Source organism: Flavobacterium galactosi, from assembly GCF_048158585.1.
In the GTDB taxonomy this organism is placed as follows: Bacteria; Bacteroidota; Bacteroidia; order Flavobacteriales; family Flavobacteriaceae; genus Flavobacterium; species Flavobacterium galactosi.
In genome coordinates this window covers 1-230,686 of the sequence record NZ_JBLNKV010000002.1, presented here as the reverse complement: position 1 = coordinate 230,686, position 230,686 = coordinate 1, and the positions used below count along the sequence as shown (strand labels likewise).

195 protein-coding genes, 1 tRNA gene and 5 pseudogenes (1 of these 201 cut by a window edge) are annotated in these 230,686 nt (G+C 34.0%); 51 read left to right on the top strand and 150 right to left on the bottom strand.

The window, feature by feature from the left end; translation table 11 throughout:
- The 10 genes from ACM55M_RS05205 to ACM55M_RS05160 all read right to left on the bottom strand — a co-directional run.
- A protein-coding gene (locus ACM55M_RS05205; RefSeq protein WP_416856522.1) for a galactose oxidase crosses the window boundary here: on the bottom strand, nucleotides 1–194 show its 5' portion. 979 nt of this gene lie to the left of the window's left edge; 194 of the gene's 1,173 nt are visible here — the first part of the coding sequence; it begins with the start codon at nucleotides 192–194; its stop codon lies beyond the left edge, outside the window.
- Nucleotides 195–223: 29 nt separating this feature from the next.
- The gene (locus ACM55M_RS05200; RefSeq protein WP_416856521.1) at nucleotides 224–1,144 is read right to left on the bottom strand and encodes a dihydrodipicolinate synthase family protein; all 921 of its coding nucleotides are present in this window, start codon (nucleotides 1,142–1,144) and stop codon (nucleotides 224–226) included.
- A gap of 106 nt (nucleotides 1,145–1,250) precedes the next feature.
- The gene (locus ACM55M_RS05195) at nucleotides 1,251–2,702 is read right to left on the bottom strand and encodes a RagB/SusD family nutrient uptake outer membrane protein (RefSeq protein WP_416856520.1); all 1,452 of its coding nucleotides are present in this window, start codon (nucleotides 2,700–2,702) and stop codon (nucleotides 1,251–1,253) included.
- Between the two features lie 18 nt (nucleotides 2,703–2,720).
- Complete coding sequence (locus tag ACM55M_RS05190; RefSeq protein WP_416856519.1) at nucleotides 2,721–6,107, bottom strand: SusC/RagA family TonB-linked outer membrane protein; 3,387 nt, start codon at nucleotides 6,105–6,107, stop codon at nucleotides 2,721–2,723.
- Between the two features lie 609 nt (nucleotides 6,108–6,716).
- Nucleotides 6,717–7,949 carry an ROK family transcriptional regulator gene (locus tag ACM55M_RS05185; RefSeq protein WP_416856518.1) on the bottom strand — a complete coding sequence of 411 codons (1,233 nt, stop codon included), beginning with the start codon at nucleotides 7,947–7,949 and terminating at the stop codon, nucleotides 6,717–6,719.
- Between the two features lie 285 nt (nucleotides 7,950–8,234).
- On the bottom strand, nucleotides 8,235–8,651 hold the full coding sequence (locus tag ACM55M_RS05180) for a (R)-mandelonitrile lyase (protein WP_416856517.1): 417 nt from the start codon (nucleotides 8,649–8,651) through the stop codon (nucleotides 8,235–8,237).
- Between the two features lie 7 nt (nucleotides 8,652–8,658).
- Complete coding sequence (locus tag ACM55M_RS05175; RefSeq protein ID WP_416856516.1) at nucleotides 8,659–9,717, bottom strand: NAD(P)-dependent alcohol dehydrogenase; 1,059 nt, start codon at nucleotides 9,715–9,717, stop codon at nucleotides 8,659–8,661.
- 371 nt (nucleotides 9,718–10,088) lie between these two features.
- Nucleotides 10,089–11,171: an efflux RND transporter periplasmic adaptor subunit gene (locus tag ACM55M_RS05170; protein WP_416856515.1), complete on the bottom strand. Its 1,083-nt coding sequence runs from the start codon at nucleotides 11,169–11,171 to the stop codon at nucleotides 10,089–10,091.
- Between the two features lies 1 nt (nucleotide 11,172).
- Nucleotides 11,173–14,445 (bottom strand): efflux RND transporter permease subunit, encoded by a 3,273-nt coding sequence (locus tag ACM55M_RS05165; protein ID WP_416856514.1) that lies wholly within the window; start codon nucleotides 14,443–14,445, stop codon nucleotides 11,173–11,175.
- Between the two features lie 10 nt (nucleotides 14,446–14,455).
- Nucleotides 14,456–15,841 carry a TolC family protein gene (locus ACM55M_RS05160; protein ID WP_416856513.1) on the bottom strand — a complete coding sequence of 462 codons (1,386 nt, stop codon included), beginning with the start codon at nucleotides 15,839–15,841 and terminating at the stop codon, nucleotides 14,456–14,458.
- A 164-nt stretch (nucleotides 15,842–16,005) separates the two neighbouring features.
- Between ACM55M_RS05160 and ACM55M_RS05155 the strand changes: the two genes are divergently transcribed.
- From ACM55M_RS05155 to ACM55M_RS05130, 6 genes are all read left to right on the top strand, one after another.
- Nucleotides 16,006–17,043 (top strand): sensor histidine kinase, encoded by a 1,038-nt coding sequence (locus ACM55M_RS05155; RefSeq protein WP_416856512.1) that lies wholly within the window; start codon nucleotides 16,006–16,008, stop codon nucleotides 17,041–17,043.
- Nucleotides 17,043–17,750: a LytR/AlgR family response regulator transcription factor gene (locus ACM55M_RS05150; RefSeq protein ID WP_416856511.1), complete on the top strand. Its 708-nt coding sequence runs from the start codon at nucleotides 17,043–17,045 to the stop codon at nucleotides 17,748–17,750. Before ACM55M_RS05155 ends, ACM55M_RS05150 begins: the two co-directional genes overlap by 1 nt.
- Nucleotides 17,751–17,929: 179 nt before the next feature.
- Nucleotides 17,930–18,325 carry a hypothetical protein gene (locus tag ACM55M_RS05145; RefSeq protein ID WP_416856510.1) on the top strand — a complete coding sequence of 132 codons (396 nt, stop codon included), beginning with the start codon at nucleotides 17,930–17,932 and terminating at the stop codon, nucleotides 18,323–18,325.
- 172 nt (nucleotides 18,326–18,497) lie between these two features.
- Complete coding sequence (locus tag ACM55M_RS05140; RefSeq protein ID WP_416856509.1) at nucleotides 18,498–19,580, top strand: efflux RND transporter periplasmic adaptor subunit; 1,083 nt, start codon at nucleotides 18,498–18,500, stop codon at nucleotides 19,578–19,580.
- 22 nt (nucleotides 19,581–19,602) lie between these two features.
- Nucleotides 19,603–22,773: an efflux RND transporter permease subunit gene (locus ACM55M_RS05135; RefSeq protein WP_416856508.1), complete on the top strand. Its 3,171-nt coding sequence runs from the start codon at nucleotides 19,603–19,605 to the stop codon at nucleotides 22,771–22,773.
- Nucleotides 22,766–24,196, top strand: coding sequence for a TolC family protein (locus ACM55M_RS05130; RefSeq protein WP_416856507.1), 1,431 nt, complete (start codon nucleotides 22,766–22,768; stop codon nucleotides 24,194–24,196). Before ACM55M_RS05135 ends, ACM55M_RS05130 begins: the two co-directional genes overlap by 8 nt.
- A 107-nt stretch (nucleotides 24,197–24,303) precedes the next feature.
- On the opposite strand, the gene ACM55M_RS05125 is transcribed toward ACM55M_RS05130, so the two are convergent.
- The 8 genes from ACM55M_RS05125 to ACM55M_RS05090 all read right to left on the bottom strand — a co-directional run bounded on the left by ACM55M_RS05125 (nucleotide 24,304) and on the right by ACM55M_RS05090 (nucleotide 35,477).
- On the bottom strand, nucleotides 24,304–25,410 hold the full coding sequence (locus ACM55M_RS05125) for an NADH:flavin oxidoreductase (protein ID WP_416856506.1): 1,107 nt from the start codon (nucleotides 25,408–25,410) through the stop codon (nucleotides 24,304–24,306).
- A gap of 111 nt (nucleotides 25,411–25,521) precedes the next feature.
- A complete protein-coding gene (locus ACM55M_RS05120) occupies nucleotides 25,522–26,937 on the bottom strand; it encodes a TolC family protein (protein ID WP_416856505.1) in 1,416 nt (471 codons plus the stop codon).
- Nucleotides 26,938–27,066: 129 nt separating this feature from the next.
- Nucleotides 27,067–30,234 (bottom strand): efflux RND transporter permease subunit, encoded by a 3,168-nt coding sequence (locus ACM55M_RS05115; RefSeq protein ID WP_416856504.1) that lies wholly within the window; start codon nucleotides 30,232–30,234, stop codon nucleotides 27,067–27,069.
- 11 nt (nucleotides 30,235–30,245) lie between these two features.
- Entirely contained in the window at nucleotides 30,246–31,418 is a 1,173-nt protein-coding gene (locus tag ACM55M_RS05110; protein WP_416856503.1) for an efflux RND transporter periplasmic adaptor subunit, read from the bottom strand.
- Nucleotides 31,419–31,667: 249 nt separating this feature from the next.
- Nucleotides 31,668–32,261 carry a TetR/AcrR family transcriptional regulator gene (locus tag ACM55M_RS05105; RefSeq protein WP_416856502.1) on the bottom strand — a complete coding sequence of 198 codons (594 nt, stop codon included), beginning with the start codon at nucleotides 32,259–32,261 and terminating at the stop codon, nucleotides 31,668–31,670.
- A gap of 574 nt (nucleotides 32,262–32,835) precedes the next feature.
- Complete coding sequence (locus ACM55M_RS05100) at nucleotides 32,836–33,912, bottom strand: alpha/beta hydrolase (protein WP_416856500.1); 1,077 nt, start codon at nucleotides 33,910–33,912, stop codon at nucleotides 32,836–32,838.
- Nucleotides 33,913–33,934: 22 nt separating this feature from the next.
- Nucleotides 33,935–34,516, bottom strand: coding sequence for a sugar O-acetyltransferase (locus tag ACM55M_RS05095; protein ID WP_416856499.1), 582 nt, complete (start codon nucleotides 34,514–34,516; stop codon nucleotides 33,935–33,937).
- An 85-nt stretch (nucleotides 34,517–34,601) separates the two neighbouring features.
- Nucleotides 34,602–35,477, bottom strand: coding sequence for a helix-turn-helix domain-containing protein (locus tag ACM55M_RS05090; RefSeq protein WP_416856498.1), 876 nt, complete (start codon nucleotides 35,475–35,477; stop codon nucleotides 34,602–34,604).
- 809 nt (nucleotides 35,478–36,286) lie between these two features.
- Here ACM55M_RS05090 and ACM55M_RS05085 point away from each other — a divergent pair.
- A complete protein-coding gene (locus ACM55M_RS05085; protein WP_416856497.1) occupies nucleotides 36,287–37,315 on the top strand; it encodes a rod shape-determining protein in 1,029 nt (342 codons plus the stop codon).
- A 116-nt stretch (nucleotides 37,316–37,431) separates the two neighbouring features.
- Here the strand turns inward: ACM55M_RS05085 and ACM55M_RS05080 are convergent.
- Nucleotides 37,432–37,505, bottom strand: a tRNA-Arg gene (locus ACM55M_RS05080).
- A 103-nt stretch (nucleotides 37,506–37,608) separates the two neighbouring features.
- Here ACM55M_RS05080 and ACM55M_RS05075 point away from each other — a divergent pair.
- Nucleotides 37,609–38,121 carry an adenine phosphoribosyltransferase gene (locus tag ACM55M_RS05075; protein ID WP_416856495.1) on the top strand — a complete coding sequence of 171 codons (513 nt, stop codon included), beginning with the start codon at nucleotides 37,609–37,611 and terminating at the stop codon, nucleotides 38,119–38,121.
- On the opposite strand, the gene ACM55M_RS05070 is transcribed toward ACM55M_RS05075, so the two are convergent.
- The 4 genes from ACM55M_RS05070 to ACM55M_RS05055 form a co-directional block, all read right to left on the bottom strand.
- Complete coding sequence (locus ACM55M_RS05070; RefSeq protein WP_416856494.1) at nucleotides 38,118–38,258, bottom strand: SsrA-binding protein; 141 nt, start codon at nucleotides 38,256–38,258, stop codon at nucleotides 38,118–38,120. The genes ACM55M_RS05075 and ACM55M_RS05070 overlap by 4 nt on opposite strands.
- 75 nt (nucleotides 38,259–38,333) lie before the next feature.
- Nucleotides 38,334–40,118, bottom strand: a complete 1,785-nt coding sequence (locus ACM55M_RS05065) for a M56 family metallopeptidase (RefSeq protein WP_416856493.1) — start codon at nucleotides 40,116–40,118, stop codon at nucleotides 38,334–38,336.
- Nucleotides 40,119–40,186: 68 nt separating this feature from the next.
- Nucleotides 40,187–40,555 (bottom strand): BlaI/MecI/CopY family transcriptional regulator, encoded by a 369-nt coding sequence (locus ACM55M_RS05060; protein ID WP_416856492.1) that lies wholly within the window; start codon nucleotides 40,553–40,555, stop codon nucleotides 40,187–40,189.
- Between the two features lie 298 nt (nucleotides 40,556–40,853).
- Complete coding sequence (locus ACM55M_RS05055; protein WP_416856491.1) at nucleotides 40,854–42,071, bottom strand: MFS transporter; 1,218 nt, start codon at nucleotides 42,069–42,071, stop codon at nucleotides 40,854–40,856.
- 96 nt (nucleotides 42,072–42,167) lie between these two features.
- On the opposite strand from ACM55M_RS05055, the gene ACM55M_RS05050 reads away from it, so the two are divergent.
- From ACM55M_RS05050 to ACM55M_RS05030, 5 genes are all read left to right on the top strand, one after another.
- Complete coding sequence (locus ACM55M_RS05050) at nucleotides 42,168–42,770, top strand: DUF1684 domain-containing protein (protein WP_416856490.1); 603 nt, start codon at nucleotides 42,168–42,170, stop codon at nucleotides 42,768–42,770.
- Nucleotides 42,770–43,423, top strand: coding sequence for a TatD family hydrolase (locus tag ACM55M_RS05045; RefSeq protein ID WP_416856489.1), 654 nt, complete (start codon nucleotides 42,770–42,772; stop codon nucleotides 43,421–43,423). The genes ACM55M_RS05050 and ACM55M_RS05045 overlap by 1 nt, the downstream gene beginning before the upstream one ends.
- 81 nt (nucleotides 43,424–43,504) lie before the next feature.
- Nucleotides 43,505–44,221 carry a tRNA threonylcarbamoyladenosine dehydratase gene (locus ACM55M_RS05040; protein WP_416856487.1) on the top strand — a complete coding sequence of 239 codons (717 nt, stop codon included), beginning with the start codon at nucleotides 43,505–43,507 and terminating at the stop codon, nucleotides 44,219–44,221.
- 51 nt (nucleotides 44,222–44,272) lie between these two features.
- Nucleotides 44,273–44,947, top strand: a complete 675-nt coding sequence (locus tag ACM55M_RS05035) for an HAD family hydrolase (RefSeq protein ID WP_416856486.1) — start codon at nucleotides 44,273–44,275, stop codon at nucleotides 44,945–44,947.
- A gap of 51 nt (nucleotides 44,948–44,998) precedes the next feature.
- Nucleotides 44,999–45,844: a DUF2911 domain-containing protein gene (locus tag ACM55M_RS05030; RefSeq protein WP_416856485.1), complete on the top strand. Its 846-nt coding sequence runs from the start codon at nucleotides 44,999–45,001 to the stop codon at nucleotides 45,842–45,844.
- 68 nt (nucleotides 45,845–45,912) lie between these two features.
- Here ACM55M_RS05030 and ACM55M_RS05025 read toward each other — a convergent pair whose 3' ends face one another.
- The 13 genes from ACM55M_RS05025 to ACM55M_RS04965 all read right to left on the bottom strand — a co-directional run bounded on the left by ACM55M_RS05025 (nucleotide 45,913) and on the right by ACM55M_RS04965 (nucleotide 59,670).
- The gene (locus tag ACM55M_RS05025; RefSeq protein ID WP_416856484.1) at nucleotides 45,913–47,640 is read right to left on the bottom strand and encodes a sodium:solute symporter family protein; all 1,728 of its coding nucleotides are present in this window, start codon (nucleotides 47,638–47,640) and stop codon (nucleotides 45,913–45,915) included.
- A 123-nt stretch (nucleotides 47,641–47,763) separates the two neighbouring features.
- Nucleotides 47,764–50,295 carry a PIG-L family deacetylase gene (locus ACM55M_RS05020; RefSeq protein ID WP_416856482.1) on the bottom strand — a complete coding sequence of 844 codons (2,532 nt, stop codon included), beginning with the start codon at nucleotides 50,293–50,295 and terminating at the stop codon, nucleotides 47,764–47,766.
- Nucleotides 50,296–50,455: 160 nt separating this feature from the next.
- Nucleotides 50,456–51,010, bottom strand: coding sequence for a hypothetical protein (locus ACM55M_RS05015; protein WP_416856481.1), 555 nt, complete (start codon nucleotides 51,008–51,010; stop codon nucleotides 50,456–50,458).
- Between the two features lie 177 nt (nucleotides 51,011–51,187).
- Complete coding sequence (locus ACM55M_RS05010) at nucleotides 51,188–51,505, bottom strand: hypothetical protein (RefSeq protein WP_416856480.1); 318 nt, start codon at nucleotides 51,503–51,505, stop codon at nucleotides 51,188–51,190.
- Between the two features lie 231 nt (nucleotides 51,506–51,736).
- Nucleotides 51,737–52,222, bottom strand: coding sequence for a hypothetical protein (locus ACM55M_RS05005; protein WP_416856478.1), 486 nt, complete (start codon nucleotides 52,220–52,222; stop codon nucleotides 51,737–51,739).
- Between the two features lie 168 nt (nucleotides 52,223–52,390).
- Entirely contained in the window at nucleotides 52,391–52,708 is a 318-nt protein-coding gene (locus ACM55M_RS05000; protein WP_416856476.1) for a hypothetical protein, read from the bottom strand.
- 166 nt (nucleotides 52,709–52,874) lie between these two features.
- A complete protein-coding gene (locus ACM55M_RS04995; RefSeq protein ID WP_416856474.1) occupies nucleotides 52,875–54,545 on the bottom strand; it encodes a BamA/TamA family outer membrane protein in 1,671 nt (556 codons plus the stop codon).
- 195 nt (nucleotides 54,546–54,740) lie between these two features.
- The gene (locus tag ACM55M_RS04990) at nucleotides 54,741–55,940 is read right to left on the bottom strand and encodes an AI-2E family transporter (protein WP_416856473.1); all 1,200 of its coding nucleotides are present in this window, start codon (nucleotides 55,938–55,940) and stop codon (nucleotides 54,741–54,743) included.
- A gap of 182 nt (nucleotides 55,941–56,122) precedes the next feature.
- Complete coding sequence (locus ACM55M_RS04985; protein WP_416856471.1) at nucleotides 56,123–56,653, bottom strand: mechanosensitive ion channel domain-containing protein; 531 nt, start codon at nucleotides 56,651–56,653, stop codon at nucleotides 56,123–56,125.
- A 13-nt stretch (nucleotides 56,654–56,666) separates the two neighbouring features.
- Nucleotides 56,667–57,251, bottom strand: coding sequence for a Maf-like protein (locus ACM55M_RS04980; protein WP_416856469.1), 585 nt, complete (start codon nucleotides 57,249–57,251; stop codon nucleotides 56,667–56,669).
- A complete protein-coding gene (locus tag ACM55M_RS04975; protein WP_416856809.1) occupies nucleotides 57,244–58,125 on the bottom strand; it encodes a geranylgeranylglycerol-phosphate geranylgeranyltransferase in 882 nt (293 codons plus the stop codon). Before ACM55M_RS04975 ends, ACM55M_RS04980 begins: the two co-directional genes overlap by 8 nt.
- Nucleotides 58,126–58,385: 260 nt before the next feature.
- Nucleotides 58,386–58,913 (bottom strand): KdsC family phosphatase, encoded by a 528-nt coding sequence (locus ACM55M_RS04970; RefSeq protein WP_416856468.1) that lies wholly within the window; start codon nucleotides 58,911–58,913, stop codon nucleotides 58,386–58,388.
- Entirely contained in the window at nucleotides 58,897–59,670 is a 774-nt protein-coding gene (locus ACM55M_RS04965; protein WP_416856466.1) for a Rossmann-like and DUF2520 domain-containing protein, read from the bottom strand. The genes ACM55M_RS04970 and ACM55M_RS04965 overlap by 17 nt, the downstream gene beginning before the upstream one ends.
- Before the next feature lie 199 nt (nucleotides 59,671–59,869).
- Here ACM55M_RS04965 and ACM55M_RS04960 point away from each other — a divergent pair, with 199 nt between their 5' ends.
- Nucleotides 59,870–63,013, top strand: coding sequence for a cytochrome c biogenesis protein CcsA (locus ACM55M_RS04960; protein WP_416856465.1), 3,144 nt, complete (start codon nucleotides 59,870–59,872; stop codon nucleotides 63,011–63,013).
- A gap of 71 nt (nucleotides 63,014–63,084) precedes the next feature.
- Here ACM55M_RS04960 and ACM55M_RS04955 read toward each other — a convergent pair whose 3' ends face one another.
- Entirely contained in the window at nucleotides 63,085–63,873 is a 789-nt protein-coding gene (locus ACM55M_RS04955) for an anti-sigma factor (protein ID WP_416856463.1), read from the bottom strand.
- Nucleotides 63,873–64,403, bottom strand: a complete 531-nt coding sequence (locus ACM55M_RS04950) for an RNA polymerase sigma factor (RefSeq protein ID WP_416856461.1) — start codon at nucleotides 64,401–64,403, stop codon at nucleotides 63,873–63,875. The genes ACM55M_RS04955 and ACM55M_RS04950 overlap by 1 nt, the downstream gene beginning before the upstream one ends.
- 240 nt (nucleotides 64,404–64,643) lie before the next feature.
- On the opposite strand from ACM55M_RS04950, the gene ACM55M_RS04945 reads away from it, so the two are divergent.
- The 5 genes from ACM55M_RS04945 to ACM55M_RS04925 all read left to right on the top strand — a co-directional run bounded on the left by ACM55M_RS04945 (nucleotide 64,644) and on the right by ACM55M_RS04925 (nucleotide 70,297).
- Nucleotides 64,644–65,294 carry a DUF4331 family protein gene (locus ACM55M_RS04945; protein ID WP_416856460.1) on the top strand — a complete coding sequence of 217 codons (651 nt, stop codon included), beginning with the start codon at nucleotides 64,644–64,646 and terminating at the stop codon, nucleotides 65,292–65,294.
- Between the two features lie 26 nt (nucleotides 65,295–65,320).
- On the top strand, nucleotides 65,321–65,872 hold the full coding sequence (locus ACM55M_RS04940) for a DUF4331 family protein (protein ID WP_416856459.1): 552 nt from the start codon (nucleotides 65,321–65,323) through the stop codon (nucleotides 65,870–65,872).
- Nucleotides 65,873–65,960: 88 nt separating this feature from the next.
- Complete coding sequence (locus ACM55M_RS04935; protein ID WP_416856457.1) at nucleotides 65,961–67,256, top strand: tetratricopeptide repeat protein; 1,296 nt, start codon at nucleotides 65,961–65,963, stop codon at nucleotides 67,254–67,256.
- 8 nt (nucleotides 67,257–67,264) lie between these two features.
- Nucleotides 67,265–69,478, top strand: a complete 2,214-nt coding sequence (locus ACM55M_RS04930; RefSeq protein ID WP_416856456.1) for a TonB-dependent receptor — start codon at nucleotides 67,265–67,267, stop codon at nucleotides 69,476–69,478.
- 231 nt (nucleotides 69,479–69,709) lie between these two features.
- Complete coding sequence (locus ACM55M_RS04925) at nucleotides 69,710–70,297, top strand: glutathione peroxidase (RefSeq protein WP_416856455.1); 588 nt, start codon at nucleotides 69,710–69,712, stop codon at nucleotides 70,295–70,297.
- A gap of 75 nt (nucleotides 70,298–70,372) precedes the next feature.
- On the opposite strand, the gene ACM55M_RS04920 is transcribed toward ACM55M_RS04925, so the two are convergent.
- Nucleotides 70,373–71,323, bottom strand: a complete 951-nt coding sequence (locus ACM55M_RS04920) for a tRNA dihydrouridine synthase (protein ID WP_416856454.1) — start codon at nucleotides 71,321–71,323, stop codon at nucleotides 70,373–70,375.
- Nucleotides 71,324–71,415: 92 nt separating this feature from the next.
- Nucleotides 71,416–71,913 carry a GNAT family N-acetyltransferase gene (locus tag ACM55M_RS04915; protein ID WP_416856452.1) on the bottom strand — a complete coding sequence of 166 codons (498 nt, stop codon included), beginning with the start codon at nucleotides 71,911–71,913 and terminating at the stop codon, nucleotides 71,416–71,418.
- 94 nt (nucleotides 71,914–72,007) lie between these two features.
- On the opposite strand from ACM55M_RS04915, the gene menD reads away from it, so the two are divergent.
- The 10 genes from menD to ACM55M_RS04865 all read left to right on the top strand — a co-directional run bounded on the left by menD (nucleotide 72,008) and on the right by ACM55M_RS04865 (nucleotide 83,034).
- On the top strand, nucleotides 72,008–73,669 hold the full coding sequence (gene menD / locus ACM55M_RS04910) for a 2-succinyl-5-enolpyruvyl-6-hydroxy-3-cyclohexene-1-carboxylic-acid synthase (protein WP_416856450.1): 1,662 nt from the start codon (nucleotides 72,008–72,010) through the stop codon (nucleotides 73,667–73,669).
- Between the two features lie 89 nt (nucleotides 73,670–73,758).
- Complete coding sequence (locus tag ACM55M_RS04905) at nucleotides 73,759–74,100, top strand: DUF2853 family protein (RefSeq protein ID WP_416856448.1); 342 nt, start codon at nucleotides 73,759–73,761, stop codon at nucleotides 74,098–74,100.
- A 110-nt stretch (nucleotides 74,101–74,210) separates the two neighbouring features.
- Entirely contained in the window at nucleotides 74,211–75,065 is an 855-nt protein-coding gene (locus ACM55M_RS04900; protein ID WP_416856446.1) for a CvfB family protein, read from the top strand.
- 725 nt (nucleotides 75,066–75,790) lie between these two features.
- On the top strand, nucleotides 75,791–76,621 hold the full coding sequence (locus ACM55M_RS04895; protein ID WP_416847649.1) for a 1,4-dihydroxy-2-naphthoyl-CoA synthase: 831 nt from the start codon (nucleotides 75,791–75,793) through the stop codon (nucleotides 76,619–76,621).
- Between the two features lie 86 nt (nucleotides 76,622–76,707).
- Nucleotides 76,708–77,223 (top strand): PH domain-containing protein, encoded by a 516-nt coding sequence (locus ACM55M_RS04890; protein ID WP_416856445.1) that lies wholly within the window; start codon nucleotides 76,708–76,710, stop codon nucleotides 77,221–77,223.
- Nucleotides 77,223–78,737: a PH domain-containing protein gene (locus tag ACM55M_RS04885; protein ID WP_416856443.1), complete on the top strand. Its 1,515-nt coding sequence runs from the start codon at nucleotides 77,223–77,225 to the stop codon at nucleotides 78,735–78,737. The genes ACM55M_RS04890 and ACM55M_RS04885 overlap by 1 nt, the downstream gene beginning before the upstream one ends.
- A gap of 70 nt (nucleotides 78,738–78,807) precedes the next feature.
- The gene (menA, locus tag ACM55M_RS04880; protein ID WP_416856441.1) at nucleotides 78,808–79,758 is read left to right on the top strand and encodes a 1,4-dihydroxy-2-naphthoate octaprenyltransferase; all 951 of its coding nucleotides are present in this window, start codon (nucleotides 78,808–78,810) and stop codon (nucleotides 79,756–79,758) included.
- Between the two features lie 33 nt (nucleotides 79,759–79,791).
- On the top strand, nucleotides 79,792–80,469 hold the full coding sequence (locus tag ACM55M_RS04875) for a metal-dependent hydrolase (protein ID WP_416856439.1): 678 nt from the start codon (nucleotides 79,792–79,794) through the stop codon (nucleotides 80,467–80,469).
- Between the two features lie 167 nt (nucleotides 80,470–80,636).
- Nucleotides 80,637–81,845 (top strand): tetratricopeptide repeat protein, encoded by a 1,209-nt coding sequence (locus tag ACM55M_RS04870; RefSeq protein ID WP_416856438.1) that lies wholly within the window; start codon nucleotides 80,637–80,639, stop codon nucleotides 81,843–81,845.
- 142 nt (nucleotides 81,846–81,987) lie between these two features.
- Nucleotides 81,988–83,034, top strand: a complete 1,047-nt coding sequence (locus ACM55M_RS04865; RefSeq protein ID WP_416856436.1) for an o-succinylbenzoate synthase — start codon at nucleotides 81,988–81,990, stop codon at nucleotides 83,032–83,034.
- Nucleotide 83,035: 1 nt separating this feature from the next.
- On the opposite strand, the gene ACM55M_RS04860 is transcribed toward ACM55M_RS04865, so the two are convergent.
- From ACM55M_RS04860 to ACM55M_RS04545, 64 genes and pseudogenes are all read right to left on the bottom strand, one after another.
- Nucleotides 83,036–84,124 (bottom strand): AI-2E family transporter, encoded by a 1,089-nt coding sequence (locus ACM55M_RS04860; protein WP_416856435.1) that lies wholly within the window; start codon nucleotides 84,122–84,124, stop codon nucleotides 83,036–83,038.
- Between the two features lie 124 nt (nucleotides 84,125–84,248).
- Nucleotides 84,249–84,695, bottom strand: coding sequence for a DUF1572 family protein (locus ACM55M_RS04855; protein ID WP_416856434.1), 447 nt, complete (start codon nucleotides 84,693–84,695; stop codon nucleotides 84,249–84,251).
- A complete protein-coding gene (locus tag ACM55M_RS04850; RefSeq protein ID WP_416856433.1) occupies nucleotides 84,685–85,164 on the bottom strand; it encodes a nuclear transport factor 2 family protein in 480 nt (159 codons plus the stop codon). Before ACM55M_RS04850 ends, ACM55M_RS04855 begins: the two co-directional genes overlap by 11 nt.
- A 243-nt stretch (nucleotides 85,165–85,407) precedes the next feature.
- Nucleotides 85,408–87,417, bottom strand: a complete 2,010-nt coding sequence (locus ACM55M_RS04845; RefSeq protein ID WP_416856431.1) for an OmpA family protein — start codon at nucleotides 87,415–87,417, stop codon at nucleotides 85,408–85,410.
- A 28-nt stretch (nucleotides 87,418–87,445) separates the two neighbouring features.
- Nucleotides 87,446–89,137, bottom strand: coding sequence for an Ig-like domain-containing protein (locus ACM55M_RS04840; protein ID WP_416856429.1), 1,692 nt, complete (start codon nucleotides 89,135–89,137; stop codon nucleotides 87,446–87,448).
- 477 nt (nucleotides 89,138–89,614) lie between these two features.
- Nucleotides 89,615–90,535, bottom strand: a complete 921-nt coding sequence (locus tag ACM55M_RS04835) for a diguanylate cyclase (RefSeq protein ID WP_416856428.1) — start codon at nucleotides 90,533–90,535, stop codon at nucleotides 89,615–89,617.
- 148 nt (nucleotides 90,536–90,683) lie between these two features.
- Complete coding sequence (locus ACM55M_RS04830; RefSeq protein ID WP_416856426.1) at nucleotides 90,684–91,022, bottom strand: hypothetical protein; 339 nt, start codon at nucleotides 91,020–91,022, stop codon at nucleotides 90,684–90,686.
- A 1-nt stretch (nucleotide 91,023) separates the two neighbouring features.
- The gene (locus ACM55M_RS04825; protein WP_416856425.1) at nucleotides 91,024–91,371 is read right to left on the bottom strand and encodes a hypothetical protein; all 348 of its coding nucleotides are present in this window, start codon (nucleotides 91,369–91,371) and stop codon (nucleotides 91,024–91,026) included.
- 53 nt (nucleotides 91,372–91,424) lie between these two features.
- On the bottom strand, nucleotides 91,425–91,757 hold the full coding sequence (locus ACM55M_RS04820) for a YtxH domain-containing protein (protein ID WP_416856424.1): 333 nt from the start codon (nucleotides 91,755–91,757) through the stop codon (nucleotides 91,425–91,427).
- Between the two features lie 35 nt (nucleotides 91,758–91,792).
- The gene (locus ACM55M_RS04815; protein ID WP_416849888.1) at nucleotides 91,793–91,945 is read right to left on the bottom strand and encodes a lmo0937 family membrane protein; all 153 of its coding nucleotides are present in this window, start codon (nucleotides 91,943–91,945) and stop codon (nucleotides 91,793–91,795) included.
- Nucleotides 91,946–92,095: 150 nt separating this feature from the next.
- Nucleotides 92,096–92,734, bottom strand: coding sequence for a porin family protein (locus ACM55M_RS04810; protein ID WP_416856422.1), 639 nt, complete (start codon nucleotides 92,732–92,734; stop codon nucleotides 92,096–92,098).
- Nucleotides 92,735–92,947: 213 nt separating this feature from the next.
- On the bottom strand, nucleotides 92,948–93,412 hold the full coding sequence (locus tag ACM55M_RS04805) for a sll1863 family stress response protein (protein ID WP_416856421.1): 465 nt from the start codon (nucleotides 93,410–93,412) through the stop codon (nucleotides 92,948–92,950).
- Between the two features lie 158 nt (nucleotides 93,413–93,570).
- Nucleotides 93,571–93,753 (bottom strand): CsbD family protein, encoded by a 183-nt coding sequence (locus ACM55M_RS04800; protein ID WP_416849891.1) that lies wholly within the window; start codon nucleotides 93,751–93,753, stop codon nucleotides 93,571–93,573.
- Between the two features lie 215 nt (nucleotides 93,754–93,968).
- The gene (locus ACM55M_RS04795) at nucleotides 93,969–94,361 is read right to left on the bottom strand and encodes a low affinity iron permease family protein (RefSeq protein WP_416856419.1); all 393 of its coding nucleotides are present in this window, start codon (nucleotides 94,359–94,361) and stop codon (nucleotides 93,969–93,971) included.
- A gap of 77 nt (nucleotides 94,362–94,438) precedes the next feature.
- Nucleotides 94,439–94,660 carry a hypothetical protein gene (locus ACM55M_RS04790; protein WP_416856418.1) on the bottom strand — a complete coding sequence of 74 codons (222 nt, stop codon included), beginning with the start codon at nucleotides 94,658–94,660 and terminating at the stop codon, nucleotides 94,439–94,441.
- 177 nt (nucleotides 94,661–94,837) lie between these two features.
- Nucleotides 94,838–95,608: a DUF4382 domain-containing protein gene (locus ACM55M_RS04785; RefSeq protein WP_416856417.1), complete on the bottom strand. Its 771-nt coding sequence runs from the start codon at nucleotides 95,606–95,608 to the stop codon at nucleotides 94,838–94,840.
- A 190-nt stretch (nucleotides 95,609–95,798) separates the two neighbouring features.
- Nucleotides 95,799–96,689, bottom strand: a complete 891-nt coding sequence (locus tag ACM55M_RS04780; RefSeq protein WP_416856415.1) for an MlaD family protein — start codon at nucleotides 96,687–96,689, stop codon at nucleotides 95,799–95,801.
- Between the two features lie 30 nt (nucleotides 96,690–96,719).
- On the bottom strand, nucleotides 96,720–97,496 hold the full coding sequence (locus ACM55M_RS04775; RefSeq protein ID WP_416856413.1) for an ABC transporter ATP-binding protein: 777 nt from the start codon (nucleotides 97,494–97,496) through the stop codon (nucleotides 96,720–96,722).
- A gap of 2 nt (nucleotides 97,497–97,498) precedes the next feature.
- Nucleotides 97,499–98,257, bottom strand: coding sequence for an MlaE family ABC transporter permease (locus ACM55M_RS04770; RefSeq protein WP_416849898.1), 759 nt, complete (start codon nucleotides 98,255–98,257; stop codon nucleotides 97,499–97,501).
- Nucleotides 98,258–98,519: 262 nt separating this feature from the next.
- A complete protein-coding gene (locus tag ACM55M_RS04765; protein WP_416856411.1) occupies nucleotides 98,520–99,002 on the bottom strand; it encodes a PA2169 family four-helix-bundle protein in 483 nt (160 codons plus the stop codon).
- A 135-nt stretch (nucleotides 99,003–99,137) separates the two neighbouring features.
- Nucleotides 99,138–99,350 (bottom strand): hypothetical protein, encoded by a 213-nt coding sequence (locus ACM55M_RS04760; RefSeq protein ID WP_416856410.1) that lies wholly within the window; start codon nucleotides 99,348–99,350, stop codon nucleotides 99,138–99,140.
- A gap of 52 nt (nucleotides 99,351–99,402) precedes the next feature.
- A complete protein-coding gene (locus ACM55M_RS04755) occupies nucleotides 99,403–99,786 on the bottom strand; it encodes a hypothetical protein (protein ID WP_416856409.1) in 384 nt (127 codons plus the stop codon).
- 146 nt (nucleotides 99,787–99,932) lie between these two features.
- On the bottom strand, nucleotides 99,933–102,335 hold the full coding sequence (locus tag ACM55M_RS04750) for a glycosyltransferase (protein ID WP_416856408.1): 2,403 nt from the start codon (nucleotides 102,333–102,335) through the stop codon (nucleotides 99,933–99,935).
- Complete coding sequence (locus ACM55M_RS04745; protein ID WP_416856407.1) at nucleotides 102,328–102,519, bottom strand: hypothetical protein; 192 nt, start codon at nucleotides 102,517–102,519, stop codon at nucleotides 102,328–102,330. The genes ACM55M_RS04750 and ACM55M_RS04745 overlap by 8 nt, the downstream gene beginning before the upstream one ends.
- Before the next feature lie 271 nt (nucleotides 102,520–102,790).
- Nucleotides 102,791–104,164, bottom strand: a complete 1,374-nt coding sequence (locus tag ACM55M_RS04740; protein WP_416856405.1) for an OmpA family protein — start codon at nucleotides 104,162–104,164, stop codon at nucleotides 102,791–102,793.
- A 246-nt stretch (nucleotides 104,165–104,410) separates the two neighbouring features.
- Nucleotides 104,411–104,578 (bottom strand): hypothetical protein, encoded by a 168-nt coding sequence (locus ACM55M_RS04735; RefSeq protein WP_416856404.1) that lies wholly within the window; start codon nucleotides 104,576–104,578, stop codon nucleotides 104,411–104,413.
- Between the two features lie 29 nt (nucleotides 104,579–104,607).
- Nucleotides 104,608–105,081, bottom strand: coding sequence for a Dps family protein (locus ACM55M_RS04730; protein WP_416856403.1), 474 nt, complete (start codon nucleotides 105,079–105,081; stop codon nucleotides 104,608–104,610).
- A 338-nt stretch (nucleotides 105,082–105,419) separates the two neighbouring features.
- Nucleotides 105,420–106,481 carry a class I fructose-bisphosphate aldolase gene (locus ACM55M_RS04725; protein ID WP_416856402.1) on the bottom strand — a complete coding sequence of 354 codons (1,062 nt, stop codon included), beginning with the start codon at nucleotides 106,479–106,481 and terminating at the stop codon, nucleotides 105,420–105,422.
- 60 nt (nucleotides 106,482–106,541) lie between these two features.
- On the bottom strand, nucleotides 106,542–107,630 hold the full coding sequence (locus tag ACM55M_RS04720; protein WP_416856401.1) for an alkene reductase: 1,089 nt from the start codon (nucleotides 107,628–107,630) through the stop codon (nucleotides 106,542–106,544).
- Nucleotides 107,631–108,262: 632 nt separating this feature from the next.
- Entirely contained in the window at nucleotides 108,263–108,598 is a 336-nt protein-coding gene (locus ACM55M_RS04715; RefSeq protein ID WP_416856399.1) for a DUF892 family protein, read from the bottom strand.
- 282 nt (nucleotides 108,599–108,880) lie between these two features.
- Nucleotides 108,881–109,168 (bottom strand): hypothetical protein, encoded by a 288-nt coding sequence (locus ACM55M_RS04710; protein WP_416856397.1) that lies wholly within the window; start codon nucleotides 109,166–109,168, stop codon nucleotides 108,881–108,883.
- 25 nt (nucleotides 109,169–109,193) lie between these two features.
- Nucleotides 109,194–110,186, bottom strand: coding sequence for a 2-hydroxyacid dehydrogenase (locus ACM55M_RS04705; protein WP_416856396.1), 993 nt, complete (start codon nucleotides 110,184–110,186; stop codon nucleotides 109,194–109,196).
- A 42-nt stretch (nucleotides 110,187–110,228) separates the two neighbouring features.
- On the bottom strand, nucleotides 110,229–110,396 hold the full coding sequence (locus ACM55M_RS04700) for a hypothetical protein (RefSeq protein WP_416856394.1): 168 nt from the start codon (nucleotides 110,394–110,396) through the stop codon (nucleotides 110,229–110,231).
- Between the two features lie 363 nt (nucleotides 110,397–110,759).
- The gene (locus ACM55M_RS04695; protein WP_416843371.1) at nucleotides 110,760–110,954 is read right to left on the bottom strand and encodes a hypothetical protein; all 195 of its coding nucleotides are present in this window, start codon (nucleotides 110,952–110,954) and stop codon (nucleotides 110,760–110,762) included.
- Nucleotides 110,955–111,065: 111 nt separating this feature from the next.
- A complete protein-coding gene (locus ACM55M_RS04690; protein ID WP_416856393.1) occupies nucleotides 111,066–111,251 on the bottom strand; it encodes a Thivi_2564 family membrane protein in 186 nt (61 codons plus the stop codon).
- 341 nt (nucleotides 111,252–111,592) lie between these two features.
- Nucleotides 111,593–112,045: a ferritin-like domain-containing protein gene (locus tag ACM55M_RS04685; RefSeq protein ID WP_416856392.1), complete on the bottom strand. Its 453-nt coding sequence runs from the start codon at nucleotides 112,043–112,045 to the stop codon at nucleotides 111,593–111,595.
- A gap of 332 nt (nucleotides 112,046–112,377) precedes the next feature.
- Nucleotides 112,378–113,211, bottom strand: coding sequence for an ice-binding protein (locus ACM55M_RS04680; RefSeq protein ID WP_416856391.1), 834 nt, complete (start codon nucleotides 113,209–113,211; stop codon nucleotides 112,378–112,380).
- A gap of 226 nt (nucleotides 113,212–113,437) precedes the next feature.
- Nucleotides 113,438–117,607: a CheR family methyltransferase gene (locus ACM55M_RS04675; protein WP_416856390.1), complete on the bottom strand. Its 4,170-nt coding sequence runs from the start codon at nucleotides 117,605–117,607 to the stop codon at nucleotides 113,438–113,440.
- Nucleotides 117,608–117,813: 206 nt separating this feature from the next.
- On the bottom strand, nucleotides 117,814–120,243 hold the full coding sequence (locus ACM55M_RS04670; RefSeq protein WP_416856389.1) for a response regulator: 2,430 nt from the start codon (nucleotides 120,241–120,243) through the stop codon (nucleotides 117,814–117,816).
- A gap of 93 nt (nucleotides 120,244–120,336) precedes the next feature.
- Complete coding sequence (locus ACM55M_RS04665) at nucleotides 120,337–124,197, bottom strand: response regulator (RefSeq protein WP_416856388.1); 3,861 nt, start codon at nucleotides 124,195–124,197, stop codon at nucleotides 120,337–120,339.
- 5 nt (nucleotides 124,198–124,202) lie between these two features.
- The gene (locus ACM55M_RS04660; RefSeq protein WP_416856387.1) at nucleotides 124,203–124,775 is read right to left on the bottom strand and encodes a chemotaxis protein CheB; all 573 of its coding nucleotides are present in this window, start codon (nucleotides 124,773–124,775) and stop codon (nucleotides 124,203–124,205) included.
- Nucleotides 124,776–124,777: 2 nt separating this feature from the next.
- Complete coding sequence (locus ACM55M_RS04655) at nucleotides 124,778–125,602, bottom strand: CheR family methyltransferase (RefSeq protein WP_416856386.1); 825 nt, start codon at nucleotides 125,600–125,602, stop codon at nucleotides 124,778–124,780.
- 92 nt (nucleotides 125,603–125,694) lie between these two features.
- Nucleotides 125,695–126,132 (bottom strand): response regulator, encoded by a 438-nt coding sequence (locus ACM55M_RS04650; RefSeq protein WP_416856385.1) that lies wholly within the window; start codon nucleotides 126,130–126,132, stop codon nucleotides 125,695–125,697.
- Complete coding sequence (locus tag ACM55M_RS04645; RefSeq protein WP_416856384.1) at nucleotides 126,132–129,404, bottom strand: PAS domain S-box protein; 3,273 nt, start codon at nucleotides 129,402–129,404, stop codon at nucleotides 126,132–126,134. Before ACM55M_RS04645 ends, ACM55M_RS04650 begins: the two co-directional genes overlap by 1 nt.
- 16 nt (nucleotides 129,405–129,420) lie before the next feature.
- The gene (locus ACM55M_RS04640) at nucleotides 129,421–129,975 is read right to left on the bottom strand and encodes a helix-turn-helix domain-containing protein (RefSeq protein WP_416849935.1); all 555 of its coding nucleotides are present in this window, start codon (nucleotides 129,973–129,975) and stop codon (nucleotides 129,421–129,423) included.
- Nucleotides 129,976–130,387: 412 nt separating this feature from the next.
- Nucleotides 130,388–130,909: a hypothetical protein gene (locus ACM55M_RS04635; protein WP_416856383.1), complete on the bottom strand. Its 522-nt coding sequence runs from the start codon at nucleotides 130,907–130,909 to the stop codon at nucleotides 130,388–130,390.
- Nucleotides 130,910–130,932: 23 nt separating this feature from the next.
- Entirely contained in the window at nucleotides 130,933–131,406 is a 474-nt protein-coding gene (locus ACM55M_RS04630) for a hypothetical protein (RefSeq protein ID WP_416856382.1), read from the bottom strand.
- A gap of 3 nt (nucleotides 131,407–131,409) precedes the next feature.
- Nucleotides 131,410–132,087: a peptidoglycan DD-metalloendopeptidase family protein gene (locus tag ACM55M_RS04625; RefSeq protein WP_416856381.1), complete on the bottom strand. Its 678-nt coding sequence runs from the start codon at nucleotides 132,085–132,087 to the stop codon at nucleotides 131,410–131,412.
- A gap of 100 nt (nucleotides 132,088–132,187) precedes the next feature.
- Entirely contained in the window at nucleotides 132,188–132,451 is a 264-nt protein-coding gene (locus tag ACM55M_RS04620; RefSeq protein WP_416856380.1) for a hypothetical protein, read from the bottom strand.
- Nucleotides 132,452–132,582: 131 nt separating this feature from the next.
- Entirely contained in the window at nucleotides 132,583–134,991 is a 2,409-nt protein-coding gene (locus ACM55M_RS04615; RefSeq protein ID WP_416856379.1) for an alpha-ketoacid dehydrogenase subunit alpha/beta, read from the bottom strand.
- A gap of 185 nt (nucleotides 134,992–135,176) precedes the next feature.
- On the bottom strand, nucleotides 135,177–137,924 hold the full coding sequence (locus ACM55M_RS04610; protein ID WP_416856808.1) for a gluzincin family metallopeptidase: 2,748 nt from the start codon (nucleotides 137,922–137,924) through the stop codon (nucleotides 135,177–135,179).
- Nucleotides 137,925–138,113: 189 nt separating this feature from the next.
- The gene (locus tag ACM55M_RS04605) at nucleotides 138,114–138,842 is read right to left on the bottom strand and encodes an LOG family protein (RefSeq protein ID WP_416856378.1); all 729 of its coding nucleotides are present in this window, start codon (nucleotides 138,840–138,842) and stop codon (nucleotides 138,114–138,116) included.
- 118 nt (nucleotides 138,843–138,960) lie between these two features.
- Nucleotides 138,961–141,792, bottom strand: coding sequence for an excinuclease ABC subunit UvrA (gene uvrA, locus ACM55M_RS04600; protein ID WP_416856377.1), 2,832 nt, complete (start codon nucleotides 141,790–141,792; stop codon nucleotides 138,961–138,963).
- Nucleotides 141,793–141,961: 169 nt separating this feature from the next.
- Nucleotides 141,962–142,612, bottom strand: a complete 651-nt coding sequence (locus ACM55M_RS04595; protein ID WP_416856376.1) for a hypothetical protein — start codon at nucleotides 142,610–142,612, stop codon at nucleotides 141,962–141,964.
- A 37-nt stretch (nucleotides 142,613–142,649) separates the two neighbouring features.
- Nucleotides 142,650–143,558, bottom strand: a complete 909-nt coding sequence (locus ACM55M_RS04590) for a hypothetical protein (protein WP_416856375.1) — start codon at nucleotides 143,556–143,558, stop codon at nucleotides 142,650–142,652.
- A 59-nt stretch (nucleotides 143,559–143,617) separates the two neighbouring features.
- Nucleotides 143,618–143,962, bottom strand: a pseudogene (locus ACM55M_RS04585) (YkvA family protein); the annotation flags it as partial.
- 21 nt (nucleotides 143,963–143,983) lie between these two features.
- On the bottom strand, nucleotides 143,984–144,277 hold the full coding sequence (locus ACM55M_RS04580; protein ID WP_416856374.1) for a TM2 domain-containing protein: 294 nt from the start codon (nucleotides 144,275–144,277) through the stop codon (nucleotides 143,984–143,986).
- 250 nt (nucleotides 144,278–144,527) lie between these two features.
- Nucleotides 144,528–147,509 (bottom strand): sensor histidine kinase, encoded by a 2,982-nt coding sequence (locus ACM55M_RS04575; RefSeq protein ID WP_416856373.1) that lies wholly within the window; start codon nucleotides 147,507–147,509, stop codon nucleotides 144,528–144,530.
- A complete protein-coding gene (locus ACM55M_RS04570) occupies nucleotides 147,493–148,242 on the bottom strand; it encodes a LytR/AlgR family response regulator transcription factor (RefSeq protein WP_416856372.1) in 750 nt (249 codons plus the stop codon). The genes ACM55M_RS04575 and ACM55M_RS04570 overlap by 17 nt, the downstream gene beginning before the upstream one ends.
- Before the next feature lie 160 nt (nucleotides 148,243–148,402).
- Nucleotides 148,403–150,187: a chloride channel protein gene (locus ACM55M_RS04565; protein ID WP_416856371.1), complete on the bottom strand. Its 1,785-nt coding sequence runs from the start codon at nucleotides 150,185–150,187 to the stop codon at nucleotides 148,403–148,405.
- 36 nt (nucleotides 150,188–150,223) lie between these two features.
- Nucleotides 150,224–150,898 carry a DNA alkylation repair protein gene (locus ACM55M_RS04560; protein ID WP_416856370.1) on the bottom strand — a complete coding sequence of 225 codons (675 nt, stop codon included), beginning with the start codon at nucleotides 150,896–150,898 and terminating at the stop codon, nucleotides 150,224–150,226.
- Between the two features lie 40 nt (nucleotides 150,899–150,938).
- A complete protein-coding gene (gene ggt, locus ACM55M_RS04555) occupies nucleotides 150,939–152,624 on the bottom strand; it encodes a gamma-glutamyltransferase (protein ID WP_416856369.1) in 1,686 nt (561 codons plus the stop codon).
- A 15-nt stretch (nucleotides 152,625–152,639) separates the two neighbouring features.
- Nucleotides 152,640–154,325, bottom strand: a complete 1,686-nt coding sequence (gene ggt / locus ACM55M_RS04550; protein ID WP_416856368.1) for a gamma-glutamyltransferase — start codon at nucleotides 154,323–154,325, stop codon at nucleotides 152,640–152,642.
- A complete protein-coding gene (locus tag ACM55M_RS04545; protein ID WP_416856367.1) occupies nucleotides 154,322–154,906 on the bottom strand; it encodes an acyl carrier protein phosphodiesterase in 585 nt (194 codons plus the stop codon). Before ACM55M_RS04545 ends, ggt (ACM55M_RS04550) begins: the two co-directional genes overlap by 4 nt.
- Nucleotides 154,907–155,025: 119 nt before the next feature.
- Here ACM55M_RS04545 and glmM point away from each other — a divergent pair, with 119 nt between their 5' ends.
- Entirely contained in the window at nucleotides 155,026–156,414 is a 1,389-nt protein-coding gene (gene glmM, locus ACM55M_RS04540) for a phosphoglucosamine mutase (protein ID WP_416856366.1), read from the top strand.
- Nucleotides 156,415–156,496: 82 nt separating this feature from the next.
- On the opposite strand, the gene ACM55M_RS04535 is transcribed toward glmM, so the two are convergent.
- The 3 genes from ACM55M_RS04535 to ACM55M_RS04525 form a co-directional block, all read right to left on the bottom strand.
- Nucleotides 156,497–159,034 carry a TonB-dependent receptor gene (locus ACM55M_RS04535; RefSeq protein ID WP_416856365.1) on the bottom strand — a complete coding sequence of 846 codons (2,538 nt, stop codon included), beginning with the start codon at nucleotides 159,032–159,034 and terminating at the stop codon, nucleotides 156,497–156,499.
- On the bottom strand, nucleotides 159,021–159,935 hold the full coding sequence (locus ACM55M_RS04530; RefSeq protein ID WP_416856364.1) for a FecR family protein: 915 nt from the start codon (nucleotides 159,933–159,935) through the stop codon (nucleotides 159,021–159,023). The genes ACM55M_RS04535 and ACM55M_RS04530 overlap by 14 nt, the downstream gene beginning before the upstream one ends.
- Nucleotides 159,936–159,996: 61 nt before the next feature.
- Nucleotides 159,997–160,512: an RNA polymerase sigma factor gene (locus ACM55M_RS04525; RefSeq protein ID WP_416856363.1), complete on the bottom strand. Its 516-nt coding sequence runs from the start codon at nucleotides 160,510–160,512 to the stop codon at nucleotides 159,997–159,999.
- 258 nt (nucleotides 160,513–160,770) lie between these two features.
- Here ACM55M_RS04525 and ACM55M_RS04520 point away from each other — a divergent pair, with 258 nt between their 5' ends.
- From ACM55M_RS04520 to ACM55M_RS04510, 3 genes are all read left to right on the top strand, one after another.
- Entirely contained in the window at nucleotides 160,771–161,814 is a 1,044-nt protein-coding gene (locus tag ACM55M_RS04520; protein WP_416856362.1) for a hypothetical protein, read from the top strand.
- A gap of 90 nt (nucleotides 161,815–161,904) precedes the next feature.
- The gene (locus ACM55M_RS04515; protein ID WP_416856360.1) at nucleotides 161,905–162,675 is read left to right on the top strand and encodes a zinc metalloprotease; all 771 of its coding nucleotides are present in this window, start codon (nucleotides 161,905–161,907) and stop codon (nucleotides 162,673–162,675) included.
- A 59-nt stretch (nucleotides 162,676–162,734) separates the two neighbouring features.
- Complete coding sequence (locus ACM55M_RS04510) at nucleotides 162,735–163,316, top strand: porin family protein (RefSeq protein WP_416856807.1); 582 nt, start codon at nucleotides 162,735–162,737, stop codon at nucleotides 163,314–163,316.
- 145 nt (nucleotides 163,317–163,461) lie between these two features.
- Here ACM55M_RS04510 and ACM55M_RS04505 read toward each other — a convergent pair whose 3' ends face one another.
- The gene (locus ACM55M_RS04505; protein WP_416856359.1) at nucleotides 163,462–164,049 is read right to left on the bottom strand and encodes a hypothetical protein; all 588 of its coding nucleotides are present in this window, start codon (nucleotides 164,047–164,049) and stop codon (nucleotides 163,462–163,464) included.
- Nucleotides 164,050–164,259: 210 nt separating this feature from the next.
- On the opposite strand from ACM55M_RS04505, the gene ACM55M_RS04500 reads away from it, so the two are divergent.
- Complete coding sequence (locus ACM55M_RS04500) at nucleotides 164,260–165,747, top strand: aminotransferase class V-fold PLP-dependent enzyme (RefSeq protein ID WP_416856358.1); 1,488 nt, start codon at nucleotides 164,260–164,262, stop codon at nucleotides 165,745–165,747.
- Nucleotides 165,748–165,839: 92 nt separating this feature from the next.
- Here ACM55M_RS04500 and ACM55M_RS04495 read toward each other — a convergent pair whose 3' ends face one another.
- Nucleotides 165,840–166,709 carry a lysophospholipid acyltransferase family protein gene (locus ACM55M_RS04495; protein WP_416856357.1) on the bottom strand — a complete coding sequence of 290 codons (870 nt, stop codon included), beginning with the start codon at nucleotides 166,707–166,709 and terminating at the stop codon, nucleotides 165,840–165,842.
- 114 nt (nucleotides 166,710–166,823) lie between these two features.
- Here ACM55M_RS04495 and ACM55M_RS04490 point away from each other — a divergent pair, with 114 nt between their 5' ends.
- On the top strand, nucleotides 166,824–167,462 hold the full coding sequence (locus ACM55M_RS04490; RefSeq protein WP_416856356.1) for a rhomboid family intramembrane serine protease: 639 nt from the start codon (nucleotides 166,824–166,826) through the stop codon (nucleotides 167,460–167,462).
- Between the two features lie 53 nt (nucleotides 167,463–167,515).
- Nucleotides 167,516–168,208, top strand: a complete 693-nt coding sequence (locus ACM55M_RS04485) for an SIMPL domain-containing protein (RefSeq protein ID WP_416856355.1) — start codon at nucleotides 167,516–167,518, stop codon at nucleotides 168,206–168,208.
- 887 nt (nucleotides 168,209–169,095) lie between these two features.
- Here ACM55M_RS04485 and merA read toward each other — a convergent pair.
- The 4 genes from merA to ACM55M_RS04460 all read right to left on the bottom strand — a co-directional run bounded on the left by merA (nucleotide 169,096) and on the right by ACM55M_RS04460 (nucleotide 172,139).
- Entirely contained in the window at nucleotides 169,096–170,754 is a 1,659-nt protein-coding gene (gene merA / locus ACM55M_RS04475) for a mercury(II) reductase (protein ID WP_416856353.1), read from the bottom strand.
- 82 nt (nucleotides 170,755–170,836) lie between these two features.
- Complete coding sequence (gene merTP, locus ACM55M_RS04470) at nucleotides 170,837–171,469, bottom strand: mercuric transport protein MerTP (RefSeq protein WP_416856352.1); 633 nt, start codon at nucleotides 171,467–171,469, stop codon at nucleotides 170,837–170,839.
- Nucleotides 171,466–171,846, bottom strand: coding sequence for an ArsR/SmtB family transcription factor (locus tag ACM55M_RS04465; protein ID WP_416856351.1), 381 nt, complete (start codon nucleotides 171,844–171,846; stop codon nucleotides 171,466–171,468). The genes merTP and ACM55M_RS04465 overlap by 4 nt, the downstream gene beginning before the upstream one ends.
- Before the next feature lie 149 nt (nucleotides 171,847–171,995).
- Entirely contained in the window at nucleotides 171,996–172,139 is a 144-nt protein-coding gene (locus ACM55M_RS04460) for a hypothetical protein (RefSeq protein ID WP_416856349.1), read from the bottom strand.
- Nucleotides 172,140–172,334: 195 nt separating this feature from the next.
- Between ACM55M_RS04460 and ACM55M_RS04455 the strand changes: the two genes are divergently transcribed.
- Entirely contained in the window at nucleotides 172,335–172,853 is a 519-nt protein-coding gene (locus ACM55M_RS04455) for a c-type cytochrome (protein ID WP_416856348.1), read from the top strand.
- 229 nt (nucleotides 172,854–173,082) lie between these two features.
- On the opposite strand, the gene ACM55M_RS04450 is transcribed toward ACM55M_RS04455, so the two are convergent.
- The 18 genes and pseudogenes from ACM55M_RS04450 to ACM55M_RS04365 all read right to left on the bottom strand — a co-directional run bounded on the left by ACM55M_RS04450 (nucleotide 173,083) and on the right by ACM55M_RS04365 (nucleotide 188,773).
- On the bottom strand, nucleotides 173,083–173,505 hold the full coding sequence (locus ACM55M_RS04450; protein WP_416856347.1) for a universal stress protein: 423 nt from the start codon (nucleotides 173,503–173,505) through the stop codon (nucleotides 173,083–173,085).
- Nucleotides 173,506–173,526: 21 nt separating this feature from the next.
- Nucleotides 173,527–173,616 (bottom strand): annotated as a pseudogene (locus ACM55M_RS04445) (heavy metal-binding domain-containing protein); the annotation flags it as partial.
- Between the two features lie 48 nt (nucleotides 173,617–173,664).
- Nucleotides 173,665–174,087, bottom strand: coding sequence for a membrane or secreted protein (locus tag ACM55M_RS04440; protein ID WP_416856345.1), 423 nt, complete (start codon nucleotides 174,085–174,087; stop codon nucleotides 173,665–173,667).
- Nucleotides 174,088–174,163: 76 nt separating this feature from the next.
- Nucleotides 174,164–174,499 (bottom strand): four-helix bundle copper-binding protein, encoded by a 336-nt coding sequence (locus ACM55M_RS04435; protein WP_416856343.1) that lies wholly within the window; start codon nucleotides 174,497–174,499, stop codon nucleotides 174,164–174,166.
- A 206-nt stretch (nucleotides 174,500–174,705) separates the two neighbouring features.
- Nucleotides 174,706–177,369 carry a multicopper oxidase domain-containing protein gene (locus ACM55M_RS04430; RefSeq protein ID WP_416856342.1) on the bottom strand — a complete coding sequence of 888 codons (2,664 nt, stop codon included), beginning with the start codon at nucleotides 177,367–177,369 and terminating at the stop codon, nucleotides 174,706–174,708.
- Nucleotides 177,370–177,407: 38 nt separating this feature from the next.
- Nucleotides 177,408–177,557 carry a DUF305 domain-containing protein gene (locus tag ACM55M_RS04425; protein WP_416856340.1) on the bottom strand — a complete coding sequence of 50 codons (150 nt, stop codon included), beginning with the start codon at nucleotides 177,555–177,557 and terminating at the stop codon, nucleotides 177,408–177,410.
- 5 nt (nucleotides 177,558–177,562) lie between these two features.
- The gene (locus tag ACM55M_RS04420; protein ID WP_416856339.1) at nucleotides 177,563–177,892 is read right to left on the bottom strand and encodes a hypothetical protein; all 330 of its coding nucleotides are present in this window, start codon (nucleotides 177,890–177,892) and stop codon (nucleotides 177,563–177,565) included.
- A gap of 83 nt (nucleotides 177,893–177,975) precedes the next feature.
- Complete coding sequence (locus tag ACM55M_RS04415) at nucleotides 177,976–178,239, bottom strand: AAA family ATPase (protein ID WP_416856337.1); 264 nt, start codon at nucleotides 178,237–178,239, stop codon at nucleotides 177,976–177,978.
- Between the two features lie 340 nt (nucleotides 178,240–178,579).
- A complete protein-coding gene (locus tag ACM55M_RS04410; RefSeq protein ID WP_416856336.1) occupies nucleotides 178,580–179,794 on the bottom strand; it encodes a heavy metal-binding domain-containing protein in 1,215 nt (404 codons plus the stop codon).
- A 2-nt stretch (nucleotides 179,795–179,796) separates the two neighbouring features.
- The gene (locus ACM55M_RS04405) at nucleotides 179,797–181,044 is read right to left on the bottom strand and encodes a heavy metal-binding domain-containing protein (protein ID WP_416856335.1); all 1,248 of its coding nucleotides are present in this window, start codon (nucleotides 181,042–181,044) and stop codon (nucleotides 179,797–179,799) included.
- A 2-nt stretch (nucleotides 181,045–181,046) separates the two neighbouring features.
- On the bottom strand, nucleotides 181,047–182,303 hold the full coding sequence (locus ACM55M_RS04400) for a TolC family protein (RefSeq protein ID WP_416856334.1): 1,257 nt from the start codon (nucleotides 182,301–182,303) through the stop codon (nucleotides 181,047–181,049).
- Nucleotides 182,290–184,227, bottom strand: a complete 1,938-nt coding sequence (locus ACM55M_RS04395; protein WP_416856333.1) for an efflux RND transporter permease subunit — start codon at nucleotides 184,225–184,227, stop codon at nucleotides 182,290–182,292. Before ACM55M_RS04395 ends, ACM55M_RS04400 begins: the two co-directional genes overlap by 14 nt.
- The gene (locus tag ACM55M_RS04390; protein ID WP_416856331.1) at nucleotides 184,224–185,519 is read right to left on the bottom strand and encodes an efflux RND transporter permease subunit; all 1,296 of its coding nucleotides are present in this window, start codon (nucleotides 185,517–185,519) and stop codon (nucleotides 184,224–184,226) included. Before ACM55M_RS04390 ends, ACM55M_RS04395 begins: the two co-directional genes overlap by 4 nt.
- A gap of 5 nt (nucleotides 185,520–185,524) precedes the next feature.
- Nucleotides 185,525–185,995: a heme-binding domain-containing protein gene (locus ACM55M_RS04385; protein ID WP_416856330.1), complete on the bottom strand. Its 471-nt coding sequence runs from the start codon at nucleotides 185,993–185,995 to the stop codon at nucleotides 185,525–185,527.
- A 1-nt stretch (nucleotide 185,996) separates the two neighbouring features.
- On the bottom strand, nucleotides 185,997–186,731 hold the full coding sequence (locus tag ACM55M_RS04380; RefSeq protein WP_416856329.1) for a DUF3347 domain-containing protein: 735 nt from the start codon (nucleotides 186,729–186,731) through the stop codon (nucleotides 185,997–185,999).
- 156 nt (nucleotides 186,732–186,887) lie between these two features.
- Complete coding sequence (locus ACM55M_RS04375) at nucleotides 186,888–187,712, bottom strand: heavy metal-binding domain-containing protein (protein ID WP_416856328.1); 825 nt, start codon at nucleotides 187,710–187,712, stop codon at nucleotides 186,888–186,890.
- A gap of 20 nt (nucleotides 187,713–187,732) precedes the next feature.
- The gene (locus tag ACM55M_RS04370; protein WP_416856327.1) at nucleotides 187,733–188,251 is read right to left on the bottom strand and encodes a DUF3347 domain-containing protein; all 519 of its coding nucleotides are present in this window, start codon (nucleotides 188,249–188,251) and stop codon (nucleotides 187,733–187,735) included.
- A gap of 153 nt (nucleotides 188,252–188,404) precedes the next feature.
- Nucleotides 188,405–188,773, bottom strand: a complete 369-nt coding sequence (locus ACM55M_RS04365) for a hypothetical protein (RefSeq protein ID WP_416856326.1) — start codon at nucleotides 188,771–188,773, stop codon at nucleotides 188,405–188,407.
- Between the two features lie 1,137 nt (nucleotides 188,774–189,910).
- On the opposite strand from ACM55M_RS04365, the gene ACM55M_RS04360 reads away from it, so the two are divergent.
- From ACM55M_RS04360 to ACM55M_RS04350, 3 genes are all read left to right on the top strand, one after another.
- Nucleotides 189,911–190,150, top strand: a complete 240-nt coding sequence (locus tag ACM55M_RS04360; protein ID WP_416856325.1) for a hypothetical protein — start codon at nucleotides 189,911–189,913, stop codon at nucleotides 190,148–190,150.
- A 252-nt stretch (nucleotides 190,151–190,402) separates the two neighbouring features.
- Nucleotides 190,403–190,837, top strand: coding sequence for a hypothetical protein (locus ACM55M_RS04355; protein WP_416856323.1), 435 nt, complete (start codon nucleotides 190,403–190,405; stop codon nucleotides 190,835–190,837).
- Entirely contained in the window at nucleotides 190,782–191,501 is a 720-nt protein-coding gene (locus ACM55M_RS04350; protein ID WP_416856322.1) for a TonB-dependent receptor, read from the top strand. Before ACM55M_RS04355 ends, ACM55M_RS04350 begins: the two co-directional genes overlap by 56 nt.
- Nucleotides 191,502–191,527: 26 nt before the next feature.
- Here ACM55M_RS04350 and ACM55M_RS04345 read toward each other — a convergent pair whose 3' ends face one another.
- From ACM55M_RS04345 to ACM55M_RS04260, 18 genes and pseudogenes are all read right to left on the bottom strand, one after another.
- The gene (locus ACM55M_RS04345) at nucleotides 191,528–191,932 is read right to left on the bottom strand and encodes a hypothetical protein (protein ID WP_416856321.1); all 405 of its coding nucleotides are present in this window, start codon (nucleotides 191,930–191,932) and stop codon (nucleotides 191,528–191,530) included.
- A gap of 508 nt (nucleotides 191,933–192,440) precedes the next feature.
- Nucleotides 192,441–192,842, bottom strand: a complete 402-nt coding sequence (locus ACM55M_RS04340; RefSeq protein WP_416856320.1) for a response regulator — start codon at nucleotides 192,840–192,842, stop codon at nucleotides 192,441–192,443.
- Nucleotides 192,839–195,442 (bottom strand): PAS domain S-box protein, encoded by a 2,604-nt coding sequence (locus ACM55M_RS04335; RefSeq protein WP_416856319.1) that lies wholly within the window; start codon nucleotides 195,440–195,442, stop codon nucleotides 192,839–192,841. Before ACM55M_RS04335 ends, ACM55M_RS04340 begins: the two co-directional genes overlap by 4 nt.
- Before the next feature lie 114 nt (nucleotides 195,443–195,556).
- Nucleotides 195,557–195,967: a response regulator gene (locus tag ACM55M_RS04330; RefSeq protein WP_416856318.1), complete on the bottom strand. Its 411-nt coding sequence runs from the start codon at nucleotides 195,965–195,967 to the stop codon at nucleotides 195,557–195,559.
- Nucleotides 195,964–198,690, bottom strand: coding sequence for a PAS domain S-box protein (locus ACM55M_RS04325; RefSeq protein WP_416856317.1), 2,727 nt, complete (start codon nucleotides 198,688–198,690; stop codon nucleotides 195,964–195,966). Before ACM55M_RS04325 ends, ACM55M_RS04330 begins: the two co-directional genes overlap by 4 nt.
- 63 nt (nucleotides 198,691–198,753) lie before the next feature.
- A complete protein-coding gene (locus ACM55M_RS04320) occupies nucleotides 198,754–199,515 on the bottom strand; it encodes a LytR/AlgR family response regulator transcription factor (RefSeq protein WP_416856316.1) in 762 nt (253 codons plus the stop codon).
- A gap of 670 nt (nucleotides 199,516–200,185) precedes the next feature.
- Nucleotides 200,186–205,123, bottom strand: a complete 4,938-nt coding sequence (locus tag ACM55M_RS04315) for a hypothetical protein (protein ID WP_416856315.1) — start codon at nucleotides 205,121–205,123, stop codon at nucleotides 200,186–200,188.
- 144 nt (nucleotides 205,124–205,267) lie between these two features.
- Complete coding sequence (locus ACM55M_RS04310; protein ID WP_416856313.1) at nucleotides 205,268–206,086, bottom strand: fimbrial biogenesis chaperone; 819 nt, start codon at nucleotides 206,084–206,086, stop codon at nucleotides 205,268–205,270.
- Between the two features lie 94 nt (nucleotides 206,087–206,180).
- A complete protein-coding gene (locus ACM55M_RS04305; protein ID WP_416856312.1) occupies nucleotides 206,181–206,654 on the bottom strand; it encodes a DUF4402 domain-containing protein in 474 nt (157 codons plus the stop codon).
- Between the two features lie 113 nt (nucleotides 206,655–206,767).
- Complete coding sequence (locus tag ACM55M_RS04300) at nucleotides 206,768–207,289, bottom strand: DUF4402 domain-containing protein (RefSeq protein ID WP_416856311.1); 522 nt, start codon at nucleotides 207,287–207,289, stop codon at nucleotides 206,768–206,770.
- A gap of 849 nt (nucleotides 207,290–208,138) precedes the next feature.
- A complete protein-coding gene (locus ACM55M_RS04295) occupies nucleotides 208,139–208,369 on the bottom strand; it encodes a hypothetical protein (RefSeq protein WP_416856310.1) in 231 nt (76 codons plus the stop codon).
- A gap of 603 nt (nucleotides 208,370–208,972) precedes the next feature.
- Nucleotides 208,973–210,393 (bottom strand): annotated as a pseudogene (gene tnpC, locus ACM55M_RS04290) (IS66 family transposase); the annotation flags it as partial.
- Between the two features lie 6 nt (nucleotides 210,394–210,399).
- Nucleotides 210,400–210,486: pseudogene (locus tag ACM55M_RS04285) on the bottom strand (ferritin-like domain-containing protein); the annotation flags it as partial.
- Nucleotides 210,487–210,533: 47 nt separating this feature from the next.
- Complete coding sequence (locus ACM55M_RS04280; protein WP_416856308.1) at nucleotides 210,534–210,977, bottom strand: ferritin-like domain-containing protein; 444 nt, start codon at nucleotides 210,975–210,977, stop codon at nucleotides 210,534–210,536.
- A 499-nt stretch (nucleotides 210,978–211,476) separates the two neighbouring features.
- The gene (locus ACM55M_RS04275; protein ID WP_416856307.1) at nucleotides 211,477–211,800 is read right to left on the bottom strand and encodes an alpha/beta hydrolase fold domain-containing protein; all 324 of its coding nucleotides are present in this window, start codon (nucleotides 211,798–211,800) and stop codon (nucleotides 211,477–211,479) included.
- Nucleotides 211,772–212,821, bottom strand: coding sequence for a MauE/DoxX family redox-associated membrane protein (locus tag ACM55M_RS04270; RefSeq protein WP_416856305.1), 1,050 nt, complete (start codon nucleotides 212,819–212,821; stop codon nucleotides 211,772–211,774). Before ACM55M_RS04270 ends, ACM55M_RS04275 begins: the two co-directional genes overlap by 29 nt.
- A gap of 384 nt (nucleotides 212,822–213,205) precedes the next feature.
- Nucleotides 213,206–214,126, bottom strand: coding sequence for a helix-turn-helix transcriptional regulator (locus tag ACM55M_RS04265; RefSeq protein ID WP_416856303.1), 921 nt, complete (start codon nucleotides 214,124–214,126; stop codon nucleotides 213,206–213,208).
- A 40-nt stretch (nucleotides 214,127–214,166) separates the two neighbouring features.
- A complete protein-coding gene (locus ACM55M_RS04260; RefSeq protein WP_416856302.1) occupies nucleotides 214,167–214,550 on the bottom strand; it encodes a DUF7793 family protein in 384 nt (127 codons plus the stop codon).
- A gap of 223 nt (nucleotides 214,551–214,773) precedes the next feature.
- Between ACM55M_RS04260 and ACM55M_RS04255 the strand changes: the two genes are divergently transcribed.
- The 11 genes and pseudogenes from ACM55M_RS04255 (at nucleotide 214,774) to ACM55M_RS04205 (ending at nucleotide 228,594) form a co-directional block, all read left to right on the top strand.
- On the top strand, nucleotides 214,774–217,203 hold the full coding sequence (locus ACM55M_RS04255; RefSeq protein WP_416856301.1) for an aminotransferase class I/II-fold pyridoxal phosphate-dependent enzyme: 2,430 nt from the start codon (nucleotides 214,774–214,776) through the stop codon (nucleotides 217,201–217,203).
- A 371-nt stretch (nucleotides 217,204–217,574) separates the two neighbouring features.
- Nucleotides 217,575–218,420 carry an RteC domain-containing protein gene (locus ACM55M_RS04250; protein WP_416856806.1) on the top strand — a complete coding sequence of 282 codons (846 nt, stop codon included), beginning with the start codon at nucleotides 217,575–217,577 and terminating at the stop codon, nucleotides 218,418–218,420.
- 275 nt (nucleotides 218,421–218,695) lie between these two features.
- Nucleotides 218,696–219,004 (top strand): helix-turn-helix domain-containing protein, encoded by a 309-nt coding sequence (locus ACM55M_RS04245; protein WP_416856300.1) that lies wholly within the window; start codon nucleotides 218,696–218,698, stop codon nucleotides 219,002–219,004.
- 83 nt (nucleotides 219,005–219,087) lie between these two features.
- On the top strand, nucleotides 219,088–220,539 hold the full coding sequence (locus ACM55M_RS04240) for a DUF3945 domain-containing protein (protein WP_416856299.1): 1,452 nt from the start codon (nucleotides 219,088–219,090) through the stop codon (nucleotides 220,537–220,539).
- 13 nt (nucleotides 220,540–220,552) lie between these two features.
- Nucleotides 220,553–222,640, top strand: a complete 2,088-nt coding sequence (locus ACM55M_RS04235; RefSeq protein ID WP_416856298.1) for a type IA DNA topoisomerase — start codon at nucleotides 220,553–220,555, stop codon at nucleotides 222,638–222,640.
- Nucleotides 222,640–223,521, top strand: coding sequence for an ORF6N domain-containing protein (locus ACM55M_RS04230; RefSeq protein WP_416856297.1), 882 nt, complete (start codon nucleotides 222,640–222,642; stop codon nucleotides 223,519–223,521). The genes ACM55M_RS04235 and ACM55M_RS04230 overlap by 1 nt, the downstream gene beginning before the upstream one ends.
- A gap of 23 nt (nucleotides 223,522–223,544) precedes the next feature.
- Nucleotides 223,545–223,982 (top strand): DUF1896 domain-containing protein, encoded by a 438-nt coding sequence (locus ACM55M_RS04225; protein ID WP_416856295.1) that lies wholly within the window; start codon nucleotides 223,545–223,547, stop codon nucleotides 223,980–223,982.
- Entirely contained in the window at nucleotides 223,969–224,418 is a 450-nt protein-coding gene (locus ACM55M_RS04220) for a hypothetical protein (RefSeq protein WP_416856293.1), read from the top strand. Before ACM55M_RS04225 ends, ACM55M_RS04220 begins: the two co-directional genes overlap by 14 nt.
- A gap of 21 nt (nucleotides 224,419–224,439) precedes the next feature.
- Nucleotides 224,440–225,579 (top strand): N-6 DNA methylase, encoded by a 1,140-nt coding sequence (locus ACM55M_RS04215; protein ID WP_416856805.1) that lies wholly within the window; start codon nucleotides 224,440–224,442, stop codon nucleotides 225,577–225,579.
- 176 nt (nucleotides 225,580–225,755) lie between these two features.
- A pseudogene (locus ACM55M_RS04210) lies at nucleotides 225,756–227,415 on the top strand (helicase-related protein); the annotation flags it as partial.
- A 657-nt stretch (nucleotides 227,416–228,072) separates the two neighbouring features.
- Nucleotides 228,073–228,594: a DinB family protein gene (locus ACM55M_RS04205; protein WP_416856291.1), complete on the top strand. Its 522-nt coding sequence runs from the start codon at nucleotides 228,073–228,075 to the stop codon at nucleotides 228,592–228,594.
- A 461-nt stretch (nucleotides 228,595–229,055) separates the two neighbouring features.
- Here ACM55M_RS04205 and ACM55M_RS04200 read toward each other — a convergent pair.
- Nucleotides 229,056–230,686, bottom strand: a 1,631-nt coding sequence (locus tag ACM55M_RS04200) for a T9SS type A sorting domain-containing protein (protein ID WP_416856290.1), incomplete at its 5' end; no start/stop codon positions are given.

The window sequence follows — 230,686 nt, the reverse complement described above, 5'->3', positions numbered from 1 at the left end:
CCGGTAACTATCAATACATCGTTATTGATACCATTAATAGCACCCGCAAAACCTAATGATATACTTCCATCAGTATTTTGTAGTTGCGCTGCCATTTTCCATTCCACATGGTTTATAGCTTTTTTTTGAGATAGGGCGTCAGTTGTCGGCATAATGAGTAAGGAAAGAATTAGAGGAAAAATAAGTATATTCATGGTATTTCTTTTAAAATAAATGAACAAAGCTATTTTGATTTGAAATCTTCAAAATTTAGACTTTCTACATCTTTTTTAAATAATTCAAATTGGTCAGCGCTCATGTTTTTGACAGGCAATCTAAATTCACCTAAATCAAAACCTACCATTTTCATATAGGCTTTCCCTACTGAAATTCCGCCGTATTTACCCAATAAACGAATCATGTTGATTGATTTTTGCTGCAAAGCACGCGCTGTAACTAAATCATTGGCATTAAAAGCCGCAATCAAATCGTAATACAATGGAGCAGCATAATTAAAAGTACTTCCTACAGCACCTTTGGCTCCCAATACTAATGCTGATAACATATTCTCGTCACGTCCCCAAAGCATGTCGTATTTACCGTCTTTGTAACTCATACAACTTTGGAAATCCATGAAATCTTCGTGTGTATATTTCACTCCTGCAAAATTAGGAAGCTTTCCGTCTAAGGCTTGTACTAAATCAAACATTGGTAAGTTAACGCCTGTCAATACCGGAATGTGGTAGTAATATAGAGGCATATTAGGAACACTTTCGCCTACTTTTATACAAGCTTGAGCCAACACATCCACATTAGCAGGTTTGAAATAAAACGGAGCAGTCAATGAAACGGCATACAAACCAATTTCATAAGCATGTTTGGCCAAATCAATACAATCTGCAAGACAGGTTCCACCTAAGAATACCATTACTTTAAAATCAGTATCGTGATTGGAACAATCTGCCCAAGCTTTAGCAACCGCTTTTTTCTCTTCTAATGTTATAGAAACACCTTCTCCAGTAGAGCCATTAATAAAAGCACCAGTTATTCCGTTTTTTTTTAGAAAAGTATAGTAAGCCGGAATTAGGCTAACATCTAATTTTCCATTGCTATTAAAGGGGGTAAAAGGAGCTGAGATAAGCCCTTGTAAATGTTCAATTTTCATGAGGTATTTTTTTAAATTGTCTTTTATTTATGTTGTTTAAATAGACCGGGAACTTAAATATTCCCGGCTTATTATTTAAACTATACTTCTTAAATCCAATTTTTTACTATGGATTCTGAGTGATTTTAGGATTAAAGTTAATGGTATTTTGAGATATTGGAAACAATATCTTTTTACCGGCCATAGAAGGCACAAGATTCGTTTTGTTGAAACGAACTAAATCCCACCATGCTTTTCCTTCAAAAGCTAATTCTTTTAGACGTTCATTTAAAATGACATCATTATTAGCTGACTGAGAGCCATTTGTAAATGAAGAAGAAGCATCAGCTCTTTGCATTACCAGATTCATTTCTGAAGATGGATCCTGACCTAAAGCATTTTTAATTTCTGCTTTCATTAACAAGATGTCCGCCCAACGGTAAATAATGATATCGCTCACAAATCTTCTGGTAGCACCATCAACTGTTCCATTGTATTTTACTAAACCTGTTACTACCGGAGTAGTTCCATTGTATAAAGTTAAATAAGTAGCTATTTTTCTGGTATCTGTATTGCTAAAGTTGAAATGGGTAATATCTGGTTGTACTCTTGAAATACCTGCATTCCCTGTACCAACTCCCAAAGTTCCGAAAGTTGCTGTTGCTGTCGCTGCTGTTAGGGGGGCAAAGTCACTTGGTCCAACAAACATGAAAGAATTCCAATTGTCAGATAGCGCAGATGGTACATCCGCCAAAGAATATCTAACCGCAAAAAGCACTTCAGTATTTCCTTTATTGGTGTAACTAAATACGTCTTTGAAATTTGGTAATAAAGATGGTGCAGTAGGAATAGCATTAATCGCAGCCAAAGCCGTATTTAGATCAGTACTTCCACCACCTAATTGTTTCGCTGTCCATAAATTAACATCCGCTTTTAAAGCGTAAGTCGATGACAAGGATAATTGCGTTTTATTGTTTGTTGCATCAGGATAATTCGCAATAGCTGATTCGATATCAGACTTAATGAATGCAAAAGTTTCTTCAATCGTATTACGCGGAACAATATATTCAGATTGATTGGTGTTTTCCGTTGGCGTAGTTACTATTGGTACACCACCCCAAGAACGAGCCATGATGAAGTAAGCCAAAGCACGCATAGAATATGCTTGCGCGATATATCTCTTTTGCTCATTTACAGTTGTTGGACTAAATTGAATAGTCGGAACATATTTCAAAACCAAATTCGCTTGATGAATTACGGTATACAAACCAGCCCAATCCACATCAATATTCTGTGCAGTCAGGTTGTTATTATAATAATTAGCCAAGCTTAGCGGAGATTGAACTCCATTAGTGATTTCTGCACTTCTTGCTCCTCCCAATAAATAGTAATTTTGTTGGGTTTGGGTTCTGAAATTGAAGTACATACCATTTACACCTGCTTTTGCATCGTCTTCAGTTTTCCAAAAACTAGCAGAAGTAATTACGCTTTCAGATGTAAGGTTTAAGTCATCCTGACACGAGTTCAGTAGTGAAAAACCGGTAAAAAGTATAGAATATAAAAGAATTTTCTTTTTCATGATATTTAATATTAAAATTTACAAACCAATGTTTAAACCAAGGATAAAGTTTTTTGGAACAGGATAAGTCCCTGTAGATCCAGCTGAATTTAATCCTAAACTGGAACCACCATCAATCCCTTGAACTTCTGGGCTTAAACCGCTGTATTTAGTGAAATAGTATAAGTTACTTCCTGTTACATACACACGTACTGATGCTAATCTAGCTTTCTCAACTATCGATTTTGGAACGGTATAACTAAAAGTAATTTCTCTTATACACAAGTAATCTCCACTTTCGTAATAGCGACTATTTCCTTGGAACATATTGGTATTATATGCTGCACCACTTGCTTCAGAACGGAATAAGTTATTTTGGTTCGTTTGGTCTGCCCAACGGTAACGTGGTACATTAGTAATGTCACCTTCTTTTTGCCAAGACTGTAAACTTTCGGCTAATAATCCGTAATTTCCTTGAAATTGACCCACAAAACGTGCTCTGGCTTCATTGTAAATTGTAGCTCCTAAAGAGTAATCTGTTCTTACGGTTAATGAGAATCCTTTATAGTCTGCATTAAAATTAAAACCACCCACAAATTTTGGGAACATATTACCCATGTAAGTTCTGTCACGGCTATCAATTGTACCATTGTTGTCTGTATCTTCAAATACTGCATCTCCAGCAAATTTCTTACCAGTTGGATTACCACCGGCTGCAGCTGTTTTAGTTACATAAGTGTCCTTTGTAGTTGCGTTATAAGCATCAGCTTGTGCTTGTGTAGAAAGGATATATAATTGTTTGTGAGCATAAAAATCACCAATTTTTTGACCTTCCTGCAAACCACCTACGTATTTATAAGAACTGCTTGCTGCATCCCAAATTTCAGTTCCACCAATTCTATTGTTTGCATTTCCATTGAAAGGAAGTTTCTCAATTACGTTAGTATTGTGTGAAACATTAGCCCCCACATTAATTTTCAAATCATTTTGATTGTACACATTGGCATTCAATTCTAATTCAAAACCTTTGCTTCTTAATCCACCTAAGTTTGTTAGCACGGTAGAGAAACCACTATTAGAAGGCAACGTCAGATTCGTTAATAAATCAGAAGTCAATTTATTATAAAAATCTCCAATTACTCTAATCTTATCATGATTAAAACCTAAATCAAAACCTCCATTTATAGTTTGTGATTGCTCCCATTTCAAACCTGGATTAGCAATTTGTGAATTTACAATTGCAGATTGACCGTTGTAGCTATTAGCAAATCCGTTTGTTGTACCTGAATATAATCCACCTGATTGAAAATCACCCAAAGTACCTAAATTCCCGTTTACCCCATAACTTCCACGAAGTTTAAAAGAGGAAACAACCTCTGGCATTACTTTCCAAAACTTCTCTTCATGTGCATTCCAACCTACAGATAATCCTGGGAAAAAGCCATATTTATTATCAGGACCTAAACTGGAAGAGCCATCATAACGGAAAGAGGCTGTTGCAAAATACCTGCTTTTGTAATCATAATTCACTCGACCAAAAACACTGTTCAGCACTAATCTGGTATTGTTGCTATATACTGAAACCGGTATTGGCGATGAATCCAGCGTTTGTGCAAGATCAGAAGGACTTCCTTTCCCGGAAGCATTAAATGCTTTTATGGTTCTGTCGAATTTAGAAGCACCCAATTTTGCTTGAAAATCACCTACATTATCCAAAGCTTTAACATAAGTAAAAACCCCTTCGTATTGTACTTGTGCGATTTGATTGCTTAATCGGGTAGCCGTACGCGTATTATCAACTAAACCATTGCTACCACTTAAAAATGCCTGTTGAAAAGTATTATCATTTTCATTTTCGTTATAAAGTGACAATGAAGGTGTAAAAGTTAAATCTTTAGTAAGTTTTAAATCGCCATCAACACTCATCTGCAATTTATTGTTTTCATTGATCCCTTTTACTTTGCCCATTTGGTATAATGGATTTCCGTTGATGTTGTTTTGGCCTGGAGCCAAAGTACCATCTTCCAAGTATAATTTTGTTGTAGGGGAGTTTCCTAAATATCTGTTGAAAACAACGCTATTGGCAACGACTTGATTATTACTTGATTTAGAGTATAATACTCTACCGTTTACAGTAAAGTTATCGGCTACTTTCAATGAAGCATTTAATTTACTGGTAAAACGTTGGTACCCGGTAAAAATAGTGATACCATCGCCTTTTAAATACCCTAAACTTAAATCAAAGACACCGGTATCTCCACCACCACTAATCCCTAAAGTGTGATTTTGTGTGATTGCATTTTGAAATAAAACATCATTCCAGTTTGTGCTTTTATACATAATCGTATTGTTAGCATTAAGAGGATCTGCCATTTCTTGCCAACCTTTAGCTTGTAAACCTTGAATAGTGGGTGCATCCAAATTTGACTTCAATAATGTAGCAAAAGGCGTGTTATTCAATAAATTATTTCCGGTACCGGCAGGAGTAGCTCCTGTTAATTGTCCTAATCTTGCAATACCGGTTGTTGTTGAAAGTCCAGCGATTTCGGCAGCATTATACAAACCTAAACGTTGCAATCTAATAAAGTCACCTCCGTCTAAGAAATCATATTTCTTTCCTACTTGGCTATTTTGTGTAGATACATTATACGTGATTTTAGTTTTACCTGCTTTTCCGGTCGATGTTGTAATAATAATTACTCCATTAGAAGCACGAGCTCCATAGATTGATGTTGCAGCGGCATCTTTTAATACTTGTAATGAGGCAATATCAGCAGAGTTAATATCATCAATTTGAGTACGAATAACTCCGTCAACAATATACATAGGAGTTGCACCTGCCGGATTATCTATAGATGTACCTCCACGTACTAAAATATTAGATGCTTTACCTGGTTGCCCTGATGCGGTACGCACCACTAAACCAGTTACGTTTCCCTGTAATGCTTGTGTTACATTTGAGTAAGGAACATTCTCTAAAACTTTTTTGTCTAATTTAGAAACTGAGGTGCTTAAAGTTCTTCTATTTTGAGAACCATATCCCACAACAATAACTTCATTCATTTGCTGACCTACTTCTTTTAGAACTATAGTAAGTGGCGCATTTCCAATAGTCACTTCTTGTTCCTGAAGTCCGATGTAAGAAACAACCAATGTGGTAACATTGTCGGGTACTTCAAATGTGAAATTTCCATCAAAATCGGTTTGAGTTGAAATAGTAGTGCCTTTGGCAATAATATTTACTCCAGGTAACGTCTCTCCTTTTTCATTAGTTACCTTTCCTGTAATTTTCTTTTGGATTAAGGCTAATTTGGTTGTCTCTTTTGTAACGGTATTGTTTTTTTCAAAAAAAATAGCCGTTCTTAAAGATACTGAAGCTGATGCTTGTACGGTAAAAGCTACTAGAAATAAAGATGTTAATTTCATAGCTTTCCCAAAGTTAGGGGTAAGCCAATAATTTTTAGGCTTGCTTTTTGGTAATAAATACATACTTTTGTAATGGTTAGGTTAATAATAATTCTTCCTTCTTGGTTTATTTATTTGTTTTCCAATCACAGTTCTTTTTATTAAGAACCAGCCAGCATGTTTACAGCATATGCTGGCTTTTTTTATGGATAACAAATGAATATTTTATAAAAAAGGGTATTCCCAATTTTGTTGTCTTTTATGTTAGCAATCTTAAAATCGTCAGTTGTATTTTAAGAATTTAAATTCTTACTTTAGTTTTTATGGGCAATCTTTAGCATTAGAAAAAATCATTTCGATAGAAAAGCACAGTCAAAATAGGTGTAGCAATTAGTAATCTTAAAAGATAAAATCTCTTTTTTTAATAGTAATTTGGACGGAGTTTTTCTTTTGAACTATAATCTTTTTCTTAATCTTTTGTAGGAGAGAAAGTATAAAATTTAGTAAAAGAACAATTTAAAATATATTTTTTTCCGTGCTATTTATTATCACGTTGTAAATATATAAAATAATTTAATAAATACAATGTAATTATTAAATTATTTTAATATCTAAAATTTAGAAGTAATTTTAGTTATTAATTAATGGGGATAACATCTTTTCTTTTATAACACAACATGCCCCAATAACACCGGCGCGACGACCTAAAGTCGATTTTTTAAGTTTCATATCCCGGTTTACTAAACCTAATGAATATTTTTTTAATGCAGACTGAATAGGTAAAAGAGTATAATCGCCTAATTGTGCAAAATCACCACCAATTACTAATAAATCAGGATTAAAGATATTGAGTAAAATAGATAAATAGCGTCCCATTTTTTCACTCTGCTTTGTCACCAAATCAACACATAAAGTATCCTCTAGATTAAAAGCTCCGGCTATAATGGTATGGTGTTGCAAAGCAGGAGAACTCTCATCAAGAACTACTTTTGATTGTTTTCCTTCTTTTAGCGCTGCCTTGAATTGGTTTACTAAGGACCAACCTGAAATTTCAGTCTCCAGACATCCAAGTTTACCACACTGACACATAATCCCGTTATCAAAGATCGTACTGTGGCCGAATTCTCCGGAGTAACCGGATTTCCCATAATACAGTTTACCGTCAGTTATCATTCCTATAGCTACACCCCAACTGTAATTAAGAAATATTATATTCTGTTCATCATCAACCACACCTTCACAATATTCACCAAATGTCATTGCTCTGGTATCATTTTCTAAATGTACCGGCATGTCCAATTGTTCTGAAATAATTTCTGTTAAAGGTCTATTTTCGCTAAAGAAATAATTATAGCTAAATCCTTCCATCGAATTAATACGACCTGAAAAGTTGATGCAAACACCCACAATCATCTTTTTTTCGACAGAACTGTCTTCTATAAATGAATTTATCAGATTACAAAATTCCAAAAGAGAATCTTGTGTATTTTCCAAAACAAAGGAAGTTCCTAATTCAATACTTACAAATTCGTTTTTTATGTTTTGTAAGCCAATGGACATATTGGCAATACTCACTTCGACCCCTAAAAAGTAAGCGCAAGTTGGATTGATACTATACAAAGAAGGTCGTCTTCCGCCACTATTGGTGATTTTCCCAAGATCTACCACATAGCCCTCGGGCAATAATTCGTTAACGGCTTTAGTTACCGTTGGAACACTAGATTGTAGTTCAGAACTTAATTCTGCTATTGTAGCATTACCGGCAGACAATAATCGTTTTACGATTGCTTGTCTTAGCATATGCCACTTTTGTCCTGAAAGGGTTTTGTCTTTACTACTGTCTAATAAATCTTTTAAACTCATTATTGTTACTTTTTAAAAAATTTCAATCGGATTGATTTACAAACTTACTATAATTTTTTTTACACAATGGTTTAAATCTTATTTCAGTATTAAATAGGTAATCTGTTTGCAATAATTAGTATCTCACAAGTTGGATTTAATTTTGATTTCGCTAAAGGTAAAAATGGGATTAGTAAAAACTAAAAACCCTATAAATCATATGATTTACAGGGTTTTGTTTTCAATTGAAAATGAATTATGGAGTTACTGGGACTGTAATCGAACACCTTTCCTTGAAAGTCATTCTTAAAGTTTGTAACTATTGTATTCTTCATCAGTTACTCTTTCCAGCCAATCGACTGCTCCTTTTGGAGTAACAGCGGTAATGGCGATATGAGTTAATGCACTATCAGTTGCAGCACCATACCAATGTTTAACATCGGCTGGTATTTTAATAACATCGCCTCTTTGAATCAATTGAATCGCCTTGCCTTTTTCCTGATAATAGCCAGTTCCATCGGTTACAATGAGAATTTGACCTCCTGGATGCGTGTGCCAATTGTTTCTGGCTCCCGCCTCAAAAGTGACATCACCAATGACACTATTAAACTCATTTTCATTCACTAATAATTTAACCCAGGCATTTCCCGTAAAATAATCAGGATTTGCTTTATCACCTTGTGAGAAAATTGGATTTTGTTCGTTATTATCTGTTGTGTTCATATTTTCTCTAGCTTTTAATCGACGCCATATCAATTACAAAACGGTACCGAACATCACTTTTAAGCATTCTTTCATACGCTTCATTAATATCCTGCATTTTAATAATTTCAATTTCAGATACAATATTGTGTTTCCCACAAAAATCAAGCATTTCCTGAGTTTCGGCAATTCCGCCAATTAAAGATCCTGCAACTGATTTTCTTCCCATTATCATCGGAACAGTATTCAATATAGGTTCCAAACCACCCAAGTAACCCACCAAAACCAAAGTTCCATTAGTATTTAAAGTCCCTACATAAGGATTTACATCATGAACATAAGGAACGGTGTCAATAATTAAATCGAATTTTCCGCTTACAGCAGCCATTTGAGTTTCATCAGTCGAAATAATTACGGCATCTGCACCTAAATCGAAAGCGTCTTTTTCTTTATTAATTGATCTGGAAAAAAGGGTTACTTCTGCGCCCAAACCTTTGGCCAGTTTTATGGCCATATGTCCTAATCCGCCCAAACCTACAACGGCAACTTTACTCCCTTTTCCCACTTTCCAATGGCGAATTGGTGACCAAGTGGTAATTCCGGCACATAATAAAGGCGCTGTAGCAGCCAAATCAAGATTTGCAGGCACTTTTAAAACGAAGTTTTCGTCTACCACAATTTTTTCCGAATAGCCCCCAAGAGTCATGCCGCCCAAATGCTTATCAGCATTATTATAGGTTCCTGTAAATCCTGTTGAACAATATTGTTCCAGGTCTCGTTTGCAATTATCGCAGGTTTGGCAAGAATCTACCATGCAGCCTACTGCAGCAAAATCGCCCACTTTCAGTTTAGTGACTTCGTTTCCTACTTTAGTCACTTTTCCCACAATTTCGTGGCCTGGAACCGCAGGATAAGTCGTAAATCCCCAGTCGTTTCTAGCCGTGTGTAAATCAGAGTGACAAACACCACAATACAAAATTTCGATTTCAATATCTTTAGCCGTAATGTTTCTGCGTTCGATATCCATTTGTTTTAAAGGGGCATCCACCGCGACTGTCCCGTAAGCTTTTACATTTATTGTTTCCATTCGATTAAATTTTAAAATTGTTATGTTAAATATTTTTTCAGCTTAATTCTATAAACAACAGTCTTTTTAACTTGGGCGTGCCCCTCCGTAAAAACTACGGGTCGTGCTCTACGTTCCCGCTTTTTTTTGAGAGGTAAAAAAAACTCTCAAAAAAAGAGCTCCACTGCCATCACTCACGCAAAACAGAACTATCGATATAATTTGCATCAAAGAAAGCTATAAACTGGAGTTCGATTTTTATTATGTTATTTCTAAAACTTTTTAAGTATTTATATTTAAAATACACACCTACAATGTTTTAGAAAACTTGCAGGATCACAAATATTTGTAAATTTATAGCATTAAGCGATTTGTTGTTCAAAGAATAAGAACTAATTGATCTCAGCGCCATCTTTAATCTCCTCATTTGATTTGCTAAGCAAAATATCTTTTTCTTGTAATGAATCACTAAAAACTTCGATTTGGTCATCCACTTCAAGTCCAAGGCTTACTATGATACGTTGCGCTTTTTTGTTGATTACTTTTATCAAATAGATCCCTTCAGCACTGTTCACGACTGCCGATTTAGGGACTACAAAAGTTTCTTTTTTGCTATTAAGGGGTAGGAGCACTTCGGCAACCATTCCAGGAAGTAATTTTCCGTCGGAATTTATTACATCCAATTCGACACGTTCGGAACGCAGCTTGAGGTCAAGCGCTCCAGACATTCTGCTGATTTTGGCCTGAAATGTTTCGCCTCTCAAAGATACTACATTAAAGGTAATTACTTCCCCTACTTTGAGATAACCTGTATACGCTTCCGGCACCGATACCGATAAACGAAGTTTCTTTTGGTCTTGTATCGTGAGCAGCGGCACTTGAGCTCCTTGTCCCACATAGGCCCCGGTATTGACATTACGTGCCGTTACTTTTCCATTAAACGGAGCCCGTATGTGTAAATAATTTTGCATTATCTTGACTTCCCTGTGTCCGGCACGAGCCGCAGCTAATTGGGCGAAATCAGAACTTTTTTTGGAAAAAGCCAATTCTAAATCATTTTTAGAAATCGTTCCCTCTACTTTACTGGTTTCAAGCAATCGCTGATACGTACTGTTACTGGCGGTATAAATGGCTTCCTGAGAATGCAGGCGAGACTCCGCTGCAGCCAACTGGGAACTTATCTCTGGTGCCTCCAGTTCGATAAGGAGTTGTCCTTTTTTTACTTCAGAACCAATATCTACTTTAAGTGTTTTTACATAACTGTTCACTTTAGCAAATAAATCCACTTGACTAAAACCGGATAATTCGGCGGGTAAACGCAAGTCGGTGGTCAGTTTTGCTTTTGCCAAATTAAAGGTTTCCATTTTAGGTTCTATTTCAGCAACAGGCGCTTCTTTTTTATTCGAATTGCAACTACTTAGAAAAAATAGTGCTACAAAAAATAGCGCGGTCGATTGTAGTATATTATTTTTCATTTTATGATTTTAATGATGAGATATAATGGATGCTTTCTTCGTCTTCAGGGTCTAAAGAAATAGATTGTGTACTTGTTTTTTCTTGTGCCCAGGCAAAAATTAAAGGCAATACGAGCAATACGGCAAAGGTCGAAAATAATAATCCACCAATAACCGCTCTTCCCAGCGGAGAAACTTGGTCGCCTCCTTCGCCATGACCAATCGCCATGGGTAACATTCCCGCAATCATAGCCACACTGGTCATAATGATGGGACGCAGACGCAATGCTGCTGCTTCTCGTGCCGATTCTAATGCATTCCCATTTATTTTTCGCAATTGCTCGGCATTGGTAACCAATAAAACAGCATTGGCAATCGAAACACCCACGGACATGATAATTCCCATATACGATTGTAAGTTTAAGGTGGAACCCGTAATCGTTAACATTAATAACGAACCTAAAACTACCGCTGGAACTGTTGTTAAAATGACTAAAGAAACTTTGAACGATTGAAAATTAGCAGCCAACATTAAGAAGATTACAAAGATGGCAACTAACAATCCGACTTGTAAACTGCTTAATGTTTCGCTCAATACTTTACTCAAACCAATAGGTTCGATGAATAAACCACGAGGCAATTCGCCCAATGAATCTATCGTTTTAGCAACATCTGTTGTAGCCGTACCTAAATCGGTTTGGTGGATGTTAGCGGTAACGGTAATGTAGGGCATAGCTCCTAAATTGTCATTTTCACCACTTACAAACCCGGGTGTAATTTTGGCGACATCACTTAAAACAGGACGCAACGAATTTTTTAATACAGGAATTTCTCCCATATCGGTTTTGCTTTTCATTTTATTCAGAGGCACTTGTACCTGTACCGCAACCGATAAACCTGTTTTTTCATCGATCCAAGTGTTTTTCTCCGTATATCTGGAAGAAGAAGTGGAAGCAATTAAAGAACGCGAAATATCATTCATATCCACACCTAATTCGGCAGCACGAGTTCGGTCAATATCGATATTCATCGCAGGATAATGAATTGGTTGCCCAATTTGTACATCTCTGAAATAAGATGTTTTCTGAAGTTTTTCGACGATTTTATTAGCGTAAGCTTCATTTCGTTTTTTGTCTTTTCCGGCAACTCTAACTTCAATAGGAGTAGGGGAACCTTGACTCAAAACTTTATCGGTAAGTTCAATAGGTTCAAAAGTGACTTTTACATCAGGAAGGATTTTTTTAATTCGAGCTCTCAGATCCTCTTTAAAATCATCCATATCGGTTTCATAATCTTTCAAACTCACTTGAAAAACGGCTTCATGCGAACCCGCCATGAATAAATAGATTGGATTAATGGAGAATAAGGAAGGGTGTTGTCCCACATATACGGATGAAATTCCGATATGTTCTTTGCCTACCATTTTGTTTAATTCTTTCAGTACTAAAATCGCTTTTTCTTCGGTACGTTCTAAGCGTGTTCCATCTGGAGCCCGCATTCTAAGCTGAAACTGACTCGAATTTACCTTTGGGAAAACATCTTTTCCAATAAAAGTAAGGAACACCATGGCAAGCACTGTAATCCCGATAAGATACCCCAAAGTAGCGGCTTTTTTGTAGGGAAAAAGACGGTCTAAGGTTTTCATAAATCGGATTCTGAATCTTTCAAAAACACTTATTTTTCCATCCCCATTAAAATCGTCTCTTTCAATCATTACTTTTTTCTGACCGATCAAATCTTTTTCAGATTCAGGAGTTAATCCGCTAGCATTAAACTCGGCTTCATCATCTGTAATGTTCGGTTTATGTTCCGTTTTTGGATGTTCTTTCATCAACCAATTGGCCATAACGGGCACAAAAGTTTGGGAAAGTAAAAATGAAATCACCATTGAAAATCCAATGGCTAATGCCAAAGGTAAAAACAAAGCTCCAGGAATTCCAACCATGGTAAAAGCGGGTGCAAAAACGGCAAGGATACAAAGCAGGATCAATAATTTTGGTAAAGCAATTTCCTGACAGGCGTCCCAAATAGCCAGTGCCTTGGGTTTTCCCATGTCGAGATGTTGGTGAATATTTTCAATGGTTACGGTACTTTCATCCACTAAAATTCCGATAGCCAATGCCAGTCCGCTCAAAGACATTAAGTTGATGGTTTGCCCGAATAATTTTAAAAATAAAACGCCAGAAATAATCGAAATCGGAATGGTCAAGATTACTATTAATGCCGCACGTCTGTCTCCAAGGAATAATAAAACCATTAATCCCGTTAACACCGCTCCGATAATTCCTTCGGTAACCAAACTTTTGACCGAATTGATTACATAAACCGATTGGTCAAATTCGTACGATAATTTTACATCTTCCGGAAGGGTACTTTGAATTTTGGGCAGTTCCGACTTTAATTTCTGAACCACATCCCAAGTCGAAGCATCTCCTGCTTTGGCAATACTAATATAAACCGAACGTTTTCCGTTTACCAAAGCATAACCAGCGGTAATATCGGCACCATCTTTTACGGTCGCGACATCACCAAGAGTCAAGTTTTGAATACTTCCTTTAAACAACGGAATTTTTTCAAAATCTTTAAGTTCTTTAATCGTATTATTGGTTGGCGTAATGTAGTTTTTATCCCCAATTCTCACGTTTCCGGAAGGAGCTGTTTGATTGTTGAGGCGTATCGCTTCTACAATTTGGTCGGGTGTCATGTTATGGGAACGCAATAAATCCGGATCTACGTTAACCTCAATGGTTCTTGGACTTCCGCCAAAGGGAGCCGGCGATAATAAACCTGGAATCGAAGTAAAAGAAGCCCGAACATACACGTTTGCCAAATCCTGTAATTCGTTGTTAGACCTAATTTTACTGCTCAAAACCAACTGCCCGATTGGTAATGACGAAGCATCAAAACGAATGATAAAAGGCGGTTGCGTACCCGGAGGAAATGCCGCCTGAATCCTATTGGAAAGTGCACTCAATTCGGCAGCTGCTTGCGCCATATTGGTGTTTTCATAATAGGTCAATTTCATAATCATCAACCCTTGGATATTCTTGGTTTCCACTGATTTTACGCCGTTGGCAAAAGGAAGGATGTTGACATAATTTTTGGCAAAATAAGCTTCCATTTGGTCCGGAGTGTATCCGCCAAAAGGATGTGCAATGTAAATTACAGGCAAATTCATTTTAGGGAGAATATCTACCTTAATATCTTTGATGGCACTAATTCCGAAGAAAAATAAACCAGCAACCAATACCAATATGGAGATGGGTTTGCGGAGCGCAAAACGTATTAGATTCATATGGGTTTAATTAAAATTCATTTATAAATAAGTCAAAATTGCCTGTGGCGGCTGCTTTAAGCAAAAACGATTGCCATACATTATTGTTGACAATATCACGATCAATTTCGGCACGATTTAAAATAAACAAGGTTTGTGTTAAATCAGTTAAAGTGGTCAATCCGTTTTTGTATAAAGTCGATTTTTGTACATACGCTTGGGCTGCCGCATTTACCTGAACAGGCGCTTCAGCATAATTTTCTAGTGTGATTTTGATTTTGTCCTCAGCAAAATTCAATTGCGATTTCAATTCTCGGTCAGCCTGATTGTACTCTTCTTGCAGGGCTTGTGAAACAAATTTCTGAGCACTCACTTGTTTGCTCATTCGGAACGGAGTAGTCAAATTCCAGGTAATTCCAACTCCAATCAGATAATTGCTGCGATCTGGATGTACACCCTCCCAATAATTTCTATTGAAAGCGGTTTGGTCTATGGCATACGACGAATCAAATCCGGAAGCCCGTGTTTGCAACACACCAAAAGCACTCATCGTTGGATAATAAAAACGTTTGTATAATTTGACTTGCTGATTGCTGTAATCAATCTTCGTTTTGTAAAATTGAAGCAAGGGATGTAAGCTGTCAGAAGCTTTATTAGCTACAACAATTGCTTTCGGAATTTGATTTACAAAAAGCGTATCGGTTAGAAAATCCTGAGGCGCAACGCCCATCAAATCAACTAATTTATTGTTTTGTTCTTTGACAAAATTTTTAGCCAGATTTAAAGAAATTTTGGCTTTCGAAACTTCGGCTGTTGCCAAAGTAGAATCAACTCCGGCAAGTAGTCCGCTTCTAACACGAGCTGCAGCGGTTCTTTTGAAAACGTTTGCTCGATCTAAATTCTTTCGCTGCGAAATCAATACGCGTTGACTCGCCAATAAATTAAGATAAGCAGCTGCGATTTTTATTTCTTGTTGGAATTTTTCCTGTTGCAAATCATTTTCACGGCTTTGAACATCTATTTTGGCCAAATTAACTTTCTCCTGAATTTTTCCGAAAGTAAAAAAATCCCAATTCATGTTGACTAAATACAACGCGCCAAAAGCAGAATTCCAGTTTTGTTCTGGAAGCGGAAGTCCGGAAGAAGCAACTCCAAGTCCTCCAAAACCGTAAAGGGGGCCGTTTTGTCCGTTGACAGTTCCATAATCTTGCTGTGCAGATAAATTAAGATTGGGTAAATAATCGCGTCGGGATTGTTTGAGCGTTTCTCGGGAAGCCTTGCTGTAATTCCTTTTTGCTTTTATTGAACCATAGTTTTCTAAACCTGTTTTTATGGCTTCTTTTAAAGACAAAGTTTGTGAAAAACCACTAGCAGCAAATATCAAGAAAAATAATAAAGTAATTTTTTTGAAATACATAAAATGGGTTGTGAAATAGTATCGTACAATATTATTTCACTTTAACCGATATAAGGCTTCTTAAATGATGTAATGCGATTATAAATGACCAATTGAATTTGTCATTTATTGGAAATAAAGATTAAATAATTGTAGTTAATTTGCATATTGTTTAAGTATTAAAAATGAATAAAAAATTTGACAACATAATGGATAACAAATGGTGGCAAGAAATTGCCGTTGTTGTCTTTTCATTTACGCTTTTTACCTTAAAAAACGATTGGATGCTATTTAGTTCTTTAGCTTCCATTTTGATGGGTATTTTTCTCTATTTCATTTTGTACATGCATGCTCAATTCAACCGGTTTTTTCTGTTGCCAATACTATTTAAGGGACAAAGACCCTTGACTTATTTATTGCTGACGCTACTGACGGTTATCGTGTTTTCGGTAGTTTTATATGAAATAACGACTTTCGAAATGTTTAGTAAATGCCATTTGTATCAAAACTCACATCAAAGAAGTTATGTATACCAATTGGCAAGTGTTTTGGGTACATTGGTGTGTATTTTGAGTCCGATAATTGTTTTTAAATTCTACCGAATTCATAAAAAACAAACCGATGAAACGTTACTGTTCAACCAAATGCAATTGAATGCGCTTAAAGGGCAATTGAATCCTCATTTTTTATTCAATACCTTCAATACACTTTATGGAATTAGTTTAGAATTTCCTGAAAGAACATCCGATTTGATTATGAAAGTTTCGCAATTAATGCGGTATCAACTCGAGAGTAATAACAAACAATGCGTCTCTCTTGAAGAGGAACTGGAATTTATAAACAGTTATGTGCAACTTGAAAAAGAGCGTGTTTCCTATCGTTGCGACATTACCTACGATAGTAAAATTGATAACGAAAATGCGTATAAAGTATCTCCAATGTTACTGATCGCTTTTATCGAAAATGCGTTCAAACACGGAACTTGTGCGATCGAAAAATGTTTTGTCAGGATCATTATAACTGTTGAAAACGGTTTGTTGCATTTGCATGTTGTCAATTCAATTCCGAAGAAAAAAACAGGGGTAGTTTCTACTAAAATTGGTTTAAAAAACACCATAGAACGGTTGAAGCTAATTTACGGGGAGGACTATAAATTAGACATTCAAGATGATAAAAATACCTACATTGTTGATTTGAAATTACAACTTAAAAAGTTTGTATAATGAAAGAACAAAAAAAATGTATTATTGTTGATGATGAGCCTGCAGCACATTATGTTTTAGCGAATTATATTAAACAAAATCCGCAGTTAGAATTGGTTTTTCAGGGGTATAATGGTATTGAGGCCATGGATTATCTTCGAGAAAATAAAGTTGATTTGATGTTTTTGGATATCAATATGCCAGAAATTACAGGGTTAGAATTGCTGAAAATCATTCCAACACATCCTAAAACTATTTTAACAACAGCTTATTCTGAATTTGCTCTTGAAAGTTATGATTTTGGCGTTATTGATTATTTACTAAAACCCATTTATTTCCCTCGTTTTTTAAAGGCCATTGATCGGTTTTTTTCAACTGAAAATACTATAAAGCAGGAAGAAGTTACAGTCAATACGGTAAGCGTAAAAGTGGATGGTTATTTTATTGAAATCGAATTAGACCAACTTTTATTTGCACAAAGTTTTGGAAATTATGTGAAATTGCATACCCTCAAAAGAACCTATTTGGCTTCGATTACCACTGGTGAATTGGAGAAATGTCTTCCAGAAAAAAACTTCATGCGCATTCATAAATCCTATATCATTGCTTTGGACAAAATTGATGCCTCCGAAAAAGATTTTGTCATTATTAAAAAAGAAAAATTACCCATTGGAATTACGTATCGAAGAGAATTAATCGATAGATTGAAGAATAAAATAATTTTATAAAAGTAGTTCAATGTTCTGAAGCGTTTAATAAGTTCAAAATGTATTAACTGTTTTGTGCTCAATTATTTATTTCAGATTAATTACTGAAAACGTTTTCGTTGCTTTTACTTGTTAAATCCAACACAATTTCTTCCCTTCCTTTCAATTTTTTCAATTCTTTTATTACTTTTGGCTCCCAAATGAGAGTAGTTGTATTTTTTGTATATCTGTGTATCCATCTGCTAGGCGGAGGGAGTTATCTTCATGCAGAAACAAATCATAACCACGTTAGCTACTCCTCAACTCCAAATCTTGTTAAAAACCAGCAAGTAAAACTTAAAAATGAAAATCAAGGTAGCATCGTAATTGAGTATACTGACTTAGATTTAGATGAGGAATACTCCAGCGGTGACGATATTAAAAACGGAGTTTCGAATAAATTTTTTGCAGGAAAAGATAGTTTGCTTGATAGCTGGTATTTGCCCGTTTCTCAATTGTCTATTTCAAATTATTACTACAAGCGTTTTAAAATCTTCATGCCCTTTTGCGGTAATTCATCTGCTATTTATATTACTAACAGAGTTTTAAGAATTTGATAGACTATTCATCGGTTACCAAAGGTGTGTTTCTTAATACCTGATGTGGATGTATAGTAACCTAATTCCCTTTTGCATGACTGTTTAGGTCTCGCCCTGACAATCTATGCCTTTTTCCATCCAATAAATTCCGAATTCACTGCGTTAAATCGCGCCAATTTCATTTTATACCATGAAGAAAAATGCCGTTTTTACAGGCTTTATAGCCCTGTTGTGCTTAATAAGCTGTACAACTAAAAAAGAAGAAAAAGAAGAAACAATTAAATTCACGGTAACCAATCCTGCTGTAATCGACACTTCGTTTACCAAAGAATATGTCTCGCAGATAAAATCGGTGCGAAATATCGAAATCCGAACACAAGAAAAAGGATTCCTGCAAAACATTTATGTTGACGAAGGACAATCTGTAAAAGCGGGTCAGTTATTGTTCCGAATTATGCCCAAAATGTATGAGGCCGAATTGCTAAAAGCACAAGCAGAAGCAAAAAGTGCTGAAATAGAACTTTTAAATGCCAAAACACTTGCCGACAAAAATGTAATTTCCAAAAATGAACAAGCCATCGCACAAGCCAAGCTAACACAAGTGAGAGCCGAAGTAGCCATGGCAAAGCTCCATTTATCATTTACCGAAATCAGGGCACCATTTGCGGGAATTATCGATAGACTCCCAAAAAAAATAGGAAGTTTAGTTGAAGAAGGAGAATTATTGACTAGTCTTTCTGATAATAGCAAGATGTTTGCTTATTTCAACGTTTCTGAACCGGAATATTTAGAATATCAATCCAATATAGGAGGTCGTGGCGATAGTCATGTAAGCTTGCTTTTGGCAAACGGAAAACTTTTGAAATATAAAGGAAAAGTTGAACTTATAGAAAGCGAGTTCGATAGCGAAACTGGTAATGTTGCTTTTAGATCCAGCTTCCCAAATCCTGATAAATTATTGAAAAACGGAGAAACCGGTAAAGTTTTAATGACCGTTCCTGTTAAGAATGCTTTGGTAATTCCTCAAAAAATAACTTACGAAATTCAAGATAAAAAATACGTTTTTGTGGTGGATAAAAATAATGTTGTGAGATCAAGAGAAATTACCATTACTGGCGAAATGCCCGATTTATATGTAGTGAAAAGTGGTCTTGCAGCAACGGATAAGATACTACTTGAAGGCGTTCAGAAAGTGAAGGATGATGACAAAATCAAATACGATTTTGAGAAACCAGAAGAAGTGCTGAATCATTTGAAATTAAAAGCAGAATAGACGTAATCTTAAATCATAAAAAATGTTTAATAAATTTATAGAAAGACCCGTACTGTCGATAGTAATATCGCTGATGATTGTCTTGCTAGGTATTTTGGCAATGACCCATTTGCCTGTTACGCAATTGCCTTCTATTTCGCCCCCAAAAGTAAATGTAACAGCAGAATATCCTGGAGCAAATAATGAGTTATTGATTAAATCTGTTGTGATTCCTTTAGAGCGAGCCATTAATGGTGTTCCTGGAATGAAATATATTGCATCGGATGCCGGGAATGACGGAGAGGCATCCATACAAGTAATATTTAATTTAGGAACAGATCCTAATCAAGCCTCTATAAACATTCAGAATAGAGTTGCATCTGTTGTAAATAAACTGCCACCGCTTGTAGTTCGAGAGGGGGTGAAAATTACTAGAGAAGAATCGAATAATTTAATGTACGTTAACTTGTATAGCAAAGATCCAAAGATGGATCAAAAGTTCTTATACAACTTTACAGATATCAATATTCTTTCGGAACTTAAAAGAGTCGATGGTGTTGGTGATGCAGATATTGTAGGAAATAGAGATTATGCGATGCGAGTTTGGTTGAAACCAGACAGAATGCTGGCTTACAAGATTTCTGCTGATGAGGTCATGAAGGCTTTAGAAGAACAAAGTTTGGAAGCATCGCCAGGAAAAACGGGAGAAAGTTCTGGAAAACGCTCACAAGCCTTTGAATATGTGTTGAAATATTCAGGACGTTTTACTACTCAGGAACAATACGGGAACATTATTCTAAAATCAAATCCAAACGGAGAAATACTTCGTCTGAAAGATGTTGCTAATATAGAATTTGGAAGCTCGATGTATGATATTTATTCGAACCTGAATGGAAGTCCATCGGCAGCAATTACCATAAAACAATCTTACGGTAGTAATGCAAGTCAGGTTATTAAAGACGTAAAAGCAAAATTAGCCGAAATCAAGAAAGCATCATTTCCAAAAGGTGTTGACTATGAAATAAGTTATGACGCTTCTAAATTTCTAGATGCTTCTATCGAAAAAGTAATTCATACTTTGGTCGAAGCCTTTATTCTGGTAGGATTGGTAGTTTTTTTATTTTTAGGAGACTGGCGTTCTACAATTATTCCTGCCATTGCAGTACCCGTTTCGCTCATTGGAACATTTGCTTTCATGCAATTTTTTGGAATAACAATCAATTTAGTTACGTTATTCGCCCTTGTTTTGGCTATTGGTGTCGTTGTCGATGATGCTATTGTGGTCATTGAGGCAGTACACGCCAAGATGGAAGAAGATCATATAGGCCCACTCAAGGCTACCAAAAAAGCAATGCACGAAATTAGCGGAGCTATTATAGCCATTACGTTTTTGATGGCAGCGGTATTTATTCCTGTTGCTTTTATGTCCGGACCAGTAGGTATTTTTTACCGTCAATTTTCTATCACAATGGCAACAGGTATTATTTTGTCTGGTATTGTGGCACTGACACTGACACCTGCACTTTGTGCAATGATGCTCAAAAACACACACGGTGTCCCTAGAAAGAAAACGCCTTTGAACAATTTCTTGGATGGTTTTAATAATAAATTCAACCAACTTACAGGAAAATATCAAGGAATTCTTGGAAAAATAGTCAACAAAAGGTCTATCACTTTTATTGCTTTCATCTCTTTTTGTACAGGAATCTTTTTCTTAAACAACAGTCTCCCAACAGGATTTATTCCAAACGAAGACCAAGGAATGTTCTATGCCATTATACAAACACCTCCCGGCTCTTCTTTAGAAAGAACCAATGATGTGGCTTTAAAATTGCAAAAAATTGCAGAAAAAATCGAAGGAGTGCAATCGGTATCGGCTTTGGCTGGATTTGAAATCTTAACAGAAGGAACAGGTTCTAATTCTGGAACTTGTTTGGTCAACCTAAAAAGTTGGGAAGATCGGGAGCATTCAGCAAATGAGATTATGAAAGAACTGGAAGAAAAATCCAAAGATATTACGGGAGCTACACTTGAGTTTTTCCAACCGCCAGCCGTACCCGGTTATGGTGCAGCAGGTGGATTTGAATTGCGTTTGCTGGACAAAGCTGGTTCTGGTGATTATAAAAAAATGGAAACCGTAAATAACGATTTTGTAAAAGAATTGAATAAACGACCAGAATTATCATCGGTATTTAGTTTTTATAGTGCCAGTTTTCCGCAGTATATGATGAAAATCGACAACGATATTGCCCAGCAAAAAGGAGTTTCGATTGATAATGCCATGAATACGCTTTCAACATTGGTAGGTAGTAATTATGAGATTAGTTTTATCAAATACGACCGACAATATAAAGTAATCGTTCAAACATCGCCAGAATACAGAGCCTTGCCAGAAGATATTATGAAATTGTATGTCAAAAACGATCGTGATGAAATGGTGCCGTTTTCGGCTTTTATGAAAATGGATAAAGTATATGGACTGTCTGAAATCACAAGACATAATATGTACAATGCCTCTGAAATCAGTGGGCAATCGGCACCAGGATTTAGTAGTGGAGAATCTATCAAAGCGATTCAAGAAGTTGCCGAAAAAACCTTACCAAGAGGCTATGGAATTGATTGGGCAGGTATTTCTAAAGATGAAGTGGGTCGTGGTAACGAGGCGATCTACATCTTTTTAATCTGTTTGCTCTTTGTTTATTTGGTTTTAGCGGCTCAATATGAAAGTTTTGTATTGCCTTTTGCAGTGATTTTATCACTTCCGGCAGGTATTTTTGGATCGTTTCTATTGCTTTCAATATGCGGTTTAGAAAACAACATTTATGCTCAAGTTGCTTTTGTTATGCTTATTGGTTTGCTGGGTAAAAATGCGGTTTTGATTGTCGAGTTTGCTGTTCAAAAACACGAAACTGGAGCCACCATTTTAGAAGCCGCCATGGAAGGTGCCAAAGTAAGATTTCGTCCTATTTTGATGACTTCATTTGCTTTTATTGCGGGCTTAGTTCCATTGGTATTTGCTTCTGGTCCTGGTAAAATTGGTAATAGAACCATTGGCTCTGCTGCGCTTGGGGGAATGCTTTTAGGAACTGTTATTGGAGTATTGCTTATTCCGGGATTGTATTATATATTCGGAAGCATTGCAGCAAAAATCAAGATAGTAAAAAAACAAAATAACAATCCATTAACCGAAGAAATTGATAATAACCATGTATAAAATCAAGTTACATAAATATATTATCCAGCTAGGCATTTGTCTGGCGGTGGTAAGTTGTACTCCAGCTATCGCACCGTTGACAGCAAGTAAACCTGTTCCCGAATCATTCGATAAAAGTACCGATACGACCAATATTTCAAGAACTCCTTGGCGCACCTATTTTAAGGATCCCAATCTTATAAATTTGATCGATACAGCCTTGAAAAACAATCAGGAATTGATGATTACTTTGCAGGAAATTGAGATTGCAAAGAATGATATCCGTGTAAAAAAAGGATTACTCTTACCATCAGTCGGTATAGGAGCGGGGGCGGGAGTTGAAAAAGTAGGAAAGTATACCAGTCAAGGAGCTGGGGATGCATCAGCGGAGATTACACCGGGTCTTATAGTTCCAGAAGTTTTACAAGATTATAAACTTGCAGCCTATACCCACTGGGAAATTGATATTTGGAAAAAACTGCGCAATTCTAAGAAAGCAGCAGTGAGCCGGTATTTATCGACTGTTGAAGGTAAAAACTTCGTGATTACGAACCTGATTGCTGAGGTTGCCGATTCTTATTATGAATTGCGGGCTTTAGATAGCCAATTGGATATTGTAAGAGAAAATATCGCATTGCAGTCCAACGCTTTAGAAATCGTAAAAATTCAGAAAGAAGCTGCTAGAGCAACTGAGTTGGCCGTTCAAAAGTTTCAGGCAGAGGTAATGGCTTCTAAAAGTATGGAGTTTGATATTCTTCAAAACATAAAAGAAACCGAGAATAAAATCAACTTCTTGCTAGGGCAGTATCCGCAGGAAATAAAGAGAGACAAAAGCAATTTTATGAATTTAATGCCATCGATAATCAATTCAGGTATTCCTTCCCAATTGCTGGCCAATCGTCCAGATATTAAACAGGCCGAATTGGAACTGCAGGCTGCAAAGCTGGATGTAAAAGTGGCTCGTGCAGAATTTTATCCTTCATTAGATATTTCAGCTGCGATTGGATTCAATGGGTTTAAACCATCATATTTATTTACGTTACCCGAGTCGTTGCTTTATTCACTGGCTGGAGATATTGCCGCACCTATGATTAACAGAAATGCGATCAAAGCGGAATACAGTTCTGCCAATGCACGACAAATTCAGGCTTTGTATAATTATGAGCGCACCATTCTAAATGCGTATCTGGAAGTTTCCAGCCAGCTTTCTAAAATCAGTAATCTAGGAAAAAGCTATGATTTGAAATCGCAACAAGTGGCCGCTCTGAACAGGTCAATCGATGTTTCGAATGATTTGTTCAAGTCCGCCAGGGTAGATTACTTCGAAGTTCTGATGACGCAACGGGATGCGCTGGAATCTAAACTCGAACTGATAGATACCAAGAAAGAACAACTGAATGCCACAGTCCATGTTTACAAGGATTTAGGGGGCGGTTGGAAATAAAATAATATGTTAAACCAAAGAGCCAGTCAATTTTTGACTGGCTCTTTTTTATTGCTAAACGGTAATTACTGGATGACTTTCTTACGAAAATCAGTTGGTTTTTAAATTTATTCTAATACTAATTCGCTCAAAGCTTCTTTGCTGAAGCCTTTAAGTTGATCGTTTTTTCCTGTTTTTATTTTGCTAACCCAATTCGGATCTGATAAAAGTGGTCTTCCGACAGCTACGAGGTCAAAATCCCCTCTATCCAGACGTCTTGTTAATTCATCCAAAGACGTAGGTTGTGAACTTTCACCCGCAAAAGCTCCAAAGAAATCTCCAGAAAGTCCAACGGAACCTACTGTAATCGTTGGTTTTCCAGTCAATTTTTTAGCCCATCCTGCAAAATTAAGATCATTGTCTTCAAATTCCGGTTCCCAAAAACGGCGTTGTGAACAATGTAAAATATCAACACCAGCATCAATCAAGGGACTTAACCAAGCTTCCATTTCCTGCGGTGTTTTTGCCAGTTTGAATGTGTAATCTGATGGTTTGAATTGAGAAAGTCTCATAATCACAGCAAAATCTTCGCCTACCTGTTTTCTAATTTCTTTAATCACATCTACAGCAAAACGAGTACGTTCCGCCAGGGTTTTGCCACCGTAATTATCGGTACGCTGATTTGTTGCATCCCAGAAAAATTGGTCGATTAGATAATCATGGGCACCGTGTATTTCTATACAGTCAAAACCTAATCTTTTGGCATCCGCGGCAGCTTTTCCAAAAGCTATAATGGTATTTTCGATATCATTTATAGTCATGGTGGTGCCATTATTAAAACCAGGTCTGTTTAATCCTGATGGCCCTTCAAAAGGGACTGGAGGAACCCAGCCTGAATGATGATTGTCCATAATTCCCATGTGCCATATTTGTGGCCCCATTTGTCCGTCTGCAGCATGAACACTATCAATTACGTGTTTCCATCCTGCCAAGGATTTATCGCCATGAAAGTGCGGTACATTGGCATCATTTGATGAGGAAGGTCTATTAATAACTGTTCCTTCAGATAATATCAGTCCTACTTCGCCTTCAGCCCTTTTTTGATAATAAGCTGCTACTTCATCGGTAGGAACTCCATTTGGAGAGAAAGAGCGCGTCATAGGCGCCATTACAATTCTATTTTTAAGATTTAGCGTCTTCAAGTTGAAAGGCGTAAATAAACTGTTTGTATTCATACTATTTTATAAATTAGATTTAATTATTTTGTTAACTGTTTTAAATGTTTTTTCGTTGCGGCCGTAAAGGTTATTTTGAATAGAAGTTTTACATATTGTTTTAAAACAATCTTATTTCCAGCCGCCGCCTAATGATCGGTACAATTCGACATTTGCGATTAATTGTTCCCGCTTAATATTGGCTAATTCCAACTCACTTTGCAATATATTAGCCTGTGCTGTAATTACTTCAAGATAATCGGCCATTCCGGTTTTGAATAGCATATTTGAATTTTTTATCGCTTGTTGCAATATTTTCACACGTTCCTGCAGAAAAAAATGTTGTCTTTCCAGTTTTTCAATTTTTACTAAAGCATCTGATACTTCGCTAACAGCGACCAGAACCGATTGTCTAAAATTCAGAACCGATTTTTCTCTTTCTAATTTAGCAATATTGTATTGGGTTCTTATCTTTTTACCGTTCAATAATGGTTGTGTTAATCCACCAACTGCGGTTCCAAATAAGGAGGCAGGAATGGTAAACCAATTGCTTGTTTCAAAAGAATTCAAACCGCCGCTTGCCGTAATTTTTAATGCAGGATATAAATTTGCTTTTGTAATTCCGACATTTGCATTGGCTGTTGCCAAAGCCAATTCGGCGCTTTTTACATCGGGTCTTCTGCTCACTAATGAAGACGGAATTCCTACTTTTAAATTATCGTTCAGCTGAACCGAATTTAAAGAAAGTGTTCTTTCTTTCGAACTTGGAAATGAGCCGGTTAATACACTTAAAGCATTTTCCTGAATGGCAATATTTTGTTCCAATAAAGGAATCAATTGTGCCGCAATTAATTTTTGTGCCTCCGATTGTTGTATTGCCAAAGAGGTAACTTGACCAGCATCATACTTTAATTTAATTATAAAGGTTGTACTATCGTTTAGTTTTAGATTTTTTTTGGCAATCTCTAATTGAGAATCTAGCATTAAAAGATTATAATAGCCTTTTGAAAGAGTAGAAACGATAGAGGTTTGCAACGCTTTTTTGACTTCTTCCGACTGAAGATATCCGGCGAAAGCTCCTTTTTTCTGATTGCGGATTTTTCTCCAGATATCTGCTTCCCATGAAAGTCCGATACCAGCCGAGTAATCTTCAATGTGATTTTGATTTAAAGCCTGATTCAGGTTTATTCCGTTGAAACTATTTTCAGAAGGACGATTACTACTTACGTTCACAAAAAGGGATGCTTCAGGAATATTTCCCCATCTTGCCTGAGTCAATCGATACTGTGCGATTTCAATGTTTTTAGTTGCAATCTGCAAATTATTATTTTTTGCAATAGCACTGTCGATCAGTTTTATGATGTCTTTTTCCGAAAAGAATTTTTTCCATTCCAGATCAGCACTACTTGTTGTATCATTTGAAGTGGATGCATTCCTGAAATTTTCAGGAAATGCATCTTTTGGAACTTCAATATCCTTTGAAACTTTACAGGATATGAATGTTGTGATAAAAAGTATCGCAACAGATTTGGTTATATAATTTTTCATTTTTTTATTTTTCTTTAATTTTCTGGACAGGTATCTTCTGAAGTTTCAAGAGCTTTTGATACTTTAAATGATAGTAATGTGATGACAACAAAAATTATCATCAGAATTGTGGTTATATAATTTTCCATTTTATATTTCTTTTTCTTCGTTATGAATTACGGCTATTGGTTTCCCAGAAACCTTTTCTTGTAAATGTTGGAATACGATAAATAAAACCGGGATGATTAACAACCCAAGAATTACTCCTGAAATCATTCCACCGGCGGCACCAATACTAATGGAGTGGTTACCCATCGCAGACGGTCCTGTCGCAGTCATCATCGGGATTAATCCTACGACAAAGGCCAATGAGGTCATGATAATGGGACGTAATCTGAGTTTTGCGGCTTCTATAGATGCTCTAACTAATGCCTGACCTGATTTTCTTCTCTGCAAGGCAAACTCCACAATAAGAATGGCATTTTTTGCGAGCAATCCAATCAGCATCACAAGCGCAACTTGTACGTAAATGTTGTTTTCTATTCCGGTCAAGCCAATGGCTACAAATACACCAAATATTCCTGCTGGGATAGAGAAGATTACTGCCAAAGGCAAAATGTAACTTTCATACTGTGCTGCAAGCAGGAAGTAAATGAATATCAAACACAATAGGAAAATTGTTGCCGATTGTCCCCCAGAAGAAATCTCTTCACGCGTTTGTCCTGAAAATTCATAGCTATACCCTGCAGGTAATTGTTGTGCTGCAACTTCCTCGATTGCTTTGATGGCATCTCCAGAACTAAAACCAGGTTTTGGAATCGCATTAATCGAAATTGAATTGAATAAATTATATCTCGATGCCGTTTCAGAACCATAAATACGAGTCAGTTTTACCAAAGTATTGATGGGTACCATTTCGCCTGTTTTGTTTTTTACAAAAACACGGTCGATTGATGATGGGTCAGCTCTATCAGCAATATCTGCTTGAACAATTACCCTATAGTATTTACCAAAACGATTAAAATCAGATGCTTGTGCGCTACCAAAATAAGCCTGCATGGTTTGCAGAATATCTTTTACATTCACACCCAATTGATCAGCTTTTGCATCATCAATATCCAGTTGTAGTTGCGGATAATCTGCTTTAAAACTCGTAAAGGCTACCGCAATTTCTGGGCGTTTCATCAATTCTCCGATGAAGTTTTGTGAGATTCCACTGAATTTATCCAGTTTACCACCCGTTTTATCCTGAAGTACTAAATCTAAAGCTTCCACGTTACTGAAACCAGGAACGGTTGGGAAACTGAATACGAAGAAACTACCACCAGAAATGGCACCCAATTTTCCACGAACCTGATTCATTATTTCATCGATATTTTTAATGTCTCCACGCTCTTCATTTGGCTTAAGCAAAACAAAAACTACTGCCGAAGATGGACTTGTTGAGTTCGTTAATAAGTTGAAACCTGAAATTGCGGTAACGTCTCTTGAAGCATCTAATTTTCTTAAAAGATTTTCAGCTTCAGTCATTACTTTTTGAGTTCTATCTAAAGATGTTCCTGATGGTGTATTAACCGCAATAGCAATAAAACCTTGATCTTCGGTAGGGATAAATCCAGAGGGAGTCGTTTTTACCATTATAATTGTTGCCAAAGTAATTAAGGCTAAACCACCTAAACTAACCCATTTGTGGCGAATCAAAAATTTCAAACCACCAACATAACGGTCGGTTAAGGAAGTAAAACTACTGTTGAATCCGTTGAAGAACTTCTCTTTAAATCCTTTTTTAACTGCTGGGTTTGTTCCATGTGCAGCGTGAGTGTCTTTTAAGAATAAAGCGGCTAGGGCAGGACTTAAAGTCAAAGCATTAACGGCTGATATTACAATCGCAATCGCCATGGTAAAGGCAAACTGACGATAGAAAACCCCTGTGGATCCTTCCATAAAACCAACAGGCAAAAATACCGCTGCCATAACTAAAGTAATGGAAATAATGGCTCCGGTAATTTCATGCATTGCTTCATGGGTCGCTACTTTTGGCGACAAATGTTTGTGTTCCATTTTGGCATGCACGGCCTCGACAACAACAATTGCATCATCTACGACAATCCCAATTGCTAAGATTAAAGCAAATAAGGTTAACAGATTGATCGAAAATCCGAATAACTGCATGAAGAAAAAGGTACCCAAAATAGCTACAGGAACTGCAATTGCAGGAATTAATGTCGATCTAAAATCCTGCAAGAAGAGAAATACAACAATGAAAACCAAGATAAAAGCCTCTATCAAAGTATGTTTTACCTGATCAATCGATTGGTCTAAGGAAACTTTTGTGCTATAGAAAATATTGTGTTTGATTCCCGCTGGAAAGTTTTTTGCGGATTTTACCATCAGCTTGTTAATCGCAACCTGAATATCATTTGAGTTTGAACCAGCTAACTGGATGATACCGATTACAACCCCTTTTTTTCCATTCAAACGCGTTAAACTGTTGTAAGAATAAGCGCCAAGTTCGACTCTGGCTACATCTTTTAAGCGAAGTATAGAACCATCAGCATTAGCACGGATGGCAATATTTTGATATTCTTCGGGTTTGGTTAACTTCCCTTTGTACTTGATCACGTATTCAAAAACTTCTTTGCTTCTTTCCCCAAATTTACCCGGAGCAGCTTCCAAACTTTTATCCTGAATAGCGGCCATCACTTCATTTGGCGTAACATTATGTGTCGACATTTGCGCTGGATTTAACCAAACACGCATCGAGTAATCTTTTACACCACCAAAAATACTGGCAGAACCCACACCCGGAATACGTTTGATTTCAGGAATAATATTAATTTGAGCATAATTGGCAACAAAAGTCTGGTCGTATTTCGATTCATCCTCGGTATACATACCGATGGCCATAATAAAACTATTTTGTTGCTTCGCGGTAGTTACACCTTGCTGAACAACTTCAGCGGGCAACTGACTTGTTGCTTGCGCCACCCTATTTTGAACGTTAACTGCAGCTTGATCAGCATTTGTACCCAGTTTAAAGAAAACCGTAATAGCCAGCGTACCGTCGTTACTGGCTGTTGAGCTCATGTACGTCATGTTTTCGACACCGTTTATAGATTCTTCCAGTGATGGTGCCACCGAACGCAAAACTGTTTCTGCGTTTGCTCCCGGGTAAACTGCCGTTACCAAAACCGATGGCGGGGCAATATCAGGAAACTGTTGTAAAGGTAGTTTTGTAAGGCCAAGGATACCCAATATCACCAATAATATGGAGATAACAGTTGCCAGTACAGGTCTTTGTATAAATATTTTAAACATTTTTGTAGAAATTATTTTTTGTTAATTAATAGGGCAACTTCTTTTTTTGATTTTTCAGGTTGTATTACTTGTCCTTCCTGAAGCTTGTCTATACCGCTCAATACGATTTGGTCACCAGATCTAACACCGTCTTTGATAAGATAGTTAGTACCGCTTTTACCGATAACCGTGATGGGCATTTTGCTTACCTTGTTTCCTTTGTTTAGTGTAAAGACGAAAACTTTATCCTGCATTTCTATTGTGGCCGATTGAGGAACTAAAATGGCATCGTCATGTTGAATACCTAAACGAATTTTTCCTGTATTTCCAGAACGTAAAGTGCCGTTTTTATTTGGGAAAGTGGCTCTCAAAGTAATGGCTCCGGTATTTTTGTCGAATTGACCGTCGACCATATCAATTTTTCCCAATTCAGGATACGCATTGTTATCGGCTAATATTAAAGAAACGGGAGGTAGTTTTTTGATTTTATCACCAATTGTATTTCCGGTATAGTGTGCTTTAAAGTTGATGAAATCGGTTTCTCCTAGTGAGAAATAAGCATATACTTCATGAACATCCGAAAGTTTTGTCAAGGGTTCAATATCAGATGCAGCAACTAAACTCCCTTGTTTTTTTGGAAGTCTTCCAATATAACCGCTTACAGGAGCTATAATTGTAGTGTAACTCAAATTTATTTTTGCAGATTCTACCATTGCTTTGGCTTGCTCAATAGTTGAAGCAGCAATTCGGTGCGACGCTTTTGCCGTTTTTAGTTGATAATCTGAAACTACTTTGTTTTGTACTAGAGGGGTCAATTTATCAATTTCTAATTGCGCATTAAGCAGCGCAGCTTGAGCACCATGAAGATTGGCAAGCGCATTGTTTAATTGTTCGCGGAAAGGGCGTTCGCTTATTTTGAATAAAGATTGCCCTTTTGAAACGTAAGCACCTTCATCAATAAAAACTTTGTCAAGAGTACCACTTACTTGTGGGCGGATTTCTGCATCAACCGTCCCTTGTATTGAAGCAGGGTACTCGGCATCTGTAATAGCATTTGTGTTTTTAATTGCTAGAACGGGTAGTAATGGGGCAGCGGCAACTGGTGCCTGAGTCTTATCTGCACATCCTATTACAACTAAGGCAAGAATGATACTGGTTATAATTACATTTTTCATTTTAGTATTGATTTTTAATTTGTTGAACATTTGATTTATTTAAATTTGGATTGGGTTTTTGTATTATTTTGATTCATAGTTATCGGTATTAAATTTTCTAACATCGTTAAGTAAAATGGTCTAAAAAGGAATATAATTGTTCCTTCCAATAATAAGTCACATAATTAGGTATTAAATTATTTATCAGTGTTAAATAAAATGACGAAAAAACCGTTTTTTTGTAATTTCAAATTACTGCATTAAATTATTTATCACTGTTAAGTAAAAATTAAATTTTTTTTATTGTATTGATTTTATGATTCCGCCAATGGCATCTTTTAAAATTTGGGTATTGATTGTTTCTAATACTTCACTTTTATTAATGATATTAATAGAAATAAGACCGTGAATCACGGAAAAAAAAGTAAAATACTTTTGTTTTATTACTTCTTCAGATGGTTTACTATCTTTCATTATTTCAGCAATAACAGCAACAAATAGTTTATAAGGAGCTTCAGCAGCAGAACATCGCTCCGAGCAACAGCTCATTTGTACTCCAAACATTAACTGATACATTTCGGTATCGGTAAATGCAAAATCCCAATAAGCCATCCACATCGCTTCAAGTTGTTTTTCGGGCGTTTCGTATTTGTTTCTTGCTTTTTCTAGTTCGATTACTAATTTGACAAAACCTCTACCAGTTAATTCTTGTAAAATAGCTTCTTTATTAGAAAAATATTCATAGATAATTGGAGCAGTATATTCAATCTTATCCGCAATTTTTCGCATACTCAGACCTTGCCAGCCATCTTCTTTTACAATAGCATAGGCAGCATCCAGAATGTTCTTTCTGGTTTCTTCTTTTTGTCTTAAAATTCGATCTTTACTTGCCATTTTAATGGAGTATTAAATTGTTTAACACCGTTAGGCAAATGTATAACGATTTTTAGAAATAAAATAATTCTTTCATAGTTTTTTCTTATTGTTATATAAAAAATTTTCAGTTTTAGGGTTTCTAGAAAAAAAAGAAAAAAAATAGCATCTTAATCTGCCATTTTTAATTTTATAGAAGAATATTCTCTAGATACATTGATGGATTTATAATCGCAAAATGAAAAGTAATAGTAGGGAATAATAATCTTTATATTTTTAAATTACTTCACTTTGACTTCTAAATCATTACACTAGATATAATTCTTGATTTCAGTACACTTTTCGATAGAAAACATAAAAAAACAACATCTGTTGCCTCTTGATTTTAGATTCTTGCTAATGTTTAATAGGGCATTTGTTTGTGAAAAGATTTGAAAAGGATTTATCAGTATTATGTTAGTGCTCACTAAAGCAGTCTACTAATAAATTTTCTTCTGGAAGCCTATTCCTTGTTATTTTTCATTTGATTTTTATTTTAAATCTACCGTTTTTTAATAGAATGGAAAACAATATTAAACTGTCCCTATCTAATAAATTACTGTAAATATTTTTTAAAGAATATATCCAACTTATCAAATGGAATTAAATCGGTTTTGTCATATAAATCCACGTGACCTGTATTTGGAACATAATACAATTCTTTAGGTTCTGCCGCGCGTTTGTAAGCATCCTCACTAAACTCTTTTGAGTGAGCTTTATCTCCTGTGATGAAAAGCAAAGGACGAGGTGAAATTGTTTCTATATCATTAAAAGGATAAAAATTATTGAATTTTGTATTACTGCTTAAAGTTGGGTGAGTTGTAGTTTTAGGCGACCCATCTTTAGGAGTATATTCTCCTCTTGGTGTCCGGTAGAAATCATAAAATTCGCGCTGAATAGGATGCGTGTTTTCGTCCAGTTTATGTACGGTTCCACCCCTATATTTAGTTTCTCCACCCGTAAACTCTATATAACGTTGCTCCACTGCTTCCCCTTGAATCTTCTTTCTCTGCTCAAGAGTTTGAGAATGATTAAGTGCATTGCGACTAGCCGAACCCATATCATACATACTCACAGTTGCAATAGCTTTCATTCTTGGATCGATCTTGGCGGCACTGATAACAAAACTTCCGCTGCCACAAACTCCTATGACTCCAATATTATTTCTGTCAACAAATAGACGTGTTCCCAAAAAATCTACTGCCGCACTAAAATCTTCAGCATAAATTTCAGGTGCTACCACATTTCGCGGTTCCCCTGCACTCTCGCCCCAAAAAGATAAGTCAATTGTTAAAGTAATAAACCCACGGTCAGCCATATTGGAAGCATAAACGTTAGCACTTTGCTCTTTGACAGCTCCCATAGGATGTCCAACGATAATAGCTGCGTGTTTTGCATTACGGTCTAAATTATTAGGTATAAAAAGATGTCCTACAACATCCATTTTGTATTGATTTTTAAAAGTAACATTATACATAGTAACATTATCGTTTAGTCTAAAGATGGTATATCCCTTTGGTGATATTTGTTCCATTTTTGTCGTTTTTTTGGTTTGATCTTTTGTTTTTTTCTGTGCGGAAGCACCTCCAAATAACATAATAGATGCAATTGTTAAAATTCCTAGCCTTTTCATTTGTTTATATTTTAATGATTATTTAAATATTAATTTCTGTAATTGATTTGATGAATTTGGCAGGAATTCCGCCGACAATAGTGTTGTCAGGAACATTTTTAGAAACTACTGCTCCTGCAGCCACAATGGAATTTTTACCAATAATTACTCCTGGAAGTATCGTTGCCCCCACCCCAATCCAAGCTCCCTTTTTTATAACTATGGGTTGAGAAATTGTCGCCCTTCTTTCAGCAGGATTTATTGGATGATTGGTTGTAATCAGATGTACTTTTGGGCCAATAAGCACATTGTCTTCAATGGTAATACCACCTCTGTCCATAAAGGTGCAGGCGTGATTTATAAATACATTTTTACCGATGTTAATGTTTTCTCCAAAATCAGTATAGAAAGGTGGAATAATAAAAAATGTATCATCTACTTCTTTACCTATTAGTTCACTAAAAACAGTATTGACTTCTTGTAAATCATCCGTAACAAGATTGTTTAGTTTTGCAGTAGTACGAATAGCTTTTTGAATAACCTTAAATAATTTTGGATATTCAGGATCATCAAGTTGAATAGTTTCTCCTAATTTGTCTCTTGTGAAAATAGTTGTAGTTTCCATATTTTTTTTGCATTTATTACCAATACAAAATTATATTGAAACTTGGTTCGTGGGGTAACAACAATCAAACCAATAGTTAAGAAATTCAAACCAAATCTAAACGAAATTTTTTAGGATTTGTCCCCGTATTTTTCTTGAAAAAGTTATTAAAGTAAGTTGGGTACTCGAAACCTAGGGCATAAGCTATTTCTGCAATATTCCAATCAGTATGTTGCAAAAGCGCTTTAGCTTCGCTAATAATACGTTCAGAAATATGAGTAGTGGTTGATTTTCCTGTTACTCCTTTCACAGCACGATTAAGATAATTTACGTGAAGAGATAATGCGTTAGAATAATCCTGTGCCGTTTTTAACTCAAGTGGTCGTTCATTGGTTTCAATTGGAAATTGTCTTTCCAATAATTCTAAAAAAACCGATGCAATTCTGGATTGAGCATTATTACTATTTATATAATTTTCAGAAGGTTGCATCTTCAATGCCTCGTGAATTATTAATTTAACATAGTTGCGGATTAAATCATCCTTATACGCATAATCAGTTTGTTGTTCATCTATCATTTTCTGGAAAAGTGTATTTAAAAACTCCCGTTGCGGTTCTGATATTTCCAAAATAGGTGTCCCTCCAATCTTAAATAGGGAAGAATTTTGTAGACTTTCGGAGCGGTCTGATTTTAAAAACTCTTCTGAAAACAAGCAAGTGTAACCTACATAGCTTGTTGAGATTGTCTCCCATGAATAAGGAATATGTGGGTTGCCAAAAAATAAAATAGTTCCTTCGGCATTAAAACTTTTGTCAGCATAATGAATGATACTCTTTCCAGTAGTGAGACAAATTTTATAAAAATCCTTTCTGCTGTAATTGCGTGTTGCATTACCATCACTTTCTATTTGAAAGACATTAAACCCCTTTAGCTTTAATTCATTATTGAACTCTGAAACCGATCGTATATTCTTGCTTTCCATTTAGCAAAATTATAAAAAACAAACCTTCATTCGGAATTATTTTCTGTTTTTACTTTACTGCAATATGGAATTAGTTTCGTTTTGGTGAATTTATTTATGAGGTATGTAAGATTCGAACCCCATAACCTAATCACGGCAGGACATGTTGAACCAAATATAAAAAATTAACTTAAATTATAAAATAATGATTATTAATTGGTTACGTAATATTTATGAAATTATACTGATTTAACTCCAATGACAATCTGAAAAATTACAAAATAGAATCTCTTATTAATAATTAGTCAAATATTTAAAATTCAATATTTTATGTTTATAAACCATCAAAAGATACAAGTATATTTTGACGGTTTTGTGACCCTGTCGGGACAATTTTCGAACCTTTTTATGGATGATTTGAGAAAATTGAGTAGAACGTACTATTGAATTAGGAATGTTAGGTTTGTAATTATTATGATTCGAATATTTCTAAAGCATATACAATGAATAAATTTCGGTGATATCTGACAAGGAAAAGCAAGTTGAAAAGCTTTGTGATGTGCCTCATCTGTCACACATTCTTCAGAATCTGGGCTTTTGCTTGAAGTATCATCCATCTTCTTCTTCGTTCTTCGACCACCTCGGTTGATGCATTTAGATTAAGCGCATTATTCAGTACATCGATCTCGATCTAATTGTTATCTTCCATTAATGCGATCAACCCGGCTTCGATGTAAAGCGAAATTGGGACTTTAATTGCGACATTCGAATTTTCATCTGTATAGAGAATAAAATAGCAACAATAGCGTTCTTAAAAGCAAAACTATATTATGGGCTTATTGGATTTTATGATAGTGGAAATAGCGATGGATTTAGGTACGGCTAATACTTTAATAATTTATAATGGAAAAATAGTAGTGGATAGTCCTTCTATGGTAGCCAGAGATATTAGAAATGGGAAAATTATTGCGGTAGGTAAAGAGGCCAGTTTAATGCAGGGGAAGACACACGAGAATATTAAAACTATCCGACCACTTAAAGACGGGGTTATTGCAGATTTTGATGCCTCAGAGAAAATGATCAGCTGGTTTATAAAAAATATACCTGAAATAAAGAAAAATTTTTTCACTCCCGCACTGCGAATGGTTGTATGTATTCCCAGTGGTATTACCGAGGTAGAAATGAGAGCCGTAAAGGAGTCTTGTGAACGGGTAAACGGGAAAGAAGTTTATTTAATTCATGAGCCTATGGCTGCCGCTATTGGAATGGGTTTAGATGTGATGGAGCCCAAGGGAATTATCGTCGTTGATATTGGAGGAGGGACTACGGAAATCGCGGTTATTGCCCTTGGAGGAATAGTTTGTGACAAATCCATAAAAATTGCTGGGGATGTTTTTACCAATGATATATTGTTTTATATGAGAACGCAGCATAATTTGTATGTTGGAGACGCTTCTGCTGAGAGAATAAAAATTGATGTTGGCGCTGCAATGGAAGAACTTGAGGAGGCTCCTGATGATATAACGGTTCGTGGAAGGGATTTGCTTACCGGAAAACCTAAGGAGATCAGAGTTACCTTTAGGGAAATTGCAAGAGCTTTGGATAAATCCATACAGAGAATTGAAGATGCGATTATGGTAACGCTTTCATTGACACCACCAGAACTGGCTGCTGACATTTATAATACGGGCTTGTATCTCGCAGGGGGAGGGGCAATGCTACGCGGTCTTGATAAAAGGATTTCGCAGAAGACGGATTTGCCGGTTTATATTGCAGAAGATCCTTTAAAAGCCGTGGTTAGAGGTACTGGTATTGTCTTAAAGGATATACCTAAATATAAAAGAGTACTGATAAAATAAGTTCGTTTTTACATCCGTACAATTGAGCTTTTGCACTGATTCAACCAAAGATTGTTAAATATACTTAAAAAAACATAAAAAAATCCCATTTCGTTAGAAATGGGATTTTAGTTTTGTGACCTTGACTGGATTCAAACCAGTAACCTCTTGAGCCGTAATCAAGTGCGCTATTCAGTTGCGCCACAAGGCCATTTTTGCTATTTTTAGAGCTTAGTAAAGCGCCTTATTGCGGGTGCAAATATAGGTATAATTGTGTAATTTGCAAGTCTAAATTTATAAAAAAATAAAAAAATATGCCGCTTAAGAATTACATACGTGATATTCAGGGTTTTCCAAAAGAAGGAATTTTGTTTAAAGACATTACTCCTTTACTAATTAACCCCGAAGCAAGGAATAAATGCCTTAAAATATTGGTTTCAGCACTTAAAGATAAAAAAATAGACAAGGTAATAGGAGTGGAGAGTCGGGGTTTTTTCTTTGGAATGCTTATCGCGCAAGAATTAAATGTTGGTTTTATTCCAGTTCGAAAGCCTAACAAGCTGCCTTACGAAACCATTTCAGCAACCTATGATTTAGAATATGGAACGGATACTTTAGGAATTCATGTTGACGCGATTCAAAAAGGTGACCGAATTCTAATTCACGACGATGTTTTGGCAACCGGAGGAACGGCAAAAGCGGTATGCGAATTGGTAGAAAGATTGGGTGGTGAAATTGTACAATGCAATTTCTTGATGGAATTGGCTTTTCTTAATGGAAGAGCAAAAATTAAAGGGAATGACATTTTTGCAGTAATAACATACTAATCTAAAGCGCGGGCTGTTACATAATAGCGATAGCCAATAATTGCCATTTGCCATTTTTTAGCTTTCGCCAAATCCAATCGCTGCTTGGTGAAACTAGGAAGAATGACTTTGTTAATTTGGGCTAAGATTTTAAACATAGATGATTTTTTTCAAAGATATAAAAAAGACGGACTTGATGGAGACCGTCTTTATTGATTTTCAGAAAGATAAAATTAATTATTACGCTTTTCCATAGCATCTCTGTACTTTTCCATAGCCTCTTCGTATTTAGCCATTTCTTTTTCAAATATTTTTTCGCGTTTAGCCATTACTTCTTCCACTTCTTTTTCATAAACAGTCATGTCTGGCTCGAAAGATTCCATCTTTTTTTCGAATTCTTTCATTTTTTCCTCAAATTCAGCCATTGCTTTTTTATCTTTTACGTTCGATGGATGAGCCGGTGGCGCAGGTAGTTTTGACATATCAGGAGCAGGAGCTACCGGCATTGGTCCGTCTGGAAATTTTGGAGGTGTTGGCGGAGTTGGAATTTCTAAATCACTTAATGTTTCTGTACTAGTTTTAGTTATTATTTTGATAATAGATTTTTTGTTTTTTTTATCCACATCCATTCTTTGAATCATCGACGGATCTAATTTTTCCATTGTTGCTTTACTAACTTTTTTACCGTTAATATATATATATGTATTTGTTGCAATAGAACCGACTGATCCATTTGGAGAAGTATTTGATTTTTTAATTTTCACCTCGTTAAAACTAATTTGAACACTGTCATTGTTTTTTATATTTTCAACATCTTCTCGAGATAAATTAGCTACGTTTTCATGCTCTGATGTAGAAAAAGTTTTTTTAGGTTCTCCAAAACCAATTTCGTCATCGGTTTTAAAAAAGCGAATTGGCTGTATTGCTTTGTCTCCGTTGAATTCAGTAATTCCAAAATGTCCTTTTGTATCTTTAAATTCTACTTTAATTCCAATAATTTCATTATTTGAATTTCGTTTTAAATTTGAATATTTAATGGTAATATTTTGCTCTTTTAAGGTATTAATATCCTTGCTTATTTCTTCGTCAGAAGTGTTTTTGTCCCAAGTCATAAAAGTAGCATTGGTTGTGTCCTTTTGTTTAGATACTTTTTCCTGCGCAATAGTTTTAATTTGGAATAAGAATACAAACGCGACTAATACAGGAAGTACTAAAGCATACTTCCAGGAATTCCATTTTTTTGATTGATTTTTGTTTAACATAACGATTCGTTTTTTGATTAATGATTGATAAAAATGATTGGTGATGGCAACACAATTCTCGTGTGTTGTTATTTTTAAAAGCGTGATTTGATAGGATTTTTTGTCGGATATTTTCTTTGTGGCTTCGTTGTCTGCAATGAATTCAAGGTTTTGTAGCATTGCTTTTTTGTACCACCAAATGAATGGATTGAACCAAAATACAATACAAAACAATCTCGAAATCAAAACATCAATGGTATGATTTTGTTCACTGTGTACTTTTTCATGTTCTAAAATATTTTCTAATTCGGAAGCGGTGTATAAAGCCGAATTGTAAACGATGGTATTGAAATAGGAAAATGGAGCTACATTTTCTTTGATATCTATAAATTTAAAATCGGCTTGTTGTTGAATGGATTTTCCTTTTAGAACAGCATTCAAACTATAAAAATCAAAGGCAAATTTGCCCAATAAAAGCAGTATTCCAATTCCGTAAGCAAGAGCTGTAAGCATTGGTAAATAATCTTCGAATGTTTTTTCTTGTGTATAATTTGTAACGGGAATCGTAGACCAATTAATTGGGGTTGCAGTTGGTTCTACCCAGATTATTTTTGTTATAAAAACAAATGGTAACAGAACAGAAGTAATTAATCCAGCCAATAAAAACCAACGATTGCTTGTGAAAAAGGTTTCTTTTCGCAGCATTAAAAAATAAGCTAAATAAAATAGGACGATTAGTCCACTGGATTTGATGAGATAAATAAACAGTGCTTCCATACGCTATGTATTATATTTTTAGTTTATCACTTTTTTTCTGCTGTTGCAAAACGATTCTTCATAAAGAATTATTTCTTTTCTTCCTGATTTTCAATCATGGTCAAAATCTCCCGTAATTCGGCAGCAGAAATTTTCTCTTCTTTGGCAAAAAAGGAAACCATGTTTTTATACGAACTATTAAAGTAATTATCGATTGCCGTATTCATGAAACGTTTTCTATATTCTTCCAGACTAACAATAGGGTAGTATTGATGGGTGTTCCCAAAGGCATTGTGTGAAACAAACCCTTTTTCTTCCAGATTGCGTACAATAGTGGAAAGGGTGTTGTAATGAGGCTGTTCTTCAGTAATTTCGGCCATGACTTCTTTTACAAAAGCTTTTTTGAGCTTCCATAAAATGTGCATGATTTCTTCTTCTTTATTGGTTAACTTTTGCATGAGTTTTTTATTTGAATCAAACTTACAACTATATTTTTAGTTACGCAACTATAAATATAGTTATTTAACTAATTTTTTAGTTTTTAGATGATGTTGTCTTATTTTTTAACGTTAATTTGGAAAAATGAAAGTGCTTTTTTCAGATGTATTGTTATGGAAAGGAGGCCGCGTGAGGGATAGTAGCAAGCTACCAAAGTAGCGCGTATAGCCCGACCGCCTTGATAAAAGGGGCAGTAAAACCAGCTAATTAGTTTGCCCCTTTTATCAAGGTGGTCACGCCCAAAATATTAAAACAGGATTATTTTTGTTCTATTTGAACGAGTTTTTGCAGCCAAATGCAGCCTAAAACGGAAAGAACTCCTAAGCTGCCCATGAAAAACCAGTTGGTCTGATACCCAAAATGCCCAATAAGTTCCAGTCCAGTTTTGGAACTCGCAATATGTGCTAAACTAAAACTCATAGTAAACAACGCCATGTAGCGTCCTTCATGGCCTTTTGGAGCTCTGCTTAACGCAAAAGAATTAGAGAAAGGAAAGATGAACATTTCCCCAAAAGTGATTATGATGATGCTGATTACTAATATTCCCGCCCAAGTGTTGATCAAAAGCAGGTAAAAACTGATGGACATGAGTACACAACCCCAAAGGATAATTTTGAGTTTTTCAATACTTTTTCTTTGGCTGAAACTCACAATGGGCATTTCCAGAAAGAAAATTAATAATCCGTTTAAGGATAATAAAAGTCCACTTTGAAATTCGGTAAGTCCAAATTTCTCATTGTGATACAAGGGTAAAGTGGTGAAAAGTTGAAAGAATAGCATGGCTGTGGCAAAACATACAAACAGGAATATCCAGAATATTTTGTCTTTAAAAACGGAAATAGGTATTTCGGTTTCACTAGCAATGGTATTTAAATCAGCGGGTTTTTTGCGTTCTTTTACCAATAAGGCAAAAATCAAAATGGAAACGATACAGGAACTTCCATCGATCCAAAAAAGTCCGCTATACCCCAAATTCATAATGATTAAACCTCCCAAAGCCGGCCCGGCAGTAAAACCTAAGTTTACCGCCAGTCGAACTAAAGTCAGCGCTCTGGTGCGATTTTCAGGTTTGGCATACGTGCCAAGGGAAACAAACATCGCGGGACGAAACATATCGGCTACGGTCATGATAACAAACATTCCAATACACAATCCCCAAAAAGTACGGATGTATTGTACTACAAATAACAGAATTCCACTGGTAAATAAACTGAAAATCATGATTTTATAAAATCCAATTTTGTCTGATAATTTGCCGCCAAGCCACGAACCCAGCATGGATCCAAAACCGAAAGCGACCATAATCCATCCTACCTGTGCGTAGGTAAATTGTAAGTCTTCTTTCAAATATTTTGATAGAAAAGGCAAAACCATCGTTCCGGCGCGATTGATAAAAGTAATCAACGTGAGAATCCATACTTCTCTTGTGAATCCTCTAAAATTATTAATGTAACGTTGAAAAGCGGTTTGAAGCATATATAAAGTTCTAATTTTACAAAGGTAGAAAACTTTGTAGCGATGCGTCTTTGTAGCATTGTAACTTTTAAACTATTTTTGCTTAAAATTATAAAAATGAGAACGCTATTCGCTTTAGTTTTTTTAGTGCAGTTTAATTTTGGCTTTGGCCAACAGCAATTCGATGTTTCGGCTGTTGCCAAATTTCAAAAGGATTTAAACGCAGAATATGCAGATATTAAAACGAGTCCTTTGACAAGCGAAGATTTGGCTGTATTCAAAGCGTTGGATTTTTACCCGGCTAATGAGATTTTTTTTGTGATTGCTAAATTTGTCAGAACAAAAAAAGAAAAACCATTTGAGATGAAAACCTCTACGGACAGAAAACCGTTGTATGTAAAATACGGAGAAGTTCTCTTTACGATTGATGGAAAAGAACTAAAATTAAATGTGTACAAAAATATTGAACTTTCGAAAAAAGCAGCCTATAAAGACTATTTATTTTTACCATTTTCTGATTTGACTTCGGGGAATGAAAGTTATATAGGTGGAAAATATATCGATTTGAGAATCCCAAAAGGAGATACAATTGTAATCGATTTTAATACCTCGTACAATCCGTATTGTGCTTATAATCATAAATATTCCTGTCCCAAAGTGCCTTTGGAAAACGATTTGAATATCGAAATAAAAGCAGGAGTTAAAAAATTTCACGACTAATGCAGTACTTTAATTTACATACCCATAAATTCACGAATCAACCGGAAGTATTAGAGTTAGTGAATCAATATCCTTGGGAATTTGATGTTACAATTCCATTTTATTCCATTGGAATTCATCCTTGGTTTATTGTTGAAGAGCGTCTTGAATCTGATTTTGCGATAATCGAGCGCCAATTACAAGAACCAGGTTGTCTGGCTATGGGCGAATGCGGACTGGATAAACGAATAGAAGTTCCAATGGAATTGCAACAATTGGTTTTCGAAAAACAGTTGCTTTTGGCACAGCAATATCAAAAACCAGTTGTGATTCATTGTGTTGCCGCTTTTCAGGAATTGATTGAGATTACAAAAAAATTAAATAGTACCGTTCCAATACTTATTCATGGGTTTTCCAAAAGTGAACAGTTAGCGAAACAGTTATTGGAAAACGGATTTTATATTTCGTTTGGAAAATATTTATTGTTAAATGCAGAGCTGGAAACGGTTTTTAAAAGCATGCCGAATGATCGATTTTTCTTGGAAACGGATACTGCAGAAGAAAGTTTGGCGACCGTTTATGCTTTAGCAGCAAAATACAAAGGAGTTTCGGTAGAAGAGATTCAAAAACAGGTGAATAGTAATTTTTTGGAAGTATTCAAGATTGTATTATAATTGATTTAAGAATGCAGATTAACGATTGTTGATTTCAGATTTTTGAGAGCAACAAACTATAAACAATAAACTAAAAAAATAATGGCAGAGTGGACAGAAAGAGCCGAACTTTTATTTAAAAAAGAAGGTTTAAATAAATTGCAAAATGCAAATGTACTAGTCGTAGGACTTGGTGGTGTGGGCTCCTTTGCAGCCGAATTTTTGGCGAGAGCAGGAGTAGGGAAAATGACAATTGTAGATGGTGATGTAGTTGATATTACCAACATAAACAGACAACTACCTGCCTTGCATTCTACTGTGGGACAACCAAAAGTTACAGTTGTAGGCGACCGATTAATGGATATTAATCCAGAATTGAAATTGATACGTGTGCAGGAATTTCTCTCGCCAGAGCGTGCTTTCGAAATTATTTCGGAGGAATTTGATTATGTTTTGGATTGTATTGACAGTGTAACTCCAAAATTGAATTTGATTATTGCAGCCAAAAGAAAAAGAGTGAAAATCATCAGCAGTATGGGTGCTGGCGGAAAGATGGAAGCTTCCAAAGTAAAGGTGACGGATATTACAAATACCGTGAATTGTTTCTTTGCAAAAACAATCAGAAGACGATTAAAAGAAGTGAAAATTGATAAATTGAAAGTGGTCTTTTCTTCTGAGATTCAAGATGAATCCAGTTTAAAAATGACCGACGGTTCTAATTTTAAAAAATCATTTTACGGAACCAACAGTTATATGCCAGGATTATTTGGATTGTATGCTGCAGAAACCGTGATTCGGTATTTACTTAAAAAAGAGTAGTCAGGTTTCAGGTAGCAGATAACAGAAAGCAGATTTCATAAAACTAAAAAAATGATACAAACAGTAATTTTCGACATGGATGGTGTAATTGTCGACACAGAACCAGTACACCGTTATGCTTATTTCAAACAATTTGATGAATTGAACATTGCAGTCACCGAAGATTTGTATACTTCATTTACAGGAAATTCCACTCGGAATATATTCCAGAAATTGAAAGAAAAGTTCAACTTAGAGCATGATGTTGAAGATTTAATTTTGAGAAAAAGGTCCATCTTTAACGATGCTTTCGATAGTAAAGAAGATTTAGAATTGTTAGAAGGTGTTGAAAAATTAATCAAAGAATTACACGAAAACGGAATCCAATTGATTTTAGCTTCCTCAGCTTCAAAAGTTACTATAGAACGTGTTTTTCGTCGCTTTAAACTGCACGAATACTTTACTCATGTTGTGAGTGGAGAAGATTTTCCTAAATCTAAACCACATCCCGCCATTTTTGAGCACGCTGCGAGTTTATCTATTGCTCCAAAAGTAAATTGTATTGTAATTGAAGACAGTACTAACGGAATTAAAGCTTCAAAAGCTGCCGGGATTTTCTGTGTGGGGTACAATAGTATTCATTCAAAAGACCAAGATTTATCGGAAGCTGACGTAGTAATCAATCATTTCAATGAATTAGGTTTTGATGAAGTGAAAAATATTGATTCCAAATTAAGTAATAATTAACATTTAAGAATACCTGAATTTGTAAATTTGGAAAACATAAAAACTAATACTATGAAAAATATTCTAATTGCATTTGCTATTATCATTGCAAATTTTACCATTGAGGCACAGGTGAAAACACCACAGTCAAGTCCGAAATCTACAATCATACAAGCAGTAGGTTTGACAGATGTAGAGATTAATTATTCAAGACCTAGTGCAAAAGGAAGAGCTGTTTTTGGTAATTTGGTTCCTTTTGGAAAAGTTTGGAGAACGGGAGCTAATGAAAACACAACGATATCATTTAGTGATGATGTTGTTATTGATGGTAAAACTTTGAAAAAAGGAAAATATGCTTTGTACACCATTCCAAAAATTGAAAGTTGGGATATATTATTTTATTCAACGACCGATAACTGGGGTAATCCAGCAGAATGGAATGAAGCAAATGTAGTACTTAAAGCTACTGTTAAACCAGAAACTTTATCTAAAAATGTAGAAACATTTACGATAGGAATAAGCGGTTTAGATAACAATTTTGCTTTTTTAGAAATGTATTGGGAGAATTCCTATGCAGCTGTAAAGTTTGAAGTTCCTACAGAGAAAAAAGCAATGGCTAACATAGAAAAAGCTTTGGCTGGTCCAGCCGCAGGAGATTATTTCTCAGCTGCACAATATTTATATCAATCAAATGGAGATAATGCCAAAGCATTGGTTTATGTAAACAAAGCTTTGGATATGAGTACAGAAAAACCGTTTTGGTATAACAGATTAAAATCATTAATACAAGCTAAGCTTGGAGATAAAAAGGGAGCTATTGAAACTGCTAAATTATCGCTTGCTGCAGCAGAGATTGCTAAAAACCAAGATTATGTAAAAATGAATAAAGACAGTATAGCAGAGTGGAGTAAAAAGTAATTCTTCTTATCTTTTTCAAAAAAAATCCGTCTTGAATCTTTCAAGACGGATTTTTTTTGAACGGGACACTAACCAATAATTGAGTCTTTTTGCTTTCTGAAAATAGTCCATTGTAAGAGCAAAGAAATCACAATCGTTAACAAAGCCCCAATGAAATTCAGCCATAAATAGCCCAGTTTTTCTTCTCCACTTGGATAAATGTAAATCGCAAAGTAGTAGATTATAAAAATGGCTAATTGGCTAAAAATGGCGCTGCTAAAAATAGCTTTGGCGTGTACCTTTTTGACATAGAAACCAACCAGAAAAATTCCTAAAACGGTACCGTAAAATATCGAACCAATGATATTTACCAATTGAATTAAATTCTCGAATAACGTTCCAATACAAGCGAAAAGAATCGCAATAATACCCCAAACCAGCGTAAAAAATTTCGTGGCATTGAGATAATGCTTTTCTGATTTTTCTTCTTTAAGATTACGTTTGTAAATATCTATTGCCGTAGTGGATGCCAATGCATTCAGTCCGGAAGCCGTAGATGACATGGCAGCCGAAATAATTACCGCGAGCAATAAACCAATAAGTCCTTTGGGTAAATAATTAAGGATAAAGTGAAAAAATACATAATCTTTATCGTTGGTTTCACTGCGGCTATCGGCTTTTAGGATAATTTCTTTGGCACGATCTCTTAAATCTTTTTCTTTGTTGGATAATGCAATTAATTCTTTTCGAAGAATCGGATTGTCATAATCCTGATTCAGCTGATCGATATACAATAGATTAATTACTTTTTTATCTTCAGATAGCTCATCCAGTTTTTTTTCCAGTGTATGATATTCTCCTTTGTACTGGGATTTCTCCACAATTATTTTATTATTGGGATTAAAATTTAAAGGAACCGGATTGAATTGGAAAAAAACAAAAACCATTACTCCGGTAAGCAGAATGAAAAATTGCATCGGAACTTTTAAAAGCCCGTTCATTATCAATCCCATTTGGCTTTCACGAACTGATTTTCCTGATAAATAACGTCCTACTTGAGATTGATCAGTACCAAAATACGCTAATGCCAAGAAAAAACCGCCCGTTATTCCGCTCCAAAAAGTATATTTTTCTTCTGGATCAGTTGAAAAACTAACAATATTCATTTTATCATTTGCCCCAGCAATATGCAAGGCATTAGTAAAAGTCATATCATTTGGCAGATAATGTAAAATCAGAAAAAAGGTGATTAACATTCCGGACATGATTACAAACATTTGTTGTTTTTGAGTTACGTTTACAGCTTTCGTTCCGCCAGAAAAGGTATATATAATTACCAATACTCCAATAATAATATTCATTATAGTAAGGTTCCAACCCAATATAGCCGACAAAATGATAGCCGGAGCATAAATTGTTAGTCCTGTTCCCAAACCTCTTTGAAACAAGAAAAGTAGGGCTGCAAGCGAACGCGTTTTTAAATCGAATCGTTCTTCTAAGTATTCATAAGCGGTATAGACTTTGTATTTGTGGTAAATTGGTATAAAAGTGACACAAATTACTACCATGGCAATAGGCAATCCAAAATAGAATTGTACAAACCCCATTCCGTCATGATACGCTTGTCCTGGTGTTGAAAGAAAGGTAATAGCGCTGGCTTGTGTGGCCATAACCGAAAGTCCAACCACATACCACGGTGTTTCATTACCGCCTAGAATAAAATCTTCGACATTTTTACTTCCTTTTGTTTTCCAAGCACCATAAATTACAATAAATAGTAAAGTGGCTATAAGTACGACCCAATCAAATAGTTGCATAATTTAAGAGTATAATTCCATTATTAGATAAAAAATCAAAATATAGATGGCGTTAGCTACAAGAACCCATGTATAGTTTTTTTTCCAGGTTTTTATTTTTTTTGTTTGCATTTTTGGATTTTTTTAATTCTTGATTTTTTGGGCAGGAATGGTTACCGGTGATTTTAGCGAAATCATATTTGATAATAATCTAAAAGCACCTGGAACGCCTTCAGGTAATTCCCTGAACAAACTTAAACCGGTATAAATATAATATCCTTTTCCGTAAGGGGCGACTAACAAAGCGCCATCTTTTGGAATTTCTCCTTTATCATTTGATGATAAAATAGGCGTGAATGCTTTATCGAATTCATTAGGATAATACAATCCTTGTTCTTGTTTCCAGCCTTCAAAATCTTTTGAAGTGATTTTATTTGGGAAATTCATGATGGGGTGATTAGGTGCTAAAAATCGAACTTCGGCATTTTCTTCGGTAACTCGGTCGCGTGAAATTTTGAGTGAAAACGGAGCGATATTAGCCAAAGCAATATCATCTGGTGTATTGTATTGTACCAACATCGTTTTTCCTTCTTTTACAAAATCCAAAAGAATGCTTTGCTTGTCTGCCAATGCTTGAACAGTATTGTAAGCTCTGACTCCAGTCATAATTACATCAAAATCAGCTAATTTTTCAGGCGTTATTTCTTCGGGTTTTAGCAGCGTTACTATGTACCCCATTTGCGTTAAGCTTTTAGGGACTTCATCGCCGGCTCCCATTATATAACCAATGTGTTCGTCTTTCGTTTTTAAATCCAGTTTCATGAATTTAGCTTCAGCTGGTTTCAAAACTTGTTGCTTGGTAATATGATTGAAATCGATGATGATTTGGTCTTTATCATATTCTATATTTTCAATGACAGCAATACTTTTGGCGACAGCTTCATCGGGTTTATTTGGTGGAGTTACCTCAAAATACACGATTTGTTCCGTTCCCTTTTTTTCTAAATTAAAAGGAATTAATTTTGGAGAAACCATCCAATTACTTGGCAATTCCAATTTTAAATTACCTTTCACCGCATCTTTACCAGCTTTGATTTTTACTGTTATGGTTTTATTTTTATTGTCTTTAAAAAGGGCTACTTTGTCCAGAATACTAGTCGTTATCTCTGGAACAATATCTAAATAATTGTACATTTCTCCTTTTACGCCATCATTGTATTTGTAGATAACGGTTCGTTCAACAGGAATGTCAATCCCATTGATTTGGATGTTAAAAACTACTTTTACATCCCGAATGATATCAGGAATCCCAATATTTTTTTGATTATTTACCGTATATATTCCTTCATTGCCTTTTTCTTTTAACCAATACGGTTGTGTATACTCTATGGTTTTAGGCAATTGTAAATCAATGTTTATGTTTTTTAAAATATTAGTATTTAAAGTCGTATTTTGAGGCGTGTTTTTTTGTTCCGGCAAAGTGGTGACACTCATTAATTGCATCGGAATAGCACTTCTGTTTATGGCCTCGAGTTTTAGTTTTACAATGCTACCGGGAGTTGCTTCCTGATTTTGGGCAACTGCTTCAAGATACAATCCGGAACAAGCAGCAATAATTTCTTTTATCGCAGACGATTTTAATGTGGACCAATGTTTCTCTTCCAATGCTTGCATCATGGTATAGGCTTTCGCCAAATTTGGAATACTGGCCGAAGGATTTGTATAATCAAACTGAGCAGCGATGGTTGTCAATAATTCTCCGATAGGTTTCCCACCTTTTACTCGGTTCCAACTTGTGTCAACTCCTTCAAAAATGGAAGATTTATTTTTTAATGGTTCGCCATTTATAAATTCTAAATATTCGGTTTCCTCACCACGACTTCCAGTACTCCCGAAACCCTGCGACTGATGACGACTGCGGCTTAAAGCGGCAATTTCCTGATTTGATTTTCCAACGGATGGAAAATAAACGCCTATTTGCATTTCCATCAAATTTGATTTGTCAGCGGCATCAAATTTTTCTTTGCTGCCATAAAACCACCAGGAAGTATTAAAAAACTGGCGTTTGGGTTGCCAAGGCTGAACTAATTTTAATTGTTCCGGAAAAATAGTTGGATTGTTGGCTAAATCAAAACTTTCTACGCTCAGCATTGCCGATGCAGTATGATGACCGTGCGTAGTTCCGGGAGAACGATGATCAAACCGATTGATGATTACATCAGGTTGAAATTTTCTAATGGCCCAAACAATATCAGAAAGCACCTTTTGTTTGTCCCAAATTTCTAATGTTTCAGTTGGATTCTTAGAAAAACCAAAGTCATTGGCACGGGAAAAAAATTGTTCACCACCATCTATTTTTCTGGCTTCTATTAGTTCTTGAGTGCGAATTACACCTAATAATTCGCGTAACTGTGGACCTATTAAATTTTGCCCGCCGTCACCGCGCGTCAACGATAAGTAGCCGGTTCTTGCCTTAGTCTCATTTGATAAATAAGAAATCAAGCGGGTATTTTCATCATCAGGATGAGCGGCTATATAAAGTACTGAACCTAAAAAGTTAAGCTTTTGAATTTGATTATAAATTTCAACCGAATTTAGTTTTTGAGGTTGTTGAGCGATTGTTATTTGAAAACAAAAAAGAAATAGTATAATCGCTTGTAGGTGTTTTTTTTGCATTATTTTAAATTTAATTTGCAATAGCTTCAAATGTAGGAATTAAATAATTTTTTCAGAAATGTTTTTGGTTTTCTTTAAAATAAAAAAAATTAAATTAAAAAAGAGAGAACCAATTTTTGGTTCTCTCTTTTTTAATTTATAAAAATATTCTTTTTAGGTATTAATCTCTTTCATGCCCATTTCCATGTCCATTTCCGTTTCCTCTTCCATGTCCGTTATTTCCATTACCTCGATTTTGGCTATATCTATGATTGTCATTTTCTCTACGGTTGTCATATTCTCTACGGTTATCATATTGTCTATGATTATTATATTGTCTATGATTGTCGTTATTTCTATAACCTATATTTCTTTGTTCTCTACCTTGGTAACCTCTATAATACCTCACTCTATCATTATTAAAGTTTCTGTAAGGTCTTGAACCGTGATAATCATTCAGTACTACTTTGTAACCACTGTACAAATCATAGTTTCTATATTGTCCTGGCAAATATCTTGATCGAATCCATCTTCCTCCTCCAAAATAAATAAATTGAGTGGCTCTTATATCATAATAGGCTTCCACATCCGGCAAATAATAATATTCGGCTTCTGCATATCCTACAGGGCCCCAAGACGGCGGTGAACCTATGTTTAAACTTACTGAAACTTGTGCATGTATTGAACTAGATGCAAAAAGTATAATTCCTACGGCGATTAATTTTAATGTTCTCATTTTTCAAATATTTAATAGATTTATAATTTTATATTTACTCTTTAGGGTAATACTTTTTTGTAAAACCAACAACTGTGCCAGTATAAAATAATTAACATTTAATTAAAATATTTGCGTCTTTTCCATAAAAAAAAGAGAAGCTAAAATAGCTTCTCTTTTTTTTATTTAGAAATTATATTACAACAAAAGAATCAATAAAAGGATAACGATGATGATTGCTCCTACAGATAAATAAACACCATTTCCAGTTGATCTTAACTCAGCATTAATAGCGCGTACTTCTTTACGAAGTGCTTTTTTCTCCGATGATTTCATGGAAGACTTGTCCATTGCTTTGATTTCATCTAAACGAGAAAGCATTTTTTTTACATTTTCAGGAACTTCTTTAGTATTGCTTGTTGCTGTAATTGGATTTTTTTCAGCAGCAATAATTGTGGTTGGGATAACAGTTAATGACAATACCATCATCATTAAATAAAAGGTAACTTTTTTCATCTTGGTTGTGGTTTTATGGTTTAACATTATTGTTACTGTAAATATAAGAAATAATTAATAATAAATTTCATATAATTGAATCTCAGAACAATGTTGTTAAAACTTTAGAAAAAATAATTTGGTCAAAAGTTAAAATGAGAAAAGATTCTAAACGTTTTTATTAAAGATTATAATACAAAAAAGAGAATTCCATTTCTGAAATTCTCTTTTTTGTATTATATAAAAAACGTATTAATGTTTTCCATGACCACCATTTCCTTTTCCTTTATCATCACCACCATGATTACCATTATCTTGATTGTAATTCTTTTTAGATTCTTTGTAATTTTTATTCCCTTTATAACCTATTGATTTTTGAGGAGCACCATGATATCCTTTATAATATTTTACTTTATGATTTTTAAAGTTACTGTAAGGTCTTGAACCATGATAATCGTTTAAGACCACTTTATATCCACTGTACAAATCATAATTTCTATATGGTCCAGGCAAGTATCTTGAACGAATCCATCTTCCTCCACCAAAATAAATAAATTGTGAAGCTCTTATATCATAGTAGGCTTCTACATCTGGTAAATAATAATAGTCTACGTTAGAATATCCTACAGGACCCCACGATGGTGGTGTACCTATGTTTACGTTTACGGAAACTTGAGCGTGTATTCCACTTGATGCTAAAAGGATTATTCCTACAGCGATTAATTTTAATGTTTTCATTTTTCAAAAATTTAATTAATAATTTATTTAATAGCTAACCTATGTGTTACTTACTATAAATCCAACAACTATGCCAATTAATTTCTTTACCATTTAATCGTGGACTTTGTTTTCATAAAAAAAAGAGAAGTTTATAGCTTCTCTTTAAATTTTATTTTGGAAACTAGATTACAATAAAAGAATCAATAAAAGGATAACGATAATGATTGCTCCTACAGATAAATAAACACCGTTTCCTGTTGATGCTAGTTCCGATTTAATAGCACGTACTTCTTTACGAAGCGCTTTTTTCTCTGATGATTTCATGGAAGATTTGTCCATTGCTTTTATTTCATCTAAACGAGAAAGTAACACTTTAACTTCTTCAGGTACTTCTTTAGGATTATTTGATACTGTTGTTGGATTTTTTTCAGCAGCAAAAGTTGTGGTTGGGATTACAGTTAATGATAATACCATCATCATTAAGTAAAAGGAAATTTTTTTCATCTTGTTTTTTTTAGTATTAGTTAGTCTTTTTTATTAATGTAAAGATAAAAAGATACTTTAAAAATGACTTATACAATTACTGCTTAAAATTATATAATTCACACCTTATCATAAAATATTGAATTTACTGCAATGTATTCTAAAATAGAACATTAAAAGACGCCTTTTATTTATAAATCACAGTTCTAGGTTTAGCTAATTCAAAATCCTGAAAACCAAAATCGGTGGTTTCAAAAGAATTGGTTTTAAAAACATTTTCGCCAACACGAGGAATGGAAGGGTAGTAGGATAACGATATTTGGAAAGAACTAAATACTAAATAATCGTTATTAATAATACATCCGATGCTAATTTTAGAATATGCTTTACTTTCATTAATTTCTTTTTTAGCAGTTCCCAGCATTGCAATTGAATAGTTGAAATAAGGATTTACGCGGAATCCCCATAAATCCCAAGGGGAATAAGTCTGAGTTTGTAAAGTCAACACCGCTTTCTTGGTTCCATATTCAGCACTGTTAAAACCTGAAATCCCATAATTTTCGTTAATTGTGAGTTGGTCTCCAATAGAATTTAAACGGTTTATACCCAAAATAAATTGAGGCTTAATAAACTGTCTTAATTTCCATTTTCCAATAGTAATTAAATTAGTAAAATAATTTGCCTGAAAAGAAAAAGCAGTCTGGTTTGTTTTCGATTTATAAAAAAAGGAACCTAATTCAAAATTAACGCTTAAAAATCCCCATTTATAAAAATTTCCGAATGCAGCTCTACCGCCCAAATAGTAACGTTCAATACTATTCTTATATTGATAACCACCAGTAATTCCATAAATTTTTCCAATTGGGACATCCTCTATTATTCCATTTTTAAAAATGTATTTGTCTTCCACAAATTTTCGAGAAGTGACACCAATCCCGGTAAGAAAAAATTTCTCTCCGGAATAGAAATCAATGGGATCATATGCGACCGTAGGACTTTCAATGTATTTAATATTTAAAAATCTTCCGGACAAAATTAGATTGGTAGTTCTGTCGCCTTCCGTATTTCCTTTAAATAAACGAAAAGCATGACCTACCCATAAATCTTGTGAATTGTATTTGAAATTTTGATAGGTATATGTCAAATTAGAATCCTGTATTGTGTCTTTTCTAAATTGCTGATCGACATAAATTCCAGCTGCCCATTTTGCAAAAGGGGAATAAAAAGGGCGGTCAATATTGATGCTTTTTGCATAATAATTATCTAAATCAATATGATAATTTAATGTTGTTTTGATAAATGTATTTTTGATATTGGGAATGATATAGGCAAAACGATACGCATTTTTTCCGTCACTGAATCTGTTTTTGAATTCATTGTCAATTTCATGTCCTGAGCCCAAAAAGTTACGTTCATTCAGTTGGAAACTAACTCTCGAGTTTGAAATGGAGCCTTTTGGTATTATACTCCAAGTGTCTAATACACGAATATAAACGTCAACCGAATCTGGATTATTTTTAATTAGTTGGGGCGTTATACTAACTCTGCTTACGAATCTTTGAGTTCTGATTAAACGTTCGGATTCTTTTACTAATAAGGAATCCAGAGGTTCGTTTTTTCTTATCAGCAATAAATTTCGGATAGCCAGCCTATTGGTTTTAATGTGTATTCTGTTTCCGCTTCTTTCCGCCCAATTCCGAGGCCCTCTAGTAGTATCAATTTCTGAAAATCCAAAAGGGTCGAGCGTAATAATATTGATGTTTCGGATAGTTCTACTTTCAAAATCGAGGTATTTTTTTCGAACTACTTTTTCCTTTTTAACTTTTAAATTAACAGGTCTAAAAATTAACTTATGCATTAACTTAGTGAATTTCCTTTTTTTGGAATAGGTTTGAATATCCTTATATACTTCAGTAGAATCTTTTTTTGGCTTGTTTACCTGTGAAAAAGAAATCTGACAGCAGCAAAAGAGTAAAAAAAATAAAATCAGTTTTTGTTTTTGAAACATCTTAAAAAATTAGCTTTTAAAAATAGATTTTAGAATTTTAAGCAATTAATTTTCAGTACGATTGTTATCATTTTCGGTGGTGGTTTCTGTAAACGTAGGAACAATAATATCCGTTTTGATTATGATTTTTTTTGCTGTTGTTTCGGAATCAAATAGAGGTAATTTAATATTATACCAAGTATATGTTTTTGGTAAATCATCTCCCATTAAATAGCCCCAAGGTTCTAAATATTCTATTCTGTCAAAAATTACTTTAAGAATGGCAATTATAGGAATAGCCAAAAACATTCCGGAAATTCCTGAAATTGCTCCGCCTATAATAATCCCAACAATGGAAACAAATGCATTTATTTGGACTTTTGAACTCACAACCAATGGGACTAAAACATTGTTGTCAATTAACTGTACAATTATGTTGACTACAATTACACCAACAATTATGGATAAGTCGGGTGATCCAGTTAGCGATGCTATAATACTTAAAGCACCTGCAAACAATATTCCAACATAGGGGATTAAATTTAGAATCCCCGTAATAATTCCCAATAAAATAGCATACTTAACGCCTATTATCATAAATCCAACCGTTGTCAATATGGAAACCATAATCATTTCTATAATTAAACCAACAATATAACTTTTTACGGCTACTTTTATCTGAGATAAAATATCCTGCAATTTAGGGTGATACTCTTTTTTTATCAATTTGGAAAAGAACAACATAAAATGAGTTCTGTACAAAAGGATTAAAAAAGTATAAATAGGAATTAAAATCAGGTTTAGGAGCGTATCCGTAAAGGACATTAAGGTCGTTCCTATCATTTCTTTTCCTTTTTCCATTGAATCTTCAGTAGCAGTGTCCAAATATTGTTTTTGTTCCCTGGAACTTATATTGAAATGTTCCCGGATATATTGTTGAATGTTATGAATGTGGATGGAAATGTTTCTTTCGATTTTATTAAAATCATTAGCCATTTCACTAATCTGAATGGATAAAAATGCAAAAAGTCCAATAAAGAGTAAAATAAATAGCAGAACAGTTATCATTACTGCTATGACATGTGGAAAACGGAGTTTATGTCTTATAAAATGAGCAATGGGTCTTAATATTATAGCAAATATAAAAGACAATAAAATTGGAATTAAAATTTCCTGACCGATATAAAAAATATAGCCAAAACTGATCAAGCTCAATAAAACCAGTGTAAGTTTTGCGTAGAATGGAAGTTTTATGGTATCATTCATATTTTCGTTGTATTTATTATTTATTAAAATTTAAGTATGGAAATTTAAAATTTAACAAGCAAATATGATAGAATAATAAATCTAAACCGTTACATATTTTTAAAAAATAGTTATATAATTTCCACTTAATAAAACTATAAATTTAGCCATAGATAAATAAGAGCAAGGTATTTAATAGAAAATTAATCTACGAATTCTTTATCATCAAAATGGGTTTTTAAAATTGAAATCCCTTTTTGCAAAAGCAAATTATTAGGAAAAATTACCATTTCCCCATCATTGGTTTTTAAGAATACATGAAAAGCACCAATATCTTCAACCTCAGCTTCAATAGGGAAATCTTTGTCATGAATCTTTATTACATCACCAATTTTAAACGGAAAAGAAAAGAACAAAATAATACCGGATGTGATGTTACTTAAAATAGACCATTGGGCAAACATGGCAACACCTACAACAGTTGTGATGGAAGAAAGTGCAATAAAAATATCTTTAGTTTGAACTCCCCAAATTATTATTAAAGAGGTTACTGCCAGAATATTAATAAATAAATGAATGTATTTGATGACTAAATTAGTTCGATGTTCAATAGTGTGACTTGATTTAGCATAGCGCCTTACCAGTTTTGAAGTGATAATTCGTAATAAAACGAACAAAATCACTAAAATTCCAGTTGCAATTAGTTCTCTTGTGTATTGTTGAAAAAAAACCATATCCATAATTTATTTATGCTAATTTACTCAAATATTCATAAACTTTGTCAGTTGGCATGCCCATAACATTCGCATAAGACCCTTCAATTTTTGAAACACCTATAAAACCAATCCATTCCTGAATTCCATAAGCGCCTGCTTTGTCATAAGGCTTGTAATTTTCAAGATAATATAAAATGGCTTCATCACTTAATTGATTAAAGGTAACTTTAGTCAGTTCATTAAGAACGGTTGTTTCTAAAGTCGTTTTAAAACAAACCGAGGTAATTACTTCATGGGTAGTATTTGATAGTGATTTTAGGATTTTAAAAGCATCTTGCTGATCTTTTGGTTTACCCAAAGCTTTGTCATTATGCCAAACAATCGTATCACTTGTTATGAGTATATCATTGGGTTGCAATTCGCCTTCAAAAGCACTGGCTTTTAATTCAGCCAAATAATCGGTGATTGCTGCAGCCTTTAATTCAGGAGGATAAATTTCTTCGATTTCTTTTAGCTTGATTTCAAAATCCAAATCTAAATCTTTGAAAAATTGTTGACGTCTTGGAGAGCCCGAAGCTAGAATCAGGTTGTATTTTTTTAATTTATTCTTAAGCATTATATTTCATATTAATAGTGATAACTCCAATAGAGATAATCCCGAAAAGAAGAATCCATTTCAGTAGTAAGCTCAATTTGTGAAAGTCATTTTTTGTTTTTGCATTCCAAATTTTTAAAGTAAAATAAAGAAGTGGCGCCGTTACAAAAGTCAATAAATAAACGGTTGTATACGTCAAAAGAAACAAATAATTATAGGTGTAAAAAAGAATTGCTATTAGAGGAATAAAACTTAATGCAAAAACTATTTTTGTGGTTTTGTCAACTCCTATAGTTACCGGTAAAGTATTTATTCCATGATTAGAATCTCCCTTTACATCTTCTAAATCTTTAACGATTTCCCTAATGAAATTAAGAAAGAAAGTAAAAATCGCATAGTCTAAAAGAATGGAAAAAATAACAGCCATTTGTGCCTGATTTCCTTCATAGGTGGCAGGGTATAAATCAAAAATTCCTATGATAACAACGCTGAAAGAAAGTAATAAAGCTACAATTACATTTCCAACGAGAACCATTTGTTTTAAACTGGTAGCGTAAAGATAAAGTGTAGCGGCTATCAAAATAAAAATAGAGGCAAATCCTGGTTTCTGTATAACATTCGACAAATAAAAACCAATACCAACACCAACACAATTAAGCGCAACATATATATTGTAAGCCTTGGCTTCTGAAATGCTTTTGCCTACTATTACGTTGTTGGGTTTGTTTATGCTATCCGTATCTTGATCAACAATATTATTTATTACATAACCACCTGCTGCAAGTAAAACGGTGGATAGGACTAATAATAAATATTGCCAATCTGCTAATGACAATGGGATATTTTGAAATTTAAAAAAGCCGTACCGGAAAACGAGTTGCATAAAGGCAAGCATCAGTAAATTTCGATATCGAATGAGTTTTAAAAAAGGAACCATTTATTTCACTTATAATTTATAATTTAACATTTAAAAAAGAAACTAAGTAATTGCTAAAATTTAATGTCGTGTTTTAATAAAGCTCTTAATTTCTTTGCCACAGATTTCATAGATTCGCAAAGATTAATTCGATACGGAGCTTTAAAAATCTTTTTAATCCTTCCAATCTGTGGCAAAATTTTTTTTTAATAATTGCGACAATATATCTTTTTTGCTACTTAATCGTGTTTCCCATCAAAATAGGCCATCCATTTTCCCTGTGCTTTCATCACTTGTTCGATTACATCACGAGCAGCACCCTTTCCACCATTTTTATGTGAAATATACTTTGAAATAGCTTTAATTTCCGGGCTTGCATCTTGTGGACAAGTCGGTAATCCCACTAATTTCATGACGTGATAATCCGGAATATCATCTCCCATATACAAAACATGTTCTGGATTTATTTGGTAAACATCGGTATATTCATCAAATGTTTCCACTTTGTTTGGTGTCCCTAAATGAATGTCAGTAATTCCAAGATTTCTTAGTCGGACTCTGACACCTTCATTGCTTCCTCCCGAAATAATGCAAACATTATAACCGCTTTCTACGGCAGCTTTCATAGCATAACCGTCACGAATATTCATGGTGCGCAGAATTTCTCCTTCATTGGTTATAAAAACGGAACTATCGGTAAGTACGCCATCTACGTCAAATATAAACGTAGTAATATCATTCATTATTTCTTTATAACTTTTTGCCATTATGCTGTATGGATTGTGTTAGTGTTTTATAAATTGTCAGGTAGTTTTCATTGGATAGAAAGGCTTCATGCGCTTCAATAGTAGCAGTGTCATTGCGTTTTGCCGGTCCAGTTTGCGCTTCTTCTGGAGAAAGCACCATTATTTTCTCAGCAGTTTCTGCAATCAAAGGTTTTAGAATTTCGAAAGGAACCTGATGTTCCTGGCAAATTTCGCTTCCTATTTCATACAAATGATTTACAAAATTATTGACAAAAACTGCTGCAACATGCAATGCTTTGCGTTGTTCCGAATTGATGGCGAAGACTTTTTCAGAAATTGCTTTTGCCACTTTATCCAATAATTGAAAATCAGTTGCATTTTCGCTTTCTAAACAAATTGGAATAGTTTTAAAATCGACGACTTTGTTTTTACTGAAGGTTTGCAACGGATAAAAAACTCCTTTTCGATTATTGTCATCCAAAGCATTCAAGGAAACACTTCCAGAAGTATGAACCACTAAACGGTTTTTGAAGGGTAGTTGTGAAGAAACATCGGCAATCGCATCATCCGAAACTGCTATGATATACAAATCAGCTTCTACCAAAGCATTCCAGTCATCAGTGATTTTATCATAATCCAGTATATTCGATACGTTCGTGGTTTGTCTCGAAAAGACTTGAACCAATTCGATTTCTGATCCCAAATTTTGAGAATCTTGAAATGCCGCAATCAAATGTTGCGCTACATTTCCTGAGCCAATAATAATTACTTTAATCATTTGACAAAATTAGCAAAAAAATATTAAGGGTTTTATTCAATTTTTGAACGACAAATAAACCGCAATTAGCATTAAAATATGCTTTTTTATCGAAAAATAGAAAGACTTAATTTTGGATTTAATTAACAATTGTACGAATATAGAAGTCAAGATTTTTAAGTACTTTTGTCGCACTTTTACTAAACGTAATCCCTTACAAATGATTAAAAAAATATTCTCGATTTTGTTTTCTACACGATTAATGGCTATGCTTTTCTTAACATTTGCAATCGCAATGGGTACCGGAACTTTTATCGAAAGCAAATACAATACGGATACTGCAAAAATTTTAGTTTATAATGCTTGGTGGTTTGAAGCTATAATGGTGTTTTTTATGATTAATTTCATTGGAAATATCAAAAGATACCAGTTGTTGAAAAAAGAAAAATGGGCTACTTTATTGCTTCATTTGGCTTTTGTTTTTATCCTTTTGGGAGCTTTTGTAACCCGATATATCAGTTATGAAGGAGTAATGCCTATTCGCGAAGGCGCAGCGGAAAATCAAGTTTTTTCAGATAAAACCTTCCTTACTGTTTTTGTAGATGGAGATTACAAAGGGGAAATGAAACGTAGAGTTTTTGAAAAATCGCTGTTACTTTCGCCAGTTACCAATAATAATTTTACCATTTCAGATAAATTTGCCAATACTAATTTTGAAGTAAAATACAAAAACTTCATCATGGGCGCTAAAGAATACATAAAACCGGATCCTAAAGGTTCTTTATATTTCAAAATTGTAGAAGCGGGAGATGGCGGACGTCACGAACACATGCTTAAAGAAGGGGAAGTTCAAAATATTCATAACGTTTTATTTTCATTGAATAAATATACCGAAGGAGCAATAAACATAACTATTACAGGCAATACGAGCACTATTCAAACGCCATTTGAAGGTAATTTTATGCGTATGGCTGATAAAATGCAAGGAAAAGTAACTGTAGGAAGTGCGCAACCATTGATGATGCGTTCCTTATATACTATTGGTGAAATGCGATTTGTATTTCCGGATCCTGCTGTAAAAGGAGTGATTGATTATGAATCTAAAAATGATTTCAAAGCCAAGAATCATGATGATGCTTTGGTTTTAACAGTGACTGCCGACGGAAAAGAAAAAGAAGTAACAGTTGTTGGTTCCAAAGGTAAACTTGGAGAATCAAAAACCGTTAAAATAGGGAATATTGATTATACGTTTTTCTACGGAAGCAAAGCGTATTTATTGCCATTCAAGATAAAACTGAATAAATTTATTGCCCAAAAATATCCGGGAACAGAAAAAAGTTATTCTTCATTTGAAAGCAAAGTTACGGTTCAGGATTCCGCAAACTCATTTGATGCCCGAATTTATATGAATCATGTTTTAGATTACAAGCAATTTCGCTTTTTTCAATCTTCATTCGATCCTGACGAAAAAGGTACGGTTTTATCTGTAAACCACGATTTCTGGGGAACCTGCATCACTTACAGCGGTTATTTTATGCTGTTTTTTGCAATGATGTCGATTATGTTTACCAAATATTCTCGTTTTGCTGATTTGAAAAGAAAACTGGAAGTGGTAAAAACGAAGAAGGCTAGCCTACTGACTATTTTGGTTTTGCTATTCACTTTAAATGGTTTTGCCCAAAGCCATGAGGAACATCAACATCAATTACCAACCGAGAAACAGATTGATTCGTTATTGAATAAATACAAAGTTTCAGAAGAACATGCAGCCAAATTTGGGCGATTAATTATTCAGGATGCTGGAGGAAGAATGAAACCAGTCAATACTTTTTCATCTGAATTGCTTCGAAAAGTAAGCCACATGGAAACCTATAAAGGCATGAATTCTGATCAGGTTTTACTGTCTATGACACAATATGCCAAGGTTTGGATTGAAGTTCCCATCATCTATATTAAAGCTGGAAATGATAGTATCCGTAAGATTATCGGAATTGATAAAGAAGCAAAATATGCTCCTTTTATAGCTTTTTTTGACGAAAAAGGAAATTACAAATTGTCACACTATCTTGATGGTGCTTTCAAAACAGCTAATCCAAATCAATTCGAAAAAGATTTTATCGAAACGGATAAGAAGGTAAACCTAATGGAATCGGCTTTAAGTGGAAGAATTTTAAAGATTTTCCCTATTCCGAACGATGCGAATAACAAATGGATTTCCTATTTAGAATTGAATGAATCAGGAATGAAAGGAATGGACGCTACGTATACTAAAAGCGTTTTACCATTATATTTTGGGACTTTGACTAATGCAGCTGATACCAAAAATTATAAAACGGCAAACGAACTATTAGAAAGTATAAATGGTTTTCAGAAAAAATTTGGAGCAAAAGTGAGACCAAGCGAAGACAAAATATCACTGGAAATTGTATATAATAAATCTGATATTTTCAAGAATCTTTTCATGGCTTATTTTACAATTGGCTGTTTGATGCTTGTGTTTACAATACTTAACATTATTTTCGAGAAAAAGATATTGCGTGTTGTGATTAATTCCTTTCATGTAATTATAGGAATATTATTTGGTTTGCACACCCTTGGATTAATTGCACGTTGGTTCATTTCGGGTCACGCACCATGGAGTAATGCTTACGAATCTATAATTTATGTGGCTTGGGCAACGATGTTCTTTGGTTTGGCCTTTGATAGAAAATCAAAACTTACGGTTGCAGCTTCGGCTTTTGTAACTTCTATGATATTGTTTGCGGCTTTTATGAATTGGATCGATCCAGAAATAGCTAATTTGCAGCCTGTTCTTAATTCGTATTGGTTAATGATTCACGTAGCGGTAATTGTTGCGAGTTACGGACCATTTGCATTGGGAATGATTTTAGGTGCTGTTTCTCTTTTGTTGATTTTGTTTACCAATGAAAAAAACAAAGCCAAAATGGATTTGAATATTCAAGAAATCACGTATATCAACGAAATGGCATTGACGATTGGTTTAATCATGCTTACCATAGGGAACTTCCTTGGCGGACAATGGGCTAATGAAAGTTGGGGTCGTTACTGGGGTTGGGATCCAAAAGAAACCTGGGCCTTAATCAGTATTATGGTTTATGCCTTTGTTATTCACGCTCGATTTGTTCCTTCTTTACGAGGAAAGTGGGTTTTTAACCTGATGAGTATGTTTGCTTTCGTATCGATTTTATTTACCTATTACGGCGTTAATTTCCACTTAGTAGGATTGCATTCTTACGCAAGTGGTGAAGCGAAATCATTGGATTGGATTTGGTATTCATTAGGAACAATAGCTTTATTTGGAGCTATTTCCTATCCAAAATATAGAAAGTATTACAAGAAATAATAGCTTGTTAGTTACATAAAAAAGGTTCAACTGCAAAGTTGAACCTTTTCTATATCAAGAATAAGTGATTTTTACACTTTTCCTAACGTATATAATTGTTCCATAGTAGGCGTTAAACTTCCACCTTTAGGTTCTAAGGTTATCCCAAAAGCTTCTGCATCAGTTGTATTATCTACAGCAAACATTTTTTGATCATTAACCTTAAAATTTTCCAATAGTCCAATACTTGTAGGAGTCAATGGATTCAATTTTAATGCCCAAACCTGATATACCATTCCTTCTGGTGGTTCCGGTAATCCTGCGGCATCAACGTAAACTACTTTGGTTTCTTTATTCCAATATACTTTTGCAGATGATTGTGGTGCAACTACTTGTCCACCAAGTGCTACAACGGTATTGTTTGCATCTCTTACCACTGCTAAATTGGTTTCGGTTGCCTTATTTTTTAATTGTAAAGCATCCAAATCTTTTTCCATTTTTGCTTTCTCCACTTCGGCATTTACTACCTGAGTATTGGTTTGCTCCATCTGATTGTATTGGTAACCAATGCCTACTAACAATAGAATTGCTGCAGCCCAACCAATGTATTGAGCCCAATTTCTTGTTGGTTCCAATTCGATTACTTTAATAGCGTGTTTAAGCTCTAATTTTGACTTTATTTTTTCGTAATTCGCCACAGAATGAAACGGTGAAAAGCTGGAAGATAAAGCCACAATTGCCTTCTCTATGGCAATAATTTCGTCGTTTATTTCTGGATTATTTTTTGCCATGGTGTTCACTTCTTCGTTCTCGGTTTCAGTGAGTAAACCATAAACATAGAGCTCTAAAATCCCTGATTCTATATATTCTTTTGTTTCCATTATACTTTCAAATAATTTCTTAAATCATTAATACAGTTTCGATTGTGAGTTTTAACGGTTCCCAAAGGAATTTCCAATTCCTCCGAAGCTTCTTGTTGAGTATACCCTTTAAAAAACAGTAAATCTATTATTTGAATACACTTGGGTTTTAGTTTTTTTACAAACTCTTGAATCCCAATAGAATCAATTTTATTGACCAGTTTGTTACTGTCGTCTAACAGATGTACGAAATTATCTGAAGAAAGGTTTTTTTGACTGTTATTAAAATTTTTCGAACGCAGTTTATCGATTGATGTATTTCGGGCAATATTTAGAATCCAAGTATAGAAACGCCCTTTGCTTTCATGGTAGGAATCAATATTTTTCCAGATTTTGACAAATACATCCTGAAGCACATCTTCGGCTTCTTCTCTATTTTTTACAAGAACATTGATTACTGCAAATAAGCTTTTTGAATACATATCATATAGATGTGTAAACGCCTTTTCATCTTTCTTATAAATTAATACTAATAATTCATCTTGAGTCATAACTTTTTATTTTGCTATTACAAACTTATACATTCTTATTTACAATTGGCATATTTTATGAATAGCTGCTTTAAAATAAAATAAAAATAAAAATAATTGTATTTTATTTAAGTGTTTAAAACACTGTTAATTAATTAGTTATAATTTAAATTAAATTAATTTTTATTTTTTTTATGATTTTTAAAACCAAACCGAATACAAACCCGTAAATACTTCTATAACCTTTTAATTTTAAACAAAATGAAAAAAACAAAAATGATATTAGGTCTATCGCTAGTTGCGGTTTCGGGCTTAATTTTAGTAGCTGCTGATCACGTTGATGCTCCAGCAGTAACAGGTAATGCAGCAGATATTACTGATGTGTACACTTTTCAGGGACAAGATACAAATAATCTTGTATTTGCAGTAAACACACAAGGATTGTTAAGTCCTAATGCTACAGCCGCGGCAACATTTAATGAAAATGTTATGATTGAAATCAACATTGATAACACAGGCGACAATGTTGAGGATTTAGTTATTCAAGCCATCAAAAGAGATGACAAAATGTATTTCTTTGGGCCTTATGCTCCAACTGCCACCGGAACTTCAAGTATGATTAAAACGGCTGCAGCTTCAGGAAGTGTAACCATTTCTACTTATGGCGCAACTCCTTTAATAGCTGAGAAAAACGGAATGAAATTTTTCGCAGGACCAAGAGACGATCCTTTCTTTTTTGACTTAGGTCAATTCAAAGCAATCCTTGGCGGAACTGCTTCTGGATTTAAAAATCCGGGTACAGACACTTTTGCAGGAACAAATGTACTTTCATTAGTAGTTGAAGTTCCAAAAGCAATGTTAGGTACTTCAAGTACATTAAATGTATGGGCTGAAACTAAGAAAAAACAATAACTAATTTTATTTTAAAACGTAAAGACATGAAATCTAATAAATTCAAATTAATAGCTGTAGCAGTAGTTTCTGCAGTTGTTTCAGTAAATTGTGATAATAATGATTCGTATACAGATCCTGTAGCAAGTATTGATTTTTCAGGAACTTTTGTTCAGCAAGATCAAATGGCCAGACCAGCAATAAACACTGTATTTATTGCAGCAGGAGCACCAAAAGATGAATTCAATGCTGCTATTCCATCAATGATGGGTGCTAAATACCAATCTATTTTTAAATCTAGATTATTAGCTTTAAATGCAGGTTATACTACTAATGCATTAGGACAAACAGCAGATCAATTAACAGGTCTTTTGTCTACCGATGTTTTAGGTGTTTCAAAAACTGCAAAAACAACTTTCTTTGATGGAACAAATGTTCTTACAGGCAGAGCTTTGGCTGATGATGTTATTGATGTAGAATTGTTATTGATTTTTGGAGGACCAATGGGAACTTCAAACGCAGCACTTACTTCTGACCATGTAAATGCAAACGATAAAGCATTTGGTACTTCTTTCCCTTATTTGGCAACAGCCTGGTAATACTTTTATGAAAAAAACAGAGTTCGATATTTTTAATTTCAACTCTGTTTTTTTTCTTTTCAAAAACAAACAAACAAACAAACAGATTATGAAAACTTTAAAAATAATTCCATTATTGGTTTTTACAATCCTATCTCTTTTTAGTTGCGAGAAAAAACCAAGTCAAATTACCAATACTTTAGATTATAATAAATATCTGAATGTAAAAGGAAATAAATCATTGACTTTTGCGAATAACGAAATTGATTTTTGGCAAAAAAAATTCGATGCAGCTCCTAATCAAATTAGTTATTTAAGCATGATAGCCTCTAATTACGCAACTCTTTTTGAATATACCGGCGATATTAAAAACCTATATAAAACAGAAGAACTGTTAACAAAATCGAATGAAGCGTATGATTATTCAAAAGTTTCTACCATTCGATCTTTGGCAAGAAATTATATTGCGCAACATCGTTTTAAAGAAGCGTTAGTGTTGGCCAATAAAGCTTTGTTGATAGGCGAAGGCAAGAAAGAAACACAAAAATTACTCTTTGATGTGCAAATGGAATTGGGAAATTTTCCTGAAGCCGTAAAAAAATTGAATGCTATGCGAGATATGAAAGATTATGATTATCTCATTCGTTTGGCAAAATGGAACGATCACAAAGGCGACTTGAAAACGGCCATCACTTTTATGGAAAAAGCCAGAGATATTGCAGAAAAAGAAGATAATAAAGTCCTTAAAATCTGGTCGTATTCTAACTTAGGCGATTTTTATGGTCATGCAGGAAGAATCCAAGAGTCTTATGACAGCTATTTAAAAACATTGGCAATAGATCCTAATTATTCTTATGCTTTGAAAGGAATTGCTTGGATTGTATTTTCTCATGAACGAAATACGGTAGAAGCAAAAAGAATCGTTGAAGCGATTGAAGTGACACACAATACTCCTGATTTTTATTTGTTGAAATCTCAAATAGCCCAATTTGAAGGAAATAAAAAAGAAGAATTCAGCAATAGAAATGCCTATTTCTCGATGTTACAAAAAAATAATTATGGTGCGATGTATAACAAATACAACGCTCTAATTTATGCGGATGATAAACAAACGGCTTCTAAAGCATTGGAAATTGCAAAAATTGAAATTGATCACAGACCAACTCCGGATTCCTATGATTTATTGGCATGGTCGTATTTTAATTTAGGCGAAAATAAAAAAGCATTGGAAATTGCTCAAAAACATGTCGTTGGGCAATCCTTTGAACCAAAAGTGCAATACCACTTGGCAATGATTTATAAGTCTAATAAACAAGTAGAAAAAGTACAACCTATTAAAGAAGAACTACTTTCTAGTGTATATGAATTAGGACCAAATTTGGAGAAAAAGGTAAATCAATTATAAATTTCCAAATGAAGAATTTTTTTATAATCCTGATAACTCTTTTGGGTTGGACAACCTATGCCCAGATTCAAAAAGGAATAGTAGTTGATAGCGATGGGAATCCTGTAGAAAATGCCTACATCAATAATACAAGCTCTGAAAGTCATGCACATACTAATGAATTTGGGATGTTTAGTATTGATAAAACGGTTGCAGGAAACGTTTTGAAAGTAAATGCGCTTGGGTTTAAAAAAATGAATTATACAGTTTCTGGTTCTGAACTTAGAATTATTTTAGAAGATGATGTTTTTAGATTGAATGAGATTGTAATTCAAGCAAAACTCTCGGTGATGAATGTGATTTCGAAAATTGATTTGCAAACTACTCCGGTAAATTCTTCTCAGGAAATTTTACGAAAAGTACCTGGTTTATTCATCGGGCAACATGCCGGTGGAGGTAAAGCAGAGCAACTATTTTTGAGAGGGTTTGATATTGATCACGGTACAGATATTGCTATCTCAGTAGATGGAATGCCAGTAAATATGGTTTCTCATGCGCACGGTCAAGGTTACGCCGATTTGCATTTTGTAATTCCGGAAACGGTGGAAAAAATAGATTTTGGAAAAGGAACGTATTATGCTAACAAAGGGGATTTTGCTACGGCAGGATACGTTACTTTCCAAACTAAAGATAAAATTGAAAAAAGCAGTATTGGTCTAGAAGTAGGGCAATTCAATACGCTGCGAACAGTAGGATTATTTAATCTTTTGGGAAACCAAAAAACACAAAGCGCTTACATTGCAACGGAGTATATCCTGACAGATGGTCCATTCGATTCCCCCCAAAATTTCAATAGAATCAATTTATTAGGGAAATATTCAGCTATTTTAGACGATAACAGTAAGTTTTCCGTTTCAGCCTCTCATTTTTCTAGTCGTTGGGATGCTTCTGGTCAAATACCACAACGATTGGTTGATAACGGAACAATATCTCGATTTGGTTCAGTGGATGATACGGAAGGAGGGAGCACATCAAGAACGAATATAAATGCTGCTGTGAGTAAACCAATTGATGAAAATTCATTCGTAAAAGCGAATGCTTTTTATTCAAAATACGATTTCGAATTGTATTCTAACTTTACTTTTTTCCTCGAAGATCCTATTAATGGCGATCAAATTAGACAGAAAGAAAATAGAACGATTTATGGAATGAATGCCGAGTTGAATAAGAAAACGAAACTTAATGATGTAAATGTATTGATGCAATATGGAATAGGTTTTCGTGCAGATGCTACAAAGGATACCGAGCTTTCACATACATTGAACAGGAGAACTACATTGCAGCAAATTAAATTAGGGGATATTGATGAGTCTAATTTATTCTCGTATGTGAATTCGGAATTCAGTTTTGGAAAATTAATGATTAATCCTGCAATTCGATTGGATTATTTTAAATTCAATTACCAAGATAAATTGACTTCTGATTATAAAACACAAACGGAAAGTAAGATTAAAATTTCGCCAAAACTGAATTTTATTTATTCACAAAATAACAATTTGCAGTTCTTTATTAAATCAGGAATAGGGTTTCATTCTAATGATACTCGCGTTGTGGTTCAAAATAGTGGCAAACAAATTTTACCCACAGCGATCGGAACCGATGTTGGTACGATTTGGAAACCATTTCCAAAGTTAATCATTAATTCAGCTTTATGGTATTTGTATCTGGAACAAGAATTTGTTTACGTAGGTGATGCCGGAATTATTGAACCAAGCGGAAAATCAAAACGTATGGGATTTGATTTAGGATTGCGGTATCAACTGAATGATTGGTTTTATTTGGATGCGGATGCTAATTACACCTACGCCAGAAGTATTAATGAGCCAAAAGGACAAGATTACATTCCATTAGCACCTGATTTTACTTCTACCGGCGGTTTAAGTTTTCAGAATCTAAATGGTTTTTCGGGAGGAATTCATTATCGCTATTTAAAAAGTCGTCCCGCAAACGAAGATAATTCGATAGTTGCCAAAGGCTATTTTGTTTCTGATTTCAACATCAATTACAAACTTAAAAATATTTCATTCGGTATAGCAGTTGATAATTTATTTAACACCAAATGGAATGAAACGCAGTTTGCTACTGAATCAAGATTAAAAAATGAGCCCACAAGTGTAGAAGAAATACATTTTACACCAGGAACACCTTTCTTTATAAAGGGGAAAATTACATATACGTTTTAGTTTTCTAAAATGAAGATTAGTTTGTTTTGTTTGGAAGCCTGGTATTTTGTTTGATATCAGGCTTCTTTTTATTTAACTTGTGTTTAACCAAAATAAATTTTTAACCAACAATTAATTGTTTTAATTTTATAAAAAATATAATTGCAAAAATGCGCATAATTGAAATACGGTAAAATACTGATATTGATATGCAAATTCCATGCTCAAATAAAAAACTAATATTATCTATTTATGAAAAACCTATTATTCTTAACATGTGCTATCCTATTTCTTTTTAGTTGTCAAAATCAGGCACAAACTAAAAAAACAAAATTAAATAAAAGTAATACTGCTATGGCCAAGGAAACCATTTATCAATTTAAAGTAACCGATTTATCAGGAAATATTTTTGATTTTGCTTCTTTGAAAGGTAAAAAAGTAATGATTGTGAATACGGCTTCAAAATGTGGTTTGACTCCCCAATACAAAGACCTTGAAGTTATCTATAAAGAATATAAGGATAAAGGTTTTGTTATTGTGGGCTTTCCAGCCAATAATTTTGCTTCACAAGAACCCGGAACGAATGAAGAAATTGCTACTTTTTGCCAATTGAATTATGGTGTAACATTTCCTATGATGGACAAAGTTTCTGTAAAAGGAGATGATATGTGTGCAGTATATCAGTTTTTGACTCAAAAATCAAAAAATGGTTTGCAAGATTCAGAAGTGAAATGGAATTTCCAGAAATACCTAATCAACGAAAAAGGAGAACTTGAAAAAGTTGTTGATCCAAAAACATTACCAACAGATGCTTCAATCGTAGATTGGATTAAAGCATAGTTATAAAAGCAGAATAAAAAAAGCGATTTTCGGGAAACTGAAAATCGCTTTTTTTATTTTAGAAACAGTTGAAAATTAAATTTTCTCATTTTTAAAAATTGCTGCAACAGCTGCTTCATAATTTCTAATACTCTGCGCTTTTTTTATTTGTTTCAATACTTTATGTGGATTTGAAAATGTAGCAGAAAAGTACTCCCATAAATGATACATTTTCAACAAAATATGTGTAGAGCCAGATAGCGACTCACTGTATATAGCATATAGAGTGTCGTGAAATGCACTGAATAATTCCATTTTGTTTGCAGGATATTCCATAGTATTGCTTTTTATCATACTTGGTAAAAAAGGATCAGAAATTAATCCTCGACCAATCATCCAGTGGTTTATGGAAGGAAAGCGCTCTTGCATTTCATGAAATTTAGCCACCGAAGTGATATCACCATTGTAATAGAGCTTGTGAATCGTGTTGTCGATGCATTGTTGAAACGCATCCAGATGTACGCCACCTTTATATAGTTGTTTGCCAATACGAGCATGAATGGCAATATTTTTAATTGGATAAGTATCTAAAATGGGTAAAACATCAAGAATTTCTTCGCTATTTTCATATCCCAAACGCATTTTCATAGACACAATAATGTCAGATTCAGAATGTGCTCTGTGAAGTATATTATTAATTTTTTCGGGATTACTGATCAAACCGGAACCCATACCAGATTTTGTCACCATGGGATAAGGACATCCTAAATTCCAGTTTAATTCTTTGTATCCCAATTCTCGAACATATTTGGCTACAAATAAAAACTCATCGGCATCGTTTGTTATCACTTGTGGAATCACCTCTAAACCAATATTGTTTTCAGGCAATAGATCTCTTTCGTAAGAAGGTTTAATGACAAGTTTTCCGTTTAAACGGATATAAGGGGAATAATAGGTATCAATCCCTCCAAAATATTTGTTTAAAGCATTTCTAAAACGAAAGTCGGTAAATCCTTGTAAGGGTGATGAAAGTAAGGTGTAGTCCATGAAATTTTTAGTTGTGCAAATATACCATTCTTTACACAGTTAGGGTTTTTCTGGAGCAATTATGTTTTTTTTGTTTAATGAAAAGGACTTATTTATTTTAGAATCAATTGCATAAAAACCAAATCGAGCCAATGATCAAATTTGTAACCTACTTCACGAATTGTACCCACGACTTTGAAACCAAACTTTTCATGAAAAGCGATGCTTCCTGAATTTTCAGCATCAATAGCGCTAATCATAACATGGTATTCTTGCTCTTTTGCCAATCGAATGAGTTCAGCCAATAGTTGTTTTCCAATGCCTTTCCCTATAAATTCCTGGGCAACATAAACGGAATGTTCTACTGTGAATTGATAACCTATTTTTTGTCTAAATGGACCGTAGCTTGCGAATCCAATTGCTCCGTTTTCAAATTCCGCTACAATTACCGGTAAATTTTTTTCCAATTTGTCTTCAAACCATAATTTTTGGGTTTCAAAATCGTGTGGCTCATAATCATAATTAGAAGTACTATGAAGTATTTCGTGATTAACGATTTCTAGTATTGTGTCAATATCGGCAAAAACAGCAGGTCTTATCTTGATTTCCATATAGAATCTATTTTCCTTCAAATTTAATAAAACTATTTAAGATTAAACAAAAACCTTTGCAACTTTGTATCTTTGTTCTTTTGAAACGAAAACAATGATTTACCCCAAAATACCTTTAGCGCAAAGCATCATTCAAATTTGTTTGGCCAAAGGAATCACTACCATAATAATTTCCCCAGGTTCCCGAAATGCGCCGCTAACGATTGGTTTTGTGAGCAATCCTGCCTTTCAATGTTACAGTATTGCTGATGAACGTTCCGCCGCTTTTTTTGCACTTGGAATTGCGCAGCAAACCCTGCAACCTGTGGCTTTAGTCTGTACATCGGGTTCCGCATTACTGAATTATTATCCTGCTTTTGCGGAAGCATTTTATAGTCAGATTCCTTTAATAGTAATCTCTGCGGATAGACCACAAAGCAAAATTGATATTGGCGACGGACAAACCATCCGACAGGAAAATGTGTTTATAAACCATTCTTTATACAATGCCAATTTAAATGAAGTTGTTTCAAAAGCAAATGATTTCAAAATAAATGAAGCGATAGATTTGGCCTTGCATAAAAAAGGACCAGTTCATATCAATGCACCATTTGAAGAACCATTATACGAAACTGTTTCAGAACTTTCAGTTGATGTCATGGTTAATGGTTTTGCGAATTTGAATGCTTTGAGTACCATAGAAAATATTTCTGAGTTTGCGACTATTTGGAACAATTCAACTAAAAAAATGATTTTAGTTGGCGTGAACGAGCCAAATTTGATTAGCGAAAAAACAATCGCTACATTGGCTCAAGATGAGTCGGTTGTTGTTATGACCGAAACTACGTCTAATTTGCAGCATCCTTCATTTATAAACAATATTGACACTATAATTACCCCTTTTAACAATGAGCAGTTTGAGGATTTCCAACCGGAAATATTGGTAACTTTTGGCGGAATGATAGTTTCTAAACGAATTAAGGCTTTTTTGAGGAAATACAAACCAAAACACCATTGGCATATTGACACTTTAAGGGCGTACGATACTTTCAATGCATTGACGAAACATTTTGAAGTGAATCCGAATACTTTTTTCGAAGCATTTTTGCCTTTAACGGAAGTGGTAAAAAGCGATTATTTTGAAAAATTAGAAGCAGTGAAACTTTTGCGAAAGCAAAAACATGAAAACTATTTGGCAAAAATTCAATTTTCAGATTTTAAAGTTTTCGAAAAAGCAATTCAAAGTTTACCAAAGAATAGTCAATTACAAATCAGTAATAGTTCAGCGATTCGTTATGCACAATTAATAGCTATTGATTCTTCGATTGAAGTGTATTGCAATCGTGGTACCAGCGGAATCGATGGAAGTACTTCCACAGCTATCGGTGCGGCTGTTGCAAATAAAAAACAAACGATTTTCATAACTGGTGATATTGGGTTTTTATACGATAGCAATGCTTTGTGGAATAATTACATCCCAAAAAACTTCAAAATAATTTTGATTAATAACGGCGGCGGCGGGATATTTAGAATTTTGCCCGGACATGAAGAAACCCCTGTTTTTAATACTTTCTTTGAAACATCACATGGTCTTACTGCAGAACATTTGGCTAAAATGTATGGTTTTGAATATAGTATTGCCAATGATGAAATGAGTTTAATAAGGGAATTGGATGTTTTTTATAGTCAAAACGAAAAGCCAAGTATTTTGGAAATTTTCACGCCAACATTAGACAACGACAGAATTTTGTTGCAATATTTTAAAGAATTAGTCTAAATTATTTTTATTTATTCGTTAAAACAGATGATTAAATGTTTAAATTTGAGAGAGTTAAAATCTATTAATCAAATATTAAACTTTTATTTATGAGTGCTAGAGACGAATTAATTGTAAAGTATGTTGCCGATTTGAAAGACAAATGTGGCGTTAATCCTGATATGGATTTGTTGACAAAAGTGACTGTTGGTTGTGGTCCGTCAATTTATAATGCGGATTCGGCTACAGTTGCCGGAACTCAACAATCTGAATTGGATACGGTGAAAAATAATTTTCTAATTAAGAAATTAGGACTTGCTGACGGCACTAATTTAGATGCCGGAATTGATGCCGTAATGGAAAAATACGGTCGTTCCAATAAAAATAAATACCGAGTTGTAGTATATTATTTATTGGCTGTTCATTTTGGAAAAGAGAGTGTTTACAATTAATAATAGATATAAAAATGAAAAGCGCCTTTGTTGGCGCTTTTTTTATGAAGTGATTTTTCGTTTTACCATTTTCAAACTTCGTACCTTTGCGCTTTAGAAATTGAAAGAAAATGATTGAAATAGGAAAATACAATACGCTTACCATTTTACGCGATACCAAAGTGGGTTTGTTTCTGGGAAATCCAGAAGAAGATCCGGAAGGAATACATGATATTCTTTTGCCTAACAAATACGTTCCAAACGAATTTGAAATAGGCGAGGAGCTGATTGTTTTTGTGTATCTAGACCACGAAGAAAGACCAGTAGCAACTACATTAGAGCCTTATATTTTATTGAATGAATTTGCACTTTTGCGTGTGAATTATACCAATCAGATTGGTGCTTTTATGGATTGGGGAATGGAAAAAGATATTTTGGTTCCGTTCAAAGAGCAAGCGCGCCCTATGGAAAAAGGAAAGCGTTACTTGGTTTATCTTTATATGGACGAAAAAACCAATCGTTTGGTTGCTTCCAGTAAATTGAATCAGTTTTTAAAAAATGACCACTTAACGGTTGAAAAAGGGGAAGAGGTTGATTTAATCGTTTCTCATATCACTGAATTAGGAATTAATGTTATCATCAACGAAAAACACAAAGGGTTGTTGTATAAAGATGAAGTGTATGATGATGCGATTCGCACGGGAGACCGCATGAGAGGCTATATCAAAACGATTCGTCCTGATAATAAAATTGATGTTGCATTGCAAGTTCAAGGATATCAAAGTATCGAACCAAATGCTGATAAAATTCTTGACGAATTAAGAGCCAGTAGAGGTTTCTTGCGCTTGACGGATAATTCACATCCGGAAGACATTAAAACGGTTTTGAAAATGAGTAAGAAAACCTTCAAGAAAGCCATTGGTTCTTTATACAGGGAGAAATTAATCGAAATCAAGGAAGACGGAATTTATTTGGTTAAGGAATAAAAAAGAAAGACTAATCAGAACGATTAGTCTTTCTCTTTTTATATTGTATTGAATTCTTGAAATTCAATACAAAAATAAAGCTGATTCATTCTTAAAAGTATATTTATTCACTTTTATAATTAATAGCATCCTTAATACTACTTTAAAAACATTGACTTAAGCGTAAATTACTTTTTAAAATGGGTTTGTCTTTAAATGTCCAAACACTTGCTTGGTAGCTAAGAATTAATTTCACATTAAAAGCCATTGGTTTTGTATATATATTGAAAGATTATCTTCCTGAAATAACTGTATTGTTAGACTCAACTTATTTATTGAGTGGGAATGTGAATCTTTATTTTAAACCGTAGGTGTTACTCTTTATTTTTACTATTGGGGCAAATGGCCTTCTCATTAACTCACTTATCTTGGTTTCAGAAAAAGTATTATAATTTATTACCATCGAAAAAGGAGCGACAAAATTTTTAATTGTATTCAAAAAAACATTTTTTAGGTTAATAAATCAGTGAAGTAATCAAACTAATCAAGTTATATTCTCCTGATTAGCAATATTTAAAATTAGGGATTATTTTGATGGGCAACTGTTAATATTCTGTTTTTTTTTATTTTTTTAACATTTTCGATTGTTTAATCAGAGAAAGATTACCACAAGCTTCTCTAAAATAGAATAGATAAAATGTAAAAAATGATTTAATTTTACACTGAAATAATTTAAATCAATTGGAATGGATTGGATCACTGTCAAAGAATACGAGGATATCACCTATAAGAAATGCAATGGCGTTGCCAGAATAGCTTTCAACAGACCAGATGTGCGCAATGCTTTCCGCCCAAAAACAACTTCGGAATTGTATAGTGCATTTTATGATGCGCAGGAAGATACTTCGATTGGTGTCGTTTTACTGTCTGCTGAAGGGCCTTCGTCTAAAGATGGAGTATATTCTTTTTGTAGCGGTGGCGATCAAAACGCACGTGGTCATCAAGGCTATGTGGGAGAGGATGGACAACATCGTTTAAATATTTTGGAAGTACAACGTTTAATCCGATTCATGCCTAAAGTTGTTATTGCCGTAGTTCCAGGTTGGGCTGTGGGTGGTGGACACAGTTTGCATGTAGTTTGCGATTTGACTTTGGCGAGTAAAGAACACGCCATTTTCAAGCAAACCGATGCTGATGTAACGAGTTTTGATGGTGGATACGGTTCTGCATATTTGGCTAAAATGGTAGGGCAGAAAAAAGCTCGTGAGATTTTCTTTTTGGGACGGAATTATTCAGCTCAGGACGCTATGGATATGGGAATGGTCAATGCCGTGATTCCGCATGCTGAATTAGAAGATACAGCTTACGAATGGGCGCAGGAAATATTAGGTAAATCGCCAATGGCTATAAAAATGCTAAAATTCGCTATGAATCTAACTGATGACGGAATGGTGGGGCAACAGGTTTTTGCCGGTGAAGCCACACGTTTGGCCTATATGACTGAAGAAGCCAAAGAAGGCAGAAATGCATTCTTAGAAAAAAGAAAACCGAATTTTGAAAAGAAATGGTTACCATAAAAAAAGTTTGGTGCTTAAAGTTTAAAGTTGTTTTTACCAATAACTTTAAACTTTTTAAAACTTAAACTTAAAAATAAATTTTATAAATGGAAAACTTCAGCAACGAAATAATAGATATCACGCAGCTTCCTAAATTTGAGGAAGTGCCTTTTTTAAGTTTGAAAAAATCCTACTGGAAAGTGATCCTGATTAATTTATTTGTAGTGTTTCTGTTGCTGATAATTGGTTTAGGATTTGCGCTGGTAAAGATTGAGGAATTAGTGGCGTATCAATTAGAAATTGGTAGTGCTTTCGGGTTCTTTATTCTAATTTTTATTTTCTTTTCATACCTAAGTTTCAAGAAAAAAGGCTTTGCTTTCAGGGAACACGATGTGCTTTTCAGACATGGAATTATTGCTACAAATACAATTGTAATTCCTTATAATAGAATACAACACGTTGCATTGTATGAAGGAATGGTTTCACGTTACTTTGGATTGGCTAAAATTGAAATTTTTACCGCTGGAGGTAGTTCCAGTGATATAGAAATTCCCGGAATTGAAAAAGAACAGGCCGAAAACATCAAACAACTCTTAATGGGTAAAATACAAAAACAACTGTAATGCGGGCCGATTTTAGTCAACCGCAAAGACAGTCTATTGTTGGTATTCTAGTACTTTTTTTTGATACTATTCGTCATTTTGGTAAAGCGCTTTGGCCGATACTTGTCGTTTGGATTTTTAAATTCAAAGAACTCAATCCGTTGTATTTGATACTGGGGATACTGGGTGTTTTGTTGGTTTTTGGAATCATGGCCTATCTTAAATATTTGAATTTCACTTTCTTTCTAGATAAAAAAAATCAAGAGTTTGTTATTACAGAAGGCATTTTAAATAAGACAAAAACAACTATTCAACTCAATAAAATCCAGCAAGTAACGATTAGGCAATCCTTTATTCAAAAAATTATTGGAGTGCATACACTTGATGTGGATACTGCAGGAGCTAATAAAACGGAAGTGGCAATCAAAGCCATTTCGCATGATTTAGCTTTAGAGTTGAAAGCGCATTTGTTAGAAAATGAAACGAACAATACAATAGTTGTTTCGGATGAAATTGATGCAAAAATACAAACGGATTCGGTGCAGATTGAAGAATTACCTTTTATAAAAATCAGTTTTTTGAGTTTGTTGAAAGTAGGAATTTCCTCTAATTATGTGAAGAGTTTTTTTATTTTGCTGGCTTTCTCTATTACGTTTTATGATAATGTAAAAAGAATTTTTGGCGAATCGACCATCGATGAATCTAAAATTGATTCGTATTTTAAGGAAAATGTAATGTTAGAAATGGTTCCAATATTGATTCTTCTTCTTTTTTGTGTGATTCTGGTTATGAATGTCTTTAGAATGGTTTTTAGGTATTTTGATTTTAGAATCACAAAACAAACTGGTTCATTGTTGCTTTCCTTTGGTTTGTTGAATACAAAAAGTACGATCATCAAACCAGAAAAAGTTCAAATCGTAGCTATTTCCAGTAATTATTTTCAAAAGAAAATGAATATACTTGAAATGAAAATCAAGCAGGCGACCAGTGGAGAAAAAGAAGAACGAAAAGCTGGAATAGAAATTCCTGGTTGTAATGAATTCGAACAGAATGAAATTTTGAAATTTCTATTCAATAAAATTCCTGAAAAAGGAGTGGTTTTAAAACCGAATTTTCGGAAGCTTGGATTTTCTATATTTCTTACAATTGGACTACCTTTGCTTGTGTTTTATTTTTTGCGGGATGATGTAGTTTTACAATTTCCTTCTTTGGATATCTTGGTTGCTTTTTATGTTGTGTTTGTCGGGGTTATTCAGTTTTTTAAATATAGAAATAACCGTCTTTTTATCAATGATCATTTTATTATTAAACAAAGCGGTGCGTGGGATATTAGTAATGAAATTATAGAGCCAAGTAAAATTCAAGCTGTTACAACATCGCAACTTTTTTGGCATAAAAACCTGAATATAGGTTCAATAATGTTACACACAGCTGGAGGAAATATCGCTTTTCAGTTGGGAGATTATATAAAAATTAAACAATATGTCAACCTTTGGTTGTATGAAATAGAAACGTCCGATAGTAATTGGATGTAATTAAGGAGTTAGATTGTTGATTCGTTTAACCAAATCAACAATTAACCAAATCAACGATTAAGCAAAAAATATGAAACACTGGATTGAAGCCGCACGTTTACGAACATTACCATTATCTGTATCGGGAATAATTGTTGGAAGCATGTATGCTTTGGCGCACCCAACGGACACTATATTAACTCCAACAGAAGTTTTCAATTGGCGGCTTTTTGGCTTTGCCATATTGACCACACTTGGATTGCAAATACTCTCAAATTTTGCTAATGATTATGGTGATGGGATAAAAGGAACAGATAATGAAGACAGAGTAGGTCCAAAACGCGCCATACAAAGCGGTGTGATTACCCCGGAAGCCATGAAGCGTGCTATTATCATCACATCTGCACTGACGTTACTTTCAGCGATGCTGTTGATTTATTATGCATTTAAAGATACTAATTTGTGGTATTCCTTGTTTTATTTAGTGTTAGGAATTCTTTCAATTGTGTCTGCAATTCGCTATACAGTTGGAAATACGGCTTACGGCTACCGAGGATTTGGTGATGTTTTTGTCTTTGTGTTTTTTGGTTTGGTAAGTACTTTAGGGGTGAATTTTTTATATTCAAAACAACTGGATTTTGAATTGGTTTTACCTGCAATAGCTATTGGATTATTGAGCGTTGGTGTTTTAAATCTGAATAATATGCGTGATGAAGCTTCGGATAGAAAATCAAATAAGAACACGATTGTCGTAAAAATTGGCGGAGCTAAAGCTAAAATATATCATTACATTCTGATTGTAACGGCGATGGTTTTGGTACTGGTTTTTGCAATTGTAGACCATTTTCACTTTGATCAATACCTGTTTTTATTGGCGTATATCCCTTTAACTAAACATTTAATTACCGTTTATAAAAATAACAACCCTAAGGAATTAGATCCCGAATTAAAAAAACTGGCACTAAGTACTTTTGCGCTTTCGGTGTTGCTGGCTTTGTGCATGATTTTCTTCTTTTCGGATTTGATTGTGAATAATTATTAAACTCAAATTAGTCTATTTTAAAATTTAATTCAAATGAAAATAACATTTTACGGTCACGCCTCATTGGGGATAGAAGTTGGTGGCAAACACATTATTGTAGATCCTTTTATTTCGGCTAATCCAAAGGCCTCTCATATTGACATTGACACTTTAAAAGCCGATTATATTTTAATAACACATGCACACGGAGATCACATTCTGGATGTGGAAGCAATTGCCAAAAGAACCAATGCGGTAATCGTTTCTAACGCTGAAATTGCAGGTCATTATGCAACAAAAGGCTTTCAAGCGCATCCCATGAATCACGGTGGCAGCTGGAATTTTGACTTTGGTAAATTGAAATATGTAAATGCGATTCATTCCAGTTCTTTTCCTGATGGCAGTTATGGAGGAAATCCAGGCGGTTTTGTCATTGAAGGCGAACATAAAAATATCTACATTGCTGGCGATACGGCGCTTACTATGGATATGAAACTCATTCCTATGCGCACTAAATTAGATTTAGCGATTCTGCCAATAGGCGATAATTTCACTATGGATGTCGAAGATGCTATTGTTGCTTCTGATTTTTTGGATTGCGATAAAATTCTTGGGTATCATTACGACACTTTTGGTTATATCGAAATTGATCATGAAGCCGCCATTCGCAAATTCTTCGATAAGAGAAAAGATTTGATGCTACTGGAAGTAGGAAGTTTCATCGAATTATAATTAGTCATTGCGAGTTTTTCGGAGCAATCTCCAGCTATTCGTTGCAAATGAAATTCACTGAACTCCCATGAAAATAAAAGTATGGTGAAGTAATCTTTTTATCAGCCGAAAAAGCTGATAAAAAGGATTTTCACTGCTATCTGGGCTAAAAAACGTTAATAAAGAAAATGAACATTCAAAAAATAGCTTTAATAGTATTAACAATTATTTCATTTCAATCTGTTCTTTCTCAAAAAGACGGTTATTGGGACAAAGCTCGCGCTACAACAGAAGAAATATCAGTTTCCGCAAGAGACAGAATAATTATTAAAACCCAAGATTTGCCTGAAGGAACCACTGAAGTAGTGTATAGAATAACCCTTCTAGATAAAAATCAGCAAATGGCAGGCAGTTTGGTTTCGGTTTTAAAAGCTATTCCGGATCCAACGGGAATCAGTCAAGGTTCAGCAGGAGCTGTTTTTATCTTATCTAAAATATCAGGAGATGATAAATGTAAATATGCCGTTTTTTCAAGCAGTGATTTAGCTTCAAAATACAAAGAAAACGGAAAAACCGATGATGCTTGTCTAGTTCAAGATACGCCAGTTAGTAAAGATGCCAAGCGGCTTTCTGCAGAGAAATCGGCTTGTATGAAATCGAATTCAGGAAATTTATGGTTTGGTTTTGAAAGTAAAAACTGGATCATGAATCAAAAGATCATACTTGAAGTGGTGCCGTGGGTCGATAATAAACTCAGTCGTGGTTGGACTCTTGAAAACAGAAAAGCAATCATTGAGCAATGTAAAACATCGAATATGGCTCAAAAAATGACCAATTCTGATGATTTTTGCGTTTGTATTCTCGATAAAATACAATCTAAATACAAATTCAAGGAATTCCAAAAATTATTGGCGATAGAGCGTTCTAAAGCTTTTAAGGATTTTGGGAATAGCTGTTTCAACGAAACGGGCGCTTCTAATTTAGTTTACAATGGTTTGCGCATACAAGCATCGGATTTAGCGAAACAAGGTCTTTATGGCGCTGCAATCGTTAAATTGAATGTGATAATTAATAACAATAAGGCAACCGCTTTGGATTATAATGCAATTGGAAACAATTATATTCTAACTAGACAATACGGCAAAGCGATTAAATTCCTAAAAGAAGGCGAGAAGCTTGATGATTCGGAGTTATTGATAAAGCTGAATTTAGCGCATGCGTATTTATTAAATAATAACTATTCGTCTGCTAAAGCTATTTACAAGGAATACCAATCTCAAAACGTAACCGATAGTTTGAGTTGGGCTCAAAAAATAAAACAAGATTTTGAGACTTTCAAAAAAGTGGGTATTCAAAATAATGATTTTGAAAGAATTTTGAAGTTGATTGATAAATAGCATAAAATTTTAAAACTTATGTTTACTTAAATTACTTATATGGTTTAAAGATTTTTTTACCATATAAGTAATTTAAGGGCATTTAAGCTCAAAAAAACATTACAAGTTTGTCAGATTTAAATAACTCATAATTCATAATTTCTTGAAAGCAACTTGCCGCAAATACATTCTTAATTTCAAACGTCCTTCAGGAACTTCCCGTGGCGTCATGACCGAAAAAGAAACTTGGTTTATCGTCTTGGAACAAGATGGTAAAAAGGGAATAGGGGAATGTGGAATTCTTCGCGGATTGAGTATTGATGATCGGCCGGATTATGAAGAAAAATTACAATGGACTTGCGATAACATTCATCTAGGAAAAGATCAACTTTGGGAAGCGTTATTAGCCTTTCCATCCATTCAATTTGGAGTAGAAATGGCGTTTCAGTCTTTGGTGAGTGAAACTCCTTTTTTACTCTTTCCTTCGGACTTTACAAATGGTACAAAATCGATACTGATAAACGGTTTAGTTTGGATGGGCGAGGAGTTGTTTATGAAGCAACAAATCGAGGAAAAATTAGTTCAGGGTTTCCGATGCATAAAACTTAAAATTGGAGCGATAGATTTCGATAAAGAACTACAATTGTTGCGGTTTATTCGAGAGCATTTCACTCCAGAACAAGTCGAAATTCGTGTTGATGCGAATGGTGCTTTTAATGAAAGTTTAGCTTTAAATAAATTAGTACAACTATCTGAATTTAAATTGCATAGTATTGAGCAACCAATACAGGTAAATCATACTGACAGGATGGCAGAGCTGTGTAAAACCACCCCTTTTCCTATTGCTTTGGATGAAGAGCTGATTGGTGTGTTTGCGTTGGAAGAAAAAGAACAATTATTAGAGAAAATCAAACCACAATACATTATTTTGAAGCCTAGTTTTGTAGGTGGTTTTCGAGGTACACATGAATGGATTTTATTGGCTGAAAAGCATAAAATTGGGTGGTGGATTACCTCCGCTTTGGAGAGTAATATTGGGTTAAATGCGATTGCACAATGGACCTTTTTACAGTACAATTCCATGCCGCAGGGATTAGGAACCGGAGCATTATATACGAATAATTTTGACTGTCCGCTGGAAGTTTCACAAGGGCAATTGTGGTATAAAAAGGGGTTAGATTGGGCATTTGATTTTGATCTTTTGAAATAGATTATTTCGAAGATTTCTTTTGTTCGCCATCTCCCAATAAAACAGATAACGTCTTTAAACTTGGTGTGCGGTCCGCAATCAGTTTTACGATGCTAATGAACGGAATGAACAATATCATTCCTGCGGCGCCCCATAAAATGCCTCCTACGATTACCACGATGATGATGACAAGTGTGTTTATTTTCAATCGGCTTCCCACTGCAAAAGGAAATATAATATACGCTTCCAGTGCTTGGACAATAGAAAAGACTAGAATGACGCCTAACGGATACCAAATTGAATTATACGTTATCCAGGAAACTGCAATGGGCAAAAGCGACGATATCATTATTCCCACATAAGGAATGAATGTTAGAATTGAGGCTATAAAACCAAACAAAAATGGGTGTGGCACTCCAATAATTAATAGTCCGACGCTGTTTAATAGCCCAACTATTAGATATACCATCAACATACCTTTTATGAAATTGTAGTAGGCATGAATGGTTTCAACGAGGATTTCATGTATTGTGCCTTTTCTCTCTGGAGGAAAAAGTTCATAGAGTGCATTTGATAACATTTGGCGGTGATAAAGTATAAGCGCAGAAAAAACGGGAATCATTAATAGAATAAATAATGATTCTGATAGGGAATAGGCGGTGTTGCGTAATATCGAAAATGCTTGTGAACCAGAATTATCGAGCGTATTTTTGATAAATTCTGATTGTTTTTCGACACTGATGTCAAGTCTTTCAAAAAGAAAAACACTCAATTGATTTATGGTGTCCGTTAGTTTTGCCCGTAATGATTGCCATTCGTTCAGGAACTCTGAGAATTGTGCAAACAATAAATAAATAACGGATCCAAGGAGAAGGGTTACTCCTAAAATGCAACTAACAATAGCGATACCTTTATTAATATTTTTTGTTTCCATCCATTTACAAATGGGATACAAAATAAAGCTAATGAGTAATGAAAAGCTTAACGGAATAAAAAGCGTTTTCCCAAAATACAGAATCAAACAAGACAATACTATAAATTGAAGAATTTCTAAAACAGAATATTTTCTGTTGGATTGAAATGGGACGGGTGTTTTAGAAGATTGTATCATACAAACTTGTATTATAACTGTTATTTTCTTGCCCTTCTTTAAATTTTTATTCTAAATATTAATTGTGATTATAGTACTAATTAAAACGAATAGTATCAGTGAAAATTGTTTGTTATTTTAATTTTTAAACGTCCAATAAACGCCTATGGTAATTGATTTGACCTAGATGATAGGCTAAGTGAGTGGTCAGATGTAGGAGCATAAACTCAGTTGAAGTCTTGGTTTCGAAAACTAAAAGTGGAAATTCCATTTTTAATTCTTCTTCTGAGATGTTGTTTAGCGCATTGTTGACGACAACAATAGTTTCTTCGATTTTGGTTATTAATTCTGCTCTTGGGACATTCTTAAGCGAAAATTCAAGGGCTCTGTTTCTAATATAGCCAGTTTTTCCAAATTCGGCTCCTATATACGTATTAAGATTTCCAACCAAATGTAAACAAAGATTCCCGGCTGAATTAGCTATCCCTTTTTGAATGTGCCAAATTTGAATTTCATTTTGATATAGCTCCATTTCTGCTTTAAGCTGATTTAAATCCCTGTTGAATAGTGATTTTAAAGTTTCAATTAGCATGTTTAGTTTTTTTATACTTCTTCAATGACAATAAGGCTTGATGGTGTATTTTTTTTTGGAAATATCCAGTCCATCCAAATAAATAACCTTTGATTCCGAATGCTTGTTTGGACCATTTCCAGATGTCAAAATCATCAGTATGTTTGATAATTAAACCATCTTTAAACTGAAATTGTGCCTGAATTTCATTTACAACTGTTCTATTGGTTTTACTAAATTTGTAAGTGGCAATCCATCTAACGGAACCAATATATTGATCCGCTTTTATATCTGAGAATTTAATTTTTGTATTTCCTTTGCCTTTTTCAATTAGCATTTTCCACATTTGACAAACATCATTTTCTTTTAATAAATCAAATATTGGATCGCGAAACTTAATTTTTGGATGATAACAGTCACACATTGTTGAAACATCACCATTGTTAAAAGCAGTGTAGAACTTGATAAGGGTTTTCTCGTTGGGAGTCATATTTACGGAAACTGATTAGTAAATATAATATTTTTTCTATTAAAATTCAGATTTTTAAATAGTAATATGAAAATAACAAATGAGATAATTCCTAATTAAGAAACGCTAACAGTGTCGATTGCTTCCGATTCATTGATTTACACTGACTAATAGATTTTAAATTTGAAATAAAAAAGAGGATAGACCTTTAAGTTTCTATCCTCATTTTTAATTTATAAAAAGTGAATTCTCTATTGTTTTGAGTTATTTAACAACAGGAATAATATCAATTACTACGGTACGATTGTAAAAACGTTCTTCTGGAGTTTTGTTTTCAAAAGGAGATTTGTTTTCATTCTCACCATATCCAAGTACTTCAAATTTTACATCGTTTCTACTTACTTTAGACAAACCACTTTCGATAATGCTTTTTACATCATTGGCACGTGCAAGAGATAAATCTTGATTGTGAACTTCTTCACCAATAATATCAGTGTGACCATGAATAATAACTGTTGCTCCAACAGGAATTTTTGGTGTTACTACTTCAATAAGATATTTTTCATAGATAGCTATCGCTTTCGATTTATTAAATTCATAAATTATGCTGTATCTCATTCCTTCTTCCATTTTTGAAGGTGTCCAAAGTACCATGTGTACAGGAGTTTCTTTCTCTACAATTTTGCCACTTTTGGTTTGACCAATCATTTTTACTTTGTAATCACCTTCTGGTCTGCTACCTAAAATTGATTTTCCAGGAATGCTTACTTCGTCTTGAGTATAAGGTCCAAAAGATTGTACTTTTCCTTGTTCATCGGATATTTGTAATGACCATGTAGATAAAGCTTCATTCGCCCCTTTATTATTGAAGGTAACATAACTTACAACAGGTGCTTCTTGTAGCGGAACAATTTGTACCGGTTTTAATTGAGCATCAGGACCACTCTGAAATTCCATCAATAAATCTGGAGAAGTACTTTCTATAGAAACTCTGCGATCTCCTTCACGTAGCAATTCTAATTCTAATGTTGCACCTGGTTGTTCTGATGGAATATTTGGTTTGTTTTGGCCTTTAGTAGTAATTCTGGAAGGATTTATTGCAAATACATTTACCAAATAGGTTTTTATTGATTCTGCCATTGCAAGAGCATCTTCAGGACCTTTTTCTGATGAACCTACCAAAGTAATTGTTGAGGAAGGGTTTTTTTGCATACGATCTCCAAGGATGTTTAAAACATTATAATAAACAATCATTTGTCTTTTGGAACGATCTGACAAATTTTTTGGAGCAAATACTTCCAATTGATCTTCTTTGAAGTCTTTCACTTGATTTTTCGTTAATAAAACATAACGACTTGGGATTTCAGTTGAACCAACATTGAAAAACACATAGTTTCTAAGTGGGAATATTTCAGTAATTCTTCTTTCTCCAGGAATGTTACTAGGAGAATTTACAGAAAATTGTACTTCGCGATCCGCTAAAACATCTGTAGATTCTTGAATGTTACGCCCTTGTCCCATTTTAAGTGCTATACCAGCCGTAAGGGTAGTTATATTCCAAGTTTCTGTTGAACGTGGATTTTGACCAAAATAAGGCTGAAAAGCAACAAAAGGAGACAAAACAAACTGTGTCTTGTTGCTATCAGAAGAAAGTGGAATGTCATATCCAGCTCCAATTTGCATTGAAAAAATAGTTTTTTTGACATCACTTAAATCACCTGTTACTGCAGGACTGGCTGCTTGATCCGGATATGCCGGATTGATACCTAATTGATACGTAAATGATTTATCCATATTGAAAGCCAAACGTGGACCACCATAAAGATAAAAATTGGATTTAAAAGGAGCAAAACGTAAGCTTGGTTCCACAGTGATGTAACTTATATTCGTAGATAAATCTGCCGGACAGTCACATGGAGTAACTACTTGGTCAAAAGTACCTTTGCGATTATCATATCCAGCTTGAAGCATTACACCCCATCTTGAATCAGCAGGACGATATTCTAAAAGTGGCGCAATGAAAAGTCCAACACCATCTCCATCATGAAAAGTAGCCGGAGGAGTAAAAGCATCATTTAGTTGGTGCGTAGAACCACGGTAAAAATTAAAATTGGCACCACCCGCAACACCAAAGTACCAAGAAGGTTTAGTGTATTTAACTTCTATTGTTTGCTGTGCTTGAACTGGAGTTTGCATACTCAACCATCCCAAAGCAATTATTGCAATACTTTTAACAGTCAGGTTATTATGGGACCATGTAACACATGATCCCATTTTAAAATTAGTTTTAGTTTTCATTTATTTACGGCTTAGTGATTATGTTAGTATGTGTCATTACAACAGCTCCATTTCGAGCAAGCATTCTACCTCTTGCAGTTGAATGTGATCCCATTGTTATAGATTGTAAAGCCAATATGTTACCTTCAAAGGAAGTATAATCTCCAATAGTTGCAGAACTTCCCGTTTGCCAAAAAACGTTTTTAGCAAGGGCTCCTCCAGTAAGTTTTATATTTCCACCAGCTCCACCTACAGTGGTGAAAGCAGACGCTACTTGGAAAATCCAAACATCTGTTGCGCTACCGCTAAGAGTCAAATCTCCATTTTGCACTAAAAGTGTAGATGTTGATTTATAAATACCGGCAACTAGTGTTTTTCCACCTTGATCACCTGATACAGTTATTGGTGCACTATAAGAAGCTCCTTCTGCAAAAAGATAGGCATTGGTAAGATCTAGTTTCGCTTGCGTTAGCATGGCAGGTACTCCTGGAGGAGCAATATCGTCAGAAGCATAGATTGCACCATTTACTATAAGTGCAGGAGGAAATCCTGTAATTGAAGAACGAACTCCCGGGCTTATACCAACATCCATATTATTAATTATACTAAAACCAGCGTTATTACTTACTCCGACTCCTGATAAAATTCCAAATCGTTCAGCGGATCCAAGATTTACCATATTTCCAACTACAGTTGCATTAGTATTAAAGTTCCAAACATAGTCATTTGCTAAAGCAACACCAGCTACATTTTTAGCACCTGTTGTAATTGTAGCAGTATAAGTAGTTCCTGGTGATAGATCACTATTTGGATTAAATGTTGCTGTTGTACCTAAGTAAGAAACAGTTCCGGTAATCATTGTTGCCCCATTTTTTAAAGTAAATGTCGTATTGCTAATTGTCAAAGGATCCATTGGCATACTAAAATTCGCTGTAATGTTTTGATTAAGCGCAATTCCTCCGGCATTGTTAGCGGGGTTAGTGGCAGTTACATTAGGAGCAGTAACAGACCCTGTGGTAAATGTCCATATATAGTTATTAGCTATAGTTGTACCTTGGAGATTTTTGGCTCCAGTTGTAATCGTACCGGTATAAACGGTATTAGCTGTTAAAGGAATACTTGGACTAAAATAGGCTGTTGTTCCAATGTATGAAACTGATCCTGCAACTGATGTCGCTCCTTGTTTTAATGTAAAAGTTGTTGTGTTAATAGTTGCTTGATTCATTATCATATTAAAATCTGCAGAAACTATTTTGTTAAGAAATACATTTGTAGTATTGTTAGCCGGATCTGTTGAAATCACCATAGGAGTTACAGTCGAACCGGTACTAAATGTCCAAACATAATCAGCTTGTAAAGCATTACCCATGATATCCTTAACCGACGTTTTAATTCTACCGGTATAAGTAGTATTTGCTGCAAGAGGATTTGTTGGTACAAATAAAGCAGTTGTTCCGCTAAATGAAACTGTTCCCGCTACTAAACTTGAGCCTTGTAAAGTAAAAGAAGATGCGTCAAAAGTTGATGCGTTCATTTCCTCGTTAAAGATTACTGTAACAGTTTTGTCCAGAGGAACGTTAATGGCGCCATTCTCGGGGCTTGTTGATGAAACAATTGGGCATACACCATCGATTTCTACGAAATCGTCTTCTTCACAACCAGAGATTAATGCAATAATCAGTATTGCAAAAGTTAATAGTAAATTTTTAGTTTTCATTTTTTTTGATTTTAGGGGGATTAATTATTTTATTCAACAAAGGTTGTTTACTTATGAACTAGAATTGTTACACAATTAAAAATGGGAGTTGTAAAATTCACGCATTTAAAATGTTAATTTATAACATAAGTTACTGTTTATGAGTAGTTTATTTTTTTAAATATGTTAAATAGGTGTTATAGTACTTAATTTTTTTTTCTGAAAAAGGTTAGGAATGGCTAAATTTTTTTGTGGCGAAAAGTATTATAGAGGAAATACTTTTGAAGAAAAAGAATAATATAAATACAGGAAAAGCAGCTAAAAGAGTTGATGCAACCATGTTCTAGAATTAATTTCCCATTAGGTCTTAGTTGTTAAAAACGAATAGGGTTTGACTTTAATTAAAGTCAAACCCTATTCGTTTTTAATATATACCCATTGAGGGATATTATCTGTAATATTTTTCTTTTAGGAGCTAATTATACTAAATGATTTTAGTCAGGCATGTTTTTTATTTTTACCTTTTTGTTCCAAATGGGAAATAAATAGCGTTAATTCTTTTGTGAAAGAATCGAGTATTAAAGCAGATTGCTTTATATGATTTAAGAATTGTATGTGTTCATCAGGTGAATTTATTGTCTGATCAAGCAAATAAGATAAACCTAAAATATTGGCTACAGGCTGTCTAACTTTGTGAGAGGTCATAAACATCATTTCCTCCAAACCTTTTATATATTCTTTTTGGTATTCTTCGGCTTTTTTAAGCTCCAAGTTAGCCATTATTAACTCAGTTGCCTGTTTTTCTTTTTCTTCGTTTTGAAAAGCAAGCTCATTATTGGCAATAATTAATTCAGCGGCGCGTTTTTCTTTCTCCAGGTTTTGAAAAGCAAGTTCATTATTGGCGATAATTAATTCGGCTGCTCTTTTCTCTTTTTCTTCATTTTGAAAAGCAAGTTCATTATTGGCGATAATTAATTCAGCAGCGCGTTTTTCTTTCTCTTCATTTTGAAAGGCAAGTTCCTTGTTAGCAATAATCAATTCAGCAGCACGTTTTTCTTTCTCTGTATTTTGGAAAACAAGTTCCGTGTTGGCAATAATTAATTCAGCAGCTCTTTTTTCTTTTTCTTCGTTTTGAAAAGCAAGCTCCGTATTAGCAATAATTAATTCAGCAGCTCTTTTTTCTTTTTCTTCGTTTTGAAAAGCAAGCTCCTTGTTAGCAATAATTAATTCAGCAGCACGTTTTTCTTTTTCTTTGTTTTGAAAAGCAAGTTCAGTATTAGCAATAATTAATTCAGCAGCACGTTTTTCTTTCTCTTCGTTTTGAAAAACAAGTTCCTTATTCGTAATTATTAGCTCTTCCTTTTTTATTTTCGTGTTCATTTTCTTTCGATTCAAAGTTTTTAAGAAAATTTTTTGCAAACTTTTAAAACACAAATTACTTTAATTAGAAAGTCTATTGATTTCTTACAAGGTAATAGTAATTAATAGTTTTTCAGTCTGGCGATAAAAAATAAACTAAATTATTTATTACCAGAATTTAATTTGCAATTAAAAGAGTTATAAACTTTTAAGATTTTAAAGTATCAGAATGTTTTGTGGCAACATTAGTTACAACGAATTGTAATAATGTTCCTAATATTTTTTTGAATGGATTATGGGTTGATCCTACTAATACTTTTTTTGTTAAATATCCTGCTGCCATCCCTACAATATTATTAACTACATTCCCTTTTAAATTAGGAGAAGTAGTCATTTCGGTAAAAGCGCTTTTGATAAGGTTTAAAGGTTTTACACTTTCATAAGTTATCTTAAACTGTTCCTTCAGAGCATAAAATTCTAAAGTCTGTCTGTTTTCTAACTGGATGATAGTTTCATTAAGTAAATTGGTTTGGTTTATCTTTTCCATACTATTTTTTTTTAAGCAGTTTAGTGATAATGAAGTTACTGATTGGAATTTTAATCCACTGATCTTTAAAATAATATAATATGATGGAAACGGCTAAATAAACACTGGCTACTATAAAAAAGCCCCAATAAGGTTTTCCTACTATTTCACCTATCCATAAGGAAAGTCCAATATTAATAAGTAGAACAAACATAACAGCAACAATAGCAACGGTTAATCTGGAGAGCAGAGAAGATAAAACATCCGCTGATTTGTCTATTGCTTTTAGCTTAACTAATTCGGCGCTTGTTCTGGTATAGTCTTCAGCTCTTTCAAAAAGCGTTTCTATTGATGCTGTAAAGTTGTCCATAATTTAATTTTTAATCGTACTTAAAATAGAAATTTTAATATTGAAGTGCCTCTTTAGATACTTGTATTTTTGATTTCGTTTTTCGTATCATAAAATTTTGATTTCCCCTCAGCGATTAAATTTTCGCCTTCGTTTTTTGCATCATAAAATTTAGATTTTCCTTCAGAAATCATACTTTCACCTTCACTCCAAATTTTTTCATATTTTTTGTTTATGCTACTCAATAATGTATCCAATTTGTCTTTCAACTCATCAGCATAGTCATTACTTTTATCCATTATTCTCTTTCTTGTTTTATCGCCTTTATCTGGAGCCAACATAATTCCTAATATTGCACCTGCTGCAAGACCACCTAAAACGCCTAATACTATTTTATCTGCTTTCATAATTGATTTTTTTAATGTTTAATTTTTTTATTAATTTATAATCTTCGCCCTTGAATAAGTCTCAATAATATAGCTATAACTGCTATAACAAGAAGTACGTGTATTATAGATCCTACGCTGAAAGCAAAGAATCCGATTGCCCAAAAAATGATTAAAATTACTGCGATTGTGTAAAGTAGATTGCTCATGATTTTTATTTTTTAATGATTAGTTATTTAAAGTAATATTTAGTAAAGTTAAAAATAAAATATATCATACAATACTGTTTTACAGTATATTGTGATGTTAAAAAAATATTTATTTTAACTTTTTATGAAATTTATACTGATGTTTTTTAATTAAAATGCAAAAGCAGCATAGAAACTCAAGACACTGTTTTTAGCATCTGGAGAAGTAAAGTTATTTGCTGAATTATCATCTTTTCCAATTTTAGTTAATCCATAATTGTAACGTACTCCAAAACTAACAGGTTCTAAATCCAAACCAAGACCTCCAGCAAGACCTGCATCAAATCTGTTGAAATCATCTGTGTTGATATTGTCTTCGAAGTTATAATTACCATTATCGGACTTATTTGTAGTTTTACCACTAATTAAATATGCAGCATATGGACCAACATGAATATTGAAATTCTTTGTGACATTTACCATCAATAAAAGTGGCACTTCGATATAATCTAATTTAAATTGTGCAGTTCCGCTTACAAAAGCGTTGTTGTAAACCAGTTCCGCCCCTTTTCCAGTATAAGAGATTTCCGGTTGCAAAGAGATGTTATTTGCAAGAGGAACTTTAGCATAAAGACCCACATTAAATCCAGTTAACACATTATTGTCATCAACATTGTCAGTGTATAAGTTAGAGAAGTTTACACCTCCTTTTATACCAAATTTTGCTACGTCTACTTGTGCTTTAGAACTATTAAAAGCCATAAAAGTCAATACTAGAGAAGCGTAAATTAGTGTTTTTGATTTTTTCATTATTTTTTTATTAGAGTTAATTTATTGTAGATTTAATACCTTACAAAGGTGAGAATGGTATAGAAGAAAAGTGTTACAATACTTTTTGTAAAATTTATATTATTCACACCTTTTAATCATAATGTGTTTTTTATCAGGAGGTTTGTATATAAAAAAAGAGGTTTAACAAAAAAGACGAGTTAGAAAACTCGCCTTTTTAAATATGATTTAGTGTTACTTTTTATTGTCAACAGTAACATCTCTTAAAGCATCTCCCAATTCATTCATGTCGTGGTTGTATTCACGTTTAAAAGATTCCCAATCACTGTTTCTGTCATTTTTATAGGTTTCTACTTTAGCTTTAATATCCTTGTTTTTTTGTTCCAATTCATTGACTTTTTTTGCATACATAGCATCAATTGAATTTTCGGTTTTTTTCATTTTTGCTTTTAAATCAGCTATCCGTATTTCATTTTCATTGATTGTTGCATTAGTTTGATCTTTGAATGCTTTCCACTCTTCTGTAGTTGCTTCTTTTCGGGCATTCATTAATTCTTCTTTAGCATCTTGTACATCTTCTCGAGCATCAGCTACTTTATCTTTAGCTGCTGCTTCTTTTTTAGTAGAAGTTTGACATCCTATTAATAGTGTTCCTGCTATAAACGTTGTTAAAGCAAGGATATAAATTGTTTTCTTCATTGTTATATGTATTTGATTTTTTGAAGGGATTAAAAAGTTTTTTCTCTTTTACTATTAACTAATTCAAGCTAACATAATTTAGTTGTGTTAGCTTGAATTATTAGCGGTATTAAACTAAACAATCGATTTTTGAAAAAAGTTATAAACAAATTGAATATTTATAATGCAATAATTTTAAGTAATTCCTCTTTGGTTTTACCTAATTTGATTTGAAGTTTTTCAATCATTTCTTCTTTTTTGCCTTTTGTGAAAAATAAATCATTTTCAGTTAAAGCGGCAAATTTTTCTTTTAATTTCCTTTTTTGCTCTTCCCAATTTCCTTCTGGTTCTTTACTATTCATTGTGGTATTATTTATGTTGCGAAAATATATTCACAACACTACAAAGTTGAAGGAAAATGTTTTAAAATGCCTTATAGAATTTATGACAAGACTTGTGTTATTCACACATTTGAAGAAAATAAAATACTTTAAAGAAGTACAAAAAAAACAGTAAAGTATATAATTAATCGGATAGAAACACGCAAGTAATTTGTTTTTTTCAAAATAATAATAAATTATACTTCTTCGTCTAATTCTTTTAATTTTTCCGCTAATTCGCTGTATTCTTTTGAAAGTTCCGTTATTTCTCTTTCCGTTTTTACATCTGCGTTTAGTACAGCATTGCTGGCTGTCTCATGGGATAAAACCAGTTCATTTACTTTTAAATGCAATGAAGCTGAAAATCGGTTAAATGATTTTTGAATAATAAATAGACTTAAAAATGTAACTCCAAAAATAATATCTCCGATGATTTGATGTACATCCCGGGTTGTAAATAGATTATTAATCCACCACCAAAGGACTAAACACAGTGCGACAATAAAGGTAATAGGATTACCAAGTATAACTGTTGCAGTTGAGGTTAGCTTTTCAAAAAGTTGCTCTAAAGTGCTGTATATCTTTGTCATGAAGAAATTATTTTAGGTTCAGTTATTAAAAATAATAATTTAATTGGATTAAAAGTAGTTTTAATAAATGAATATTATTATTTATCTTCTTTGATAGTATGATTTGGAGCATATTTTTTTAGTATTGAATTCAATGATTCATAATAATCTTTCAATATTTTAATGTTAATTTTAGGATTATTTGTGTCAGGAATTGTTTCTGGCATTTCTACTAAATATTTTGATAGTTCTGGATATTCATTTCGTATTTTCAAAGTCATTTTTAGGATTGCATCGTTAAGCTCTTTTTCGGTTTTCATGATGTTATTTTTTAGTTGAGTTAATTATTTCTTTTTTTTGATTACAAAAAAAAATTAAACTAATAGAAGTGTCGCTCAAATAAAGGATGCTTCTAATAGTTTAATTTTTATGATTTTCTAATAAACTACTTAATTTTCATTAGAAAACCGAGAGTTCCACAAAACTGAAATCTTTTTTTATAGAAGGATTACAGTTCCTAAATCAGTTGTATTGCCTGTTGTCACTACAATAGTGCTTTTGGTAACTGGGGCTAGAGGCAACACAGGAGTGATAGTTACGTTATACGTTCCTGAAGGAAGGCCCATAACTAAAAATTCTCCACTCGTATTTACGTTTGTGGAATAAGATAAATTTGTAAGAGCATCAACAGCTGTAACTACAGCTAAACTACCTACAGGAGTAATTTTACCTTTTATGTTACCACTTATGGCAGCTTCTATTGTTCTAACTACAGGTTTCAATTTATATGTTCCATTTCCTGTATTCACAATAGATTTGTTTGCATCAAAATCAAGTAAAACACTATACAATATACCTTGTTCAAGCGTTTGATGTACTTGAAGTTTTAATCCTGATTGTTCCGCACTTGGAGTACTCAAAGGATAGGTTACATTATCTACAACGACTGTATTGTTCGTTCCAAGTATAAGTCTAATTTGTGCTACTTTAGAAATTTGTAATGTATCAGTCGCAATAAGTGTACTTACACCATTAGAAAAATCAAGCAGGTTATAAATTCCTTTCTTTACATTCAACGTTACCGTTTGTCCAGCATCTCCAGTTACTTCTACACCAAGTAGGTCAATATTTACTTTTTGATATGGGCCAGGAGCATCAGTCATTCTCACAGCATAAGGATAACTTGAGGCTGTTTCATCATTATTATTACATGAAGTCATAATAATTCCAAGTACGATAAAAGATAAAATAATTTTTATTTTTTTCATTTTCATTTTTTTTTAATAGTTAGTAAATACTCTATAGTATTTAGTAAAGATACTTTGTGTTTATAATCAATCTATTACATAACTTTAGGAATAAGTTATAGGATTTACACTCTAATAATAGTCTGTATAAGTCATTTCTTACGAATCAGTTTTAATACTAAATTCAGTAAAACTCTTTTGCTGTATAAATTTATTTTTTGGCTGCAGCAGCGCTATCTTCAGCCATCTTCATAGCCTTTTTCATTTCTGCTTCTTCTTGATTGTCTAATTCTTCCTGTTTTTTATCTTCGGCTTTTTCTTTTTTCTTAAAATAACCTCTCAATAAAAAATTATGTTTTGCAGCTTCAGTAATTTCGGTAAATCCTTTGGTAGTTTCTTGAATGTTTTTCATCGTAGAGTCTACCATTTTACCCATTTTTTTATCCGTCACTAATTTTGATAAAGCCCCATTTCCATTATTCATTTTAGTGGTGAAATTGGCAAATTCATTGGAGCTGCTTTCTAAGTTTGCAAGTGTGTGTGTAATACTGTTAGCAAATGCTTTGTCTGTCATCAATTTAGATACCATACCATTTCCGCTATTCATATTGGCACTAAATTTTGCAAGTTCAGCAGTAATGATTCCAGCGTTATCGACGCTTTTTTTCACACTGCCCATTACATCTTCCATATCGATAGGTCTTCTTGAAGCAATGATGTCATTATCTTCAACAATTTTCGTGGATTTAGTTCCCGGAGAAATAGTTAATACTTTATCTCCCATTAAACCATCCGAGCCAATACTGGCTATTGCATCCGTTTTAATAAATTTACGAACCTCATCTTTGATTAGAATATTCACTACCACAGAAGAGTCTGTAATTAATTCGATTTCGCTTACAGTACCAATATTGATTCCTGAAAATCGTACATTATTTCCCACCTCAAGACCGCTTACGGATCTAAAGTTTGATCTTAAATGAAATGTTGAACCAAATAAATTTTTCTGTTTTCCTACGAAGTATATTGTAGCGACAAAAAGCACTAATCCGATTATAACAAACATTCCCAATTTCCATTGGAACCCCGGTTCTTTATTCATAATTTTTAATTTATTTTTTTAATTTTCTTTTTAAATAAAAAAAGAACGCACCCATTCGTCGTCACTTTTTTCTAATGTTTCATAACTTCCTTCAGCATGAATTACACCCTCTTTTAAAATCACTACTCGGTCACCAGTGTGTTTTGCACAAGCCATATCATGAGTAATAATGATAGAACTTGTTTTGTTTTTTTTCTGAAGTTCTAATATCAATTCGCTTATTTCTCTTGATGTAATAGTGTCTAGACCAGTTGTGGGCTCATCATACAATACTATTTCAGGTTTTAAAATAAGCGTTCTTGCAAGTCCAACTCTTTTTCGCATACCACCGGATAATTCCGAAGGCATCTTATCTATGGCTTCAGCTAATCCAACACTTTCCAATACGTCTACAATTTGAGCTTCTAACTCTTGTTCCGATATATCCTTTACATGTCGTTTCAAAGTAAAACCTAAATTTTCACGAACACTCATCGAATCATATAAAGCAGCATTTTGAAAAAGAAACCCAATTCTTACCCTAATTTCATTAAGTTCAATAGTATCTATTTTGGTAATATCAGTATCAAAGACATTTATTTCGCCTTTATCGGGAATTACCAATCCCACTATACATTTGATAGCTATTGATTTGCCAGATCCTGATTTGCCTAACACCACTAAATTCTCTCCTTTGTTAACAAAGAGATTAACTCCTTTTAATACTTCATTATCCCCAAAGGCTTTATGTAGATCCTTTATTTCAATTATGGGAGTATTTTTAGTCGTTATTTTATCAGAAACTATATTTGTTTTTTCTTGTATCATTTCTAGAAGAATAAATCAGTTAATTGTACTGCAATCATGTCTATAATGAATATAGTAAGTGATGCAGTTACTACTGCGGAGTTTGCCGCTAAACCAACACTTTCTGTACCATTTGCTGCGGTATAACCCTTATAACATCCTATCATCCCGATAAAAAATCCAAAGAAAAATGTTTTAATGGTGGCTGGTATAATATCTAAAAAGGTCAACGATTCAAAAACTTGTGATGTATAACGCGTTAGGTTGACATCACTATGCATATTAACGCCTATATATCCTCCAAAAATTCCAATACCATCTGCGAAAATCACTAAAACCGGAACCATAAGTGTAGTGGCCAAAATCCTTGTAACTACTAAGTATTTAAAAGGATTTATTGCTGCAACTTCCATGGCATCAATTTGTTCCGTTACTTTCATAGAACCTAATTCTGCACCAATTCCAGAAGAAATTTTTCCCGCGCAAATTAAGGCTGTAATCACTGGTGCAATTTCTCTAATCAAGGAAAGCGCAACCATACCCGGTAACCAGGATTCGGCACCAAATTTTGCTAATGTTGGTCTCGATTGAAGCGTTAGTACTAATCCCATTATGAAACCAGTTATAGCTACTAATGGTAAAGATTTATAACCAATTTTATAACATTGCTTAATAAACTCTCTCATTTCATATGGAGGTTTAAAAACTTCACGGAAAAATTGTGCTGTAAACAGCGTTACTTTGCCAACATCGTTAAAAATATTTTTTAAGTAAATAATCAAAATAGTATGTTTTAATTTAGATTAATGAATGGTATGTTGTGGATCGATTTTTTTTTGCGTAGCATAAAATCAAACTTGTATTTTCCATAATTTGTAATTTGCTAAACGCAAGAAGAGTTGTATTAATGCTGGAATTGAATATTGTGTAACCAATATTTTTTATCCGCATTGAATCCTGGAAAGAATTTTTTATACTAAAAAAAAAACAGATGTTTTTTTCTTATTTATAGCATTGTATTTTTAAAGAAAACTAGCACCCAATTTAAATACTATTTAATTCAAATTTTTTTTTTTCTAATAAAATAGCGCTCAAAACCCCTACTTTATTGTTGTCTAAATTGATTAAAAGAGAGTGCTTTCTTAACATAATCTGTTGCTCAAAATTCAGGTTTTCAAGTTTATGGATTAATACATTATTATAATATTGCTCGGCTCTATGTTCATTAGACTTACATGAATTAATTATGTCGTTACTGTCTTTACAAATAAATGTAGCCTTTAGATCAATCCAAAATTCAAAGAAAACAGCATTAATTTTAATTACTTCTTTTGGAATTCCTCCTAAATTTTTAATTTCCTTTATCAGTTCTGATTTGCACTTTTGACTGGTTTGTTGAAATTCAAAAAACAAGTTTTTTAATCCGTGTTTTTCTGTCGCTCTTGAAGCAGTTTTATAACTTTCGATTCTATCGTTATTAATTTCGATTAGTGTATTTAACACTTCAATTGATTTATCTATATTCATTTTTTTAATTTTAAATTGTTGATTGTCAATTTTATCTATTCTAATTAAAACTTAGTAAAGGTCAGAAGATAGAAAACAAAAAGTGTTACATAACTTTATAAAGAACTTATATTATTCACGGATTTTTTAGTTTAATTACTTGTTTCTTCGGATAATCAAAACAATGCCGACTACAGCGAGTACAATGCCTACGATAGGTGACCATTCCAATGGATGATTTACTTCTTTATTTATTTGGATTGGACCTATGTCAACCACCTTTTCTGTAGTTACATAATTGAAACTATTATATAACAGCATAATTATTCCTATTATGGTCATAATTATTCCTATGGTTCTTGTTTGCATTTTGTATTATTTAAAATTAGTTATGTTTAAAAGTGATTTTGTGAAAATGAAATCAGGCTTTTGAAAAATATTCTTTTACAAACTCATGTTGCTGATTTTCGGACATTTTATCGGTATTTTTAATTTCGAATTTAATTTTTAAAAAGCGCTCATCCTCACTCAAAATATCAAATAACTCCACTTTTGCATTGGTAGGACCAAAGAGAATTACACGTTTGTAATTTTTTATCGCTTCACCTATTTTTTTATAATAATCAGAAAGTTGTTGCTTCTGTTTATTATGAATCAGGCTGTCGCTTTTAGCTAAACTTTTATTTTTCTCCTGAATTGTAAACTTTGATTCAATAGTCTCTATTTCAAAATGCTTTGATGTAAATTCCATTAAATGAGCAATGGAATGATCCATCCAAATGCCTAATTTTTTTGTTGTTCCCATAATGATTTTTAGATAATAGATATTGTGTTGTTTAGCAGCTAATTAGAATCAATAATTACAATATGCTAAATTTCAGTAATCTATTGCTAAAAAGCATTACAAAATTTTAGGTTAAAATTATATAATTTACATGTTTGTAAATTATATTAATGGGAAATATTCATTTTTAATGAAGGAAATTTTGTTAATTTATTTGGATTTCCAATGTGTATAGGAATATTTTTTTCTTCTTTTTTTAAAGATTTTTCTAATGTTAATCGTGCCATCAAATAGCTTACTGTTGACTCCGCACCTTGATTTAGATTTATATAATCCTCTTCTAATCCATCATAACATCCGCCAGTACAAGGATTGTAAATAATCTGGTGTAAATGATTGTTTCCTAAAAACCAACTAAATGCAGTTTCCATTTTTTCTAGGTATTGCTCATTTTTAAAAACAGTGCCAAATTTGCTTAAAGCAAGAATAGTATATGCCACATCAATAGGTTGTTCGCCGCCTATAGGACTTGGAGCCAATTGATTTTCTTTATCAAGCCATCCTTTATTAGAAATTACCCGAATCTTATTTTCTATGAAAATTTTAGAAAGAAGAAAATCAAAAGATGTTTTTGCAATTTCCTTATAAATTAATTTTTCTGCAGCTAACCAGGCACAAAGCATCGCCTCAGGTAAAATACTGTTACCATAAGTAAGATAGCTTTCAAACCAAGTCCATTCCGTCTCTGCTTCATGCTTATACATTTGTACTAACCTGTCGGCTAGTTTCTTAATTATAGAAATGTTTTGTTCAGAGATTCTTTTTGTATTGTAGTAATATACCCCTTTGATTATGAAAGCCATAGCTCGCGTGGAATGAATTTCAAGTACTTTTTGTAAGGCACTTTGCATCGTAACATCAGCATCTTTTGCTAACTCATCAGGAAGAATGGCGCTCATTGAATTTAGATAGCCTAAAGCCCAAATCGCTCTTCCATTTGAATCTTCTAGGTTTGTAGTATTATTTTGTGCCGTAAAAAGGTGTTCTTCATCTACATAATTCAGAAAGTATCCGTCCGGTTGTAAACAATATTTTATAAAATCGAAATAGATCTGGATGTGCTTTAAATCTTCTTTGTCCTTTGTTAATTCATACTGTTGGCATAGGGCTACCATGGCTCTGGCATTATCATCTAAAGTATATCCCGAATCAATATCCGGTTGATTAATGTTAGAAAATTGAATCATTCCAAAAGAAGTGGTTAGGTTTTTTATATGATCAAGATTGACTTTTGGAAGTTTATAATGCAAGCGAAAGTTTTCTTCTCCAATTTTTTCAAATAATAGGGCATGAGCAATTGCCGCATTTTCCCAAGCGGTAGGAGCAATTCTATGCAATCCGTTTGAGCCCATATTTTTTCTTAACTGCTCATCCAGCAATAACCTATTTGTTTTTTCGGCTAATTGTTTGGGATTGTCAAAATCAATAATAATTCCCACATCATTCTTCAATACTTCACAGGCATGGGGAATAGGGGTTGAAATAATTGGGCAACCGCAACTAATAGCATATGAAAAAGTTCCGCTTACTGCTTGATTTGGGTCTTTGGAAGTAAAAAGATAGATATCAGTTAGTTGTAAATATTCTAAAAGATCGGGTAAAGGCAAAAAATGATTTATAAATTGAACATGCTCCTGAAGTTGTAAGTCTTCAATCTTAGCTTGAAGCATTAAACGGTATTTTTCGCCATCTTGTTTTATCACAGACGGATGGGTTTTACCAATAATTAAAAAGAGCACATCTTTGTTCTTTTTTACTATTTCGGGCAATGCTTCTAAAGTAGTTTCAATGCTTTTTCCAGAGCTTAATAATCCAAAAGTCGAAAGTATTTTTTTCCCTTCTAATAGGTATTTGATTTTCAATTCCTCTTTATCAGAATGAGGAACTAAATGGGTTCCGTGCTGAATTATTGTGATTTTATCTATTGCTACACCATAATCTCTAACTAATAGCTCCGCAGCTGAATTAGTCATTACAATAATAGAATGCGTTTCTTGTGCTATTTCTTGAACATTTGCTTTTAATGATGGATTGGGTCTGGGTAGTACGGTATGGAAAACAATGATAACAGGTTTTTCTAGTATTTTTATAAACTGTTTTAAATCATCTTCATTGTTTTTAAATAATCCAAATTCATGCTGTATCAACACCATTTGTAAATTGATATTCGTATTAATTTGATCTGCCAAATTGATAAAAGCATTCGGATGATCTGTATTTAGAATGTATTTTATAGCATCATTATAAGCATGTTGCTCATTATTGGATTCTAAAGGACAAATTTTTATTTTAAAAGAATTTTTAAATTTATTATGCAATGCTTTAATCAAATCCTGCGAATACGTTGCAATACCGCATTCTCTTGGAGGATATGTTGTGATGAATAAGATTTCAGGCAACTCATTTTTGGTGTCTGTATATAGTAAATTATTTAACTTATTTCCATAAATGTTTTTTGGAACACGTACAGATTGTATATTTTTTCGTTTAACGTTGATTTTATTAATCATGATCTATTGTGTTTAGCATTAATTTTTTAAGTAATTCGGATTGATTAATACACGCTCGTCTGTGGCAGCATAATAGATGTATATTATTTCCTTCTTTTATTGAAGCAGGATTTAAGATTCCTTCATTTTCAAAATCGAGTACTGTTTTTTGAATTATAATGCCTTCTTTTTTAACTGCTATCATGACAAATGGTGTGAAAAGATTATTTAATAATTCTTCAGTAAAACAATGTTTTTGAGTAATACATATGATTCACTAAGAATGTAAAGGTCAGCTTCTTATCCTTTAAATGTGTTATATAAATTTTTAAATTATTTATACTATTCACAGTTTTAAATACTAAGGTTCTATTTATTATGCAAATAGCTAACTTTAATTATTGACCACAAAAAAAGGGCTGTTGTCACCAACAGCCCTTACCTAACCAAAAAAACCCAACCTAATCTTATTGTCTTTAGTAGTTCATTTTCAACTCTACTCTTCTGTTTTTTGCACGGCCTAAAGCAGTTTTGTTACTAGCAATTGGTTTGCTTTCACCGTAACCTATTGCTGTCAATCTAGAGGCTGCAATACCTTTTTCCATCAAATAATTTTTAACGGATTCCGTACGTTTTTGAGATAATTCTAAATTGAATGCATCACCACCATTGCTATCTGCATGTCCTTCGATAACCAAGTTAGAAGCTTGATATTTATTAATTAAGGTTACCAATTCGTCCAATTGTACTAAAGAAGCAACTTTTAATTTTTCACTATTATTTTCGAAGAAAATTTTACTACCTAAATAGGTAATTCTTTGTACATCTTGTTTTGTGATTTCAGGACATCCTTTATTTTCGATACTTCCTTTAACAGTAGGACAACGATCATCCATATCAGCCACACCATCACCATCAGAATCAGGACAACCATTTAAACTCAATGGACCCGCAACATCTGGACAACGGTCTAAATCATTTGTTACTCCATCTTTATCATTATCCATTGGACAACCCGTTGCATCAACTTTAGTTCCCATTTTAGTATCTGGACATTTATCATTAATGTCAGCTACACCATCATTATCAGAATCTGGGCAACCGTTTAAAGCAACCGTTCCCGCAACATCTGGACATGTATCTAAATAATCAGCAACACCATCTTTGTCTTTATCTAAAGGACATCCATTTGCATCAACTGAAACGCCTGCTGGAGTTCCCGGGCAAGTATCATTACGATCCGAAACACCATCGTTATCAGCATCTTTTTTGTCTCCAAGATTGAAAGTCAAACCAGCCATGTGTGATAAGTAAGCATCTTTTTTACCTGCGATAACACCATCTCTTCTGTCTTTATTTGAAAAACTGAAGGTTTCTTGTAAATTAAGCATAATTCCAGGACTCAATCTGAAATTTAATCCACCACCTGCAGTAGGTAAAGCGTAATCAATTCTATCTTGGTCAAAGTTTAAATCTTTGTCAAACAACATAGCACCAACTCCTACAAATGCATAAGGTCTTACTATAGATTCTGGTCCAGTCATATTAAATCTTAAATTTAATGCTACCGAATTGAAATCACTCTTGAAACTTCCTGAAGGACTATTGTAACCAATTGTTCCTTTTGAAGCCAGAAAATTTAAATCAAAATAACGACCTAAGTATCGCGATACAGATAAACCTCCGAAACCATAAAATGCTTTATCAGTTTTGTAAAAATTATTACCAAGATCCCCTTGATATTGTGTGATACCACTATGAAGACCAATGTTCCATTTTTTGTCTTCAGTTTGTGCTTTTGAGGCTATTGTAAATGCTAAGCATGTACAAAGTAGTAGGATTTTTTTCATTTTAATTTATATTTTATATTAATTAATGCAAAGGTGGCTAAGATAGAATCCTTTAATGTTATAGAACTTTATTAATAAGTTGCATCATTCCCACATTTTGATTACTGTATTTTTATTTCAAAAAAAGGACTATTAAAAAACTAATTTTCTATTAACCGCTCAGGGAGAGAAGTTAATAAGAAGGTTTTTTAATAGTCCTAATTTTATAGATTCAAAAAAAAAATAGAATTTGAATTAAGTAAATAATTATAGCATTTTTTTATCTAAAACTGTATCAGATCTTTTAATGTTTTCTGTTTTACAGTCAGTTTCTGGGATTAATTTATCTTCTTTAATATGTTTTCTGGAAGTTATTTTTCCAACTTTACAATAACTATTAGAGGCTATGTAAACTTCGTTTTCTGATTTTTCCATTTTGTTTTGGATTAATGTTTTAATTTAAATTAGTCTAAATATCTCCTTAAAGTCCAGGACATTGTTTCGTGTTGTTCCATTAAACCAGTTAGGAAATCAGCAGTTCCTGCGTCTTTATTTTCTTGAGCACTTAGGTCAATATCTTTTCGTAGATGAACAATAACCGTTTCATGATCTTGTAATAATTCCTTTAGCATGTCTTTTTGGGCAGGATATTGATGTGGGGATTCTTTAAGTATCGTTAAATCTGAAAACTCTTTCATTGTTCCTATAGTTTTTCCCCCTAATTTGCTGACACGTTCCGCAATTTCATCGATTGACTCTTCTAATTGTCTGTATTGACCTTCAAATAATTTATGAAGTTCCATGAAACTTTCGCCTGATACGTTCCAATGAAATTTTCTTAATTTGATATATAGTGTCATCTCATTTGCTAATATTGAAGAAAGAATCGCTATACTTTTTTTTAAATGATCTTCTGTAATTCCAATTTGTGGTTTCATGTTTTTTAATTTTATTTAAATTAGTATACTTTTTTAGTGATTTCAATCAAAAATTCTATGTTTATTATCATCAAAGCAGTGGGGGACAATTAAAAATAATTTTATTTTACAAAGTTCATTTTATTTTACCGACAAGTATTATAAAATTAAAAAAATAAGTTACATTATTCACACTTTGTCTTCGTATTTAATTGATAATTAATTGTTTAATTTAATTTCGATTTCTATTTCACAATTTTTTTTATCTTTAAATAGGGATATTTTTAAATATAATCATCCTAGATTATTGCCGGGCTTTATAATTTTGGCAATAATCGAAAGGATATAAATATGGAGCATTAAGCTATTGAAACTTCTTTTGCGAGGTAAATTTCCTGTACGGCGTGTATGAGATTTACGCCTTCGCTAAAGGGACGCTGGAAAGCTTTTCTCCCCATAATCATTCCGGCTCCACCGGCACGTTTGTTTATAACGGCAGTTTTTATAGCTTCCGCCAAATCCGTATCGCCTTTTGATTCTCCACCGGAGTTAATCATGCTAATACGTCCTGAATAACAATTCATTACCTGATAACGGCATAAATCGATAGGATGGTCGCTAGCTAATTTAGTGTACATGTTAGGATTTGTTTTGGCAAATTTTATAGAAGTAAAACCCCCGTTTAGCGTTGGTAATTTTTGTTTAATAACATCCGCTTGAATTGAAACCCCTAAATAATTGGCTTGACCGGTAATATCAGCAGCCGTATTGTAATCGATACCATCTTTTATAAAGCCATCATTTCTGGAATAACACCAAAGAATAGTCACCATGCCTAAATTATGTGCTTCTTCAAAAGCTTTTGCTATTTCTATAATTTGCCTGTCTGATTCGGCTGAACCAAAGTAAACGGTTGCGCCTACAGCGACTGCTCCCATATTCCAAGCGTCTCGGACACTCCCGAACATAATTTGATCATATTTATTAGGATAGGTCATCAGTTCGTTGTGATTGAGTTTTACAACAAACGGAATTTTATGGGCATATTTTCGGGATAACATTGCCAGCCCGCCCATTGTAGAAGCGACTGCATTACAACCAGCTTCGAGGGCTAATTTTACGATATTTTCCGGATCAAAATAAATAGGATTTGGAGAAAATGAACTTCCTGCAGTATGCTCAATGCCTTGGTCAACAGGTAAAATAGAAATATATCCTGTGCCATAAAGCCGTCCGTGATCGTATAACTGTGCCAAACTTCGAATCGTTTGTTCATTTCGATTACTTTGCAAAAAAACACTATCTATATGAGATGGATTAGGCAAATGAATTTGATCTTTCGAAATAGTTTTGCAGACATGATTCAACAAGGAGTCTTTTTCATCACCTAATAAAGCTAATAATTGGGATATATCTTTCATTTTAACTTTGATTTAAATGAATTTCTAAAAGATTGTTTTAACAGACAAGCCTATTTTTAATTAACCTTTATAAACCGGATAATCAGTATATCCTTTCTCATCAGCAGTATAAAATAAATCCATATCGAGGTCTTGTGATAAAGGCCAATTGTTTTTGAATCGTTCTACTAGATCAGGATTATTAATAAACGGGCGACCAAAAGCGATGAGGTCCGTAAGTCCGCTTTCGATTTCCGCTTCAGCACTTTCCTTGTCATAGCCACCACAAAGAATTAAGGTGTTTTTGAAATTATGACGTATCAATTTTTTAATTTCCAAAGGAACTGGGGGCGCTCCCATAGCGGAATGATCCACAAGGTGAATGTACGCGATGTCAAGTTTATTGAGCTCTTTTGATAAGTAATTGTAAGTAGCATCGATTTCAGGATAATGAGGCATATCACTAGCCACTCCATAAGGGGATAAACGAATCCCGATTTTTTCTTTTCCTATAGCATCGGCAACGGCGGCTACTACTTCGATCACAAAACGACATCTATTTTCAATACTTCCACCATAATTATCGGTTCGGATGTTGCTTACGGGCGAAAGAAATTCTTCTAATAAATAACCATTAGCCGAATGTAATTCTACACCATCAAATCCTGCAAATAAAGCATTTTCGGAAGCAGCTACATATTCTGTTCTAGCATGTAAAATTTCTTGAGGTGTCATTTCTTTTGGAACAATAAAGTCCTGTAATCCTTTCAAGTCAGTCCACATTTGTCCAGCTGCTTTTACTTGGGAAGGGGCAATGATATGAGCATCTTTATGCATATTAAGCGGATGACTAATTCTTCCGGAGTGCATTAATTGGACAAATATTCTTCCTCCGTTTTTATGAACTGCCATTGTTGTTTTTTTCCAGCCTGCTACTTGAAGCTCACTAAATATTCCAGGGATTCGGGCATATCCAAGACCATTAGGAGATGGTGAGGTGCCTTCGGTTATGATTAATCCAGCGCTGGAACGTTGATTATAATATTCGGACATCAGCTCATTAGGAATATTGTCAATCGCTCTGCATCTTGTCATGGGGGCCATAACAATTCGGTTTTTCAATGTTAGGGAACCAACTTTTTTGGGTATAAATAGTTCGTATGTTTTCATGTTTGTTGTTCTTAATTTGCTATTATAAAGATAATTATATTTAACGACTTACGTATTGAAAAAACTTTCGAAAATGTTATATTATCCATTAAATAAGCATATTACAGTTTAAATAAGCCTTCTTTGGAAATGATTTTAAAATATTTTTCTTTTGAAAATAATCTAAGTAATGCTTTTATGAATCAGTCAAACTAGGTTCAATCGGTTCTATAAATTTTAATGTAGTGTATTCCGTTACCTATTTGTATAAGTATTTTTTAAATACTTTCAGGAAACTCGCTTGGTAATTACTAACGATGAAGCCTTGCTCCAGCATACCTCTGGTTAGTAAAATTATTTTAAGCGAGATTCCTTAAGTATTCAACAATAAAATTGTCTCAAAAATTAAGTTAGATAACATTATTTTTTATGTTCTGATTAACGGTTATCAAGCTCGTGTACCAATTCGTTGGTCATAGGCGGAAGATTGGAAAACCCCTATGTTCTTGATGCCGTTACGCCAATCTGGCAAACCAGAAAAATGTTATCCAACAAAATTTTAAGATTGTTGATGCTACCAGACTATTCCCAATTCTACTTCTTTTCCTTTGTTAGTGGTTTTGAGAGGCATGTTTTTTGTTATTTAGAATAATTTATTTTCCGGGCTTCATTAATCCATACATTGCTTCATATTTTAGCATAATATCAGCTTCGCCAATCGAAGTAAAGAAAAATTCTAAGCGTTGTATATGTTCTTGTGTAAATTGTAAATGTACTTTGAGGGCATCTACTAATTCATCTGTAGCAGCATTTTTAATCATTATAGGAATGGAGATCATTAGTGCTTTTTCAGAAAAGTAAATTTCTTTTAGTTCCTCTACAAAAATATTGCGACAATCTTGTTTTGTCTCGGATATAGTATTTTCTGAATTTCCTTTACCTTCTTGCAACGCTACTTTTTTATTGGTTTTGGTGGCTGTACTTTTCATCAGTTTCTATTTAATTTTTTTGTATAATTCTAATAGTGTAAAGTTGAGGTTTAATACTTTTTAATCTCTTACACAATTTAAGGTATGTCTTGTAACTTTCACATATTTGCATAAAAAAAGGTTGTAAAAAAAAATGTTTTTTTATCTCAAATAAATCGCTGTCATTGGTAAAGTTTATATTATTCTGATTTTTAGTAAAACCGCTACAAACTTATTCCATTGCATTATTGATTTGTGGTCAAATTTTTTTTTAAACAACCTCTTTTAAATTAAAGATTTATTCTATCTTCTACTTTCTTTCCAACGATATCCACGTTGCGATTTTTGCCAATGACCTTTTTTATGGCCACGTCCGGTATTTTGTTTTGTCCAATAACCGTTTCCTTGTTGATAGGTTCGGCTATTACTTCTCCATACCCAGCCACCATCAATCCAAATATAATCACTGCTTGGTCGTGGTGCTCTATTCACTTCTATGTAAGAAGGTTGTTCAGAAACATACCCTGCTGAACAAGCATTTAAAAACAATGTAAATCCTGCTAAAATTGTAATAAAAATGAGTTTTTTCAAACTATTATTTTTTTAAATATTTGAGTTAAAACTTAACCTCATTTTCTAATGGTAATCCATTTTCAAAATCGGTGAAATTTTTCAAAGTCGTTAGGGCAATTTGGTTTAATGCTTCATTAGTAAAAAAACCTTGATGTGGCGTAATCAAAACATTATGAAAAGCCATTAATCGTTCTATTAAATCATCTTTAATAATACTTTCAGACAAATCTTTAAAAAATAGATTTTCTTCCTGTTCATAAACGTCAATTCCTAAGTAGCCTAGTTGTTCATTTTTTAATGCTTCAATTGCATCCGATGTATTAATCAAAGCCCCTCTGCTGGTATTAATAAGCATAGCTCCTTTTTTTATTTTAGAAAATACCGTACGGTTAAAAAGATGTTTTGTATTTATAGTAAGAGGGCAGTGGAGGGAGATTATATCAGAGTTTTTAAACAGTTCATCCAATGTTTTATATTCAACCCCTTTTGCTATTAATTTCTCAGATTCCTTAATATCATAAGCGATTACTTTACATCCAAAACCTAACATTATTTGGCAAAAAGCGGCACCTATTTTTCCTGTTCCAATTACACCTACCGTTTTTTCATAAAGATTAAATCCGGTAAGATTTCCCAAAGAAAAATTACTCTCTCTAACTCTATTGTAGGCTTTATGCGTTTTTCTGTTCAAAGTCAAAATTAATGCTACTGCATGTTCTGCGACGGCTTGTGGAGAATAAGCAGGAACTCTCAGTATTTTAATATTCTCTTTTGCAGCGGCCTCAACGTCTACATTGTTAAAACCCGCGCAACGTAAATCAATAAGTTTAATTCCAATCTCCGATAATTTATCGATAGCTTTTTTATCTATTTTGTCATTTACAAATATACAAACGCCTTCAAATCCTATAGCCAAATTTGCAGTGTCAGCATTTAAAGGAGCTTCAAAATAGATTAGTTCGTGTTTACTTTCAATATTAAACTTATCAAGATATTTGCGATCATAGGGTTTAGTACTGAATATGGCTATTTTCATAATATAATTTTATATTTTATTCTCTTTAGTTCTTTCTATCAATTAGCCACTTTTATTTTGAAACATTTTCTGAATTAATATCAATCTGTTTTGGCTTTTATTATAAATATTTTCAATAAGTGGATAAACAGGATATCCCGGAAAATTATTTCTTTCTTTCCTTTTAAGGGTAACTATGTTTACTTTCGGTATGTTGATTATTTTTTTCATTTGCCTAATATTCAGAATACTAAGTTGATGATAATTTTCGTAAAATGTATTATATTATTTCTATAAAGAGTTATATGATTTACTTTTTTTGTATTGATGTTTTTTTAGTAAAACTTCAATAAATAGAAGGCAGGAATAGATGAAGTTTAAGTAATCAAATTTGACAAAGAATCAAATATTTAATAATTTCTCTCTGAATTTAAAAAAATTCAGAGAGATTTATTTAACACAAAGCCCATAAAGATAGAAGCATACTGCTTTACATGAGTTATGGAGGAATTCTTCTTAAAATTACATTTGGAAATTTTTATGAAGGTCTTCTCAAATGCGTTTTTGCATTAATAGAACAATATAGGTAGAAATTTATGATTCGTCTTTTGTTGTACGAACTAAACTAATTCCAGAAACGAAGAAAATAATACCAAGTACACCGTAAATAATTAGGGATTTAACGTCTCTCATTTCACCTGATGTACTAGAAAATAATACAGCTGTATAAATAAGTCCACCAATTCCGAGGGCAGTAAGTAATGCCCCAAAGATTCTTTTAAGATTCATAATTTTTTAGTTTTTAAAGATTTATTAATATTAATTTAATTTTTAATAAGGATTAATGTTTTGAAGGCTATTCGATTTCGGAACCAATATTTGAATAATGCTACATGATTTTTATACATGTATTCCCATCAAGTCATTGAAAAGCCCAAAAACCTTGAGAAGCCAAATAATCACAACAATCACAACAACAATGTTAAATATTTTTTTGATTGTACCATCCATAGGAACATAAGTATTGACAAGCCAAAGAAGAAAGCCTACAATAATTAGTACAAGTAATACGATGAATATTGACATAAAAAAATGATTTAGAAGTTAAGTAAAAGTATTTCAATTAGTTCCGGAAAGCATTACATAATTTTAAAAATAAGTTGCATTATTCACGGCATTTAATTGCAGTGGGATAATTTGGTTTTAACTAAATCTGTCACATTTTTCCTTGCAAGACTAGAAGCAGGTTGGCTTTGGTGAATGTTGTATTATTATCAAAATGAGTTGAAGCATACATACATTTAATAAGAGAAGGCTAATGTTATTATATCAAATGATATTATTAATTATAAAGGGAAGGTAATAGTGGTAAGAGAAAAACTCATCTCATGTCACTATTTAACCCTATTTGACAAATTTTATTAATGCTAGGAAGACATATCTCGTAAGTCTTTTACTTTATCATGGTCAGCTTTTATTAATGTGTATTGTGCTTTTAAGAGGTCTTGTTGTTCGGGAGTTATGTCTTCAATATCATTTTTTAATATTTTAGCATAAGTAGAAACAGCAACATCCTCACCAAACTCACATGAATTGAGTATTGCTTTACGGTCCTTACCGGTTAACGCGGCTTTGACATCCATCCAAACTCTAAAAAACTTGCCGGTGGTTCTGGTTCCTTCAACTGGTGTTCCTCCCATTTCCCGAACTTCACTCACAAGTTCCATTTTGCATTTTTGACTAGTTTTCATTAATTGAGAGAACAAAGTTTTTAAATCTTGTTCTTCCGTCTCTTCTGAAGCGGTTTCGTACCCTTCAATTCTATCATTGTTGATTTCGATGAGTGTGTTTAACACGTCAATTGATTTTTCCTTGTCCATTTTATTTGTTTTTAAATTGTTAAGAATGATTATTATTTATTGTAAAGTTTTATGCGTTATAATTGTTGAAAATATTATTTAATAAATGCTCAGCATCGGAATCACTCTCAAAAATAAAATAAAGCACTACAATTATATTTCTTTCTTTAGAACAATAAATTTACGAAATAATTTAACAATATAAAATTAAGTTATTTGTTTTAAGGGAGTTATGTCTTATTAAAAGATTTTAATACAATAAACCCCTAGTCTTTGTAATGACATTTTGTCCCGTCCTGAAATAAAAAAAGCTGTCCTCACGAACAGCCTCTTTGAAAATTATTTTTTTTAATCTATTGTGGTTGAGTCACGGCATTCATTTGAAGCGTTACTGCTGTTTGTGCTAACAGCCTTCCGTTTATCGTTGCCTCAGTCTGTAAATTAATACCTGTCATTCCTAATATGTTTCCTTCAAAATGACTTGTGGTTCCGCAGGTAACTGCATCTGAGACTACCCAGAAAATATTTTTGGCTTGTACTCCTCCTGTTAATGTCATTCTAACAGCAGAACTCAATTTAAGCGTCCCAGCTATTTGAAAAATAAAAACATCAGTCGGACTACCGGAAATAGTTATATCAGTTGGAATATTTAGCGCACTGGTCCATTTGTATAAACCTGGTGTAAGCGTTTTTCCACCAATATTTCCAGCACCTAAATTCAGAAAATCAGGATTAGTTCTTCCAGCTGCGTCAGTATATGCGGTTTGCATATCACCAATCGCTGTTGTTAATCTTGTAGCGTTAGTTACACTACATGGAAGAGGACCTGCAGCATCAACTGTGTATATTGTTCCTACTACTTCTGTACATCGAACTAGTATGGCAGCACCTGTTATTGGGCTTGAACCAATATCACCTGTAATAGCGGATTTGTACACATCTGTAATTCCTGTTTTTGATAGAATCGCAAAATCTCCTGCTATGCCAAGATTTACTCCAGTCAGTGAACCAATTTTTGGCTCTATATTATAAGTTTCATTAACTGCATATATATCAGAAGCTGAACTATCTGATTTTCCAATTGCAGACATATTAGTGGTTAAATCCTCATCCATTTCGTTATTGCAACTAGACATAAAAACTACAAGTAGTAAGGCTAGAGTAGGTAATGCATTTTTAAATTTCATAACTTTGTTTGTTTAAATAGTGACTTATTTATCACTAAACAAAGATGGACTCTTGATCTTTAAATATGTTATAAGATTACTGACAAAAGTTATAGCATTAACCTTTTGTTTAAAAAAAAGGTATTATCTATAATCGAAAGTAGTATTTACAGGCTGTTAATATGAAGATTTATAGGCTGAGATTTTATAAATTTAGGTCTGTTATATTCGTCAGACACAATTTTTCTTATGCGTTTTTAGTTAAGTCAACAATTTTATTGAATAATAATTTTTCATTAATGGGTTTAGCTATATAATCATTCATTTTCACAGCTTTACATTTTTCCAAATCAACTGTTGTGACATCAGCAGTTAAGGCAATAATTGGAATTTTTGAATTCATTGTGTCACGAATGTATTTTGTTGCTTCAAATCCATTCATTACTGGCATTTGCAAGTCCATTAAAATGATATCATAGGATTTGGTTTGTAGCATTTCGATAGCAATTTTTCCATTTTCAGCAATATCACGCTCAAATCCAAAATCATCTAATATTGTTTTCATCAATAGTTGATTAAGTGCCATATCTTCTACAACTAATACTTTTATGTTTTTTTGAGACATATGTAATTCGTTTGAATTAGTTTCTAGCTCAGCAGGGTTTTTTGTTTTCTGAAAAGGCAAAGTAAAACTAAAAGTAGAGCCTTCATTAATTTTACTTTTAACACGAATACTTCCTCCTTGGGATGTTACTAATTGCTTGACAATGGCCAGTCCTAAACCTGTTCCTCCATAAAGACTGGAAGCCCCGTTAGTAGCTTGTTGAAAGTTTTCAAATATTAAATCGATATTGTCCTCTGGAATACCAATTCCGCTGTCTGTAATTGCAAATTCGATAATTACTTTTTCTTCATCTTCAAACACTAAATTGGTACTAACCGCAATTTTTCCTTCCGAAGTAAATTTTACTGCATTACTTACTAAATTCAAAATAATCTGGTGTAATCGAATAGAGTCTCCTAGAAGAACATCAGGTATTTTTTTATCATAATTTGTGACTAATTTTAAATTTTTTTCTTGAATTTTTGTTTCAAATAATTGAAGCATTGAAGCTATAGAAACGGCCATTTTGAATGGTTTTTTTTCAAAAGTCATTTTACCGGCATCCACTTTGGCTAAATCGAGTATGTCATTAATCAATGCAATTAACGTATCACCACTCAATTTAATTGCATTTAAATATTCTTTTTGTTTATCGGATAAATCAGTTTTTAAGATCACTTTGGTAAATCCAATAATTGCATTCATAGGAGTCCGGATTTCATGACTCATGTTTGACAAAAATTGTTGTTTTGCTTTCATCGCATCTTCAGCAATTCGTGTGGCTTCTTCTGCTTTACTTTTTGCTTCTTCCGCTATTAAAGTGGCCAACTCTGCAAATACTTTTGCTTCTATTAATTCGGATTCAATTCTTTTCTGATCCGTTATATCTCTGGCAACAATAACCACACCCAGCACATTTCCATTATCATCTTTGTAAACTGATCCATTTAATAATACATCCGTTAATTTACCACTTTTATGACGCAGTTTGAGCGGTGAATTGGTAATGAAGCCTTTGGCAAATACTTCTTGAGAAACAGCACGGGCTTTTTCTGGTTCGGTAAAATATCCAAAGAAATCAGAACCTTTTAATTTTTGACGGGATATCCCTGTAATAATCACAGTTGCCTGATTCATATCCGTGATTTTTCCTTCATTACTTATTGTTGTCAAGGGATCAAGACTTGCTTCAATAAGACTAAGAGAATATTTTTCTTTAAGATAATAACGAGAACGATCTGTTATGTCTTCAATTGCAAGAAGAATTAATTGTTCTTTATTTGTTTTTTGAATAATTAAATGAGCGTTAAGCAACATTATTTTTTCTCCAATTCCAGAAAAAGTGTGGGTAACTTCAAAATTTTCGAAACTATTATTTTTGGAAATTATTTCATTTAGTACCTGACCGAGTTTTGGAATATTCCATTGTTTATTTCCTAAATCAAATAATAATTTTCCTTCGGTTTCCTCTTTATCAACCAGAAACTTTTTATAAAAGGATTTATTAGCTGATATTACGTGAAATTTTTTATTCAGAATAAGCATTGGCTCATGAATAGTAGCAATAATTGCTTCTGAATATTCATGTGATTCTGTTAACAAATCATGGCGCATTTGTAATTCCTGGTTAGTAGAAATAAGCTCTTCATTAGTGGCTTCAATTTCTTCTTTTGAGGTCTCAAGCTCTTCATTCAATGTTTGGAATTCTTCATTTGAGGAAACAATCTCCTCATTTGCGGCCTGCAATTCCTCATAAATAGTTTCTTGCGTTTCAATGATAGCAATCATCTCTGTGCGCGTAACATTTAGCTCTTCAGTTAGTTTTTTTATTTTTAAGTCTTTAAGTGTATTTTTTTTATCTGAATCAGATTCAATAAGTTTTTCGATTTGTTCTTGAGGTTTAAAAACAATAAGAAGTAGTGGTTCTTCCCACTCAATTTTCAAGGGGCAGACTTCAAAAGACATTAATCGTAAAACAGATTCGATTTTTATTTCAATACCCGATTTGTATACACATCGTTTCGTTTCGATTGCTTTACTTATCGCATTACGAAGTTCAAAAGCAAATTCTGGCCGAGCCATTTTTAAAATATTAAGGCTGGCTTTACCGGATGCGTGCTCTAGGTAGGAGGAGACCGGACCTCTAAACTGGAGGATTTCCATGTCTTTATTGACTACTGCACATGCAGGCATGTAACTGGAAAGAAGAGTTGAATCAATAGCATTTTCAATACTTTCTTGATTTACACTTATGTTTTTAGAAGGAATATTTGTTTTTTTACTTGACATATTTGTACGTGTAAAGCGAGGTGTTAATTCAAGTATCTTTCTCACGCCCAAATTATTTTTTCGGGAATAGATTTTAAATTTATTGTTTATTAAAGTGAAAAGTTGTGATGATGTTCCAATACTTTCTGCTTTGCCAAGCATTAAGTATCCTCCATCATTCAATGCAAAATGTAGGGAAGCAAAGACTTTTTTCTGGGCGGCTGAATCGAAATAAATAAGAAGATTACAACAACTAACAAAATCCATACGCGAAAAAGGCGGGTCACGTAAAATATTGTGAGGTGCAAATATGCACATTTCACGAAGTTCTTTGATAATGCGATAATTGTCACCCTCTTTAGTAAAAAAACGGGACAAATACTTTTTGGGAATAGAATCTAAATCGCTTTGGGAATATTCTCCTTTGCGAGCATCGTTGATTGCCCGTTCGCTTAGGTCAGTTGCAAAAATTTGGACTGGTATTTTGGTTGGTTTATTATCCTGCAGTTCGGCTATAATCATTGCAATAGAATAGGCTTCCTGTCCTGTAGAGCACGCTGGCACCCATATTCGCATTGTTTCGTCTGTGGATTTACTATTTAAAAGCTTTGTTAAGAGATCGGTTTTTAGAAATTTGAAGGTTTCTGTTTCCCTAAAAAAACTGGTTACATTAATTAACAAGTCTGTATAAAGAATTTCAATTTCGTTATTTTTTTTTAGCAAAAGCTTTACATATTCCTGTATTGTTGTTATTCCATATTGCTGCATTTTATGGTTAATTCGCCTTTTAATGGTAGGCAATTTATAGTGGCTAAAATCCACGCCGGTCTCTTTGAGTAAAAGTTCAAAAATGGAATTTATATCGAAGTTATTATTTTCAATAACAACTTCTTTCTTTTTTTCTTTACCATCATTTCTAGGAAAACCATTTTTGCTGAGACGAACTAATTCGGCGGCAATTTCTTCAGGTGATAAAATATAGTCCACAACTCCTGAAGAAATGGCAGATTTAGGCATACTACTGGCTTGAGCCGTATCATCTTGTGCAAAAGTGATTCCTCCAGCATCTTTAATGGCTTTGAGTCCAATCATACCGTCACTGGCATAACCGGAAAGCACTATGCCAATAACATTTTCTTTATGTGTTTCAGCCAGTGAGGAAAAGAGAACATCAATGGTGAGATTAGGAATATTTTTTTTAAAGCGGGGAAGCAATTGAATATGTCCGTTAACTACTTCAATTACTTTATTTGGTGGAATTACATAAATATTATTTGGTTCCATTTTTTCCATGTTATCAATTTCCTGCACTTTCATTTTAGTTATCTTGGATAAAATTGAAGTCAGTAAACTTTTATGGTCAGGGCTTAGGTGTTGCACATAAATATATGCCATACCGGTATCAGCTGGTAAATTTTTTAATAAAATGCTAAAAGCTTCGAGTCCCCCCGCCGAGGCACCTATGGCTACCACAATAAAAGATTTTTTTTGGGTTTCTTTTTCAAGTGTTAATTTATTGGGAGCGGATTTTTTAGCTAATTTCATAATATTAAATATGTATTTTAATTTATAGGATTAACTATAAATTTTTTGTTAAATCCACGACTTCATGATACCTTATAATTAAAATGTAATATAAATATTTGTTTAAAAGTAAGGAAATATGTTTTGTAAATTTATAAATAGTAAATGATTTATGACTTATTCCATAAATGAATATGGAGTGTAAATAGGTAACATATTGACAATATTCATGATATGATATTTTTGATTATTTGAAGTTCTTCTTCTAATTCGGTACAGGCCTGTAAACAAACTTCTTCAAGTTGTTGTACTAAGTCATGTATTTCTTCATTTTTTTCTTGTGCTGTAGCAAATTCCTGAATTCTTTTCGCCATGTTTTCAAAATCAGGACTGATTCCCATTATTGAAAAAGACGGAATCATTTTATGTGCCGCGGAACCTAATAATTGCCAATTTTGCTCCTCTAAGCTTTGTCTTATCGTACTAATTAAAGGAGGGGTTTGTGCTAGATATAGCGAAATCATTTCCATCATTAATTTTGGATTAGATTTTGTTCTTTGATTTAAATAAACCAAGTCAATGCATCTTAGTTTTTTCTTTGTATTTTGTTCTTCTTCCAAAATTTCATTAACTTCTGTACGCTTAGGTTTCGTTAAGATGTTTACTATTTTACTATATAATAGTTTCTCATCAACTGGTTTTGCAAGGTAATCATTCATTCCCACTGCTTTACATTTAGCTAAATCAACGGTAGTGACATCAGCCGTTAAAGCAATAATGGGGATTTTTGAATTCATAGTCTTCCGAATGTATTCTGTAGCTTCAAATCCATTCATTTCTGGCATTTGCAAGTCCATCAGAATGATATCATACTCTTTTTCTTTAAGTTTTTCAATAGCTATTTTACCATTTTCAGCAATGTCACGTTCAAATCCAAAATCATCTAATAGTGTTTTCATGAGTAATTGGTTGAGAGCAATATCTTCAACCACTAATATTTTTATATTTTTCATTTCTGAATCTAACTCCATCAACTCATTTTCCAATTCTGCGCCGGCATTTGTTTTTTGAAAAGGTAATGTGAAACTAAATGTTGAACCCTCGTTAATAGTGCTTTTCACACAAATACTACCTCCTTGTGGCTCAATTAATTGTTTTGCAATAGCAAGACCTAGTCCAGTTCCTCCATACAATCTTGAAGTTTCGCTGGTTGCCTGTTGAAAATTTTCAAATATGGTTGCAATTTTTTCATTGGAGATACCAATTCCGGTATCGGTTACAGCAAATTTGAGAATTACTGTATCATCCTCTTCATGTAATAAATCAACGCTCACCGTAATTTTTCCTTTTGATGTAAATTTTACTGCATTGCTTACCAAGTTTAAAATAATTTGGTGTAAACGAACAGGGTCACCCACAAGTACTTTAGGAATTTTACTATCGTATTCCTTAACTAATTTTAAGTTTTTTTCCTGAATTTTTGTTTCAAATAAATGAAGCATAGCTGAAATGGAAGAATTCATTTTGAAAGGTGTTTTCTCGAATGTCATCTTACCCGCATCTACTTTTGCTAAATCTAGAATATCGTTAATGAGTACGATTAATGCATCGCCACTCATTTTTATTGCGTTTAAATATTCTTTTTGTTTAACTGTCAAATCTGTTCTCATTACCACTTTTGTAAATCCGATGATTGCATTCATCGGTGTACGAATTTCATGGCTCATATTTGATAAGAATTGCTGTTTTGTTTTTACGGCATTTTCTGCATTTATTTTTGCTTCTTCTGCAATTTCTGTAGCTAATTCAGCAAAAATTTTAGCCTCAATTAATTCAGTGGCAATTCTTTTTTGCTCTGTAACATCTCTGGCAACAATTACTACTCCCGACACTTCTTCTCTATCATCTTTATATACTGATCCATTAAATAATACATCAATCAGCTTGCCTTTTTTATGACGAAGTATTAGTGGAGAATCAATAACAGATCCTTTTTCGAATACTTTTTGGTATACCTCACGAGCCTTTTGTGGTTCAGTGAAATAATCAAAAAAATCGGTTCCAATTAATTTTTTGCGTGATATACCGGTTACTTTTACCGATGCATTATTCATATCGGTTATTTTCCCTTCGGGGCTAATTGCAAATAATGGGTCATGACTTGCTTCAATAAGACTAAGTGAATATTCAGAAAGTAATTTTTGGGCGGTAAGATCGGTGTTAAGCCTTTTCAGTTGTTCTGCCTGAACTAATAATTCCTGGTTTTTTTTATGCAAATCGACAAAAACAGCCACTTTTGCTTTTAATATTTCCGGAGAAAGCGGTTTTATCATATAATCAACAGCACCAGCCTGGTAGCCTTTGAAAATTTGTTGGGAATTATCCATACTGGCCGTTAAAAAAATAATAGGTACATGTTTAAGTTTTTCGATTTGGCGAATTAGTTCTACGGTTTCAAATCCATCCATCATCGGCATCTGCACATCTATCAATATGATGGCAAAATCTTGTTGATGAAGAAGAATTTTTAAGGCTTCATTACCGGAATTTGCTTTTACGCATAAATAATTTTCATTGGAAAGAATTACTTCTAACGCAAACAAATTTTCGGGAAGATCATCGACCAATAAAATTTTAACAGGGCTATTTATTTTCATTTTCAATTGTAAAATAAAAGTTTGAATGTTGAAATAGCAACAAACAAGTTTAAATTAATGACATTGGGTATACCACCTAGCAATGACGTTCTATTATTTACTTAACCATACGCGCATCAATGATAATAATCGTTCTACATCAATAGGCTTTGTGATATAATCGTTGGCACCAGCATCAATACATTTTTGTTTATCATCTTTCATGGCTTTTGCGGTGAGCGCAATTACAGGTAAGTTTCTGAATTTTATCTGAGCACGAATCCGTTTCATTGCTTCATAACCATCCATTTCGGGCATCATAATATCCATTAATACCATATCAATGTCAGTATGTTTATCTAACATTTCTAATGCATTTTTTCCATTCTCGGATTTTATGACTTCAATTCCGCGCTCTTGTAATATTTTGGATAATGCAAAAACATTACGCATATCGTCATCTACCAATAATATTTTTTTTGAATGAAATATTGCTTCTCTATCATGCAAACTATTAATAATCATTTGTTTCGATTTCGGTAAATTACTTATTGTTCGGTGAAGGAAAAGAGCGGTTTCATCCAGTAATCGTTCTTCGGATTTTATACCTTTTATGATAATACTTTCTGCATATTTGTGCAGCAGATTATTTTCTTCTTTTGTAAGTTCTTTACCGGTGTAAATGATAATAGGGGGCATGTTATGGCCTTTTATATCCTCTAGTTTATGGATAAGGTCAAAGCCACTCATGTCAGGCAAGCCAATGTCCAGTATGATACAATCAATGTGATTCTGTTCATACAATTCCAATGCTTCTTTACCAGTTGCTGCTTCTAAACATTTTACATCACCATTGCCAATGAGAATTTTCATTGCTTTTCTGGAATTTTCATTGTCTTCTATAATAAGCAGGTTTTTTATTTTTCTATTTACAAAATTTTCAATTCGGTTAAAAGCTTCTTCCAGAGCATCTTTTGATATCGGTTTCATCAGGTATTCTACCGCACCTTCTCTGATAGGTTCCAGCGAACGGTCATTTGCCGAAATAATATGAACCGGTATATGCCTTACGGAAGGATTTACTTTTAATTCATGCAATACTTGTTTTCCTTTGATTCCTGGCAAACCCATATCGAGAATGATTGCTTGGGGTTTGTATTTTGAAGCAAGCAATAGACCATCTTCTCCAGTTGCTGCCGATAAACATTTGAATCCTTTTATATTGGCTTGCTTTAGAAGTATAGCAGCAAAATTTCTATCATCTTCAATAATGAGTACTACTTTATCATCTGTACTTATAGAATCTCTATCATCTTCTATGGTGGGATAATTTAGATAGTTAGCCTCATTCTCGGAACGTGGTGTATATAAAACAGGTTTCAATGAAATTGTACTGATAGGCTCTTGTTCAGGGTGTATTTCCAGCGGAATAATGAGTGAAAAAGTTGACCCTTGGTTTAGTTTACTACTCAACTTAATTTCTGCTTCTAATAATTTGGCTAGTTCCCGTGAAATAGAAAGCCCTAATCCCGTACCGCCATACTTTCTGGAAGTACCGCCTTCGGCTTGTTGAAAAGCTTCAAATATGGCTGTTTGTTTATCTACTGATATTCCAATACCTGTATCAGTAACAGAAATGTTCAAAGTAGTTTCTGTATTTGGAGTAATGCTTATAGTTACACTTCCTTTGTCGGTGAATTTTATGGCATTGGATATTAGGTTTTTCAATATCTGATTCAAACGTTGTAAATCGGTATAAATGGATTCCGGTAAAGCTGTTGCTAATTTGCAAACAACATTTAATCCTTTCTGTTCCGCCTGATGTCTAAAATCGCGAAGGAGATCATCTGTAAAAAATTTCAGTGATACTTTTTCAATGTTTATAGACATTTTTCCTGCTTCAATTTTAGAGAGATCCAGCACTTCATTAATTAATACAAGAAGGTCATGCCCGCTTTTATAAATTATTTCTGCACTTTCAACTTGAATATCATCCAGGTTTTTCTTTCTGTTTTCTGATAAATCTTTGGATAGAATAAGCAAACTATTAAGAGGCGTTCTTAATTCATGCGACATATTTGCAAGAAATTCCGATTTATACTTGCTACTAATTTCAAGCTGTTTTGTTTTTTGTTCAATGTCGTTTTTCGAAGCTTCAACTTCTTTGTTTTTCTCTTCTAATGATTGAGTTTGCTCTTCCAATTCTTCATTGGTCATTTGTAACTCTTCCTGCTGTTGTTTAAGATCTTGCGCCTGTTGTTCTAATTCTTCATTCAGTTGTCTGAGCTCTTCCTGCTGTATTTGAAGTTCTTCAGCTTGATTCGAAAGCTCTTTGTTTGCAAAACTTAACTCTACAGCTCTTTTTTCTTTCTCATCATTTTGATAGGCAAGTTCTTTGTTGGCAATTCCTAACTCTGCTGCTCTTTTTTCTTTCTCATCATTTTGATAGGCAAGTTCTTTGTTGGCAATCCCCAATTCTGCAGCTCTTTTTTCTTTCTCGTCATTTTGATAAGCAAGTTCTTTGTTGGCAATTCCTAACTCTGCTGCCCTTTTTTCTTTCTCATCATTTTGATAGGCTAGTTCTTTGTTGGCAATCCCTAATTCTGCTGCTCTTTTTTCTTTCTCATCATTCTGATAGGCAAGTTCTTTATTAGCAATTCCTAACTCTGCTGCTCTTTTTTCTTTCTCGTCATTTTGATAGGCAAGTTCTTTATTAGCAATTCCTAATTCTGCTGCCCGTTTTTCTTTCTCATCATTTTGATAGGCAAGTTCTTTGTTAGCAATGGCTAACTCTGCGGCTCTTTTTTCTTTTTCTTCTGCTTGTTGAACCGTATTTACGCTGATAGCTATACTGTTCATGGAAACACTGATGAATTCCTTCTCAGTTTCATTGAAATCAGTAAGCTTGCCTATTTCTATTACGCCAATCGTTTTACCCTCAAGCGAAAAAGGTGTAATGAGCAAATTTTTTGGTTTTGCATTCAAAACGGCTGAAGTGATGCGTATTTGATCTTCGGATATATCGGTTAAAGAAATTTGTTTCTGTTCCCAAGCGGCCTGACCAATTAATCCTTCATTTAATTTAAAATTTTCTTTAGTGTCTTTAGCAGACGAAAAGGCAAATTTACCACTGAGTATCAGGGTATTTTCTGTGTCATTTAATAGGTAAACAGCTCCTATATTGGCTTTCAGGTAAGTACACAAAAAACTAATGGTATTGTTTGCCAACTGTGTTATACTTTGGTCTCCTATTAATTTTTCATTAAGTTCCGAGTTGCCTGTAAGCAACCAGTTTTTGTTGGCATTTTCTGACTCGGAACTTTTAAGAGCTTTTAAATTTTCAGCAACTATAGTGTATACAACGATAAGAATCATAACAATGATTAACAATAAAACAGCAAAAACAATATTGAACTTGCTGGCATCGTTTTCACTGATTTGTATTCTTTCGGCAAGTAAAGTTAGCTCTGATTCCTGCGCTTTATCAATTGTTTTTCTTATATCATTTTGTAATTGTTTTCCTTCCCCTGAAGCAACAAATTCTCTGGCTTTTTCAAAATCCTTTTTGCGAAGGACAATGCATTTGTTTAAATTATCAAAACGCATTTTGAGCTGTTTCGCAAGTTCCTCAATGTTCTTTTGCTGATTGGGATTGTCTTTTGTTAATTCCTTTACCTTATCAAGTTGCTCGATTGCTTTTATATTAGCAGATGCAAAAGGTTTCAAAAAATCATCATCACCCGTAATGACATAACCTCGTACGCCTGTTTCTGCATCAATGGTAGACATCAGTATTTGTTCGAATTCATATAATACCTTATTGGAATTATTTACTAAGGCATTTGAAGCGACAAATTTTTCACTGTTTTTAAAAGAGAAAATCGCAACTCCTAAAAGTACAAAAGCACAAGCAATAAATCCTAATACTATTTTTCTGCCAAGGGTCATATTCATTTTGTCATTTATAAAGTTCATCCCGATTATTCTTTTTGTTGATCAATTTTTATTAGCAATTCAACTATATTCTCTAATGATAAAATATAATCAGGTACTATCGCAGCAATTGCTGAGTTTGGCATATATGCGGATTCTGCTGTTTTTGGGTCTTGAATAATAGCTAGACCCCCACATTCTTTTATTCGTTTTATACCTTTTGTCCCATCATGATTAGATCCTGTAAGCACAATTCCAATTAATTTATTTTTATAGGCTTCGGCCGCCGATTCAAACAATACATCAATTGATGGTCTTGCAAAACTTACGCGTTCATGTATGGTAAGGGAAAAGGTTTTATCCTTTTCGATTAGCAAATGATAATTAGGCGGAGCAATATAAATTTTGCCTTTTTCAATTTTCTCTTTTTCATCGGCTTCTTTTATATCAAGATGACTTTTTTTATTTAAAAGTTTTATCCATTCGCTATCGGAATGAACTCCTACATGTTGGACTATGATAATTGGTATATTGAAATCTATCGGCAAGGCTGAGAATATAATTTTCAAAGCATTCATGCCGCCGGAAGAAACCCCTATTACTATTGCTTCATAATGCATTTTTAATATTTCTTTTTAAATATTCGTTGTTTTGCTTCCAACTCAATGTATTCCTCATGCAATTCGGTAAATCGTAAACTTTCTTTGGATCCCAAACATAAAACGCCTCCATTAATGAGACTATTGTAAAAAAGAGTCTGGACTTTATTTTGCAAATTTTTATCAAAATAAATCAGCACATTTCGGCATAATATCAAGTTTACTTCAGCAAATACACTATCGGTTACTAAATTATGATTGGCCCAAACAATATTTTTTTTCAAGGATTGATTCATAATGACATTATCATAATTAGAAGTATAATAACTGGAAAAAGATTCTTTTCCTCCCGACAATTGATAATTTGTAGTGTATTCTTTTATCATTTTGTTCGAAAAAATTCCATCTTTTGCACGGTTTAAAGCCATCTGGTTAAAATCAGTAGCATAAATAGTGGTTCTGTCATACAAGCCTTCTTCTTGCAAAAGGATAGCCATAGAATAGGCTTCTTCTCCTGTTGCACAGCCAGCATGCCATATTTTTATAAAGGGATACGTTTTTAAAATAGGGATAACCTTTTCCCGTAATGCCCTATAAAAAGTAGGGTCACGAAACATTTCGGTTACTGTTATTGATAAATCTTGTAAAAGTTCGGAAGCAAACGGTTCATCATTCAAAACCTTGGATTGCATTTGAGAAACATCTTCGAATCCCGATACCGCCATTCTATTCATAACCCTACGCCTGATATGGGCTTGGGAATACTCTCTGAAATCATAACCATATTTTCGATAGATAGCTTCCAATAACAATGAAATTTCCAGATCTGATGTTTCTTTATACCGCATTTTTTTATAATAAATTTGGTAAATTTAACCAAATTAGGAGTGATTAATAGTATCTATTGATGAAATTTAAACAAAGTAATTATGTAAATGGATTACATGCGATCCATATACCAACTTAATTCTTTTTCCATTTTTTGGTATTTAAAAATGGTAGTGATTATTTTTTGCAGGCGAACAAATGCAGTTTCACTTTTCACAACGTAATCAAATGCCTTGTGATGCATACAGTTTATGGCCACTTCAATTTTATCTTGCGAAGATAACATTACTACTGGAATTTGTGGATTGAATTCTTTTATTTTATCCAAAGTTTCAAGACCGTTCATGGCATTTTCTACAATACCATCAAGTTGATAGTCTAATATTACTACATCTGGATTATGAGATAAGTTTTCAATACAGAGTTCCCCAGTTGGATAGGTTTCTATTTCAAAATCCCCATTTTCCATGAATTCAATTTCTAAAGATTTTAAAAATAAGGCATCATCATCTACCAGGAAAATTTTTATTTTTGTTTCGTTTTTTATCATTATGTGTTTTTAATTATGTTAAGTTCTTCTTCTAATTCGTAGCAGGCTTGTAAACAAACTTCTTCAAGTTGGAGAACCAAGTTATGTATTTCCTCTGATTTTTCTTGTGCACTTGCAAATTCCTGGATTTTTTTTGCCATGTTTTCAAAATTTGGACTGATTCCCATTATTGAAAAAGACGGAATCATTTTATGTGCCGCGGCACCTAATAAACACCAATTTTGATCTGCTAAACTTTGTTTAATTGTGTCAATTAAAGGTGGGATTTGTGCTAAATATAGTGAAATCATTTCCATCATTAAAGCTGGATTAGATTTTGTTCTTTGATTTAAGTACACCAGATCAATACATTTTATTTTTTTCTTAGTATTATCTTTTTCTTCCAATTTCTCTTCTAATTTTTCATTAAGTTTTGCACTAAGTTTTTCAAGTTTTGGTTTCTTTAAGATACCAACTATCTTACTATACAATAGTTTTTCATCAATGGGTTTTGCAAGGTAATCATCCATTCCCACTGCCTTACATTTTGCTAAATCAACAGTAGTGACATCAGCAGTTAAAGCAATAATTGGGATTTTAGATTTCATTGTTTTACGTATGTATTCTGTGGCTTCAAATCCATTCATTTCTGGCATTTGTAAATCCATCAGAATGATATCGTAATCCTTTTCTTTTAGTTTTTCTATGGCTATTTTCCCGTTTTCGGCAATATCACGATCAAAACCAAATTCATCCAATAGTGTTTTCATTAATAATTGATTGAGAGCAATATCTTCAACCACTAACACTTTTATGTTCTTTATTTCGGTATCTAATTCCATCAGCTCATTTTCTAATTCAGCATTAGCATTTGTTTTTTGGAAACTTAAGGTAAAACTAAATGTGGAACCCTCATTAACGTTGCTTTTTACACGAATACTGCCTCCTTGTGGTTCAACTAATTGTTTTACAATAGCCAGACCTAATCCTGTTCCTCCATATAATCTTGAAGTTCCACTGGAGGCCTGTTGAAAATTATCAAATATTGTTTCTATTTTTTCCTCGGGAATACCAATTCCTGTATCAGCTATGGCAAATTCGATAACTACTTCATCTTCATCTTCATCTTCATGTAATAAATGAACACCTACCGTAATTTTTCCCTTTGTAGTAAATTTTACGGCATTACTCACTAAGTTTAAAATAATTTGGTGCAAACGAACCGGATCACCCACAAGAACATTAGGGATTTTATTGTCATATTCCGTAACCAACTGTAGGTTTTTTTCTTGAATTTTTGTTTCAAATAAATGAAGCATAGCTGAAATGGAAGATTGCATTTTGAAAGGTGATTTTTCAAATGTCATTTTGCCTGCATCTACTTTTGCTAAATCAAGTATGTCGTTAATGAGCACGATTAATGCATCACCACTCATTTTTATTGCATTTAAATATTCTTTTTGTTTCGTTGATAAATCTGTTTTTAATATTACTTTTGTAAATCCAATAATCGCATTCATCGGGGTGCGAATTTCATGACTCATATTGGATAAAAATTGCTGTTTTGCCTTTACTGCATTCTCAGCTATAATAGTGGCACTTTCAGCATTTATTTTTGCTTCTTCAGCAATTTCGGTGGCTAACTCAGCAAATACTCTAGCCTCGACCAATTCAGTGGCAATTCTTTTTTGATCCGTTACATCTCTGGCAACTATCACTACACCAAGTACGTTTCCTCTATCATCTTTATAAACGGAACCATTGAACAATACATCCGTTAGTTTCCCGTCTTTATGGCGAAGTGTAAGTGGAGAATCAGCAACTGAACCTTCAGCAAATACTTCTTGATAAACCTCACGTGCTTTTTGTGGTTCAGTAAAATAATCAAAAAAGTCAGAACCAATCAATATTTTACGATTGATACCTGTAATATTTACCAAAGCCTCATTCATGTCGGTAATTTTTCCTTTGGTATTTATAGTGACCAAAGGATCCAGGCTTGCTTCAATTAAACTAAGAGAATATTGAGAAGCTAATTTTGCTGCGTAGCTTAATTCTTCAAGTTCTTTATTTGCAATTTCCCGTTTAATTTTTTCTTTATTTTGAAAGAGAAGTTCTTTGTTGGCAATGATTAATTCGTCAGCTCGTTTTTCTTTCTCATTGTTTTGAAAAGCAAGTTCTTTATTGGCAATGACTAACTCGGCAGCCCGTTTTTCTTTTTCATCATTTTGAAACAGAAGTTCTTTGTTGGCAATTATTAATTCGTTAGCTCGTTTCTCTTTTTCATCGTTTTGAAAAGCAAGTTCTTTGTTAGCAATAGCTAATTCAGCTGCTCGTTTTTCTTTTTCATCATTTTGAAATAAAAGCTCTTTGTTGGCAACGATTAATTCGTTAGCACGTTTTTCTTTTTCATCGTTTTGAAAAGCAAGCTCCTTGTTCGCTATTGCTAATTCCGCAGCGCGCTTTTCTTTCTCATTGTTTTGAAATAATAACTCATGATTTGCAATGATTAGTTCAGCAGCGCGTTTTTCTTTTTCTCTGTTTTGAAAAGCAAGCTCTTTATTGGCAATTTGTAAATCTAATGCCCATTTTTGTCCGGCGATATTTCTTGCAACAATAACTACACCTAATACATTTCCCTGATTGTCTTTATAAACGGAACCGTTGAATAATACATCGGTCAATTTTCCATTTTTATGTCTAAGTGTAAGCGGAGAATCAGCTACAGAGCCTTTTTCAAATACTTCCTGATAGACTTTGCAAGCTTTTTGTTTTTCGGTAAAATAATCGAAGAAATCAGAACCGGTAAGTTCTTTTCGGGAGATACCCGTAATATTCACTAACGCCTCATTCATATCAGTAACCTTACCTTCGGTATTTATGGTAACCAATGGATCAAGACTTGCTTCAATCAGACTTAGTGGATATTGAGAAGCTAATTTTTCAGCAGTTATATCCCTTGCTGCTGCAAAAATTCCAAGGACATTTCCTCCTTCATCTTTATAAACAGAAGCATTATATAACACATCGGTTAATTTTCCGTTTTTATGTTTTATCGTCAGCGGATAATCTGCAATAAATCCTTTTTCAAAAACTTGCTGGCACCCTTTTTTTGCTTTCTTTTCCTCAGTAAAATAATCAGAAAAGTCAGTGCCTATTAATGCTTCTCGTGAAACTCCAGTAAATTTTATTGAAGCCTCATTAACATCAGTAATTTTCCCTTCGGAACTAATAGTAACGAAAGGACCAAAATTGGCTTCAATTAAATTTCTGTTATATTGAGATTTGTGCATACTCGTACTTTACAATTTATTCATTTACATTTCCAATTTCTTCAATTGGATTTCGTCTTTTATCTTTCAATTGTTTAAAATGAGAAGGGGAGAGTCCCGTAACTTTTTTAAACTGACTGGAGAGATGAGCGACACTGCTATAATTCATTTTCCATGCGATTTCAGTAATATTCAATTCGCCGTAAATAATTAATTCTTTTATTCGTTCCGTTTTATGGGAGATGATAAATTGCTCGATTGTTGTTCCTTGCACTTCCGAAAATAAGTTGGACAAGTATGTATAATCGTGGTTTAATTTCTCACTTAGATAATCAGAAAAATTTACTTTTATATTTTCAGTGGAATGATGGACCATTTCAATAATCACATTTTTTATTTTTTCAATAAGCATGGCCTTCTTATCATCCATTAATTCAAGTCCCGAATCCAATAGTGACAATTTAAGTTTACCCCGTTGATCCATAGAAATATTTTCCATAATTTCAACTTCGCCTAAATCAACAACAATGAAGTGTAGTCCAAGTTTTTTTAATTCCTCTTTTACCGCCATTTTACAGCGATTACTTACCATGTATTTGATATATAGTTTCAAATTATTTTTTTTAAAAGATTATGTAAAAATCGAATAAAAGCAATTAAAAGGACTTATATAACTTTCAAAAAAAGTTGTATAATTCACACATTATTAATTTCAATGTATTCTTAATAATGGAGTGTTCTGAAAAAAAAAGAGAAATTAAATGCAGCTTGTTTTTAAGACAGATACACTCGGTTACTATTTTTTATAGTATAAATTTACGAATAAACTCCGAAAAAGAGAAGCTGTTTTAGCATTTAATAAAAGTAGTACTGTTGTGAAATAGTACTGTTCTTGAAATAATCGCAAAGAAATTGACGCCCAAGATTTATCTGAATTATGAATCTTTTGGGTAGAAAAGCAGGAGGAATTATTTCCGATAATTAGTTTTTGGTCTGAATTCCTATTAGTATAAAGCTGTTATTTCTGCTGCCGTAGCATAATTTTTTTTATCAGAAGTTGTCGAAAAGTATGTTTTTCTATTAACAGCAGTAAAATTGCCTGTTTGACTATTAAATTTACTGGCATTCCCTTTTATATTAAAACGAATAGATTGAATATCAGTAGTTTTTATTTTATTCATTTCTAAAGCAGAAAATGAGTAATACGATACAATTTGATTTTCTGTATTCTCCCGAATTCCTTTGTCAGAACATATAATAACCATATTGTCAGTTAGATAAACATAAACTATTCCTGCGATATTGAATGCCGGGTTTGTAGTTTCAATGGTTATTTTAAGGATTTCTCCTTTTTCTGTTTTTGCAATTTGAATAGCTGCAGCTCCAGTCAAAGCATAGTTTTCACAAATAAAATTCCAAGAATTCGTAGCTCGATAGGATTTGGAACCTTTAAAACTCAATAATTCCTGACTTGTTGCAGAAATGGTTGCGATAAATAATAAAAAAAGCAGGACTTTTTGATTCATGAATTTCGTTCTATTACTTAAAGTTATTTGTTTTGAAAAGCATCTACCCAATCCAGTGATTTAATAGCCGAAACTTTGTTTTCTTGATTGATTGAAACGCGGAGTTCTTTGTTGGCAACTTTCTTTGTATACAATGCTTTATACCGATAAACAGTAATTTTATCGGTATTATTTTTGTAGATTTCAACTAACTGTAAGTCTTTAAAAGTCCCGTAATATTGACGGAATTTGGTGCAAGTTTTTGTCAATCGTTCTTCGGTTGTATTTTTAATTACCGAAGTTGTTGCTTCACTTTGGTTAAAAGGTTTAAACTTGGAAGTGTTACACGTCATTAAAACTCTTTTTCCTAATTCATAAGCTTTATCTTTTTGAGATGCACTGACTTCAGAAAATGTTAGTTTGATTATCTTAGCTTCTTCAGGAACAGGAGCAACAACGTTTTTAGATTTACAACCAATGAGTAAAATGATGCTTAGAATGAGAATTATCTTTTTCATGATTTATGTAATTTTTAATAATAAATTCGGATCTGGACAGTTTTCTAAATAATAATCCAAATCACTTTTACTGCAAACTCCCGGATAATCTCCAAAATTATCTCCTATGTTTTTTATAATTTGAAAGTGTAAATGAGGTGAATAATCCCCATTAATTACGAAATTACCCAAAGTCGCTATTTGTTGCCCTTTTTCAACAAAATCCCCAATTTTAATTTCAGTAATACTTTCTAACGAAAGATGACCATATAGTGTGTAAAAAATCTGATTTTCTATTTTGTGTTCTAAAATAATTGTTGGACCATAATCTCCTAGACCAACATTGTATTTAAAACTATGAATAGTTCCATCAAGCGCAGCTAATACATGAGTCCCTGCTTTTACCCATAGATCTAATCCTAAGTGAATATTTCTTTCTTCCGTTTTTGAATCATTAAAAACGGCACTCCTTTTGTACAAATTACGTTCTTCATTATATCCTCCAAAAGCGACTTTGGCTTTGCTTGTTGTTAAATAATTTTCAATGTATTTTTCGAAATTAATTGAATTGCTAATGTCTAATTTTAATAATTCATGATTAAAAATTGATAAATCTAAAGATATATAGTTTTTATAATCAATAGAATCATCTATCACTTTGACATTTTGTATGCTTTTTAAAATAGTTTCCAAAGCGTTCATTTTTATTATTTTTTATTAAAGTTTAAATTTAAAATAAAAAATGCCAACATAAATAATTTATGTTGGCATTATAACTTTTAATTAAGAGAATAATTGAGTGTTATTTTTTAATCTCAATTTTTGCTTCTCCACCGGAAACATTAACACTAGTTTTAGTAGCTCCATCTTTAGTTGTTACATTTACACCATCAGTGCCTACTTTTATGGAGGTACTATCTTTCACTTCTCCAGAAACTACAGGAGTGGAAGTTGTTGTTGCGTTTGAAGTTTCCACTTGCGGAGGAAAAGGTTTATCTTCTTTTTTCTTGCAGGAAACAATTGCAAGGATTGATAATATTCCTAGAAATAGTGTTGCTTTTTTCATCTTATTTTTTATTAGGGTTACTTAATATGAATTCACAATTTACTATTTTAATTTTTAAAATAAACTATTAGTTAAAACAAAAAAATCCCAACCTTATTTAGATTGGAATTCAATTTGTAAATAATTATATTTTAATACAAACTTGGATATTTAACTGGATTTACTTCATTCATCATTCCATATACTTTTTCAAATATATCTTCGGTAGAGGGTTTAGAGAAATAATCACCGTCTGTTCCATAAGCAGCTCGGTGTGCTTTTGCAGTTAAAGTCTGAGGTTTGCTGTCTAAATAATTATAAGCATCTTGTTGCTCTATAATTTGTTGTAAAATATAGGCTGAAGCACCACCGGGAACATCTTCGTCTATTACTAAAAGACGATTTGTTTTGGCAATACTTTTTACAACATCTTGTTTGACATCAAAAGGCAATAAAGATTGTAAATCGATAATCTCGCAATCAATACCTACTTCGAGTAATTCTTTGGCTGCTTGTTGTATTAATCTTAAAGTGGAACCATAAGAAACTAGTGTAATATCTGTGCCTTCTTTCAACGTTTCCACAACTCCAATTGGGGTTTTGAATTCACCATAATTCAACGGCATTTTTTCTTTTAATCGGTACCCATTCAAACATTCGATTACTAATGCAGGCTCATCACATTCCAATAAACTGTTATAAAAACCAGCTGCCTGAGTCATGTTTCTAGGAACCAAAACGTGAATTCCTCTTATCGCATTTATAATCATTCCCATAGGGGAACCAGAATGCCAGATTCCTTCCAGTCGATGACCACGTGTTCTTATGATAAGTGGCGCTTTTTGCTTTCCTACCGTACGGTATCGCAATGTTGCTAAATCATCACTCATGATTTGAATAGCGTATAATAAATAATCTAAATATTGAATTTCGGCAATAGGGCGCAACCCTCTTAATGCCATACCAATACCTTGACCAATTATAGTTGCTTCACGAATTCCAACATCAGCAACACGGAGTTCTCCGTATTTTTCCTGCATTCCTTCTAAGCCTTGGTTTACATCACCAATATTCCCGGCATCTTCACCAAAAATTAATGTTTCAGGATATTTTGTAAAAATGGCATCAAAGTTATCACGCAAAATCATGCGACCATCCGTATCTTCTTGTGCATTTTCTGAATATTCAGGTAAAATTTTTTCTACAGAAAATACATTTAAATCCGTCTCCGAGAATAAGTTGCTGCTGAATTTTTGTTGGGTTTTATTAGTGTACGAAGTGATCCAAAGAGACAATTCCTCTTTACCTGTTTCGTTCATTATTAAACGCAGTACTTTTCGAGCAGTTACAAGAATCTCCTTTTTTAAAGGCGATTTTATACTGTTTAAATCAGAAATCAATTTTAGTATTCGTCCTTTATTTTGACTTGTTTCTGCTATTTTTTGCAATATAGAAACCAGCTCTTTTTGTTCTTCAACAATGGGTTCAATGAAAGCATTCCATGCTGCTTTTTTAGCTTCAAAAACGTCTTTTTTAGCTTGTAAATCAATTGCTTCAATTTCTTCTGGAGAGGCAACACTGATGGCAATCATCCATAGTTTCATTTGACGAAGGCAATCAAAATCTTTTTCCCATGCCAATCGATTCGAGTCTTTATATCTCTCGTGCGATCCTGAACTGGAATGTCCTTGTGGCTGAGTCAATTCGTTTACGTGAATGAGAACCGGAATGTGTTTTTCACGAGCAATAGTGGCTGCTTTTTCATAAGTAGCAACTAAGTCAGCGTAATCCCAACCTTTTACTTTTAATATTTCGAAACCATTCGTATTATTTTCTCGCTGATATCCTTTTAAAATTTCAGAAATACTTTCTTTGGTTGTTTGATGTCTTGCATGAACTGAAATTCCATACTCATCATCCCAAACACTCATGACCATAGGTACTTGTAAAACCCCGGCCGCATTTATAGTCTCAAAGAATAATCCTTCAGAGGTACTTGCATTTCCTATTGTTCCCCAAGCAATTTCATTACCATCTACCGAAAAATTCGCGGCATTGGTAATTCCTGAAACCTGACGGTATATTTTTGATGCTTGCGCTAATCCTAATAATCGGGGCATTTGTGCTGCGGTAGGAGAGATGTCAGCACTTGAATTTTTTTGTTTGGTTAAATCTTTCCAAGATCCATCTTCATTCAAACTATGTGTTGCAAAATGTCCACCCATTTGTCTTCCTGCAGACATTGGCTCTTGTTCAATATCCGTATGTCCGTATAAACCTGCAAAAAATTGTTGTATGGTTAATTCACCAATGGCCATCATAAAAGTTTGATCGCGATAATAGCCGGAACGGAAATCGCCGTTTTTAAAAGCTTTTGCCATAGCTAACTGTGGCACTTCTTTACCGTCACCAAATATTCCAAATTTAGCCTTTCCTGTCAATACTTCTTTGCGTCCCAGCAGGCTGCATTCCCTGCTTACAGTAGCTATTTTATAGTCACTTAATACTTCAGTTTTGAAATCTTCAAATGTCAGGGTAGTATTGATTTTTTCTTTTATCATAATTGAAAGAATAACTTTGTGCTGCAAATTTAATTAAAAACTAGCTATTTTCATAATTCCTTAAAAGAAATATAATTTAATTATTAGTAGTCAATTTGAATTTAGCATATGTATTATTTTTATATACGCACTAAAATAGTTATTTTTTAAAGAATAGTGTAATTTAATCTAGTTTTTATCTTAGATTAGAACCATTTTCGATTAAAAAGATTGATTAATGTTTTTGGAGAGAATGTAACTATAAATCGGATTTTTTCGTTGTAGTTATTTTGTGCTATTTCCCATCCATTGTTGGAATAAATTGGAAAATACAATTCGAAATAGTCCGTTACCAGATTCAGACGAATTCCACTATCATATACGAATCTCGCATTTTGGGCTCTATTTTTAATAAGACCAATGTCGCCATATACTTCCATCCAATTCCAAATATTAAAACTTCCGTTTAAGGTTGTAATCCATTGATTGGCAAATGGGGTTTCCAACTTTGATTTGATACCACCTTCCGCTAATATAAATTGCTGGCTATATAAACCTTTACTTTCGGATCTACCATAATAATTATAATCAAATAGATAATCGGTTGGACGGTCTAATGCAAAACTAAAAAAATCTGAAGCGGTGGAGTTGTATAAAAAACTACCGGCATACAATCGTAAGTTAATCTGAAGATTATTTTCAAATAATTTTCGATATTCTATTTCACTCGCAATTTTCCCAAATTTACCAGACAGTTGTAGATCAGACATGAAACTAAAATGATTAGTAACCTCCGTTCTTGTATTGAAGTATTTTGCATCAAAAACCGAGTAATTTTCCGCCGAATTATCAATAACAAAAGCACTCTTTTCTCTATTCACCAATACTTGACGAAGCATTATAAGCTGTTTTCTATTGTCTCTAAAGTTTTCTTCCCGGATTCGCAATTGAACCATAGGATTTATTCTAAGATAGGATGCATCCGGCGCATAATGAAAATAGGAGCCAGATACAGAATATCTCACGTTATAAAGCGTGCCGTTTCTATAATTTTGATTTGCTGAAAAAGCTGCGGAACCAGACAAATTATCCGTTTTTGTAGAATAAGCGGGATTGATATCAAATATAAAAGGTTTGTCCAAAATAGTTTTGTTATGAAGCCTTAATCCCGGACTCAGTCCATCATAATAATTGTAGGTAAGCGTTGGAACATAAAGGACTTGATTATAATACGGATCTTCTAAATCCTTCATAAAGACAAATTTTACAGGACGATTATTCGGAAAAAAACCCTCTAATTTTTTCCAGTTATTTCTTAAATTGTATTCTGGAACTTCATTATTGTAATTCAAAACGATTTTATCGGCATTTTTTCTTTCAATGGTAAAAGTGCTGTCCGTTTCATTGGCATCAAGCCATTTTTTAAAAACTATTTCTCCTTTTTTTATACCATAAACAGGAACCGGAACCAGAACATTGGTTTTGTTTTTTACTGAAAAAGTAATGCTGTCTTTGGTTTTTGAGACGTCAATAAATTTATAATCAATTATTTCACGAGAACCAATTATGGTTTTAAAAAACCAGTTGATATCTTTATCAGCATTTGATTTTAGTATCGTTTCAAAATCAGTTCTTGAAACTTGTTTTTCCTTGTTTTCAACATAGAATTGACGAATGCTACTGTTTAGTTCATCATGCTCCAGATAATCGTCCAGATATCTAAAACTTAATCCGGCGCGGTATTTACTGGCAATTTGTTCGTTGAATTTTATTAAACTATTTTTTGGATCACCAAGTGGCTGGTCCAAGTTCTTTCTGGCCATAAGCATATAAAAATAGCTGTATTGCTCATTAAAACTTAAATTGGTTAAATTATAGCTTTTCAATAATCGAAGTTTAGAGACGCTACCAAACATTTTAGCATCTGGATGGTTTTCATCAATATATTTCATCATGGCATACACTTGAATCCCATCATAAATCCAGTTGTCTTTTCGAGGATCTAAACACAAACTAGTCTTTAAATAGGAATTCAAATAGGTTTTCAAAAATTTAATCTCGAAAATAAACTCGTCCGAAAATGGACTTAAAAAAGAAGGCAATTGGTTTAACCCATAAAATGGATTTCTTTCATAATCAGTTTGAGAAACTATTATTTTTTCATGGGGATATTTCCCAACAAGCGTATTCACATAATCCATCACACGATCTACAATAACTGCTTTTTGAATGGCACTTATTTTATTTTCTTTGAGATTAGTGAGTGCTTCGGTTGTATTGTTTTTAAAAATGATGAAACTGGATTTAGGTTCTACAAAAAGGCTAAAATCAGTTCGGTTGTCTCCATACAATTTATAGTTGGAAAAATTTCCGGCTTTGTTTGGTAAACTACTATTTAAATCAGATGTGATAGCTAAATATTCAGGTACTTTCAGGTCTATATCATAACTGGAAACCGCATTAGCAATATCATCTAAATTGTTATTGCTATTTCGAATAAAATCATGGTTTTCATAACGGGCAGGAGTAAGGAACCAGTTTTTAAGATTCATTTCGCCCTTATCATTAAATCCGTATTTGGTGAATTTATCACTTGGTATTTTTGTAATATAAGTGAGATGTAAAGTAGTTTTTTGATTTGGAAGTAGTTTCTGTCTTAATTTAACTTCAATATAATCAGGATTTTTCTCTGTTCTTTCCCATGAAACGAATAATTGATTCGCATCAATAATGGTTAAATTATTCGTGCTTCCTCGTTCTTCTTCTTTAGCCAAATGAAAACCTCTGTAAAATTCATCCGAAAAACGTTTCGCCAAAGGAGTATTTTTATCATAATACGAATTGTTCCAATCGTTCAAGACTATAGAAGTCAATGTGTCACTTGATTGGTTGAAAAAAATGATTTCTTGCTGAATATTCAATGTTTTGGCCGCTGGATTCAACTCAACAATCATTTTGGAATGATGTTGTGCATATTGTTTTACTGAAATCAATAAAACAAGAGTATAAATGGCAATTTTGTAGAATGATTTCAACTTTTGAGGCTCAATTTATTAAAAAAATAAATATACTTAGTTATTGGATAAAAATGGAATAAAATCTGATAAAATATAAAAAAAGCTGTTGGTTAGACAGCTTTTCAATCAAAAATTTGGAGTTAAATCATATTTTTTATAGAATTTATCTAAGACTTCAACGACTTCATCTTCTGTATCTACAATTTTAAATAAATTCATATCTTCGGCACTTACTGTACCTTCTTTTTCTATTAAAACCGTTTTTATCCATTCAATCAATCCGGCCCAAAAGGAAGTTCCAACCAATATTATTGGAAATTTTGCAATCTTTTTCGTCTGAATTAAAGTCATCGCTTCAAACAATTCATCCATGGTTCCAAAACCTCCCGGCATCACCACAAATCCCTGGGAATATTTCACAAACATCACTTTTCGAACAAAGAAATAATCAAAATTTAAGTTTTTATCCCCATCAATATAAGGATTATAATGCTGTTCAAAGGGCAATACTATATTCAATCCCACAGAGGTTCCTCCGCCAAGATGCGCCCCTTTATTTCCCGCTTCCATAATTCCCGGACCACCGCCTGTAATCACGCCATAACCGGCTTTACTGATTTTATAGGCAATTTTTTCGGCAAGCAAATAATATTTGTCTTCCGGTTTTGTCCTAGCTGAGCCAAAAATTGTCACACACGGACCTATGCGGCCCATGCTTTCATAACCATTCACAAATTCGGCCATGATTTTAAAAATCGCCCAACTGTCATTGGTTCTTATTTCGTTCCAAGTCTTTCTTTTCAGTCGGTCTTGAATTACTTTATCTTCGTCATTATCAAAATCTTCTAATCTCATATGCTCTATTTTAAAACTTATTTTTTTGGAGCTGTTTCCTGCTGTCCGCTGTATCTTTTTCTTGCTAAAAGAGCCAGAAAAAGGATGCCGCTTCCATCAGGGCTAGGGCTCCCAAATACTAAAGTAACTCTTTTTTCAAAAACTGCGCGGTATAACTCTTCTTAATTTTTATAATTTCTTCCGGAGTTCCTTTTGCAATAAGTTGTCCGCCGCCTTTTCCACCTTCGGGACCAATATCTATAATATAATCAGCTAGTTTAATTACATCCATATTGTGCTCAATAATCAATATCGTATTCCCTTTATCTACCAGTTTATTGATTACCTCCATCAACACTCTGATGTCTTCAAAATGCAATCCGGTTGTAGGTTCGTCCAGAATATAGAAGGTGTTTCCGGTATCTTTTTTAGATAATTCTCCAGCCAGTTTGATGCGTTGTGCTTCACCACCGGAAAGCGTGGTACTTTGTTGGCCAAGCGTAATGTAACCCAAACCAACATCCTGAATGGTTTTTACTTTTCTATAAATCTTCGGGATCATTTCAAAAAACGGAACCGCTTCATCCACTGTCATATTCAACACATCCGAAATGGACTTTCCTTTGAATCGAATTTCCAATGTTTCTCGGTTGAAACGCTTCCCTTGGCAGGTTTCACATTCTACATAAACATCAGGCAGGAAGTTCATCTCAATCGTTCGCACGCCCGAACCTTCGCAGGTTTCGCAACGTCCGCCTTTCACATTAAAGCTAAATCGGCCTGCTTTATATCCCCGAATCATACTTTCAGATGTCATTGTAAACAGATTTCTGATTTCGGTAAAAACTTCGGTGTACGTTGCCGGATTACTTCTTGGCGTTCTACCAATAGGACTTTGGTCAATATCAATGACTTTATCGATATGTTCCAATCCTTCAATTTTTTTGTACGGTTTTGGTTTTTTGACACCATTGAAATAATAGGCGTTCAAAATAGGGTAGAGGGTCTCATTAATCAACGTTGATTTTCCACTTCCCGAAACTCCGGTCACGCAAATCATTTTGCCCAAAGGCAATTCTATTGAAACATTTTTCAGGTTGTTTCCTGTTGCTCCGGTCAGTTTCAGGAATTTTCCATTTCCCTCCCGACGTTTTGCCGGAACTTCAATTTTCATTTCGCCGTTCATGTACATAGCCGTTATGGTATGATGTTTCAAGATTTCGGCAGGCGTTCCTTTACTGATAATTTCACCGCCATATTTTCCTGCTTTTGGTCCAATATCAATCACATAATCGGCACGTTCAATCATGTCTTTATCGTGTTCCACCACAATTACCGAATTCCCAATATCGCGTAATTGTTCCAGCGAATGAATCAATTTGTCATTGTCTCTTTGGTGTAAACCAATACTGGGTTCATCCAGAATATATAAAACACCAACCAGTTGAGAACCAATTTGAGTAGCCAAACGGATTCGTTGTGCTTCACCTCCCGAAAGTGATTTGGAACTTCGGCTTAAGGCCAAATAATCCAAACCTACATTCATCAAAAAGTTCAATCGATCCTTAATCTCTTTGATTACTTCAGTGGCGATACGTTTTTGTTTGTCAGATAAATGGCTGTCTAAGTCATAAAACCAAGCGGTCAAATCCGAAATATCCATATCGCACAATTCGGTAATATTTTTTTCGTTGATTTTAAAGAATAGCGCTTCTTTTTTCAAACGGGAACCATCACAAACCGGACATTTTATTTCGTCCATAAACTCCTTTGCCCAACGTTTTATAGATGTTGAACCACTTTCGTCATGTTGATTTTTTATGAAATGCGAAATCCCTTCAAAATCAATTTTATATTCTCTTGCAACGCCTAAGTCTTTGGAGTTGATGGTGAATTTTTCTTTTCCGCCATTCAAAATCATTTCCATCGCTTCCTCGGGAATGGTTTCCATGGTATCCGTCAATTTGAAACCATATTTTTCTCCTATAATTTCCAATTGCTTAAAAATCCAAGAGGATTTGTATTCTCCCAAAGGGGCAAAACCACCATTTTTTATGGATAATTTCGGGTTTGGAATAATCTTTTTAGTATTGATCTCGTTTACCGTTCCTAAGCCGTTGCAATGATCACAAGCACCTTTTGGGGAATTGAAAGAGAATAAATTTGGTTCTGGATTCTGGTATGAAATTCCGGTGGTTGGACACATCAAATTCCTGCTAAAAAAACGGACTTCATTAGAATCTTGGTCCAAAACCATTAATACATTCTCCCCATGATGCATGGCCGTATTGATGCTTTCAGTTAATCGTTTTTCATTTTCGGGAGTATCATCGATCACCATTCGATCGACAACAATTTCGATATCGTGTGTTTTATAACGGTCTAATTTCATACCTAAAGTAATATCCAGGATATCGCTATTCACACGAACTTTAAGAAAACCTTGCTTGGCAATTTGCTGGAAAAGTTCGGCATAATGGCCTTTTCGAGCCCGAATAACCGGAGCCAAAATATTGATTCGTTTTCCGGTAAAATCCTGAATAATCAAATCTTTGATTTGCTCATCATTATAACTCACCATTTTTTCGCCTGTATTGTAACTGTATGCATCGGCACCCCGGGCATACAACAAACGCAGGAAGTCATAAATCTCAGTGATAGTTCCCACGGTGGAACGCGGACTTTTACTGGTGGTTTTTTGTTCAATAGCAATTACTGGCGAAAGCCCGTCGATTTTATCTACATCGGGACGTTCCAGTCCACCCAGAAATTGACGCGCATAAGCAGAAAAAGTTTCTACATAGCGGCGTTGCCCTTCGGCATAAATAGTGTCGAAAGCTAAAGAGGATTTCCCGGAACCCGAAAGCCCGGTAATTACGACCAGTTTTTCACGAGGAATGGAAACATCTATATTTTTAAGATTGTGAACGCGAGCGCCTTGAACTTCAATGGTATTGTCTTTGTCTAGCATAATTTTTGCAAAAAAGCAAAGTTACCATTTTGATTTATTCTTTCGATAGAACAGTTTAGAAGTTTATGTTAAATTAGGATATAAAAAAACGCTAATTTTGGTTAGCGTTTTTAATGTTTTCAATGATTATGATTAAATTAACAGCCACAGCTACCATAAACGTTTTTAATTATTTTTTTCCATTTTTTTTATTTTTAACAACCATTTCTGCTGTAAACCAAGTAGTTTCATACTCATCATTTGATTTAACAACTTTCTTTTTGTGAATGTAAACAATATTTGAAAATTTTGCTTCTTCAATTATATCTGGAGTGCTATTTTTTAAATGTATGTTTTTGTTATTTATTGAAATAGTGCAATTATTACCTAAATCTGAGATATATAATGTTTCTCCGTTATCGTATTTTTGCTTAGATTCTGCAAAAGAACACGAACATCCATCTTCAACGGATGTTTCTTTTTCAAAATCGATGGCTGTATTTATAAAAGGAATTGATGTATTCAAAAAAACTATTGAATCTTTTAACATAATAATTTTTTCAGTCAACATTTTAGAATTTTCGTAACTTTGTTTTTTCAAGGATAGAAGTGAAGTGATTTTTACTTTTTGAGTTTTTATTGAATCTTTAGTAGCAATTAGATTTTGATTTAGTATAGCTATTTCTTTGTCTTTATTACTGTTAATTGAAATCACAGAATCCTTACTCGCATTACTATTTTTTAAAGCAATTCTCAATTCTTTTTTATCCATTTTTTCGATGTCTTGGGAGTAAGTAGTTAAGCTTAATCCCAAGATTAAAAAAAGTAACGTTTTTTTCATATTTTATATTGATACATGATTAGTATTTTTTACATTTTTAATCGTAATACGTATAAAAATGCTTGTATGCCACTTGTTTTGCAGATAATTTTTCATTATCGCGATAATCTTTTTCTATTAAATTGATATCCAAATCCTGAGAAGGCATCATTCGACTACCATATTGATTCATATCAATCGAAAATTCTTTTCCTTGCTTATAATTTCCAACAAAATAATGTGCTTCTGGAATATTATCTAAACCATCATTAGGGAATGATATAACTTCAACTAAAAATTTATACGGTTTTTCATCATCCCAATTTATTTTGTGATAATCATCAGAAATTCCTTTTAAAAAATCGTCTGGATAATGAACTAATTCAGTTGTAAGACTAGGTATTTTCCTTTCTAATTCTTTAATTCTGAAATAAGCATTGTATAAAGTGTCATTTTTAGTTTCTTCGTAAACAAAATTCTCTGGGATTGATTTCTTCAAATTCAATCGTTCTTTTTTGAATTCCGACAAAACTATTGTTATGGAATCTATTTTTTTTTGAATAACCGTATTTTCCTTTAAAGCCCAATCCTTATTACTTATTTTTTCAATAATTTTGATTGATACTAATGAATCTTGTTTTGGATCAAAAAAATGAGCTTCGATATTAATTTTAGTAATTTTAATTATACCCTTTTCAATATTTTCTAATGACATAGAAGTAGGCTTAGTTTTCTCATCCGTATCCTTTAAAACTGCCAGCCAAATACCTTTATATTCTGGAGGCATATTATTCAATTTCAGAACAAGATTTCTTGCAGCATCTCTTTTTTGATATACATTTAGTTTTTCAAACCAAATCTTGTATTCATTCGCTTGTTGTTGAATAGTTTTAGTTGGCTTCTTTTGGCTATAGAAAGTTGTTGTTGATAATAAACTTATGAATAGTGTGAAAAATATTTTTCTCATAATTATACATTTTTCCATATTTCATATTCTTCTAAATCTGATTTTACTTGACTAAAAACTAACCCTAAAACAAAAATGTCATCTATATAGCCAATTACTGGTATAAAGTCAGGTATTAAATCTATTGGGGATAAAAAATAGATTAAAGCACCAATTATTGCAATAATTGAACCTTTTGGTACCTCTCTATAATTTCCATTTATGTAATCCCTTGAAATTGAAAAGAAAAGTTGCAAATAATTCCAAACTTCTTCTAATTTTCCTTTGTTTGCAGATGCTTTTTTAAAAGCTTCATCAAGTTTTTTATTAGTTTTTTCTTTATCATCAATAAGCTTTTCGGCTTCCTTTTTGGAGTCTTTAAAATTTTCTTCAACTTTTTTTAAGCTTGATTCAACATTGTTCATAATTATAATTTGTTTAAGTTATTAATTTCCTTTTGCAGCAAGAATCATTGCCAAATTTCTAGTTTGTTCAGCATCTCTGTCTCTTTTTTCTATTTCATCAATTTGCTGAAAAATTAAAGCGTTATGATTAGCAACTCTTCCTGAAAGAGTAAACAAATCTATTATTGCCCAGATAAAGAAACCTCCGAAAGTAAACCAATATAAAAGTTGAAGCCCCCATTTACCAAGATAAGCATAATGAAATCCAAAGAAGAACCATAAAAGATAAGCGGTTCCAGAAGATTTAATTTGCGATTGCAAATAGTGTTTATTCACAACACCAGTATTTGTATTGTTTGTTTTCTGTTTAATAGCAAAATAAATTATTCCCCCGATTATAATTAGCACTATTATTTCTGTTCCTCCAAATCTGCCCATATTATTTTTGTATTAGTGTGTTTTTAATTTCTTTGGTTTTATAGGTTAAAAACCAAATCTAAAAAGATAAAAACAATAAAAAAAACCAATCATATAATTCGAAGTTTCTATCCTATAAAATGGGTATTCTGTGCTGTAATTTTTTCTCCTAAATTATTAGTCGGATTTTTACAGTAGTTCCTTTTTCTGAGAAATCAATTTTAATGGGATCCAAATTGGTGGGTTGCATAATTTGTAGGCGTTCTTTGGCTATGGCAATCCCCATAGAAATATGCGTTTTTGTGGTTTTTGTATTGCCTTTTCCGTTGTCGGAAATTAGGATTTGCAATTGGTCGTTGTCAAGGATTGTAAACTCAATTTTGAAAGTAGGATGTAGGTACTCCTCATCAAAAGCATGTTTGAAAATATTTTCCACAAACGGTTGTAATAACATAGTTGGAATTTCGATAGATGCCATATCTATAGCTTCATCAACTATTATTTGATATTGAATGCGATTATCAAAGCGTTGGTTTTCTATCGAAATATAGGTTTTTAAATACCCTATTTCATCCTCGATTGTGATGGTTTGCCTCGCGGAATTGTCTAATGTTTGTCGCATTAAACTAGCCACTTCGCTAATATAAATAGCCGAATTATGTGCGTCTTTATTAAAAACAAAACTCTGAATTGTAGTCAAAGCATTGAATGTAAAATGAGGATTCATCTGGCTCAATAATACTTCAAGCTTTGCTTTGGCAATTCGATTTTCAGTTTCGGCTTTTTGCTCGGCTCGCTTTTTTATGCTGAAAATTATAAAAACAGCTCCTAAAATCAATATGATTCCTATTAGACCATAAAACCATCCCGTTTTCCAGAAAGGAGGCTGGATACTGATTTTTAAAATATTAAAACGCGATGTTTTTCCCGCATTCAAATCTAAAACTTCAATTTCTAAATTATAGATGTCATTAGGCAAATAGGACAAATAAACAAAAGGCTTTTCAGAATACGGACTCCAACGATTTGTCTTTTTTAATCGGTATCTGAATTTTAATTTGTTAGGGAAAGAATGCCCTTTTGGCACAAAATCTACAGCAATAGTATTGTGCTCATAATTGCAAGTCAATTGGTCAGAAACATAAGAAAACCAACGAAAATTGGATTGATTTATTGGAACTGAATTGATGGCAATTGCCCTGATTTCGATACTGGAAACGGTGTTTTTATTTGTGGTAAGTTTATCTAGATCAATAGTGTAAAATCCTTTTTTGGTGCCTAGCCATAATTGGTTCTCAAAAATATGCGAACTGCTAATTGCCGGATCTTTTAATCCTTGCTCTTTGTCAAACAATTGAATTATTCCGTTTCGGTACATGTTGATTCCTTTCTCGGTGCCAATAAAAATGAAATCTTTGTAACTTTCAAGAAAAGTTATGGTATTCCCAATAATCTGATTTTTTGGAATTGTTTTGAGTATTCTAAATGATTTTGCAATATCGATTACGGTAACAGTACCAAATTCTGAAGCAATTATTAAGTTCCCTTTTTTGTTTTTGGTAATGAATTTTAGTTTGCTTTCTTTCCAAATTTTATCCTTTAGCAGCGATTGAAATACTTTATTTTGATGTACAAACAATCCTTGAAACACAGAAATTAAATAGGTTTTGTCATCCGTATTTAAAATTCCAACAATATCCAAAGGTGTATTTTTATCAAATTCCGAAAAGTGTTTGGCTTTCAAATGATACACATCATCATACACCCGAACGCCAGCATAAGGAATGGTTTCTATGAATGTATCATCATTGGTAAAACCAATTTTATAACTGTGAATCGGAACATAATTAATAATTTCACCTCCAAAATTCATTTCAAAAACACCAATATTACTCGTAATCCATAAGGATTTTTGATGTTTTAGAATTTCATAAAACTCAATGTCTGGAGCTGGAATAGAATAATCTAATTCGTAATAGCCATCTTCATGTGTAGGTAGTTTTTGTTTTAAATTTTTAATGTATTGGATTTCAAACTTTTTAAAATCAGATAAATAAATTGTTTTCGAAATGGAATTTTCAGCATCCAAAAATGAAATCCCATCTTGATGAAGTACAATTTTTTGGTTATTTAAAGCTTCAAAATCAACAATTGCTTTGTTGTTAAATGGATTGTAATCAATAGTTTTATCCAATTGAATTTCGTAAATTCCTTTGTCTTTTGAACCTACATAAAGGATGTCTTTTTTTGGACTGTAAAAAACATTCAACAAATTTTTGGAATCAATTCCGTATTGTTCTGAAATGTTTGTCATTTGATTATTGGCAATCGAATAAAGCCCTCCGCTTAAATCAAAAACGCCCCAAGCCGCTGCATAAATGGTATTGTATTTGTCTTTTGCAAAATCCCAAACTACAGATTTACCAAATTTTTGACTTGTTATTTTTCCTAAAATTAGTTCTTGAATTTTAAAACTATCTATAAACCCTTTGTTACAACTAAAAATGGTGTTGTCATAAAATCCTAAACTATATGCAAATTGATATTTATAAACTTGCTTTATAAGCGGTACATTGTTTGTATAAATGATTTTAAATAAACCTTCATTTGAAGTTGAAAAATAAACTTCGTCATTAAATACTAAAAAATCATTAACTATAAAAACACCAAAATGAGGCAAAATTCCTTTTGGGACTATTATTTTATTGGTTTTAGTATCGATAATAGCAATACCCAATTCTGTACCTGCAAAAATGTTGTTTTTGTAAGATAATAATTTGCGGGTTCTATCTATTGGTAAGCCGTTTTTGTGATTGAAAATAGTGAATTTATTACCATTAAATTTATAAACTCCACCACCATAACTGGCAAACCACATATTTCCGTCTGTATCCTGAGTAATATCCCAACAACTATTATTTTTGATAGTATTTGGAAGGATAAGATTTGTAAAAGCACCATTTTTTAATTTCGAAATTCCGTTCTCAGTACCAATCCACAAATCAAATTTTTTGTCTAAAAATAAAGAACGGACAGCGTTGTTGGGCAATCCATCTGCAGTGGTATAGTTTTTTGACGGCTTGTATTGTGCCTGCAAAGAAAAAGTACTTAAAAATAAAAAGAGAAGTAAAATTTTAATTCGAAATCGCATCCATTAATTCTGTTTTGTTGTAAAATTTTTCAGAAACTTTTATGGTACGACCATTGTTCATTCTTAAATTAAAATCTTTACTATTAAATAATTCCACCATTTTTTTATTGATTATTGCACTGCCACTGACTTTGATAAAAATAGTTTCAGGAAGTAATTGGAGCATTTCCTTTAATGATTTTGTGACTACAATGGTTTCTTTGGTGGTTTCAATTTTGCATTTCCCATTGCCATTTTCAGTTTCACAACTAATAATATCTGAAACCAATGCTACTTTAAAACCGTCATTATTCGGAAAAACAATCGATTTTTTGTCGCTGTTTAAATTGCTTTTTAAAACTTCAAATCGATTTAATGATTTTTTTTCTAGCGCTTTGACTTCAAATTGTTCGATTATTGATTTTAGATTTAATGGATTGATTGGTTTCATTAAATAGTTAAGCGCACAATATTTTATTGATTCGGTGAAATGATTGTTGTGTCCAGTAACAAAAACAATTTCAAAATTTATGTTTGTAAAATGATTTACCAAATCAAAACCGTTTTTTTCAGGCATATCAATATCTAAAAAAATTAAATCGGGATTGTTTTTTTCGATAGAAACAATCGCCGTATCAACAGAATTACACAAATCTAAAATCTGAATTTTATCTTCAAGGTAAGTTTTACAAAAGGTATGTATCAGTTCACGGGATTTTACTTCATCATCAATGATGATTGCTTTAATTTTCATGGATTTATATTTTACTTCAATTATAAACGCAAATAATTAGCTAATAAATAAAATAATTGACTTGTTTTAACATAATTTTTGCAAAAAAGCAAAGTTACCATTTTGATTTATTCTTTCGATAGAACACTTTAGAAGTTTATGTTAAAAGAAATATTATAATTTATTCTATCGTCATCGATTTTAGTTTGGCTCTATAGGCCTCAAGAGCGATAGATTTGGAAATAAAACCATAATATTTACCCTCTTTGATTACCGGTAGAAAAACAACTTTCGCTTTTTCAAATTTATTCATTACCGTTTCCATACTATCTTCTGGGGATATTATTTCTATAGGCGGAATCATAACTTCTTTTATCAAAGTATATTTTACGCGATAGGGATTGAAAATAATTTCTCTAATGGTATTAAAATGAACGATTCCTATCATTTTTAGGTCCTTATCTACGACAGCAAAAATAACCTGATTGGAATGTGAAATTAAATCCACTAATTTTTCCAGATTTTCATCTGGAGAAACGGTTAAATAATCCGTTTGAATGATGGAATTAGTGTCTAATGTAGAGAGTACATTGGTGTCTTTATTGCTGGTAAAAGCATGTCCTTTTTTGGCTAAATTTTTTACATCCATCGAATGTTTTTCAAATCGTTTGGAAATAGCAAAACTGATAGAAGCAACAATCATTAACGGAATCATTAAGTTGTACCCTCCAGTGATTTCTGCGATAAGGAAAATCGCAGTTAATGGTGCATGAAACAAACCACTTAATATTCCGGCCATTCCTACCATTGTAAAATTACTGATTGGCAGTTTTGTCAATCCGGTAAGATTTAGAAATTTAGAAAAGAAAAAACCAACATAGGAGCCTAAAAATAGGGAAGGAGCGAAGTTCCCCCCATTTCCCCCACAACCGAGCGTAATTCCGGTTGCAAAAACTTTAAGCATCATCGTTACACCAACAAAGGCCAAAAGTGCCCAACTGTTATTTCTAAATCCATCAAACAGCGTATTTTCTAATAATTGGCCAGGATCATTTTCGGATAACGTTTTAATACTTTCATACCCTTCTCCAAAAAGCGTCGGGAAAATAAAAATTAGAATGGCCAAAACTGAAGCCCCAAAAAAAGCTTTTTTATAAGGGGAAAATTTAAGCTTTTCAAAAAAATGTTCTACTCTTTCAAAATTTCTAGAGTAATAAACAGAAATAAATCCGGTGAGTAATCCTAAAAGTACATAAAAAGGAATGTTGTGATAATCAAAAGTTTGTTGTTGTCTAAAGGACAATAAAATGGTCTCATCTAAAGCTATAACCGAAACTAATGCGCCTGTCGCAGCCGCAATCATAATGGGAGTAAATGCCGAAATACTGACATCGACCAATAAAACTTCAATCGCAAACAAAACTCCCGCAATAGGAGCATTAAAGGCAGCGGCAATACCAGCGGCAACACCGCAACCGATAAGGAGTGTTCGGTCTTTATAACTTAATTTATATTTTTGAGCATAATTAGAACCAAAAGCGGCGCCCGTAATTACAATTGGACTTTCTAAACCTGCCGAACCTCCTAAACCAACAGTTAGGGAACTCGTTACGATTTGGGCATACATTTGTTTTTTTGGAATAATACTCGCTTTTTTGGCAACAGCATACAAAATTTGAGAAGTTCCTTTTTCAATGGTTCCTCCCAAAACTCTTTTGACTACAAAAACGGTAAGTAAAATCCCAATGATTGGTAGAATACTATTGATGAATCCCAATTTTAAAATTCCACTGACATACGTAGCAAACGAGAAAACCCAGTGCGCAAAAGTTTTTAAAACGATAACTGCAAAAGCAGCGGAAATGCCAACTAATACAGCCGATAAAAAGATAAACTGCTTTGGCGTTAACATGGATTGCGCAAAAGCTATTATTATTTCTAACTTGGATAAATATTTTTTGAACATTATAATTTTTTAAAAGGGTGCAAAATTACTACTATTTTAAAGGCAACAAATATTTTTTAATGCTTCTTTTGTGCTTAATGGTTTTAAATTATTGTTTAAAACAAAATTCTGCACCGCCTCAGGATTGGTCTTTGCATATTCCCGTAAAGCCCAACCAATTGCTTTTTGGATAAAAAACTCTTTAGAATGCGCCTGTTTTAAGCATTCTGAAAATAAAAAATCAGAATTTGTTTTTTGTTTGTAATTCAATTGAAATAAAATAGCACTTCGGTTCAACCATATGTTCTCTGACTTTGAAAATCGTTCAATTACATTTTTGGTTTCCAATGGAAATTCCAATAAATATGCTCCTAAAATATATTTTGCAATCGTATCCACGCTATCCCACCATGAATTGTTGCCTATCAGTTTTTCAATCAGTTGAATATCTTCTTTTTTATAATTTCCTTTGAGTTCTTTTATTAAAATTTCAATGGCACAATAATGAAATTCCCGTTCTCGTTTTGAATATAAATCTAATACAATTGCTCTAGCGTTTGCTCTAATTTCTTGTTTGTTTTCTTTCCAAATTCCCTTGAAAATAAGTCTTCGTTCCTCTGTTTTTATTCCAAAAAACGAAAAATTATTCTTCATGTATTTTGCCATCGCAAAAGCATTTTCCGAATTGTTATTTGCTGTAAAAGCGTTTTCTAAAGCAAGTATAAAGTTCATAAATATTAAATTTTTAGTCATCCTGAGCGCAGTCGAAGGGCTAAAATCCAACCGCTTTATCGTCTCCTCTAAAATCAGCGCCACCTTCGAGTTTTTTACTTGGTAAAACTAAAATGGCATCCACTTTTCCTATTACGGGTGTTGTTTTTTCATTGATAAGATATCCTTTTGATTTTAAGTTTTCAAAGGTTTTAGTATCGAATGTATTGGGTTCAAAAGTTATTAAATCCGGTAACCATTGATGGTGAAAACGGGGTGCATTTACGGCTTCTTGCATACTCAAACGATACTCGTAAACATTTAATATCGTTTGCAATACTGATGTGATAATTGTAGAACCGCCCGGAGAACCCACAACCATAAATAATTTGCCGTTTTTCTCTACAATAGTTGGCGTCATAGAACTCAACATTCGTTTTTGTGGCGCAATACTGTTGGCTTCATTTCCCACTAATCCAAACATATTCGGTTCACCTGGTTTGGCACTGAAATCGTCCATTTCATTGTTTAGGAAAAAACCCAATTCATCACAGTAATATTTAGAACCATAACCATCGTTTAATGTTGTGGTGGCTGAAACTGCATTGCCAAATTGATCTACAATAGAATAATGGGTAGTCTCTGTACTTTCATTATAAGTTACTTTTCCTTTTTTTATATCCGATGATAAAGTGGCTTTTTCAAAACTAAAATTTGACATTCTTTGTTTCAAATAATCATCATCCATTAAGGCTTTCAAAGGGATTTTTACAAAATCAGGATCGCCCAGATAAAAACTTCTGTCCGCATAGGCTCTTCTTTCGGCTTCTACAATAACTTGAATGGCTTCGGTTGAGTTATGTCCCATTTTAGCCAGGTCGAAAGGTGCAATCATTTTAAATATTTCAGCCAGACAAATTCCGCCACTGCTGGGTGGAGGCATAGAAATTACTTTTAAATCCTTGTAATCAAAAGTAAGTGGTGTTCTCCATTTGGATTCGTATTTAGCCAAATCTTCCAAAGTGATTATCGCTCCTTTTTCCTGAAGATATTTAACTAATATTTTAGCAGTTTTCCCTTTGTAAAATTCATCTCTGCCATTTTTTGAGATCCTTTTCAATGTAGCTGCCAGAGCAGGATATTTTATAACATCATTTTCTTTGAAAGCAGTTGCAAATAATGTTTTGTCTCCATTTATTTTTATGATTTTGGCTCGATAAGAAGCCAATCGTTCTTCTTGTTTTTTGGTCACAATAACACCTCTTTCTGCTAATGCAATTACAGGTTTCAGAATTTCTTCAATCGGTAATGAACCCAATTTTTCATGAACTGCAAAAATACCAGCAATTGTTCCAGGAACTCCAATGGCAAGAGGAGATTCGGTACTTTTTCCTTTTATAACATTTCCTTTTTCGTCAAGAAACATGTCTTTCGTGGCTGCTAATGGCGCTTTTTCGCGGTAATCCAATGAACCAATTTCGCCGTTTGCTTTTCGATACACCATAAAACCACCACCGCCAAGATTTCCTGCAAACGGGTAGGCTACCGCCAAAGCCAATTCGGTTGCAACCATAGCATCAAAAGCATTCCCTCCTTTTCTCATAATTTCAACTCCAATTTTTGAAGCTTCTTCACGTGCCGAAACGACCATTGCTTTATTAGCAACTAGTCCTGTTGGTTGAACCATTACATTTTGGGTTTTGCAACCAATAGAAAGAACACTCAATAGAATAATAATTTTTTTCATTCGAATACTATAAATTTAAAAACCAACGGCTTTGTTGTCACCTCTTTTATCTGCGCCACCTTCCAATTTTCCATTAGGTAAAATCAAAACAGCATCTACTTCGCCAATGATTTCTTTGTTTTTTTCATTGATAAAATATCCTTTTCCTTTCAATTGTTCTAATAGATCCTTAGCGAAAGAATATGGTTCAAAAGTAATTTCATCAGGTAACCATTGATGATGAAAACGGGGCGCATTTACTGCTACTTGCATGCTCATGCCAAATTCATACACATTCAATATCGTCTGTAAAACCGATGTAATTATAGTTGAACCCCCAGGTGTACCCACAACCATAAAAAGTTTCCCTTCTTTTTCCACAATCGTTGGTGACATGGAACTTAACATTCTTTTTCCGGGAGCAATGCTATTGGCTTCGCTTCCAGTCAATCCGTATAAATTTGGAACTCCCGGTTTGGCGCTGAAATCGTCCATTTGATTATTCAAAAAGAAACCCAATTCATCACAATATATTTTAGAACCATAATTATCATTTAAAGTAGTTGTTGCCGAAACAGCATTTCCTTTTGAATCTACAATAGAATAATGCGTAGTTTGGTTGCTTTCATATCCTTTGATTACTCCATGGGCAATATCAGAGGATTTTGAAGCTTTATCTAATGAAAAATCACTCATTCTTTTTTCTAAATAGGATGGATTTACTAATTCTTTCAACGGAAGTTTTACAAAATCTGGATCACCCAAGAAGTAATTTCTGTCGGCATAGGCTCTTCGCTCTGCTTCAGTGATTATTTGAATCGTTTTTACGCTGTTGTGTCCCATTTGTGAAAGGTTGAAAGGCTCAATCATTTTCATGATTTGATTCAGACAAATTCCGCCACTGCTGGGAGGTGACATGGAAGTAATTTTTAAATTTTTATACTGAAAAGTAATTGGAGTTCTCCATTTGGCATTATAACTGTTTAAATCTTCTAATGTGGCATTTCCGCCTTTTTTAGCAAGAAAAGCAACTAATTTTTGAGCCGTTTCTCCTTTATAAAATTCGTCCCGACCGTTTATGGCAATTCGTTTTAATGTGGCTGCCAAAGCAGTATATTTTATCGTGTCATTTTCTTTATATGCTTTGGAAAGCAAACTATTCGGGCCATTACTTTTCAGGAAAGAAGCTCTATAATAGGCCAAGCTTTCAGCTTGAAATTTAGTGACAACAACACCTCTTTCAGCCAAAGCAATTACAGGTTTCAGAATTTCACTTATAGGTAAAGAGCCATATTTTTTGTGTACTTCAAATATTCCTGCTATGGTACCCGGAATTCCGGATGCCAAAGCGGTTTCTCTACTTTTACCCGCTATTACATTTTTTTTTTCGTCCAGAAACATATCTTTAGACGCTGCCAAAGGTGCTTTTTCTCTGTAATCGATAGCTCCAGTTTTACCATTGGCTTTTCTGAAAACCATAAAACCGCCGCCGCCAATATTTCCTGCCTGAGGATGGGAAACGGCCAGGGCCAGTTCAGTGGCTACCATAGCATCAAAAGCATTCCCGCCTTTTTTCATGATTTCGACCCCAATTTGTGAAGCTTCTTCACGCGCTGAAACAACCATTGCTTTTGTTGTGACTAAACCAGTTGGTTGAACAGTTTTTTCATTCGATTTGCAACCTAAAACAGCAAATGCAAGGAGAAAAAGTATTTTTTTCATAGGGTTCTTATTTTATTATTGGAATGGATTATCAGTTCTTCAAAAAAATTGGTGAACTCGTTTTCAAATTCCGAATAAAATTCCGAAAGTTCATTAGTGGCAAATCTCATTTTAGATTCATTTTTAGTCCGATGATCCATTTGAGTCAAAATTTGATTAATTCCTTCAACTGTTTGATAACTCACCAACCAATTTTGTTGGATCATATACGGCATTATTTGCTGGGTTCTTTCAGATAGAATCGCAGTATTGTCTTGTAAAGATTGATAAAAGCGGGCTACAAATTCCTCCAATTTCTCATTTGAATAGTTCTTCCAGTTTTTAGCCAAAAAATGGTCGTAAAAAACATCTACAATTACACCCGCGTAATGATGGTATTTCGCATGTAGTTTTTTGGTGCTTTGTCTAAAAATGGGATGAGCGTCAGTAAAAGTATCGATGGCTCGATGCAGAATGATCCCTTTTTGAATTTCTAAAGGATAACTTTCAAAATGTTTCCCCCGAATTCCATCGGCCATAAAATTGCCTATTTTGATTAAATCATTGTCACCGGAAAGATAGATGTGTGCTAGAAAATTCATTCGCCTAATTTAGGAATTTAAATGATGATTTTTGAATTCTAAATGACTTTTATAAACCGTCAATTATTATATTTGCGGGCAATTTAAAATTTAGGATTCAAAATTTAAAATAATAATCAATGACTTTAATAAAATCAATATCAGGAATTCGTGGGACTATAGGCGGTAAAGTGGGCGATAATCTTACACCGGTTGATGCGGTTAAATTTGCTTCGGCGTACGGAACTTGGTTGAAAAAATATATTGGGAAAGAAAAAATCACTGTTGTAGTAGGTCGTGACGCCCGTATTTCGGGACCAATGATTCACAATTTGGTGGTAAATACTTTAATTGGTTTAGGAATTGACGTGATTGATTTGGGTCTTTCGACAACGCCAACGGTTGAAGTTGCTGTTCCGTTAGAAAAAGCCGAGGGTGGAATTATTCTTACCGCTTCGCACAATCCAAAACAATGGAATGCCTTGAAATTATTGAACGAAAAAGGAGAATTCCTGAATGGAGAAGAAGGACTTAAAATTCTTGAAATTGCAGAAGCAGAAGCTTTCGATTTCTCGGATGTAGATGATTTGGGAGTCATTATGATTAACGATGCGTACATGGATATTCATATTGATGAAGTCTTGAATTTATCATTAGTTGATGTTGATGCAGTAAAAGCCGCTAAATTCAAAGTGGTGGTTGATGGTGTAAATTCTTCGGGAGGAATTATTATTCCAAGATTATTGGAATTAATGGGCGTTGAAGTAGTAGAATTATACTGTGAACCGAATGGTCATTTTCCTCACAATCCCGAACCTTTAAAAGAACATTTGACGGATATTTCGGAATTGGTTGTAAAAGAAAAAGCGGATTTAGGAATTGTGGTTGATCCTGATGTGGATCGTTTGGCTTTCATTTGCGAAGACGGTGAAATGTTTGGAGAGGAATATACTTTGGTGGCTTGTGCCGATTATGTATTGAGTAAAACTCCGGGTAACACCGTTTCGAATATGTCATCTTCCCGTGCGTTGCGTGATGTGACAAATGCGCATAACGGAAGCTACGAAGCCAGTGCGGTAGGTGAGGTGAATGTAGTGGAATTAATGAAGAAGAATAACGCTGTAATAGGTGGTGAAGGAAACGGTGGGATTATTTATCCGGAATTGCATTACGGACGTGATAGTTTGGTGGGAGTAGCCTTGTTTTTAACACATTTGGCCAACAAAAAAATGACAGTTTCTGCTTTGCGTGCTTCGTATCCGGAATATTACATGAGCAAAAACAAAATTGAATTAACGCCACAAATTGATGTTGATGCGATTCTTGTTGCCATGACGGAAAAATATAAAAATGAAGATATTACTACTATTGACGGTGTAAAAATTGATTTTGCTGAAAATTGGGTTCACTTAAGAAAATCGAATACGGAGCCAATTATACGTATTTATACCGAAGCGGCTTCTCAAGAAAAAGCAGATGCTTTGGCGCTAAGAATTATTGACGAAATAAAAACAGTTGCCGGAATATAATTTAGCATTTTTAAATAAACAGAACCCTTTCAAAATAGTATTTGAAAGGTTTTTGTTTTTTAAGATACAGCATAAAATGAAATTAAAAATTCACTCTAAAACTTATATTTGGCGTTAAGCCAAGCGATTTATTATCTACTTGAACGACATCATTCGAGTCATTTGGATTGACTTTGTAATACCGATTGATAACATTATCTTTGTTGGTAGCATTAATTACACCGGTAGTAAAAGAAGCTTTAATAGATTCCGTCAGGTTGAAATTGTAATTTAAAGAAGCGTCTAAACGGATGAAATCATTTAAATTTTCTCTGTTTGGCGAATCATAGTTCACCATGGTAGTATTTCCGTTTTGTATGGTTTCTTTACCTCCAATTGGTTTTGTATACGGCTGACCATTTCTCCAAATACCACCAACAGCAATTTTTAGATTTTTACGAATATTGTAATAAAAACCAAGTGATACAGAATGCCTTATATCTACATTATTAGGAAAGGTTGAGGGCGTAAAAGTATCAAATTCATAGTCATTTGTACTAAATGTGTAACTTACCCAAACGCTATATTGACGTGCTGTTTTATTGGCTAAAAATTCAAAACCTTTGGCGGTATAACTTCCATTTGCATTATTAAACTGAAAGCTGTTGTAGAAACCCTGATTAGAAGCCGTGATGCCGTCAACTATCTTATAAAAACCTGTAGCTTCAATATTTAGTTTGTCTTTATTGAATTCCACACCAAAAGAACCTTGTTTGCTCGTTGCAATTGGAATGTCTTTATCGGTTACTAAAACCCAACGTCTTTTTTCGACACCTAAAAAATCATCTTCAAAATCCACGATTTGAGTAGTAGATTGATTTTTGAATTCCCCTTCTAATTTTAAAGCAAATTGATCAGATAATTTCTGTCTGATGTTTAATCTTGGCTCGACTAAAAGCTTTTCAAATTTTTGAAAATAATTCAAACGCAATCCAACTCTTAAATAGGTATTGTTTTTATTGTATTCCACCTCAGAAAATAAGGCGTGATTTAATAAAACATCTTTTTTAGTGCTAGAGTAAAACGGAGCACTAACGGTGGTTTGGTTCAACATCCCCGTTTCATTGAATTGGTATCCAAACAAGAAATTTAAGTTGTCATTAGTTTTGTAATGTGTATTGAGTTTAACTCCAGTTTCCAGCACTTCATTAGCTTCAGTCAAGCGCTGATCCGTTTCCACTCTGTAATCCGCAGCGTCAATATTATATTTGGAAAAGTAAGTGATGAAGTTTGAACTTAATTTTGAATTCCATTGTGCTTTCCAATTTCCTCCGTAACCAATATTTTTCTGGGATAAATTACTGGTTTTAGATTGGGTTTGGTTTGAATTTGTAATGCGGCTTTCTGAATAATCCAAAGCGTTATTGATGCCAATAATATTCGCTCTGAATTGATGTTTTTCATTCAAATCGAAAAGTAATTTAGCGGTATAATCATAAAAGTAAAAATCAGAAGACGTATTATTCTGGTCACTATCTGCATTGATTTCAGTATCTTGAAAACTACGGTCAAAGTATTTAGTGTACGTAGGAGATTTATACAAATCAGTAATCGAACGACGTCCTGAAATATGAAGTTCTAATTTTTTAGTTATCGGAATTTCTAAAAAGGCATCAGCACTAATCAAGTTAATTCCTCCGCCTCCAGAAAAAACGGTTGTAACATCGTCTTTGGTTTGCATGTTTATCGTACTGGAAACTCCATCGCTGTATTCCGCACTTGTTCCGTTTTTACTAACGATAACTTTGTTGGTCAGATTGGGATTGTAAGCCGATATTAGTCCAAAGAAATGGCCGGAATGGTACATTTTAATATTATCCCAAAGCACTAAATTCTGGTCGTTAGTTCCTCCACGCACGTTGATGTTAGCAATACTTTCATTGGTGCTTTCCACACCGGGAAGCGCTTGTATGGATTGTAAAATATCGGGTTCTATTAATCCGGGGAGAATACCGAATTTTTTAGTGTTTAAAACCGTACTTCCGTCTAAATATTTTTGTAATCCGGGAGTTAAATAGACATTAATCAAAACCTGATTCAATTCTTCATTTTTTGTGGAAAGAACAATTTCTTTGCAATTGTTTTGTGCTGAAAATAACTCATTTGCCGCCAATTGTCTGGATTCAAAACCCAAATAGGAAATGGTTAACGTTGCATTTATGGGTATATTCTGTAAATTGAATTTACCATTTTCATTTGTAATTACACTTCTTCCAATGTCATTTACAACTACTGAAGCACCAATAAGAGGCGTTTTTTTTTCGTTGGATAAAACAATTCCGCAAATGGATATCGTTTTGTTTATGGTCGAAACAGTAACATATCGATTGTCTAAAGCTTTGAAATTTAAAAGTGTTTTCGAATTTAAATAAGCTATCGTTTCTTTTAATGTAAAGGAAGTATCTGGTTTTTCAATTGCAATAGCGGCTACATCTGCAACGGCATACGAAAACTTAATGCTAAATTGTTTTTCGACAGCCACAATGACCTCCGTTAAAGGGATTTTATTAGCGTTATTTTGTCCATAACAAATACTTCCCATACAAAGGAGCAAATAAACCAGCCATTTATTTAACATCATAGTTGTAAAATATAACGGTTTTACCTTGAATCCTGTAACTTAATTGAAGCGGAATTGTAACCGCCTGAAGCGCTATTTCTTTATTAGTATGTGTAAAACTTCCTGTAAACAGTTTAGAAGTATCTACGCCTTCTACTTTAATTTTTATATCGTATTGACGCTCCAGTTCTGAAATAACTTGATTTAATGGAATTTTCTTAAAACTCGATTCTTGTTGAATCCACGAAGGATTTTGGGCATTAAAATCTTCAACATTTTCGATAATGCCATTTATAACTCGGAATGTTTTTCCGGGAGGTAATTTAATAGTTTTATTATTATGCGTTACACTGACCAAACCTTCGTAACAATTTACTTCAAAATAGTTTTTGCGTTCTTTGACATTAAAATGTGTCCCCAGAACTTTAACAACCCCAACCTCTGTATTTACACTAAAAGTTTGTCCTTTTTGTACCTTAAAATAAGCTTCTCCTTTTAACGTTAAATCTCTTTTGTCAGCCCATTTTTTTTCGTTAAAAGTTAATTTTGAAGCGGAATTTAATATCACTTCTGAATTGTCCGGTAATGTAACCGTTTTTGTTTGTGCTATTTGAGTTTCGAAAGATTTAGTGTTGTTAAAAAACAAGAAATAGGCTGAGGTCAACAAAACAACCAAAACTGCAGCAACGCTGTAGAATGCTTTGAAGTTTAAAGTTCTGACTTTTGTTTTCTTTTTAGAATGGTTTCGGGACTTAAAAGCTTCCAAGGCAGCGTGGGTATCTACTTTTGGAGTTTCCAATTGTGATGCATAATGAGCAATTTTTTCAAGTGTTTCTAAATCTTCAGATTGTTTCAAATCTTCAATTTCTTTACTTGAAAGCTCATTATTGAACCATTTTAATATTTCTTTTTCGGTTTTCATTTTATCTCTCTATGTTTATAAGACAACTAACTTTTAAATTACCCTATAGCTAAATGACTAATTATATATTCTCTATTTGGGCTCTTAATAGTTGCAGCGCACCGGACATCCTTTTTTCTACGGTTTTTGGGGAAATATCAAGCAGTTCAGTTATTTCTCTGTATTTTTTTCCATCGATTCGATTCATTAAAAATACTTCTCGCTGCACTTCACTTAATGAGGCGATAGCTTTTGTGAGTTTTTGTTTGAATTCTTCTTCTTCGAATAGATATTCTGGACTTTGATTATTGGTGTCTAAATTTGGAGCGTCTTTAGCATATCTTAATACTACTTTTTGATGCTTTATGTTATTTAGAAATAAATTATTGATACTGGTAAATAAATACGTTTTTACTTTACTAAAGTCAATTTTGGAACAATTCTCCCAAATTTTGGTAAATGCATCTTGAACCAAATCTAATGCAGCTTCGTCATCACCACATTTGTAATAAGCAAAATTATTTGCTGATTGCACATGCTTTAGATAAAAATCTCTAAAGTGATTTTCGTCACAAAGTTTACTGTTTTCGTCGCTCATTTAGTATTAATTCATTTTTGTAGGTTGTAAAAGTAAATTATTTTTTTAAAAAGCAATTAGGTTAATTAGAATTGGTTTTTTATAAAAAATATTTTAAAAGTTAGCTTATTGATTTATAGTATTTTATGGATTTATTTGTAAAATTTTATATTTTTTTTAAAATTTAAGTAGGGTAAAAAGAAAGCTAGTTGTCTTACTAATAGAAAGGCGTTAAAAACATCGCTTGTAAATATAAAAAATACATTAAATTTGAAAATTATGAAAAAATTAAAAATTGTTACAGGAATTGCATTGATGGCCATCTTAGGATTTACATCATGTCAAAGTGAAATTGATGACGTACAAGGAGAAAATCCAAATACAAATTCGGCGAACTCCACTACAACAAGTAATTTAAAACGTAGTGCTATGTATGATGGTTCATTTGATGATTTCTTGGATGGAGCGTCATGTTCTTCCATTTTATTACCAGCTACCGCTAAAATAAATGGAGTTCAGGTTTCTATTTTAAGTCAATTGGATTACCAACAAGTGATTTCTATTTTTGGACAGTCAAATAATGATCAAGATACCGTTGTATTACAATTTCCTTTAAAAGTTAAACTAAGTAACTATACGGAGGCCACCGTTAATAATCAAACTGAGTATAATGCTATTCTTAATGCGTGTACATCAGCGGAAAGTTCTGGTCAAGATGCTATTTCTTCTGTAAATATTAGTTTCCCAATTACAATTTTAACTTATAATTTAAGTTTACAACAAACAGGAAGTATTGTCATCACATCCGAACAACAATTATATACGTATATGTCTAATGTAAGTAGCACAGAATTATTTTCGGTAAAATACCCGATTTCAGTTACAATTGCTGATGGAACGAAAACAACTGTTTCAAGTGATGCTGAATTGCAATCCAGTATTAACGCATCTCTAAAAACAGAAGCAACAATGGCAGCAGCAGTTGAAAATTCAAAAAAATTAGAAACTATTTTAGTTAATGGAAAATTTAAAGTAGATTCATTTGTAAGCGCTGGAGTTAACTCAGCAACAAATTATAAAGATTTTACGGTAGATTTTGCAAATAATTTATCGGTAAGTGCTGTAAACCTACTGAATACAACTGTAAATGGTACTTATGCAGTAAGCTCAGAATTAGATGTTTTGCTAAAACTAAATTTTACTGGTAACGCTACGTTTACTTTATTAAATAATAATTGGAAAGTAACAAGTTTTACTGCTTCAACAATATCATTACAAAGTACAACTAATACAGCTGTTACATTAGTGTTAAAACAAATATAAGCTACATTTAGTTGATGCTTTTTAAAAGAACAGCTACTTATCTTGATGTAGCTGTTCTTTAAAAATAAACTTATAATACAAAAGAGAATAATGAAAAAAGTAATTGCAATGCTAACAATGGGTTTCGTCCTATTTGTGTCCTGTTCAAAAGATGATGATCTTGAAACCAGTGAAACTATAAATCCTGTCACTAATAAACAAACTACCGGAAGTTCTTCTAATGATTTATTGTCGGATAAAAAGTTTACCAGTATGGTTATAGAGATCGTTTACGTTCAGGGCTTTGAGCCATCAACAACTGCGATTACTAATTTAGTGTCTTTTCTTAATGCCAGAACTTATAAACCAAACGGAATAAGTATTGTAAAAAGAGCCATACCATCAACGGGGAAAGCAACTTTTACCGACAAGGAAATTGTAGCAATAGAAGATGCGAACAGAACAAAATTTAATACATCAAATCAAATTGCGGTTTGGGTCTTTTTTACAGATGGAAAATCATCAAGTGATACCAGTACATCAGTTATTTTAGGTACAGCTTATAGGAATACCTCTTTAGTTATTTATGAGCAAACAGTTCATGGTTTGAGCGACAGTTCATTTGAACCGAACAGAAGCTTATTAGAAACAACAGTCATTACGCATGAATTAGGACATATTTTGGGCCTTACCAATTTAGGTACCCCGTTACAAAGTAATCATGAAGACGCAGCCCATCTCAAGCATTGCAATGTAGAAAGTTGCTTAATGTATTGGTCATCAGAAACAGGAAAGGGAATTGCAAATATGGTTTCCGGAGGTTCAGCACCACAACTGGATGCGCAATGTATTGCAGATCTTCGTGCCAATGGAGGAAAGTAAAATTTAAAAAATAGCAGCATATCTCAATAAAAAACAAATAGTATCTACATATGAAACCGATAAAAACAAAATTTTTGACAATAGCTTTATTCATTGGAATAGCCACAACAATAAATGCCCAGGAGAATACTACCCATAAATCGAACGGTGGTATAAAAGGGGGATATAATTTAGCCGCTGTAAGTTTTGATGGTGATGGAGAGACAGAACAACGACATAGTTTTCATGTAGGGATTTATGGCGAGTCATTTATAAGCGAAAGCTTTTCTATACAACCGGAATTAATGTACTCTCAACAAGGATATGTAATTAAAGATAGTAATGGGACTTTTACCCAAAAACTAAATTACATCAATTTGCCATTAATGTTGAAAGCGTATCCCTCTCAAAATTTCTTTTTGGAAGCAGGACCACAAATTGGATTGGCTGTTTCGCATAAAGAAGAATATGATGGACTTTTTAGTAGTTCACAACAGTACGATCCTAATAGTTTTGATTGGGGAGTTAACTTTGGAGGAGGTTTTAAAACTGATTCTGGAGTAAGTTTAGGCGTGCGTTATCATTTAGGTTTGGGCGATTTGTACGATGAAGGAAAAGCACAAAATAGAGTTTGGCAATTTTCAGTAGGTTTCGATTTATAGGCATAAAAGCCATAACCTTAAAAAAATCAGGTGTAAATTTGTTATTTTAAATCAAGAACCCTTTCAGAGTCAAATACTTTGAAAGGGTTTTTTGATGTTTACTTCAACCCAACTTTTATAACTGATGAGTTGCAAAGTATTTTTATTAGTATTTGGATTCTGTATTCTGTTTGATAGACTCTAAATAGATTTCGATATTAATTTTTAATTTATTGATACGAGAATAATCATTTCCATTAAAAATGATGTAAAGCACGGTAAGTGCAGAAATTATATAAATAACCACACCTGATGTTTCGAAAAGATTAAAGGATATTATAGTGATTATAATACAAAATAAGAGGCCAAATATTTGTAATAACTTTTCAGGATTTGATTGGGCAGTATTAATTTCAATAATTTCAGGCAATTGTTGCAGTAATGAATCAATTTCGGATTCATAAATTTCATTTTTTTTCAAATCGGCAATCAAATCGTCAACAGTTATTATTTTCTTATTTTTAGAATAGAGGTAAGGGAATATCTCATTGATGAAATTTTGATTTCTTAAATCTTGAATATTTCCAATTAACATCTTAACGTCATTGGGTAAATCTTTTCGGATGGCGATTTCCTTTTTTAAAGCACTAAAGGTTATTGTTGTTAATGAATCAACATTTTTATAAATATATTGAGTTAATTCTTCCTCAGAGAAGGAATGTAATTTTTCTTCCAGAATGACGCTAGTATCCATAGTATAATGTGGTATTAATTTAGGAAAGAGATAAAATAGTTCGATATGTTTTACAAAAGTATTTCCTTTGGCTATGATTATTTTACGGGAAACCTCAATGGGACTGAAAAGTATTAAAAATTCATAAAAAGTAATTGACACTCAGAAATAACAGGCTCTTGAATTCTCAATTTAATAAAATAATATATCTTTGAGTTAAATTAAAATGCAATGACTGCCATCGAAACGCCGACACAATTAGAACTTTACTTTCAAAAGTTTCGTCAGAATATAATAGGAATTAATCAAGAGTTTCAATCCCCTTATGGAAAAAAACAAATTATTTATACGGATTGGACAGCGAGCGGTCGGTTGTATCGCCCTATTGAGGAAAAGTTGATGAATGAGTTTGGTCCTTTTGTGGCCAATACCCATACGGAAACTACGGTTTCTGGAACAGCAATGACCAAAGCGTACCATCAGGCGCGAAACATTATTAAACAGCATGTAAATGCCAATAAGGATGATGTTTTAATTACTGATGGAACCGGAATGACGGGAGTGGTCAATAAATTCCAACGAATTTTGGGATTAAAAATACCAGAAAATTTAAAGGATTTTATCAATATTCCCGCTGAAAAGAAACCGATTGTGTTTATTTCGCATATGGAACACCATTCCAATCAGACTTCTTGGTTGGAAACTATTGCCGATGTTGTCGTTATTCCTTCTTCTGAAGACGGATTATTTAGTATAAAAAATCTGGAAGTTTTATTAGAAAAAAATAAAGAAAGAAGTTTTAAAATCGCTTCTATAACGTCTTGTTCTAATGTTACAGGGATTAAAACCCCTTATCATGAAGTCGCTAAAATAATGCATCAACATAACGGACTTTGTTTTGTAGATTTTGCCTGTTCCGGTCCCTATGTAAAAATAGACATGCATCCAGAAGAATCCGAAAGTTATTTGGATGCGATTTTCTTTTCACCCCATAAATTTCTTGGAGGACCGGGAACTTCAGGTGTTTTGGTTTTTAATAAAAAATTATATCAGAACTTGATTCCCGATAATCCTGGCGGAGGAACGGTAAGCTGGACCAATCCTTGGGGCGAACACAAATACATAGATAATATCGAAGATAGGGAAGATGGTGGGACACCAGGTTTTCTTCAGGTAATAAAAACCGCTTTGGTAATTCAGTTGAAGGAGGAAATGGGAATTGAAAATATTTTGAATAGGGAACATGAAATCGTTGCTATTGTTTTTGAATCTCTTGGGAACATTCCAAATATTAAAATTCTTGCCGGTCAGCATCGCGATAGGTTAGGAGTAATTTCATTTTTTATAGAAGATTTGCATTTCAATTTGGGTGTAAAGTTATTGAATGATAAATTCGGAATCCAAACACGTGGCGGTTGCAGTTGTGCCGGTACTTATGGTCATTTTTTATTGCATGTGGATCAGGAAACTTCTCATAAATTGATTGACGAAATTACTTTGGGAGATTTAATCAGAAAACCGGGTTGGATAAGAATGTCTATTCATCCAACTACGACAAATGCTGAAATTGAATTTGTTTGTAATGGAATTAAAGCATTGGCTGAAAGCCATAAAACTTGGGCGTTAGACTATAATTACAATTCAGCTACAAATGAGTTTACGCACAAACAGGCGTTTCCCTTAGAAGATGAATTGGTGAAAAAATGGTTTTCATTATAAAAAACAGAGGTTCTGCGGCTTAATAATTCAACAAATTAAAAATCCCTTATTCAAAAGCATATTGTTTTTGAATAAGGGATTTTTAATGACTGCTATCTTCGATGTTTCCATCTTTTATGCGTCCAGAAATAATATTCCGGAGCTTCACGGATTTGTTTTTCAACTTCCTGAATGTAAGTATGTGTAATGCCAAAATCAGGAATTGACTTAGGATTATCACTAATAGGAATTATGGTCAGTTCATAATACCCTCTTTTTACCTTTTTTACTTTTGCAAAAACAACGGTCATATCGTATTTTTTTGCTAACATTTCGGGGCCGGTATGAACCGGTACTTCAATACCCATGAAATTATCCCAATGAAATATCCGGTCTGCTTTTGGTGATTGATCGCTGGCTAATCCATATACACAATGAATATCATTTTTTTGATTATTTGAAATCAATGGAATTGTTTTATTCGTTGGAACTAATTCAGTATTGTATTTTGATCGAATGTCTCTAACGAGTTTATCAAAATATTTATTGGCTAATTGTTTATACACTGCGACACCTCGAAAAGCTATTTTTTGGTTCATTGTAATTAACCATTCCCAACTTGCATAATGGGATGCAATAAGCATAATGCTTTTTCCTTTCTTTTCATATTCCTTTATAACTTCGAGATTTGTAATAACAAATCTCTTGTTCATTTCTTCAGATGAAATCGTCATGGTTTTTATCATTTCCATAAACATATCGCACAAATGGTGGTAGGATTTTTTCTCAATAACAAGGCGTTCTTTGTCATTAAGATTTGGTAAAGCCATAGCTAGATTTTCTCGCACTACTTTTTTTCGATACCCAACGATATAATATACTAGAAAATATACCACATCTGATAACCAATAAAAAATACGAAATGGGAGAATAGAAACAATCCAAAGAAAGGGGTAAGCAATAATAAAAATAAGAAATTGCATGCAGTAATTTTTTTGCAAATATAATGCAAAAATGAACAGCGAGTTAAATTTTGACTAGTTACTGTGTCTGCATTTGAGAATGACTATATTTACAATTCACAATAAACATACTTTATGAATACCTTTTTAATAGCAATAATTGTTGTAAATATTTTAATTAGTTACAAGGGTTTTAATGATCTTGTCTTTTTTAGAAAATATGAATTTCATGTCGGGAGTATTCGTGCAGGCGAACAAATAAGAATGTTATCGTCAGGCTTTCTTCATGCGGATTTACCGCATTTGATTTTTAACATGTTGACACTTTATTTTTTTGCACCTGTTGTTATTGGATTTTTGGGTGCTATATCCTTTGTATTGATTTATTTTGGAAGTCTGGTTTTTGGGAGTTTGTTGACAATGCTTTTCCACAGAGATCAATATAATTACAGAGCTGTGGGAGCATCAGGAGCCGTAACAGGAGTTTTATATTCGGCAATATTATTACAGCCGGATATGATGTTGGGTATCTTTTTTGTAATTCCAATTCCTGCTTATCTTTTTGGAATCCTTTATTTATTGTATTCTATTTACGGAATGAAAGCCAAAAATGATAATATTGGTCATACAGCCCATTTTGGAGGCGCTGTTGGTGGTTATTTGATTACACTTATCAAAGAGCCTCAATTGTTCGTAGATCACACTTTAATGGTCATATTATTGGCAATTCCCATAGTTATTCTTTTTGTAATGGAAAAAATGGGGAAATTATAATGGCATAACTTTTGAAAGAGAATTACAACAAAAAACAATTAAATCAGATCAACATGAAAAAAGCAGTACTATTTCTATCTATTATGTTTATGACTCTCTCATACGCACAAGAAGTTAAACAAGTTCCTCAAATTAGTGTAAATGGAGAGGGCAAAGTAAAAGTTGTTCCGGACCAGGTGACCATACTAGCAACAATTGAAACAAAAGGGAATAATGCCAAAGAAGTTAAAAAACAAAATGACCAAAAGACCGAAGCTGTTTTAAAGTTTATAAAAAAAATGAACTTAGATTCTGCGGATTATAAAACGCAACGTGTTTCTCTAAATCCAGAATACGATTATGAAAAAAAGAAACACAATTATAATGCTACGCAAACGATCGAAATTTTATTGAAAGATTTATCAAAATATGACGAATTGATGGAAGGATTAGTAGATGAAGGAATCAACAGAATTGATAATGTTACCTTTCAATCTTCAAAATTGTCACAATATCAATCTGAGGCCAGAAAACTGGCTATGAAAGAAGCTAAATTAAAAGCGGAGGACTATGTTTCCTTTTTAGGACAAAAAGTGGGTCGTGCGATGACGATATCTGATAACTCACAAACGTTTTATCCACAACCGATTCGATATGCTGCCATGAAAACAATGGAAATGAGTGATGCCGCAGCACCTCGAGAAACGCTTGCAGTAGGAGAAATCAATATTACATCTAACGTAAGCGTGAGTTTTATTTTAGAATAAAAAAAACAAAATTGTAAATAGGAAAATCCCATTTCACTTTAAACTGTGAGATGGGATTTTTTATATGATAAAATGAAATGGCCTCCGCTTAATGAAGACTACTTTTTTTGCATAAAAAAAACTCTTCAATCGCTTGAAGAGTTTTAGTGGGGAGAGCAGGATTCGAACCAATAAGCTGGAACCCGTGCCTATACTGCATTTTCAACTACTTATAAACTAATATGCCACGATTTTGACACAAAACTCAATATGACAATTTTAAGCCATTTTTTAAGTAAATTATTGAATTAACTTGTTTTAATTGAATGATGTAATTCATGTTTTGAAAATCTAAATTAAGTAATTTTATGATAATCCAAAAAGTTTATTTAATATTTTTCCAGTTTAACGCTAATTTAATATTTTTTACTAATAGTGTCCTAAACGTTTTCTTGAATCAATTGTAATAATTTGAAATACAGAAAAATGCATTGCAAAAAATGATTTGGACAGCTTTTTTTATAACGCAATATTTTTAGGGTTAAAAAAAATAACTTTTTAAAATACTTTAATTTTATTGGGTAATGGTTCTAGTCTCTAATGAGAAAAAATCTTGTAGTGTAGATGGTTCTTGTTGAGCAGGAGGAAAAACACCTCCAAAAAAATCATAAATATTTTAAAGAGCGTTCCCTATTAAGGGAAGCTTCTTATTAATATCAGATTTAAAACTTCATCCTCTGAATTCTAACTGCGTTTAAAATCGCTAATAAAGCTACTCCCACATCTAGTGGCTAAACCGCCCGCTCCAAGATGTCACTTCCTAAATCTCCCTTGGCAATTCCTGCATCGGCCAAAGCGATTACTGGTGCATCATATAGAATTGATAGTCGCGTTTTTCATATTAAAATTTAACTAGCACAACAGCTCAATTTGGCAACATCTTTTCCGAAAGTGATGGCTGCTAGTTTTATGCCTTCGCCTAATGTTAAATAAGGATAAAAACTTTCTGCCAATTCTTTTACGGTAATATTGTACTTGATAGCCATACTCAATTGCTGAATGAGTTCGCCACCTTCGGGAGCAACAATTCTTGCACCAATCAATTTATCAGTTTCGGTATTTCGTATTAATTTGATAAACCCTCTTGTGTCATTGGCTGCAATAGCTCTTGTAATGTTATTTAATTCTAATTTGCTTACTTCAAAAGGAATGTTTTCGGCTGTTGCTTGTACTTCATCTAATCCTGTTCCTGCCACTTGTGGGTCGGTAAAAACAACCCACGGTAAGGAGGAATAATCGGCTTTATTGTTGGCTCCCGTAAAAGCATTTTCTACGGCAATTTTGCCTTCAAAGGCTGCCGTGTAAACAAATGCAGGTGTGTTGGTAACATCGCCCACTGCATAGATGTTAGGTAAATTGGTTTCCATTTTTTCGTTAACGAAAATGTGCCCTGTTTTATCAAGTTCCAAACTAATATTTTGCAATCCTAATTTTTGTATATTGGGTGTTGTGCCAGATGCCACTACAACTTTTCCTTTTTCGATAATTTGTGTAAAAGAACCGTCAGGGCATTTGCAATGGATAATGGTTTCATTTCCTTTTTTATCAAATTTTACTGCTTTAAAATTTGGCAGGATTTCTATACCTTCATTACGCATTTGTGTTTCCAAGGCTTCACTGATGTCGGGCGTTTGTGTTCTCAACACACGATCAGTAAACTCGATGATACGCACTTTTACGCCCAAACGATTGTAAGCCATAGCAATTTCTAAACCAATATAACCAGCCCTCATAATGGTGATGCTTTCGGGTTTTTCTTCTAAATCAAAAAGCGAAACGTTGGTAAGAAAACCTACTTCGTTTAGCCCTTCAATAATTGGAATATTGGTAGTTGCTCCTGTGGCAATGATAAATTTTAGAGCCGTATATTTTACTTTACCATCGACCACAATGGTTTTAGTATCTAAAAATTCTGCCCAACCCGTTAGCATTTTCAGGTTATGAAAATCACTTACCACGTCCATATATTTTTTCTTCTGGAGCGTGGCTACCAATTGTTTTTTGTCTTTAATTACTTGAGCAAAATCTATAGCAACACCTTTGGGTTTGATGCCCGAAAAATTGGAATGTGTTGCGTGATAAGCTGTTTCCGCTGCACGAATAAGGGTTTTAGAAGGGACACAACCTACGTTTACACAAGTTCCGCCAAAGTCTAAACCACCGTTCACCATTAAGGTCGATAATCCTAAACTTTCGGCCTTTATAGCTGCCGAAAATGCCGCCGAACCACCACCGATGATAATTAAATCGAAGTGGTTTGCGTTTTTATTACAACATTTAGTTTCAGCAGTATGAGCTACTTTATATTTTTTTGTGCTGTTAATAGTATTGATAATTTCTTCTTTACTAGTTTTAGAAGGGTCGAAAGAACATTCGCAACTGCCGTTTTGATAACTCACTTTTACTTCTGTTACTCCTTCATTTTTGGTAAGCATTTTTTCAATACCTGTGGCACAATGGTCGCAGGTCATTCCTGCGATATCGAGTTTTATATTTTCTGCTTTCATTTTTCTTATTTTAATTAAATGCTTAATAATAGAGTCAAAAAAATTATTTGCAACCGTTTAGACCACAAACGTGTCCAGTTTGTCAGTGTGGAGGATTTAGGGAGGCCGATACTTCTCCTGATACTTTGTAACCTGTGGTATTAATAGCTTTTATAATAGCCTCTTTGTTCGTTTTACTGTTGTCAAATTTTACAAATGCGATTCTTTCGTTGCTATTAGCGGAAACGGTTACAATTCCTGCTAATTTGTTTACTTCATTTTTAACGCGATCTTCGCAACTGGCACAAGTCATTCCACTCACATTAAATTTTACTTCTTGTATATTATCAGAAGAAACAACAATTAGCTGTTTGTCCGCTTTTGGATAAAAAACTTGTCCATAGTATGGGAAAGCCATCATTAAAAAAGTAAACACCGTTACAATGCCTAAAAACTTTTTAGTTTGCATAAATGGTGTTTTATCCTCTTCTTCACAAGCACATTGTATTTCTTCCGTAGTTCGTGGTTTTAGTTTTTGATACCAAGCAAAGCCCAATACCAAAACAGTTATTCCAATTAAGTAAGGGCGAAAAGGTTCCAACCACGAGAACGTTGATGCTATGCCAGAAGCTCCAGAAATAAGAGCTAAAACGGGCGTTATGCAACAAAGCGATGCTGTCACTGCTGATAAAATACTTGCTACAGCAAGTTTTCCTGATTTTGAATTTGTGTTCATATGAGTTCTAAATTTGAATTTTGACTAATAATGTATTTAAAAAAGGGCCGAAGTATTTGTAATTGTTCTGATTTTAGAGAATAAAAAATAGTCTGACCAGATCGTCTAGCTTCAATAACATTTCCGTCCTTCATTTTGCGAAGATGTTGTGAAACGGCAGGAATACTCATTCCTAAAATATCGGCAAGGTCGCAAGGACAGAGCTCGTTCTCTTCTTCAATAAGAAACATTATTTTCAGTCGTACTTCATTGCCAGCCAATGCTAATAAACCACTCAATAACCCAAAAGCATTACTGTTATTGGTCAATTTGTTTTTGCAGGCGCTGATTTGTTTTATATCTGCAAAAACTCTTATACACGTTTGATTATTGTCCATTGTTGTAATTGTTAAATTAAATACTAAACAAATGTAGTTAATTGTTTTATTATTTAAGCAAATACTTAAATTATAAAAATAAGTTTAACATTTTACTTTGAAATGAATACTTCAATTTTTAAAGTAAATGATTTAGTATTGCTTTTCATTCAAACTGTACTCAAATTACCATCGGTAAATACTTCGACTTGAGTCATTATAAGCATTGGCAAAGTGTTATTAGGGAGAGAGGTGACGGTAATGGCAGGATGGAAAGATCCTAAAACTCGTAATGGTTTTATGAAGTTAATCATTCCTACAGCATGATATATATTATTTATTTGTGGAAATAAAAAAATAAAAATTCCAAGTTACATACTTAAATAAACCGTAAATTTATATTAAATCACTGAAAAATAGTACTTTACATCTAATTCAAGTGTTTTTAGTAAAAAGTATCGAGAATTTGTATTTGGTTGATGGTTTAATTTAAAAACTAAAACAGAACTATGAAAAAATCTAAACAATATGGTGAGTTCTTCAGTCACACTCTGTGTAAACTGCTCCGAACTGCCAAAATCGAGTTTGTAATCATTACCGCATTGATGTATGCACTGCTGATGCTTACTTCTTGCCGAAATTCCGAAAAAAACCAAGAACAAATTGAACAGACCCCCCCTCAACAAAAGGGAAAAGAAAATGACAACAATAAACATAACGATCATTCAGAACTAATGAATGAAACGCGTGAATGGTTAAAACAGGAATTGGACGAAAAATATAATCAGCCCGTATCTCTCGGTACAGAGGAACAACTTGCACAAGGTAAAGATATATTCATAAAATATTGTGCTACTTGTCATGGTAGTGACGGTAAAGGCGATGGTCCTGGAGCAACAACATTGCAACCAAAGCCAGCCGATTTTACTGACCCCGAACATTCATCATTTTATTCAAATCAAGGACGAATGTACCTCATAAAAAAAGGAATGAAGGGAACTGCAATGGCAGCATGGGAAAACATTTAGAGCGAAGAAGAAATCCTTTCGGTTTATGATTATGTAAATTCTCTGAAAAATTCAGACAAAATGATGGAACACCACGAGCAAAATCATTAGAAAAATGAAAGAAAAAAAACAGGAATAATGGACATGCTAACTTAGCCTTCAGATAAATAAGAAATAAATCTTAAATCTACCCGTAAGTTCAATAATACCGTACTACAAAATTGATAAGTGTTTGTCCATTGTTAAGTTTTTATTTACGAACAATTTCTACCGAACATTTTGCATGTAACGCAACTGAATGCGAAACCGGACCTAAAACAAAACGCTTGATTGCTCCATATCCATGTGAACCAACTATTATCAAATCGGCTTTAAATTTTTCGGCTTCATCAAGTATTACGCTTCTGGGTGAACCTGCAACTATTTTTGTGGTTACTAACAGATTTGGATTTTTATTTTCAAGAATTTCGGCGGCACTTTTTGCATTTTTTTCTGCATTTTTAAATGCGTTTTCATCAAATTGTGCATAGTATTCGTGAGAAACACCCATTGGCTCTAAAGTGTTTACAATGGGTGTAATTTCATAAGCGGCAAGAATGCATACTTCGGTTTTGGGAGGAAATGGTCTGTTAGCAATTTCATTAATTGCTGTTTTTACTATATTTTGAACCATCGGTTGCAAGTAGAATTTTCATTCTTTTTTCTCCACTAAATTCATTCCGCATTTGGAACATTTTCCGGGTTTATCCGAGGTAACTTCTGGGTGCATGGGGCAGGTATACGTTTTTTCAGTTTCCATTTTTTTTATATTTTAATGTTGTTTGTATTTGTATTATTTGGACATATCCATATTTTTATCCATTCCAGTCATTTTGTGTGATTGCATTTTTTTATCTTTCATCATATCGATCATTTTAGGATTATCCATCATCGATTTACACATTTCAGACATCATCGTAGTATCTGTTTTAGATACTTCCATCATTTCGGTCATCATTCCTTTCATCATATCTGGATTATCCTTCATCATTTTCATCATGTTTTCGTGATTTGTCATCATCATTTTTCCTTTACTACTGTTCATCATCGCTTGCATCATATCTTTAGACATATCGCTATTGTTTGCAATAGTATCCATAATTGCCTTTTTTGTATCTGAATTTGAAAGAATTTGATTTACATCAGTTTTGGATTGGCAAGATGTAAACAAACCAATCGATACAATAATTAATGTGATTTTTTGTACTGTTTTCATAGTTTATAATTTTTATTGTTTTAAAATCTCTTAAATAATTCCTCTAAACGAAACTTTATTTAAGAGATTTAAATACTCACATTTTACTCATATTACTGCACTCAGCAGCACATTTTCGACATGCTTCTGCACAATTTTTACAATGCTCCATATGTGCATGTTTTTCACATTCTTCTGCACAAGCAGTACAAATTTCGGCGCATAGTTTGCAGATTTTTTCAGCAAACTCACTTCCGCTTGCCATAGCCTGCATTGCAAATAAACAAATAGCTGCACAATCATGATCGAGTTTTATGCAACGCGCTAACATTTTTACGTCTTGCTCATTCAAGCATTCACTTTCACAATGCGAACACTCTACTGCACATTCTGAACATGCATCGATACAATCTTTAAATTTTTGATGGCTCATCGTTTTTAAATTTTGATTGCGAATTAATTTTCGCAGTTTAAAGGTAGCTTTTTTGCCTGAAAAAACATTGTTGAATTCTAATAAAAGTTATATAATTTACACATTATCAGACATATAGTTTTGTTTCATGGAAATTGTAATTGCAAAAAAAGGACACTTGTCTTTTAGAACAAGCATCCTTTATACAAATTTAAAATTTGAGTTTCTTAATAATTCAAAGCAGCACCAAAACCTATTCCCATATCGCTATCATAATGGGTTGTAATTCCAAAATTTCTTTTGATAATGTATTTTAAACCTGCCATATATTCTTTGTCGGTATTCCACATTAAATTCATTCGTAATCGTTTAGAGACTGGAATATCTTTTCGTTCAAATTGTAATCTGAAATTACCATCTGTAAACACTTCTGCTTGTGCTTTTATCAACATTGGTAAAGTGTATTCAAGTCCAGCACTAAAAACTGCTCGATTGTCTTTTGTGTTTGTTTGACCAAATAGATTTCTTTCGTGTTCGTCTATCCCCATTTTTCTGTAACGCCAATCAAAACCGACAAAGGGCATGATCCATTGCATTTTGTCGATGTATCGTCCTATATGAGTTTCGGTTTCATAACCGTGGTGTTCCTTGTAACCCAATCGCCATTCTGTACCGATACTCCAACGTGTACTTTGATACATCGCTTCTCCATCGTTTCCGTTTGTGGCAAAATCATTTTCTGCCATAAAGTGAAATGCTCTATCGTCAGCAAACAATTTACGTTGTGCCAATTTAGGGTTTGGTATTAATGGATTAGCAGGAGAGTTTTCATAACTAAAAACCCTGCCCATTCCGCTCATCATGTGATATAAAATATGACAATGAAAAAACCAATCGCCACTTTCGGTGGCTGCAAATTCGAGCGTATCGGTTTCCATTGGCATGATGTCAATGATGTTTTTCATTGGAGCGTAATCTTCTTGTCCGTTAATTACCCTAAAATCATGTCCGTGCAAGTGCATGGGATGGCGCATCATAGAATTGTTGTGAAGTATCATGCGTACGATTTCTCCTTTTTTAATTAATATTTTATCACTTTCTGAAACTACTTTATTGTCCAAACTCCAAACGTAGCGGTTCATATTTCCGGTAAGTTCAAACTTTAATTCTTTTACTGGTGCGTCTTTTGGAAGATTGGTTTTGGTTGGCGATTTCAGCATGGCATAGTTCAAGGTAACGATATCAGAAAGGGCATTGGAATCATATTGATGGTCCATGCCTTGCATTTTATGGTCACTCATATTCATGTCATCTTTTTTCTCCTTGCCTGTATCCTTATCTTTCAATTCCTTTTTGTTCATGTCCATTCCATCCATTTTATCTCCTTCCATATCCATGCCTGGCATTTTATCGTCGCCTTTTTGCTTTAGTTCACCAGTTATTTCTGGATACATGACTACGTTCATATCCATTTGGTTAAGCGACATTTGCATTCCCATATCGTCTAAATCTCCGTTCATTTTCATCATGCCGTTCATCATCTTCATCCCTTCAAAATATTTTAACTTGGGTAGCGGAGCCGTTAATTGCTTGATACCATCACCTAAATATAATGAGGCTGATTTTGTACGGTCTTCGGAAGTAACTAAAAATTCATAGGCAGTTTTATCGGCAGGAATGGTAACGATAACATCGTAGGTCTCGGAAACCGCTATGATTAATCGATCTACTTCAACGGGTTCTACATCGTTACCATCGCTTGCTACAACAGTCATTTTACCTCCTGCATACGTAAACCAAAAATAAGTGGAGGCACCGCCGTTTGCAATTCGTAATCGGACTTTATCGCCTGCTTTAAATTGTGAAAGTTGGCTTTCGCTTTTTCCGTTTATTAAGAATTTATCGTAGTACACATCGCTCACATCCATAGCGTTCATTCGCTTCCATTCGTTATTAAGTTTGGTTTTAAAATAGCCGCTTCTTATGGCTTCTGCATAACTTTGGGTTGTTCCTTTTTTAATAGCAAACCAATCCGAAGCATTATGCAACATTCGATGTACATTATTGGGGTTCAGATCAGTCCACTCACTCAAAACTATGGGCACGGTGGGAATGTCAAGCTCTTCTCTTTTATTCATAGTAAAAGAACCGTACATGCCAATTTGTTCCTGCAATCCGGTATGGCTATGATACCAATGCGTACCGTGTTGAATAATTGGAAATTTATACAAATGGGTAGTATGTGGTTTGATTGGCATTTGTGTAAGGTTTGGCACACCATCTTCTTTGTTGGGTAAAAACAAACCGTGCCAATGCAACGATGTTTCTTCGTCCAATTCATTGTGCACATAAATTTCTGCGGTGTCGCCTTCTATAAACGTTAGTGGTGGCATTGGTATTTGTCCGTTTACGGCAATGGCTCTTTTAGGTTTACCCGTGAAATTTACAATGGTGTCCCGCACGTATAAATCATACCTAACTGTCCTTGGCGGTGTGTTGTTTACAATTGTCTTTATGGAGCCTAAGTTTGCTTTTGGCATACCCATTTTACCCATCTCCTGATTTTTAGGAACCTCATTATTATCCATTTTCATATTGTCCATGTCGTCCTTCTTTTTAGAAGTCTTTTTCATGGGCATTTGCATTTCATCATGCTTTTTAACTACCGATTTCTTAACCGCTTTCGCTTTTTCCTTTATCAACGTCATTCCGCATTTAGGGCATTTTCCCGGTTTGTCAGCATGAATTTCGGGGTGCATTGGGCAGGTGTATGTTGCGGGCTGCACCTTTTGCGCCTTTTCTTTTTTTGACATATCCATCCCTTTCATATCCTGTGCTTGGGCAAAGGAATAAATAGACATAATGAATAGTAATACTATAATTTTTTTCATTTTTTTAGTTTAAAATTAATTTACTAATTCTTATGGAGTTATTTGTCTAATTCTTTGAGCTTTGCTTTCATCTGTTCAATTTCTGCCTGTTGGCTGGTAATAATATTTTCAATTAATTCCTTTATTTCAGGGTCGGTAACCGATGCCTCTTTTCCCATTAATATTGCTGCTGCATGATGCGGTATCATTGATTTTAAAATTCTCTATCTCCAACCGCTGCCTGTTGCCTAATGCCTGTAAAAAATAGAATCAAAGCAATAAAACCAGTGATAACCAGTGAAATATTTAATTTCTTATTTCCGTACATGCTACCCATTACTAGAAGTTCAATTATGAGCATCGGCATGGTCATCAGTCCAGCCATGTAAAATTGGTTTATATTGGGTATTATATTGGCAAAAACATCTACCATTGCATACATTAGCGCATACATCGCTACAAACGACAATACTATCATAAGTGCTAATTTCTTGTACATTGATGAACCTGTTTCTTTTGTGTGTTGCTGTGTTGTGTGTTTCATTTCCATAATTTTTGGTTTAAAAGTTGGTTAAATTGATTTTGTTATTGGCTCATTGACAGATTTGTGAGTTTAAACCTCGATAATTAGGCACTAAGTAATTTTTCGTCAAAATCAAGATTTAAAAATTGATAATAAGCCATCGCATCGGGAATAGCCCTGTCAAGAAAAACAGTTTCAATAGGTGATAATTCTGCTTCTTGTTCAATTTGCATATCTAGCACAGCTAATTGAAATTTTCTTCTGTTATCTCTTATTTCTTCTATACTTTTTCCTTCTTCCCTCATACTATCAATATAATGCCTAGCGTGCTCAATAGTTGTTTTATAGCCCCTTTTAGATAATATCAATTACTGTTGTTTTACCTGTACTGGGTCCACCTGTAATAACATACCAATTGGTATCTGCTTTTCGATTATCCATTTTCATTACTTTTAAAATTGCAAGTAGAATATGCTTTATTCATACTAGTTTCAATCCGTTTTTTATTTATTATGGTTTCCAACCTTTGACTATGATTTTTGCATGACGGAAACTATACTATTTTTTTACATTGTATAGCGATAAGGGTGGATTTAAAGCAATTACCTCCACAATTTCATTACGTTTTTTTATGATTTTAGAACCGCAGCCATCGCAAGACATCCTAGTAATGTTATAGATATGTGTCATTTATTTTGGATTTTTATTTTACATCTTCATTCCTTCCATGGGGTCACTTCCTTTGCGGAATTTATATTCACTGTTTATGGCATAGGCTCCGGTTATCACTACTTTTTTTGCTGGATCCATTTCGGATTTAATTTCAATCATTACATTGGTTTCCGCTCCTGTTTCCACCATTAGACTTTCAAATACTCCCGGTCTTTTTTCAATCCATATATAAGAGGCGTTTTCTTCCCTGATTACGGCATCGGCTGAAACAAACAGTCCTTTCAGGCTTGATTGTGTTAACCTCACCATGGCCTGCATCCCCGGTTTTAAGAGTAGGTTTTGATTCGGGACTTCCATACGAATTAAAAGGAGTCTGGTATCCGGATTTATTTCCGGATTAATGAATGAAATTCTTGCGTTTACAGTTTTTTCTGGAAAATCTATAAATGAAACTTTGGCGTTTTGCCCTAGGTGCATGCTTTTCGAATAGTTTACATTTACTTGTGTTTCAAGCCAAAGACTATTCAAATTAGCCAGCTTAATTATACCGGAACCTTCCATGATGTAACTGCCTTCGGTGGCTATTAATTCCGAAATAGTTCCACTGTAGGTGCTGTAGAAAGTAGTATAAGGAGAAACTTCATTGCTCGTTTTTATACTTTCAATTTGGGTGTTGGACAAACCAAAGAACAATAGTTTCTGTTTGGCTACATTTAGCATGGTTTTAGCATTTTTTCCAAAATCACCGGGCATGGAAAGCTGTTTATAGGCTGTGGAATAATCCTGCTTGGCAATGGCAATATCTTCGCTGTATAATTGATAAACGGGTTGGTTTTTAGCAATATAATCTCCAACACTTTTGAAATATAACTTCTCGATTCGTCCCATTGCTCTTGCCGAAATGGTTTTTATTTTTTCTTGATTAATCGTTAAAACCCCGGTATAGGATTGTTCTACGCTGCTTTGAGTTTCTGCAATAGTTTGTGTAGTGATGTTACCAAGCTTAATTTGTTGGGCGCTCAAAGCTATTTCGTTAACCGCCGACTCATCATTTTTCATTGGAGTCAATTCCATGTGGCAAATAGGACATTTCCCTGGCTTGTCTTCCTTCACTTGTGGGTCCATTGAACAAGTATAGAAAAGACTTTCCTTTGTTTGATGGGTACTATGGTCTTCCTTGTTTTTAGTATTACAAGCTATAAACGCGGTAAGTATTAAAAATAGAATGCTGATTTTTTTTAATGCTTTCATGGCTATTCTGTTTTTATAAAGCTTTCGCTATCAATTAAATATTGTGCATTTTTAGCAATGGTATCGTCAACGGAAATACCGTCTATAATTTGAATGAAATCATTCACTTCAATTCCCGTTTTTATTTCTCTTACTTTAAAACCATTGCCCAGTTTCATGAAAACTATTTTTTTGTTTCCAATACTTACCAATGCTTGTTTTTGTATCCAAGTCCCTTCCGTCGGATTTGTTTTTACAATGCCTTGTAATCGTAAACCGATGGGTAATTTCAACGTATTGTTATTCAAATAAACCCTAATTCTATTGGATTTGTCCGTCGCGCTGAATTGTGTTTCGATAAAATTCACTTTGGCCGAAATAGATTCGTTTTCATTCAACTCCGAGAAAATGTTGATCGATTGATTGATTTTAATCAGGCTATTATATCCTTGCAAAATATTAAAAACGCCCCATACTTTATCGGTATTCACTAATTTGAAAACGATTTCACTTTTCTTTATGTAATCACCTTCTTTAATGGTTAAAGCTTCCGTAGTTGCACCTGAATTTTGCATGGTCGCATTAGTGCTTTTGGTCATGCTTTCGGTTCCCTGAATGATTCCGGATGCTGGACTGTATATTGAAATTATGGGATTTACTCTTTTGGCGGAAGCCAGTGCATTTATTTGATTATTTGTCATTCCGTAAAGCAATAATTTTTGCTTTGCCGCTTTAATAATTGATGCATTATCGGAATCATTGGAAACTAAATAAATAAAATTTTGCTGTTCTGTCAGTAATTCCGGACTATACAAATCAAATAGTTTTTGTCCTTTACTGACTTTTTGGTATTTATAATTCACGTATATTCGTTCTATCCTGCCACTTATTCTTGCCGCAATATTTACGGAAGAATTTGGGTCGTAAGCAACCAGACCGGGTAAATTAATTTCACTGCTAATGGTGGTATCTTTTGCGGTTGTGGTTTGATAATTACCCACTATAAAATTATCGGTAGGTCTCAAAAGTTCATCAATTGAATTACTGTCAATAACCTGATTTTGAATTGTTTTTTTTACCAAAGCCATTCCGCAAATAGGGCAATTTCCGGGTTTATCCCGAATAATTTGAGGGTGCATAGAACAGGTGTACACTTCGTTTTGAGCTATACTTTCGGAATGATTGTCTGACTTTGTCGCAAAATAATAGATTGCAAATCCAATAATCAAAATTACCAGAACTACTAAACTATATTTTAAATATCTGTTCATAATTATTTTGTTTCCAGTTGTTTTTCAATTTCCACTTGTGTCGTCAAAATAGTTTGTAATTTATCTAAGGCATCTATTTGAGCCATATTTAATGCTTCCCAGGCATTCAGAACAATAAACAAATCGCCGGTATTATTTTGCCAGGCTATTATTGCGGTATCATAATTTCTTCGTAAGGCTGGAATGATATTTTTTTCAACTATATCATATTGTTTTTTTAAGTTTCCGAGTTCGGTATTCATCCCTGAAATCATCCCGGTAGCTTCGTTCAAAATCATCTGTTTTTGCCAGTTCAGGCTTTCGTTTTTTAGCTGAAAACTATCGATGTTGGCTTTATTCATTTTGGATGACCAAGGTGCTAAAGGAATATTAACCATGAGCATTAAAGAGAATTGGTTTGGATCTTCTCCAAATGCAAACATGTGCTCATATTTAACACCAAATTCCGGTAATAATTTTGTCTTTTCGACTTTTATTTTCAATTGATTTAATGCCATTGTTTTTTCAATAGCCTTCACATCGCTTCGGTTTTGGGAAAGTGAAGTGGTATCCGATTTCATCACATCAAAATCTTTTAATTTATAGGTTGAATCTATCTCAAAAGAGGTGTTTTTATCTCTTGCCATCAATGTATTAAGCATAATTCGTTTTTGAGAGATGTCATTTTGTAGCATTACTATCATATTCTGTAATATGCTGTATTGCGATTTTGCTTTATAATAGGTTGGCAATTTATCCATATTATACTGGTATCGAATTTCCATGCTTTTAATCATATATTCTAAAAGCAATAAATTATCATTGGCAATTTTTACTTTTTTGGTGAGTACCAGCCATTGGTAATAATTCGTTTTCGCTAAAGCATTTAACTGATTGATAGTGTAATTTTTGTTTTCGGCTTCGACCGAAGACATCGTACTCATATAGTTGTAATCCGCTTTTAGTTTTGAAGCATTAGGGATCATTTGTGTAACGCCTAACATATAATTGCCCATTCCTGGGTTCATTTCGTCGGCTTTCCACATTTTGGGATTGTAAGCGGTCATAAAAAACCCGGTACTCACTTGTGGCGGCATCCAACTTTTGGCACCTTTTGCCGCTGCATCCATGCTTTGAATATCGGCATCATACATTTTTAATTGTGGATTGTTTGTTTTAATATTCGTCAAAACATTATCCAACGAAAGTGTTTGCGCCACTAAATTAGCGGTACTTAAAAGCAAACAGCTTATAACGATAAAATAGTTATTCTTTAACATCTATAAGTTCTATTTTACCTTTTGTTTTTAATTCACGGAGTTTTACCATTTCAAAAACAACAGGTGTTACCAATAATACATAAATAGTTGAGGTGATTGTACCACCAATAAGTGGAACAGTAATAGGGAGCATCACATCTGCACCCGTTCCTGTTGCCCAAAGAATGGGGATTAATCCAAATAGTGAAACGGAAACCGTCATCAGTTTTGGTCGAAGCCTTTTGGCCGAACCGTCAATAATATACTGTCTTAAAATGGCTTCAGTAATGGTTGCTGCACTGTTGCCATATTTTGCCACCATTTTATTCATGGATTCATTCAAATAAATGGTCATTAGCATCGCTGTTTCTATGGCCATTCCGAATAACGCAATAAAACCAACGGCCACTGCCACCGATAAATTAATGCCATATAAATAGACCATAAAAATCCCTCCAATTAAAGCAAATGGCACTGTTATCATGGTGATTAAAGCTTCTTTCATCGAATGATACGTAAAGTATAAAATCAGGAAAATGATAATAACAACGATGGGCAATATCATACTTAATGTTTTGTTGGCTCTGATTTGGTTTTCCCATTGTCCGCTCCATTCCACATAATACCCTTTGGGCATTTTTGTTATCATTGCGTTCAGTTTTTTCTGCGCTTCTTTTACGGTGCTTCCCAAATCACGTTCCCGAACATTAAATAATACGCTTCCACGAAGCATCGCATTTTCGCTGTTTATCATGGGTGGTCCATCGCTTATTTTTACGTCAGCAACGGCTTCCAAAGGAATTGGTCCGTATTGCATGGTTTGCACTTGCAGTTTTTTCAGAGCTTCAATGCTGTTTCGGTATTCCTGAGCATATCTCGCATTTACCGAAAAACGTTGCCTTCCTTCGATAGTTGTAGTCAGTTTCATCCCGCCAATAGCGGCTTCGACAACGTTATTTACATCGTCAATAGTAAGTCCGTATCGACCTATTGCCTCCCGCTTTGCTTCAATATCAATATACTTTCCGCCTGTTATAGGTTCGGAATATAAATCTTTTACTCCGGCCGTTCCTTCGAGTGCTTTTTTTATTTTTTGGGATAAAGCATTTATGGTATCTAAATCGGCTCCGTAAACTTTTATGCCCACATCAGTTCGGATACCGGTAGAAAGCATATTGATCCGATTGATAATAGGCTGGGTAAAACCATTCGTTACACCGGGAATTTGCAGTTTATTGTTTATTTCGGTTACAATGTCATTCTTGTTTTTCCCCTCTCTCCATTCGTTTTGGGGTTTTAGCAAAACAATCGTTTCAATCATACTTATGGGACTATTGTCGGTCGCTGTATTCGCCCTTCCGGCTTTTCCTAAAACATGGGCGACTTCGGGTATCGATTTTATCAATTTATCCTGCACCTGCAAAATTCGTTTTACTTCGGAATTAGAAACATCGGGCAAGGTAACCGGCATAAACAGAATAGAACCTTCATCTAATGGAGGCATGAATTCTGAGCCCAGACGCGTAAACATCAATACGCCAATTAGTAAAGCAATGATATTTAAACCCAACACTGTTTTTCTCCATTTCAAAGAAAAAGTCAGAATAGGGGTGTAAATACTTTCCAGTTTTTTGTTAATTGGGTTTTTTGCCTCTGGGCGAAGTTTGCCTTTGAGTAAAAAACTGATCAAAACAGGCGTAAGTGAAATGGCCAAAAAAGCATCTACAATAAGGATAAACGATTTTGTCCAAGCCAGTGGACTAAACAGTTTACCTTCCATTCCCGTAAGAAGAAATACCGGCAAAAACGAAGTAATTACAATTATGGTTGAATAAAAAACACCTGGTCCAACCAATTTGGAGGAAGCCTCAATGATCTTCAGTTTTTCTTCGGAAGATAACGGGTCGTGTTCTTTTTTAAATATTTTTTTTATGAAATTTTTCATTTTTCAATCGATTGTTGATTACTATCCATTTCTTCCTGTTTCTCCGAAATTGTCCGATAAGCATTTTCAACCATCACAATCCCATCATCAACCACTACGCCTATTGCAAGAGCGATACCGGTTAACGACATAATATTGGATGAAATCCCGAAAGTCTGGAGCAAAATAAAACCAACAGCAACAGATATTGGAAGCTGAATAAGGATGATTAAAGCACTTCGCCAATGAAAAAGAAACAAAAGGATAACTATAGAAACAACAATCATTTCTTCGATTAAAGTTCCTTTGACAGATTCGATAGCTTGTTCTATGAGTTCGCTTCTATCATAGGAAGTTTTAAAAGAAACGCCTTCTGGGAGTCCTTTTTCGACTTCTTTCATTTTTAATTTAACCGCTTTTATAACTTTATCGGCATTTTCGCCATAGCGCATCACTACAATTCCGCCTACTACTTCGCCTGTACCATTCTCATCAAAAATTCCCAAACGCAAATCACCTCCCATTTGTATGGAACCCAGATCTTTTACTCTTACAGGAACCGCATTATAATTTTTAACCGTGATATCTTCGACATCTTTTATGTTCTTTATGTAGCCCAATCCTCTTACAATGTAGGCCATATTGCTCATTTCAAATTTTCGCCCGCCGACATCGTTGTTGTTTGCCTTGACAGCATTCATCACCTCCATCATGCTTACATTATAGTACTGCATTTTTAAAGGATCTAACACCAATTGATATTGTTTTTCAAAACCTCCAAAAGAAGCCACTTCGGCCACGCCAGGAACGGTCTGCAATGCAAATTTCACATACCAATCCTGCAAAGCGCGTTGCTCTCCTAAGTCCATACCGTTGGTTTCTAAATGATACCAAAAAATATGTCCCACACCCGTGCCATCGGGGCCTAAGGTTGGGACAACATTTTGAGGCAATAATCGTTGGGCATAATTTAATCTTTCCAGTACGCGGGTTCTTGCCCAATAAACATCAACATCATCTTCAAAAATAATATAGACAAAGCTCATCCCAAACATAGAAGCTCCACGAATGTTTTTAATTTTTGGTATTCCTTGCAGGTTAGAAACCAAAGGATAGGTTACTTGTGCTTCTATAACCTGTGGACTTCTTCCCATCCATTCTGTAAAAACAATGACTTGATTTTCTGATAAATCAGGAATTGCATCTATAGGATTTTGTTGTACGCTATAAATACCCCAAGCAAATAAGCAGGCCGAAACGAGAAGGACAACAAATCTATTCTTTAACGAGAATGATATTAATTTTTCTACCATGACATTTAGTTTTCTAATGAAAGACTATCTTTTGTTTTATTTATCCAATTGATTACTTCCTCTTTTTGAGCAGGTGTTACTATTGCATTTTTATGAAGTAACGTGTAGGACGCTAAGGGCATTTCATCAGACTTTATTTGTTTGATGATAGCTTCTAATTTGTTTTCTTGTTTTCGCTTGGAGTACTTTCCAAACTCATTAAAGTTTAAATCTTTCTTTCCATCTTTAATATGATTCTCCATAAAAAACCGTGCTGGTTGAATGTATGAATACCAAGGATAATTGGTATTGTTACTGTGACAATCGTAGCAAGATGTCCGTAAAATAGTTTCAACATTTTTAGGAACATCGTACATTTTTGTGAAATTTGCAGTTAATTCCTGCTCATAACTTTCATTACGAGTAGGTTGATATAACTGCATCAACAAAAAAATAACAAACCCAATTATGAGTATTTTCTTGATGATTTTTTTCATTTTATAATTGTTTTTTCATAGAACCACAAGTAAGCATTTTCGAACCGTAGTAAGGATTTTTTATTTCTTTGCTTTCACTTATCCAAATTGCACCTTTTCCTTCATTATACATAGGACAAAAGTCTTGATATAGTTTTTGTTTTGCTCCAAATATTTTTATCAAATCATTCACATCTTTACTCAACATCGCAAAATGTTCTCTTTGGTGGTCAATTTTTCCAACATTATCGCCAATGTGTTCTGCGTGTTCTTTAGCATCATCAGTAATATCAATATATTCTGTTTTCAATTTTGGATCTATTGTATTGGTATTGACTTTATTGAAAGTTGCATATAATGCTTTACCCGCATTGGCTGCTCCTGTTGTATCGTCTTTTGTTAGTGCGTTTTTTAGTTTTAAATAATCAGAAATTATTTCATTTGTAGAAAATGTTGTTTGGGTAACCGATGTAGCTTCAGTATTAACTTTAACTGTTGTTGCATCATCGTGACTATGACTACCATCAGTATGATCATGAGCTGCTTCATTTTGTACAACTGGTTCGGTTAATTCCATTCCACATTTTGAACATTTTTCTCCTTTTTTTCCTGTTACTTCGGGGTGCATAGAACACGCATATAATTGTGAAGTACTTTCTGTTTTTTCTGAATCAGTTGTTACAGCTTCTTTATTTTTTTGGTTACAAGAAACTAGTACAAATGCCATTGCTATGGCTGAAAGAATTAAATTTTTCATTTTATTATTTTTTTAAATTGTTATTGTTGGTATTGGCAACATTTTTATAGCATCATTAATCCTCGTAATTGTAATCATAAGCGCACCGTCTATAAATTAACGCGATGCGCATTGAATTAAGTAAACTAAAAGGAAATTTAAAATTTATAGACTGGTTTATTTTTTCTTACCCTCCATTTTAGTCATTTCCATTCCGCATTTAGGGCACTTTCCTGCTTTATCAGAAGTTTGACCATCCGTTTTGCACACGTATTTTGTAACAACTTCACTGCTTGATTGACTTCCCTTGACAGCGTGATCATATTTTCTCTCAGTAGTTTTTACCATTTCCATCCCACATTTGGCACATTTTCCATTTTCTAAACCCACTTCATCAGGATGCATCGGACAAGTGTAAGTTGCTTTTTGAACTTCTTCTTTAGTCATATCCATCCCACATTTTGAACATTTTCCTGGTTGATTGGAAGTTGTGCCATCCATACTACAAACATATTTTGTAACAACCTCACTGCCTGCCTGACTTCCCTTTACAGCGTGATTGAATTTTCGTTCCGTGGTTTTTACCATTTCCATACCACATTTGGCACATTTCCCATTTTCTAAACTTACCTTTCCAGGATGCATCGGGCAAGTGTAAGTTTCCTTTTGGATTTCTTTTTTAGCCATTTCCATTCCGCATTTCGGACATTTCCCTGGTTCATTGGAAGTTGTACCATCCATACTACAAACATATTTTGTAACAACCTCACTGGTTGCTTGACTTCCCTTTACAGCGTGATTGAATTTTCGTTCCGTGGTTTTCACCATTTTCATTCCACATTTGCTACACCCTCCTGCTGTTAAACTCACTTCATCTGGATGCATCGGACAGCTGTAAGTTGTTTTTTGAGCCTCTTTTTTTGAGGGTTTTGTAACATTTTGAGCTGATGCTGCTGTGCTAACTGCTAAGAATACGCTTAGTACGATAATTAATGTTTTCATCTTTATATTGTTTTTAAATATTACTTAATTGTTTCAACTGTTTTACCACAGCTCAACATTTGTGAACCATAATAAGGGTTTTTAACCGCATTTTCTTTGCTTAACCAATTAGCATCTTGCATTGGGCAATACTGATAATAAACGGGTGCTGTTAATTTTGAAACTTTTATCAATTCATGCATATTTTTAGATAATGATTTGAAAAGTTCCCTTTGCTTCTTGATGTCTTGTGTTTTAGAAATATTTTTAGCACTAGCAGTTAAACTTTTCAAAACTTTCATCCAGACGGTATGCTCCGCTGTTTTTAAGTTTTCCATTTTTACAGAAGTGATCGCTGTTAGTAAGTCCTTTGACTTTACAGAAGCCGTTTTACCATCAGTTTTTACCAAAGCATCTTTCAATAAGAAATAATTATCGAAAACTGGTTTCGATTGGTTCTCAGTTATTTGTTGTGTTTTAGTGTTTTTAATTTGCGCAGTGGAAACCACGACTGATAACAATAGAGTTATTGCCATCATTGTTTTTTTTAATGATTTCATTGTAAAATAATTTTAAATTGAATTAGTTAAACAAGAACAAAATGACAGCACAACAAAGCCAGCCTTTTGAAAATGAAATTAACTGAGAAAGTAAATGATTTAAAGCAATAATTGCTTTTGATTTGACACAATTATGGCTATCAAATTTAAAATTCAGCCTATTTTTGGTATAAGCCATAAAGAATTGAAACCAGAAGAAATGGAGGTTTCGTAATTGTAAAAATTTTGTTTTTCTGAAAAGAAATTAAAAATATTTTTATTAAATTTCAATATATTAATAGAAACGGATGTGTTGCAAGAAGAAGCACAACCACATTTACAGTGGCTACATTTTCCTCCGCAACCCTCGTCGTTTTTAGTTTTTGAATGACTATTGTCTTTACAACAATCATCTATGTCCATTTTTGAGGAAGTCTCTTTTGAAGAAGAATGTTTCGATGAATTATTTTCACACGCAAAAGTTACTGCTGGCATCAAGAGGAAACCAAGAACAACGATTAATAAAATGTGAAACTTTTTCATTTATGTAAAAAATCTAAATATTGTACCAAAGGTAGAGAAATAATCTTAATACACGCTAAAGACTTACTGATTTTTTTTACTACTACTTAGCTTTGATTTTTATTCTCATTAAAAGTATTATTAGGGAAGCGAATAGATAAAGACTAACTCCTTTATTATTTAAAAAAAACAACTTTTAAAATATTTTAATTTTAGTAGAATAATGGTTTGAACTATATAAATTTCACCTAAAGTATAAACCTCAAAAGTCCTTTGATTTTGGAGGTTTTTTCATAGTTCGAAAATTAGTTCGAAATTTTTCTAGTATTTATGATTGTCTAGATTTGCAGGAACTGCTGATTCGATTACCGTAAACGTAAAAAACTGTTTGCAATTGATTTTTACAGCTTTTCAAATCCTATTAAATTTTTATTTTAGTTCTTGCATGTACTACAAATCCATATAGTAGAACATAAATATCTTTAAAGACAGGATTTGCCTTTCGCATCTAAATAACCATTAATATTGCAAACTGATAAATATTATTGGGAAAAGGAGTAAACATTAGCGGACTATCAACATTCGTATAAAAGAATAATTGGTTCAATGTTAAAGATATATCTTCAGTTAAATTGATTTTATAATTAACCTCAAAATTAACCTCAAAATTAACCCCATAACTTATTTCAAGTTTATTGAGGTCAGTGTTTATAGGCATTACATTTTGATACCGAATACGTTCGATTTCCTCTGTAAAAATGGTTGGTGTTTTATAACCCAATCCGCCACCAATTCTTGATGTTAGCTTGGAATTGATTTTAAATGGAGTCGGAATTCGTGGTATGAGAGAAAATCCGTAATCAACAACATAATCACCTCTATGACCTGTCTCGATATCCGACCATTCTTTAGCTTTTACAATATTTTGAACAAAAGCTCCATAAGTATATTTAAAACTTTCTAATTAATAGAATAAAACAGATTTAAATCCATAAAAAAAGCGCAAAGTTTGTGACCTTGCGCAGCTTTTAGAGAAATATATTTTTTGGAAAGTACATCTTTGCAGAGCGCAGGGATGGAGAAGGCGTCTCAAGCGTTGTAGATATTTCCTCAAACACCAATAAATTTAAAAAAAATAGTTTTAGTGCAGGAATAAACATGATAAATGCCGATGTATATTCAAAGTTCAAAATCTCCGAAAAAAGTTTCATAGAAATTTCAGGAAGAAAATCCATAACCGATTTAGTAAAAACACCTACCTACAAAGAATATTATAATAAAGTCTTCCAAAATACAAGTATTACAAATTTTTCCAGTAATCAAAATATAGATTATTTAGGTGACGAAAAATTTAATTTTTACGATATTACGGCTAAATATTCTCAACAAATTGGATAAAAAGACCATTTTATTTTAGATTTTATTACAATTAACGATCAACTTAAAATTTTTCAACCAACCAACGTCAGTTATCAAATTCAGTCTGAAAATAATATTTTATATCAAAAAAATTACGGAAGTAATCTCTCATGTATACGAAACTGGAATACTAAAAATAGCTCTTATTTAAATGTGTATACTTCGTCCTATGTGCTTAATGCCGAAAAAAACCAAATATAAGATAATCAAATTGTAAAACAAAAAAATGAAGTGTTAGACAATGGCTTCAAGCTTGAAAATAGTCATACAATCAATTCGAAATTTACTCATAAAAATGGATATCAATTCAACGAAATTGGTACCATAAATTTAGATGAAGTAAACAGCCCTATATTTTACAGAAGAATTAAAGAAGTTTTACGAATTCATGCACTCATAGTTGAAGCAAAATATAATGATACTTTATCCAAAATATATTTTAATGCAGGATTGCGATTAAACTATATCGAACAATTCAAAAAAAAACTTTTAGAACCACGATTACAGTTTAATTATGCAATTACAAAATATTTTAATTTAGAAGTATTAGGAGAATTTAAAAGTCAAAATTCTTATCAGGTTATTGATCTGCAAAACGATTATTTTGGTATTGAAAAAAGAAGGTGGATATTGGCAAACAACAACGATCCCTATTCAAAGAAGTAAACAAGCATCAATTAGTTTATTTTACAACAAAAATAATTGGTTATTTACTTTAGATAATTTTTATAAAAAAGTAACCGGAATTAATAGCTCGAGTCAAGAATTTCAAAATCAATTAGAATTTGTAAAAACTAATGGCGATTATGAAGTTTTAGGAATGGAAATGCTGGTTCAAAAAAAGATAAATCATTTTATTACTTGGTTTAGTTATACTTACAATACTAATAATTATCACTTTCCAAATTTCGAACAACCTGTATTTCCAAATAACTTTAAATTAGACCATATTATTTCCTGGGCTGGTATCTATGAAAGAAAAAATCTAAAAATAGCACTGGGTTCAAAGTGGTATTCTGGAAAACCCGAGACCACTCCTATGAGTTCAACTATAAATTACAGTAATTTCTGCAATCCAAAGATTGATTACAATACCCCAAACAATAAAATACTCAATGACTTTTTTCAAGTTAATTTTTCGGCAACATACAAATGGGAAAGCTTAGATCAAATTCAATATAAATTGGGGTTATCGCTATTGAATGCATTGAATCGAAAAAATGAAATCAATGAATATTATAGAATAAATACGATTACCAATTCTATTGAAGATGTAAAAACTTTTTCACTTCGACGCACTCCAAATTTAAGCTTTAGAATAACGTACTAAACCTTGACGGTTGTTGTTATTTGATCTTATATACTTACCACAAATGAAATTGATTCATTTCTTCCATCAGATGCCCATATCCCTAAACCTGGATAAAATAAAGGTCGTTTAGTGAAATATTGCTTATTAAAAACATTATTCAAACTTGCTTTAATTTCAAATTTGGAATTTATTCTTATCGTTGAATTGAGATCAAATATTCCATATGAAGGAACTAAACCAATTGCTCCGGTTGCTGTTGGCGTAAGTGTATTTAATGCATCGGCAAAACTTGTGGCTGTATAACTATAGAGTCCCGACAAACTTATTTTCCAATAATGAACTGAAATTACATTTCTGGAAATTATATTTGGTACACTTTCAATTTTGTTGCCTTCAATATTTACATTTGAATTTCCTGTTTTAAGATTTCCTGTTGTGTAGTGACTCAAAAAGAAGCTTCGCAAATAATTGGAATAACCGAAAAAAACAGCGGGAGCTTGGAAAAAAAACACTACCTTCTATTATTTATAGTCAGCAAAGAAAATGATATCCAAAAAAAATATCAGCTGCTTTAAATGAGCCAAATTCAACTACTTCTGACATCGCCAAATTAACAGATGCTGCAGTTAAATTAGAGAAGTGCATCCAATATACAGTAAATAATCCCTTTTATGTATAATCCCTTCATGAAAATTTCACAATCAAATTAATTTTAAAAATGTAGCTTAACTTAATGTGCAGTTTTTATTTTCATATCCAGTAGGTCACTAATGTAATTTTTGAGGTAATAACTTAAAAATTATAATATGTTTATATTTTGCTTCTAATCTCAAAAAGTTGTATTCTATATGAATTCTAGATATTGACAATCCCAAAAATTAATTTACGCCTTTTAATAATTTAATTTTCGGATTTTTCATTTAACAATTATAGTCAAAATATAGGCTATTAGTCCAGTTAAATACGATCAAGGAATTCCTTATTAATAGGCTTTACCTGAAAGCAAACTACATTTTTATCACCGTTTGCACGGGCGATGTCATCATCATCGATGGTTGATGAAATAATGAATGCCTTGCAATGTTTTTTTAAATTGGTTGGCAGTTTATCATAAGCCTCCAAAAATTCAAATCCCGACATGAGCGGCATGTATATATCTATAAAAATTATTTGAGGTAAAACAGAAATATTGTCCTGATTGTCCTGTAAATATTTTAGGGCTTCTTTTGCAGCTGAATATTCTAAGACAATTTTTGCAAAATTATTTTTGGTAATCATACGTGATGAGATGTAAAGGTCAATGAAGTTGTCATCAATAATCATTACTTTTTTAAATTTAGGATGTAATTCTTCTATCATGGTTTTAAATTTTTTAACGTAACAATAAAGACAGTTCCAACACCTTCTTTCGAGTGAATCTGAATGGTGCCCTGCAATATTCCAACAGTATCCTTTACAATATATAACCCAATGCCGGATCCATCTTTTTTACCTGACAGGCGAAAAAACATATCAAATATTTTAGTGTGATACGTTGGCGCTATCCCGATACCATTATCGGTTATGCTGAGCTGTAGCTTTTTATGGTCTGACTGCCCAATTATTTTTACATATCTGCCCGATTCTTCTTTCTTGTGGTATTTTATGGCATTGGAAATAAGGTTTTCCAGAATGGTATTAAAGCGCAGCCTGTCCGTATAAAATGACTGTTGCTCCTTGATGTCAATTTCAAAAACAATTCCTTTAGCCTCTTTCATACTGTGAAGTGAATCCACAATATCAGCAGCAGTTTTCTGTAACGGAATTTTTTCTACTTCCAATCCAGTGCGTTTATTTCTAGAATAACTGAGAATGTTTTTAATAAATTCATCCAGGCGGTTTATACTGTTACGAATCATCTTTACATGTTCAAGAGTATCCGTTTCCTTGCTTTCTTCTTCAATAAAAGAAATCAGCCCTAGAATAGAGGTAAGCGGGGAACGCAAATCATGAGAGATGCTGTATACAAAACGATCCAGTTCAGTGTTGGTTTTGATGAGTTCTTTGTTGGTAATGGATAATTCTATTGTACGGTTTTCTTTTTCCTCGTTTTGAAAAGCAAGTTCTTTATTTTGCTGCTCGAGTTGTAATTTGGCCAATTTTATTTCGGTTACATCATGTGCTATACCGAATAAACCGATCGGTTTTCCGTTTTGGTCAAATTCAAACCTGCATTCTGAATCGATGTGTTTTATTGTCCCATCTTTCAAAATGATTCGGTTATTTAAAACACTATTACTTAATGTTCTTTGAGATTCATTAACTATTGTCATTACATTATCCATATCGTCAGGATGGATAAAAGATATCCAGTTAGAATATGACTGTTTGTTATCCTTGGGCGAAAGTCCATAAATACGGCATGTTTCATCAGACCACAAAGCTATTCCTGTTTCAAAATTGAGCTCCCAACCGCCGAGACGTGCTATTGCCTGTGCGTCTTTTAATCTGGATTCACTTTGTAAAAGGCTTTCTTCTGCTTTTTTACGTTCGGTGATGTCGTTTGAAAGAATAAACCGTGCCGGGCCTCCTTCATAAATGATTTCATGCGCATTAATTTCAGCCGGAAAAATAGTTCCGTCTTTCTTCTGATGATTCCAAATTCCCTTATTGAAATTTGTGGGGTCATATTCAAAAGATTTATTATATTGTCTAAACGATTCTTGTTCCTCTTCCGGTCTTATGTCTATTGCAGTCATAGAAAGGAATTCCTCCCGGCTGTATCCATATTGCAGGATGGCCATTTTATTTACGTCCAGGAATTTAAACGTTTTTAAATCCGTTATCCACATCGGGACGGGATTGTTTTCAAAGAGAGATCGATGTCGTTTTTCGCTTTCTTCTATTTTTTTGCGGGATAATACCTGTTCCGTTACATCATTGGCAAAGAAAAAAATGCCATCAATAGTGCCATTAATATCTCTGTGCGCCTGGCAGATAAAATTCAAATAGGTATCCACCAGTTTTCCGTTTCCATGGAAATCAAATTTTACCAGCATTTCATCGGCTGAAAAGGTTTCACCGGTTTGAAATACGGTATCTAAAAATTCGAAAATGCCCTGCGCTTCCAGTTCTGGCAAGACTTCTTTTACCGTCTTGCCAATGATATTTTTTTTACCAATTAAATGCAAATAATGCTCATTGGTCAATTCATATACATGGTTGGGTCCCTTTAAAATCCCCATGCAGGAAGGCGCCTGTAAAAACAAATCCTGAAAGCGTTGTTTCTCCACTCCAAAAGCTTTTTCCAGTTTTATTTTCTTCGTTGGATCTTTGGCAATACTCCCGTTTTTATGGATGTATCTATTTTCAAACATAGTTCCCGGCACTCCGATTTTAACATCCGAATCCGAATTTTTGGTGTTTTCAGCATCTGCTTGGAATACTAAATCTATATAATTTTTGCCAATTAATTCCTCGGGCTTGTACCCCCAAAGGCTTTCCGATGAAGTACTTATGTGAACAAAATTTCCTTGCTGATCACCGGTACAGATCACATCTAAAGAGTAATCCATTACTTTTTTTACATCGATTAATTCTTTTTTAGTTTGTGCAGCCTCTTTCAATGCGCGGTTTATTTTATCGGCTAAAGTTTCAAGTCGCTCTTTTAGCACAAAATCGGTGGCTCCGTTTTTTATCAGCGCGACCTCATTTTCTTCACCGATGGATTCCGAAATAAAAATAAACGGCGTTCTTGGCAGCAGTTTTTCTTTTAACTCAAATGCAATAGTACCTTCAAAAGACGGGAGAGTATAATTTGAAAGTATGATATCTGGTTTGAAATTACGTAGTTTTTTTTTGTAATCTTTTTCTGTTTGTACAATTTCCGCGATATAATTTAAATTGCCAATTTTCAACGCATGTTGAATCAATCCAATATCAGTGGGATCATGTTCGACAATTAATATTTTAGTTTTCATAGGCGTCATTAAATTTTAAGATCGTTTTTAGGAAAACAACCTATATATTGGAAACTGTTTGAATTTATTAATTTTCAATCTTTTATTTTTGGATTATAAACTATTAATAGGGTTTTAATGTGCAATAATACGGTCAAGGAATTCTTTTATAATGGGTTTAACCCGAAAGGCGACTACGTTTTTATCACTGCGTGCCTGGGCTATGTCATCATCATTAATTGTTGATGAAATAATGAACACCCTGCAATGGTTTTTTAAAGCAAATGATAGATTATCATACTCCTTTAAAAATTCGAACCCTGACATCTCAGACATGTATATATCTACAAAAATTATCTGCGGCAGCACGGGAATATTTTCCTGATTATCCTGCAAATATTTTAGAGCTTCTTTTGCAACCGAATACTCTAATACTTTTTTTCCAAAATTGTTTTTGGTAATCATTCGTGATGAGATATAAAGGTCTATGATGTTGTTATCGATAATCATTACTCTTTCAAATTTTGGTTTTAATTCGTTTGTCATTTTTTCAAATTTTTTAATGTAATAATAAAGTCCGTTCCAACACCTTCTTCCGACTGAATCTGAATGGTGCCCTGCAATATCCCAACAGTATCCTTTACGATATATAACCCAATGCCGGATCCATCTTTGTTACCTGACAGGCGAAAAAACATATCAAATATTTTAGTTTGATGTGCTGATGCTATCCCGATACCGTTATCGGCTATACTGAACTGCAGTTTTTCATGATCTGATTGTCCTGTTATTTTTATATACCTGCCTGATTTGTCTTTCTGATGGTATTTTATAGCATTGGAAATAAGATTTTCCAATATGGTATTAAAGCGTAGCTTGTCGGAATAAAACGGCTGTTGCTCCTTGATGTCAATTTCAAAATGAATTCCTTTCGCCTCTTTCATACTGCGAAGTGAATCCACAATGTCAACAGTTGTTTTCTGTAAAGAAATTTTTTCTATTTCCAGCCCCATGCGGTTGTTTCGAGAATAGTTGAGAATGTTTTTAATGAATTCATCCAAGCGATTGATGCTATTGCGAATCATAATTATATGTTCAAGGGTATCTGCTTCTTGGCTTTCTTCTTCTATAAAAGAAATCAGCCCAAGAATGGACGTTAGTGGGGAACGCAAATCGTGCGATACGCTGTAAACAAATCGATCCAGTTCTGTATTTGTTTTGATAAGTTCTTTATTCTTCTGTTCAAGATTTTGTTCTGCTTTTTTATGTGCGGTAATGTCGAATTGGGTAACAACAAACTGATAGGGTTTGCCTTCTTCATTCAGAAAGGGGGTAATGGTAGTGTCTACCCAATAAATAGTTCCATCTTTTGCTTTATTTTTGATTTCCCCTTTCCATAGTTTTCCATTTGCCATAGTTTTCCAGATACTTTGAAAGAATTCTTTAGAATGATATTCTGAACTGATAATGCTATAATCCTGATTTATTAATTCTTTCCGGCTGTATTTTGAGATTTTACAGAAGTTATCATTTACATGTTTGATAATTCCTTTATGCTCTATAATTGCTACTATTGATGATTCATCCAATGCATATTTATAATAGGTAAGCTCTTTATTTAGTTGCTTAAGATTTAGTTCTGCTTTTTTACTTTCAGTAATGTCGGTAACCATAGCCAAACTTTCTTTATAAATACCCGCTTCATCAAAAAGTGGATTTGTAGAAATATGAGTCCAGACTTCTTTTCCAAATTTTGAGATATATTTAAATCGACTCTGTCTAGTATATTTTTCCTCTCTCCTGAGTAGTAATCTTTCTACAATTTGATTACCCCTATCATCCATAAAAAAATAAATATCTTTCCCTATCATTTCTTCTCGGGTATATTCAAGAATTTCCCCCATTTTCTTATTAACAAACCTGGTTAAGTAATTTTCATCAACTAGCCATATTCCTTTTTGGGCGGTTTCTACGATCTGGCGGTATTTTTTTTCACTTTCTTTCAGGGTTTGCTGTGCCACTTTATTTTCCGTAACATCAGTCAGCACATTAATAGCTCCTGTTATCTGGCTTTCAACATCAATAAAGGGTATTGAGTATGATGCCACATTTCGCTTTTCCCCATTGGGACGTTCGATAATTATTTCCTCGCCAACTATTACTTTTCCTTCCCTTAGCACTACTGCCATTGGACATGAATCAAGTGGAATTGGATTACCATCCATATCATAAATAGTACAGGATCCGCACCACATATCTTTTCCTATTTCAGGTTCTCTACCCCATAAGACCGTCGCTGCTTTATTGTATTTTATTATATGTCCTTCTGCATCGCAGGAATAGGTTGCCATGGGTAAATTTTGAAGGATTTCTTCATAGCGGTTTTCATTTGCTTCTATTTTTTTTCGGGATATGACTTGTTCGGATACATCTACGGCAATGAAAAAAACACCGTCAATATTGCCTTCCTTATTTCTATGTGCCTGATATAAGAAATTTGCATACATGTCAACAATTTCCCCATTATTCTCTTTGTCCAGTTTTATAAGCACTTCATTAGCTGAAAAATAGATACCTGTTTTATATACTTGATCTAATATTTCAATAAGCCCATTCGCTACAATTTCTGGTCGTACTTCTTTTACAGATTTACCAATAATATCTTTTTTACCAATTAATTCTAAGTAAAACCTGTTTACCATTTCATATACATGGTTTGGACCCTTTAAGATCCCCATGGAGAAAGGAGCTTGCAAAAACAAATCATAAAACCACTCTTTTTCAATTTTGGAAGCTTTTTCTAATTTTTTTTTCTTCGGAGTTTCCTTGGTTATGGAATAGTTTATATTTAAAGATGAATCTAATATTTTTTCAACTACAGTTGGTGTTTTTGTGCTTAATGTAGACTCTTTCAATAGGCGGTTTACTTTAGTGGTTAAATTAGAAAGGTTTTTTTTTAACACTAAATCTGTAACTCCTTTTTTAATAAGTTTAATAGCCTTTTCTTCACCAATGGATTCGGTAACAAAAATAAATGGCGTTTTTGGTGCTAACTTTTTCTTTAACTTAAATGCAGTAGCCCCATCAAAATAAGGAAAAGTATAATTTGATAGGATGATATCTGGTTTGAAATTATGAAGTGCCTTTTCATATTCATTTTCTGTCTGCACCATTTCTGATATATAATTGACATTCCCCTTTTTTAATTCGTGTTGAATCAATTCAATATCAGAGGGATCGTGTTCGACAATTAATATTTTAGTTTTCATGAGTATTATTACTTTTTAAAATAGTTTTTGGGAAGAAAAACTCAAAATTTATAATGTGTTATATTACTCTTTAAGCTTTATAAATTTATTGAAATCCTCCTGTCGTCTTTTGGCCACAGGTAAAATAGTTCCATTTGAAAATTCACAGAAATAACCATCTTTTTTTGAAATTTTAGAGATATGCCGAAGATTAATAATGAAAGAATGATGGATTCTAAAAAAATAGTTGTTGTCAAGAATGTTACTGTATTCCCCTAAATTTCTACTGGACATTATTTTTTTACCATTAAGTAGAAAAAAATAAGTGTATTTTCCATCTGCTTTACAAAAAATTATTTCCGACATGTGGATCAGTTCAATTTTATCTAATGACGAAACAGCTAAATATTCATTATTTTGATTAAAAGAGTTCAAAATATTAATGTTATTAATTTTTTGATTTTGATAAGAACACTCCATTTCAATTCTTTTAATTACTTTGTAAACGGCTAGAATAATAGCATTAAAATCGATTGGTTTTAAGATAAAATCTATTGCATTGTGCTTAAATGCTTTTACAGCATAATGTTCTTGTTCTGAGATGAATATCAATTTTGGAATACTAAATTCTAATTGTTCGAGCATTTCAAAAAAAGTATCATCTTTTAATATAATATCTAAGAAAATGACGTCTGGTTTTGTCAACTTTATTATATTTATTCCGGCGATTGTGGATAATGCGTCAGCAATTATTTTTATAATCATAAAGTTTTCTTCTTCAAATTTTTTTAAAATTATTAAAGTGTCTTTTTCTTCGGTTATGATTATTGCATTAATAGGCGTCATAGGCTGGAATTTGCAGTTAAAGGTTCAATTAACAATATAAATGCATAATTTAGAATATTCATTCTTAATGGTTTATGTAAATAACAAGTGTCAAATTTTAACTTTTTTAAAGTAATATATTAATTTATTATACGGTAAGTATTTTTTTTTTTTAAAAACAAAAGTAATAATCGTCCGGTATTTAAGCATAAGTGAGATGTAATACCCTTTATTGTGATTGTATTGATATTGAATTCACTCCAAATCGGTGGGGTCATTTTCGATAATTACTACTTCATTAATTACTACTTCATTTAAAATAAATACTATTGTTGAGGCAGGCTAGCTGACCTTCAGTATAATTATTGATCGGACATCACTTTTTGAAATTCATCAGATTAATCCCATTTTACCAGAGGACAGATTAGACCCCGATTCATGATATTTGTGTCGATTTTAATATTCGTTATGTGGGTTAGTATTATATCAGTAATTTTTTTTCAGGCTCCCTTTATTTTCTTATGTAATAACAACTACTATGTCATTCACTTTGAATAGGTTATATTTATGTGATTGATTGTAAGTGTGTGCCTTTTTTTGACGGAATGGTTGCCTTTTTTAAAATGAAACCTAATGCTGTATTACGACCTTTAATATTGAAAGTTTGGTTTAAAGCTGCTTGTCTAGATACTTATTTTGGATGCAGTATAAATTTTAGTTGTTTAGCAACGTCTCCATCACTATTGATGCCAATAGTGAATCGGAAAGAATCAGAATTAGAACCCATGTTCAAATAATCCAATTGCGTGCGATCTAATGCTGCGGTGTAATTTCCGGGACGCAACCCAAGAAAACTAAAATGGCCGTCGGATTTTGAAAGCAATGAGGTGACAAATATATTGTTGTCATCATAAATATTTATTTTGATGCCTCCCAACTCGTATAAATTACCATACATCTTCAGCGAAACCTCACCTACAGCTTCTTGTAAACTCATTCTTTCCCCATTGTAAAAAGGAACTATAAAAGCATTTTTAAACCCGAGTTCCTGAAGATCTCTTTTTATTTTTCTGATTTCATCAACGGTATTGGCTTCTCCCCAAGTGTATTTGTACAAACCTTCATGCTGATACATTTCAATTCCTTTTAAGGTTTTAAATGAGTTAGAGGATAAAGATTGTTTCTTTTTTGAAGTCATTAGCTGAACCTTGAAAGCCAGCCCTTTTTGGGAAATTATTTTATCGCCGTTTGCATCAGGCTTTTGGTATTTATTGTCGTTTGTTTCCAATAAAAACTTCAGTTTAGCTTTAGCATCTCCATTATCACTGGCAATACTGAATCGGTGAACCGGGACCTTTACAGTCATTTGTGCTTCCTCTAATTGCTCGCTATCTAATTGCGCGGTGTAATCTCCCGACTTTAAGCCCAGAACCGTGAAAGTTCCGTCCGCTTCCGAAAGGGTGGAGGTTGTCATTGTATTATTAGAGTCGTAAATATGGACTCTGATTCCGCCAATCCCATCTAAATTTTCACTTTTAAAGAAAACTACGCCGGTAATTTTGCCGGAGTTAATTCTCACTTCATTATAAAAAGGGACTACAAAGGCTTTAGGAAATCCCTGATAGCGCAGCTTCTTTCTAATCTCATCTGCTTCCGCTATCGATTTGCTGTTACCGATGGTGTATTTATACATTCCCTTATGTTTATACTCTTTTACGCTCTTCAAACCTTTGAAAATCGGATCAGATAAAGCCTTTTTCTTTTTTGAAGCCAGAAGTTGGTTTTTGAAAACTAATCCTTCTTCCGGACTGTTTCCATACTGATCTTCTTTATCAGCAACCGTATCGGGATGGTCTACTTGTGATTTTTGAAAAGCAGCTTCTAATAAATCAGCCGCATTTTTTTTATTGATCACATCGGCTTTTTCCATGCTTGTCCTTTTTTGATGATAAAAGGGTACCACAAAAGTCCCATAGAATCCCTTGGAACGCAATTTGTTTTTTAGCTTGTTCGCTTTTGCCAATGATTTGCTGATACCGATCGTGTATTTATACAATTTTTTATGCAGGTATACTTTCAAGCCTTTTAATCCTTTAAAAATTGGATCTGTCAAAGCCATCTTCTTTTTGGAAGCCAAAACCTGGGTCTTAAAAATTAGCCCTTCTTCGATGGTATTTTCAGATAGTTGCGGTGTAACTGAATCGATAACTGGAATTACAGGTTCTATGACCGGGGCAGCTGTTTCTTGTGGGGCAGCCCCTAGCGGAACAGCTGTATTCTTTTTGCGAAGGACTTTAGCTTCCTGCTCACTTATTCTTTTATTGTCATTAAAAGGCACTACAAAAGCGCCAAAGAATCCTCTGGAACGCAGCTTATTTTTATGCTTGTTCGTTTCCCCGGTCGATGCATTGCTGCCCACCGTATATTTATACAATCCATTATGAAGGTATTCTTTAATTTCCTTCAGCCCTTTGAAAAAAGGATCGGTCAACGCCACTTTTGTTTTGGTAGCCAAAAGCTGTGTTTTATAAATTAATCCTTCTTCGGGACTGCTTTCATGTTGTTCTTCTGTACTTGCATCGATTGCAAAAGTAGCGGAGTTGGAGATCCCGGATTGTGATTTTATAGAAGCAGCTGCTAACAGAATGGCTGCGTTCTTTTTGTTAATTGCTTCGGCTTCTTGTCTGCTGATCCTTCTATTTTTATAAAAAAGGACCACAAAAGCATCAGCATAACCTTCCGAACGTAACTTCTTTTTAATTTTGTTGGCTTCACTACGCGAGGTGCTGGAGCCCCAAGTATAGTTGAAAACACCATGGTATTCATATTCAACTATTTCTTTCTTGTTTTTGAACCAAGGATGGTTTAACGCGAGTTGCGTTTTAGAGGACAGCAATTGCACACGATAAACGATTTTTTCGCCATGCGCTATGGAATCGGTTGGTACTTTAGAAACGGTAACAGCTGCTGGTTTATCTGGAATATCCGATGGAATAATTTCAGTATCCAATTTTTCAATTTTTCCTTTATGCAGCACAAATTCAAGATTGTCCACAATGGCGCCATCCGCTCCATTCTTAATTTCAAAAGCTGCGCTGGCGGGTGCTGCCTTCATCTGTAATTTTTGTAATTGCAGCGAATCTATTTTTGCCGAATACCTGCCTGATTTTAAACCCAGGAAACTAAAATACCCGTCGGGTTCCGAAAGAATGGTGGTCAGAACATTATCACTATCATAAATATTGATTTTCAAACCGCCGGTTCCAATTAGTTTCCCATTTTCATTTCTGTTCACCGTTCCCCCCATTTCTCCGACTACAACAACGGGGATTTCAATTATTTTTAATTGATTGGGGTTTAGTGTAATATTTAGGGCTTTGTTGGTTACTCGCCACGCAATGTTATTGATGCTGTTGGTGTTGAGTTCCACATGGTTTTTTATATACGGCTCTAATCCGGTAATAATCGTGCTGCCGTCTTTGGCACTGATCTGTCTGCCGCCGCCATTCACTAGAATCTGTATGCCAATTACGGGAGGTTCATTGGGGTCTCGTTTTCCATTGCCGTTGGTATCCAAAAAAGGAATGAATTTCATGCTTGCCATTCCTACACTTGCTTTATTATTAAAATCTATAAAATCTGCTTTGGGCTCATAAATCTGGCTGCCGCTGGCCGACTGAGAAAACGAAGCCTGATTTTTGGTAAAACTGCTCGAAAAACTGCTGCTTAAATGATCGAAATCATATCGGAAACCCATTTGCAGATAACTGCTGTTGGTTTTGAAATTCTGATCAAAAGAAACCTGAGCAAAGCCTTTTTTGAACACCTGTTTTTTCAGTTCGGCTCTCAATGAAGTGATGCCGTCAGCATTGTAATCGTATCGTAGCTGAGGGATTAAAACGAATCCTTTTGGGAGGCGGAGCGAAGTGGACAGGTTGCTGTAAATAAACGGTTTGCCGGTAGCGGAATAAAATAAATTGGTAGTAAAATTAAAGTTTAGTCCATAGCCCGTTCCAGACAATAAAAGCTCTGAAGTGGTGTATTTAGTGGTGTTGAACAAATTTTTCTCCATAGACAAACGGGAATTACCCGAAAAATGAGCTGTATGAAACGGGAAGGACAGCGTCGCCTTGCGCATTTCGGAATAATTGAAACGGATGGCCTGCTGGGTCTTGTCATATTTAGCATAATCCACCTCCAGACGGAGATTATTGGCGGCAGTATAGTTCAGTTTCCCGTTATACATCACATTAGGATAATACCCTCCCGAGATAAACAATTGGGGTGCCACCCGAACTGATGTATTTAAAAAAGGAATAATTTTTTGGTTTACTAAAGATGAAACGTATTCAACACCGCCTCCAATGGTGATACGGTCAGAAAGTCCATAGTTTACTTTTGCATTCGCAAAAAGACTGTTTTTGCCGTCTTCGATTAGTCCGGAACTCAGGATGTATTCCATTTTTTTGGCAGGAAGAAATTGAAAAGGAATCACAAATTGTTTACCGGAAATCTGTTCTTCACCCCAAGGACCGTAATACCGCAGCGAAATTTCAGTGCGCCCGTACATCAGCGGAACATTAAAGGAGAAAAAACCGTTAGCATCGGCTTTGATATAATCGACCAACACATTGTTGATATAGAGCTCCACCATCCAGTCCGGTTGGGTGTGATCGCTTAAGGCATAGGTGCCGAAAGATTTTCTGATTTGGGTGGGTGCATTGGTGATTTGTCCGCCGACAACCGGATACAAAATAGTAGCCGTTGACGACGCGGCTATTTTTCCCAATGTGATTTGGCTTATGTATTTATTGTTTTCATTGACATACCGCCATTGGTAATATTGGTTTTTTAATACAAAAGGCTGATTGCTACCGTAGTTAAGCGCGCTTGTCAGTTCCCCTCCGGCAAGCATGCCTCCCAAATTTAAAAGCAGTCTTTCAGAGTGGGCGCCATTGGTTTGCTGGTTGGTATTCACGGCCCAATTTACGGTTCCAAAGTGAAACAGGGGTTTGTCCCTGACTAGGGTTGTATCGGCAGTAAATTCGTTTTTGATTTTGTTGATATTGGCTCGTAGCTGCATGATACGGGCTTCTCTGATGGCCGGTAATTCTAGTTTTGAGGACATAGAAACCGACAAATTTCTAAAGCTAAAGTTATTTTCGAGTTCAAAAATCGTATTAAAATAAGACGCTTTCAGGAATAAATTGGTAGTTGTTCGAATTAAATCACCCGGTTGTAGCAGAATTACCCTGCCTTTATAGGTGATCTGGCCAGCGTTTTCATCAATTTTGAAAGCGTTGTCCTGTAGGATAAAAAAACCTTTAATGATGCTATAATTGGTATTGGTGGTGTTTTTAATCTGTAAAAAATCAAAAATAGTGGGTACAGAAAGATACACTTCCTTGCCACAGATTATCGAAGGCAGCTCGGTACTGCCAATGTATTTCACCTGAAGCGACAACAGCACTTCATCGCAGTCGCGTCCTTGAGCGTTGGCAGAAGAATGCAAACTTGCTAATAGGATAAAAAATAGACATAAAAAGGTGCCGGACTTGTACGTAAACAATCCGAAGAAAGAAGTCCACTGGCTAAGTGGAATATGTTTTTTTTGAATACACTTACCCATTATATATTTTAACAGGCCATACGCTATCTACAGTAAGACAGGCGGCAGCAATTAAGGGATTCAGTCCAAGAGCAGCTATTGTGGTGGGCAGTAAAATAGATAAACTTGCCTTTAAGGAATACATGGGTGATGTATTTTAGGGTGTTACAAACGCAGGGTGGCTTCAGCATATTTAGTGCCTTTGTTTTGTGGGGAATAAATGACCTGAAGCTGGCCTTTTGTATAATCGGTCTTTTGGTCCGTACTCAATTTTATCTTGGTTCGGCGTAAATTTCCCGGCGTGTACACGGCAAAACCTTTTACGGTGGCTGCGGGGGTGGTCTTTCCTTCGGGCGAAATATGGTTGACCTGTAAGTCGCCATAGCAGGACCTGTCGCCGCTGCGGTTAAAATCCAGGGAAAGCGTTCTGCCGTCTTCGGACTGTTGCACTGCCAAATTCGAAAGCGTCACCGCTGTGGTGGATTCTCCTATGGTAATGATATTGGCAATCGAAATTCCAAAAACCGGTATTATACTGATGCTCATGCCCTCTTGTTTATGGGTTGGATCTTCTTTCTCTAAAGCCTTGTTTTTTGGCACGGCACGGAAATAAAGATGAGATCGGTATTCCCCTTGTTGCAGTTCATTAGTTTTTATTAGCTGTATTTTTACAGTTTGCGATTCATTGGGGGCAAGCGTAATCATGCGGGGGTAAAACCGCAAATAAGGAGACGCAAAGCGCTGGTCGGGTTCCGGTGCTTCAATAGCAATAAATTTGCCGTCCTGATCCATTTTTATCTCGCTGTACGACAGTTTATAGGTGGCAGTATCTTTACCAATATTGGACAGGTTTATATTCTGCACCCTGTTTTGGATGCCGTCAAAGGTGATACGTTTTGGAAAAATCATCAAATCCCCTTGTGCCATTAAGGAATTGGCAAAGGATAAAAACAGTAGTAACAGCAGTAAAATTTTCTCTTTCATGGGATGTCATTCATTAGTTTAGTACTCAATTTTAGTATAGACAGCAAAGGTATAGATGAAAAAAAAAAGTATGTAAAACGACCTTTTAGTTTGACTAATTATAATTTACCGTCACTTGAAAACCTGTGGTATTGGTATAGGAACCTGTGGTTTGTGAGGCTCCAACATTTAACGTTGCTCCCACAAAAACAGTCTGTGTTCCAGCTGTTAAAATACCGGTTGCAGAAGGTGTGCTGGTAAAGGCGTTAACAACCATGGATGCAGGGCCAACTTCGGATTCAGAAAGTGTGAAATTTGCGGGTAACGTAATTGCATAGGTATAACCAGGCTCACCAGTTACTGTAAATTGAGCCGCAGTAACAGTTCCGGTAAAGGAGGGCAGGATTATCCCTCCTGAAGGAGTTCTTGATCCTGAAGTAGATAAAAGCACTGTGCCACCACCGGATGAAGCCGCTATAGTACCAAAATTCATGTCTGTGTTTTTCGAAATGGAGATAGGAACCTGCGCCATTAAAGAACCGGCAAAGGGTAAAAAAAACAGTAACAGCAGTAAAATTTTCTCTTTCATGGGAGTCCTTGTTTCATTGATTCCGCTTTGGGTTTTGCCAGGAAAAGCAACAACAGTAAAAAACTAAAAAAAAAGGGCGCTCCAAAAATGGAACACCCTTTTTTTAGTAGAATTTAGTTATAATTTACTGTAACAGCAAAACCTGTTGTATTGGCATATAAACCAGCAACTTGTGAACCAGTAACGTTAAGTGTTGCGCCAACGTAAACAATTTGTGAACCAGCTGTTAAAGTACCGGTTGCAGAAGGTGTGCTGGTAAAAGTACTAACAGTCATCGTTTCGAGAGTTGTAGCTTTAGTAAGCGTAAGAGCAGCCGCAGGCAACGTAATCGCATACGTGTATACACCCTCTCCTGATACCGTAAATTTAGCAGCAGTAGGCGTTCCTGTGACTGCTGGTAAAGTAACACCACCAGAAGGAGTTCTTGTTGGGGTAGCTGAAGCAGTCATAAGCACAGTCCCTGCAGTACTTGAAACTGCCACGTTACCAAAATACATATCTACATTTTTAGCAATCGCAATTGGAGCCACAATAGTAGCCGTTGTAGGAGCGTTTGCAGTTACTTGTGCTGAAGCAGTTGCTGAAAAGGCAATCGATAAGGTAATGATTGCAATAATTGAAGTAATTTTTTTCATAATAGAAAAGGATTTGGGGGGTTAAAAATATTTTTTTGTTTTTGTATATCAATAATTAAAACCAACCATTGATTATTAATTAGAGTGCAAATAGATACAATTGTTTTCTATATCTAAAACGAAAAGTAATAATTGGATAGTAACCGGCTTAACTGGTCATTAAAGTGTTTTTTGGTAATGAGTAAAAAAAACATTTAGACTTATGCAAAGATTAAAACTGCTTTATAGGTTCAATTAAAGAGAAATGTATTTGATTTTTAAAGGATAAATGATTTCAAAAACAAAGCAGAAGCATTTTTTAGAATAAAAAAAACTTCTGCTTTGTTTAGACTATTTTATTAACAGCTACAATTACATCATCCATATCTGTGGGATGTATCATAACGTCACTTGCAATGTAAATTAAAAAGATTTTTTTTTATTTTAAAACGAAATAATACAGAGATGTAATAACAATAACTGATAATTAAAGTGATTTGATATAAAATAGAATTATATAAAGTTTGGATTGCAGTTTTTTATAATTGCACCCCTCCCGCACAAACAGTGTCCTAATCTGAATTTAAAAGGAATGAATTTTTATTTTTAATAAATAATTTGTAACTCAATAAAAATAAAATATTATTATTGAATTCAAAATACACGTTCTTTAAGTAATCGTTAAAATAATGGTTTACTATTTGTTTGTTTGTTTGTTTGTTTGTTTGTTTGTTTTTACAACAAATTTGCTGGTCAGTATTATTTAAATTTTAATCTTTATTACTTAATAATAAAATATCAGTAAAAATATTTTATTGGGCTTTTCCAAAGATCTATTTAATATAAAAAACTGAAATATTAAATTTATTATTAAGCCCTATTTTTTTTCGAATAAAAAGAAATTCTAAATGCAATTCCTAAAGAAAATGTACATATAATCCCTATAATAACCATTGGAATCATACATAAATCGGTAACTGATGCGGAAGGCTCCTCGAAACCTGGAGGTGGTGGTGGCGTACAGAAAGCTTCAGTGACAGTAGCAATGGTAAAAACTAACACAAATAGGATTGTTTTATATTGAATATTTGTTTTTTTCATATTTGAGGTTAAAATTCAAACTGTGAATTTTGTTTAGGATTGTATTTTTAAGATTAAAATTGAAAAGTATTGTTCATTCATAAAGGTTAGATAAGACAGGGAATGTTATTCATTAGTCTATACTAATTTAAATTGCAGCGACTAATAATATAATGTAAATTAAAAGGAATATTTTTTAAATGTAAAATGAGAAGTAGTAACTGTCTTTTAATAGGTATAATCGGTTATTAAATAGTTTTAATGATATGTTATAAATAGATTGAATCACATAAATATTTAGAGTGCCTATTTTCAATGCAAATGTATTTCGACAAAAATAGTAATCAATTTGCTGCTTTGAAACTGGATTAAATTTTTATTTTTTGCAATGTAAGCGTCCGACCAAGCACATCTTGTTTGTTTAAATAAGTGGATTCCGGAGCAAACTGTACATTCTATTCCGGGCAAAGTGAACAGTTTGAGTATTCCGCTGCAAAGGTCACCACTATTGTGGAGTAAAAACTTGGATCAATGGCCCAGTGGATATTTCGGTTCGATTTGTGCCACTTATTCTGGATAAAGTGAATTGACCCTTTAAGCTCAGAAGAACCAGATCTTGTTTGATTATATGAGTTTCTTGCAATTGTGAGGGAATAAATCCGATATGTTCTTGTGGTTTATTGACTGTATATTCTCAAGAGTATACTTTAGCTATTCAAATGGATTTACGTTATGCTTTTTACAGTTAGCAAAAAAGGTGTACGCCATAGCACCTCTTTGTGCAGCATCATGTGATCCTGCGAAGAGATAATTCTTGCGACCCAAAGAGACCGGTCTGATTGCATTTTCTACTAGATTGTTGTCTATTTGTAGATTTCATCATATAGATAAGCGGATAGATTATCCCATCTACTCTGTGAATAAGCTAATGCTTTCCCGATTTGACTCTTGGGTAAGGTGGCTTTTATTTGTACAAACATCCATTTACCAAGTTCATTAATAACAGGTAGACTTTCCTTTAGCCTTAGCTCTTTAATCTGCTCAGGATTTTGTTTGTCTTCTTTAGCTTTACGCTCTATAGCATATAGTTTTTGTATCTCCAATAATACGTGCTCAGCTCTTTGCTTATCATTCTCAAGAGATCTTTCAAATTCGCGACGCGCATGAGCCCAGCAACCTAAATGGGTCACCGTTGTCTTTTTTCCATAGGCTTTGTATCCCGCATACCCATCGGTTTGCAGGTACCCTTTAAAATCTTTGAGTACAGGTAATGCAGCACTACTACTTCGTGTAGGGCTATAATCAAACATTACTAGTTTGGATATAGGAGCATGATAAACCCAGTAGTATCCTAAATATGTTGACTGCTTTTTCTTATAGTCTAACACTTTGATGGTGGTCTCATCCACTTGGAGATAGCCTTCGTTTTTGATATCCATCACCAGCTTTTCATATAGGGGCTTTAAAGCATCAAGACTCTGAGCTGTCCAACCTTCTATGGTTGAGGAAGCGATTTCGATCTTCTCTCTTGCAAAGCGTTGCTTTTGTCGATATAGTGGCAAGTGATCTACATATTTATCAACAAGAATGCTAGCTAAGAGTCCTTCAGAGGGTATTCCTTTGTCGATAACTCTATCAGGTAAGACTCCAATTGTTATTTGGGGATTCTCGATATCCTTAGTCGCATATTTGTAACGGATGTATCTTTTGATTTTAAAGTGTCCGGGAACATAAGCCAAAACATCTGTAGTTTCTTTTTCAATACAAACCTTATCCGATAAATCTCCCTCTGGATGTATTTCAATTTCTTCTACTGGTAAATGCTCTTGTAGTTTGGCTCTTCCTGGATCTTTTTTCTTTTCACGAGAATACGTAATCTCTTGTTTGATTACTGCTTCTTGTTCTTCAAGAACTTCTGAAGGATTTTTCTTTATATCAAGCCCTGTTCTAGGATCTGCGACATTATCTCCGGCAAAATCTGTAGAATTTGGATTTATCAGACTTCTGATCGCTGAAGCATGTCTAGCTTCAACAGAAACTATTTTTCCTGCCAATAGTAAATAATCAGGGTTTGAAAGTAATCTTCCCGCACCATTATAAGATGCAACTCCTGTATCTTCGAGAGCTTTAGCCGTAGCTAAAACCTGATCGCGGCTGCTGAAATTTAATCTGCCATAATCAAAAGCTAAATTAGGGAGTAATTGTTTTTTGGATTAGGAAGTGCTCCACTCAAAGCCGCTTTAAAGAATTCTCGGTGAATGACTTCATGATAATACAAATCGGTCAGCACCTGTTGGTCTTCGGCTGTAAAATTTGCTGTAAAACCCGTAGCATTTACGACTTTAGTATAAAAATCGGCTTCTAATTGTTCCAGAGCGTATGCATAGGTCAATACTCCTAAGTCGTTCCCTCCTAAATCAAATACACCATCCTTTACCCCAGGGAAATGACCACAACCAAACTTTGATGTTAAATTAGTACTGTTAGGACTAAGAATTATATCGTCGTCTTTGTTACAACCGGTTAATAATAAGCCTGTACCCACAATAGTGAGCCCGCTGATTTTAAGGAATTTCCTCCTGTCAGTATAGGAAGGTTCTACTTCTTGAATCTTTACTACATTTTTCATAATCTACACAATTAAAAGGTTACTAATGATATTAATAAATGATGCAGTAGGTGTGTTAGGTTTGGGAATATTAAAACTTAAATAAATGACACCCAAATGGGTTAGGATTATAATTATGTATCTAAGTTTAAATTTTTGCTGTCATTTATTGTTTTATGAAGCGTTCATTTTGCACCTGTCTTTTTCATACTCTTCATTACATCCTCTTTGGTTAATCCTGTGTTATTTGTCGGGATCGTTGGTGTTTTTCCGGTGTTGAAAAAGTAAGTTTTTGTAAATAATAATTGTTAAAATTTAATGTCCTCTTTAGCTCCAAAAATATTAAGCACAAAATTTAATCTCTTTTGGGTTTAATTCCTCAAAACTCTACTTCGAAAAAGAAAAGTTTAAAAAACTAGGTTTTCATCAAACTAAAAAGTCAACTTTCCCTCGATTAATTTTGTGTGCTCGCCTTAAGGTAATTTATTAAAACATGCAGCGATCGTTAGAAAATCAAGTTTTATTTTAATGCTTTTTTTATTTCAGATGCTGCTTGTAATAAAGCTGATTTAGTTCCGGGAATTGTACTTATTGGATTTAACAAGCCCCAATCGTGGATCATTCCATTATAGCGTTTTGCAGTAACTTTTACCCCCGCTTCGTCTAGTTTTCGGGCATACGCTTCTCCTTCATCTCTTAAAATATCATTTTGTGCGGTTTGCACCAATGCTGGTGGTAATCCTTTCAGCTGGTTGCTTGTAGCCTGTAAAGGTGCGGTGTAAATTTTCGTACGTTGTTTCGGGTCGGTTGTATAATTATCCCACATCCACATCGAAAATGCCATCTATCTGTTTCTGCAATAGATTTTCATTAAAACGAGCTTTAGATTTGTTCCCAAAATATAGAGATCCCAGTTGACTTTCGCCCTTTAAATTGTCATTGGAACGGATTGCCAATGTAAGCGAATCAATAAGTTGATAGTGCGAAAAAGTAGTCGACCCATTCCATTTCACAGACCCATTGCAATCCTTTATATTTCCTTTAAAAATTATAGGGACAGGTCCATCAATAAGATAAAAATTAGGGGGTAAAACACGAACCTGAACAGATTGAAAAGGGAAATCGGTCCGACTGGGGTGAATCTTAAATTTCTCTCTTTTGTGTAAAAGGGTATCCAATGTGGTAACCAAAAGAGGTTGGGTATAATTGCCCAGATAAATTTTGTCATTGGCTATTCCTGCAAAATAATAGGAGCTAAACTTGAGATCGATTTCATTAACTTTTGTTGCATTCCCCGCAAAACGACGAACAAAATTATTCCGATGATGCATTATGTCCTCGGATAAGATAAACAACACTGCAACGATGCCTACACTAAAAAAAGTTGAAAGTGAAAAAATACTGGCGAGCGCAGCAGGTTTCGAAATACGATGTACCTGTGGCACACCGCCGGCCAGTATCAGTATACCCGCTGCTGCCAGTATTATAAAAACTACATTAAAAATGAGATGTTCCGTCCAGCCTAATTTTTCAAGAATTCCTCCACAGGAGCAGGGAACAAAAGAGCTATAATTTAGAATGATGTAAATATATGCCGTAAACATAACCATTAAACTGAAAGCGGCAAAAAGAGCAATCATACGCCATTTAGGAAAAAAAAGTAACAAGGCTAGAATCAATTCAATAATTGGAACCAACCAAGAAACCCAACTGGCAAAAGTACTTAACAATGGAGACTGTCCCAACTGGACTTGGAAGTTTTCAAAATCCAATAATTTACTGACTGCTGCATAAACAAAAAGAAGAATATAGAGCAAACAAATAAACTCTAAAAATAGGTTTTGTATTTTGGAATTCAATCTCATAGATTCATATGTTTTAGTTCCACAAAGCAAAATTCTGAAATTCAAAACCAAAACACTTGTCATTTTGGGAGCAAAACTTAACCAAAACGGATTATGATTAAAGGATTAAATAGTAGCAGAGGCGAATTCCCTTCTTGAAATTGAAGATTCTCGCTACCGTACTTTAGTTGCCCTAATATTTATCTACCAAAAATCACGGCAAGGATTTGCGTGCCCCCGAGCGAGTGTGAAACACGAGTGGCTGGGGGGGCGCGATAGGGAAATCCTTGCCGTGATTTTTGGTAGATAAATATTCGGGCTTGAAATCGAAGATTCATGAATGCCAAAAAAAAGATAACAAAGTTTGAGTTCATTAAACTTAATATTGATATTTAACTCGAATATTTAGTCTTCTGGTAAAGAAGTGAAACCAATTTCATTGCGTTTCAGTTCATATGGTGAAAATCCGAAGCGTTTTTTAAAAGATTTTGAAAAATTGGGATAATTATTAAAACCATTCATGACCGAAATATTTTTTAAAGGAATCCCTGTATGTTGAATCATGAAATAAGCTCTTTTCAAACGTTCGCCATTATAAAATTGATAAATACTGCTCTTAAAAAAATGACGAAAACCATCTTTCAGTTTATATTCATTTGTGCCAAATTGACGCGAAAGTACTTTTAATGGAGGAAGTGGTTCTTCAAGATGGGCTAAGATATAATCATAGAGTTTCTGAATCAAAATCGCATCTGCTTTTCGGGTTTTGATTTGTTTCTCGTATTCATTTTCATAGGCCATAGGATTGTAGGAATCTTGATGAATAGGTGTAACAAGACTCAATATAATTTCCGTTCTATTAATTAATTTTCCGACACTACAGGAAACAGAAACAAGCAAATGCTCTTTAGTGGTAAAATCTAAGCGAACTGTTGCTGGTAAGCTAATGCCTCCATGGAGCACTTCTTGCAGTTGCTCCACAGAAGAAACAGTAAGAATACTGGACAAAGGCTGGTCGATCAAATCAGATTCCGAATAACCTAAAAAGGAAATAACCTCTGGGCTAAAACTTTTGATAAAAAAAGCGGCATCCAAAACAAAAGTGGTTTGGGTAATAAATTCATGAGTACTGTGGGTATTGACATAACCAACATGAAAAATCGACTCTTTCATTTCTTCGGCAACCATGTTAATTAAAATAACAAGTGTCTCCAATTCGTCATCATACGGACTTAAAGGGATACGGCTGTTAAAATTGCCTCTTGCCATCTCAAACAGCATTTGATGCATGGTAACAATACGTTCTTGGTCATGTGCTCTTTCCATAGTAACTCTAATGTTATCTTTTTTTTCTACATTCTTTTCTCTAAATAAACTGCTTCAGAAATGCCAATGCGTCATCTTGTTTATTGAAGATTTTTGTGGGTACAGTGGGCTTGCTAATCTGCAAATAGAAAGTACTAATCGTTAAGGATTTTTTTTCATGCACGATAAGACCCACTGCATGGGTCAATATGGAGCCAGATTGAGCCAAATAATCTCTTCCCGCTTTCTCCGTTGAAATAACACCTCGGATATCGCACAAAACAGGAAAAGAAATTTCATTTTGAAAATGAATTCTATCGGTTACTACACACTGAGCCACCTTCAAATCAATAATCGTGTTGGGTTTATATTCAAAAAAGAGAATACCATCGGCAATCCAAAATCGGGCATAGTTATTCTCATAAAAATCATGGGCTGCAATCATGTTTTATGAATTTAAAGGGTTCTAATTTAACAAAATTAAAAACATTTATAAATAATGCAGTTGTCAATTTGGGATTATTTGTTGCAATTTGATGTATTTGTTGTCTATTCGGGAATTTGACTTGTCAATTTGGGAATATTGAATAACTGGATGAAATAACTTTCATTTTTTATAGTGACTTTTAGAATTCTATTTTTTCAACAACGATTAAAACAACTAAAAAATGGCAAAAATCAAGCACAATAATTTTATCGATACCGTGGATGAAGTTTTTTCGAACGCAAAGAAAGAAGGCATATTACACTTATATGCGGAAGATAAAGTTTTAACAGGCAGAACAATTCAAATCAAGGGAAAGGAAATGTTTCATTTCGGAACAACTGGTTATTTGGGGTTAGAACAGGATAACAGACTTAAAGAAGCTGCTATTCAAGCCATACACAATTATGGTACACAATTCCCACTTTCAAAATCATACATTTCACATCCACTTTACAGCGAACTGGAAAGCAAAATCGAACAAATGTATAGTATTCCACCCATCATAACCAAGAACAGTACGCTGGGGCATTTAGCCATTATCCCAACACTCATTAGGGATGAAGATGCCGTAATATTGGATCATCAAGTACATTGGAGTGTCCAAAATGCCTGTCAACTTTTAAAATTGCGAGGAATTCCGGTGGAAATGATCCGGCACAGTAATCTGGATATGTTGGAAGATAAAATCAGACAGCTAACCACCAAATGCAACAAAATTTGGTACATGGCTGATGGGGTATATTCCATGTTTGGTGATTATGCACCGATTCCGGAATTATTGGCTTTAACCCAAAAATATACACAGCTTAACCTTTATTTTGATGATGTTCATGGAATGAGCTGGAAAGGCAAAAACGGAACCGGTTTTATTTTTGACGCTATCAAAGAACTACCAGAAAACTGTATTGTGGTGAGCACACTAAGCAAAACCTTTGGAGCCAGTGGTGCAACTGTATTTTGTAGAAACCAGAAATTGAGGGACAAAATTAAAAATTTTGGAGGACCATTAACCTTTTCCGCTCAGTTAGAACCGGCATCTGTGGCGGCTGCAATTGCATCTGCAAACATCCATTTATCTCCTGAAATAGAATTGAAACAAAATGATTTGGCAGATAAAATTGCCTACTTCAACCAATTGTTGTCGCAAGGAAACCTCCCAATAATTTCAAAAAACGATTCGCCAGTTTTCTTTTTGGGAATGGGTACACCCGCAACAGCCTATAACTTTGTGCATCGTTTATTCAAGGAAGGTTTTTTTCTGAATTTGGGGATTTATCCTGCTGTACCTATCAAGAATATTGGGATTAGAATTACGTTATCCAGTCACAATCAACAACAGGACATTACAGCTTTGGCCGAAGCAATGGAATACTATTTCCATAAAGCTTTGGAAGAAACAAATAACAGCGAAAACAAAATAAGACAGGCTTTTGGAATTGACAGTAAAAAAGTAGAAAAGATTTCCGAATCAAAAGAGCAGGAGCTTTTTATAGAAGAAAAAAATACCATTCAGGATATCATAAAATCAGAATGGAACCAATGCATTGGAAAGCAAAATATTTTCGATTGGGAAGGACTGGTTTATTTAGAGAATACATTCAGCCAGCATCCGGATCCAACAAACCAATGGGATTTTTACTATTACACTATTAAAGACAATAGAGGTAACATAATACTAATGACTTTTTTTACCTATGGTCTTTGGAAAGACGATATGCTGGCAACTGAATCGGTCTCCATCCATTTGGAAGAAATAAGAAAAACCAATCCTTCATACCTCACCTCAAAAGTATTGAGTATGGGGTCTCTATTTACAGAAGGAAAACACTGTTCCATCAATGAAGAACACCCTTTAGCAGAAAAAGCTTTGAAACTACTATTGGATAAATTAGAGGAAAAATACAATTCCTTAAATGCAGATATGTTAGTTTTAAGAGATTTTGAAAAAGACAACATTTACAACAAAACAATAATTGACCAAGGTTATTTCAAAATAGACATGCCGGAATCCTGTGTAATTGAAAGCCAAGTTTGGTATTCATACGAAGAGTTTACAAAAACATTGTCTCTCCGTTCCCGTAAACATTTCAATAAAGAGATAGAACCTTATGAGAAGTGCTATGACGTTGCAATAAAAGATAAATTAAGCAAATCAGAAATAGCAAGAGCATACCAACTCTACAACAATGTAAAAGATAATAATTACGCTATCAATACATTCCGATATACCCAAGAAGTTTTCGAAAATATGAATGAAAGTCCAAACTGGGAGTTCATAGTATTAGCATTGAAAGCAGAAACCGAAAATCCATTCGTAGGAATTATGTTTTGCTACAAAAACACGAATAATATCTATGTCCCTGAATTAATAGGTATGGATTATAAATGGGCAAAAGAATACCAACTCTACAGACAATTGTTATTTCAAACCATAAAAAGAGCTAATGAGTTGCAGTTTCAAAAAATTGACTTTGGAGTGTCAGCCTCCTTTGAAAAAAGAAAATTAGGAGCTAAAATAATTCCAAAAGTAGCTTATGTTCAGGCAAGAGACAATTACGCAATGGAACTTATGAATACTTTGCAAAATGATTACAAATCAATTGCAAAATGACGAAAGCATATTGACAACTAATATTTAAAAGAATATTTAAAAAAAGGGTTGAAGTATTTAATGGTATCTGCAATAAAATTCAGGAAGCAAATGAAGTAAAACTCAGTAAGGCAGGTAGCGGAATAAAATTGTGTAACAAAACATTAACGGACTTAAAAAGAGATAATGAGCAAAAAAGATTTCAACACTGTATTGGAAGAAATTGATTTTTTCAAAAATCTGTACCCATGAATTTATTAATTTTTTTTAATCAACCTGTACGTCTCCTTCTGAGCACCATTAAAATTAGGATTTGGATGTACAAATAATGGTTAACAAGATATTTAAAAGATGAAATATACAAATGGTAATTATTCACTTTGGCTAATATGATGGAGTCTACTTATAAAGATGCTCTTTACAGTATACTGAGAAAAGAACAGGAGATAAGTTTGGAATCAGTGCATGTTATTGATGAATCCTATCGTATGATTGTTTTTCTCCAGGATTTACTTTTAGATATGAAAAAACGTGTTCTGGATTATCATTTTACAGAGGAAAATGAAGAAATCGAATTTTTTAGGATCATTAAACCACAAATACTTGGAAAGTTAATTTATTATAACAAAGTGTATAGAATAGAGACCTCTTGTCCAGTAAACAGTGGTAAAATGTACTATAAATATTTTTCTGGTGAATTACAGCAGTTAAAGAATGAATACAAAGAACATATCTGTAATTCTGATTTTTACCGGTATTATCGTTCAGGACGGACAGATAAAGACCACGATTTTTTTAAATTAGGAAAAATAAGTCTTAATACGGGGCTTAACAGCTTTATCTTTGAAGTTGATACTCAATTCTCTACTTATTATGATTACAAAGTTTCGCGCATTATAGCCGATGAATTGCTTTATAATTATTTGATTGTCAAAATCAATCCTGTCGACAAACCTGATATGGTTTTACAAAATGCCGAATCTACCAAAGATGTCTTTTGGACAGAATCTAAAAACGCGATGATAGAATTGATTTATGCCCTATACGTATCTGGAGCGATTTCTAATGGTAAAATCGGAATCCGTAAAATTAGTTTAGTTTTTCAGCTATTATTCCGGACACAATTGGGTGATATCCATCATGCGTTTCATCGTATGAAAGACCGTGCAGGTAATCGCACTTTATTTTTAGACCAGCTCAAATCTTCTTTAGAGCAGTATATGGATAAAGATTTATAAATAATTATAATCCTCTATTATTTCAAAGCAGTGTTTTATTACACTGTTTTTTTTTATATCCACCCATCCTTACCCATTGGCAAAACGTTTCTGATTCTAGTTTCTTTGACAGTGGAAAATCAAAATTAGCTTAATTATTACTAATTGTCTGTATTCTAGAAATTTCCAAAATCATGATTTTCAATTGGTAAAGCTTGGCAGAAAATACAATAAATAGCCTCCAATTTTGCATATATCATTAATCGAAAAGTAATAATTGATTAAAACATAGCTATATGAATATCGACAGAATTGAATTTATGGCTTGGATGGAGCGAATTATGGAGCGGTTCGACATCCTTATGGAATTGGTAAGCGCAGCTAAAAATCAGCATACTACTATTGATGGAGAAGAGCTGCTGGACAATCAGGATATTTTGCAGATTTTAAAGATAAGTTCACGATCCCTGCAGCGTTATCGTTCCTCCGGCAAGCTTCCCTATTATACAATCAGCGGAAAAATTTATTATAAGCTATCAGATGTACACCAGTTCGTCAGAGAAAGCTTTACCGCTCCCATGTCCAAAGTAAAAGTCAACGGGTGACAAATAGCACCAATGGATGCCAGTTAGTACAAAACAGTGAAAGCCTCTTTTACTTTCGATGTCGAACTTAAATATTTCAAATTATGAGCAAACAAACTTTAGATAAACCACAATCTCCCGAACAATTATCCGAGATATTATTGGTGCTGGACAAAGAGAAAAAGAAAATTCAGGCTGTAAAGGGCATTGATAAAAATGGCAAGCTCGAAACCGTAGATGCTAATAAAAAAAATCAGAATCAGTTTATGCGTGTGGATAAGAATGGCGATTTATTTTCTAACTTCTTTTCCAATTTTCTCAGCCAATTAAAGAATCCTACTCGTTTTTCCTTTTTCAAAGTTCCTGAACCTGTCGCTATTGATATGGTAAATGAAATGCAAAAACAGATGGATAGACCAACTCCCGAAGGGGAACAGCTGATGAAGCAACACGAAGTGAAAACTGAATCGCAACAAGATTATAAACAAGAAAATCAAAATAGCATGGAAACTAGACAAACGACATCAGAAACAAGCGAGTATCGCTACAAACCAGAACAGATCGATTGGGAAACAATGAACAATCTCGGACTGAACAAAGAAAAACTTGAAAAGATGAACCTCCTTGATCCTTTATTGAGAGGTTTTAAAACCAATGAGCTTGTACCTGTAAGCCTTAATCTCGGCACTGCTGTTACCCGTATGGATGCACGGCTCTCTCTGCAACAAAATGATGAAGGGGCGGTTGTGGTCGCCATTCATGGTATCCGCAAAGAACCTAACCTGAATTTTGCTTTTTTCGGTCATCAGTTCACTAAAGAAGATAAAGACAATCTGCTCCAAACAGGCAATATGGGCCGAGTGGTTAATCTGACCAATCCAAAAACGAATGAGATCATTCCCTCTATTGTCAGCGTGGACAAGCTGACCAATGAGCTGGTGGCACTACGTACAGATTTTATAAAAATACCTGACGAAATTAAAGGGATAAAACTGAACCAAGAGCAAAAGCAAATCTTGTTGGAAGGCAAACCACTTTATATAGAAGGGATGGTTTCCAAGAAAGGAGCTGCGTTTGATGCTACCATACAATTCAATGCTGATAAACGTTTTGTAGAGTTCACGTTTGATAGAAGCAACACCAATAAGCAAATGCAAAGCAGTCAGCAAAGCCAGTCGCAGGAAGCTCCGAAAATCTTTAGAGACAAAGAGCTGGATAAGGAGCAATATCAGAAATTCAAAGACGGACAGACTGTTTATGTCAGCGGATTGGTTGATAAGAAGGGTAAAGAATATAATGGTTACATCACCTTTAATAAGGAAACTAATAAGACAGACTTCTCTTTCCAAAATCCGAATAAGGTCAAAGAGCAGGCGAAGCCCACCGAAGCTTACAAAACACAAACTGCAGTTAATTCAGAAGGTAAAACCAATGAAGCAACCAAGAATATCAAAGAGCCTTTGAACTCGGGACAAAAAAATCCCGACAGCAAGGAACAGCAGGAGCAACAGGAAGTGGCCAAAGCATCTGCCAAATCCAAAGGGCGCAAAATGTAAAATGTAACGTGTCATGAAAGTAGTTATTGCAGAAAAACCAAGTGTAGCCAGGGAAATAGCCAGCCTGTTGGGAGCCTCCGAAAAAAAGGATGGTTACCTGACAGGTAACGGTTATTTTGTTACGTGGGCTTTTGGACATTTAGTAGGATTAGGTATGCCGGAGGATTACGGCATTTCCGGATTTCAGAAATCATCCCTGCCGATACTGCCCAATCCTTTTTTATTGACAATACGTAAAGTAAAAAAAGACAAAGGATATACGGCTGATACAGGAGCATTAAAGCAACTGAAAGTAATAGAACAGGTCATTGACCGTAGTGAAAAGATTATTGTCGCAACCGATGCCGGGCGTGAGGGTGAACTGATATTCCGGTACATCTACGAATACCTGAAATGCAACAAGCCGTTTGAACGCCTCTGGATCAGCTCGCTTACCGAAAAAGCAATCAAGCAGGGCTTTGACAGCCTGAAACCCAGTAGTGATTTTGACGGATTATATCAGGCAGCGCAGGGTAGGAGCCGAGCTGACTGGCTAGTGGGCATCAATGCTTCGCAGGCACTCTCGATTGCCGCAGGCAACGGCATTTATTCGCTCGGAAGAGTGCAGACACCTACACTTGCTTTAATATGCAAGCGTTATTTGGAAAACAGAAATTTTTCGGTGCAGCAATACTGGCAGATAAAGTTGTCCCATACAAAGGAGTTCACAGACTTTAAAAGCCTTTCCAAAAACAAATGGGATGATAAAAAGCTCGTGGAAGATACACTAAAGTCCATCAAAAGAAATGGCAATACAGTTATGGTTACCTCTGCAGAAACCAAAAACGTGACGGAACAACCGCCTTTGTTGTTTGACCTTACAGGCTTGCAAAAAGAAGCCAATAAAAAGTTGAACCTGACCGCTGAAGAAACCTTGAACATTGCCCAAAGTCTGTATGAAAAGAAATTTATTACTTACCCGCGTACGGGAAGTAAATACATTCCTGAAGATAGGTGGGAAGAAATTCCCAATCTTATCAGGGCTTTACAGGAAATGGGAGCCTTCAAGCAAGCAGTTACCAAAGTGAAGTGGGGACGTTTCAGTAAACGTATCGTGAATGACCTGCGTGTTACCGATCATCACGGTCTGCTGATTACGGACAAAATCCCTTCGGCTTTATCGGCAAAGGAAAATGCAGTTTACAATTTGATTGCCTTTCGAGTGCTGGAAGCTATTTCCCAAGCCTGTACTATAGAGATAACCGATGTTATGTTGCAGGCTTTGCATTATGATTTTGTGTTGAAAGGTTACAAGATATTGGAACCAGGTTGGCGTTCTATCAAAGGCAGTTTCTCCGATGATGATGCAGAACCAGTACAGGAGCTACCCCAACTAAAAAAAGGCGATGAGCTTAAAATAAAAGAAGCCATCGTCCTGGAAAAAAAGACCAAGCCACCTGTGCTTTATACTGAAGCCGGACTTTTATCGGCTATGGAAACTGCTGGAAAGGAGATTGAAAATGAAGAGGAGCGAAAAGCATTGCAAAACATCGGTATTGGAACGCCCGCCACAAGAGCCGCTATCATCGAAACCTTATTTGCTCGTAACTATATCCAAAGGGAAAAGAAATCCCTGATACCTACCGGTAAAGGATTACAAGTTTATGAACTTATTAAAGACAAAAAGATTGCAGACGTTGCAATGACCGCCGAATGGGAGTTGACTTTGCAGAAAATTGAAAACAACAAAAGTAATGCAGAGGCTTTCCAGAAAGAAATGGAAAACTATGCTACATCCATTACCAATGAATTGTTGCAAACTGCCATTGCACAAGAAAATCTGGCCATGCTTGACTGTCCCAAATGCAAAAATAGGCAACTGATTATTAGGGATAAAATTGTCAAATGTCCTGATGAGACCTGCAATTGGGTACAATTCCGAAATGTATGTGGTGTGCAAATCGGTATAGCCGATATAGAAAGTCTTGTCAGCAAAGGAAAAACTTCTTTCATTAAAGGAATGAAAAGCAAAGCCGGAAAGAGATTCGATGCCTATATAGTATTGAATGATAAGGCGGAAAGCTCCTTTGAATTTGAAAAATCCAAACCTTCAAAGAAATAATGAGCAATTCTATCATTACCCAAAAGGAAATAGAAAATCAGATTTACAATGTAAAGGGGAAACAGGTAATGCTGGACAGCGACCTTGCCAAGATCTATCAGGTAGAAACAAAGGTTTTTAACCAGGCAGTTAAACGTAATGCAGACCGCTTTCCTGAATCCTTCTGTTTTCAACTGGCACAGAATGAATTTGACACCATAAACTTGAGGTCACAAATTGTGACCTCAAGTTTGAATTATGGGGGAAGGCGTTATCTGCCTTATGCTTTTACAGAACAAGGGATTGCGATGCTTTCAGCTGTACTCCGTAGCGATATTGCCGTAAAAGTGAGCATCGAGATAATGAATGCCTTTGTGGAAAAGCGTAAGATGGTTGTTAATAATGCAGCCTTGTTTCATCGACTGGATAAGATGGTACTAAAACAGGCAGAAGCAGACCTTAAATTTGAAGAAATCTTTAAGGCCATTGAAAGCGGAAAGCTGCACAGTGAAAAGGGTGTTTTCTATAACGGAGAAATTTTTGATGCCTATGCCTTTGTATCTGATATTATCCGCAGTGCCCAAAGTTCCATTATACTTATTGATAATTATGTGGACGATACGGTGCTGACTTTGTTGGGCAAGCGAAATAATAATGTTACCGCAACAATCTATACTAAAAGTATGAGTAGCCAATTACGGCTGGATGTGCAACGATACAACAGTCAATATCCTTCGGTTGAAGTTGAGGTTTTTTCGGATGCCCACTACCGTTTTCTTATAATTGATAACACCGAACTCTACCATATCGGAGCATCATTGAAAGACCTGGGTAAAAAATGGTTTGCATTTTCGAGAATGGATATTGAGATTGGTCGAATGCTCCAAATTTTAGCCATCTAGCAAAATTCTAAACAAAATATAGTATGAATACACACCAAAAAGACCTGTCTTATTTCGCATTAAGGCTACAGGAACTATTGAATGAAAGTTTTCCTGAAAGAGCTTGGGACACCAAATTTATCAGCCAACGTTCAAGCTGGGCTGCCAGTGCTTATGAAGTAACTTTTCGAGCAGGAAACCCCGCCAGCCATTACGATAATATTGCTGAATATATCCTTTTTGAAGGGCTACACTTTTCAAAATTTGACACCCTTTTTCAATTGGTCTGCAATGAGTTCGATACAAGAATGGCAGACGAAGAATTACGCCCGTTTGCCGTGAAGATGCTTCCTGTTTGCGAACCTGTTTTTGCAAACTATAAACTGACGGATGACTTCGGCTATTGCACTGATTTTAACCTGCTCTATACCGAACTGACTGGAACTATAGCCATTTGGATAGAAGAAAATGGGCTTCAGTAAACGTCAACATCTCCAATGGAATATTGATGCCTTGCGAATTGCTTTTAAACTGGAAAAGGAGAACGGAAAAGCCTCCGTAAGCGAAAGACTGCTAATGATGCAATACAGCGGATTTGGTGGTCTTAAATTTGTGTTGAACCCTGCCCAAAATCCGATAGACATCAACCATTGGAGAAAGAACGAACACGAACTTTTTCCACTCACACAGGAACTGCATCAGCTTCTAAAAGAAAGTGCAACTGACGAAAAACAATACCGCAGGTATGTGGACAGTATGCGGAGTTCTGTACTGACTGCATTTTACACACCACCTTTGGTTATTGATGCTATTGCCATCACATTAAAAGAAAATGCTGTAAGCATTCAAAAACTTTTAGAACCCTCTGCCGGTATCGGCTCTTTCATACAATCCTTTGCAGATAAAGATGTACCATAGGTTACCGCTTATGAAAAGGATCTGCTTACAGGCAAAATTTTAAAGCAGCTCCATCCCGATAACACTATCCGCATCAGTGGTTTTGAAGAAATACCCGAAAAGGAACAAAACAGCTACGATATAGTAGCCAGCAATATCCCTTTCGGTGATACTTCCGTTTTTGATCTTTCCTATTCCAGAAACAGGGACACAGCAAAAGTGCAAGCAGCCCGCAGCATACACAATTACTTTTTCCTGAAAGGAACTGATATGCTCCGTGAGGGTGGTATATTGGCTTTTATTACTTCAGAGGGGGTATTGAACAGTGCTAAGAACGAGACCATACGCAGGGCATTGATGAAGGATAATAATCTGGTTTCAGCAGTCCGATTGCCAAATAACCTATTTACAGACTATGCCGGTACGGAAGTCGGTAGCGACTTGATTATACTGCAAAAAAACACCGTTAAGCAAAGCTTCACAGAAGTGGAAGAACTTTTCTGTCAGAGCCAAATAACGCAATACAATACACCAAGCAATGCCTTGTTTCAGGATAACGGAAGGATTATACATACTACACGTGTTTTAGATACCGATCCTTACGGGCAACCTGCATTTATCTATACTCACAGGGATGGTGTGGAAGGAATTGCCAAAGACCTGAAGCAAATGCTATCAGAAGATTTTGGGGAGCATCTGGATATTGGCTTGTATAAAGGCGAACGAAACGATGTGCCTGTCATCGAAATTCCTATAATACCAACGGTTACACCTCCCGCTGCTCAATCTGTAACCATTACACAGGAAACACAGATATTATCTGCTCCAACAATAAATAAGGTCAAAGAAGAAAGGCAGCTGAGCATTTTTGATCTCTTTGAAAATTTAGAAGAACCAGCGGTTGTTGTCACTCCAGTTAAAGCAGTCGCAACAACAAAACAACAAGCCAAAGGAAAAAGAACTGTGAACGGGTATCAGGCAAACCTGTTCAGCGGTTTGATGCAGCAACCTCCAGTTTCTACTTCTCCTGTAAATAATAATACGTCAAATGAAAGGAATACTCAGGAAGTTATCGGCGATTTGTTTTCAGGACTGAACGGAAATGGCTTGGCTCAAAAGATTACCGCTGGTAACACTATTCCCGAACCTGCAATTTATACCAAAGAAATACAAATCTTTTAATCGTAACGATTGCCTTGCAGTGGATAACGGCTGGATTGGCTATCTTAAAGATTTTGATAAGGATAAGCAGCAGGTAATGTTTTATCCTTTGCAATTATCGTCCTTGCAGAAAGCAAGAGCTGAAGCTTATATTTCTGTACGGGATAGCTACCTCGATTTATATCAGAAGGAAACCGGCTATCTATGCAAGGAAAAACGACCGACTATGAGTTTTCGGTAGCGAGTAATATTGTGTCAAAAAAACGCTTCCGATACTTCATCAAAGTGCCAGAACTGGCACAGTTCTATTCGGAAATCACGGATTACAGAACTGCTAAGGATATTGGTATTGACCGTCCGGAAAAGAACGAGGTGCTTTATAATATACCGCCTACGCCAGATCAGGAAATATTCATTCAAAAACTAATGGGTTTGCCAAATCAGGTAATGCCACCTTATTGGGAAGACCTCCGCTGTCAGATCGGGAAGAAAAAGCAAAGATGTTGATTGCTACGGATTATGTCCGTAAGATGTCGCTCGATATGCGAATGGTAAGCGGTAAATATGATGATCATCCTGATAACAAAGCTTCCTATTGTGCCGCCAACATAGCTATATACTGCCAAAAGTTCCATGCGCAGAAAGGAACGCAGTTTGTCTTTTCTGACTTAGGTACTTACAAGCCTGGAGAATGGAACGTATATGGGGAGATCAAACGCAAACTTGCAGAAGACCACGGTATACCAGCACACGAAGTCCGTTTTATACAGGAAGCTAAAAATGATAAGCAACGTAAGGAGCTTATAAGCTGTATGAATGAGTGAAAAATCCGTGTGCTGTTTGGTTCTACCAGTATGTTGGGAACTGGTGTAAATGCACAGAAAAGAGCCGTTGCCGTTCATCATCTGGATACTCCGTGGTGACCAAGCGATCTTGCCCAACGTGACGGAAGGGCTGTCCGTAAAGGTAATGAAATTGTCAAGTTCTTCGCCGATAACAAGGTAGATGTAATTATCTATGCAGTGGAAAAATCACTCGATAGCTACAAATTCAACCTGTTTACAATAAACAGCTTTTTATTGATCAACTCAAAACCAACAATCTCGGAAAGCGAACCATTGATGAAGGCAGTATGGACGAAAAATCGGGAATGAATTTCTCTGAATATGTAGCTATACTTTCGGGCAATACCGATCTTTTGGAAAAAGCAAAACTGGAAAAACAGTTTGCCGGATTGGAAAGTGAGAAGCAGGCATTCAACCGTTCCAAGTTTAGCTCTAAATACAAGCTGGAAGATATTTCCGTTACACTGGAGTCTGCCGGGTCAAGATTGGAACGAATGAGCCTCGATTGGGAAAATTTGCAAAAAAACGCTTGCAAAAACAACAGGATGGAACGATACTGAACCTCGTACAGCTTGATGGACTGTCACCTAATGCCGATGTGAAACAGATTGGAGCCAAGCTTAACCAGATTGCCGATAAAGCCCGTACCAGTGGTCAATATGAAGAAATAGGCAACCTGTATGGATTTGCATTATTGGTTAAAACTGAAATGTCCGAAAGAGAGGGTGTTGATATTAAAGTGAATCGTTTTTTGATACAGGGTGAAGGCAATATAAAATATACCTATAATAATGGTTTGATTGCTAATGACACAAAGCTTGCATCAATGAATTTCCTTAGTGCTTTGGAAAAAATACCCGGCTATATCGAGCAGGAACAAAAGAAAATTACTGAACTGCAAAAAGACCTGCCTGTACTTCAGGAAGTAGTCAACGGTACGTGGAAAAAGGAAAGCTGGCTGTACGAACTAAAAATCGAACTTGCGGCAATTGATAGGAAGATACAATTATCGCCGGGACTACAATCGAACACCTTATACCGATCTTAACTTTTTTTGATAGCTTAAAGTTATAATGTAATGTATTGATTTTTAGTATTTTATGTTATTGTTTTTTGATGATAATTTTTTAAGTTGAAAATGTTTAACTAAGTGATTTTAACGCTTTTTAATAATTCTAAGTTTTTTATAGGTAAAAAGATGTACATAATGGAGACGTTAGAGTTCGACTGTCGAACTCATATTCACAGTCGAACACTTTACAGCTAATTTCAGAAAAACCTGATAATTAAATCAAATGGGGTCGCTTAATTTTCAGGCCTTAAATCATTTTCTTATAAAGGTAATAATTGTATTGATATTTCATTTATATTTGAAATAATCTGGTTTTATACGTAGCCTAAATGGAACTCTAATATTAGTGTAAAATTATTTGATCTTTCTGGAAAAAAAAGATCAATGAAAGAGTCTATCAAATTCCATTTAAATATAAAGAAGAATGAGGGAATTTTGCAGAAAAACAATGGAATATGTAGCTGGAAAATAAAATGAGTGTTACTAACAGTTATTAAAACTCAGCTTTAGTTTTTACTCAAATGCTTAATAATCATTGAAAAAAACAAGGAAAATTCAAAAAAGGTAATGAAATAATTTACAAATTATAAAAGCATAATGGGAAATTTAAAATCAAAATTATTTTTTTCGCTTTCAAGTATGACGGCAGAGGTTATTAAAATTTTGCAATTATTCTCTACCCACGATTTAGTATGGAAACCTGAATCTTGGGACGGAATTCCAGGAGAAAGATTCTCTGCAATTGAACAAATTTGTCATCTCAATGACATTGAAAGGAATGAATATCACTTACACATACAAGCTATCTTAAATGAAAATTATCCAATCTTAAAATCAATTGACTACAAATTGTCTATTCAAAAAGATTATCAAAATGTAAAGCTTTCAGAAGTCATTTATGATTTTTACAATGCAAGAAAAAAAACGTTGGTAATGATTGAGGAAATTGATGAATCAAAATGGAACAGAATAGCCTATTTTGAGGGGTATGGAAATATTACCTTGAAATCATTAATACACATTTTGTGTAGCCATGACTTTGAACATCTATCATCTTTGCGATGGCTTCTTGGAAAAATTGAAACAGAAAAACTGAATAAAGAAAATATAAATAACTGATAACAAGAGTTTTGTTTTTACTTGATCAAAGAAACTTTTTAACCCTTTCAATTAAAGATAAAGCGAGTTCAAAGGCCTATGAACAATTAACGTTTATAACACAATCTGGCAAATCAAATAAAAATGATAAAAATATTGGAATAACTCCTAGAATTGCTGATTTGATAAGAAAAAACAATTGGGCTGGACATTCTGTATATTCCTGTTTCAATAGTCTATAGAGGAAGCCTTGTATTATGTTGCTATTCGTTCAATCATAGTTTTGTCTCGGCTTCCTTCAGATTTGAGGTCGCCCTGAGCTCCCTTGCTCGCAACTAACGATTCCCATTAGGAGACTCGTTTGGGACTTATATTCATTAGCTTTGTAACACACAACAAAAAACCTCGAAAGTTTTACTTTCCGAGGTTTAATGTAACTCTAATCCTTCTCAATATTTTATAGGATAGTTAAGTGTTAGAAGTTATTTAGAAGACATTACTTTTTTGATACTGCTTCCTCTATCTGTAGTCAGTTTTACAATAAAAATCTGCTCTTGTCCTTGATATGTATGAAGGTGTAGCATGATTTCTTTGCTCAAATAACTATTTGTCTCCGTTTTTGAAAGTACCAAAATACCTTGTGCATTAAATACTTCAATTTTTACATCAGAGGTATAATCAAAATCGTATCTGATTGTAAGAACATCTTTGAAAGGAACAGGGTAAGCCGTAAAATCAGCTGTTGCGGTTTTCGTAGCTATTGATCGTGCATTTGGATCGCTTGGATTTCGTAAAGTAACGATGCCACTGACTTGACAGTTATTAGCATCTTTCACCACCCATTTGTATTCTCCTGCAGATAAATTACCAAAGAAATTAGATGTTTGGTAAGAAACTCCATTATCTATAGAGTACATCAATGTACCTGTTCCGCCAGTAGCATTCAAGGTGATTGAACCATCTTTTAATGCTTCACAACAGGAAGGATTTACTGCTGCTACAGATACCGCTATTAATGTCGGACTTACTAAAGTAACAGTTCCTTTCAAGATACAGTTATTGGCATCTTTTACCACCCATTTGTAATCTCCAGCGGCTAGACCGCTAAATAAATTAGATGTTTGGTAAGTCAATCCGTCATCTTTAGAGTACATCAGTATACCTGTTCCTCCTGTTGCTGTAATACTGAAAGATCCATCGGTTCCTCCATTACATTTAGGATTTTCTGGTGTTGCTGATGCAACTATCGCTGGTGGATTGATTAAATTAACCGTTCCTTTCGAAATACAGCCATTGGCCTCTTTTACCGCCCATTTGTATTGTCCTGCAGCCAGTGCATTAAACACATTAGATGTTTGGTAAGAAACTCCATCATTTATGGAGTACATCAATGGAGCTGTGCCTCCTGTAGCGTTCACCGTGATTGAACCATCGGCTCCACCGTTACATTTAGGGTTCACAAGAGTTGCTGATACGATTACAGCTGGTGGAGTGGTTAAGATAAACGTGCCTTTCAATAAACAATCATTGGCATCTTTTATTCTCCATTTGTATTCTCCTGCAGCAAGCCCTGTAAATACATTGGATGCTTGATAAGTCACCCCTTGATCGATAGAGTACGTTAGTGCACCAGTACCTCCTGAAGCAATAATTGTGATCGAACCATCAGTTCCTCCGTTACATTTAGGATTCACAAGGACTGATGATGCTACTATCAATGGTGGATTGGTTAAAGTAACCGTGCCGCCTGTAAAGATACAATTATTCGCATCTTTTACTACCCAAGTATACGTACCGGCTATAAGGCCTGTATATACTTTTGGAGAGGTTTGAGCCACGAAGCCTGCACCATTGAAGTTGACCATATAAGGACTTGTTCCACCGCTGAATGTTAGTGTAATTGAACCATCTGGTTCATTACAACATCTAGGATTTATTGGAGTTGCCGAAGCTACCAAAATGGTTGGTTGTGCAATAGTCTCTGAACCTTGTACAACACATCCATTGGCATCTTTAACAATCCAGGTGTAGGTACCGGCAGTAAGACCAGTGTACACTTTTGGAGAGGCTTGAGCCAAGAATCCTGCGCCATTGAAGTTCACCATATAAGGGC

Coding starts and splice junctions, on each gene's coding strand:
- ACM55M_RS05055 (WP_416856491.1), bottom strand. CDS start 42,071: ATGCTTCAAACCGCTTTTCAACGTTACATTAATAATTTTAGAGGATTC.
- ACM55M_RS04315 (WP_416856315.1), bottom strand. CDS start 205,123: ATGGGTAAGTGTATTCAAAAAAAACATATTCCACTTAGCCAGTGGACT.
- ACM55M_RS04515 (WP_416856360.1), top strand. CDS start 161,905: ATGAAAAAAGTAATTGCAATGCTAACAATGGGTTTCGTCCTATTTGTG.
- ACM55M_RS04935 (WP_416856457.1), top strand. CDS start 65,961: ATGAAAACTTTAAAAATAATTCCATTATTGGTTTTTACAATCCTATCT.
- ACM55M_RS04630 (WP_416856382.1), bottom strand. CDS start 131,406: ATGAAAAAGATAATTCTCATTCTAAGCATCATTTTACTCATTGGTTGT.
- ACM55M_RS04380 (WP_416856329.1), bottom strand. CDS start 186,731: ATGAAAAATTTAATTCTTTCAGCCATAGCAATGGCATTTGTACTAGTT.
- ACM55M_RS04825 (WP_416856425.1), bottom strand. CDS start 91,371: ATGGACAACTTTACAGCATCAATAGAAACGCTTTTTGAAAGAGCTGAA.
- ACM55M_RS04370 (WP_416856327.1), bottom strand. CDS start 188,251: ATGAAATCATTAAAAAAAACAATGATGGCAATAACTCTATTGTTATCA.
- ACM55M_RS05155 (WP_416856512.1), top strand. CDS start 16,006: ATGAATAAAAAATTTGACAACATAATGGATAACAAATGGTGGCAAGAA.
- ACM55M_RS04335 (WP_416856319.1), bottom strand. CDS start 195,442: ATGAAAACTAAAATATTAATTGTCGAACATGATCCCACTGATATTGGA.
- ACM55M_RS04455 (WP_416856348.1), top strand. CDS start 172,335: ATGAAAAAATCTAAACAATATGGTGAGTTCTTCAGTCACACTCTGTGT.
- ACM55M_RS04890 (WP_416856445.1), top strand. CDS start 76,708: ATGGAAAACTTCAGCAACGAAATAATAGATATCACGCAGCTTCCTAAA.
- ACM55M_RS04675 (WP_416856390.1), bottom strand. CDS start 117,607: ATGAAATTAGCTAAAAAATCCGCTCCCAATAAATTAACACTTGAAAAA.
- ACM55M_RS04800 (WP_416849891.1), bottom strand. CDS start 93,753: ATGAATAGTAAAGAACCAGAAGGAAATTGGGAAGAGCAAAAAAGGAAA.
- ACM55M_RS04875 (WP_416856439.1), top strand. CDS start 79,792: ATGAAAATAACATTTTACGGTCACGCCTCATTGGGGATAGAAGTTGGT.
- ACM55M_RS04400 (WP_416856334.1), bottom strand. CDS start 182,303: ATGTTAAAGAATAACTATTTTATCGTTATAAGCTGTTTGCTTTTAAGT.
- ACM55M_RS04805 (WP_416856421.1), bottom strand. CDS start 93,412: ATGAAGAAAACAATTTATATCCTTGCTTTAACAACGTTTATAGCAGGA.
- ACM55M_RS04765 (WP_416856411.1), bottom strand. CDS start 99,002: ATGAATATAGATAAATCAATTGAAGTGTTAAATACACTAATCGAAATT.
- ACM55M_RS04960 (WP_416856465.1), top strand. CDS start 59,870: ATGATTAAAAAAATATTCTCGATTTTGTTTTCTACACGATTAATGGCT.
- ACM55M_RS04900 (WP_416856446.1), top strand. CDS start 74,211: ATGATTGAAATAGGAAAATACAATACGCTTACCATTTTACGCGATACC.
- ACM55M_RS04460 (WP_416856349.1), bottom strand. CDS start 172,139: ATGATTAACTTCATAAAACCATTACGAGTTTTAGGATCTTTCCATCCT.
- ACM55M_RS04260 (WP_416856302.1), bottom strand. CDS start 214,550: ATGATTGCAGCCCATGATTTTTATGAGAATAACTATGCCCGATTTTGG.
- ACM55M_RS04785 (WP_416856417.1), bottom strand. CDS start 95,608: ATGAAAAAAATAAAAATTATTTTATCTTTTATCGTACTTGGAATTATT.
- ACM55M_RS05015 (WP_416856481.1), bottom strand. CDS start 51,010: ATGAGAACATTAAAATTAATCGCCGTAGGAATTATACTTTTTGCATCT.
- ACM55M_RS04885 (WP_416856443.1), top strand. CDS start 77,223: ATGCGGGCCGATTTTAGTCAACCGCAAAGACAGTCTATTGTTGGTATT.
- ACM55M_RS04305 (WP_416856312.1), bottom strand. CDS start 206,654: ATGAAAGAGAAAATTTTACTGCTGTTACTGTTTTTTTTACCCTTTGCC.
- ACM55M_RS04365 (WP_416856326.1), bottom strand. CDS start 188,773: ATGAAAAAGTTTCACATTTTATTAATCGTTGTTCTTGGTTTCCTCTTG.
- ACM55M_RS04925 (WP_416856455.1), top strand. CDS start 69,710: ATGAAAAACCTATTATTCTTAACATGTGCTATCCTATTTCTTTTTAGT.
- ACM55M_RS04465 (WP_416856351.1), bottom strand. CDS start 171,846: ATGGACAATAATCAAACGTGTATAAGAGTTTTTGCAGATATAAAACAA.
- ACM55M_RS04440 (WP_416856345.1), bottom strand. CDS start 174,087: ATGAAAACAGTACAAAAAATCACATTAATTATTGTATCGATTGGTTTG.
- ACM55M_RS04310 (WP_416856313.1), bottom strand. CDS start 206,086: ATGAAAGAGAAAATTTTACTGCTGTTACTACTGTTTTTATCCTTTGCC.
- ACM55M_RS04385 (WP_416856330.1), bottom strand. CDS start 185,995: ATGAAAAAAATCATCAAGAAAATACTCATAATTGGGTTTGTTATTTTT.
- merTP (WP_416856352.1), bottom strand. CDS start 171,469: ATGAACACAAATTCAAAATCAGGAAAACTTGCTGTAGCAAGTATTTTA.
- ACM55M_RS04535 (WP_416856365.1), bottom strand. CDS start 159,034: ATGATGTTAAATAAATGGCTGGTTTATTTGCTCCTTTGTATGGGAAGT.
- ACM55M_RS05175 (WP_416856516.1), bottom strand. CDS start 9,717: ATGGAAACAATAAATGTAAAAGCTTACGGGACAGTCGCGGTGGATGCC.
- ACM55M_RS04230 (WP_416856297.1), top strand. CDS start 222,640: ATGAGCAATTCTATCATTACCCAAAAGGAAATAGAAAATCAGATTTAC.
- ACM55M_RS04665 (WP_416856388.1), bottom strand. CDS start 124,197: ATGAACTTTATAAATGACAAAATGAATATGACCCTTGGCAGAAAAATA.
- ACM55M_RS04700 (WP_416856394.1), bottom strand. CDS start 110,396: ATGAAAAAAATAATCAACATACCGAAAGTAAACATAGTTACCCTTAAA.
- ACM55M_RS04490 (WP_416856356.1), top strand. CDS start 166,824: ATGAATACCTTTTTAATAGCAATAATTGTTGTAAATATTTTAATTAGT.
- ACM55M_RS04860 (WP_416856435.1), bottom strand. CDS start 84,124: ATGATACAATCTTCTAAAACACCCGTCCCATTTCAATCCAACAGAAAA.
- ACM55M_RS04740 (WP_416856405.1), bottom strand. CDS start 104,164: ATGAAAAAAATCCTACTACTTTGTACATGCTTAGCATTTACAATAGCC.
- ACM55M_RS05065 (WP_416856493.1), bottom strand. CDS start 40,118: ATGGAAGCACTGTTTATTTATCTCATCAAATCCAGTGGACTAATCGTC.
- ACM55M_RS04330 (WP_416856318.1), bottom strand. CDS start 195,967: ATGACAAACGAATTAAAACCAAAATTTGAAAGAGTAATGATTATCGAT.
- ACM55M_RS05060 (WP_416856492.1), bottom strand. CDS start 40,555: ATGCAAAAGTTAACCAATAAAGAAGAAGAAATCATGCACATTTTATGG.
- ACM55M_RS04895 (WP_416847649.1), top strand. CDS start 75,791: ATGGATTGGATCACTGTCAAAGAATACGAGGATATCACCTATAAGAAA.
- ACM55M_RS04650 (WP_416856385.1), bottom strand. CDS start 126,132: ATGATAAAAAACGAAACAAAAATAAAAATTTTCCTGGTAGATGATGAT.
- ACM55M_RS04450 (WP_416856347.1), bottom strand. CDS start 173,505: ATGGTTCAAAATATAGTAAAAACAGCAATTAATGAAATTGCTAACAGA.
- ACM55M_RS04265 (WP_416856303.1), bottom strand. CDS start 214,126: ATGGAAAGAGCACATGACCAAGAACGTATTGTTACCATGCATCAAATG.
- ACM55M_RS04855 (WP_416856434.1), bottom strand. CDS start 84,695: ATGCTAATTGAAACTTTAAAATCACTATTCAACAGGGATTTAAATCAG.
- ACM55M_RS04830 (WP_416856426.1), bottom strand. CDS start 91,022: ATGGAAAAGATAAACCAAACCAATTTACTTAATGAAACTATCATCCAG.
- ACM55M_RS05020 (WP_416856482.1), bottom strand. CDS start 50,295: ATGCAAAAAAAACACCTACAAGCGATTATACTATTTCTTTTTTGTTTT.
- ACM55M_RS05180 (WP_416856517.1), bottom strand. CDS start 8,651: ATGAACACAACAGATAATAACGAACAAAATCCAATTTTCTCACAAGGT.
- ACM55M_RS04920 (WP_416856454.1), bottom strand. CDS start 71,323: ATGGACTACACCTTACTTTCATCACCCTTACAAGGATTTACCGACTTT.
- ACM55M_RS04990 (WP_416856473.1), bottom strand. CDS start 55,940: ATGAATGATACCATAAAACTTCCATTCTACGCAAAACTTACACTGGTT.
- ACM55M_RS04760 (WP_416856410.1), bottom strand. CDS start 99,350: ATGCAAACAAGAACCATAGGAATAATTATGACCATAATAGGAATAATT.
- ACM55M_RS04390 (WP_416856331.1), bottom strand. CDS start 185,519: ATGGTAGAAAAATTAATATCATTCTCGTTAAAGAATAGATTTGTTGTC.
- ACM55M_RS04270 (WP_416856305.1), bottom strand. CDS start 212,821: ATGAGATTGAATTCCAAAATACAAAACCTATTTTTAGAGTTTATTTGT.
- ACM55M_RS04255 (WP_416856301.1), top strand. CDS start 214,774: ATGGCAAAAATCAAGCACAATAATTTTATCGATACCGTGGATGAAGTT.
- ACM55M_RS04985 (WP_416856471.1), bottom strand. CDS start 56,653: ATGGTTTTTTTTCAACAATACACAAGAGAACTAATTGCAACTGGAATT.
- ACM55M_RS04545 (WP_416856367.1), bottom strand. CDS start 154,906: ATGAATTTTCTAGCACACATCTATCTTTCCGGTGACAATGATTTAATC.
- ACM55M_RS04275 (WP_416856307.1), bottom strand. CDS start 211,800: ATGGCATTTTCGATGTGGATGTGGGATAATTATACAACCGACCCGAAA.
- ACM55M_RS04815 (WP_416849888.1), bottom strand. CDS start 91,945: ATGAGCAATCTACTTTACACAATCGCAGTAATTTTAATCATTTTTTGG.
- ACM55M_RS04235 (WP_416856298.1), top strand. CDS start 220,553: ATGAAAGTAGTTATTGCAGAAAAACCAAGTGTAGCCAGGGAAATAGCC.
- ACM55M_RS04850 (WP_416856433.1), bottom strand. CDS start 85,164: ATGACTCCCAACGAGAAAACCCTTATCAAGTTCTACACTGCTTTTAAC.
- ACM55M_RS05200 (WP_416856521.1), bottom strand. CDS start 1,144: ATGAAAATTGAACATTTACAAGGGCTTATCTCAGCTCCTTTTACCCCC.
- ACM55M_RS04670 (WP_416856389.1), bottom strand. CDS start 120,243: ATGAAAATAAATAGCCCTGTTAAAATTTTATTGGTCGATGATCTTCCC.
- ACM55M_RS04780 (WP_416856415.1), bottom strand. CDS start 96,689: ATGAATAAAGAACCGGGGTTCCAATGGAAATTGGGAATGTTTGTTATA.
- ACM55M_RS04620 (WP_416856380.1), bottom strand. CDS start 132,451: ATGAAAAAAGCAACACTATTTCTAGGAATATTATCAATCCTTGCAATT.
- ACM55M_RS04500 (WP_416856358.1), top strand. CDS start 164,260: ATGACTGCCATCGAAACGCCGACACAATTAGAACTTTACTTTCAAAAG.
- ACM55M_RS05120 (WP_416856505.1), bottom strand. CDS start 26,937: ATGAAAAATTATATAACCAAATCTGTTGCGATACTTTTTATCACAACA.
- ACM55M_RS04645 (WP_416856384.1), bottom strand. CDS start 129,404: ATGCACAAATCTCAATATAACAGAAATTTAATTGAAGCCAATTTTGGT.
- ACM55M_RS04240 (WP_416856299.1), top strand. CDS start 219,088: ATGAGCAAACAAACTTTAGATAAACCACAATCTCCCGAACAATTATCC.
- ACM55M_RS04980 (WP_416856469.1), bottom strand. CDS start 57,251: ATGCTTAAGAATAAATTAAAAAAATACAACCTGATTCTAGCTTCGGGC.
- ACM55M_RS04715 (WP_416856399.1), bottom strand. CDS start 108,598: ATGAAAAGTACAGCCACCAAAACCAATAAAAAAGTAGCGTTGCAAGAA.
- ACM55M_RS05190 (WP_416856519.1), bottom strand. CDS start 6,107: ATGAAATTAACATCTTTATTTCTAGTAGCTTTTACCGTACAAGCATCA.
- ACM55M_RS05160 (WP_416856513.1), bottom strand. CDS start 15,841: ATGTATTTCAAAAAAATTACTTTATTATTTTTCTTGATATTTGCTGCT.
- ACM55M_RS04495 (WP_416856357.1), bottom strand. CDS start 166,709: ATGCAATTTCTTATTTTTATTATTGCTTACCCCTTTCTTTGGATTGTT.
- ACM55M_RS05110 (WP_416856503.1), bottom strand. CDS start 31,418: ATGTTCAACAAATTAAAAATCAATACTAAAATGAAAAATGTAATTATA.
- ACM55M_RS05050 (WP_416856490.1), top strand. CDS start 42,168: ATGAGAACGCTATTCGCTTTAGTTTTTTTAGTGCAGTTTAATTTTGGC.
- ACM55M_RS04205 (WP_416856291.1), top strand. CDS start 228,073: ATGGGAAATTTAAAATCAAAATTATTTTTTTCGCTTTCAAGTATGACG.
- ACM55M_RS04750 (WP_416856408.1), bottom strand. CDS start 102,335: ATGATTAATAAAATCAACGTTAAACGAAAAAATATACAATCTGTACGT.
- ACM55M_RS04745 (WP_416856407.1), bottom strand. CDS start 102,519: ATGATAGCAGTTAAAAAAGAAGGCATTATAATTCAAAAAACAGTACTC.
- ACM55M_RS05150 (WP_416856511.1), top strand. CDS start 17,043: ATGAAAGAACAAAAAAAATGTATTATTGTTGATGATGAGCCTGCAGCA.
- ACM55M_RS04325 (WP_416856317.1), bottom strand. CDS start 198,690: ATGAAAACTAAAATATTAATTGTCGAACACGATCCCTCTGATATTGAA.
- ACM55M_RS05000 (WP_416856476.1), bottom strand. CDS start 52,708: ATGAAAAAAATTTCCTTTTACTTAATGATGATGGTATTATCATTAACT.
- ACM55M_RS04975 (WP_416856809.1), bottom strand. CDS start 58,125: ATGCTTGCCTTTATGCAACTCGTTTTCCGGTACGGCTTTTTTAAATTT.
- ACM55M_RS04360 (WP_416856325.1), top strand. CDS start 189,911: ATGATAAATGCCGATGTATATTCAAAGTTCAAAATCTCCGAAAAAAGT.
- ACM55M_RS04995 (WP_416856474.1), bottom strand. CDS start 54,545: ATGCATAAGTTAATTTTTAGACCTGTTAATTTAAAAGTTAAAAAGGAA.
- ACM55M_RS04755 (WP_416856409.1), bottom strand. CDS start 99,786: ATGGGAACAACAAAAAAATTAGGCATTTGGATGGATCATTCCATTGCT.
- ACM55M_RS04425 (WP_416856340.1), bottom strand. CDS start 177,557: ATGATACCGCATCATGCAGCAGCAATATTAATGGGAAAAGAGGCATCG.
- ACM55M_RS04530 (WP_416856364.1), bottom strand. CDS start 159,935: ATGAAAACCGAAAAAGAAATATTAAAATGGTTCAATAATGAGCTTTCA.
- ACM55M_RS04220 (WP_416856293.1), top strand. CDS start 223,969: ATGGGCTTCAGTAAACGTCAACATCTCCAATGGAATATTGATGCCTTG.
- ACM55M_RS04915 (WP_416856452.1), bottom strand. CDS start 71,913: ATGGAAATCAAGATAAGACCTGCTGTTTTTGCCGATATTGACACAATA.
- ACM55M_RS04790 (WP_416856418.1), bottom strand. CDS start 94,660: ATGAAAACCGAAAAAGAGCTTAACGATGCAATCCTAAAAATGACTTTG.
- ACM55M_RS04280 (WP_416856308.1), bottom strand. CDS start 210,977: ATGAAAAATGTAGTAAAGATTCAAGAAGTAGAACCTTCCTATACTGAC.
- ACM55M_RS05105 (WP_416856502.1), bottom strand. CDS start 32,261: ATGGCAAGTAAAGATCGAATTTTAAGACAAAAAGAAGAAACCAGAAAG.
- ACM55M_RS04735 (WP_416856404.1), bottom strand. CDS start 104,578: ATGGAAAAATCAGAAAACGAAGTTTACATAGCCTCTAATAGTTATTGT.
- ACM55M_RS05165 (WP_416856514.1), bottom strand. CDS start 14,445: ATGAATCTAATACGTTTTGCGCTCCGCAAACCCATCTCCATATTGGTA.
- ACM55M_RS04695 (WP_416843371.1), bottom strand. CDS start 110,954: ATGAATCTTAAAAGAATCTTTGGGGCATTACTTACTGCCCTCGGAATT.
- ACM55M_RS04435 (WP_416856343.1), bottom strand. CDS start 174,499: ATGAGCCATCAAAAATTTAAAGATTGTATCGATGCATGTTCAGAATGT.
- ACM55M_RS05005 (WP_416856478.1), bottom strand. CDS start 52,222: ATGAAAACATTAAAATTAATCGCTGTAGGAATAATCCTTTTAGCATCA.
- ACM55M_RS04520 (WP_416856362.1), top strand. CDS start 160,771: ATGAAAAAATTAAAAATTGTTACAGGAATTGCATTGATGGCCATCTTA.
- ACM55M_RS04410 (WP_416856336.1), bottom strand. CDS start 179,794: ATGAAAGCATTAAAAAAAATCAGCATTCTATTTTTAATACTTACCGCG.
- ACM55M_RS05145 (WP_416856510.1), top strand. CDS start 17,930: ATGAGAGTAGTTGTATTTTTTGTATATCTGTGTATCCATCTGCTAGGC.
- ACM55M_RS04640 (WP_416849935.1), bottom strand. CDS start 129,975: ATGGTAAGTAATCGCTGTAAAATGGCGGTAAAAGAGGAATTAAAAAAA.
- ACM55M_RS05070 (WP_416856494.1), bottom strand. CDS start 38,258: ATGTTTAAAATCTTAGCCCAAATTAACAAAGTCATTCTTCCTAGTTTC.
- ACM55M_RS04795 (WP_416856419.1), bottom strand. CDS start 94,361: ATGACAAAGATATACAGCACTTTAGAGCAACTTTTTGAAAAGCTAACC.
- ACM55M_RS04965 (WP_416856466.1), bottom strand. CDS start 59,670: ATGATTAAAGTAATTATTATTGGCTCAGGAAATGTAGCGCAACATTTG.
- ACM55M_RS04525 (WP_416856363.1), bottom strand. CDS start 160,512: ATGAGCGACGAAAACAGTAAACTTTGTGACGAAAATCACTTTAGAGAT.
- ACM55M_RS04945 (WP_416856460.1), top strand. CDS start 64,644: ATGAAAAAAACAAAAATGATATTAGGTCTATCGCTAGTTGCGGTTTCG.
- ACM55M_RS04340 (WP_416856320.1), bottom strand. CDS start 192,842: ATGATAGAAGAATTACATCCTAAATTTAAAAAAGTAATGATTATTGAT.
- ACM55M_RS04395 (WP_416856333.1), bottom strand. CDS start 184,227: ATGAAAAATTTCATAAAAAAAATATTTAAAAAAGAACACGACCCGTTA.
- ACM55M_RS05085 (WP_416856497.1), top strand. CDS start 36,287: ATGGGCTTATTGGATTTTATGATAGTGGAAATAGCGATGGATTTAGGT.
- ACM55M_RS04720 (WP_416856401.1), bottom strand. CDS start 107,630: ATGAAAACATACGAACTATTTATACCCAAAAAAGTTGGTTCCCTAACA.
- ACM55M_RS04810 (WP_416856422.1), bottom strand. CDS start 92,734: ATGAAAAAATCAAAAACACTAATTTACGCTTCTCTAGTATTGACTTTT.
- uvrA (WP_416856377.1), bottom strand. CDS start 141,792: ATGCTAGACAAAGACAATACCATTGAAGTTCAAGGCGCTCGCGTTCAC.
- ACM55M_RS04955 (WP_416856463.1), bottom strand. CDS start 63,873: ATGGAAACAAAAGAATATATAGAATCAGGGATTTTAGAGCTCTATGTT.
- ACM55M_RS04845 (WP_416856431.1), bottom strand. CDS start 87,417: ATGGGATCATGTGTTACATGGTCCCATAATAACCTGACTGTTAAAAGT.
- ACM55M_RS04970 (WP_416856468.1), bottom strand. CDS start 58,913: ATGGCAAAAAGTTATAAAGAAATAATGAATGATATTACTACGTTTATA.
- ACM55M_RS04420 (WP_416856339.1), bottom strand. CDS start 177,892: ATGAAACACACAACACAGCAACACACAAAAGAAACAGGTTCATCAATG.
- ACM55M_RS05030 (WP_416856485.1), top strand. CDS start 44,999: ATGAAAAATATTCTAATTGCATTTGCTATTATCATTGCAAATTTTACC.
- ACM55M_RS04570 (WP_416856372.1), bottom strand. CDS start 148,242: ATGAAAATTAAAGCAATCATCATTGATGATGAAGTAAAATCCCGTGAA.
- ggt (WP_416856369.1), bottom strand. CDS start 152,624: ATGAAAAAAATTATTATTCTATTGAGTGTTCTTTCTATTGGTTGCAAA.
- ACM55M_RS04820 (WP_416856424.1), bottom strand. CDS start 91,757: ATGAAAGCAGATAAAATAGTATTAGGCGTTTTAGGTGGTCTTGCAGCA.
- ACM55M_RS04730 (WP_416856403.1), bottom strand. CDS start 105,081: ATGAAACCACAAATTGGAATTACAGAAGATCATTTAAAAAAAAGTATA.
- ACM55M_RS04680 (WP_416856391.1), bottom strand. CDS start 113,211: ATGAAATTTAAAAATGCATTACCTACTCTAGCCTTACTACTTGTAGTT.
- ACM55M_RS04940 (WP_416856459.1), top strand. CDS start 65,321: ATGAAATCTAATAAATTCAAATTAATAGCTGTAGCAGTAGTTTCTGCA.
- ACM55M_RS04690 (WP_416856393.1), bottom strand. CDS start 111,251: ATGTCAATATTCATCGTATTACTTGTACTAATTATTGTAGGCTTTCTT.
- ACM55M_RS04295 (WP_416856310.1), bottom strand. CDS start 208,369: ATGAAAAAAACAAATATTCAATATAAAACAATCCTATTTGTGTTAGTT.
- ACM55M_RS05100 (WP_416856500.1), bottom strand. CDS start 33,912: ATGAAAAGGCTAGGAATTTTAACAATTGCATCTATTATGTTATTTGGA.
- ACM55M_RS05095 (WP_416856499.1), bottom strand. CDS start 34,516: ATGGAAACTACAACTATTTTCACAAGAGACAAATTAGGAGAAACTATT.
- ACM55M_RS05125 (WP_416856506.1), bottom strand. CDS start 25,410: ATGAATACAAACAGTTTATTTACGCCTTTCAACTTGAAGACGCTAAAT.
- ACM55M_RS04685 (WP_416856392.1), bottom strand. CDS start 112,045: ATGGACAAGGAAAAATCAATTGACGTGTTAAACACACTCATCGAAATC.
- ACM55M_RS05045 (WP_416856489.1), top strand. CDS start 42,770: ATGCAGTACTTTAATTTACATACCCATAAATTCACGAATCAACCGGAA.
- ACM55M_RS04485 (WP_416856355.1), top strand. CDS start 167,516: ATGAAAAAAGCAGTACTATTTCTATCTATTATGTTTATGACTCTCTCA.
- ACM55M_RS04565 (WP_416856371.1), bottom strand. CDS start 150,187: ATGTTCAAAAAATATTTATCCAAGTTAGAAATAATAATAGCTTTTGCG.
- ACM55M_RS04775 (WP_416856413.1), bottom strand. CDS start 97,496: ATGATACAAGAAAAAACAAATATAGTTTCTGATAAAATAACGACTAAA.
- ACM55M_RS05025 (WP_416856484.1), bottom strand. CDS start 47,640: ATGCAACTATTTGATTGGGTCGTACTTATAGCCACTTTACTATTTATT.
- ACM55M_RS04660 (WP_416856387.1), bottom strand. CDS start 124,775: ATGCATTATGAAGCAATAGTAATAGGGGTTTCTTCCGGCGGCATGAAT.
- ggt (WP_416856368.1), bottom strand. CDS start 154,325: ATGAAAAAAATACTTTTTCTCCTTGCATTTGCTGTTTTAGGTTGCAAA.
- ACM55M_RS05140 (WP_416856509.1), top strand. CDS start 18,498: ATGAAGAAAAATGCCGTTTTTACAGGCTTTATAGCCCTGTTGTGCTTA.
- ACM55M_RS04575 (WP_416856373.1), bottom strand. CDS start 147,509: ATGCGATTTCGAATTAAAATTTTACTTCTCTTTTTATTTTTAAGTACT.
- ACM55M_RS04625 (WP_416856381.1), bottom strand. CDS start 132,087: ATGAACGCTTTGGAAACTATTTTAAAAAGCATACAAAATGTCAAAGTG.
- ACM55M_RS04405 (WP_416856335.1), bottom strand. CDS start 181,044: ATGAACAGATATTTAAAATATAGTTTAGTAGTTCTGGTAATTTTGATT.
- ACM55M_RS04560 (WP_416856370.1), bottom strand. CDS start 150,898: ATGAACTTTATACTTGCTTTAGAAAACGCTTTTACAGCAAATAACAAT.
- ACM55M_RS04300 (WP_416856311.1), bottom strand. CDS start 207,289: ATGAAAAAAATTACTTCAATTATTGCAATCATTACCTTATCGATTGCC.
- ACM55M_RS04250 (WP_416856806.1), top strand. CDS start 217,575: ATGGAGTCTACTTATAAAGATGCTCTTTACAGTATACTGAGAAAAGAA.
- ACM55M_RS04905 (WP_416856448.1), top strand. CDS start 73,759: ATGAGTGCTAGAGACGAATTAATTGTAAAGTATGTTGCCGATTTGAAA.
- ACM55M_RS05040 (WP_416856487.1), top strand. CDS start 43,505: ATGGCAGAGTGGACAGAAAGAGCCGAACTTTTATTTAAAAAAGAAGGT.
- ACM55M_RS04655 (WP_416856386.1), bottom strand. CDS start 125,602: ATGCGGTATAAAGAAACATCAGATCTGGAAATTTCATTGTTATTGGAA.
- ACM55M_RS04725 (WP_416856402.1), bottom strand. CDS start 106,481: ATGAAAGATATATCCCAATTATTAGCTTTATTAGGTGATGAAAAAGAC.
- ACM55M_RS05130 (WP_416856507.1), top strand. CDS start 22,766: ATGTATAAAATCAAGTTACATAAATATATTATCCAGCTAGGCATTTGT.
- ACM55M_RS04590 (WP_416856375.1), bottom strand. CDS start 143,558: ATGAGAAAAATATTTTTCACACTATTCATAAGTTTATTATCAACAACA.
- ACM55M_RS05090 (WP_416856498.1), bottom strand. CDS start 35,477: ATGGAAAGCAAGAATATACGATCGGTTTCAGAGTTCAATAATGAATTA.
- ACM55M_RS04635 (WP_416856383.1), bottom strand. CDS start 130,909: ATGAATCAAAAAGTCCTGCTTTTTTTATTATTTATCGCAACCATTTCT.
- glmM (WP_416856366.1), top strand. CDS start 155,026: ATGACTTTAATAAAATCAATATCAGGAATTCGTGGGACTATAGGCGGT.
- ACM55M_RS04595 (WP_416856376.1), bottom strand. CDS start 142,612: ATGAAAAAAACGTTACTTTTTTTAATCTTGGGATTAAGCTTAACTACT.
- ACM55M_RS05115 (WP_416856504.1), bottom strand. CDS start 30,234: ATGTTTAAAATATTTATACAAAGACCTGTACTGGCAACTGTTATCTCC.
- ACM55M_RS04245 (WP_416856300.1), top strand. CDS start 218,696: ATGAATATCGACAGAATTGAATTTATGGCTTGGATGGAGCGAATTATG.
- ACM55M_RS04840 (WP_416856429.1), bottom strand. CDS start 89,137: ATGAAAACTAAAAATTTACTATTAACTTTTGCAATACTGATTATTGCA.
- ACM55M_RS04225 (WP_416856295.1), top strand. CDS start 223,545: ATGAATACACACCAAAAAGACCTGTCTTATTTCGCATTAAGGCTACAG.
- ACM55M_RS04950 (WP_416856461.1), bottom strand. CDS start 64,403: ATGACTCAAGATGAATTATTAGTATTAATTTATAAGAAAGATGAAAAG.
- ACM55M_RS04615 (WP_416856379.1), bottom strand. CDS start 134,991: ATGATAAAAGAAAAAATCAATACTACCCTGACATTTGAAGATTTCAAA.
- ACM55M_RS04705 (WP_416856396.1), bottom strand. CDS start 110,186: ATGAAAATAGCCATATTCAGTACTAAACCCTATGATCGCAAATATCTT.
- ACM55M_RS04610 (WP_416856808.1), bottom strand. CDS start 137,924: ATGATTGTTGAGTTGAATCCAGCGGCCAAAACATTGAATATTCAGCAA.
- ACM55M_RS05135 (WP_416856508.1), top strand. CDS start 19,603: ATGTTTAATAAATTTATAGAAAGACCCGTACTGTCGATAGTAATATCG.
- ACM55M_RS04870 (WP_416856438.1), top strand. CDS start 80,637: ATGAACATTCAAAAAATAGCTTTAATAGTATTAACAATTATTTCATTT.
- ACM55M_RS04930 (WP_416856456.1), top strand. CDS start 67,265: ATGAAGAATTTTTTTATAATCCTGATAACTCTTTTGGGTTGGACAACC.
- ACM55M_RS04505 (WP_416856359.1), bottom strand. CDS start 164,049: ATGGATACTAGCGTCATTCTGGAAGAAAAATTACATTCCTTCTCTGAG.
- menA (WP_416856441.1), top strand. CDS start 78,808: ATGAAACACTGGATTGAAGCCGCACGTTTACGAACATTACCATTATCT.
- ACM55M_RS04605 (WP_416856378.1), bottom strand. CDS start 138,842: ATGAGATTAGAAGATTTTGATAATGACGAAGATAAAGTAATTCAAGAC.
- ACM55M_RS05185 (WP_416856518.1), bottom strand. CDS start 7,949: ATGAGTTTAAAAGATTTATTAGACAGTAGTAAAGACAAAACCCTTTCA.
- ACM55M_RS05035 (WP_416856486.1), top strand. CDS start 44,273: ATGATACAAACAGTAATTTTCGACATGGATGGTGTAATTGTCGACACA.
- ACM55M_RS05170 (WP_416856515.1), bottom strand. CDS start 11,171: ATGAAAAATAATATACTACAATCGACCGCGCTATTTTTTGTAGCACTA.
- ACM55M_RS05195 (WP_416856520.1), bottom strand. CDS start 2,702: ATGAAAAAGAAAATTCTTTTATATTCTATACTTTTTACCGGTTTTTCA.
- menD (WP_416856450.1), top strand. CDS start 72,008: ATGATTTACCCCAAAATACCTTTAGCGCAAAGCATCATTCAAATTTGT.
- merA (WP_416856353.1), bottom strand. CDS start 170,754: ATGAAAGCAGAAAATATAAAACTCGATATCGCAGGAATGACCTGCGAC.
- ACM55M_RS04375 (WP_416856328.1), bottom strand. CDS start 187,712: ATGAAAACATTAATTATCGTACTAAGCGTATTCTTAGCAGTTAGCACA.
- ACM55M_RS05075 (WP_416856495.1), top strand. CDS start 37,609: ATGCCGCTTAAGAATTACATACGTGATATTCAGGGTTTTCCAAAAGAA.
- ACM55M_RS04320 (WP_416856316.1), bottom strand. CDS start 199,515: ATGACGCCTATTAATGCAATAATCATAACCGAAGAAAAAGACACTTTA.
- ACM55M_RS04430 (WP_416856342.1), bottom strand. CDS start 177,369: ATGAAAAAAATTATAGTATTACTATTCATTATGTCTATTTATTCCTTT.
- ACM55M_RS05010 (WP_416856480.1), bottom strand. CDS start 51,505: ATGAAAAAAGTTACCTTTTATTTAATGATGATGGTATTGTCATTAACT.